General features: G+C 69.5%; 205 protein-coding genes, 1 other RNA gene, 3 pseudogenes and 1 riboswitch (1 of these 210 cut by a window edge). Of the genes and pseudogenes, 126 read left to right on the top strand and 83 right to left on the bottom strand.

What is annotated here, in order from left to right:
• A protein-coding gene (locus ACFY12_RS21955; protein ID WP_390717531.1) for a DUF4191 domain-containing protein crosses the window boundary here: on the top strand, positions 1-485 show its 3' portion. Its footprint begins 229 nt before the window's first position; the window shows 485 of its 714 coding nt (coding positions 230-714); the start codon falls outside the window, past its left edge; the stop codon is at positions 483-485.
• Positions 486-739: 254 nt separating this feature from the next.
• On the opposite strand, the gene ACFY12_RS21950 is transcribed toward ACFY12_RS21955, so the two are convergent.
• Positions 740-1207: an RDD family protein gene (locus ACFY12_RS21950; RefSeq protein WP_390717530.1), complete on the bottom strand. Its 468-nt coding sequence runs from the start codon at positions 1205-1207 to the stop codon at positions 740-742.
• 281 nt (positions 1208-1488) lie between these two features.
• Here ACFY12_RS21950 and glnA (ACFY12_RS21945) point away from each other — a divergent pair, with 281 nt between their 5' ends.
• The 4 genes from glnA (ACFY12_RS21945) to ACFY12_RS21930 all read left to right on the top strand — a co-directional run bounded on the left by glnA (ACFY12_RS21945) (position 1489) and on the right by ACFY12_RS21930 (position 6773).
• On the top strand, positions 1489-2898 hold the full coding sequence (gene glnA / locus ACFY12_RS21945) for a type I glutamate--ammonia ligase (RefSeq protein ID WP_390717529.1): 1410 nt from the start codon (positions 1489-1491) through the stop codon (positions 2896-2898).
• A gap of 473 nt (positions 2899-3371) precedes the next feature.
• On the top strand, positions 3372-3596 hold the full coding sequence (locus tag ACFY12_RS21940; protein WP_390717528.1) for a hypothetical protein: 225 nt from the start codon (positions 3372-3374) through the stop codon (positions 3594-3596).
• 400 nt (positions 3597-3996) lie between these two features.
• A complete protein-coding gene (locus ACFY12_RS21935) occupies positions 3997-6018 on the top strand; it encodes an FAD-dependent oxidoreductase (RefSeq protein WP_390717853.1) in 2022 nt (673 codons plus the stop codon).
• A gap of 149 nt (positions 6019-6167) precedes the next feature.
• A complete protein-coding gene (locus ACFY12_RS21930; protein WP_390717527.1) occupies positions 6168-6773 on the top strand; it encodes a PadR family transcriptional regulator in 606 nt (201 codons plus the stop codon).
• Positions 6774-6857: 84 nt separating this feature from the next.
• Here the strand turns inward: ACFY12_RS21930 and ACFY12_RS21925 are convergent, their stop codons facing one another.
• Positions 6858-7130, bottom strand: coding sequence for a hypothetical protein (locus tag ACFY12_RS21925; RefSeq protein WP_390717526.1), 273 nt, complete (start codon positions 7128-7130; stop codon positions 6858-6860).
• Positions 7131-7413: 283 nt separating this feature from the next.
• On the opposite strand from ACFY12_RS21925, the gene glnII reads away from it, so the two are divergent.
• The 3 genes from glnII (at position 7414) to ACFY12_RS21910 (ending at position 10652) form a co-directional block, all read left to right on the top strand.
• Complete coding sequence (gene glnII, locus ACFY12_RS21920) at positions 7414-8436, top strand: glutamine synthetase (protein ID WP_390717525.1); 1023 nt, start codon at positions 7414-7416, stop codon at positions 8434-8436.
• Positions 8437-8721: 285 nt separating this feature from the next.
• On the top strand, positions 8722-9504 hold the full coding sequence (locus tag ACFY12_RS21915) for a rhomboid-like protein (RefSeq protein ID WP_390717524.1): 783 nt from the start codon (positions 8722-8724) through the stop codon (positions 9502-9504).
• Between the two features lie 530 nt (positions 9505-10034).
• A complete protein-coding gene (locus ACFY12_RS21910) occupies positions 10035-10652 on the top strand; it encodes a winged helix-turn-helix domain-containing protein (RefSeq protein WP_390717523.1) in 618 nt (205 codons plus the stop codon).
• Here the strand turns inward: ACFY12_RS21910 and ACFY12_RS21905 are convergent.
• Positions 10628-11677 (bottom strand): lysophospholipid acyltransferase family protein, encoded by a 1050-nt coding sequence (locus tag ACFY12_RS21905; RefSeq protein WP_390717522.1) that lies wholly within the window; start codon positions 11675-11677, stop codon positions 10628-10630. The two genes, ACFY12_RS21910 and ACFY12_RS21905, sit on opposite strands and share 25 nt — an antisense overlap.
• Complete coding sequence (locus ACFY12_RS21900) at positions 11674-12534, bottom strand: GNAT family N-acetyltransferase (RefSeq protein WP_390717521.1); 861 nt, start codon at positions 12532-12534, stop codon at positions 11674-11676. Before ACFY12_RS21900 ends, ACFY12_RS21905 begins: the two co-directional genes overlap by 4 nt.
• Before the next feature lie 267 nt (positions 12535-12801).
• On the opposite strand from ACFY12_RS21900, the gene ACFY12_RS21895 reads away from it, so the two are divergent.
• From ACFY12_RS21895 to ACFY12_RS21865, 7 genes are all read left to right on the top strand, one after another.
• Positions 12802-16065, top strand: a complete 3264-nt coding sequence (locus ACFY12_RS21895) for an alpha-N-acetylglucosaminidase TIM-barrel domain-containing protein (RefSeq protein WP_390717520.1) — start codon at positions 12802-12804, stop codon at positions 16063-16065.
• A gap of 51 nt (positions 16066-16116) precedes the next feature.
• Entirely contained in the window at positions 16117-16371 is a 255-nt protein-coding gene (locus ACFY12_RS21890) for a DUF397 domain-containing protein (protein WP_390717519.1), read from the top strand.
• A 67-nt stretch (positions 16372-16438) separates the two neighbouring features.
• The gene (locus tag ACFY12_RS21885) at positions 16439-18493 is read left to right on the top strand and encodes a hypothetical protein (RefSeq protein WP_390717518.1); all 2055 of its coding nucleotides are present in this window, start codon (positions 16439-16441) and stop codon (positions 18491-18493) included.
• Between the two features lie 137 nt (positions 18494-18630).
• Positions 18631-19065 carry a GNAT family N-acetyltransferase gene (locus ACFY12_RS21880; RefSeq protein ID WP_390717517.1) on the top strand — a complete coding sequence of 145 codons (435 nt, stop codon included), beginning with the start codon at positions 18631-18633 and terminating at the stop codon, positions 19063-19065.
• 144 nt (positions 19066-19209) lie between these two features.
• Positions 19210-20190 carry a metal-dependent hydrolase gene (locus ACFY12_RS21875; protein WP_390717516.1) on the top strand — a complete coding sequence of 327 codons (981 nt, stop codon included), beginning with the start codon at positions 19210-19212 and terminating at the stop codon, positions 20188-20190.
• A 19-nt stretch (positions 20191-20209) separates the two neighbouring features.
• The gene (locus tag ACFY12_RS21870) at positions 20210-21334 is read left to right on the top strand and encodes a PDR/VanB family oxidoreductase (RefSeq protein WP_390717852.1); all 1125 of its coding nucleotides are present in this window, start codon (positions 20210-20212) and stop codon (positions 21332-21334) included.
• Between the two features lie 77 nt (positions 21335-21411).
• Positions 21412-21963 carry a GNAT family N-acetyltransferase gene (locus ACFY12_RS21865; protein ID WP_390717515.1) on the top strand — a complete coding sequence of 184 codons (552 nt, stop codon included), beginning with the start codon at positions 21412-21414 and terminating at the stop codon, positions 21961-21963.
• 115 nt (positions 21964-22078) lie between these two features.
• Here ACFY12_RS21865 and pulA read toward each other — a convergent pair whose 3' ends face one another.
• Positions 22079-24805 carry a pullulanase-type alpha-1,6-glucosidase gene (gene pulA / locus ACFY12_RS21860; protein WP_390717514.1) on the bottom strand — a complete coding sequence of 909 codons (2727 nt, stop codon included), beginning with the start codon at positions 24803-24805 and terminating at the stop codon, positions 22079-22081.
• 287 nt (positions 24806-25092) lie between these two features.
• Between pulA and ACFY12_RS21855 the strand changes: the two genes are divergently transcribed.
• The 4 genes from ACFY12_RS21855 (at position 25093) to ACFY12_RS21840 (ending at position 30666) form a co-directional block, all read left to right on the top strand.
• The gene (locus ACFY12_RS21855) at positions 25093-26031 is read left to right on the top strand and encodes an SAM-dependent methyltransferase (RefSeq protein ID WP_390717513.1); all 939 of its coding nucleotides are present in this window, start codon (positions 25093-25095) and stop codon (positions 26029-26031) included.
• Between the two features lie 161 nt (positions 26032-26192).
• On the top strand, positions 26193-26492 hold the full coding sequence (locus ACFY12_RS21850; protein WP_390717512.1) for a trypco2 family protein: 300 nt from the start codon (positions 26193-26195) through the stop codon (positions 26490-26492).
• Positions 26489-29635, top strand: a complete 3147-nt coding sequence (locus tag ACFY12_RS21845) for a trypsin-like peptidase domain-containing protein (RefSeq protein WP_390717511.1) — start codon at positions 26489-26491, stop codon at positions 29633-29635. The genes ACFY12_RS21850 and ACFY12_RS21845 overlap by 4 nt, the downstream gene beginning before the upstream one ends.
• Before the next feature lie 212 nt (positions 29636-29847).
• A complete protein-coding gene (locus ACFY12_RS21840; protein WP_390717510.1) occupies positions 29848-30666 on the top strand; it encodes a DUF6801 domain-containing protein in 819 nt (272 codons plus the stop codon).
• A 25-nt stretch (positions 30667-30691) separates the two neighbouring features.
• On the opposite strand, the gene ACFY12_RS21835 is transcribed toward ACFY12_RS21840, so the two are convergent.
• Positions 30692-31189: an ATP-binding protein gene (locus ACFY12_RS21835; RefSeq protein WP_390717509.1), complete on the bottom strand. Its 498-nt coding sequence runs from the start codon at positions 31187-31189 to the stop codon at positions 30692-30694.
• Positions 31190-31343: 154 nt separating this feature from the next.
• Between ACFY12_RS21835 and ACFY12_RS21830 the strand changes: the two genes are divergently transcribed.
• A complete protein-coding gene (locus tag ACFY12_RS21830) occupies positions 31344-32186 on the top strand; it encodes a Scr1 family TA system antitoxin-like transcriptional regulator (protein ID WP_390717508.1) in 843 nt (280 codons plus the stop codon).
• A complete protein-coding gene (locus tag ACFY12_RS21825; RefSeq protein WP_390717507.1) occupies positions 32183-32380 on the top strand; it encodes a DUF397 domain-containing protein in 198 nt (65 codons plus the stop codon). The genes ACFY12_RS21830 and ACFY12_RS21825 overlap by 4 nt, the downstream gene beginning before the upstream one ends.
• Here ACFY12_RS21825 and ACFY12_RS21820 read toward each other — a convergent pair.
• From ACFY12_RS21820 to ACFY12_RS21800, 5 genes are all read right to left on the bottom strand, one after another.
• The gene (locus ACFY12_RS21820; protein ID WP_390717851.1) at positions 32352-33431 is read right to left on the bottom strand and encodes a LacI family DNA-binding transcriptional regulator; all 1080 of its coding nucleotides are present in this window, start codon (positions 33429-33431) and stop codon (positions 32352-32354) included. The two genes, ACFY12_RS21825 and ACFY12_RS21820, sit on opposite strands and share 29 nt — an antisense overlap.
• Complete coding sequence (locus ACFY12_RS21815; RefSeq protein ID WP_390717506.1) at positions 33416-35080, bottom strand: glycoside hydrolase family 13 protein; 1665 nt, start codon at positions 35078-35080, stop codon at positions 33416-33418. The genes ACFY12_RS21820 and ACFY12_RS21815 overlap by 16 nt, the downstream gene beginning before the upstream one ends.
• A 1-nt stretch (position 35081) precedes the next feature.
• Positions 35082-35909, bottom strand: coding sequence for a sugar ABC transporter permease (locus ACFY12_RS21810; RefSeq protein ID WP_390717505.1), 828 nt, complete (start codon positions 35907-35909; stop codon positions 35082-35084).
• Positions 35910-35911: 2 nt separating this feature from the next.
• The gene (locus ACFY12_RS21805) at positions 35912-36790 is read right to left on the bottom strand and encodes a carbohydrate ABC transporter permease (RefSeq protein WP_390717850.1); all 879 of its coding nucleotides are present in this window, start codon (positions 36788-36790) and stop codon (positions 35912-35914) included.
• Positions 36791-36877: 87 nt separating this feature from the next.
• The gene (locus ACFY12_RS21800) at positions 36878-38239 is read right to left on the bottom strand and encodes an extracellular solute-binding protein (RefSeq protein ID WP_390717504.1); all 1362 of its coding nucleotides are present in this window, start codon (positions 38237-38239) and stop codon (positions 36878-36880) included.
• A gap of 238 nt (positions 38240-38477) precedes the next feature.
• On the opposite strand from ACFY12_RS21800, the gene ACFY12_RS21795 reads away from it, so the two are divergent.
• The 4 genes from ACFY12_RS21795 (at position 38478) to ACFY12_RS21780 (ending at position 42735) form a co-directional block, all read left to right on the top strand.
• Positions 38478-38621 carry a hypothetical protein gene (locus ACFY12_RS21795; RefSeq protein ID WP_390717503.1) on the top strand — a complete coding sequence of 48 codons (144 nt, stop codon included), beginning with the start codon at positions 38478-38480 and terminating at the stop codon, positions 38619-38621.
• Complete coding sequence (locus ACFY12_RS21790) at positions 38618-40339, top strand: glycoside hydrolase family 13 protein (RefSeq protein WP_390717502.1); 1722 nt, start codon at positions 38618-38620, stop codon at positions 40337-40339. The genes ACFY12_RS21795 and ACFY12_RS21790 overlap by 4 nt, the downstream gene beginning before the upstream one ends.
• Before the next feature lie 24 nt (positions 40340-40363).
• Positions 40364-41413, top strand: coding sequence for a LacI family DNA-binding transcriptional regulator (locus ACFY12_RS21785; RefSeq protein WP_390717501.1), 1050 nt, complete (start codon positions 40364-40366; stop codon positions 41411-41413).
• A 449-nt stretch (positions 41414-41862) separates the two neighbouring features.
• Complete coding sequence (locus ACFY12_RS21780; protein ID WP_390717500.1) at positions 41863-42735, top strand: phosphatase PAP2 family protein; 873 nt, start codon at positions 41863-41865, stop codon at positions 42733-42735.
• Between the two features lie 115 nt (positions 42736-42850).
• Here ACFY12_RS21780 and ACFY12_RS21775 read toward each other — a convergent pair whose 3' ends face one another.
• The 4 genes and pseudogenes from ACFY12_RS21775 to ACFY12_RS21760 all read right to left on the bottom strand — a co-directional run.
• Entirely contained in the window at positions 42851-45901 is a 3051-nt protein-coding gene (locus ACFY12_RS21775) for a bifunctional [glutamine synthetase] adenylyltransferase/[glutamine synthetase]-adenylyl-L-tyrosine phosphorylase (protein WP_390717499.1), read from the bottom strand.
• A 183-nt stretch (positions 45902-46084) separates the two neighbouring features.
• A complete protein-coding gene (gene glnA, locus ACFY12_RS21770; protein ID WP_390717498.1) occupies positions 46085-47446 on the bottom strand; it encodes a type I glutamate--ammonia ligase in 1362 nt (453 codons plus the stop codon).
• A gap of 215 nt (positions 47447-47661) precedes the next feature.
• Positions 47662-48567 (bottom strand): alpha/beta fold hydrolase, encoded by a 906-nt coding sequence (locus ACFY12_RS21765; RefSeq protein ID WP_390717497.1) that lies wholly within the window; start codon positions 48565-48567, stop codon positions 47662-47664.
• 197 nt (positions 48568-48764) lie between these two features.
• Positions 48765-49487 (bottom strand): annotated as a pseudogene (locus ACFY12_RS21760) (DUF998 domain-containing protein); the annotation flags it as partial.
• Positions 49488-50014: 527 nt separating this feature from the next.
• On the opposite strand from ACFY12_RS21760, the gene ACFY12_RS21755 reads away from it, so the two are divergent.
• Positions 50015-51658, top strand: coding sequence for a multicopper oxidase family protein (locus ACFY12_RS21755; protein ID WP_390717496.1), 1644 nt, complete (start codon positions 50015-50017; stop codon positions 51656-51658).
• A gap of 171 nt (positions 51659-51829) precedes the next feature.
• Complete coding sequence (locus ACFY12_RS21750; protein WP_390717495.1) at positions 51830-53584, top strand: NAD+ synthase; 1755 nt, start codon at positions 51830-51832, stop codon at positions 53582-53584.
• Between the two features lie 149 nt (positions 53585-53733).
• Here ACFY12_RS21750 and ACFY12_RS21745 read toward each other — a convergent pair whose 3' ends face one another.
• Together ACFY12_RS21745 and ACFY12_RS21740 are read right to left on the bottom strand one after the other, a co-directional pair.
• Complete coding sequence (locus ACFY12_RS21745) at positions 53734-54996, bottom strand: MFS transporter (protein WP_390717494.1); 1263 nt, start codon at positions 54994-54996, stop codon at positions 53734-53736.
• Between the two features lie 281 nt (positions 54997-55277).
• The gene (locus ACFY12_RS21740) at positions 55278-56279 is read right to left on the bottom strand and encodes an endonuclease/exonuclease/phosphatase family protein (protein WP_390717849.1); all 1002 of its coding nucleotides are present in this window, start codon (positions 56277-56279) and stop codon (positions 55278-55280) included.
• A gap of 551 nt (positions 56280-56830) precedes the next feature.
• On the opposite strand from ACFY12_RS21740, the gene panB reads away from it, so the two are divergent.
• From panB to ACFY12_RS21725, 3 genes are all read left to right on the top strand, one after another.
• Positions 56831-57691, top strand: coding sequence for a 3-methyl-2-oxobutanoate hydroxymethyltransferase (panB, locus tag ACFY12_RS21735; protein ID WP_390717493.1), 861 nt, complete (start codon positions 56831-56833; stop codon positions 57689-57691).
• Positions 57692-57859: 168 nt separating this feature from the next.
• Positions 57860-58897: an ATP-binding cassette domain-containing protein gene (locus tag ACFY12_RS21730; RefSeq protein WP_390717492.1), complete on the top strand. Its 1038-nt coding sequence runs from the start codon at positions 57860-57862 to the stop codon at positions 58895-58897.
• Complete coding sequence (locus ACFY12_RS21725) at positions 58894-59724, top strand: ABC transporter permease (RefSeq protein ID WP_390717491.1); 831 nt, start codon at positions 58894-58896, stop codon at positions 59722-59724. The genes ACFY12_RS21730 and ACFY12_RS21725 overlap by 4 nt, the downstream gene beginning before the upstream one ends.
• Positions 59725-59826: 102 nt before the next feature.
• On the opposite strand, the gene ACFY12_RS21720 is transcribed toward ACFY12_RS21725, so the two are convergent.
• Positions 59827-63216: a BTAD domain-containing putative transcriptional regulator gene (locus ACFY12_RS21720; RefSeq protein WP_390717490.1), complete on the bottom strand. Its 3390-nt coding sequence runs from the start codon at positions 63214-63216 to the stop codon at positions 59827-59829.
• A 271-nt stretch (positions 63217-63487) separates the two neighbouring features.
• Here ACFY12_RS21720 and ACFY12_RS21715 point away from each other — a divergent pair, with 271 nt between their 5' ends.
• Positions 63488-64294, top strand: a complete 807-nt coding sequence (locus ACFY12_RS21715) for a site-2 protease family protein (RefSeq protein ID WP_390717489.1) — start codon at positions 63488-63490, stop codon at positions 64292-64294.
• Between the two features lie 57 nt (positions 64295-64351).
• Here ACFY12_RS21715 and ACFY12_RS21710 read toward each other — a convergent pair whose 3' ends face one another.
• Both ACFY12_RS21710 and npdG read right to left on the bottom strand, forming a co-directional pair.
• Positions 64352-64546 (bottom strand): hypothetical protein, encoded by a 195-nt coding sequence (locus tag ACFY12_RS21710; protein ID WP_390717488.1) that lies wholly within the window; start codon positions 64544-64546, stop codon positions 64352-64354.
• Between the two features lie 181 nt (positions 64547-64727).
• The gene (gene npdG / locus ACFY12_RS21705) at positions 64728-65483 is read right to left on the bottom strand and encodes an NADPH-dependent F420 reductase (protein ID WP_390717487.1); all 756 of its coding nucleotides are present in this window, start codon (positions 65481-65483) and stop codon (positions 64728-64730) included.
• Positions 65484-65639: 156 nt separating this feature from the next.
• Here npdG and ACFY12_RS21700 point away from each other — a divergent pair, with 156 nt between their 5' ends.
• Positions 65640-66326, top strand: a complete 687-nt coding sequence (locus ACFY12_RS21700; RefSeq protein WP_390717486.1) for a hypothetical protein — start codon at positions 65640-65642, stop codon at positions 66324-66326.
• 252 nt (positions 66327-66578) lie between these two features.
• On the opposite strand, the gene ACFY12_RS21695 is transcribed toward ACFY12_RS21700, so the two are convergent.
• Positions 66579-66812, bottom strand: a complete 234-nt coding sequence (locus tag ACFY12_RS21695; RefSeq protein ID WP_390717485.1) for a hypothetical protein — start codon at positions 66810-66812, stop codon at positions 66579-66581.
• A gap of 65 nt (positions 66813-66877) precedes the next feature.
• Between ACFY12_RS21695 and map the strand changes: the two genes are divergently transcribed.
• Positions 66878-67735 (top strand): type I methionyl aminopeptidase, encoded by an 858-nt coding sequence (map, locus tag ACFY12_RS21690; protein ID WP_390717484.1) that lies wholly within the window; start codon positions 66878-66880, stop codon positions 67733-67735.
• A 369-nt stretch (positions 67736-68104) separates the two neighbouring features.
• A complete protein-coding gene (locus tag ACFY12_RS21685) occupies positions 68105-68734 on the top strand; it encodes a heme oxygenase (biliverdin-producing) (RefSeq protein ID WP_390717848.1) in 630 nt (209 codons plus the stop codon).
• A 90-nt stretch (positions 68735-68824) separates the two neighbouring features.
• Here ACFY12_RS21685 and ACFY12_RS21680 read toward each other — a convergent pair whose 3' ends face one another.
• The 3 genes from ACFY12_RS21680 to ACFY12_RS21670 form a co-directional block, all read right to left on the bottom strand.
• The gene (locus ACFY12_RS21680; RefSeq protein WP_390717875.1) at positions 68825-69070 is read right to left on the bottom strand and encodes a carboxymuconolactone decarboxylase family protein; all 246 of its coding nucleotides are present in this window, start codon (positions 69068-69070) and stop codon (positions 68825-68827) included.
• Positions 69004-69216, bottom strand: coding sequence for a carboxymuconolactone decarboxylase family protein (locus ACFY12_RS21675; RefSeq protein ID WP_390717847.1), 213 nt, complete (start codon positions 69214-69216; stop codon positions 69004-69006). Before ACFY12_RS21675 ends, ACFY12_RS21680 begins: the two co-directional genes overlap by 67 nt.
• A gap of 148 nt (positions 69217-69364) precedes the next feature.
• A complete protein-coding gene (locus ACFY12_RS21670; RefSeq protein ID WP_390717483.1) occupies positions 69365-70564 on the bottom strand; it encodes an FAD-dependent monooxygenase in 1200 nt (399 codons plus the stop codon).
• Between the two features lie 61 nt (positions 70565-70625).
• Between ACFY12_RS21670 and ACFY12_RS21665 the strand changes: the two genes are divergently transcribed.
• Together ACFY12_RS21665 and ACFY12_RS21660 are read left to right on the top strand one after the other, a co-directional pair.
• On the top strand, positions 70626-71234 hold the full coding sequence (locus ACFY12_RS21665; protein WP_390717482.1) for a TetR/AcrR family transcriptional regulator: 609 nt from the start codon (positions 70626-70628) through the stop codon (positions 71232-71234).
• A gap of 169 nt (positions 71235-71403) precedes the next feature.
• Positions 71404-72189: pseudogene (locus tag ACFY12_RS21660) on the top strand (transposase); the annotation flags it as partial.
• 69 nt (positions 72190-72258) lie between these two features.
• Here the strand turns inward: ACFY12_RS21660 and ACFY12_RS21655 are convergent.
• The gene (locus ACFY12_RS21655; RefSeq protein ID WP_390717481.1) at positions 72259-72924 is read right to left on the bottom strand and encodes a PhzF family phenazine biosynthesis protein; all 666 of its coding nucleotides are present in this window, start codon (positions 72922-72924) and stop codon (positions 72259-72261) included.
• A gap of 555 nt (positions 72925-73479) precedes the next feature.
• Between ACFY12_RS21655 and efeO the strand changes: the two genes are divergently transcribed.
• From efeO to ACFY12_RS21635, 4 genes are read left to right on the top strand one after another with little or no spacing between them, the layout of a single operon-like run.
• Complete coding sequence (gene efeO, locus ACFY12_RS21650) at positions 73480-74634, top strand: iron uptake system protein EfeO (RefSeq protein WP_390717480.1); 1155 nt, start codon at positions 73480-73482, stop codon at positions 74632-74634.
• 27 nt (positions 74635-74661) lie between these two features.
• Complete coding sequence (gene efeB, locus ACFY12_RS21645) at positions 74662-75981, top strand: iron uptake transporter deferrochelatase/peroxidase subunit (RefSeq protein WP_390717479.1); 1320 nt, start codon at positions 74662-74664, stop codon at positions 75979-75981.
• A gap of 58 nt (positions 75982-76039) precedes the next feature.
• The gene (gene efeU, locus ACFY12_RS21640) at positions 76040-77032 is read left to right on the top strand and encodes an iron uptake transporter permease EfeU (RefSeq protein WP_390717478.1); all 993 of its coding nucleotides are present in this window, start codon (positions 76040-76042) and stop codon (positions 77030-77032) included.
• The gene (locus ACFY12_RS21635; RefSeq protein ID WP_390717477.1) at positions 77019-77903 is read left to right on the top strand and encodes a hypothetical protein; all 885 of its coding nucleotides are present in this window, start codon (positions 77019-77021) and stop codon (positions 77901-77903) included. Before efeU ends, ACFY12_RS21635 begins: the two co-directional genes overlap by 14 nt.
• Positions 77904-77993: 90 nt before the next feature.
• Here the strand turns inward: ACFY12_RS21635 and ACFY12_RS21630 are convergent, their stop codons facing one another.
• Both ACFY12_RS21630 and ACFY12_RS21625 read right to left on the bottom strand, forming a co-directional pair.
• The gene (locus ACFY12_RS21630; protein ID WP_390717476.1) at positions 77994-78749 is read right to left on the bottom strand and encodes a bifunctional DNA primase/polymerase; all 756 of its coding nucleotides are present in this window, start codon (positions 78747-78749) and stop codon (positions 77994-77996) included.
• A 163-nt stretch (positions 78750-78912) separates the two neighbouring features.
• On the bottom strand, positions 78913-79515 hold the full coding sequence (locus ACFY12_RS21625) for a TetR/AcrR family transcriptional regulator (RefSeq protein WP_390717475.1): 603 nt from the start codon (positions 79513-79515) through the stop codon (positions 78913-78915).
• A gap of 150 nt (positions 79516-79665) precedes the next feature.
• On the opposite strand from ACFY12_RS21625, the gene ACFY12_RS21620 reads away from it, so the two are divergent.
• On the top strand, positions 79666-79842 hold the full coding sequence (locus ACFY12_RS21620; RefSeq protein WP_390717474.1) for a DUF6243 family protein: 177 nt from the start codon (positions 79666-79668) through the stop codon (positions 79840-79842).
• Between the two features lie 38 nt (positions 79843-79880).
• On the opposite strand, the gene ACFY12_RS21615 is transcribed toward ACFY12_RS21620, so the two are convergent.
• The 4 genes from ACFY12_RS21615 to ACFY12_RS21600 form a co-directional block, all read right to left on the bottom strand.
• Positions 79881-80834: a small ribosomal subunit Rsm22 family protein gene (locus tag ACFY12_RS21615; protein ID WP_390717473.1), complete on the bottom strand. Its 954-nt coding sequence runs from the start codon at positions 80832-80834 to the stop codon at positions 79881-79883.
• Positions 80835-80884: 50 nt separating this feature from the next.
• Positions 80885-81964: a serine hydrolase domain-containing protein gene (locus ACFY12_RS21610; RefSeq protein ID WP_390717472.1), complete on the bottom strand. Its 1080-nt coding sequence runs from the start codon at positions 81962-81964 to the stop codon at positions 80885-80887.
• A 140-nt stretch (positions 81965-82104) separates the two neighbouring features.
• Positions 82105-83529, bottom strand: coding sequence for a multidrug effflux MFS transporter (locus tag ACFY12_RS21605; protein WP_390717471.1), 1425 nt, complete (start codon positions 83527-83529; stop codon positions 82105-82107).
• A gap of 141 nt (positions 83530-83670) precedes the next feature.
• The gene (locus ACFY12_RS21600; protein WP_390717470.1) at positions 83671-85323 is read right to left on the bottom strand and encodes an alkaline phosphatase D family protein; all 1653 of its coding nucleotides are present in this window, start codon (positions 85321-85323) and stop codon (positions 83671-83673) included.
• 174 nt (positions 85324-85497) lie between these two features.
• Between ACFY12_RS21600 and ACFY12_RS21595 the strand changes: the two genes are divergently transcribed.
• Positions 85498-86481: a DUF4429 domain-containing protein gene (locus ACFY12_RS21595; RefSeq protein WP_390717469.1), complete on the top strand. Its 984-nt coding sequence runs from the start codon at positions 85498-85500 to the stop codon at positions 86479-86481.
• A 67-nt stretch (positions 86482-86548) separates the two neighbouring features.
• On the opposite strand, the gene ACFY12_RS21590 is transcribed toward ACFY12_RS21595, so the two are convergent.
• The gene (locus ACFY12_RS21590; RefSeq protein WP_390717468.1) at positions 86549-86956 is read right to left on the bottom strand and encodes a hypothetical protein; all 408 of its coding nucleotides are present in this window, start codon (positions 86954-86956) and stop codon (positions 86549-86551) included.
• 194 nt (positions 86957-87150) lie between these two features.
• Between ACFY12_RS21590 and ACFY12_RS21585 the strand changes: the two genes are divergently transcribed.
• On the top strand, positions 87151-88047 hold the full coding sequence (locus ACFY12_RS21585; RefSeq protein ID WP_390717846.1) for an SDR family oxidoreductase: 897 nt from the start codon (positions 87151-87153) through the stop codon (positions 88045-88047).
• Between the two features lie 383 nt (positions 88048-88430).
• The gene (locus ACFY12_RS21580; protein WP_390717467.1) at positions 88431-89435 is read left to right on the top strand and encodes a trypsin-like serine peptidase; all 1005 of its coding nucleotides are present in this window, start codon (positions 88431-88433) and stop codon (positions 89433-89435) included.
• Positions 89436-89556: 121 nt separating this feature from the next.
• Here the strand turns inward: ACFY12_RS21580 and ACFY12_RS21575 are convergent, their stop codons facing one another.
• Positions 89557-89982: an ATP-binding protein gene (locus tag ACFY12_RS21575; protein WP_390717466.1), complete on the bottom strand. Its 426-nt coding sequence runs from the start codon at positions 89980-89982 to the stop codon at positions 89557-89559.
• Between the two features lie 307 nt (positions 89983-90289).
• Positions 90290-90514: a hypothetical protein gene (locus ACFY12_RS21570; protein WP_390717465.1), complete on the bottom strand. Its 225-nt coding sequence runs from the start codon at positions 90512-90514 to the stop codon at positions 90290-90292.
• Between the two features lie 789 nt (positions 90515-91303).
• On the opposite strand from ACFY12_RS21570, the gene ACFY12_RS21565 reads away from it, so the two are divergent.
• The 3 genes from ACFY12_RS21565 (at position 91304) to ACFY12_RS21555 (ending at position 96525) form a co-directional block, all read left to right on the top strand.
• Positions 91304-91744: a pyridoxamine 5'-phosphate oxidase family protein gene (locus ACFY12_RS21565; protein ID WP_390717464.1), complete on the top strand. Its 441-nt coding sequence runs from the start codon at positions 91304-91306 to the stop codon at positions 91742-91744.
• 196 nt (positions 91745-91940) lie between these two features.
• Entirely contained in the window at positions 91941-95273 is a 3333-nt protein-coding gene (locus tag ACFY12_RS21560; protein ID WP_390717463.1) for an amino acid adenylation domain-containing protein, read from the top strand.
• Positions 95266-96525 carry a cytochrome P450 gene (locus tag ACFY12_RS21555; protein WP_390717462.1) on the top strand — a complete coding sequence of 420 codons (1260 nt, stop codon included), beginning with the start codon at positions 95266-95268 and terminating at the stop codon, positions 96523-96525. Before ACFY12_RS21560 ends, ACFY12_RS21555 begins: the two co-directional genes overlap by 8 nt.
• A gap of 211 nt (positions 96526-96736) precedes the next feature.
• Here ACFY12_RS21555 and ACFY12_RS21550 read toward each other — a convergent pair whose 3' ends face one another.
• The 4 genes from ACFY12_RS21550 to ACFY12_RS21535 all read right to left on the bottom strand — a co-directional run bounded on the left by ACFY12_RS21550 (position 96737) and on the right by ACFY12_RS21535 (position 98678).
• Entirely contained in the window at positions 96737-97234 is a 498-nt protein-coding gene (locus tag ACFY12_RS21550) for an EF-hand domain-containing protein (protein WP_390717461.1), read from the bottom strand.
• A 181-nt stretch (positions 97235-97415) separates the two neighbouring features.
• On the bottom strand, positions 97416-97742 hold the full coding sequence (locus ACFY12_RS21545; RefSeq protein WP_390717460.1) for a hypothetical protein: 327 nt from the start codon (positions 97740-97742) through the stop codon (positions 97416-97418).
• Positions 97743-97815: 73 nt separating this feature from the next.
• Positions 97816-98034: a hypothetical protein gene (locus ACFY12_RS21540; RefSeq protein WP_390717459.1), complete on the bottom strand. Its 219-nt coding sequence runs from the start codon at positions 98032-98034 to the stop codon at positions 97816-97818.
• Positions 98035-98249: 215 nt separating this feature from the next.
• Complete coding sequence (locus ACFY12_RS21535) at positions 98250-98678, bottom strand: hypothetical protein (protein ID WP_390717458.1); 429 nt, start codon at positions 98676-98678, stop codon at positions 98250-98252.
• 199 nt (positions 98679-98877) lie between these two features.
• On the opposite strand from ACFY12_RS21535, the gene ACFY12_RS21530 reads away from it, so the two are divergent.
• Both ACFY12_RS21530 and ACFY12_RS21525 read left to right on the top strand, forming a co-directional pair.
• On the top strand, positions 98878-100143 hold the full coding sequence (locus ACFY12_RS21530; RefSeq protein WP_390717457.1) for an erythromycin esterase family protein: 1266 nt from the start codon (positions 98878-98880) through the stop codon (positions 100141-100143).
• A gap of 263 nt (positions 100144-100406) precedes the next feature.
• Entirely contained in the window at positions 100407-103193 is a 2787-nt protein-coding gene (locus ACFY12_RS21525) for a discoidin domain-containing protein (protein ID WP_390717456.1), read from the top strand.
• Positions 103194-103450: 257 nt separating this feature from the next.
• Here the strand turns inward: ACFY12_RS21525 and ACFY12_RS21520 are convergent, their stop codons facing one another.
• Positions 103451-104320: a hypothetical protein gene (locus ACFY12_RS21520; protein WP_390717455.1), complete on the bottom strand. Its 870-nt coding sequence runs from the start codon at positions 104318-104320 to the stop codon at positions 103451-103453.
• A 513-nt stretch (positions 104321-104833) separates the two neighbouring features.
• Here ACFY12_RS21520 and ACFY12_RS21515 point away from each other — a divergent pair.
• Positions 104834-105097, top strand: coding sequence for a hypothetical protein (locus ACFY12_RS21515; protein ID WP_390717454.1), 264 nt, complete (start codon positions 104834-104836; stop codon positions 105095-105097).
• 1332 nt (positions 105098-106429) lie between these two features.
• Here the strand turns inward: ACFY12_RS21515 and ACFY12_RS21510 are convergent.
• The 7 genes from ACFY12_RS21510 to ACFY12_RS21480 all read right to left on the bottom strand — a co-directional run bounded on the left by ACFY12_RS21510 (position 106430) and on the right by ACFY12_RS21480 (position 115484).
• Entirely contained in the window at positions 106430-107410 is a 981-nt protein-coding gene (locus ACFY12_RS21510) for an esterase-like activity of phytase family protein (RefSeq protein WP_390717453.1), read from the bottom strand.
• Positions 107411-107572: 162 nt separating this feature from the next.
• Entirely contained in the window at positions 107573-108883 is a 1311-nt protein-coding gene (locus ACFY12_RS21505) for a DUF6895 family protein (RefSeq protein ID WP_390717452.1), read from the bottom strand.
• The gene (locus ACFY12_RS21500) at positions 108880-109680 is read right to left on the bottom strand and encodes an ABC transporter permease (protein ID WP_390717451.1); all 801 of its coding nucleotides are present in this window, start codon (positions 109678-109680) and stop codon (positions 108880-108882) included. The genes ACFY12_RS21505 and ACFY12_RS21500 overlap by 4 nt, the downstream gene beginning before the upstream one ends.
• Complete coding sequence (locus ACFY12_RS21495; protein ID WP_390717450.1) at positions 109677-110627, bottom strand: ABC transporter ATP-binding protein; 951 nt, start codon at positions 110625-110627, stop codon at positions 109677-109679. The genes ACFY12_RS21500 and ACFY12_RS21495 overlap by 4 nt, the downstream gene beginning before the upstream one ends.
• Positions 110628-110653: 26 nt before the next feature.
• Complete coding sequence (locus ACFY12_RS21490; protein ID WP_390717449.1) at positions 110654-112009, bottom strand: lanthionine synthetase C family protein; 1356 nt, start codon at positions 112007-112009, stop codon at positions 110654-110656.
• The gene (locus ACFY12_RS21485) at positions 112006-115212 is read right to left on the bottom strand and encodes a lantibiotic dehydratase (RefSeq protein ID WP_390717448.1); all 3207 of its coding nucleotides are present in this window, start codon (positions 115210-115212) and stop codon (positions 112006-112008) included. The genes ACFY12_RS21490 and ACFY12_RS21485 overlap by 4 nt, the downstream gene beginning before the upstream one ends.
• Before the next feature lie 95 nt (positions 115213-115307).
• Positions 115308-115484: a gallidermin/nisin family lantibiotic gene (locus tag ACFY12_RS21480; RefSeq protein WP_390717447.1), complete on the bottom strand. Its 177-nt coding sequence runs from the start codon at positions 115482-115484 to the stop codon at positions 115308-115310.
• A gap of 228 nt (positions 115485-115712) precedes the next feature.
• Here ACFY12_RS21480 and ACFY12_RS21475 point away from each other — a divergent pair, with 228 nt between their 5' ends.
• From ACFY12_RS21475 to ACFY12_RS21435, 9 genes are all read left to right on the top strand, one after another.
• Positions 115713-116270: an RNA polymerase sigma factor gene (locus tag ACFY12_RS21475; RefSeq protein ID WP_390717446.1), complete on the top strand. Its 558-nt coding sequence runs from the start codon at positions 115713-115715 to the stop codon at positions 116268-116270.
• Positions 116267-117208: a hypothetical protein gene (locus tag ACFY12_RS21470; RefSeq protein WP_390717445.1), complete on the top strand. Its 942-nt coding sequence runs from the start codon at positions 116267-116269 to the stop codon at positions 117206-117208. The genes ACFY12_RS21475 and ACFY12_RS21470 overlap by 4 nt, the downstream gene beginning before the upstream one ends.
• A 328-nt stretch (positions 117209-117536) precedes the next feature.
• Complete coding sequence (locus tag ACFY12_RS21465; RefSeq protein ID WP_390717444.1) at positions 117537-118109, top strand: hypothetical protein; 573 nt, start codon at positions 117537-117539, stop codon at positions 118107-118109.
• Entirely contained in the window at positions 118106-118903 is a 798-nt protein-coding gene (locus tag ACFY12_RS21460; RefSeq protein ID WP_390717443.1) for a hypothetical protein, read from the top strand. Before ACFY12_RS21465 ends, ACFY12_RS21460 begins: the two co-directional genes overlap by 4 nt.
• Complete coding sequence (locus tag ACFY12_RS21455) at positions 118900-119799, top strand: ATP-binding cassette domain-containing protein (RefSeq protein ID WP_390717442.1); 900 nt, start codon at positions 118900-118902, stop codon at positions 119797-119799. Before ACFY12_RS21460 ends, ACFY12_RS21455 begins: the two co-directional genes overlap by 4 nt.
• 261 nt (positions 119800-120060) lie before the next feature.
• Complete coding sequence (locus ACFY12_RS21450; protein WP_390717441.1) at positions 120061-120306, top strand: DUF2511 domain-containing protein; 246 nt, start codon at positions 120061-120063, stop codon at positions 120304-120306.
• A 64-nt stretch (positions 120307-120370) separates the two neighbouring features.
• A complete protein-coding gene (locus ACFY12_RS21445; protein WP_390717440.1) occupies positions 120371-120613 on the top strand; it encodes a transposase in 243 nt (80 codons plus the stop codon).
• Positions 120613-120756 carry a hypothetical protein gene (locus ACFY12_RS21440; protein WP_390717439.1) on the top strand — a complete coding sequence of 48 codons (144 nt, stop codon included), beginning with the start codon at positions 120613-120615 and terminating at the stop codon, positions 120754-120756. Before ACFY12_RS21445 ends, ACFY12_RS21440 begins: the two co-directional genes overlap by 1 nt.
• Before the next feature lie 759 nt (positions 120757-121515).
• Positions 121516-122391 (top strand): helix-turn-helix transcriptional regulator, encoded by an 876-nt coding sequence (locus tag ACFY12_RS21435; protein WP_390717438.1) that lies wholly within the window; start codon positions 121516-121518, stop codon positions 122389-122391.
• A 95-nt stretch (positions 122392-122486) separates the two neighbouring features.
• Here ACFY12_RS21435 and ACFY12_RS21430 read toward each other — a convergent pair whose 3' ends face one another.
• Both ACFY12_RS21430 and ACFY12_RS21425 read right to left on the bottom strand, forming a co-directional pair.
• Positions 122487-123233, bottom strand: a complete 747-nt coding sequence (locus ACFY12_RS21430) for an ABC transporter ATP-binding protein (protein WP_390717437.1) — start codon at positions 123231-123233, stop codon at positions 122487-122489.
• A 2-nt stretch (positions 123234-123235) separates the two neighbouring features.
• Positions 123236-124039: an ABC transporter permease gene (locus ACFY12_RS21425; RefSeq protein WP_390717436.1), complete on the bottom strand. Its 804-nt coding sequence runs from the start codon at positions 124037-124039 to the stop codon at positions 123236-123238.
• A 443-nt stretch (positions 124040-124482) separates the two neighbouring features.
• On the opposite strand from ACFY12_RS21425, the gene ACFY12_RS21420 reads away from it, so the two are divergent.
• Positions 124483-124791 (top strand): hypothetical protein, encoded by a 309-nt coding sequence (locus ACFY12_RS21420; RefSeq protein WP_390717435.1) that lies wholly within the window; start codon positions 124483-124485, stop codon positions 124789-124791.
• Between the two features lie 60 nt (positions 124792-124851).
• Positions 124852-125085: a hypothetical protein gene (locus ACFY12_RS21415; protein ID WP_390717434.1), complete on the top strand. Its 234-nt coding sequence runs from the start codon at positions 124852-124854 to the stop codon at positions 125083-125085.
• 796 nt (positions 125086-125881) lie between these two features.
• Here the strand turns inward: ACFY12_RS21415 and ACFY12_RS21410 are convergent.
• The 7 genes from ACFY12_RS21410 to ACFY12_RS21380 form a co-directional block, all read right to left on the bottom strand.
• Positions 125882-127135, bottom strand: coding sequence for a tyrosine-type recombinase/integrase (locus ACFY12_RS21410; RefSeq protein WP_390717433.1), 1254 nt, complete (start codon positions 127133-127135; stop codon positions 125882-125884).
• Positions 127136-127308: 173 nt separating this feature from the next.
• Positions 127309-127548, bottom strand: coding sequence for a helix-turn-helix domain-containing protein (locus ACFY12_RS21405; protein WP_390717845.1), 240 nt, complete (start codon positions 127546-127548; stop codon positions 127309-127311).
• 456 nt (positions 127549-128004) lie between these two features.
• Entirely contained in the window at positions 128005-128214 is a 210-nt protein-coding gene (locus ACFY12_RS21400; RefSeq protein ID WP_390717432.1) for a hypothetical protein, read from the bottom strand.
• Positions 128211-130085, bottom strand: a complete 1875-nt coding sequence (locus ACFY12_RS21395) for a hypothetical protein (protein ID WP_390717431.1) — start codon at positions 130083-130085, stop codon at positions 128211-128213. Before ACFY12_RS21395 ends, ACFY12_RS21400 begins: the two co-directional genes overlap by 4 nt.
• Positions 130082-130747: an HAD family hydrolase gene (locus ACFY12_RS21390; RefSeq protein WP_390717430.1), complete on the bottom strand. Its 666-nt coding sequence runs from the start codon at positions 130745-130747 to the stop codon at positions 130082-130084. Before ACFY12_RS21390 ends, ACFY12_RS21395 begins: the two co-directional genes overlap by 4 nt.
• Positions 130744-131208, bottom strand: a complete 465-nt coding sequence (locus ACFY12_RS21385) for a LuxR C-terminal-related transcriptional regulator (RefSeq protein WP_390717429.1) — start codon at positions 131206-131208, stop codon at positions 130744-130746. The genes ACFY12_RS21390 and ACFY12_RS21385 overlap by 4 nt, the downstream gene beginning before the upstream one ends.
• A gap of 54 nt (positions 131209-131262) precedes the next feature.
• On the bottom strand, positions 131263-131589 hold the full coding sequence (locus ACFY12_RS21380) for an ATP-binding protein (RefSeq protein WP_390717844.1): 327 nt from the start codon (positions 131587-131589) through the stop codon (positions 131263-131265).
• A gap of 670 nt (positions 131590-132259) precedes the next feature.
• On the opposite strand from ACFY12_RS21380, the gene ACFY12_RS21375 reads away from it, so the two are divergent.
• The 8 genes from ACFY12_RS21375 to ACFY12_RS21340 all read left to right on the top strand — a co-directional run bounded on the left by ACFY12_RS21375 (position 132260) and on the right by ACFY12_RS21340 (position 143612).
• Positions 132260-133519: a helix-turn-helix domain-containing protein gene (locus ACFY12_RS21375; RefSeq protein WP_390717428.1), complete on the top strand. Its 1260-nt coding sequence runs from the start codon at positions 132260-132262 to the stop codon at positions 133517-133519.
• Positions 133516-134394 carry a phosphotransferase enzyme family protein gene (locus ACFY12_RS21370; protein ID WP_390717427.1) on the top strand — a complete coding sequence of 293 codons (879 nt, stop codon included), beginning with the start codon at positions 133516-133518 and terminating at the stop codon, positions 134392-134394. Before ACFY12_RS21375 ends, ACFY12_RS21370 begins: the two co-directional genes overlap by 4 nt.
• A gap of 340 nt (positions 134395-134734) precedes the next feature.
• Positions 134735-135910 carry a cysteine desulfurase family protein gene (locus ACFY12_RS21365; RefSeq protein WP_390717426.1) on the top strand — a complete coding sequence of 392 codons (1176 nt, stop codon included), beginning with the start codon at positions 134735-134737 and terminating at the stop codon, positions 135908-135910.
• 67 nt (positions 135911-135977) lie between these two features.
• Positions 135978-137084 (top strand): DUF4007 family protein, encoded by a 1107-nt coding sequence (locus tag ACFY12_RS21360; RefSeq protein WP_390717425.1) that lies wholly within the window; start codon positions 135978-135980, stop codon positions 137082-137084.
• Positions 137085-137086: 2 nt separating this feature from the next.
• Complete coding sequence (locus tag ACFY12_RS21355; protein ID WP_390717843.1) at positions 137087-140692, top strand: ATP-binding protein; 3606 nt, start codon at positions 137087-137089, stop codon at positions 140690-140692.
• Positions 140689-141525: a phosphoadenosine phosphosulfate reductase family protein gene (locus tag ACFY12_RS21350; RefSeq protein WP_390717424.1), complete on the top strand. Its 837-nt coding sequence runs from the start codon at positions 140689-140691 to the stop codon at positions 141523-141525. Before ACFY12_RS21355 ends, ACFY12_RS21350 begins: the two co-directional genes overlap by 4 nt.
• A 146-nt stretch (positions 141526-141671) precedes the next feature.
• Complete coding sequence (locus ACFY12_RS21345) at positions 141672-142280, top strand: hypothetical protein (RefSeq protein WP_390717423.1); 609 nt, start codon at positions 141672-141674, stop codon at positions 142278-142280.
• Positions 142281-142301: 21 nt separating this feature from the next.
• Complete coding sequence (locus tag ACFY12_RS21340; protein ID WP_390717422.1) at positions 142302-143612, top strand: DGQHR domain-containing protein; 1311 nt, start codon at positions 142302-142304, stop codon at positions 143610-143612.
• Between the two features lie 22 nt (positions 143613-143634).
• Here ACFY12_RS21340 and ACFY12_RS21335 read toward each other — a convergent pair whose 3' ends face one another.
• Positions 143635-144006 (bottom strand): hypothetical protein, encoded by a 372-nt coding sequence (locus ACFY12_RS21335; RefSeq protein ID WP_390717421.1) that lies wholly within the window; start codon positions 144004-144006, stop codon positions 143635-143637.
• A gap of 528 nt (positions 144007-144534) precedes the next feature.
• Here ACFY12_RS21335 and ACFY12_RS21330 point away from each other — a divergent pair.
• Positions 144535-144942 (top strand): hypothetical protein, encoded by a 408-nt coding sequence (locus ACFY12_RS21330; protein ID WP_390717420.1) that lies wholly within the window; start codon positions 144535-144537, stop codon positions 144940-144942.
• A gap of 463 nt (positions 144943-145405) precedes the next feature.
• On the opposite strand, the gene rnpB is transcribed toward ACFY12_RS21330, so the two are convergent.
• An RNA gene (gene rnpB, locus ACFY12_RS21325) (RNase P RNA component class A) lies at positions 145406-145806 on the bottom strand.
• A 377-nt stretch (positions 145807-146183) separates the two neighbouring features.
• Positions 146184-147776 carry an RNB domain-containing ribonuclease gene (locus tag ACFY12_RS21320; protein ID WP_390717419.1) on the bottom strand — a complete coding sequence of 531 codons (1593 nt, stop codon included), beginning with the start codon at positions 147774-147776 and terminating at the stop codon, positions 146184-146186.
• A gap of 244 nt (positions 147777-148020) precedes the next feature.
• Here ACFY12_RS21320 and yaaA point away from each other — a divergent pair, with 244 nt between their 5' ends.
• Both yaaA and ACFY12_RS21310 read left to right on the top strand, forming a co-directional pair.
• Complete coding sequence (yaaA, locus tag ACFY12_RS21315; protein ID WP_390717418.1) at positions 148021-148818, top strand: peroxide stress protein YaaA; 798 nt, start codon at positions 148021-148023, stop codon at positions 148816-148818.
• 258 nt (positions 148819-149076) lie between these two features.
• Positions 149077-149682 (top strand): bifunctional 4-hydroxy-2-oxoglutarate aldolase/2-dehydro-3-deoxy-phosphogluconate aldolase, encoded by a 606-nt coding sequence (locus ACFY12_RS21310; protein WP_390717842.1) that lies wholly within the window; start codon positions 149077-149079, stop codon positions 149680-149682.
• 172 nt (positions 149683-149854) lie between these two features.
• On the opposite strand, the gene ACFY12_RS21305 is transcribed toward ACFY12_RS21310, so the two are convergent.
• The 3 genes from ACFY12_RS21305 to ACFY12_RS21295 are packed head-to-tail and all read right to left on the bottom strand — an operon-like array spanning position 149855 to position 152729.
• Complete coding sequence (locus tag ACFY12_RS21305; protein ID WP_390717417.1) at positions 149855-151105, bottom strand: bifunctional RNase H/acid phosphatase; 1251 nt, start codon at positions 151103-151105, stop codon at positions 149855-149857.
• An 8-nt stretch (positions 151106-151113) separates the two neighbouring features.
• Complete coding sequence (locus tag ACFY12_RS21300) at positions 151114-151857, bottom strand: zinc ribbon domain-containing protein (RefSeq protein WP_390717841.1); 744 nt, start codon at positions 151855-151857, stop codon at positions 151114-151116.
• A complete protein-coding gene (locus ACFY12_RS21295; RefSeq protein ID WP_390717416.1) occupies positions 151854-152729 on the bottom strand; it encodes a Nif3-like dinuclear metal center hexameric protein in 876 nt (291 codons plus the stop codon). Before ACFY12_RS21295 ends, ACFY12_RS21300 begins: the two co-directional genes overlap by 4 nt.
• Positions 152730-153160: 431 nt before the next feature.
• Here ACFY12_RS21295 and ACFY12_RS21290 point away from each other — a divergent pair, with 431 nt between their 5' ends.
• Positions 153161-154687: a hypothetical protein gene (locus ACFY12_RS21290; protein WP_390717415.1), complete on the top strand. Its 1527-nt coding sequence runs from the start codon at positions 153161-153163 to the stop codon at positions 154685-154687.
• Positions 154688-154849: 162 nt separating this feature from the next.
• Positions 154850-155002, top strand: a complete 153-nt coding sequence (locus tag ACFY12_RS21285; RefSeq protein ID WP_390717414.1) for a hypothetical protein — start codon at positions 154850-154852, stop codon at positions 155000-155002.
• Between the two features lie 191 nt (positions 155003-155193).
• Here the strand turns inward: ACFY12_RS21285 and ACFY12_RS21280 are convergent, their stop codons facing one another.
• The 4 genes from ACFY12_RS21280 to ACFY12_RS21265 form a co-directional block, all read right to left on the bottom strand.
• Positions 155194-156135: a 3-oxoacyl-ACP reductase gene (locus tag ACFY12_RS21280; protein ID WP_390717413.1), complete on the bottom strand. Its 942-nt coding sequence runs from the start codon at positions 156133-156135 to the stop codon at positions 155194-155196.
• Between the two features lie 41 nt (positions 156136-156176).
• Positions 156177-157253: a Zn-dependent alcohol dehydrogenase gene (locus ACFY12_RS21275; RefSeq protein ID WP_390717412.1), complete on the bottom strand. Its 1077-nt coding sequence runs from the start codon at positions 157251-157253 to the stop codon at positions 156177-156179.
• A gap of 159 nt (positions 157254-157412) precedes the next feature.
• On the bottom strand, positions 157413-158288 hold the full coding sequence (locus ACFY12_RS21270) for a MaoC/PaaZ C-terminal domain-containing protein (protein ID WP_390717411.1): 876 nt from the start codon (positions 158286-158288) through the stop codon (positions 157413-157415).
• Between the two features lie 277 nt (positions 158289-158565).
• A complete protein-coding gene (locus tag ACFY12_RS21265) occupies positions 158566-160020 on the bottom strand; it encodes an MFS transporter (protein ID WP_390717410.1) in 1455 nt (484 codons plus the stop codon).
• 311 nt (positions 160021-160331) lie between these two features.
• On the opposite strand from ACFY12_RS21265, the gene ACFY12_RS21260 reads away from it, so the two are divergent.
• From ACFY12_RS21260 to ACFY12_RS21240, 5 genes are all read left to right on the top strand, one after another.
• Positions 160332-161045, top strand: a complete 714-nt coding sequence (locus tag ACFY12_RS21260; protein ID WP_390717409.1) for a class I SAM-dependent methyltransferase — start codon at positions 160332-160334, stop codon at positions 161043-161045.
• Positions 161046-161210: 165 nt separating this feature from the next.
• Positions 161211-162173 carry an N-acetylmuramoyl-L-alanine amidase gene (locus ACFY12_RS21255; RefSeq protein WP_390717408.1) on the top strand — a complete coding sequence of 321 codons (963 nt, stop codon included), beginning with the start codon at positions 161211-161213 and terminating at the stop codon, positions 162171-162173.
• Between the two features lie 294 nt (positions 162174-162467).
• Complete coding sequence (locus ACFY12_RS21250; RefSeq protein ID WP_390717407.1) at positions 162468-163349, top strand: hypothetical protein; 882 nt, start codon at positions 162468-162470, stop codon at positions 163347-163349.
• A 260-nt stretch (positions 163350-163609) separates the two neighbouring features.
• Positions 163610-164620 carry an LLM class F420-dependent oxidoreductase gene (locus ACFY12_RS21245; RefSeq protein WP_390717406.1) on the top strand — a complete coding sequence of 337 codons (1011 nt, stop codon included), beginning with the start codon at positions 163610-163612 and terminating at the stop codon, positions 164618-164620.
• Between the two features lie 230 nt (positions 164621-164850).
• Entirely contained in the window at positions 164851-165267 is a 417-nt protein-coding gene (locus ACFY12_RS21240) for a VOC family protein (protein WP_390717405.1), read from the top strand.
• A gap of 12 nt (positions 165268-165279) precedes the next feature.
• On the opposite strand, the gene ACFY12_RS21235 is transcribed toward ACFY12_RS21240, so the two are convergent.
• From ACFY12_RS21235 to ACFY12_RS21220, 4 genes are all read right to left on the bottom strand, one after another.
• A complete protein-coding gene (locus ACFY12_RS21235) occupies positions 165280-166080 on the bottom strand; it encodes a maleylpyruvate isomerase family mycothiol-dependent enzyme (protein ID WP_390717404.1) in 801 nt (266 codons plus the stop codon).
• 418 nt (positions 166081-166498) lie between these two features.
• Complete coding sequence (locus ACFY12_RS21230) at positions 166499-167569, bottom strand: prenyltransferase/squalene oxidase repeat-containing protein (RefSeq protein WP_390717403.1); 1071 nt, start codon at positions 167567-167569, stop codon at positions 166499-166501.
• The gene (locus ACFY12_RS21225) at positions 167566-168336 is read right to left on the bottom strand and encodes a class I SAM-dependent methyltransferase (RefSeq protein ID WP_390717402.1); all 771 of its coding nucleotides are present in this window, start codon (positions 168334-168336) and stop codon (positions 167566-167568) included. Before ACFY12_RS21225 ends, ACFY12_RS21230 begins: the two co-directional genes overlap by 4 nt.
• A gap of 108 nt (positions 168337-168444) precedes the next feature.
• Complete coding sequence (locus ACFY12_RS21220; RefSeq protein WP_390717840.1) at positions 168445-169713, bottom strand: glycosyltransferase family 4 protein; 1269 nt, start codon at positions 169711-169713, stop codon at positions 168445-168447.
• Positions 169714-170139: 426 nt separating this feature from the next.
• On the opposite strand from ACFY12_RS21220, the gene ACFY12_RS21215 reads away from it, so the two are divergent.
• The gene (locus ACFY12_RS21215; protein WP_390717401.1) at positions 170140-170778 is read left to right on the top strand and encodes a TetR family transcriptional regulator; all 639 of its coding nucleotides are present in this window, start codon (positions 170140-170142) and stop codon (positions 170776-170778) included.
• Between the two features lie 67 nt (positions 170779-170845).
• Here the strand turns inward: ACFY12_RS21215 and ACFY12_RS21210 are convergent, their stop codons facing one another.
• The 3 genes from ACFY12_RS21210 to ACFY12_RS21200 form a co-directional block, all read right to left on the bottom strand.
• The gene (locus tag ACFY12_RS21210; protein ID WP_390717400.1) at positions 170846-171937 is read right to left on the bottom strand and encodes an ATP-grasp domain-containing protein; all 1092 of its coding nucleotides are present in this window, start codon (positions 171935-171937) and stop codon (positions 170846-170848) included.
• A gap of 122 nt (positions 171938-172059) precedes the next feature.
• Entirely contained in the window at positions 172060-172293 is a 234-nt protein-coding gene (locus ACFY12_RS21205) for a ferredoxin (RefSeq protein WP_390717399.1), read from the bottom strand.
• Positions 172293-173744, bottom strand: coding sequence for an aldehyde dehydrogenase (locus ACFY12_RS21200; protein WP_390717398.1), 1452 nt, complete (start codon positions 173742-173744; stop codon positions 172293-172295). Before ACFY12_RS21200 ends, ACFY12_RS21205 begins: the two co-directional genes overlap by 1 nt.
• A gap of 273 nt (positions 173745-174017) precedes the next feature.
• Positions 174018-174170: riboswitch (cobalamin riboswitch) on the top strand.
• Between the two features lie 185 nt (positions 174171-174355).
• Between ACFY12_RS21200 and ACFY12_RS21195 the strand changes: the two genes are divergently transcribed.
• From ACFY12_RS21195 to ACFY12_RS21170, 6 genes are read left to right on the top strand one after another with little or no spacing between them, the layout of a single operon-like run.
• The gene (locus tag ACFY12_RS21195; RefSeq protein ID WP_390717397.1) at positions 174356-175684 is read left to right on the top strand and encodes a prenyltransferase/squalene oxidase repeat-containing protein; all 1329 of its coding nucleotides are present in this window, start codon (positions 174356-174358) and stop codon (positions 175682-175684) included.
• Positions 175684-176505 carry an SCO2322 family protein gene (locus tag ACFY12_RS21190; protein ID WP_390717396.1) on the top strand — a complete coding sequence of 274 codons (822 nt, stop codon included), beginning with the start codon at positions 175684-175686 and terminating at the stop codon, positions 176503-176505. The genes ACFY12_RS21195 and ACFY12_RS21190 overlap by 1 nt, the downstream gene beginning before the upstream one ends.
• The gene (locus ACFY12_RS21185; protein WP_390717395.1) at positions 176502-177734 is read left to right on the top strand and encodes an energy-coupling factor transporter transmembrane protein EcfT; all 1233 of its coding nucleotides are present in this window, start codon (positions 176502-176504) and stop codon (positions 177732-177734) included. Before ACFY12_RS21190 ends, ACFY12_RS21185 begins: the two co-directional genes overlap by 4 nt.
• Positions 177731-179350, top strand: coding sequence for an ABC transporter ATP-binding protein (locus tag ACFY12_RS21180; protein ID WP_390717394.1), 1620 nt, complete (start codon positions 177731-177733; stop codon positions 179348-179350). Before ACFY12_RS21185 ends, ACFY12_RS21180 begins: the two co-directional genes overlap by 4 nt.
• Positions 179347-180183: an ECF transporter S component gene (locus ACFY12_RS21175; RefSeq protein WP_390717393.1), complete on the top strand. Its 837-nt coding sequence runs from the start codon at positions 179347-179349 to the stop codon at positions 180181-180183. Before ACFY12_RS21180 ends, ACFY12_RS21175 begins: the two co-directional genes overlap by 4 nt.
• A gap of 7 nt (positions 180184-180190) precedes the next feature.
• Positions 180191-180958, top strand: coding sequence for a class I SAM-dependent methyltransferase (locus ACFY12_RS21170; protein ID WP_390717392.1), 768 nt, complete (start codon positions 180191-180193; stop codon positions 180956-180958).
• Positions 180959-180993: 35 nt separating this feature from the next.
• On the opposite strand, the gene ACFY12_RS21165 is transcribed toward ACFY12_RS21170, so the two are convergent.
• Complete coding sequence (locus ACFY12_RS21165) at positions 180994-182163, bottom strand: steroid 3-ketoacyl-CoA thiolase (RefSeq protein ID WP_390717391.1); 1170 nt, start codon at positions 182161-182163, stop codon at positions 180994-180996.
• 308 nt (positions 182164-182471) lie between these two features.
• On the opposite strand from ACFY12_RS21165, the gene ACFY12_RS21160 reads away from it, so the two are divergent.
• The 4 genes from ACFY12_RS21160 (at position 182472) to ACFY12_RS21145 (ending at position 185837) form a co-directional block, all read left to right on the top strand.
• Positions 182472-183704: a cytochrome P450 gene (locus ACFY12_RS21160; protein WP_390717390.1), complete on the top strand. Its 1233-nt coding sequence runs from the start codon at positions 182472-182474 to the stop codon at positions 183702-183704.
• Positions 183705-183975: 271 nt separating this feature from the next.
• Complete coding sequence (locus ACFY12_RS21155) at positions 183976-184596, top strand: DUF6230 family protein (protein WP_390717389.1); 621 nt, start codon at positions 183976-183978, stop codon at positions 184594-184596.
• Positions 184587-184970 (top strand): DUF6114 domain-containing protein, encoded by a 384-nt coding sequence (locus ACFY12_RS21150; protein WP_390717388.1) that lies wholly within the window; start codon positions 184587-184589, stop codon positions 184968-184970. Before ACFY12_RS21155 ends, ACFY12_RS21150 begins: the two co-directional genes overlap by 10 nt.
• A gap of 129 nt (positions 184971-185099) precedes the next feature.
• Entirely contained in the window at positions 185100-185837 is a 738-nt protein-coding gene (locus ACFY12_RS21145) for a hypothetical protein (protein ID WP_390717387.1), read from the top strand.
• Between the two features lie 8 nt (positions 185838-185845).
• Here the strand turns inward: ACFY12_RS21145 and ACFY12_RS21140 are convergent, their stop codons facing one another.
• Both ACFY12_RS21140 and ctaD read right to left on the bottom strand, forming a co-directional pair.
• Positions 185846-186214 (bottom strand): hypothetical protein, encoded by a 369-nt coding sequence (locus tag ACFY12_RS21140; protein ID WP_390717386.1) that lies wholly within the window; start codon positions 186212-186214, stop codon positions 185846-185848.
• Positions 186215-186222: 8 nt separating this feature from the next.
• A pseudogene (gene ctaD, locus ACFY12_RS21135) lies at positions 186223-187869 on the bottom strand (cytochrome c oxidase subunit I); the annotation flags it as partial.
• Between the two features lie 128 nt (positions 187870-187997).
• On the opposite strand from ctaD, the gene ACFY12_RS21130 reads away from it, so the two are divergent.
• The 4 genes from ACFY12_RS21130 (at position 187998) to ACFY12_RS21115 (ending at position 191659) form a co-directional block, all read left to right on the top strand.
• On the top strand, positions 187998-188576 hold the full coding sequence (locus ACFY12_RS21130) for an RNA polymerase sigma factor (protein WP_390717385.1): 579 nt from the start codon (positions 187998-188000) through the stop codon (positions 188574-188576).
• The gene (locus tag ACFY12_RS21125) at positions 188569-189042 is read left to right on the top strand and encodes a hypothetical protein (RefSeq protein ID WP_390717384.1); all 474 of its coding nucleotides are present in this window, start codon (positions 188569-188571) and stop codon (positions 189040-189042) included. Before ACFY12_RS21130 ends, ACFY12_RS21125 begins: the two co-directional genes overlap by 8 nt.
• A gap of 621 nt (positions 189043-189663) precedes the next feature.
• Positions 189664-191214, top strand: a complete 1551-nt coding sequence (proP, locus tag ACFY12_RS21120; RefSeq protein WP_390717383.1) for a glycine betaine/L-proline transporter ProP — start codon at positions 189664-189666, stop codon at positions 191212-191214.
• A 115-nt stretch (positions 191215-191329) separates the two neighbouring features.
• Positions 191330-191659, top strand: a complete 330-nt coding sequence (locus ACFY12_RS21115) for an antibiotic biosynthesis monooxygenase family protein (protein ID WP_390717382.1) — start codon at positions 191330-191332, stop codon at positions 191657-191659.
• Between the two features lie 145 nt (positions 191660-191804).
• On the opposite strand, the gene ACFY12_RS21110 is transcribed toward ACFY12_RS21115, so the two are convergent.
• Positions 191805-193904 carry an MFS transporter gene (locus ACFY12_RS21110; protein WP_390717381.1) on the bottom strand — a complete coding sequence of 700 codons (2100 nt, stop codon included), beginning with the start codon at positions 193902-193904 and terminating at the stop codon, positions 191805-191807.
• A 600-nt stretch (positions 193905-194504) separates the two neighbouring features.
• On the opposite strand from ACFY12_RS21110, the gene ACFY12_RS21105 reads away from it, so the two are divergent.
• Positions 194505-195167, top strand: coding sequence for an HAD-IA family hydrolase (locus ACFY12_RS21105; RefSeq protein WP_390717380.1), 663 nt, complete (start codon positions 194505-194507; stop codon positions 195165-195167).
• A 108-nt stretch (positions 195168-195275) separates the two neighbouring features.
• Here ACFY12_RS21105 and ACFY12_RS21100 read toward each other — a convergent pair whose 3' ends face one another.
• Positions 195276-195857, bottom strand: a complete 582-nt coding sequence (locus tag ACFY12_RS21100; RefSeq protein WP_390717379.1) for a TMEM165/GDT1 family protein — start codon at positions 195855-195857, stop codon at positions 195276-195278.
• Positions 195858-196104: 247 nt separating this feature from the next.
• Positions 196105-196863, bottom strand: coding sequence for an ABC transporter permease (locus ACFY12_RS21095; RefSeq protein WP_390717378.1), 759 nt, complete (start codon positions 196861-196863; stop codon positions 196105-196107).
• A gap of 323 nt (positions 196864-197186) precedes the next feature.
• Here ACFY12_RS21095 and ACFY12_RS21090 point away from each other — a divergent pair, with 323 nt between their 5' ends.
• The 7 genes from ACFY12_RS21090 to ACFY12_RS21060 all read left to right on the top strand — a co-directional run bounded on the left by ACFY12_RS21090 (position 197187) and on the right by ACFY12_RS21060 (position 204825).
• Complete coding sequence (locus ACFY12_RS21090; protein WP_390717377.1) at positions 197187-197855, top strand: HNH endonuclease family protein; 669 nt, start codon at positions 197187-197189, stop codon at positions 197853-197855.
• Between the two features lie 310 nt (positions 197856-198165).
• Entirely contained in the window at positions 198166-200256 is a 2091-nt protein-coding gene (locus ACFY12_RS21085) for an FAD/NAD(P)-binding protein (RefSeq protein WP_390717376.1), read from the top strand.
• Between the two features lie 184 nt (positions 200257-200440).
• A complete protein-coding gene (locus ACFY12_RS21080) occupies positions 200441-200908 on the top strand; it encodes a DoxX family protein (RefSeq protein WP_390717375.1) in 468 nt (155 codons plus the stop codon).
• Positions 200909-201075: 167 nt separating this feature from the next.
• Positions 201076-201729 carry a DedA family protein gene (locus ACFY12_RS21075; protein WP_390717374.1) on the top strand — a complete coding sequence of 218 codons (654 nt, stop codon included), beginning with the start codon at positions 201076-201078 and terminating at the stop codon, positions 201727-201729.
• Between the two features lie 149 nt (positions 201730-201878).
• Positions 201879-203108: a methyltransferase gene (locus ACFY12_RS21070; RefSeq protein WP_390717373.1), complete on the top strand. Its 1230-nt coding sequence runs from the start codon at positions 201879-201881 to the stop codon at positions 203106-203108.
• A gap of 44 nt (positions 203109-203152) precedes the next feature.
• The gene (locus ACFY12_RS21065; RefSeq protein WP_390717372.1) at positions 203153-203809 is read left to right on the top strand and encodes a nucleoside/nucleotide kinase family protein; all 657 of its coding nucleotides are present in this window, start codon (positions 203153-203155) and stop codon (positions 203807-203809) included.
• Between the two features lie 167 nt (positions 203810-203976).
• Positions 203977-204825 carry an alpha/beta fold hydrolase gene (locus tag ACFY12_RS21060; protein WP_390717371.1) on the top strand — a complete coding sequence of 283 codons (849 nt, stop codon included), beginning with the start codon at positions 203977-203979 and terminating at the stop codon, positions 204823-204825.
• Positions 204826-204938: 113 nt separating this feature from the next.
• On the opposite strand, the gene ACFY12_RS21055 is transcribed toward ACFY12_RS21060, so the two are convergent.
• Complete coding sequence (locus ACFY12_RS21055) at positions 204939-205439, bottom strand: VOC family protein (RefSeq protein ID WP_390717370.1); 501 nt, start codon at positions 205437-205439, stop codon at positions 204939-204941.
• A gap of 156 nt (positions 205440-205595) precedes the next feature.
• Positions 205596-206153, bottom strand: a complete 558-nt coding sequence (locus ACFY12_RS21050; RefSeq protein ID WP_390717369.1) for a DoxX family protein — start codon at positions 206151-206153, stop codon at positions 205596-205598.
• Positions 206154-207173: 1020 nt separating this feature from the next.
• On the opposite strand from ACFY12_RS21050, the gene ACFY12_RS21045 reads away from it, so the two are divergent.
• Positions 207174-210374: a hypothetical protein gene (locus tag ACFY12_RS21045; protein WP_390717368.1), complete on the top strand. Its 3201-nt coding sequence runs from the start codon at positions 207174-207176 to the stop codon at positions 210372-210374.
• Positions 210371-210721: a hypothetical protein gene (locus ACFY12_RS21040; RefSeq protein ID WP_390717367.1), complete on the top strand. Its 351-nt coding sequence runs from the start codon at positions 210371-210373 to the stop codon at positions 210719-210721. The genes ACFY12_RS21045 and ACFY12_RS21040 overlap by 4 nt, the downstream gene beginning before the upstream one ends.
• Positions 210722-210965: 244 nt before the next feature.
• On the opposite strand, the gene xerC is transcribed toward ACFY12_RS21040, so the two are convergent.
• A complete protein-coding gene (xerC, locus tag ACFY12_RS21035) occupies positions 210966-212588 on the bottom strand; it encodes a tyrosine recombinase XerC (RefSeq protein ID WP_390717366.1) in 1623 nt (540 codons plus the stop codon).
• Positions 212589-212725: 137 nt separating this feature from the next.
• On the opposite strand from xerC, the gene ACFY12_RS21030 reads away from it, so the two are divergent.
• The 3 genes from ACFY12_RS21030 (at position 212726) to ACFY12_RS21020 (ending at position 215130) form a co-directional block, all read left to right on the top strand.
• Positions 212726-212959 (top strand): DNA-binding protein, encoded by a 234-nt coding sequence (locus tag ACFY12_RS21030; protein ID WP_390717365.1) that lies wholly within the window; start codon positions 212726-212728, stop codon positions 212957-212959.
• Positions 212960-213212: 253 nt separating this feature from the next.
• Complete coding sequence (locus ACFY12_RS21025; protein WP_390717364.1) at positions 213213-214166, top strand: recombinase family protein; 954 nt, start codon at positions 213213-213215, stop codon at positions 214164-214166.
• Positions 214167-214179: 13 nt separating this feature from the next.
• Positions 214180-215130, top strand: coding sequence for an MBL fold metallo-hydrolase (locus ACFY12_RS21020; protein ID WP_390717363.1), 951 nt, complete (start codon positions 214180-214182; stop codon positions 215128-215130).
• Here the strand turns inward: ACFY12_RS21020 and ACFY12_RS21015 are convergent.
• Positions 215052-215846: a helix-turn-helix domain-containing protein gene (locus tag ACFY12_RS21015; protein WP_390717839.1), complete on the bottom strand. Its 795-nt coding sequence runs from the start codon at positions 215844-215846 to the stop codon at positions 215052-215054. The two genes, ACFY12_RS21020 and ACFY12_RS21015, sit on opposite strands and share 79 nt — an antisense overlap.
• A 369-nt stretch (positions 215847-216215) precedes the next feature.
• Between ACFY12_RS21015 and fabG the strand changes: the two genes are divergently transcribed.
• From fabG to ACFY12_RS20935, 16 genes are all read left to right on the top strand, one after another.
• A complete protein-coding gene (fabG, locus tag ACFY12_RS21010; protein ID WP_390717362.1) occupies positions 216216-216947 on the top strand; it encodes a 3-oxoacyl-ACP reductase FabG in 732 nt (243 codons plus the stop codon).
• Positions 216948-217580: 633 nt separating this feature from the next.
• On the top strand, positions 217581-218549 hold the full coding sequence (locus ACFY12_RS21005; protein WP_390717361.1) for a ParB/RepB/Spo0J family partition protein: 969 nt from the start codon (positions 217581-217583) through the stop codon (positions 218547-218549).
• Between the two features lie 108 nt (positions 218550-218657).
• A complete protein-coding gene (locus ACFY12_RS21000; RefSeq protein ID WP_390717360.1) occupies positions 218658-218984 on the top strand; it encodes a hypothetical protein in 327 nt (108 codons plus the stop codon).
• A complete protein-coding gene (locus ACFY12_RS20995; RefSeq protein ID WP_390717359.1) occupies positions 218981-219205 on the top strand; it encodes a hypothetical protein in 225 nt (74 codons plus the stop codon). Before ACFY12_RS21000 ends, ACFY12_RS20995 begins: the two co-directional genes overlap by 4 nt.
• A gap of 22 nt (positions 219206-219227) precedes the next feature.
• Positions 219228-219470, top strand: coding sequence for a hypothetical protein (locus ACFY12_RS20990; RefSeq protein WP_390717358.1), 243 nt, complete (start codon positions 219228-219230; stop codon positions 219468-219470).
• Positions 219471-219544: 74 nt separating this feature from the next.
• On the top strand, positions 219545-220423 hold the full coding sequence (locus ACFY12_RS20985; protein ID WP_390717357.1) for a hypothetical protein: 879 nt from the start codon (positions 219545-219547) through the stop codon (positions 220421-220423).
• 232 nt (positions 220424-220655) lie between these two features.
• Complete coding sequence (locus ACFY12_RS20980) at positions 220656-221135, top strand: hypothetical protein (RefSeq protein ID WP_390717356.1); 480 nt, start codon at positions 220656-220658, stop codon at positions 221133-221135.
• A gap of 212 nt (positions 221136-221347) precedes the next feature.
• Complete coding sequence (locus tag ACFY12_RS20975; RefSeq protein ID WP_390717355.1) at positions 221348-221590, top strand: hypothetical protein; 243 nt, start codon at positions 221348-221350, stop codon at positions 221588-221590.
• 34 nt (positions 221591-221624) lie between these two features.
• Positions 221625-221891, top strand: a complete 267-nt coding sequence (locus tag ACFY12_RS20970; RefSeq protein ID WP_390717354.1) for a hypothetical protein — start codon at positions 221625-221627, stop codon at positions 221889-221891.
• A 17-nt stretch (positions 221892-221908) separates the two neighbouring features.
• On the top strand, positions 221909-222100 hold the full coding sequence (locus ACFY12_RS20965; protein ID WP_390717353.1) for a hypothetical protein: 192 nt from the start codon (positions 221909-221911) through the stop codon (positions 222098-222100).
• Between the two features lie 203 nt (positions 222101-222303).
• Positions 222304-222585: a hypothetical protein gene (locus tag ACFY12_RS20960; RefSeq protein WP_390717352.1), complete on the top strand. Its 282-nt coding sequence runs from the start codon at positions 222304-222306 to the stop codon at positions 222583-222585.
• Positions 222582-222902 (top strand): VRR-NUC domain-containing protein, encoded by a 321-nt coding sequence (locus ACFY12_RS20955; RefSeq protein WP_390717351.1) that lies wholly within the window; start codon positions 222582-222584, stop codon positions 222900-222902. The genes ACFY12_RS20960 and ACFY12_RS20955 overlap by 4 nt, the downstream gene beginning before the upstream one ends.
• Before the next feature lie 158 nt (positions 222903-223060).
• Positions 223061-223288: a hypothetical protein gene (locus ACFY12_RS20950; RefSeq protein ID WP_390717350.1), complete on the top strand. Its 228-nt coding sequence runs from the start codon at positions 223061-223063 to the stop codon at positions 223286-223288.
• Positions 223289-223642, top strand: coding sequence for a hypothetical protein (locus ACFY12_RS20945; RefSeq protein WP_390717349.1), 354 nt, complete (start codon positions 223289-223291; stop codon positions 223640-223642).
• Between the two features lie 545 nt (positions 223643-224187).
• Positions 224188-226185 (top strand): hypothetical protein, encoded by a 1998-nt coding sequence (locus ACFY12_RS20940; protein WP_390717348.1) that lies wholly within the window; start codon positions 224188-224190, stop codon positions 226183-226185.
• 87 nt (positions 226186-226272) lie between these two features.
• Positions 226273-226914, top strand: a complete 642-nt coding sequence (locus tag ACFY12_RS20935; protein ID WP_390717347.1) for a DUF6461 domain-containing protein — start codon at positions 226273-226275, stop codon at positions 226912-226914.
• An 89-nt stretch (positions 226915-227003) separates the two neighbouring features.
• On the opposite strand, the gene ACFY12_RS20930 is transcribed toward ACFY12_RS20935, so the two are convergent.
• Complete coding sequence (locus tag ACFY12_RS20930; protein WP_390717346.1) at positions 227004-227636, bottom strand: hypothetical protein; 633 nt, start codon at positions 227634-227636, stop codon at positions 227004-227006.
• Between the two features lie 279 nt (positions 227637-227915).
• Between ACFY12_RS20930 and ACFY12_RS20925 the strand changes: the two genes are divergently transcribed.
• The 3 genes from ACFY12_RS20925 to ACFY12_RS20915 all read left to right on the top strand — a co-directional run bounded on the left by ACFY12_RS20925 (position 227916) and on the right by ACFY12_RS20915 (position 230546).
• Positions 227916-228581: a ParB/RepB/Spo0J family partition protein gene (locus tag ACFY12_RS20925; RefSeq protein ID WP_390717345.1), complete on the top strand. Its 666-nt coding sequence runs from the start codon at positions 227916-227918 to the stop codon at positions 228579-228581.
• A complete protein-coding gene (locus ACFY12_RS20920) occupies positions 228578-230017 on the top strand; it encodes a ParB N-terminal domain-containing protein (RefSeq protein ID WP_390717344.1) in 1440 nt (479 codons plus the stop codon). The genes ACFY12_RS20925 and ACFY12_RS20920 overlap by 4 nt, the downstream gene beginning before the upstream one ends.
• Before the next feature lie 76 nt (positions 230018-230093).
• On the top strand, positions 230094-230546 hold the full coding sequence (locus tag ACFY12_RS20915; RefSeq protein WP_390717343.1) for a hypothetical protein: 453 nt from the start codon (positions 230094-230096) through the stop codon (positions 230544-230546).
• Positions 230547-230686: the final 140 nt, after the last annotated feature.

Raw genomic sequence — 230686 nt, 5'->3', positions numbered from 1 at the left:
CGATCGTCTTCGGGCGACGCGCCGAGCGGGCTGCCTTCGGGCAGATGGAGGGCCAGCCCGGTGCGGCGGCCGCCGTGCTGGACAACGTCGGGCGCGGCTGGACGGTCACCCCCGCGGTGGCGATGAACCGCAGCCAGGACGTGGTCCACCGGGCCGTCGGCAAGGCCGGCATCGTGCTGGTCGGCGAGGGCAACCCGAACCGGCTGCGCGGTCTGCTGGCCGCCGAGAAGAAGCGGATGGCGCGCACGGTCGCGGACGCCCCGGTCCACGACATCGTGGTGGGCGACGGCGAGGGCCAGGTACCGCTGAAGAAGCTCCGTACGACCCTGCTGAAGCTGCCCCGTGTGCTGCCCGGCGCCCAGGTCACGGCGGTCAACGACCGACTGCGCGCGCTGGGCGACCTGATGAGCAACATGCCGATCCCGAAGGGCCCGATGCCGGGCAAGGGCATGCGGATGCCCAAGGGCGGCGGCAAGACGCGCTGACGCGTCGGCCGAGCGGCTAGCGGCCGAGCGATCGAGCGGCAGCCCGTACACACGAAACGGCACGCCCCGTACACAGGAAACGGGCCGGACACCTCAAACGGGTGGGCCGGGACCACCACGGTCCCGGCCCACCCATTTCACTTCTTCACTTCGTATTCGACTGAACTCTGCCGAGTTCTGCCGAGCACTGCTGAGCACTGCGTCATGCGACTCAGCCCTGCATCCAGGCCCAGATCCGCACCTGGCATCCAGCCCTAGATCCGCACCTGCACCGCACGCGCGAGGCGGTCGTGCAGCCCCCGGCCGTCCCGGTCCCAGATCACCGCCGGGATGACGACGATGAGCAGGAGCGTGCGCAGGACGACCCGCGGCACCGAGATCCGGCCGCCGTCCTCAGCGACCACCCGCAGACCCAGCAGCCGCTTGCCCGGGGTGAATCCCACCGTCCCCACCGTGAGCACGCTCAGCACCGCGAAGACCACCAGCGCCCAGTTGCTCGCGGCTTGCGCCTTGCCTCCGCTGAGCAGGCCGTATGCGATGAGCAGGCACAGCGCCCAGTCGACGAAGAGCGCGGCGAAGCGGCGGCCGGGGCGGGCCAGCGACCCTGGTCCCTCCTCCGGCAGCCCGAGCCGCTGCCCGCGGTATCCGAACTCGACGCCCATGTCCTCGGCTGCCGCGCGCGGCCCGGAGATCCACGATCCGATTGCTTGCCTGTTATCCACCCGTCCACGGTACTGCGACGCCATACGTTCCCCGCGGGGCCCTCCGATCTCGACAGGTCCACAGCACCCCCCTCACCCTCCCCACCCCGCTCAAAATGTCCTCATTTGACGCACACTGGGGGATAAGGGCGACAGCGCGGCGATTAACCTCGGCGAAACAAATGGGTCATGCTTGGGAAATCCCACCTGCCTAGGGTCGGGCCAGCGCGCCACCGCACATGGCCGCGTTCCGAGTAGCTATCCCGCGTCCGCCGACCGGTGACCGGGCTAGGAGGAGTTGGATGTTCCAGAACGCCGACGAGGCCAAGAAGTTCATCGCGGACGAGGACGTCAAGTTCATCGATGTCCGCTTCTGCGACCTGCCCGGTGTGATGCAGCACTTCACGATCCCGGCAGCGGCCTTCGACCCGGCCGATGAGCTGGCGTTCGACGGCTCCTCGATCCGCGGCTTCCAGGCCATTCACGAGTCCGACATGGCCCTGCGCGCCGACCTGTCCACGGCCCGGGTGGACCCGTTCCGCCGTGACAAGACGGTCAACGTCAACTTCTTCATCCACGACCCGATCACCGGCGAGCAGTACAGCCGCGACCCGCGCAACATCGCCAAGAAGGCCGAGGCCTACCTCGCCTCCACCGGCATCGCGGACACCGCGTACTTCGGCCCCGAGGCCGAGTTCTACGTCTTCGACAACGTGCGCTTCGAGACGAAGGCGAACGAGTCCTTCTACCACATCGACTCCGAGGCCGGCGCCTGGAACACCGGGTCGGAGGAGAACAACCGCGGCTACAAGGTCCGCTACAAGGGCGGCTACTTCCCGGCCCCGCCGGTCGACCACTTCGCCGACCTGCGCGCCGAGATCTCCCTGGAGCTGGACAAGGCCGGCCTCCAGGTCGAGCGCCAGCACCACGAGGTCGGCACCGCGGGCCAGGCCGAGATCAACTACAAGTTCAACACCCTCCTCGCCGCCGCCGACGACCTGATGCTCTTCAAGTACATCGTCAAGAACGTCGCCTGGCGCAACGGCAAGACCGCGACCTTCATGCCCAAGCCGATCTTCGGTGACAACGGCTCCGGCATGCACGTCCACCAGTCCCTGTGGCAGGCGGGCGCCCCCCTCTTCTACGACGAGCAGGGCTACGCGGGCCTCTCGGACACCGCTCGCTACTACATCGGCGGCATCCTCAAGCACGCCCCCTCCCTCCTCGCCTTCACGAACCCGACGGTGAACTCCTACCACCGCCTGGTCCCCGGCTTCGAGGCCCCGGTCAACCTGGTCTACTCCCAGCGCAACCGGTCCGCGGCGATGCGCATCCCGATCACCGGCTCGAACCCGAAGGCCAAGCGCGTCGAGTTCCGCGCCCCCGACCCGTCCTCGAACCCCTACCTCGCCTTCTCCGCCCTCCTCCTCGCGGGCCTCGACGGCGTCAAGAACAAGATCGAGCCGGCCGAGCCCATCGACAAGGACCTCTACGAGCTCGCCCCCGAAGAGCACGCCGGCGTCCCCCAGGTCCCGACGTCCCTCCCGGCCGTCCTCGACGCCCTCGAAGACGACAACGAGTACCTCCAGCAGGGCGGCGTCTTCACCGCCGACCTGATCGAAACCTGGATCGACTACAAGCGCACCAACGAAATCGCCCCGATCCAACTCCGCCCGCACCCGCACGAGTTCGAGCTGTACTTCGACATCTAAGAGCTGGCGCCTGGCGACCTGGGCGCAAGCCCGGAGCGGCACGAGGGCCGCTACCCCATATCCGGGGTAGCGGCCCTCGTCGGCTTGGTCGGCCTCCTGTGGCCAGCTGTGGGCGACGTGGGTGCCACCGCGGAGTTCCCGGATGAAGTCGTGATCGCGTGCCGCACGTCGAAGTGAAGGGTCTGGTACGACCCGCTGCCCGCGCGCGTCACGGGCCTCACGGGACTCATCCCGTTGCCCGGCTCCCCGGGCCCTGGACGTCGCCGTCGGCACCCAGCAGGGCGGCGTCTCTCTGCGCCCGGGGCTGCCTCGAGCCTGACGGGACAGCCTGGGGCCTCGGCTGACGGGCAGTCACGGCAGTCACGGCTGTCAAGGCCGTCCAGGGGGTACCTGGGGGGACCCGTCGGAGGTGGGGGTACCCGTTCGGATGCGCTTGGCGCGACGGGGGCCGCGAGGGTATGCATCGTGATCGCATGAAGAGAATGCAGAGGGTTCACCCCAAGAAGGCCGGTTCACGAGTATTCGCGGTCAGCGCTGCCCTGGGTCTTGCGCTTGCGGCAGGGGCGGCGACGGCCACATCCGCTGTGGCCATGGCGCCCGCGGCGCACGTCGCCGCTCGGGCCATGGCTGCGCAGTCGAGTCCGATGGGCGGCGGCGGCGATGGCTACGAGTGCATCATCGTCCTCATGTGCAACTGACGGTGTGCGATTGGCCTCGTGTGCAGTTGGCCTCGTGTGCGGTCGATGGGCGAGGTGCGCAGTTGGCCTCGTGTGCAGTCGATGGGCGAGGTGCGCAGAGGTGTGCAGTTGATTGATGGTTGGCGGGGGCCGGGGCACTGCCGCCCTGGCCCTCGGTGCGTAGCCCGGCACGGCTTGTCGCCGTGCCGGTTCACAGGTCGCGCCGGCTGCCCCCGGGCGCGGGAGTCCCGCCTGGTGCGGGGTCGCGCCGGCGGCGGGGCCCGGTGCGATGGGGCACGTCGGGTGCGTCGTCTGGCTCACAGTCGTCTGGCTCACAGTTTTTGCAACTTGTTGCATAAGGGGCCGGGGCTCGTCTACAACGGTGTGTACACCCACCGTGCGAGGAGGCCCGATGAGCCCCGTGAGCCCGTACCCACACCTGATGAGCCCGCTCGACCTCGGGTTCACGACACTGCCCAACCGGGTGCTGATGGGGTCGATGCACATCGGTCTGGAGGAGGCCGAGAACGGCTTCGCGCGGATGGCCGCCTTCTATGCGGCGCGGGCGCGGGGCGGCGTAGGGCTGATGGTGACCGGCGGTATCGCGCCGAACGAGGCGGGGCGGCCGTACGAGGGCGGGGCGAAGCTGACCACCGACGCGGAGGTGGCCCAGCACCGGACGGTGACCGACGCGGTGCACGCCGCGGGCGGGCGGATCGCGATGCAGATCCTGCACTTCGGACGGTACGCGTACCACCCCGGCCTGGTGGCCCCGAGCGCGATCCAGGCACCGATCAGCCCCTTCGCCCCGCACGCGCTGACGGACGACGAGGTGGAGCAGACCGTCGAGGACTATGTGCGGGCGGCGGAGCTGGCGAAGGCGGCCGGATACGACGGTGTCGAGATCATGGGGTCCGAGGGGTACCTGATCAATGAGTTCATCGCCGGCGCGACCAATCACCGTACGGACCGGTGGGGCGGGTCGTACGAGAACCGGGTGCGGTTCCCGCTGGAGATCGTGCGGCGTACCCGGGAGCGGGTGGGTGCGGACTTCATTCTGATCTACCGGCTGTCGATGCTGGATCTGGTTCCGGGCGGTTCGTCGCTGGCGGAGGTCATCGCGCTCGCCAAGGAGATCGAGGCGGCGGGGGCGACGATCATCAATACGGGCATCGGCTGGCATGAAGCCCGTATTCCGACCATCGCGACCTCCGTGCCGCGTGGGGCGTACAGCTGGGTGACCAAGCGGCTGATGGGGTCGGTCTCGGTGCCGCTGGTGACCAGCAACCGGATCAACACCCCCGAGGTGGCGGAGGAGTTGCTCGCCGACGGGCGGGCGGACATGGTGTCGCTGGCCCGGCCCTTCCTCGCCGATCCGGAGTTCGTCCGCAAGGCCGGGGACGGGCGCGCCGAGGAGATCAACACCTGCATCGGGTGCAACCAGGCCTGCCTCGACCACACCTTCAGCGGGAAGATCACGTCCTGCCTGGTCAATCCCCGGGCCTGCCACGAGACCGAGCTGGTGCTCACGCCGACCCGGCTGCGCAAGCGGATCGCGGTGATCGGCGCCGGACCGGCCGGGCTGGCGTGCGCCGTCTCGGCCGCCGAGCGCGGGCACCGGGTGACGCTGTTCGACGCCGCGGCGGAGATCGGCGGGCAGCTGAACGTCGCCAAGCGGGTGCCGGGGAAGGAAGAGTTCGACGAGACGCTGCGCTACTTCCGGGCGCAGCTGGCGCTGCACGATGTGGAGGTGCGGCTGAATCGCTCCGTATCGGCTGCCGATCTGACGGCTGCGGATTATGACGAGGTCGTGGTGGCCACGGGCGTGACGCCACGCGTTCCGGAGGTCGCGGGGATCGGGCACCCGAGCGTCGTCAGCTACCTCGATGTGCTGCGGGACGGTGCGGAGGTGGGCGAGCGGGTGGCGATCATCGGGGCCGGTGGTATCGGGTTCGACGTCGCGGAGTTCCTGACCGACGCCGGGGACGGGGCGAGCCGGGATGCGGAGACGTACTTCCGCGCCTGGGGAGTGGACACGGCGTACGGTGAACGCGGCGGGCTGCGGGCGCCCGAGCGGCCCAAGGTCCCGCGTCAGGTGCATCTGCTGCAGCGCAAGACGTCGAAGGTCGGCGCCGGCCTGGGCAAGACCACTGGCTGGATCCACCGTACGGAGCTGCGCCACCGGGGCGTGACGATGATCCCCGGAGTGACGTACGAGCGGATCGATGACGAGGGGCTGCATGTCACGGTGGACGGCGTGAGCACCACGCTGGCCGTGGACACGGTCGTGCTGTGCACGGGGCAGGAGCCGCGGCGTGATCTGTACGAGGAACTGCGCGCCGAGGGGCGGACGGTGCATCTGATCGGCGGGGCGGATGTGGCCGCCGAGCTGGATGCCAAACGTGCGATCAAGCAGGGGACGGAGCTGGCGGCCGCGCTGTGACGGGGCGGAGCCGCGCTGCGACGGGACGGAGGGGAAACCGGACTGCGCGACCGGGAAAGCGGCTGCGGCCGGGCGGCGTGACGGGGCAGCTACGGCCGGGCGGCGCGACGGGGCGGCTGCGGCCGGGCCGGCGTGATTAGGCTGCTGTCATGTCCCTCCCCCATGCGATCCTCACCGCCCTGCTCGAGAAGCCGTCGTCGGGGCTGGAGCTGACCCGCAGGTTCGACCGGTCGATCGGGTACTTCTGGCCGGCCACGCATCAGCAGATCTATCGCGAGCTGGGGAAGCTGGAGCAGGCCGGGTTCATCCGGGTACTGCCGTCGCAACAGCCGTCCCGGGGGCAGAAGAAGGAGTTCGAGGTGCTGTCGGCGGGCCGCGCCGAGCTGACCGCCTGGGCGTCCGGCGAGCAGGAGGTCAAGCCGGTCCGCAGTGCGCTGGTGCTGCGGCTGCGGGCGGCCGCGGTCGTCGGGCGCGCCGGGCTGGACGAGGAGCTACGGCGCCACCTGGCGCTGCACCGGCGGCAGTTGGCGGAGTACGAGGAGATCGAGGGCCGCGACTTCGGTGCTGCGGCTGAGCCCGAGGACCGGCTGCGGCGGCTCGTACTACGGGCCGGGATCGGACTGGAGACCTTCTGGGTGCAGTGGCTGGAGGAGGCGCTGACGGAGGTCGAGGGTATGGAGCCCGAGGGTAGGGCGACCGAGGGTATGGAGACCGAGGAGTCGGCGGGTGGGGAGGCGGCGGGCGAGGGGGTCTAGGGCCAGGGCCCAGGCGGCCACGGCGGGCGGGCGGCCCGGGAGTGATCCCCGGGCCGCCCGCAGGTTGCCAGTGGTCGTCGGCCGTCAGCAGTTGTCGTAGAGCAGGGCGCGCACGAGGCGGCAGGTGGTGTCGGAGGGGGCGTGCACCCCGATCTGGGTCGCGGTGTTACGGATCTTGTGGTTGTTGGCCTGCTCGGGACGGTAGACGCCGGTGTCGAGCAGGGCTATGGCGAGCCGCATGGCCTTCAGGCGGCGGTTGTGGGATTCGTACCGCTCGCGCGGCCATCCGGCGGGCAGCGGTTTCTTGGGCAGCGGGTGGGCCGGGAGAGGCTTCGTCATGAGTGTGGCAGCAGCCATCGGCGACCTCCTGGAGCGTGGGAAAACCCTCACTGACTGGTTCCCATTCTACTGGCCACCACTGACAAAAGCCCCTGGCCAGAGCGCTTTTGCCCTCCTGAGCGGACCTCTCGCCAGGCCTTCCGGAAGAGCCGTCCCCGCCCGGTGATCGACCGGATCTGACAGATGTCCGGCTGAGTAACCTGCGGTTCACATATGGGCAACGGACGGGAAACGGCCCGTTGCGAGAGTGCGCACGTACGCCCCGCACGCGTACCCGCACCGACCCGTATAAGAGGACCCCGTGACCATCAAGGCCGAGTACATCTGGATCGACGGCACCCAGCCGACCGCCAAGCTCCGCTCCAAGACCAAGATCCTGGCGGACGGTGGCAAGCTGCCCCGGTGGGGCTTCGACGGGTCCAGCACCAACCAGGCCGAGGGGCACTCCTCGGACCTCGTCCTGGAGCCGGTGTTCAGCTGTCCGGACCCGATCCGTGGCGGCGACCACCTGCTGGTGCTGTGCGAGGTGCTCAACACCGACCTCACCCCGCACTCCTCCAACACCCGTGCGCCGCTGCGCCCGGTGGCGGAGAAGTTCGCCGGCCAGGAGCCGCTCTTCGGCATCGAGCAGGAGTACACGTTCCTCAAGGGCGACCGTCCGCTCGGCTTCCCTGAGGGCGGCGGCTACCCGGCCCCGCAGGGCGGCTACTACTGCGGTGTGGGCGCGGGCGAGATCTTCGGCCGGGAGATCGTCGAGCTGCACCTCGACCGGTGCCTGGCGGCCGGTCTCGGCCTGTCCGGTATCAACGCCGAGGTCATGCCCGGCCAGTGGGAGTTCCAGGTCGGTGCGCTGTCGCCGCTGGAGGTCTCCGACCACATGTGGGTGGCACGCTGGCTGCTGCACCGTACGGCGGAGGAGTTCGGCGTCACCGCGTCGCTGGACGCCAAGCCGGCCAAGGGCGACTGGAACGGCGCGGGCGCGCACACCAACTTCTCCACCCGCGCGATGCGCGAGGGTTACGACGCGATCATCACCGCCTGCGAGGCACTGGGCGCGGGCGACAAGCCGCTGGAGCACGTCCGCCAGTACGGCACCGGCATCGAGGAGCGGCTCACCGGCGCGCACGAGACCGCGCCCTGGGACAGGTACAGCTACGGCGCCTCCGACCGCGGTGCCTCGGTGCGGATCCCCTGGCAGGTCGAGGTCGAGAAGAAGGGCTACATCGAGGACCGGCGGCCGAACGCCAACGTCGACCCGTACGTGGTCACCCGGCTGATCGTGGACACCTGCTGCACGGAGCTGGCGCGGCGCGAGCAGGTCTGAGGCAGGCAGCTCTGAGGCGGGCAGGCCTGAGGCGGGCAAGCCCTGCGCCGGGCAAGCCTGCGTCGGGTACGTCCGTGACGGGCAGGTCCGAGACGGACAGGAGCATGACGGAAGGGGGCCGGGCCGGCGGGTCCGGCCCCCTTCCGCGTGCCCGGCGCCGGACGGCGCTGGTCGCGCCCGGGTCCGGGCCGATTGTCAGTGGTGGCTGGCAGTCTGGGGACATGCTTGCGATCACCGTCAAGACCGAGAGCGGACCGCGCCGTTCACACCGGGCGGGGGCCTGAGATGGCGCCTCGTCTGCCCCGTCTGCCCTGGGTCGCGCCGCTGTACGTCGGCGCCGTACAGCTCGGCGCGCACGCCGCCGCCCGGCTGCCGCGAGGGCGGCGTACGGAGTTGCTGCGGAGGCACTCCACCAACGTCGCGAACCTGCGCGCGGGCCGGTGGGAGACGCTGGTCACCAGCGCCGCGTTCGTCGAGGATCCACTCCCGGTGCCGTACGGTGCCGGGCTGCTCGCCGCCCTCGGTACGGCCGAGGCGCGCTGGGGCGCCGCCCGTGCGGTGGGGGTGTTCGCGGTCGGCCACATAGGCGCCAGCCTGCTGGTCTACGCGGGCCTGCGCGGCCGGGTGGCGCAGGGGCGCACGCCCCCAGCTACCGCTGGGGGCACTCCCACTCCCACTCCCACCCTCACCCCCGCCCCCACCCGTGCCCTTGAGGCCCTGGGGGACGATCACGATCCCCGCCACGCGGCTACGCGCGCCCTCGACGCCACCGCGCGCGCCCTCGACGTCGGCGCGAGCTATGGCTTCAACGCGACGCTGGGCGCCCTCGCCGTGACGCTCCCGCACCGCGGCGCCCGGACGGCGGCGACGGCCGGACTGCTGGCGCTGGGGATACGTCCCGTACTGCGGCGCGGCCGGACGTTCACCGACGCCGGGCATCTGGTGGCAATAGCCCTGGGAGTGGCGACGGGGTGCGTCATGCGGGCGGCAGAGACGTACACGTACACGTCACGGGCGGCAGAGACGTACGCCATGCGGGCAGCGGAGACGAGGCGGCGGCTGACATAGGAGCGGGAGGGCGGCTGACTTGGGAGCGGAGGCCGACTGATGGAGGTGCGGAAGGCACAAGCGGCCGGACGAGCAGGGGCTGGACGAGAAGGGGCTGGACGACAAGGGGCTGGACGACAAGGGGGCTGGGGGGCAGTTCCAGCCACCGCGTGCGGGGGCGCTCCCGGCTGCCCTCGCTCCCCAACTCCCCTGTGCCGAGGCCCCGTCAGATGCGGATCGTCCCCGGCCCCGCCGCCTGTGCGGGCCGGGGGCGGCCGAATCCCGCCAGGGTGCGGCCTTCACAAGGGACAGATCACCGGCTGTCTGGTTCAATGGGGTCATGGCCAGCCTTACCGACACCGCGACAGGTCGCAGCGACCTCGAGCCCTTCTGGCCGTCCCGGCAGGCACACGCCTTCGATCGTCTGTGTTGCCGCGCGCACTGAGCGCGGGCCCGCACACACCCCACCGACGCCGCCGACCGGCGTCCCCAGCCCTGCCCGCGCGCACGACGTCCCCGACGCCCCTTCTGCGCGAAAGAGCTGACGCCCCATGACGAACGTCCGCCCCCTGACCGCCGGTTCCACGACGGCACCCCTCCCCGCCCGTACCACCCCGCACCGGCGCGGCCACCGTCTCCGCGCGGTGGCGCCCGACGAAATCCCACCCGTCGCCGAGCTGCTGAACTCCGGCGCGACCTGGCTCCCGGCACCCCCGCACAGCCTGCCCGTGCTGCCCGGCCAGCCGCCGATGGTCGGCTACCTCGTCCTCGTACCGGCCGACCACGCCACCACGGCCGTGCCCCGGCCGGCCGCCGAGGCCATCGCCAAGCCCGCCGATCCTGCCGAGCCTGCCGAGCCCGCTGCTCCCGCGCCGACCGGTGACGCCGTCGTCCGGATCGACCCCGAGCAGCGCACCGCGCACGTCCAGGGCCGGCCGCTGGACCTGACGTACCTGGAATTCGAGCTGCTGGCCCACCTGGTCGCGCATCCGCACCGGGTACACACCCGCGACCAGCTGGTGAGCACGGTGTGGGGCTACGGCCACATCGGCGACGGCCGCACCGTCGACGTCCATGTCGCCCGCCTGCGCCGCAAGCTGGGCGCCGAACACCGGTCGTCGATCGTGACAGTGCGCCGGGTCGGCTACAAGTACGTGCCCAGCGCCTGAGATACCGCCGGACCACCGGGACTACCAGGACTACCGGCAGCAGATCGGCAGCCGGCGCCCTCCCGCTCACGCGGCAGCGGGAGGGCGCGCGGCCCGCCGCCCCCGCGCCTCTGGTCCCCGCTCCCGCTCCCGCGCCCCTGGCCCCCGCCCGCGAGCCCTTCGCCCAGCACGACGCGCTCCGCCGACGCCGCCAGGGAGCGCCGGTCGAGACCCTCCCCTGCCCCCTCCCCCGTCAGCTGCGGATGCACGGTGATCCGTACGGTCAGCTCGCGGGCGGTGAGCACCCGGCGCAGCGAGGCGAGGAAGGTTTCCTCACCGCAGAAGGCGGCCACCGTGCTGGGCCGACCCCGCTGGGTGTACTCGACGGTCACCGGCCGCACCGGCGCGCCCGCGTCGAGGGCGGCCTGGAACGTGGCCCGCCGGAAGGTCCCCCGGTCCGCCGTGCACCAGGTGGTGGCCTGCGGAAACACCGCCACCGACCGCCCGGAGGCCAGCAGGTCCGCCAACTCCCGCACCACATCTGGCAGTCGCCGCAGGTCCGTACGGTCGATGAAGTGCGTACCGGCCCGGCGGGCCAGACCGCCGACGACCGGCCAGCCGTCGACCTCTCGCTTGGCGAGCAGGGTGACCGGTTCGACGGCCAGCAGAGCCGGAATGTCGAGCCAGGAGATGTGGTTGACGACGACCAGGGCGCCGGGCCCGCCACCCCGGGCGGTGAACGCGCCACCCCGGGCGGTGGAAGCGCCGCCCCCCGGCTCCGGGCCCTCCGGCCGTACGTCCAGCTCCACGTCCAACTGCACGTCCAACTGCACGTCCAACCGTATGCCCAGCGCGTCGAGCAGCGCCCTGGCGTGGCTGCGCAGCCGCGCCGGATCGGCCATCCGTCCGCCGTCCGCCAGTGCCCGGCCCACCCGGTGCGCGAACGCCACGGAGCGCCGTGCGATGCCGGTCACCGGCACCCGGGGCAGGGCGTGCGTGGCGCAGCCCGGGGTGCAGTCGGACCGGACGTCCCAGGGCCCGTTCACCGTTCGCCCAGGAAGTAGCGCCGGTAGCGGTCCCCGAGCCGTTCCATGTCCAGGACGACGAAGAAGTCGGCGACGTCGAAGGCGGGGTCGTGAGCGGGCGCGCCGCAGATGACAGCACCTATCCGCAGATAGCCGCGGAGCAGCGGGGGCAGCTGGGCGGCGCTGGGCCGCTCGGGGAGCGGGACCGTGGAGTGCCAGGGGTGATGCGGGGTGACCCGCAGCTCGGGCGGGGCGGCGTAGCGGGTACGGCCCAGCTGCTGGGCGTGGGCGGCCGCGGTGCCGCCGTCGGCGAGCGGGACGGAGGCGCAGCCGGCCAGGTAGCGGTGGCCGGAGAGCAGGGTGTAGCGGGCGAGCGCGGCCCACATCTGGGTCATCACCGCGCCGCCACGGTGATCGGGGTGGACGCAGGACCGGCCGGCCTCGATGAGCGACGGGCGCAGCGCCTCCAGTGCGCCGAGGTCGAACTCCCCGTCGGAGTAGAGCCGGGGGCTGCGGCCGGGCGGCAACAGGCGGTAGGTGCCGACGACCTCACCGGTCGCGGTGTGGGTGACGATGAGGTGGTCGGCGAGCTCGTCGACGGCGTCGATGTCATGACCGGCCAGGGGGGTGTCCAGGGCCGCGCCCAGCTCGCCGGCGAAGACCTGGTGGCGCAGCCGCTGGGCGGCGCGGATCTGCGACACGGTATCGGCGATCCGCGCCGTGTAGTCCGGGGCCGTGGCGGTGTAGTCCGGGTCCGCGGGGGCGGCTGAGCCAGCGGGGGCGGTTGAGCCAGCAGGGACGGCTGAGCCAGCGGGGGCAGCCGGAACGGCGGAGAGAGAAGCGGAAGCGGAAGCGGACGCGGTCGTTGCCATGCTCATGGGAGCCCTCCTGGGGAGTGGGGAGGCTGCGGTGGACCGAGGGCCACGGCCATGGCCTGGCCCTACCTGACCCTTCGGGCCCTTACCTGACCCTTCAGGCCCTACCTGGCCCTTCAGGCCCTTACCTGGCCCTTCGCTACCCGGCAGACTGTTCCCGCGCGGTACGGCCGGGCGCGTGAAGCCCAGGGGGCAAACGGATGAGCCTCCGCCGAACTCTGTGCTTCATGGCCCGGGGCGGCCGCTGGAGGCCGCTGTAGCGTGACGCGGGTGAGCTCACCGTCACGACGCACAGTGCTGGGCACCGCTGGGGCGATCGGCGCGCGGGCGGCGCTCGGCGGGGCCGCCGCGACCGGGTTCCCGCCGCGCGGGCCGGCGCGGGGCACCGCGTACGACACGGGGCCGGCCCGGGCGGCGCTGGCCCGGCTGCTGCCCGCGCACGCCGATCAGTTCCGGCTCGTCCCGCTCGCGGCGGACGACGTCGCCGACCGGTTCCGGGTCGAGGGCCCGGCGGGCCGGATCACCGTCGCCGGGACCTCCCCGGCCACGCTGCTGACCGGCGTCAACTGGTACCTCAAGTACACCTGCCGGGCCCACCTGTCCTGGGCCGGTGACCAGCTCGGCCCGCCGGACCGGCTGCCCGCTCCGGCCGCCCCCTTCGACCGCGCCACCTCCCTGCCGCACCGCTTCGCCCTCAACGACACCCACGACGGCTACACCGCCCCGTACGCGAACTGGCCGCGCTGGGAGCGGATGATCGACATCCTGGCCCTGCACGGGGTGAACGAGGTGCTGGTCACCCCGGGAACCGAGGGCGTGTACCACCGGCTGCTGACCGGCTTCGGCTACTCCGATGCCGAGGCCCGTGCCTGGATCCCGGCGCCCTCGCACCAGCCGTGGTGGCTGCTGGCGAACATGAACCGTTACGGCGGCCCGGTGAGCGCCCAACTCATCGACAGACGCGCCGCGTTGGGACGACGGATCTGCGACCGGCTGCGGGCGCTGGGCATGCGTCCGGTACTGCCCGGCTACTTCGGCACCGTCCCGGACGGGTTCGCCGTCCGCAACCCCGGCGCCAGGACGGTCCCGCAGGGCCGGTGGGCGGGCCTGCCGCGCCCCGACTGGCTGGATCCGCGCACCCCGGTCTTCGCCGAGGTGGCCGCCGCCTTCTACCACCACCAGGAGCAACTCCTGGGCCCCGCCGCCCACTTCAAGATGGACCTGCTGCACGAGGGCGGCGAGCCCGGTGACGTCCCGGTGCCGGACGCCGCACGCGCCGTCGAGAAGGCGCTGCGCACCGCCCACCCGGGCGCCACCTGGGTGATCCTGGGCTGGCAGCGGAACCCGCGCCGCGATCTGCTGGACGCCGTCGACCACGACCGGATGCTGATCGTGGACGGCCTCAGCGACCTGGACACGGTCACCGACCGGGAAGCCGACTGGGGCGGTGTGCCGTACGCCTTCGGCTCCATCCCCAACTTCGGGGGCCGCACCACCCTCGGCGCCAAGACCCACATCTGGGCCGAGCGCTTCACGGCCTGGCGCGACAAGCCGGGCAGCCGGCTCGTCGGAACGGCGTACCTGCCCGAGGCCGCGGAACGGGATCCGGCGGCCTTCGAGCTGTTCAGCGAACTGGCCTGGCGGGACCGCCCGGTGGACCGCGCGACCTGGTTCGACGGCTATGCCGATCTGCGGTACGGCGGACGTGACGAGCGGGCTCGCGCCGCGTTCGCCGCGCTGCGGAGGAGTGCCTACGAGATCTCCAGCGAGGACGGCCGGCCGCACGACTCGCTGTTCGCCGCCCGGCCCAGCCTGACCGCCCGGGCCGGCACCACGTACGCCACCCAGACCCCCGCCTTCGACCCGGCCGTCTTCGACTCCGCGTTCGCCGCGCTGCTCGCGGTGCGCCCCGCGCTGCGCCGCAGTGACGCCTACCGGTACGACCTGACCGACGCCGCCCGGCAGGCGCTCGCCAACCGGTCCTGGCAGCTGCTCCCCCAGCTGTACGACGCCCACCGGCGACGGGACGTGGCCGCGTTCCGGGCGCTGTCCGGGCTGTGGCTGCGGCTGATGCGGCTGAGCGAGGAGATCACCGGCGCCCACCGGCGGTTCCTGCTCGGGCCGTGGCTGGCGGACGCCCGCGCCATGGCGTCCGGTGCGGAGGAGGCGGCCCGGCTGGAGCACGGCGCCCGCGCGCTGATCACCACCTGGGCCGACCGGGCCACCGCCGACGGCGGCCGGCTCGCCAACTACGCCAATCGCGACTGGCACGGCCTGGTCGGCGATGTGCACCTCCCTCAGTGGCAGGCGTACCTGGACGAACTGGCGGACGCGCTGGCGGCGGACCGGCCGCCGAAGACCTTCGACTGGTACGCCCGGGAAGAGCCCTGGACCCATGCGCACAAGGACTATCCGCTGCGCCCCACCGCCGATCCGTACCGCACCGCACAGCGGGTCCACGACGTCCTCGCCACGGCCCCGTACCAGGGCCATGTCACCGTCGGCGCCGTCCCGTCCGCGCTGCCGCCGGGCGGCCGGGCCACCGTCACCGCGACACTGCGCAATGTCAACGGGCTGCGCGCGACGGGCCGCGTCGACTTCGCCCTGAACGTCGCCGTGCGGGGCGCCGACGCCACCGCCGTGGGCCCGGCGTCCTGCCCGTCCCTCCCGCCCGGCGGCACCTGCACGGCCCGTTGGCGGGTCGCCGCCCCGGCCGACCCCCTGGACGAGCCCTTGCGGCCCCTCCCCTACGACCTCACCGTCGGCTACGGGCCGCAGGGCGAACCGCGGGTCCGGGCCACACAGCACGGCACGCTCTACGTGGCCGGGCCGCTGGATCCGGACCTGAGGACGGTGACGACGAACGCGGCGGTCTTCGGCCAGCTGGACGACCGCTTCGCGGTCAATGGCACGGGCACCGGTCCGCGACGGGACGCCGCCGAGTTCGGTGCGGTCTACCGGCCGGGCGCGCTGACGCCCGGCGGAACGGTGACGGTGGAGGTGACCCGGCAGGACCCGACCGGCCCTTGGGCCCGCGCCGGTCTCGTCGTCCGCAACCGCCTCGCCCTGCCGCACGGGGCCGCGTCCGATGCCCGGACTCCGTCGACCGCCCGAACCCCGTCGACCGCCCGAACCCCGTCGACCGCCCGGACCCCGTCGGCGGCGCTGGGCTTCGTCACCCTCTGCGCGACGCCCGGCCACGGCGTCGTCCTCTCCTACGACGCCGACGGCGACGGCACCCTGGACACCCATCGGCAGCTCACCGACCGCACCGTCCCCGTCCCTGTCCCCGTCCTGCTGCGCCTCTCCCGCCACTCGGACACCGTCAACTCCGGTACGTACACCGGCTCCTGCTCCACCGACGGCGGCGCGACCTGGCGCGAGGTCGCCACGGTCACCGTCCCCGGGGCCGCCGCCCGGCAGGACACCGGGCTGCTCCAGTCCGCCGCCAACTCCTCGGCCGGTCAGCGCGGAACGGCCGGTTTCCGCGGCTGGACTCTCACTGGAAGCCGACCTGGTCACCGCGTACGCTGACCGTTCCGGTCCAGGGCCGGGGAACAGATCACGAGCGAGGGGAACGACGGTATGGGTACCGCAGCCGAGAAAGAGTGGCTCTACGCCCTTGACATCTCTGACGCCACCTGGCAGCGCGCCCCGGGCGACCCCGATGCGGAAGCGGTGGAGATCGCCTTCCTGGAGCGCGGTGCGGTGGCGATGCGCAATTCCACGGATCCGGACGTGGTACTGCGCTACACCGAGGCGGAGTGGCGGGCGTTCGTCCTCGGCGCCCGGGACGGCGAGTTCGACCTCGACCGGCACCACGAGCCCGCACCCGAGTAACGGATCACCCGTCGGGGGCTTCCGGGCGCTTCGGTGACCCGCGCAGGATTCACTCGTTTCACCGAACGTGAGACAGCAGCAGGCGACACCGAAGCATCCGGACCGCACCTCCCCCGGCAGCATCGAGAACGTCGGGGATGTCGAGGATGTCAGTGGCATCGATGAGGATGTCAGTGACATCAATGACGTCGATCACGTCCATGACGTCGATGACCTCAGCAATGACATCACTGACGTCATCGACGTCGAACAGGCCGAGGCGGCGCTGGTCGAGCACTACCCCCGGCTGGTCCGGCTGGCCTACCTCGTACTGCCGCCGGGCCAGAGCCGCAGCCGCCGCGTACTGGCCGCCCATGGCGTGGTGCAGCGCACCCTGCCGCGCCAGCGCAGCTCCACCCGCGGCGTCGGTCTGCCCGGCCGGCGCGCCGACGCGGAGGCGGCCATCGACCCCGGCTACGCCTTCGTGCGGCTGCGGGTCCTGCGGAACTCCCTGGCCGCCTGCCGTCGGCGTGCCCTGCCGACCGTGTTTCCGCAGGTGTGGGGGTTGCGGCTGTTCCCCCGTTCCGGCGGGGCCGATGAACTCGCGCTGGATCAGGCGCTGTCGGCGCTGTCCGGGCCGGCCCGGGCGGCGTTCGTCCTGCGTGACCTGGAGCGGCTGAGCGCTCCCGAAACACGCCGGGTGCTGGAGGCCGCCGGAGTGGCGCACCCCCGGGAGGCGCTGGAGGAGGCGGAACAGGCGCAGACGCCGGCCGGCAGCCGGGACCGGCTGCTGCTGGAGTCGCCGGAGTTCGACCCGTGCGCGCTGCAGGCCAGGCCGACGGATCTGATCCGGCGGCGGCAGCACGGGCGGGCGGTGCTGGCGGCGGGCGCGGCGGTGCTGGTGTGCGGGGCGCTGCTGGGACTGCCGGGCGAGGGCTGGGGCCCGGACGGTGCGGCCGCCCCCTCGTACGCGCGGAACCTGGCGGCCGAGGCGGCCCTGGATCCCGGCAAGTTGACGCTGGCCCCGGCGGCGGCCTGGAAGTCGGCGGAGCGGCAGGACTTCTCCGTCTGGCCGGCCCGCGGCGACCGCGTCCACGACGAGGCGCTGCTGCGCCGTGCGCTGACCGTCTGGGCCAGGCCCGGCGCCGGGGTGCCGGTGTCGGCGACCCCCGGCACCACGACCGGCCCGGCCGCCGGGCCGCCGCAGCTGCTCTTCGCGGGGGTGGTGGACCACGCCGTGGTGGTGCTCCTGCACGACGGTCTGCGGGTGGTGCGCTACGCCGAGGCCGCGAACGGGGAGGGCCGGTCCGCGGGCACCGGCGCGGCGCTGGACTTCGCCCGGACGGACGGCGCGACGGCCGAATCAGCGGGCGCGCTGGTGGTGAGCCGCACGGAGGCCAACGTCCGCTATCTGACGGCCCCGTGGGTGCCGTCGGTGCGGCTGGTCGATCTGCTGACGCCGGACGCGGCGGCACAGCCGGTGCACCGGGACGCGAACGGGCTGACGGCTCCGGTGCCCGCGCCGCGGCCCGCCGCGCAGTGCACGACCTGGCCCGCGCTGCGGATGGGCGGCCGGCTGCTGACCGACCTCGGGGAGCTGGCCCCGGCCCGGCTGACGTACGGCACACCGCACGGGCCGGGTGAGGTGGACGGCCCCCAGGGCGGTGCGGCATGGGCGCGGACGGGCTGCCAGCTGACGGCGATGCGCGGGCGGGGCGTCCGCACGGTGAACGCCTGGGAGTTCGCCCGCCAGCCGCTCCCCGGCGGGGTGGGCAACGCGGCCTGGCTGTGCACCCGCGCCGAGACCTGGCGGGGCCCGGGCAGCCGGACGATGGCCCAGTTCCTCCCTCCGGCGACGGGCGGCCGTCCGTACGCGCCCGGAGTGGTGGCGGCGCGTGCCGAGGGCGGCACGTCCTGCGGACCTCGGTCGCCCGAGGCGCTGGCCGGGGTGGTCTGGCAGGCCGGCAGCGGACAGCGGTGGCTACTGGCCGCCGGCAGCGAGCAGGTCACGTCGATCGCCGCGACCGGCGGGGTCAACGGCCTCGCCCCCGGCCGCTTCCTGACACTCCCGGCACAACCGGGCACCCACGCCGGCCTGACGGGCCGCCTGACGAACGGTGGACGGATCCAGGCACTGCACTGACCGGCGCGGGAACGCGCTGGGGCGGGAACGCGCTGGGCGGGCGTTTTTGAGTGGGTTCGGTGATGTTCGGTGAAGCTGAAGGCCCAACTTCAGGAATTGCTTGGAATTTCCAAGTTGCGAGACTACGCTGCCGCTGCATGATCACCAGCAGCAGGAACGACGGATACGAGCTCTCCGCAGACCCTGACCGCCTCGACGTGGCGCTGATACACCGATGGCTGTCGACCGACGCGTTCTGGGCTCTGGGGCGCACTCGGGAAACCGTCGAAGAGTCGGTGCGCGGCTCACTGAACTTCGCCGTCTACGACGCCACCGGTGACCAGGTCGCCTACGCGCGCGTGGTCACCGACCGCGCCACCTTTGCCTGGCTGTGTGACGTCTACGTCGCCCCTGCCCACCGCGGCAAGGGACTCGGGACCTGGCTTGCGGGAGCTGTTCGCGACCACCTCGCTCCCTATCGGCTCAAGCGTGTCCTCCTCTCGACACTCGACGCGCACAAGGTCTACGCGAAGGCTGGGTTCGTACCGGTCCCGAACCCCGAGAACTTCATGATTTTGAATGCTGCGGGGTGAGGAGAGCGGCCCAAGGGGAGGAGAGCGGTCCAAGGGGAGCGAGGGCCCCTGCAAGGCCACAACCGGCGGAGGGCAGGCGGTATTCCTCATCGGACTGCCGTCGGAGGACTATCGGCATCCCTTACCCGTCAGTACATTGACGCCATGTCTAACAAGGCCACGCTGCGGCCCCAGGCGGTCGCGTCCGAGCACACCCCGCTGAAGGCCCGCAATGTCGCCTTCGACTGGACGGACACCCCGCTGCACTGGATACCCGGCGACCCCGCCAGCACCCACACGATCAATGTGCTGCACCTGCTGCTGCCGGCCGGTGAACGCTGGTTCGTGCACGTGTACAAGCAGGTCCTGCCCCACATTCGCGACCCTCGGCTGCGCGAGGACGTGATCGGGTTCATCGGGCAGGAGGCGATGCACTCACAGGCACACGACGACGTGCTGCCGCACCTCAAGGCGCAGGGCCTGGACCCGACGCCGTACACCGCTCAGGTGGACTGGTTCTTCGAGAAGCTCCTCGGTGACCGCACCCTGCCGCCGGGCCGGGCCCGCCACTGGTGGCTGCTGGAGCGGGTCGCGTTGATCGCCGCCATCGAGCACTACACCGCGTTCCTGGGCGACTGGGTGCTCAACGCCGAGGCGCTGGACGCCAGGGGTGCCGACCCGACGATGCTCGATCTGCTGCGCTGGCACGGCGCCGAGGAGGTCGAGCACCGTTCCGTCGCCTTCGACCTCTTCACGCACCTCGGCGGCGGCTACCGGCGGCGCGTACGCACCTGGGCCACGGCGTTCACCACGCTGGTGTTCCTGTGGCAGCGCGGCATCCGCTTCTTCATGGCGAACGACCCCACCCTGGTCGACGGCAAGGCCGGCTTCCGGGACTTCTTCCGCGCCGGCCGGCAGGGCGTCTTGCCGACCACCGGGGCGATGGCCCGTTCCATCCCGCAGTACCTCAGCCGCGGATACCACCCCTCACGGCACGGCAGCACCGCCCAGGCCGCCGCCTATCTCGCCGGCTCCCCCGCCGCGAGCGCAGCCGAGGCCGGCGGCACGGCCGGAAGGCAGGAGTCCGGAAGGCAGGAGTCCGGAGGGCAGGAATCTGGAGCCCGCACGACCGGAGGAGGTGCCTGAGGTGCCTGAGATCCCTCGTATGCGGACAGTTGTGGTGGTGGCCGCGGCGGCGCTGGCCACCCGGCGGGCGCTGCGCCGACGGATAAAGGCCTCGCCGCTGTGGCCGATGCCCGCTCTGGAGGAGCCCCGCTCGGGCCGGGGCCGCCGGGGTCGCCGGAGCCCGGGCCGCCCCGCGGCCGCCGCCCGGCGGCTGCTGATCGCGGAACGGACGGAGGAGGCCGAGGGCGTGGTACGGCTCCGCCTGGAGGGCGAGCAGCTCCCGGCGTGGGAGCCCGGGGCCCATATCGACCTCGTACTGCCATCGGGGACGGTACGCCAGTACTCACTCTGCGGAGACCCCGCGGAGCCCGGCTCGTACACCATCGCCACCCGGCTGATCGAGGACGGCCGGGGCGGCTCCCGAGAGGTGCACGAGCAGCTGCACGCGGGGGTGGAGGTGGAGATCCGCGGGCCGCGCAACCACTTCCCGCTCCGCGACGGCCCCGCCTACCTCTTCCTCGCGGGCGGTATCGGCATCACCCCGATCCTGCCGATGGTGCGGCAGGCCGAGCGTGCCGGGGTGCCGTGGCAGCTGCTGTACGCCGGCCGGTCACGGGCCTCGATGCCGTTCCTGGAGGAGATCGAGGGCATCCAGGGGGTCAAGGACGCGGCGTCCGGCTCCCGGCGGGTGACGGTGGTCGCCGAGGACGAGGACGGCCGCCCCGATCTCGCCGCGGCACTCGCCGGCGCGCCCGCGCACGCGGCCGTCTACTGCTGCGGCCCCGGGCCGCTGATGGACGCGGTCGCCGCGCTGCTGCCGGACGGGCCCGAGGGCCTGACCCTGCACACCGAACGGTTCGCGCCTGCCGCCACCCCCGCGGCGTCCTCCGGTGACGACGTGCCGTTCGAGGTGGAGCTACGGCGCACCGGCCGCACGGTCGAGGTGGCCGCGGACACCAGCGTGCTGCGCGCCCTCCGCGAACAAGCGCTGCCGGATCTGCCGTACTCCTGTGAGCAGGGGTTCTGCGGTACGTGCCAACAGCCAGTGCTGGCAGGCGAGGTGGACCACCGCGACCAGTTGCTGACCGACGCCGAGCGCGCCGACTCGCTGCTGATCTGTGTCTCACGGGCGCGCGGCAACGGCGGTCTCGTGCTCGATCTGTAATGCGGCCCCGCATGCGGTCTGATGGGCCGCCTGACCGCGCTGCCTGAGCCTGTGTGACCGGGTGTGACAATCGCGCCATGGCGAAGATCATGTTCCGGCTGGCTGATGACGGTGACAATGCAACGGCTATAGACGATCGGGCAGTTCCGGACGACGACCCGACGGTTCTGGTGGAGATGTACGACGCCGCGGCGCGCTGGATGCAGAGGAACGGCATAGACCAGTGGAAGCCCGGCGGGAAGGACGCGGAGCACTTCCGGCTGCGGATGAAGGAAGGCGAGGTCTGGCTGGCCGAGGCGGCCGGACGCATAGTGGGCGCCTTCGAACTGTGGTGGGAGGACGAGCCGGCGTGGGGGCCGCAGCCGCCGGAGGCGGGGTATGTGCACCGGCTGATGGTGGACCGCGGGCAGGCGCCGTCCGGTACCGGGCGGGCGCTGCTGGCACACGCCGAGCGCCGGATCGCCGAGGCGGGGCGGGAATGGTCCAGGCTGGACTGCCTGGCGTCCAACCCGCGGTTGCGGACGTATTACGAGGGCGCCGGGTACACCGTCGTCGGGGAGCAGCCGTCCAAGAAGGACGGCGGAGGGAGCCCGTACGGGGTCACCCTCCTGGAGAAGCGGCTGGCCTGACCCCGCCGGTGGGAGCGAGCACCGCCCCGCTCCCACCGGCCGGACATGTCCTGGACATGCGGGCATGTGCCGGGCATGCGGGCATGTGCCGGGCATGTGCCGGACTTCTGGGGAGTCAGGCGCGTCGGAAGACCGCGACCGTGCGGGCCGGCACCGTGAAGGTGCCGGTGGCGCGGGCGTACGCGGCGGTGGCCGTGGTGCGGTCCGCGCCGTGCGCCTGGAGGGGGTGGAGTCCGTAGGGCTCACCGGCCAGGGTGGGGACGGTCTGCCGCTGTTGGTGCGGGGTGGCGTTGAAGACGATCACCAGGTCGGCGAGGCGCATGGTGATCACGCCGGGGGTCTCGTTCTCGCCGGAGAGGGGGAACGAGAGGGCGGCCTGGACCGCTGCGGTGGTGGACAGGCCGAAGGCCGGTTCCGTGGCGTGGATGCGGAGCAGGTCGCGGTAGGCGGCGGAGGCATCGCGGATCGTGGCGCAACCGGGGCGGAGGGCGGGGTCGGACAGCAGAGGGCGGGCGTAGGGCCACTTGTCCTTGTTGTCGGCGACCGGCGGCAGACCGCGCCCGAACCCGTTGCCGTTGCCGTTGCCGTTGTCGCCGCTATGGCCCTTCCCCTCACCGTCGGCGCAGTTCCAGTGCAGGGCGTTGAACCAGTCGCCGCTGTTGAAGGAGTTGCGGTCCAGGGACTTGGAGCGGAGGAGGTCCGTACCGGCCTGGGAGAGTGCGGGCCCTTGCGAAAGGGTCGCGGTGGCGAGCGCAAGGACTTGCATCCGGGCGCGGTCGGCGGCGCTGGTTTCTTGCGGAAGTTTGTAAGCGAGTGCGTCGTAGAGGGTTTCGTTGTCGTGGGCGTCGGCGTAGGCGAGGGCGTCCCCGGGGGCGGCGGCATAGCCCGCCGGAGCGCCGTTGTAGTCGACCTGTGATCCCTTGACGCGGCGGCCGGTGGTGTCGGTGAAGGTGTAGTCGGCGAGGTTGCCGGTCAGGCCGACCTTGATGAGGTCCTGGTAGTGGAGGAGGCGGGCCCGCTGGGCGGCGGAATCCCCGTTCCCAGGTGAGGAGTTGGGGTCGGTGGAGAGGCCGGTGGCGAAGCCCTGGATGCGGGGGTCGGCGTCGAACGGGCCGCCGCCGCGCACCGCGTCCCGGGCCCGGTCGCTGAAGGTGGCGATGCCGGTGCCGGCCATGTTCTTCTGGGTGGCCTGGACGAAGCGGGCGTCGTCGGCGGCTTCGCCGAAGTTCCAGCCCTCGCCGTAGAGGACGATCGCCTTGCCGTCGACCCCGTCGCGCTCCGGGGTGAGGGCGTCGAGGGCCTTGCGGACGGCGAGGATGTTGGCCTTGGGGTGATGCCCCATGAGGTCGAAGCGGAAGCCGTCGACCTTGTACTGCCTGGCCCAGGTGACGAGGGAGTCGACGACGAGCTTGCCCATCATGGTGTGCTCGGGTGCCGTGCCGGAACAGCAGGTGGAGGTGGCCACGCTGCCGTCGTCGAGAAGCCGCTGGTAGTAGCCGGGGACGATGCGGTCGAGGACGGAGTGCGGGTCCTGGCCGCTGGCGGCGGTGTGATTGTAGACGACGTCCATGACGGTGCGCAGACCGGCGCCGTTCAAGCCCTGCACCATGCGGCGGAATTCGACGATGCGGGCCGTTCCCGAGGGGTCTGCGGGGTCGGAGGCGTACGAGCCCTCGGGGACCGTGTAGTGCAAGGGGTCGTAGCCCCAGTTGTAGGCATCGCGGGCAGCCGTCCTGGTCACGCACTCCTGCTGGTTCCCGGAGTCGGGCGCGTAGGCGGTGAGGTCGCAGTCGGGGCGCTGCTGGTCGGCGGGTTTCTCCGGGACAGTGGCGAAGTCGAAGGCCGGCAGCAAGTGGACGTAAGACGTTCCAGCCGCTGCAAGCGATTTCAGGTGCCGCATACCGTCGGACCGGCGGTCGGTGAAGGCGAGGTACTGGCCGGGGTGGCGGGAGGTGCGGTCCTCGACGGAGAAGTCGCGGATGTGCAACTCCTGGATACGGGCCCGGCGCAGCGGCACCGCGGCGGGCTTGCGCAGGTCCGCCCAGCCCTTGGGGGCGAGCCCGGGGGCGTCGAGGTCGACGACGAGGCTGCGGGCGGAGTCGGCGGTCAGCGCGGTGGAGTAGGGGTCGGTGACCTTGTTGGTGACGGTCTTCCCGACGGTGGGCGCCCAGACGGTGACGAGGTAGCGGTAGGGCTTCCCGGCCCAGTCGCGCCGGCCCTGGACGCGCCAGGCACCGCTGCTGTCGTCCCGTGTCATCGGGACCGTACGGCCGTCGAGTTCGAGGGCGACGGTGCGGGCGGTGGGCGCCCAGACGGAGAGGGTAGGACGGCCGTGGTCGAAGACCGGTCCCAGCCGGACGTGTTGGGCGCGGGCGCCGTAAAGGTCGTCCAGGACTCCGGATATCTGCACGCCGGTGGTGGTGGCCGTGCCAGTGGCAGTGCCAGTGGTGACGGTGTGGCGGCCTTTCGCCGTGCGCTGGACGGCCAGCAGTCGGCCGCGGAGGGCGGTACGGGCCAGACCGCGGTCGCGGGGGTCGACGGTGAAGGCCGGGTAGCCGGCCAGGTGGGGGAAGGCGGCGCGTTCGGCCGGGGTGAGGGTGCCGGGGGTGAGGCGGATCCGCCCGGCCGCCGCCCCTGCCGATCCCCGCTCCCCGAACTCCAGCTGGGCGTCCGCGCGTTCCGCGCCCTTCCAGACCACGGTGTCACGGTCGATCCACTGCGCCAGGGCCTGGCCCGGGCCGGACGGAGCCGCCTGGGCCGGCCGCTGGGGGAAGGGGACGAGCAGGGCCGCCGCGACGAGGATCAGGGCACAGGCCGCGGACCGGCGGGTGGTGGAGGGCATGAGTCATGGTTCTAGCCGCACCACTTCCTTGGTGCAAGACCTTACGCAAGACATTGCAACGGTGTTACGTTCCCCCGGTAGCCGGTCCGGTCGGCCGGAGGTCCGTCACCACGGGCCCACGCGCCCGACCGGCCGGACCGGCTGACCATCGCATTCGAGCCGGCCAATCACCTACAGGCCGGCCATCGCCCGCAGGCCGGCCCATCACGCCTCAAAATGTGGCGCATAGTCAGCGACGCAGGCGGACGAGGTGGGTTGACCATGCGAAAGCGGGTAATCCACCCGTCATGAACGACAAGACCCAAGGCGACGACCACCCCCGAGTCGACGTAAGCGCACCGGCCCATGACGAATCGGCCCACGCCACGTCGCCCCACGCCACATTGCCCCACGCCAAATCGCCCCACGACGAATCGACCCGCCACTATTACGAGACCGGCGACGTCGACACCTTCTACGACGCCGTCTGGGGCGGCGAGGACATCCACGTCGGGATCTACGCCAACCCCCAGGAGGCGATCGCCAAGGCATCGCACCGCACCGTCGAGCGCGCCGCCGACCGGGTCGCCGACCTGCTCGGACCGGATGCGACCGTACTCGACCTCGGCGCGGGGTACGGCGGTTCGTCCCGCGCGCTGGCCGAACGCTTCGGCTGCCGGGTCGTGGCCCTCGACCTCAGCGAGGGGCACAACCGGCGCCACCGCGCGGCCAACGCCGAACGGGGCCTGGACGGCCTGATCGAGGTCGTCACCGGCTCCCTCAACGACCTGCCGTACGAGGCGGAGCGCTTCGACGTCGTCTGGTCCCTGGAGGTCCTGTGCCATGTGGAGGACCGGGAAGGCGCGCTGGGCGAGGCCGTCCGCGTACTGAAGCCGGCAGGCGCTCTGGTCTTCTCGGACATCATGGCCGCCGAGGAGACGTCGGTGGAGGCCGTCCGGCCCGCGTTCTCCCGCCTGGGCGTACAGACCCCGGCAACGTCGGCGTTCTACCTCGACCAGCTGTCCGGGCTCGGCCTCAAGGCCACGTTCGAGGACCGCACCCCGGACCTCGCCACCCACTACGCCCGCCTCGACGAGGACGTCCACCGCCGCGCGGCCGAGCTCCGGAAGGTCATCAGCCCGGCCTACGTCGACGACCTGCTCACCAACCTCCCCCTGTGGACGGACATCACCCGCCGGGGCCTGCTGCGCTGGGGCCTCTTCCACGCCCGCCGCACCGCCGTCTGAGTCGTAGCGGCCCCAGGTTCGCCAACTCGGCCCCCAGGAGGCGTCATACGCCTACAGTCCTGGGTATCCCGTGACTGGACTGGTAACTGGTGACTGATGACCGGCAACCAGTGACCAGCGGCCAGTGGCCAGTGACAGGTGGACGGCAAAGGGGGCCTGGTGTGATCGAGTTGGCCAGTGTGATCAGGGATCTGCGGGAGGAGCTGAAACAGGCGATCACCGCGGCAGAGGACGAAGAGTTGCGCTTCGAACTGGGCCAGATCGAGCTCGAGGTCTCCGTCGCGCTGGAGCGGACGGGGCACGCGGGGGCGAAGGTGCGGTTCTGGGTGGTGGAGTCGGGCGCGGACGCGACGGTGGGCGCCCTCTCGACCCAGCACATCAAACTGTCGTTGCAGCCGACCTTGAAGAGGTCGGACAGACCACTGCTCATCTCCGGTCCGGCTGAAGACCACGAGCAGTGATCTCCACCGTGGGCGGGGCGTCGGAGCCCGCGGGGTTCGACGCCGGGCGGGCGGTCCAGATCATCGTCCCCGCACACCGTGGAGGCGCGGGGCGGCGCGGATCGGGCTACCAGATCACCAGGGACGTGGTGCTCACGGCGGCTCATGCGGTGGGCGACGCGGTGTCGGTTCAGGTGCGGTTCGTCGCCGACGACGGCAGTACGCGGGAGGTACACGGCGAGACCGTCTTCGCGGACTCCGCCTCGGATATCGCGCTGCTCAAGATCGCGGACGAGTCGAGCGCCGACGGGTGGTCCGCCACCGAAGTCCCAGCCCAAGTCCCAGCCGCAGTCCCAGTCCCCCCGGTGCGGTTCGCCCGCATCGAACGGCTGGTGGACTGCGAAGCGCTGGGGTTCCCACGTTTCAGGCTGCGTCGCGACGACACCACGGCGCCGGACGGCGGTGTCCCCACCCCGTACCGGGACACCCACCACGCCCTCGGCCAGGCCGACCCGTTCTCGTACCGACGCCGTCGCATCCTGGAGATCTCCAGGCTGGAGGCTCCGGAGTACGACCCCGAGCGGGGCCGCTCCCCTTGGGAGGGGATGTCGGGGGCCGCGGTGTGGAGCGACGGGTGTCTGATCGGAATCATCACCGAGCATCCCCCCTCCGATGGTCTGCGGATGCTCGCGGCGAGCCCGGTGAACCACTGGTACTCCTGCCTGACGCCGGACCAGATCGACCAGTTGGGCGATCTGATCGGCCTGCCCCCGGATGTCGAAGACCTCGACCGGCTCCCGCGACTCCCGCGACTCCCGCATCCTTCACCGTCGCCGCCCGCCGGCTCGCGGGAGCCGCCGGAAGCGGCCCGGAAGGAACTGCGGGAAGCGGCCCGGAAGCTCGCCTCCATGGTGTACGACCAGTGGGACAAGGAGGAGCGGCGGCGGAAGGTGCACGATCCGATGCCGCTCACCGTGCGCTTCCGGACCGCCGCCGCGGGGCTGTTCGACCACTGGGCCAACATCCGCCGCTCCCCGCCCGGGGAGAACCCAGGGCCCCTCCGGCTGAACGATCAGCTCAACCGGATCGTGCCGGTGTATCGGTCCATTCCGTCCCGTCGGCTGGTGGTGCTCGGCGCTGCCGGGTCGGGCAAGACGATCCTGACCCTGCGCTTCGTCCTCGACTGGCTGGACGAGAACTGGTTGAACGACGGCAACCGGGCGGAGCGCCGCACTCCCGGTGGCCGCATCCCCGGTGGCCGCACCCCGGGAGACGGCATACCCGGTGACCGCATACCCGGTGACCGCATACCCGTGATCTTCGGCCTGGGGTCATGGGACCCGAAGACCACCTCGCTGCGCACCTGGATGTGCGACCAACTCGTACGCGACTACGGCCTGGCAGCCCCGGACCCGGACACGCCCGGCCGGAACCTGGCCGGAGCCCTGCTCGACGCGGGCTGGATCCTGCCCGTTCTCGACGGGTTCGACGAGATCGCCGGCGGCTTGCAGGGCGAGGCGCTCATCCAGCTCAACGCCACCACCACAGCGCTGCTGCTCACCAGCCGCCCTGAGGAGTACGCCAAGGCCGTGGGCAAGACCGATGTCCTAAGCGCCGCCGCAGTCGTCCAGCTGGACGAACTCACTCTGAACGACCTGGACGCCTACCTGCCACGGGCCAGCCGTCCCGGCGACGGCGGTGATCCGGACAGCACCGTATGGGACCCCGTCCTGGCACGGCTGCACGAGCGGCCACACACCAAGGGCGCGGACAACCTCGCCACCGTGCTCACCACCCCGCTGATGGTCGCCATGGCCCGCGCCATCTACAGCGACGCCCCCGGCCGGAAACCTGCCGAGCTCCTGAACGCCAAGCGGTTCGCCACCCCCGATGCCCTGCGGAAACATCTCCTCGGCGCGTTCACGCCCGCCGCCTACGCCCCGCGGCCGACCGACGGTGACAGCGGCACCGACACCCGCACCGGCACCAGCCGTCGCCAACGCCGCCGACGACGACGGCACTGGGACCCCGAAAGCGCCCAGCACTGGCTCGGCTACCTGGCCGCCCATCTGGCCCGACTCGACACCGTCGACCTCGCCTGGTGGCGGCTGGGCACCACCATGCGCCGCCGTTCCCGCATGCTCGTGATCGGATTCCTCGCCGCCCTGTCCTTCGGGGTGACCACCGGGATCGGAAACGTACCCATCGATCTGGTCGCGACGCCGCACGGGCCCGAGTTCGCGATCACACGGGGGGCCGTGGTCGGGCTGCTGCACGGGCTCGTGGCCGGGCTCGGCTTCGGGCTCGTCTACGAGTTCGTCTCCCGGGGCGAGGCAGAGCCCTCGCGCGTACACGTGCAGATCTTCGGCAGGCGGAGAGGGAAAGGGAGAGGGAAAGAGAAAGGGAGAGCCGACAAAGGGAAAGAAAGGAGAGAACGGCGCGCAAGGATCCTCCCCAGGTTTACGGCCGGTCTCACGCTCGGGGTCCCGGCGGCGCTCGCGCTGGTGCTCGTGGACCAGAACCTGGTCACACCGCTCGGCCTCGGTGACGGACTCGACGACGAGCTCGTGGGCGGGCTCGCGGGCGCGCTCCTGTTCGCGTCCTCGGTCGGGCTCGGGGTCGGGGTGGTGCTGGGGCTCATGGCCTGGCTCGAAGTCCCCGATGACATCGGATCCGCCGCCCGCCCCTCCGCCCTGTTGAACAACAACCGCAAGAACGTGGTCTTCCACATGCTCGTATGGGCGCTCGTGTTCGGACTCCCGGCCGGGGTCGGCTACGGGCTCAAGGAAGGGACCGTGCACGGGTTCGAGCACGGGCCGGTGCGCGGGCTCCTGGCAGGCCTCGTGTTCGGGATGGAGGCAGCGTTCGGGGCCGGACTCGGGTACGGGCTCAGTTTCACCGCTTGGGGTCAGTGGGCGGCCCTGGCGCGTATCTGGCTGCCGCTGACCGGGCGACTGCCCTGGGCGCTGATCGCCTTCCTCGACGACGCCTGCGAACGCGGTGTGTTGCGACAAGCCGGCGCGGTCTACCAGTTCCGCCACTCCGAACTCCGGGACCACCTCGCTCAGACCTTCCGGGCATACGACGCCCATGCCCACGCCCAACCGCCCGAGAGCGGCCAGCAGCAAAAGACCGCCAACAGCCCTCTCATTTCAAGGCGTTGACATACCGGACCCGTACAGTGACACACCTATGACACGGCGGGTGCACCCTCGCCGGGAAAGTCCACATGTCTCATGGGGGAGTCGAAATGACGACGACTGGCCTACGAACGCAGCGCCCGCACACATCCGCCCCATCCACCGCTTCTCTCGCATCCGCCCCATCCGCCCGTCCCGCCCTGAACGCCCGGGCGGCCCGTCGTGCCATGCGGGCGGTGGCCACGCTGGGGCTGGCGGGCGGAATCCTGGGAGTCGCGGGTGCCGGACCTGCGGCTGCGGACCCGGTGTCGCTCAAGCTGAAGTACACCTGCACCTTCCGGTCGTTCACCCAGTCCGTCACGCTGCGGGTCTCCGCCGATGCCCCGGAGTCAGCCGTGGTCGGCAAGCCCACCCCACCCTTCGGCATCCGTGCCGAGGCGCCGGTGGACGCAGCCGTCACGGACGGGCTGGGGCTGATCGGCGTGAAGACCGTGGAGGGCACGGCGGACGGAACGACCCACGTGGCCGCGCCGCAGGGCAACAGCGATGTCATCGTGCCGTTCACCGTGCCCAGGACCCGCGTCCCGGCCTCCGGCCCGTTCTCCGTCAAGGCGACCGGCACCGCGCCGCCGCACACCTTCAGCCGACCAGGCAAGGCGAAGGTCACCGTGGGCGACCTCGTCCTGCACGTCGTTCCGAAGAACGCGAGCGGCGAGACGTTCCCGGACAAGGTCGACCTCCCGTGCAAGCTGGATCCCGGACAGCACAACGAAGTGGGGTCCATCGGCATCACCAAGGCAGAGGATCCGTCCGGATCATCGACTTCCGGTACGGCCGGCACGGCAGGTACAGCCGGTACGGCGGGCACGGCGGGTACGGCCGGTTCCGGGGCGGCGAGCTCCACGGCCACGCCGGGTCCAGGCGCCCGCACCGGCAGCATGGCCGAGACCGGAAGCCAGGGCTCCGGGAGCCTGGTCCCACTGGCCGTGGGCGCTGTTGCCGCCGGCGCGCTCCTCGTCACCGCCGCCTTCCGCCTCCGCTCGCGCGGCAAGTGATCGGGCAGATGACCGGGGCACGCCCCTAAACAGCCCAGATGTCCAGTTCGGCGCGGACGATCTTGCCGATCGGCCGACGGTCGAGCACCGCCCAACGGGAGGCGAGCGCCGACACGACGAGCAGCCCGCGCCCGGCCTCGGCGTCGTGCGCCGGGACCGCGAGCCGGCCGGGCTGCGGCGGCCGCCGCTCGGCGCGGGTGTCGGCGACGTCGATCCGCAGGGCGCCGAGGCGGGCGGCGGCCGTGCCGGCATCGGTGTCGGCGTAGCACACCGTCGCCAGGCTCAGCTCGAAGTCCCGCCCCGCCACGTGCCCGTGCAGCACGGCGTTCGCGGTGAGCTCGGCGACGATCGCGGAGGCGGCGTTGGACAGTCGGCTGCCGTAGGGGAAGCCCCACACGTCGATCCGGTGGGCGGCGAGATGCCGGGCGAGTCTGGCCCCCAGGCGGGTGGCACTGAAACGCTGGGTGAACATACGTACGGTGGCCGGGTTCTGGGCTGCCCGGGCCATCATCTGCGGTGGCATGCGGGTAACGCTGCTGGTCGGCGGGCCCGTACACCAGGAGCTCGACTCGTACGGTCGGGAACTGTACGAGCAAAAAGGTGGACCGGACCTGTAACAGTACGTAACTATGGGTGACTTGCGGGGTCAGTACCAGGGGACACCGGGAGTACCCGACATGGCAGTCAGCAGCAGCGACCACCACGGCAGCAACGAGCCCGAGCCGTCCGACAGCCTTCGGACCTTCGGCGCCGTCTACCAGGGCTTCCGAGAGAACGCGGGCTTCACTCAGGAGTCGTTAGCTCCGGAAATCCGCTACTCACGGGACTTCATCGCCTCCATCGAGCAGGGCCGACGGTTCCCGTCCAAGCAATTCATCGACCGCTCCGAGGACGTCCTGAACGCATGTGGGGTACTGCACAAGGCGGCAAGGCCACTCACCCGCAAGCGCGGACTGGCGACCTGGTTTCGCCAGTGGGCCAAGCTGGAGCAGCAGGCGCTCAGCCTCCTCACGTACGAATGCCGACTGATCCCCGGTCTGTTGCAAACAGAGTCGTACGCACGGGCCGTCTTCATGGATCAGCTGCCGCCACTGGACGACGCACAGATCGATATCCAGTTGGCGGCCCGCATGGAACGGCAGCGTTTGCTGTGGGAACGGCCGAACTCGCTGTACGGCTTCATTCTTGAAGAGCATTTGTTCCTGCGGCGTACAGGTGGAAACGACATCACGCGGGAGCTCATCGATCACGTTCTCAACATCGGCAGGCTCCGAAATGTCGAGATCCAGATCATGCCACTGGTCCGGAAGACGCATGCGGGATTGCACGGGCCCATCCGGCTGGCGGAGACCCCAGAGCATGAGTGGTTCGGTTATAGCGAGGGGCAGGAGAGCGGCCAGTTCCTCTCGGATCCAAAAGTGGTCGCCACCCTCCAGAAGCGGTATGCGACCATGCGTACACAGGCTCTGTCACTCGAGGACTCGGTGAGCCTGCTGGAGCGCATGCGAGGAGAGCTATGAGCACGACCGCCCCCGAACTCGCCTGGTTCAAAAGCAGTTACAGCAGCGGATCAGGCGATGACTGCATAGAGATCGCCGCCTGCCCCACCACCATCCACATCCGCGACTCCAAGGACAAGGACGGCCCGCAGCTGGCGGTACGAGCCGAGTCCTGGGCGGCGTTCGTCACGTACGCCGCCGCGCAGGGCCGGTAGAGCCCCGTACGACCAGCTCCGGCTGGAAGACGAACTCCGTTCGCTGCGTGGGGGCCCGGCCCTGTGCGCGGTCGTGGATCTCCTCGATCAGGGCGCCCACCGCAGCGGTCGCCATCGCCCGCACCGGCTGGCGCACCGTCGTCAGCGGCGGGTCGGTGAAGGCGATCAGCGGGGAGTCGTCGAAGCCGACCACGGAGAGCTGTCCCGGCACGTCCAGGCCGCGCCCACGGGCCGCCCGTACGACGCCGAGCGCCATCAGGTCGCTGCCGCAGACGATGCCGGTGCAGCCCTCGTCGAGCAGGGCTCCGGCCGCCGCGTGGCCACCCTCGACGCTGAACAGGGTGTGCTGGACGCGCCGTTCGGCCTGCCCCCTCCGCAGGCCGAACGACTCCCCCAGCGCCGCCACGAAGCCTTCGGCCTTGCGGCGGGAGGGAACGTAGCGGGCGGGGCCGACGGCCAGCCCGATCCGTTCGTGTCCCAGCTCGGCCAGGTGACGGACGGCCATCCGGGCCGCCGCGCCGTCGTCGGGCGAGACGAACGGCGCGTCGATCCGCGCGTTGTAGCCGTTGATCAGGACGTACGGGACGCCGCGGGACGTCAGCCGGTGGTAGCGGCCGGGGTCGGCGCGGGTGTCGGCGTGCAGTCCGGAGAGGAAGACGATGCCGGTGACGCCGCGCTCCTCCAACTGCTCGACCAGTTCGTCCTCGGTGGCTCCGCCGGGTATCCGGGTGCACAGGACCGGGGTGTAGCCGTGGCCGGCCAGCGACTGCTCGATGACCTGGGCGAAGGCCGGGAAGATCGGGTTGGTCAGCTCCGGGACGACCAGCCCGACGAGGCCCGCGCTGCGGCGCCGTAACCGTATGGGGCGCTCGTGCCCGAGGAGGTCGAGCGCGGCGAGCACGCGTTGCCGGGTGCTCGCCGCGACGCCCGCCCGGCCGTTCAGGACCCGGCTCACGGTCGCCTCGCTGACCCTCGCCTCGGCGGCGATGTCGGAGAGCCGGGGCGGCGGCGCCGGGCGGGAGGAATCGGACGGACTCACTCCTCCCACCAGATGGTGGTGTCCGGCGTGAGGATGAAATCTCCGTCCAGGACCGGGAGTTGGTGGCCGGAGGAGAGGATTGGGCGGCCGGGGGCGGGCAGGCGGGCCGGGGCATCCGTCGCATTGACCGTGCAGACCAGGCCGCCGGGGCGGCGGAAGGCCAGGACGCCGTCGGGTGCGTCCAGCCACTCGACCGCGTCGCCCGCGCCGAGGCCGGGGTGGGTGCGCCGCAGGTTGAGGGCGGTGCGGTACAGCTCCAGGGTGGAGGCGGGGTCGCCGGTCTGGGCCTGGACGGTGAGCGGGGCCCAGTCGGCGGGCTGGGGCAGCCAGCTGCCGCTGCCGCCGTCGCCGAAGCCGGTGCCGTTGCCGGTGCCAGCGCCGGTGCCGGTGCCAGTGCCGGTGCCGTCACCGAAGCCGTAGGGCGGTTCCGTACCGCTCCAAGGCAGCGGCACCCGGCAGCCGTCCCGGAGACCGTCCTGGCCGCTGTCGCGGAAGAAGGACGGGTCCTGGCGGACCTCGTCGGGCAGGTCGGTGACCTCGGGCAGGCCCAGTTCCTCGCCCTGGTAGAGGTACGCGGAGCCAGGCAGCGCCAGCATCAGGAGGGTGGCCGCGCGGGCGCGGGCCAGGTCGCCGCCCAGGCGGGTGCGGTGGCGTACGACGTCGTGATTGGACAGCACCCAGGTCGTCGGGGCGCCGACGGGGCGCATGGCGTCGAGCGAGGCATCGATCGCCTCGCGCAGCGCCGCCGCATCCCAACTGGTCCCCAGGTAGTGGAAGTTGAAGGCCTGGTGGAGTTCGTCAGGACGGAGGTACAGGGCAGTGCGCTCGGCGGTGGGGGTCCAGGCCTCGGCGACGGCTATCCGCTCGCCGTCGTACTCGTCGAGGACGGTGCGCCAGGAGCGGTAGATGGCGTGCACGCCGTCCTGGTCGAAGAAGGGGAGGGGCTGGTTTCCGAGGAGTTTCAGTTGCTCGCCGGTGTGGCCCATGTCGGGGAGGCCGGGGGCCTTGACCAGGCCGTGGGCCACGTCGACCCGGAAGCCGTCGACGCCCAGGTCCAGCCAGAAGCGGAGGATGGAGCGGAACTCGTCGTGGACGGCGGGGTGGTCCCAGTTGAAGTCGGGCTGTTCGGGGGCGAAGAGGTGGAGGTACCACTCGCCGTCCGGGACCCGGGTCCAGGCGGGGCCGCCGAAGAGGGACTCCCAGTCGTTGGGCGGCTGCTCGCCGTTCTCGCCCCGGCCCTTGCGGAAGTGGAAGCGTTCGCGGGCAGTGGAGCCGGGGCCCTCGACGAGCGCGCGGCGGAACCATTCGTGCTGGTCGGAGCAGTGGTTGGGGACGAGGTCGGTGATGATGCGCAGGCCCAGGCGGTGGGCCTCGGCGATCAGCGCCTCGGCGTCGGCGAGGGTGCCGAACATCGGGTCGATGGCGCGGTAGTCGGCCACGTCGTATCCGGCGTCGGCCTGCGGGGAGGCGTAGAAGGGGCTGAGCCAGACGGCGTCGACGCCCAGGTCGCGCAGGTACGGCAGCCGGCTGCGGATGCCCGCGAGGTCCCCCATACCGTCGCCGTTGCCGTCGGCGAAGCTGCGCGGGTAGACCTGGTAGATCACCGCGTCGCGCCACCAGTCACGGGCCGGCGCGGTGGGGTTGTGCTGTGGGGTGGTCATGTCATCCCTTTGTGGTGCCGGCGGTCAGTCCGGCGACGAGGTGGCGCTGGGCGAAGGCGAAGACGAGCGCGGCCGGTACGGCGATGATCACGGCGGCGGCGGTCATCGAACCCCAGTCGCTGGTGTACTGGTTGACGAAGGTCTGCAGCCCGCCGGCGAGGGTGAGGTTCTCCTCGCCGGTCATGAAGGCGGAGGCGTAGGCGACCTCGGCCCAAGCGGTGACGAAGGTGTAGAAGCCGGTGACGGCGAGGCCGGGGCGGGCCAGCGGCAGGACCAGCCGCCAGAAGGTGCCGAACGGGTTGAGTCCGTCGACCCGGCCCGATTCGTCGATCTCCACCGGGATGGTGTCGAAGAAGCCCTTCATCATCCAGGCGCAGAACGGAACGGCGATGGTCAGGTAGGTGATGACCAGGCCCACGGGCTGGTTGAGCAGGCCGAGGCCGGCCATCAGGTTGTAGAGCGGCACGATGAGGATCGCGACCGGGAACATCTGGGTGATCAGCAGCAGCCACATCAGCGGGCGCATTCCGGGGAAGCGGAAGCGGCTGACGGCGTAGCCGGTGGTGGCGGCGATGAAGACGCCCAGGACGGTGGTCAGCCCGACGATGATCACGGAGTTCCCGAACCAGGTGAGGAACTTCGTATCGGCCAGGACGTGGGTGTAGTTGCCGAGGGTGAAGTGACTGACGAGGCTGGTGGAGAAGGCGTCGTTCTTGGGCTTGAAGGACGTCACCAGCAGCCAGAGCGGCGGGAAGACGGCTATGGCGGCGGCGATGATCAGGGCCGCGTGCAGGCCGACGGAGGCGAGCGGGCTTCTCTTGTTGCGCATGGTCACCACACCTCTCCCTGCTTGCGCAGCGCCCGGCGGTAGGCCACCGCGCCGATCGACAGGAGTGCCAGGATCAGAACGCCCCAGGTCGCGGAGCCGGAGAAGTCGCGGGGGCTGTCGACGAAGGAGAGCCGGTAGGCGTAGGTCACCAGGATCTCGGTGGCGTCGCCGGGACCGCCCCGGGTCAGCAGGAAGATCACCGGGAACATGTTGAAGGTCCAGATGGTGGAGAGCAGGACGACAGTGCTGCTGACGGCCCGCAGTCCGGGCAGGGTGATGTGGCGGAACCGCTGCCAGGCGCTCGCGCCGTCCATCTCGGCGGCCTCGTAGAGCTCGCCGGGGATGGACGTGAGGCCGCCGAGCAGCGCGACGATCATGAAGGGCACGCCCAGCCAGACGTTGACGGCGATGACCGAGAGCTTGGCCCAGGTCGGGTCGTTGAGCCAGGGGATGCCGTCCAGGCCGCCGCCGGCCAGCAGTTTGTTGAGGATGCCGTGCTTCTCGTTGTAGAGCATCCGCCAGGTGAAGACGGAGACGAACGCGGGGATGGCCCAGGGCAGGATCAGCGCGAGGCGGTAGAAGGTGCGGCCGCGCAGCTTCCGGTTGAGCATGTTCGCCAGCGTCAGGGCGATCAGGAAGGTGAGACCGACGCAGGAGACCGTCCAGACGACGGTCCAGCCGAGGCGGTCCCAGAAGACGCCGTCGGTGAGCACGGCCTGGTAGTTGTCCAGGCCGGTGAAGGCGTAGGTGGCGGGGATGTGGTTGACGCCGATGTGCCGCTCGACGTTGGCCTCGTTGGCGTCGGTGAGCGAGAGGAAGACGCCGCGCACCAGCGGATAGCCGATGATCACCCCGATGACGAGTACCACCGGGGCGACCATCGTCCATGCGTACCAGTGGGTGCCGAGCGCCCGGCGTGCCCGTACAGCGAAGGTCACTTCAAGTCCTTGACGAGGGTCGGACGAGGGTCACTTGTAGTCTTTGAGGAGCTTCCGGTAGGCGTCGCCGGTGGCCTTGGCGGCCTGCTCGGGCGTGGCGGCGCCGGTGAGCACCTTGTTCATCTGGACCTTGATGGGCTCGAAGAGGGAGTTGCCCTCGGCGATCCAGGGGCGCTGTACGGCGCCGTTGACGGCCGGCTTGAAGAACGTGACCATTTCGTTCTTCTTGACGGCCGGCAGGTCGTATACGGATGTGCGGGTGGGCAGCAGGCTGAGCTGCTCGGTGGTCTGCTGCTGGACCGTGGCCGAGCTCATGTACTTCACGAACTCGTAGGCGGCGGGCAGGTTCGCGCTGCCGGCGTAGACGGAGAGGTTCCAGCCGCCCTGCGGGGAGCCGTGGGCGCGGCTGCCGCCGGGTACGGGGGCGACACCGAGGTTGCCCTTGTCCTTGAAGGCCTTGCCGGCGCGGGCGGCCTCGATGTCCCAGGGGCCGTCGATGGCCATCGCGACGGTGCCGTCCTTGAGGGCCCTGAGCTGGTTCTCCCGGCCGTCGGTGGCATCGGTGATCGCGGCCTTGGAGTCGACCAGGTCCTTGATGGTCTTGAAGGCCTTGATGCCGGCCTCGTCGTCGATCTCGACGACCTTGTCGCGGGCGTTGACCATGTCGCCGCCCTCGCCGTAGAGGTACGGCAGGAACCAGAAGGGGTCGTCGCCGCGCAGGTAGAGGGCGGTGGCGCCGGTCTTGGCCTTGATCTTCTCGGCGGCGGTGGCCAGTTCGGCGAAGGTCTTGGGCACCGCGACGCCGGCGTCGTCTAGGAGCTTCTTGTTGTAGAAGAGGCCGAGGGTGTCGATGACCTGGGGTGCGGCGTAGGTCTTGCCCTTGAACTTGGTGGAGCCGAGGGCCTGCGGGAGGAAGTCCTCGGGCTTGTCGAGGGCGGGGGTGCCGTCGAGCGGGGCGAGGTAGCCGAGGTTGGCGAAGTCGGCGGTCCAGGCGACCTCGGTGCGCATCACGTCGGGGGCGCCGGAGTTGCCGCCGGCGGCGTTCTTGAACTTGGCGTTGGCCTCACCGAAGGGGACGTTCACATACTGAACGCGGACCTTGGGGTGCTCCTTCTGAAAGCCCTCCGCAAGCTTGCGGTAGGTCGCCTTCTCGGCATCGTTGGAGGTGTCCCAGAACGTAACGGTTCCGGACAGTTCGCCGCCGCTGCTGCCGTTGCCGCCATCACTCCCGCCGCCACACGCCGTTGCCACCAGCGCCAGGACCGCCACCAGCGCGGTGGCGGTGGCGCCCCGTCGCGCAAGGCCGGCCACTGCCGGGGAAGCCGACGTACCCCGTCGTGCCGGGCCGGCCCCCGCCATGGGAACCCGCGCACCCCTCATGCCACGCCGCATGTGAACTCCTTAGGGAAATGCCTGAGATGGCGGTCAGGAACGTAACAGCGCGGCAAACAAATCGAAAGACCTTGCGGCAAATTGCTGCAAGATTGCTGGAAGGGATTGCCGTGGGATGGCCGGGACGGGACCCTGAAAGGGCCAGTGGCACCGTCACCCCACAACCGCCCGAGCGTTGACTCCGTAAAGGCACTCGTCAAGGCACTTCCCCGGCTTGTGACCCACCTCTGATCACTTCTTGACCTCGACGCCCCGGACAACGTGGCGCACCACCTTCCGGACAGCGCTCCGGACCACGTCCGACGAACGCGATGACCTCGACGACCTCGGCGGACTCGACGTTCTCCACGACCTCGACGAACTCGACAGGGACGGCAGATGACCCAGGAGCTCACTTCCCCCAGCCCCGCCCCCCAGACGCCCGGACCGGGCCGAGGTCCGGAATGGTGGCGCGACGCCGTCATCTACCAGGTGTACGTCCGCTCCTTCGCCGACAGCGACGGCGACGGCGTCGGCGATCTGCCCGGGGTCCGCGCGCGGCTGCCGCACCTCAAGAACCTGGGCGTGGACGCCGTCTGGCTCACCCCGTTCTACGCCTCACCGCAGGCCGACGGCGGCTACGACGTCGCCGACTACCGCGCCGTCGATCCGCTCTTCGGCAGTCTCCAGGACGCCGACGACCTCATCCGTACCGCCCATGACCTGGACCTGCGGGTGATCGTCGACATCGTGCCCAACCACACTTCCGACCGGCACCCGTGGTTCCAGGACCCCGAGCTGGCCCGGCAGCGCTATATCTTCCGTCCCGGCAAGGGTGAGCACGGTGAACTCCCGCCCAACGACTGGGAGTCGGTCTTCGGCGGCCCGGCCTGGACCCGCACCGGCCGCGGCGACTGGTACCTCCACCTCTTCGCCCCCGAACAGCCCGACCTGGACTGGAACAATCCGGATGTCCACGCCGAATTCGAGGCCATCATGCGCTTCTGGCTCGACCTGGGCGTGGACGGCTTCCGCATCGATGTCGCCCACGGCATGGTGAAGGCCCCCGGCCTGCCCGACATCGGCCACGGCGAGCAGGCCAAGCTGATCGGCCAGCAGGTACTGCCGTTCTTCGACCAGGACGAGGTGCACGCCATCCACCGCTCCTGGCGCCGCCTGCTGGACGGCTACGGCGACACCCACGGCAAGCAGGTGATCGGTGTCGCCGAGGCCTGGGCACCCACCGCCGAACGCCTCGCCCTCTACGTCCGCCCGGACGAGCTGCACCAGGCCTTCAACTTCCAGTTCCTCAACACCCCTTGGCGGGCCGACGCGCTCCGCTCGGTGATCGACGCCTCGCTCGCCGCCACCGCCTCGGTCGGCGCCCCCACCACCTGGGTGCTGTCCAACCACGACGTCGTACGGCACACCACCCGCCTCGGCGGCAGCCTCGCCCGGGCCCGCGCCGCCACCCTGCTCATGCTGGCGCTGCCCGGCTCCGCCTACCTCTACCAGGGCGAGGAACTGGGCCTGCCCGAGGTCACCGACCTGCCCGACGAGGCCCGCCAGGACCCGGCGTTCTTCCGCGGCCGCCAGCCCGACAGCCAGCCTGACAGCCAGGTCGACGGACAGCCCGACACCCGGTCCGGCGATCAGTCCGACGGCCGGTCCGACGGCCAGAGCGGCAGTCAGTTCGGCAGCAAGGACAGTGGCCAGGACGGCTTCCGCGACGGCTGCCGAGTGCCGCTCCCCTGGGCCGGCGAGGAGCCGCCGTACGGCTTCGGCCCCGGCGGCAGCTGGCTGCCGCAGCCCGCGGACTGGCGCGGACTGACCGTCGCGGCGCAGACCGGCGACCCCGCCTCCACCCTGGAGCTCTACCGCACCGCCCTCGGACTGCGGCGCCGCCTGCCGGGCCTGGGCGACGGGGAGATGAGCTGGCAGCCGGCCCCCGACGGGGTCCTCGCCTTCAACCGTGCCGGCCTGCTCTGCACGGTCAACACCCTCTCCCACGACGTCGAAGTCCCCGCCGCCGGCGCCCTGCTGCTCTCCTCCGCCCCCGCGACCGTCAACGGGGCGACGGCCGTGCTCCCCGGTGACAGCTGTACCTGGTGGGCAATCTGACAGCCGGACGGTAAGGTCCCACCCATGACCGCCCGGCTGGCCGATATCGCAGCGCAGGCGGGTGTCAGCGAGGCCACCGTCAGCCGGGTTCTCAACGGGAAGCCCGGAGTCTCCGCCACCACCCGCCAGTCCGTGCTGGCCGCCCTCGACGTGCTGGGCTACGAGCGCCCGGTGCGGCTGCGGCAGCGCAGCGCGGGCCTGGTCGGGCTGATCACCCCCGAGCTGGAGAACCCGATCTTCCCGGCGTTCGCTCAGGTCATCGGGCAGGCGCTGACCCGCCAGGGCTACACCCCGGTCCTCGCGACCCAGACCCCGGGCGGCTCCACGGAGGACGAGCTGACCGAGATGCTGGTGGACCGCGGGGTGGCCGGCATCATCTTCGTCTCCGGACTGCACGCGGACACCTCCGCCGATATGCAGCGCTACGAGCGGCTGCGCGGCCAGGGTGTGCCGTTCGTCCTCATCAACGGCTTCTCCGCCAAGGTGCAGGCGCCGTTCATCTCCCCCGACGACCGGGCCGCCGTGGACCTGGCCGTCACCCACCTCGGCACGCTGGGGCACCGGCGGATCGGGCTGGCGCTCGGCCCCGAGCGGTTCGTGCCCGTCCAGCGCAAGATCGAGGGCTTCGCCCGTGCCATGCAGGAGCGGCTGCAGATCGGTCCGGCCGAGGTGGCACCGTACATCCAGCACTCCCTCTTCACCCTGGAGGGCGGGCAGGCCGCGGCGAGCGCGCTGATCGAGCGGGGCGCCACCGCCATCGTGTGCGCCAGCGACATGATGGCGCTCGGCGCGATCCGCGCGGCCCGGCAGCGCAGGCTGGACGTCCCGCGCGACCTCTCCGTCGTCGGCTTCGACGACTCCCCGCTGATCGCCTTCACCGACCCGCCGCTGACGACGATCCGGCAGCCGGTCACGGCCATGGGGCAGGCGGCGGTGCGCGCGCTCCTGGAGGAGATCGGCGGCACCCCGGCACCGCACAGCGAGTTCGTCTTCCACCCCGAGCTGGTGGTACGCGGCTCCACCGCCTCGGCTCCGAAGACCGCCCGCATCCCCAGGCCGCTGCGGGCCCCCTAGGGGACGGTCGAACAGATCCCCTAAGGGTCGCGAGGCCCCCCTGCGGGGCCACAACCGGGTGGGGGCGAGGGATATTCCCCGCGTCGGCCGACGCACCAGCCGCCGCACCAGCCGACGCACCAGCAGCTGCACCGGCCGACGCGGCGGCCGCCAAGGGGTGCGCCAAGAGGTGCGCCCTCAGACGTGCCGCTCCCTGGGCCCTTCGGAAGTGCGGTCCCTGAGTGCACCCTTCAGAAGTGCCGTTCCTCACTGGTGTGCATCAGAAGTGCGATCCCTGAGCGCGCCCTTCAAGAATGCCGTTCCTCACTCGTGCGCCTCAGAAGTGCGGTTCCTAAGGGATACCCCTCAGAAGTACAGGGCCGGAGTCCGTCTCAGGACCGATCCGGGGAGTCGAATACCCGACCGAAGGATGATCGTCTGCACACCCTTTTCTGGCAGACTGTCTGCCTATGGGTGACGCGAACACGAGGACTCTGGCCGGCCCGCCGACCACGACACCGACCACCCCGCCACCCAAGGGGAGTGTGGTCCGTCCCGAGATCACGACGGACCGCCCTGAGGCCGGGGGCCGGTTGGCCCGTCTGCGCTCCCCTCGTACGCCCCGCCTGTGGTTCGAGATCCTGCTGATCGCGGTCAGCTACTGGACGTACTCGATGATCCGCAACGCGGTCCCGGAGCAGAAGGCGAAGGCTCTGGAGAACGCCGACTGGATCTGGCGGGCGGAGCACGCCCTCGGTATCGCCGTCGAGCACACCGTCAACCACGCTGTGAACTCCGTCACATGGCTGATCGTGTCGATGAACTACTACTACGCGACGCTGCACTTCATCGTGACGATCGGGGTGCTGGTGTGGCTCTACCGCTGGCATCCGGGCCGCTACGCCGCGGCGCGGCTGGCCCTCTTCGCCACCACCGGCGTCGCACTGCTCGGCTACTACTTCTACCCGCTGGCACCGCCCCGGCTGATGCCGGACGGCGGCTTCATCGACACCGTGATCGTCCACGGGACCTGGGGCTCGATGGCGTCCGGCAACCTCGCCTCGATGTCCAACCAGTACGCGGCGATGCCGTCGATGCACATCGGCTGGTCGCTGTGGTGCGGCATCACCATCGCCCTGGTGGCCAAGCCGCTGTGGGCCAAGGTCCTCGGCATGCTCTACCCGGCCGCGACCCTGCTGGTCATCGTCTCCACCGCCAACCACTTCTGGCTGGACGCGGTGGGCGGCGTACTGTGCCTGGTCCTGGGCTACGGGCTGGCGTGTCTGTGGTACGGGTCACTGCCGCACCGGCTCGCACGCCATGCGCAGCGATCCCGGCGGTAGCCGATCCCTGCCGTAGGCGATCCCGACGGTAGGCGATCCCGGCCGTAGACGATCCCTGCCGTAGACGATCCCGGCCGCGCGGCTCACGCCCCCGGCCGGCTCACCGCCGCCCCACTCACGCCCCGTAGAAGATCCGTTCCACCACACCGCGGGCGCGGCGGGTGATCCGCCGGTAGTCGTCGATCATCTCTCCACTCCTGCCGGTTTCCGACTGCCGTCGGGTGGGGCCCTCCTCGTAGCCGAGGTAACGGCCCACCGCGGCCAGCTCCCGGCCGTCGACCGGGAAGGTGTCGCCGGGGCGGCCGCGGACGATCATCACCGCGTTGCGGACCCGGGCCGCCAGTACCCAGGCCTCGTCCAGTATCTGGGCGTCCTCGGTGTCGATCAGCCCGGCGGCGTGCGCCGCGGCCAGCGCCGCGCGGGTACGGGTGGTCCGCAGCGCGGGGATCTCCCAGCCGTACTGCATCTGGAGAAGCTGCACCGTCCACTCGACGTCGCTCAGCCCGCCGCGGCCCAGCTTGGCGTGGGTGGTGGGGTCCGCGCCGCGGGGCATCCGCTCGGACTCCATCCGGGCCTTGATCCTGCGGATCTCGCGGACCGCGTCGTCGCCCAGGCCCTCGGCCGGGTAACGGAGCGGGTCGATGAGCTCGGTGAAGCGCTGACCCAGACCGGGGTCGCCGGCGACCGGTTCGGCGCGCAGCAGGGCCTGCGCCTCCCAGACCAGTGACCAGCGGCGGTAGTAGGCGGCGTAGGAGGCGAGGGTCCGCACGAGGGGGCCTGAGCGGCCCTCGGGGCGGAGGTCGGCGTCGATGGGCAGCGGCGGGTCGGCGGAGGGGAGTTCGAGCAGCCGGCGCATCTCGTCGGCGACGGCGTGGGCGGCCTTGGCGGCCTCCTGTTCGTCGGCGCCCTCGCGTGGTTCGTGGACGAAGAGGACGTCGGCGTCGGAGCCGTAGCCGAGCTCATGGCCGCCGAACCGGCCCATGCCGATCACCGCGAAGCGGGTGGGCAGGGTGTCGCCCCAGCGGGCGCGGACCGCGGCACGCAGCGCACCGGCGAGGGTGGCGGCGTTGAGGTCGGAGACCGCGGAGCCGACCGCGTCGACGGAGTGGCCGTGGTCGGTGTCGGCGGGGCTGGACTCCGTGCCGTACGCGCCGATCACATCCGCCGCGGCCGTACGGAACAGCTCCCGGCGGCGCACCCCGCGGGCCGCCGCGACCGCCGCCTCCGCCCCCTCCGCGCGGCCGACCGCGGCCAGCACCTCCTGCTCCAGGGCGGCCCGGGTGCGCGGCCGCAGTCCGTCGGGGGCGCCCAGCAGCGCGACCGCCTCGGGGGCGCGCAGCAGCAGGTCCGGGGCGAACCGGCCGGCCGAGAGGACCCGGGCGAGGTTCTCGGCGGCAGCGCCCTCGTCCCGCAGCAGCCGCAGGTACCAGGGGGTCTTGCCGAGCGCGTCGGAGACCTTGCGGAAGTTGAGGAGTCCGGCGTCGGGGTCGGCGGAGTCCGCGAACCAGGCCAGCAGTACCGGCAGCAGCGTCCGCTGGATGGCGGCCTTACGGGTCACGCCGGACGCCAGCGCCTCCAGGTGGCGCAGCGCGGCGACCGGGTCGGCGTAGCCGAGCGCTTCGAGGCGGTGGCCGGCGGCCTTGGCGGAGAGCCGGGCCTCACCGGGTTCGAGGTGGGCGACGGCGTCGAGCAGCGGACGGTAGAAGAGCTTCTCGTGCAGTCGTCGCACCTCCCTGGCGTGCCACTTCCACTCCCTGCGGAGGGTTTCCACCGGCTCGGTACGTAGTCCCAACGACCGTGCCAGGCGCCGGAGTTCCCCTTCATCCTCGGGCATCAGGTGGGTACGGCGCAGCCGGAAGAGCTGGATCCGGTGTTCCAGGGTGCGCAGGAAGCGGTAGGCGGTGTCGAGGGCGGCGGCGTCCTGCCGTCCGACGTAGCCGCCGGCCGCCAGCGCCGCCAGCGCGTCCAGGGTGGTGGGGCTGCGCAGCGTGGCATCGCTGCGGCCGTGCACCAACTGAAGGAGCTGGACGGCGAATTCGACGTCGCGCAGCCCGCCGGGGCCGAGTTTGAGCTCCCGCTCGACCTGCGCGACGGGGATGTTCTCGACGACCCGGCGGCGCATCTGGCGGACGTCGGAGACGAAGTTCTCCCGTTCGGTGGCGTCCCACACCATCGGCGCCAGCGCGTCCACGTACTCCTGGCCCAGGCCCAGGTCGCCGGCCATCGGGCGGGCCTTCAGCAGCGCCTGGAACTCCCAGGTCTTGGCCCAGCGCTGGTAGTAGGCGAGGTGGCTGCTGAGGGTGCGCACCAGCGGCCCGTTGCGGCCCTCGGGGCGCAGGTTGGCGTCCACCGGCCAGATCGTGCCCTCGACGGTGCTGTCGGAGCACAGCCGCATCATCCGGGCGGCGAGCCGGGTCGCGGCCTGCAGCGCCTTGGCCTCGTCGACGCCGTCCTTGGCCTCGGCGACGAAGATGACGTCGACGTCCGAGACGTAGTTCAGCTCCCGGCCGCCGCACTTGCCCATGCCGATGACCGCGAGCCGGCAGACCGCGGCGTCGCCGGGCGCCTCCTCGTAGGAGATCTCCAGGGCGGCCCGGACGGTGGCGGTGGCCAGGTCGGCGAGCTCCGCGGCGGCCTCGGCGACATCGGTGGTGCCGCAGACGTCGCGGGCCGCGATGCCCAGCAGGGCGCGGCGGTAGGCGGCGCGCAGTGCGTCCGCGCGGGACCGGCCGGCGCCCCGTTCGCCCCAGATCCCCTCGGCGAGCGCCTGCTCGAACTCGGGTGTGGTGGGGTGCAGATCGACCGATTCGTAGGTGACCAGCGACCGCCAGTCCTCGGGGTGCCGGACGAGGTGGTCGGTGAGGGCCTCGGAGGCGCCCAGCACTCCCAGCAGCCTGTCGCGCAGCGGTTTGGCGGCGACGACGGTGCTCAGCAGCGTCTGCCGCTCAGCCGCCGGCAGCGCGTCCACCAGGCGGACCAGCCCGTGCAGCGCCAGGTCCGGGTCCGCAGTGGCGCCGAGCGCGTCCAGCAGCGCCGAGTCCTCCCGAACGGGGGCGAGGTCGGGGCTGTCGAGCAGCTCCGCGGCTGCCGAGGGGTCGGTGAAACCATGCCTCAGCAGCCGGGTGAAGGTGCTGCTCCGCCGTCCCTGCGGAGCGGGTAGTGCCATGGTCCAGCCTCTCGGTGGCGCGGTGGCGGCTCGGCGCACGGGCGGCATCTCGCGCGTCAGAGCACAGGCGGCTTCTTGCACATCAGAGCACGGGCGGGTTCTTCAGCAGCTGAGCACGCGCGGTTCTCGGACATCAGAGCGCGCTCGGTTCTCGGACATCGGAGCGCGCGCGGTTCTCGGACATCACAGCACGGGGAGCATCTTGCGCAGCTCGAAGGCGGTGACCTCGGAGCGGTACTCCTCCCACTCCTGCTTCTTGTTGCGGAGGAAGAAGTCGTAGACGTGCTCACCGAGGGTCTCGGCGACCAGTTCGCTGCGTTCCATCAGCTCGATGGCCTCGCCGAGGTTCTGCGGCAGCGGCTCGATGCCCATCGCCCGGCGCTCCGAGTCGGTCAGCGCCCAGACGTCGTCGTCGGCGCCGGCCGGCAGCTCGTAACCCTCCTCGATGCCCTTGAGGCCGGCGGCGAGCAGTACGGCGTAGGTCAGGTAGGGGTTCGCGCCGGAGTCGATCGAGCGGACCTCGACCCGGGTGGAGCCCATCTTCCCCGGCTTGTACATCGGGACGCGGATCAGCGCGGAGCGGTTGTTGTGCCCCCAGCAGATGTACGAGGGCGCTTCGCCGCCGGCGCCGGCGGTGCGGTTGGCGCCGCCCCAGATGCGCTTGTACGAGTTGACCCACTGGTTGGTCACGGCGGAGATCTCGCCCGCATGCTGGAGCAGTCCGGCGATGAACGACCGGCCCACCTTGGAGAGTTGGTACTCGGCACCGGACTCGTGGAAGGCGTTACGGTCGCCTTCGAAGAGCGAGAGGTGGGTGTGCATACCGGAGCCGGGGTACTCGCTGAACGGTTTCGGCATGAACGTGGCCTGGACGCCCTGCTCCAGCGCCACCTGCTTCATGACCAGCCGGAACGTCATGATGTTGTCGGCGGTGGAGAGCGCGTCGGCGTACCGAAGGTCGATCTCCTGCTGGCCCGGGGCGCCCTCGTGGTGGCTGAACTCGACCGAGATCCCCATCGACTCCAGCATGGTGATCGCCTGCCGGCGGAAGTCCATGCCGACGTTCTGCGGGGTGTGGTCGAAGTAGCCGGAGGAGTCGGCCGGGCTGGGCCGGGAGCCGTCGACGGGCTTGTCCTTGAGCAGGAAGAACTCGATCTCCGGGTGGGTGTAGAAGGTGAACCCCAGGTCGGAGGTCTTCGCCAGGATGCGCTTGAGGACGTACCGCGGGTCGGCGTAGGAGGGCGAGCCGTCCGGCATCAGGATGTCGCAGAACATCCGGGCGGTGCCGGGTGCCTCGGCGCGCCAGGGCAGGATCTGGAAGGTGCCGGGGTCCGGCTTGGCGATCATGTCGGATTCGTATACGCGGGCGAACCCTTCGATGGCCGAACCATCGAAGCCGATGCCCTCGTCGAAGGCCTGCTCCAGCTCGGCCGGGGCCACCGCCACGGACTTGAGGAACCCGAGCACGTCGGTGAACCACAGCCGTACGAAGCGGATGTCGCGCTCCTCGAGCGTACGGAGCACAAACTCCTGCTGCTTGTCCATGGGTCACCAATCCTTGCAGGTCAATCGGCCTGTCCGCGCACGTGGAACATCGTGCGTGGCACACCAGTATCACGTGAAGGGGTTACCGTCACATTACGCACCCTTGGCCTGAATCAGAACCGGTGAGCCGTAACCTCGCAGCTGATGCTTCTCGCGGTGACGAGCCGTACCGTTCGCGATGCCTCCAGATGCCTCCAGATGCCTCCAGGAAGCGCCTACAGGAAGGGCGCGGCCGTGTCCCGGCCCGTCCCCGACAGGTCCAGGACCGCCCGCACCACCGACTCCGGCACATCTGCCATCACCAGATGGCCGGCCGGTGCGGCCACCGCGAACCGGCCGCCCAGCTCGGCGGCGAGCGAGCGCTGGCGCTCCAGCCAGCGCAGTTGGCCGGACGTCTCACTGCCGTCGTACGCCGCCAGGACCGTCACCGGCACGCCGGGCATGGGCATCGGGCGTTCCGCTCGCAGCGCGGCGAGCTCGGCGGCCTGGTAGGGGTAGGTCGCGTTCTCCAGCGCGCAGGCGCGCACCACGCGGCTGGTGCGGTATCCGGCGCGCTCCCATGGGTGCGGCGGATGACTGCCGACGGTCGTGACGCGGCCTATCAGGCGGCGGGCGGCGGGCCCCAGGAGGTGCGGCAGGCCGGCGGCGGACACTGCGCCGGCCAGCCCGCCCGCCCAGGCCGTCCGCAGTGCGCGGGGCAGCCGGGGCCGCGGTTCCTCCTCGACGCTGCCGTCGACGAGGACGAGACCGGCGCAGCGATCCGGGTGCAGCCGGGCGAACGCCTCGGCGTGGAACCCGGCCAGCGAATGGCCGACGACGGTGGCCGGGCCACGGTGGCCGAGCGCGTCGAGGAGGTGCGCGATCCGGTCGGCCTCGGCGGCGAGGGTGGGCGGCTCGGGCGCCGGGGCGCTCAGCCCCAGGCCGGGGCGGTCGAAGCGGACGACGGTGCGGTGCGGGGCGAGCCGCGCGGCGACCGCGTCCCAGTCGAACCAGGCCATGCCGAGGCCGCTGCTGAGCACGCACACCGGGCCGGTCCCTTCGCTGACGACGTGCAGCGGGACACCGTCGACGCGCAGGAAACGGCCGGGGGTGGGGAGCGGGGGGAGGTCTCGGCGGCTCATCGGTCTCCGTTTCCGGTCTGGTCTCCGTTGCGGTTTCCGGCTTGGTCTCCGTTTCGGTTTCCGGTTTGGTCTCCGTCTCCGGTCTGGTCTCCGTCTCCGTCTCCGTCTCCGTCTCGGCCTCGTTCTCCGCCTCCCGCTGCCTGGGCCTTCCGGGACGGTCCGGACGGCCCAGGATCACGAGCCGCTCCGGACGGCGACGGCCCCGAGCGGGCCACGCAGCCCGCGAGCACGGCGACGTAGACGGCGACCAGCAGGACCTGCAGGCGCTGGCCGGCGCCGAGGGCCCAGGTCCCCCGGCCCGCCGTGAAAGCCGCGACGGAGGCCAGCGTCCAGATCGTGGCGGCGACTTCGGCGAGCAGCAGCGACGGTCCGAAGCGGCCGAGCGACGGCCAGCGGTCGTGGCGCCGGGCGGCGACGGTCAGCAGGACCAGCGCGGCGAGCGCACCGACCATCGCGCAGGTGCTGCTGACGGCGTGCGCGGTGTGGGTGGCCGGCACCAGGCCCGCGGTCTCCCGGGCCGCGCAGACCGGGTCGCTGGTCGGTGCGCAGCTCAGCGGCAGCCGGGAGTCGACCGCGGTGGCGGCGCCGAAGAGCGCCAGCGCGGCCCAGCCGGCGGTCGCCCAGGAGCTGCGTTCCGTCGTGAGCAGCGCGGCCACCGCACCGGCCAGCACCAGGAGCCCGGCGGCCAGGTCGGTGGCGCGGAAGAGCCCGCCGAGCGGCTGATCGGCGGCCGCCAGCTCACTGACGTACGCCTGGACGGGGTCGAGGCCGGTGGCGAGCACCACCTCCAGCACCCATGCGGTGTACGCGACCGCGCCCAGCAGGAGCAGGACGGCGGCCGTCCGGGCGGGGGCGGGACGGGCCGCGGAGGGACGGGCGACGGAGGGACGGGCGGGACCGCGGGTACGGGGCACGGACATCCAGGTGATCGGGCATCCAGGTGATCAGGGAAGGCCCAGGATAGGCGGACGGCACTCCGTTCGGCGGACTCTGCGGGATCGCCATACCCCTCGGGGGTAGTGTTCCGGGGATAGGTGCAGGGACGGGTGTTCTGCATGTCACCCGTTCGGCACGTCGCTCCGCCACACGCGTCGTTCCGTCAGGCCGAGCAGGTCGTTCCAGCAGGTCCTCCGTCGAAAGGTCCGCGATGCGTGAACAGGGCAGAGCCGCCGCCCGGTGCGGCCGGCCGGCGCCGTGCACCACGCCGATCGCCGGCCCCGGCGCCCCGCACGCCCCCGGGCACCCCACGGCCCCCGCGGCGCCACGCACCCGGCCGCCGCGCGGCCGATGGCAGATATCCGCGCCGCCGCGGCACGCACTCCTCATCTGACTGTCGGCAGCCCCGCGCGCGAGGAACGCGCCACGCCGTCGGCACCGGCCGGAGTCCGCGGCAGCGCCCCCGCACAGACCGCCCACCACACCGACATCGCCACGAGGTGCTCTCCCCATGCGTACGCACTCCCGACGCGCCCTGCTCGGCGCGGGTATCGCCGCCGCCGGCAGCGGGCTGCTGTCCGCCGGTTCCACCCCGGCCGCCGCCACGGACCACAAGACCCGCAGACCCTACCCGGACGGCTCGCGCGACTCCCATGGCCCGCACGGCTCCCCCGGCTCCCCCGGCTCGCGCCACTCCGGCCATGACACCCCGACGGGCTATGTCGACCCCGCGGGCCCGGAGGTCGTCGAGGCCGAGCGCAGGCGGGGTACGGGCCCGGTACGCCGCTTCTCGCTGACCGCCGACCAGACCACGTTCGATCTGGGCGGCTACACCGTCGACACCTGGGCGTACAACGACCAACTGCCCGGCCCCGAGATCCGGGTCAACGCGGGCGACCGGATCGCGATGACCCTCCACAACCGCCTTCCGCAGTCCACCACCGTCCACTGGCACGGACTGCACCTGCGCAACGACATGGACGGCGTCCCCGACATCACCCAGCGGGCCTGCAAGTCCGACCACTCCTTCGACTACACCTTCACGGCCAGCACACCCGGTACGCACTGGGTGCATCCGCACGTCGGAGTGCAGGTGGACCGCGGGCTGTACGCACCGCTGATCGTCGAGGACCCCCACGAGCCCCTGTCGTACGACAAGGAGTGGGTCGTCATGATCGACGACTGGCTGGACGGGCTCGACGGGATCACTCCGGACGAGGTGCTGGACGAACTGAACAAGGACAAGCCCGGCGGGGCCATGGGCCACGGCGAAATGCAGATGGGCGGGCGGGGCGGCCGGCCCGCCCGGCGGTCCTCGGCCGCGGCGGCCCTGCTGACGCGGCACTCCCGGCACCGGAAGGACGACTTCGCGGCCAATGTGGACCATCCGTTCCACCTGATGAACGGCCGGGCGCCCGACGACCGGGAGACCTTCCACGCCAAGCCCGGCGACCGCATCCGGATCCGTCTCATCAACGCCAGCGGTGACACCGCCTACCGGGTCGCGCTCGGTGACCACATCATGACCGTGACGCACAGCGACGGCTTCCCGGTGGAGCACCAGCAGACCGACAGCCTGGTGATGGGCATGGCCGAGCGCTACGACGTCCTGGTCACGGCCAAGGACGGCGTCTTCCCGCTCACCGCGCTCTCCGCGGGCAAGTCCAACAACAAAACCGCACAGGCCCTCCTGAGGACCGGCGACGGCGAGGCGCCCGACCCCAAGCACCGCCCGAAGGAGCTGCGGAGCGGGGGGATCGGCGCGGACAAGCTGAAGGCCGCCGAAGAGGTCCGGCTCTCGGACCACTCGCCCGACCGCACCATCACGATGGAACTCACCGGCACCGACGAGAAGTGGGACTGGGCGATCAACGGGAAGCCGTACACCCCGTCCCAGCGGTACGCCGTGCGGGAGGGCGAGCGGGTCCGGATCGCCTTCCGTAACAACACCAAGATGTGGCACCCGATGCATCTGCACGGGCACACCTTCGCGCTGCCCAACGGCGGCCCCCGCAAGGACACCACGATCGTCCTGCCGGACAAGGAGGTCTGCGTCGACTTCGACGCCGACAACCCCGGCCTGTGGATGGTGCACTGCCACAACATCTACCACTCGGAGTCGGGGATGATGACGATCGTCGGCTACCGGTCGTAACGGCGCCGGAGCAGGACGCCCGTACGCCGGACCGGGCCGGGCCGGGCCGCCGCGCCTGCTCCCGAGAGGCCGGTCACGCCGGTCCGGCGCACGCCCCCATTGCGTCAGCACACACCCTCATTGCGTCAGCGCACGCCCCCATTGCGTCAGAAAGACGATTACACTGGCGGAGTGCCTCAACTTCGTCTCGCCCTCAATCAGATCGACACCTGCGTCGGCGATCTCACCCAGAACGCCGAGACGATCGTGCACTGGACCCGGCACGCCGCCGGCCAGGGCGCCCACCTCGTCGCGTTCCCCGAAATGGCGCTGACCGGCTACCCCGTCGAGGACCTCGCCCTGCGCCCGTCGTTCGTCGAGGCGAGCCGCACCGCGCTGCGGACGCTGGCCGCACGGCTGGCCGCCGAGGGCCTGGGCGAGCTCCCGGTGGTCGTCGGCTATCTCGACCGCGGCGAGCAGTCCGCGCCGCGCTACGGACGCCCCGCCGGCGCCCCCCAGAACGCCGCGGCCGTGCTCCACCACGGCGAGGTCGCCCTGTCCTTCGCCAAACACCACCTGCCCAACTACGGCGTCTTCGACGAATTCCGCTACTTCATACCCGGCGAGACCCTCCCGGTCATCCGGCTGCACGGCATCGACATCGCGCTGGCGATCTGCGAGGACCTGTGGCAGGAGGGCGGCCGGGTCCCCGCGGCCCGTTCGGCCGGCGCCGGGCTGCTGCTGTCCCTCAACGCCTCGCCGTACGAGCGCGACAAGGACGACACCCGCCTGGAGCTGGTCCGTAAGCGCGCCCAGGAGGCCGGCTGCACCACCGCGTACCTCGCGATGATCGGCGGCCAGGACGAGCTGGTCTTCGACGGCGACTCGATCGTCGTCGACAAGGACGGCGGGGTGATCGCACGGGCGCCGCAGTTCGCGGAGGGCTGCGTCCTGGTCGACCTCGACCTGCCCGCCGCGGCGCCCGAACCGCCGTCCGGCGTCCTGGACGACGGCCTGCGCGTCGACCACCGCACGCTCTCCGCCGACCCGCTGCCGCCGTACGTCCCCGAGACCCCCGGTGGCGAGGCCGAACGCCTCGGCGATCTCGAGGAGATCTACACCGCGCTCGTCGTCGGCCTGCGCGCGTACGTCGCCAAGAACGGCTTCCGCAGCGTCGCCCTGGGCCTCTCCGGCGGCATCGACTCCGCCCTGGTCGCCGCCCTCGCCTGTGACGCGCTGGGCGCCGGCCAGGTGCACGCGGTGGCGATGCCGTCGCGCTACTCCTCCGAGCACTCCCTCACCGACGCCGCCGAACTCGCCCGCCGGACCGGCCTGAACTTCCGTACGGTGCCGATCGGCCCGATGTTCGACGCGTACATGGAGTCCCTCTCGCTCACCGGTCTCGCCGAGGAGAACCTCCAGTCCCGGCTGCGCGGCACGACCCTCATGGGCATCTCCAACCAGGAGGGCCACCTGGTCCTCGCCCCCGGCAACAAGTCCGAGCTGGCCTGCGGCTACTCCACGCTCTACGGCGACTCGGCGGGCGGCTACGGCCCCATCAAGGACGTCTACAAGTCGGTCGTCTACCAGCTCGCACGCTGGCGCAACCAGGCCGCCGCCGAGCGCGACCAGACCCCGCCGATCCCGGAGAACACCCTCAGCAAGCCGCCGAGCGCCGAACTCCGCCCCGACCAGGTCGACACCGACTCCCTCCCCGACTACGACATCCTCGACCGCGTCCTGGAGCTCTATGTGGACCAGGACCGCGGCCGCGAGGAGATCATCGCCCAGGGCTTCGACGAGACCCTGGTGACCCGGGTGCTGCGCATGGTCGACCACGCGGAGTACAAGCGCCGCCAGTACCCGCCGGGCACCAAGATCTCCGCCAAGGTCTTCGGCAAGGACCGCCGCCTCCCGATCACCAACCACTGGCGCGAGGGTCGCTGACGGGCCATGGCTGACGGGGCCTTGGGGCGACGGGTCTTGGGGCGACGGGACCCTTAGGGGGAGGGTCGAACAGATCCCCTAAGGGTCGCGAGCCCCCCTTGCGGGCCCTAACGAGCGCGGGCGGGCGGGTATTCCCGTGAACGCGGCGTCTACGTGCCGCCCCCCGCGACGGCGTCCGTCTCCGCGACGGCGTCCGTCTCCGCGGCCGCACCCGTCTCCGCGGCCGCGTCAGCCTCCGGGCCGCGGGCCACGATGCGGGAGCTGTCCTCCGCGCCCCGGTCCAGGAACCCGGCGACCGCCGCGACGGCCAGGCCGAGGGCCGCCAGCGCCGCACCCACCAGGGTCGGTGACGTCCAGCCCCAGCCGGCGGCCAGGGCGAGGCCGCCGATCCAGGCACCGCCCGCGTTGGCCAGGTTGAAGGCGGACTGGTTGGAGGCGGCGGCCAGGGTGGGGGCCTGCTGGGCCTTGTTCATGACCAGCATCTGGAGCGGGGTGGTGGTCAGGAAGCCGATCGCGCCGATGAGGACAACGGTGACCAGGGCGGCCCAGGTCGTCCGGGCGGTGAAGTGGAAGGCCGTCAGCACGAGGGCCAGGGCGGCCAGCGAACCGTAGAGGGTGGGGCGCAGAGCACGGTCCGTGAGCGGACCGGCGGCCAGGGCACCCAGCGTCATGCCGATGCCGAAGAGCGCGAGGACCAGCGGCACCGAACCCTCCGCCAGGCCGGTGACCTCGGTCATCATCGACGCCAGGTAGCTGTAGACGGCGAAGATACCGGCGAAGCCGAAGACGGTGGTGAGCAGGCCGAGCAGCACCTGTCCGTTGGCGAGGGCGCGCAGCTCGCGGCCCAGGCCGGTGCGTTCGTCGGCCTTCAGCGGCGGGATCAGCCGCGCCAGCGACGCCATCGCGACCAGCCCGATGCCGGCCACGACGAGGAAGGTGGCACGCCAGCCGAGCTGCTGGCCCAGCAGGGTCGCGGCGGGCACGCCGATGATGTTGGCGACGGTCAGGCCGAGGAACATCGTGGCCACCGCGCGGGCCTGCCGGCCCTCGCGGGCCATCTGGGCGGCGACCACCGCGCCGACCCCGAAGAACGCCCCGTGCGGCAGGCCGGCCAGCAGCCGGCCGGCGATCAGCGAACCGAATCCGGGGGCGAGGGCGGAGGCGAGATTGCCGACCGTGAAGACCGCCATGAGCAGGACGAGCATGCGCTTGCGGGGGATGCGGGAGCCCAGGGCGGTCAGGAGCGGGGCGCCGATGACGACGCCGAGGGCGTAGGCGGAGACGAGGTAGCCGGCGGTGGGCACGCTGGTGCCCAGATCATCCGCGACATTGGGCAGCAGGCCCATCATCACGAATTCCGTGGTGCCGATACCGAAGGCCGAGATCGCGAGCGCGAGCAGAGCCAAGGGCATGGAAGACCTGGTCCTTTCCGGACGTTCCGTACGAGGGGGGGGTGCGGGGGTTCAGAGACGCGCTACAAGACTGCGCTAAGTTCTGCTACGGAACAAAGTCTCGCAGGCTCAGTATTCCCTCGGCACTCCCTCGCCGGAACGGGACGTGACGAGTGCGCGTCGATCGTCACCGCCGGACGCCGCCCGTCACCGCCGGAGGAACTCGGTCGTCACCGCCGGAACTCATTCGTCACCGCCGGAGCTCAGTCTCACCGCCGGACCCCGGCGGCCAGATCTCGCGATCAGAGCTTGACGGAGGCCGCGACGGGCCGGTGGTCGCTGCCGGTCGGCTGCAGCACCCAGGCCTTCACCGGCTCCACGCCCTTCACCATGATGTGGTCGATCCGGGCCATCGGGAACGACGCCGGCCAGCTGAAGCCGAAGCCGTCGCCCGCCGCACCCTGGGCGGAGCGCATCTGGGAGGTCACCGGTGCGAGCGAGCGGTCGTTCATGGTGCCGTTGAGGTCACCGAGCAGGAAGACCTTCTTGGCCGGGTCGGCGGCGATGGTCTCGCCCAGCGCCTTGGCGCTCGCGTCCCGCTGATTGGCGGTGAAGCCCGCGTCGAGCTTGACCCGTACCGACGGCAGGTGCGCGACATAGACCGCGAACGGCTGACCGTGGTAGGTGACGACGGCGCGCATCGCCCGGGTCCAGCCCAGCTTGATGTCCACCGGCTGCGGGTCGGACATCGGGTGCTTGCTCCACAGGCCGACGGTGCCCTGGACCGTGTGGTACGGGTACGCCTTCGCCAGCCCGTCGCGGTACTTGGGCAGTGCGGCGGAGGTCAGTTCCTCCAGGGCGACCACGTCGGCTCCGGAGGCCACGATGTCCCGGGAGGTGCCTGCCGGGTCGGGGTTGTCGGCGTCGACGTTGTGCGAGATGACGGTGAGGTTGCCGCCGGCCCCCGCCTTGTCGGTGATCTGCCCGGCGAAGAGGCTGACCCAGGCGAAGACCGGAAGGACGAGAGCGATCAGCGCGGTGGCGGAGCGGCGCAGCACCGCGGCGATCAGCAGCAGCGGGAGGCACAGCCCGAACCACGGCAGGAACGTCTCCAGCAGACTGCCGAGGTTTCCCACGTCGTTGGGGATCCGGCTGTGCAGCAGCATCACGATCCCGAGGAGCACGGCGAGCACCGCGAGCACGATGCCGCGCCGCCACGTCCCTTCCGGACGCCACCAGTTCCGCAGGCGCTCGGCCCGGGAACCGGCCCGCTCGGGCTCCTGCCCCTGTCCCGGCTCCGTCATATGTGCCTGCGCCATGTAGCTGTCCTCACTGCCTTGCTCCGGTGCGCCTCGCCTTTGATCCACTGACCCTAGGCGATGGCCGTAATGCACTTTCTTAGATCCTTGTGCGATCTTCGTGCGCTCTCGGATGTGAGGACGGGGCGGCGGCGGGTCGGGGTTCCGTCCGGAGGGTTCATGACGGCCTCTGTGACAGAACGGGCATGCTCCCGTCATATGAGCAGGGGCCAGGGGGGCCAGGGGGGCGTAAGAGCAGGGGCCGGGGGGCCAGGGGCGTAAGGGCAGGGGCCAGGGGCGTACGCCGGGGTCGGTGTGGCCACCCCGCAGCGGCCCGCGGCCGGGGCGCGACGCCGAGGACGCCGCCGACCTGCCGGAAGACGTCGTTGAGCGCTGATCCGGAGCGTCGCGAAGTGCCTCGCCCTTGGCCTCGCGTTTTGTCCTCCCGCCTTCCCCTTTTCCCTTCCCCTTTTCCTTTCCGTACGGGCCGTGCCAGCATGGTGGGAAGTCCGGGGACACCGTCAGGGTGCCTCGAGATGACGAACAGGAGCCGTCCCATGACGCAGCTTTCGCCTGCCCGGAAATCGGTCCCCACGTCTCTGTACGGGGGCACGAGCTCGCGCCGGATCACCGTCCGCGACATCGCGGCGGCCAAGGAGCGCGGCGAGAAGTGGCCGATGCTCACCGCGTACGACGCCATGACCGCCTCCGTCTTCGACGAGGCCGGAATCCCCGTTCTGCTCGTCGGTGACTCGATGGGCAACTGTCACCTCGGCTACGAATCCACCGTGCCCGTCACCCTGGACGAGATGACGATCTTGTCCGCGGCGGTCGTCCGGGGCACCAAGCGCGCCCTGGTCGTCGGCGACCTGCCGTTCGGGACGTACCAGGAGGGAGCGGTCCAGGCGCTGCGCAGCGCCACCCGGCTGGTGAAGGACGCCGGGGTCGGTGCCGTCAAGCTGGAGGGCGGGGAGCGCTCCGCCGACCAGGTGGAACTGCTGGTCTCGTCCGGCATCCCGGTGATGGCGCACGTCGGGCTCACCCCCCAGTCGGTCAACGCCTTCGGCGGCTACCCCGTCCAGGGCCGTGGCGAGGAGGCCGCCCAGCAGCTGCTGCGGGACGCCAAGGCGGTGCAGGACGCGGGGGCGTTCGCGGTGGTCCTGGAGGCCGTACCGGCCGAACTGGCCGCCGAGGTCACCCGTTCTCTGCACATCCCGACCGTCGGCATCGGCGCGGGCCTGGAGTGCGACGCCCAGGTCCTGGTGTGGACCGACATGGCCGGGATGACCGCGGGCCGGGTACCGAAGTTCGTCAAGCAGTATCTGGAGCTGCGGGAGCTGCTCGGCGGTGCCGCCAAGGCGTTCGCCGACGACGTCGTCGCGGGAACGTTCCCGGCCGAGGAGCACACCTTCCACTGACGGGCTGCCCAGCCAACGGGCTGCTCACCTAACGGGCTGCTCAGCCTCGGTACGGCGGTCGGAACATCGCGTTCCGGCCGCCGTTCGCGTAGTGCTGTCAGCTGGCTGCCGGCCGGCTGTCGGTCGGCTGTCGGTGCGTTGTCAGTGGCGGCTGCCACTGTGGGGGGCATGACGCGACAGACGATATCCACCAGGGGCGGCAACGCCGTCGAGGTGCGCGGTCTGGTCAAGCACTTCGGCGACGTCAAGGCCGTCGACGGAGTGGACCTGGACGTGAAGGAAGGCACCGTGCTCGGCGTGCTGGGCCCCAATGGCGCCGGCAAGACGACGCTCGTACGCTGCCTGTCCACCCTCCTGGTGCCGGACGCCGGCCGGGCCGTCGTGGCCGGCTATGACGTGGTGCGCCAGCCTCGCGCACTGCGCCGCACGATCGGCCTCACCGGGCAGTACGCCTCGGTCGACGAGAAGCTCTCCGGCTGGGAGAACCTCTACATGATCGGGCGGCTGCTCGACCTCTCCCGCAAGGACGCCCGCCATCGCGCGGACGAGATGCTGGAGCGGTTCTCGCTGACCGACGCCGCCAAGCGGCCGGCGGCCAAGTACTCCGGCGGTATGCGCCGCCGGCTGGACCTCGCCGCCTCGATGATCGGCCGCCCGGCCGTCCTCTACCTGGACGAGCCGACCACGGGCCTGGACCCCCGCACCCGTAACGAGGTCTGGGAGGAGGTCCAGCGGATGGTGCGCGAGGGCGCGACCGTCCTGCTGACGACCCAGTACATGGAGGAGGCCGAGCAGCTGGCGAACGAGCTGACGGTCATCGACCGCGGCCGGGTGATCGCCGAGGGCCGGGTCGATGAGCTGAAGGCGAAGGTCGGCGGGCGGACGCTGCAGATCCGGCCGTCGGACCCGGGCGAGCTGGACCGGATGGCCGGCGCTGTCACACAGGCCGGGCTGGACGGCATCGGTGGCGCCACCGCTGACCACGACGGGGGTGTGGTCAACGTGCCGATCGTCAGCGACGAGCAGCTGACGGCGGTGGTCGGGATGCTCGGCCGGCAGGGGTTCGCGCTCGCCGGGATATCCACCCATCTGCCCAGCCTGGACGAGGTGTTCCTGGCCATCACGGGCCAGAAGACCTCCGAGGCCACCGAGACCGAACGGGCCGACGAGGCCGAGGAACAGCAGTACGCGGAGGTGTCGGCATGAGCGCGGCGACGATAACGGCGGCGCCGGTGAAGCCCGGTGCGGACGAGGGGCGGATCGGGGTCCGCGGCAACCTGCGGCACATCGGCGCGCTGGTGCGCCGTAACGCCCTGCAGATCAAGCAGGACCCGGAGTCGATGTTCGACGTCCTGCTGATGCCGGTCATCTTCATCCTGCTGTTCGTCTACGTCTTCGGCGGCGCGATCGCCGGCAAGGGACAGCAGGACGAGTACGTCCAGTACCTGGTGCCCGGCATGATGGCGATGATGGGCATGAACATCGCCATGGCGGTGGGCACCGGCGTCAACGAGGACTTCCGCAAGGGCGTGATGGACCGCTTCCGGACGATGCCGATCGCCCGGTCCTCGGTTCTGATAGCCAAGATCGTCGTCGAGCTCGGCCGGATGCTGATCGCCACCGCGATCCTGCTGGGCATGGGCTTCCTGCTCGGCCTGGAAATACGCGGCTCCCTCCTGGAGTTCCTCGGCGCGATCGTGCTGTCCACGGCCTTCGGTGCCGCACTGATGTGGATATTCATCCTGCTGGGCCTCTCCGTGAAGACCCCACAGGCGGTACAGGGCATGGCGATGCTGGTGCTGATGCCGCTGCAGTTCGGCTCGTCGATCTTCGCACCGACGTCGTCGATGCCCGGCTGGCTGGAGGGCTTCACCAAGGTCAACCCGCTCTCCAACCTGGCGGACGCGGCCCGGGCGCTGATGAACGGCCAGGGTGCGGTGGCACATCCGGCACTGGTCACACTCGGCTGGGCGGTCGCCATCACGGCGGTCACCATGCCGCTCGCGGTGGCGAAGTTCCGCAAGAAGACGTGACGAGAGACCTGACGGACCCGCATGCATCAGATACATCGGATGCATCAGATACATCGGATTCGTTGGATGCGTCAGATACGTCGGATGCTTCGGATGAAGGCGTCAGATGAGGGCGGTGGCCTCTTCGAGGGAGAGGCTGCCGCCGTCGGCGTACGCGCGGGCGTAGTCCGCGTCGCTCAGCAGCGCCCGCACCGCCGCCTCCGTACGGGCCCGGTCGTGGCGGAGGATCAGCGGCGGGACATGGCCAGTGGCCCGCAGGGCGTCGTACGCGCCCACCAGGCGCGCCGCGTCCCCGGCCGCCGAGTCGCCGCGTACGGCGATCAACGCCCGGGCTCCGGTGAGGAGTTGGGTCACCGGAACGTCCGGGGCGACCATCCGGGTCAGCGCGTCCTGCATCAGCGCCATGCCCGCCCGGAACCGCGTCATCAGCCCTTCGTCGCCATGCCCGTCGTCCAGATCGAGCGAGACCAGCGCCATCTCCAGGATCCCGGAGAACAGATCCGGGGCGCGCGGGGCGAACACTTCCCGCACCGCGTGCAGTTGCGCACGGGCCTCGTCCCGCCGGCCGGTCAGCGTCAGCCGCATGGCGAGGCTCAGCCGGGCGAACGGCTCGGTGTCCCGGCCGCTGTTGGCCTTGGCGGCGGCCTCGGCCAGCACCTCCCGCAGCATCCGCTCGCCGGCCTCCCCCTGGCCGTCCTCGATCAGTACGGAGCCCAGCCGGCAGCGCAGCAGCAGGGTCTGGGCGTGCGCGCCCAGCCGCTCGGCGTGGACCATCGCCGCCCGGTAGTCCTCGGCCGCGCGCTCGTACGCTCCGCGCTTCTCATGGCTCTCGGCTCGCCCCGACAGCGCCTCGGCCGCGCCCCAGGCGTCACCGACCCGCAGGAATATCCGCAGCGCCTCGTCGGCGTCGCGAGCGGCCCGGGGCAGCTCCCCGGGATGGTCGTTGAAGATCTTGGAGCGGAGTTGCAGGACGAAGGCGAGCTCCCAGTCGTAGCCGTAGTGGCGGCAGGCCCGTACCGCGCTGTCGATCATCTCCGTCAGGCTGTCGACCTGCCCGGTGAGGAGCACCGCGTAGAACCACATCACCCCGGGTACCTTGCAGGTCTGCGGCATGCCCGGGCGGTACGCGGCGAGGACCCCGGCCATCTCCTCCCGCATCTCGGGCGAGCTCAGCGCCGCGATCTCACTGTCCATGCTGGACAGCGAGACCAGACGGACCTCGCGACGGGCCTCGACCAGTTGCTCGGCGGACATCGGCGGCGGTTTGTCGATGGGCCGCTCATGCAGGTCGGGGGCGGGTTCGACCGGTTTCAGGTAGGGGTTGGGGCCGAGCGCGGCGACCGCGACGGCCCAGTGACGGGCGTCGCCCCGGTGGTCGCGCAGCGACCAGAACCACTGGAGGGACAGCACCAGGCAGAGCGCCTCGTGCTCGTCGCCGGCGGCGACGGCGCGGCGCAGCGCGGTGCGCAGATTGTCATGCTCCAGCTCCAGCCGTTCCATACCGGCGCCCTGACCGGGGCCGCGCAGCAACGGGTCGGTGGTCCGGGCGAGTTCGCGGTAGGCGACGAGATGGCGGCGCTCGGTGGCGGCCCGCTCCCCGGCCTCGTCGAGCCGCTCCCCCGCGTACTCCCCCACTGTCTCCAGCAGCCGGTAGCGCATCTGGCGGTCCTGTGCGGGTGCCGCCACCACCAGCGACTTGTCGATCAGCGAGCCGAGCAGTCCGGCCACCTCGTACGGCGCGACGCCGTCGCCCGCGCAGACCTCCTCGGCGGCGGCCAGGTCGCAGCCCCCGGCGAAGACGGACAGCCGGCGCAGCACCGCCCGCTCGGGCTCGTCGGTGAGGTCCCAGGACCAGTCGACCACCGCGCGCAGGGTCTGCTGCCGGGGCAGTACGGTGCGGCTGCCGCTGGTCAGCAGCCGGAAGCGGTCGTCGAGCCGGTCGGCGAGCTGACGCGGCGTCAGCATCCGGAGCCGGGCGGCGGCGAGTTCGACGGCCAGCGGCAGCCCGTCCAGCCGACGGCAGATCTCGGCGCAGGCCGCCGTGGTCTCCTCATCGGTGTCGACCCGGAAGCCGGGGCGGGCGGCGGCCCCGCGGTCCGCGAGCAGCCGCAGCGCGACCGGGTCGGGCAGCGGTCCGACCGGCCGCAGCACCTCGCCCGGGACGGCCAGCGGCTCCCGGCTGGTGGCCAGCACCGTCACTCCGGGGCAGTCCGCGAGCAGCCGCTCGGCGAGCTCGGCGGCGGCGCCGATCACATGCTCGCAGTTGTCCAGGAGCAGCAGCATCCGGCGGCCCGCGCAGTGCTCGGCGAGCCGGGCGAGCGGGTCCAGCGCGGTCGGGTCGGTGGCGGCCCGCAGCCCTTCGGCGGTGGTGCCGCGGACCACGGTCTCGCGGGCGCCGAGCGCGGTGAGGACCGCCTCGGGCACGGTCTGCGGATCGTCGACCGGCGCCAGCTCGGCCAGCCAGACGCCGTGCGGCCAGGCGTCCGGAAGTGCCGCGGCGGCCCGCTCGGCACCCTCCTGGGACAGCCGGGTCTTACCGGCGCCACCGGGCCCGAGCAGCGTCACCAGCCGGTGCTCGGCCAGATCGGACCGTATCGCCGCGAGATCGGCGTCCCGGCCGACGAAGGAGGTGAGCCGGGCGCGCAGATTGCCGGTGCGGGCCCAGGTGGGCGGCGGGGGGCCGGCGGCGGCGCCCGGGGCGGCGTCCGGGGAACCGCCGGGTTCCGTGTCCGGGGTCAGGGCGTCCGGTGCCGGGGCCGGCACAGGCACCGGCACCGGTCCCAGCAGCTCGGCGTGCAGGGCGCGCAGCTCCGGGCCGGGGTCGGCGCCGATGCGCTCGGCGAGGCCGGTGCGTATCTCCTCGTAGGCGGCCAGCGCCTCCGCCGTACGGCCCGCGGCGCGCAGCGCGCGCAGCCGCAGGGCCTGCAGCGGCTCGTCGAGGGGGTGGTCCTGGCACAGCGCGCGGAGGGCGGGCAGCGCCCGCTCGGCGCGGCCCAGGGCGAGGTCGGCGGCGAGGCGGAGTCGCTGGGCGTCCAGACGGCGGCTCTCGGCGCGGGCCGCCTCCACCCCGGCGTCCGGGAGGTCGGCGAGAGCCGGACCGCGCCACAGCGCCAGCGCCTCGTCGAGCAGCTCGGCGGCGCGGGCCGGGTCCGCCTCGTCGAGCGCCCGCCCGCCGTCCGAGGTGAGCCGTTCGAAGCGGTGCAGATCGACGGCGTCCGGTTCGGCACACAGCCGGTACCCCCCGTCGACCGAGGCGACGGCGGAGTGCCCCAGGGCCCGGCGCAGCCGGCTGATCAGCGCCTGCAGCGCTCCCGCGGCGTCCGCGGGCGGGTCCATGCCCCACACCTCGGCGATCAGCACGTCCGGGGAGAGTGCGCGCCCAGGGCGCAGCGCGAGGGCGGCGAGCAGGGTACGCAGGCGCGCGCCACCGAGGGCGACGGGGGTGCCGTCGGCCCGGCCGGCCTGGGTGGTGCCGAGAATTCCGTAGCGCACCGACCTATTGTCGTCCAGGCCCCGAGTCGTTTCGCCACCGAGTTTCGCCACTGAGCTTCGCCACCAGGTTTCGCCACCGGGTCCGCCGCATGGTCCGCCACCGGGCTCCGGCTCCGCGGAGGGCGCCGTTCCACTGCCGCCTCCGCGGGTGGGCCCTCCGTCCCACTGCCGCGTCCCGGGCGGGCGTCGCCGGTGACCGGCCCCGTTCCCGGTGGCCCCGTGCTCCGGTTACGGTCGTGGCTGCCCATCACGAGACCCGGGAGCCCGCACCATGACCACAGCAATCCAGCGCGCCGACCGCCGTACCAGTCCGGTGTTCCTCGCGCTCGTCGCCGTCCTGGTGGTGTCGGGGTGGGCCGTGTGGAGCGGCACGATCGCCGCGAACCCCGGCTTCGCGGTCTTCCTCTTCGTCGTCTCCGGCTGGGTGGTCTCCCTCTGCCTGCACGAGTACGCACACGCCCGCACCGCTCTGCACAGCGGCGACATCTCCGTGGCGGCCAAGGGCTACCTCACCCTGAACCCGCTGAAGTACACCCACGCCCTGCTCAGCATCGTGCTGCCGGTGCTCTTCGTGATCATGGGCGGGATCGGGCTGCCGGGCGGCGCGGTGTTCATCGAGCGCGGCCGGATCCAGGGCCGCTGGCGGCACAGCCTGATCTCGGCGGCCGGACCGCTGACGAACGTCCTGTTCGCGGCGGTCTGCACGGCCCCCTTCTGGCTGCATGCGCTGGACGGCGTGCCCGCCGCCTTCCGCTTCGCTCTCGCCTTCCTCGCCCTGCTCCAGGTGACCGCCGCGATCCTGAACTTCCTGCCGGTCCCGGGCTTGGACGGCTACGGCGTGCTCGAGCCCTGGCTGTCGCCGAAGCTGCGGCAGCAGGTGGCGCCGTTCGCACCGTTCGGCCTGCTGGCGGTCTTCGGACTGCTGTGGGTCCCCGAGGTCAACCGGGTCTTCTTCGACTTCGTCGACACCGTCCTGGGCGGCCTCGGCGTCTCCCCCGTCGACACCTACTTCGGCCAGCAGCTCTTCCGCTTCTGGGCGGGTGAACCGCAGCTTCCGCAGATCAGCGGCCTGCTCTGAGCCGCCGCCGCGACACCGCGGAGATCCGCCAGACCGCGGAGATCCGCCAGAAGCGCCTCAGGCCCCCTGCTGGGCCCCCTGCGCCCGCCGCTCCAGCCGGGCCTTCCGTACGTAGAACCACGCCATGTTGCTGGAGATACCGGCCAGCAGAACCCACACGATCCCGATGAAGCTGCCCTCGACGAAGGAGAGGACGGCTGCCGCAACGGCGAGCACGCAGACAGCGATGGCCATGAGAGCGAGGCGGGGCATGGGGGTCGGCTCCTCGGTGAGGGATCGGGCAATTGCTCCCAGTGTCCCCCATGCACTCTCCGCGGCGCCCGGCAGCCTTCCGCCGCGCGGGAACGGCGCCCGGCGGTCCGCCGCGCGCGGGAGAAGCGCGGCGGAAACGCGGGGCGGCGAGCAAGCCGAGCGCCGCGACCGGCCCTGCACGTCACACGTCGGTGACCCGCAGCCCCGCATGCGCCTTGTACCGCCGGTTGACCGAGATCAGGTTGGCGACCAGCGACTCGACCTGGTGGGCGTTGCGCAGCCGGCCGGCGAAGACGCCGCGCATCCCGGGGATGCGGGCGGCCAGCGCCTGCACCAGGTCGGTGTCGGCGCGCGACTCGCCCAGCACCATCACATCGGTGTCGATCCGCTCGACCTCCGCGTCCTGCAGGAGCACCGCCGACAGGTGATGGAAGGCAGCCGTGACCCGCGACTCCGGCAGCAGTCCGGCCGCCTGCTCCGCCGCGCTGCCCTCCGCCGGCTTGAGCGCGTACGCACCCTTCTTGTCGAAGCCGAGCGGATTGACGCAGTCGATGACGAGCTTCCCGGCCAGCGGCTCCCGCAGCGCCTCCAGGGTCTTGGCGTGCCCCTCCCACGGCACGGCGATGATCACCACATCGCTGCGCCGTGCGCACTCCGCGTTCTCGGCGCCCTCGATGCCCAGGCCGAGCTCATCGGCGGCGGTCCGGGCGCGCTCGGCGGCCCGGGAGCCGATGATCACCTTCTGCCCGGCCTTGGCGAGCCGGTAGGCGAGGCCGCGGCCCTGGTCGCCGGTGCCGCCGAGGACCCCGACCACCAGGCCGGAGACGTCCGGGAGGTCCCAGGGATCGCGGGGCGCCGGCTCCGTGGCGGCCGGGGCGGTGGGGGTCGTGGCGGTGGGGGTCGTGGCGGGCGTGACACCGTCAGGAGTAGTAGTCATGACAGTGATCCTCTGACATCCTCCCGGGCCTGAAGACCCGGGGGTCCTTCCACCCGCGAGTGCGGGTCCGGGCGGGTTCCTTCTGTCACCCTCCGTACGGGTGACGCCAGTTGAACCGGCAACCAGGCAGCGCCGCCCTGCGGCAGGATGCCCGCCATGGATGCCGTACGGGTCGCGCTGCTGCGTGAAGTCCTCGCCGGAACCGAGTGGATCCAGGACACCCGCCGGTTCGCCGGGTCGCTGCGGGCCGCCGTCGGATCGCACGGCGGCGGACTGCTGCTCGTCGGCAGCGCCACGTACGAGCCCTGGCATCTGGCCGCCCACCTGGACGACGAGGCCGCCTGGTCGGGCCTGCCGGAGCTGTCACCGACCCTGGTACGGCACCGCGTCCCCGGTGGCGCGCCCACCCATCTGGGCGTCGGGCTGGGCCGCCTGGCAGCGGCCGGGCGGGGCGAGACGCTGCTGGTCGTCGCACCGGGGCAGCCGGGGGCCGGGCTGCTGGAACGGGTGCACGACGCCCGCCGCAACGGCGCGACGGTACTCGCCCTGGACAGCGGCGACCGCGATCTGCACGCCCTGGCCCATGACGCGCTCACCGCGCTCCCGGCTCCGCCCGGGGGCGCGGGCGGGACGTCCCATGATCTGGACAATGACAACAGTGACCTGGACCATGACCTGAGCCCTGAGGTGGGCCATGAGCTGGACCTCGACACGGTCCAGCATCTGGTGAGCGCGGCCGCCGGCGAGAACAACCTGCCCGCGCCCCGCCGGAACCGCCGGTTCCTCGACCGGCTGGCCCGCCTCGCCGACGAGCTGATTGCGGGGCCGCCGCCCTACTGGTAGCCGCGCTCGGCCGGCTTCCCACGTTGCCGGCCGTCCCGCCGTGGTGGTTTCTCGCCGTTGGGCCCGGCGGCCGACCGTTGTTCTTCGGCTTCCTCGGCGTTTCGCCTGCGGCGGGCCGTTGCCGCTGCGCGGGGCTGTACGTCACGGGTCCGGCCCTCCGGACTTCGTCCTGCGGTCCGGCCCCTCCCGTGGAGGGGTGGGAAGAGATCGGTGGGGGCTGAGGTAAGTGACCGTCCGCGAGCGGCGGAGTGCTCACTGCTCCCCCTCCCGGTCGCCCTTCCCCCTGTCGTGCCACTTCGGGTCCGTCTCCCACTCCAGATTCCGCTCCTGCGCGGTCTCCATGGCGTGTGCGGCCTCCTCGCGGGTGCCGTACGGGCCGAAGCGGTCGGCGGCGCGGCACTCGGGGCCCTCTTCCACCCTCTGGTGCTTGAGGCAGTAGAACCACTCGCCCGGCTTTCCGACCGTCCGCCGCTTGAACAGCGCCATTGCCGCCTCCTGTGGGTGTGCTGTGCCACCATCCTGCCCGACGGCCCGCGGATACACTCGCTGGCATGTCTGGCCAGTCGCTTCTTGTCCCGGGGAAGATCTCCCCCACCCGCCCCGTCCCCGCCTCGATCCCGCGCCCCGAGTACGTCGGGAAGGACGCGCCCACGCCCTACACGGGGCCCGAGGTGCAGGACACCGAAACGATCGAGCGGATGCGGATCGCCGGCCGGATCGCCGCCCAGGCGATGGCGGAGGCCGCCAAGCTGATCGAGCCCGGCGTGACCACCGATGAACTGGACCGGGTCGCCCATGAGTTCATGTGCGACCACGGCGCCTACCCGTCCACGCTCGGCTACCGCGGCTTCCCCAAGTCCCTGTGCTCCTCGCTCAACGAGGTCATCTGCCACGGCATCCCGGACTCGACCGTCCTCGGAGACGGCGACATCGTGAACCTGGACGTCACCGCGTACATCCACGGTGTGCACGGCGACAACAACGCCACGTACCTGTGCGGCGAGGTGGACGACGAGTCCAGGCTGCTGGTGGAGCGGACGCGGGAGGCGCTCAACCGCGCGATCAAGGCGGTCAAGCCGGGCCGCCAGATCAACATCATCGGCCGGGTCATCGAGTCGTACGCCAAGCGCTTCGGCTACGGCGTGGTCCGCGACTTCACCGGTCACGGCATCAACTCGTCCTTCCACTCCGGCCTGATCGTTCCGCACTACGACAGCCCGCACCACACCACCGACATCAAGCCCGGCATGACCTTCACCATCGAGCCGATGCTGACGCTGGGCACGTACGAGTACGACATGTGGGACGACGGCTGGACCGTGGTGACCAAGGACCGCAAGCGGACCGCGCAGTTCGAGCACACCCTGGTGGTGACGGAGACCGGGGCGGAGATCCTCACCCTGCCCTGACCTGCGGCGGAGCATCCCGCCCCGACCGGCGGTGGAGTCTCCTGGCCCGACCCGGGACGGACCGGGGCAGGACGTGCCACCGCCGGTCCGTGGACAAGTTTTTACCGACATCGCGTCGGGAAACCCGTAGGCTGGTTACCGACAGGACGTCGGAAACAGGGTTGACTCAGGTGAACCTAAGTAGTTAGGTAAGCCTAAGTAGTCGAGTGAGCCCGGGCAAGCAGGCCCGGGTTCGCGCGGCTCAGCGGAGTCCCCCTGTTCCCGTCTTTCCTCGGTCCCCGGAGGTCCGCCTTGGCAGCGTCCAGCCCGTCCAGCCCGACTCCGTCCGGCCTGCCCGGCCCCGCCGGGTCCGGGACGCCCTTCTCGACGATGATCCGTACGGCGTCCCATGAGGCGCACACCGAGGCCGAGAACTCGTCCTTCATGAGCGACCTGCTCGGCGGCAGGCTCGGCGTCACGGCCTACCGGCGCTACACCGAACAGCTGTGGTTCGTCTACCGCGCACTGGAGAGCTCCGCCGAGGCGCTCTCGGAGGACCCGGTCGCGGGCCCCTTCATCCGCCCGGAGCTGACCCGCACCGCCGAGCTGGAGCGCGACCTGGCGCACCTCGGGGGACCGTCCTGGAGCGACGGGCTGCGCCCCCTCCCGTCCACCGCCGCGTACGCCGACCGCGTCACGGCCTGCGCCCGCGACTGGCCGGCCGGCTATGTCGCCCACCACTACACCCGCTACCTCGGCGACCTCTCCGGCGGCCAGATCATCCGCGGCACCGCCGAGAAGACCTGGGGCTTCGCCCGCAAGGGCGACGGCGTCCGCTTCTACGTCTTCGAGGAGATCGCCAACCCCGCCGCCTTCAAGCGCGAGTACCGGTCACTGCTGGACGCGCTGCCGGTGGACGACCTGGAGAAGCAGCGGGTGGTCGACGAGTGCAAGCGCGCGTTCCGGCTGAACAGCGCGGTGTTCCGGGAGTTGGCCGAGCAGTTCCCGCTGAGCGCCTAGGGCACGCTCAGCTTGTCGTTTATCTGACGAGGTCGAAACGTTCCTCGAACTGGGTCGCGTCTGTTGCCAGAGTGCCTCACTGCGGTCGGCTCAGCGGTAGGAGCCAGCGATCCGTCGGGTGGTGACGTTGATGCGGTTCCATGCGTTGGCTGAGGCGATGGCCATCACCAAGGCCGCCAGACTCGACTCGTCGAAGTGCTTGGCGGCCTGATCCCAGATCTCATCGGGAACGCCGTCGGGGTTGTCTGCGATGCGGGTGGCCGCCTCGGTCAGTGCCAGCGCCGCTCGTTCCTGTTCGGTGAAGTACGGGGCCTCGCGCCAGGCCGCCACGCCCACAGCCGCTCGTTGCTTTCGCCTGCCTCATGGGCCCGGTGCGAATGCAGATCCACGCAGGTTCCGCATCCGTTGATCTGGCCGGTCCGCAGTCTGACGAGTTCCAGGATGTGCTGGGGGACGCCGCTGCCCTGCAAGAACTGTTCCATCGCGGCTATCGCCTGGTAGCCGCCACCTGCGAGGCGGTACACATTGGCCATCCTTGCCTGCATCATTTTCTCCCCATTCATGACAGTAGATAGCTGGAATTTGGTAGTGACTTGCCCTGCCTCGCGTCCTCGGTCGCCTCTGCGGGGCTCAGCCGACGTGAGGCCCGATGAGGTTGTCGCGGCGGGGTGGCTGCCAGCTGAGGATCGGGGTGAGCGCGTTGAGCATGGCCGAGCTGGGAGGTAGGCGGAGCATCAGGTCGCGCAAGGCGGCGGCGGGTGCCGAGTGCCATTGCGCAACGATGCCGATTCGGTGGGAGCGGCGGGCGATCATCTGAGTGCGGGGGCGCCGGTGCCGGTCGTAGGTGGCCAGCGCGGACTCCACGTCTGGATATGCGTCCAGGAGCACGGCCAGCGTGACCGCGTCCTCCAACGCCTGGTTGGCTCCCTGGCCCAGGTTCGGGGTCATGGCGTGTGCGGCGTCGCCGAGCAGCGCGGCGCGTCCGGTGACGAAACTGGCCAGCGGCGGCAACGCATAGATGTCGTGGCGCATCACCGCTTCCTCGTCGGCGGCCGTCAGCAATTGGGGAATCGGGTCATGCCAGCGTCCGAAGCGTCGACGCATCTCGGCGAGTTCGTTGCCGGGGCTGCGCTGTCCTTCGGGGGCGTTGGCGACGCAGAAGAGGTAGGTGCGGCCGTCCGTGAGCGGAGCGATCCCCACCCGCTCGCCGCGTCCCCAGCTCTCGCCTCCGGCTGACAGCCGCCGGCCTGTGTCGACGACGAGACGCCATGCGGTGTACCCGGCGTACCGCGGCGCCGGGGCCTGCGGCCACAGCGAGCGCCGCACGGTGGAGTCGATCCCGTCGGCGGCCACCAGCAGATCGGCCTGCGAGACGCCCTTGCCGTGCTCGACCTCGACCCGTCGGCCCCGGACACTGATCCTGGTGACCGTGGCGTCCGCGCACAGCGCTCCCGCCGGAAGGGCCGTGCGCAGGATGTCGAACAGCTGAGCACGGTGAATCATCACCATGGGGCCGAACCGCCTGGCCAGTTCCTGGGTGTCGGTCCGCGACAACCAACGACCGGACGTGTTCCGGATGCCCGCCTGGGTCTCCACCAGGGCCTGTTCGCGAACCTGGTCGCCCACACCCATGGCGTCCAGCGCGCGCAGTCCGTTGAGCCACAGTGACAGCCCCGCTCCCACCTCGCCGAAGGTGGCGGCGCGCTCCAGCACCTTCACCTGCCAGCCGCTCCGCGTCAGCGCGACGCCGGCGGCCAGACCGCCGATTCCGCCGCCGACGACGATCGCGGAGCGTTCCCCGGCGCCGCCGGCACGTCCTGCCTTGCCCATCAGCACTCCTCTACATCTGTAGTGGACACTAGACTCTACACTTGTAGAGGAAGAGGTCTAGATGAAGAGGAAACCAGTGACCCACACCACGCTCCGACGGCAACGGCTGGCCGACGCGGCGATCAGCACCCTGGCCCGTTCCGGCATGCGCGGACTCACCCACCGTGCGGTCGACCAGACCGCCGAAGTCCCGACGGGCTCATGCTCGTACTACTTCCGCACGCGCCGAGAACTCCTACAGGCCACCGTCGAGCGTCTGGCCGAACTGGACATCGCCGAGATCGACGAGCGCCCCGCCCTCACCGGGCCCGCGAGCATCGCCCAGATCGCCGAGGCCACTGCGGGCCTCGTCCAGCACTGGACCACCGCTGGACGCGAACGCATGCTCGCCCGCTACGAGCTGGCCCTGGAAGCACCCCGCCGCCCCGAGCTTTATGCCGCCCTACACACCGCGGGCAGTCGCCACCGAGCCGTGGCCGAGAACATGCTCGCCACCGCGGGAGCAGCTGCCCCCGCGGCACACGTCAACGCGTTCGTGGCCTTCCTGGACGGCATACTCTTCAACCAGCTGACCGCGGCAGCCCCACATCGGCTCACCCCCGAGCAGCTGCGCCGAACCCTCCTCAGCCTGATCCACACCTGCGCGGACCGCACCATCCCTGGCCCTTGAGCTTGTCGCTTATCTGACGAGATCGAAACGTTCCTCGTACTGGGTCGCTCACCTGGGCATTGGCCGGACGCACGAGTGGCCTCGACCTGATCATGTGCTCCGGCCAAGGACACACCTGACCAGACCGAGGCCGTGGAGACGAGTGTGCTGCAGCAGGGGGACCGGCAGGAGGCGTTCACGCCGACCGACGCCGCCGCGCGTCTACGACCCCCAGGGCGGTCGACCACCCAAGCACGGCGGGGAGTTCGTCTTCGGCCGGCCCGACACCTGGGGCGCCGAACAGGCTGTGACGGTCACCGACACACGGCTCTACGGGAAGGCGACTGCGCAGGCGTGGGACCGGCTGCATCCGCGGCTGACCCGCCGGGCGGCTTGGAGCAGCCACGAAGAGCCGCTGCCCGTCATTGAGGGCTCCGTCATCCGCCTCACCGTCGAGACACTGCCCTCCGGCGGGGTCAACAAGCCGGTCTGGCTGTGGTGGTCGGGCACCGGCGCCACCGCGGCGGACGTCGACCGGTGCTGGCAGTCGTTCCTGCGGAGATTCGACGTTGAGCACACATTTCGCCTGTTCAAGCAGGCCCTGGGCTGGACGAAACCGAGGCTCCGCAGCCCCGAGGCCGCCGACCGCTGGACATGGCTGGTGATCGCCGCTCACACCCAGCTCCGGCTCGGCCGGCCGCTCGCCGTCGATCTTCGGCGGCCGTGGGAGAAGAAGACCGAGCCGAACAGGCTCACCCCAGCCCGAGTCCGCCGGGGGTTCCGGAACCTCCACGCGAAGACGTTGTCTCCCGCGCGTGCACCACAACCTGCCCGAGCCGGCCCCGGACGCCCTCCCGGCTCGAAGAACCGCCGCACAGCGGCGCGTCACGACGTGGGCCGTGTCCTCGCGACGGGCGAGGCATACACACGCCCCGCACACCATAAGAAGGGCACCAAACCCCGCCGAACTAGATAAACGACAAGCTCAGGGCCTGTGCCGGAAGGGGCTGCCAGAGGGACGCCCCCTGGGAGCCCCTGTGCGGGGCTACGGAGTATCCCGGCGGACCCGTCCGCCGACCGCGACGGTGCCGTCCGGGTACGTGCGGGTGAGGATCTGCGAGCCGGCGCCCTGGCGGATGTCCAGGGCGCGGCCGAGTTCATGGGTGAGCAGCAGGGCGGCCGCGCCGGTGGCCTCGTCCTCGACGATGGAGTCCTGGCGGCGCGGGAAGGCCCGGGCGCGCACCACGCCCGCGGGCTCGTCCTGCCAGGCCCAGGCGTAGAGCCAGCCCTCGCCCGGCGGCGGTGCGGGCAGGGCGTCGACCTCGGCCGCCGAGGCGTGGCGTTCGGTCCTGCGGGCGGTCACCCACTCCGCGCGGCCGCGCACCCAGGCGAGGTCCCCCTCGAAGCGGACTTCGACCTCGCCGGCCGGCGGGCGCAGGATGTGCGGCGGCCGGCCCAGACTCCGTAGCAGCCAGGCCAGGCCGACCAGCGGGTGCCCGGCGAAGGGGAGTTGGACGCTCGGGGTACGGATGTCGACGGTGCCGCGCGCGGCGTCGTCGAGGAATACGGTCTCGCTGAAGCCGAGTTGGGCGGCGAGGGCCGCCCGTTCGGTGGCGTCCGGGATCGCCGCCCCGTCGCGTACCACGCCCAGCTTGTTACCGCCGGCCCCGTCCGGCCCGCAGAACACCCGGAGTACATCGATGTCGGTCATCTCGATATTGAACAGCAGGGGCGGGCGGGGCGGTTGAGGGGAGGGGGACCGACCCCAGTGGGTGACTCCCCAGTGGGGGACTCCCCAGAGGGGGACTCCCCAGAGGGGGACTCCCCAGAGGGGGACTCCCCAGGGCGAGCAGTCGGGCCAGTCCACGTCGCAGTTCCGCGCAGCGCACGCGGATACGGAGCCGGAACCGGTCGCGGAGTCGGTCGCGGAGCCGGAATCGGTCGCGCGGGGAGTCGTGGACCGCGGCCGGTCTGAACGGCGGCATGAAGCACCCCTTCCGGACTGGTTACTTAGGTTAGCCTAACCTAAGTAACCAGTCGGAGGGGGGTGGCGCACGCCGGGGGCTTGCGACCCCGCGCCGGGCACCCGCCCCGGAATTCCCCGTTACCCGGACAGGCTCGATTCTTGACCGGGCCGTTATCCATGAGAGCGGAATCACTGGACAGGCGGGTCGGATTTCGGTAAGCCTCAGATAAGTTAGGGCGGCCTTAGTAGCGCCCTCGTACGGCGATACCCGTTCCCTCCCGAGCCCGCTTGGAGACCCGTATGCGAGCCTTCCGCTCCTCCGCCGTCGCTGCCGTCGCCGCAGCCGCGGCCGTCACCGCCGTCGCCGGCTGCGCCGCGAAGAGCGACGGCAAAGGCGGCGGCAAGGGCGCGATCGAGGTGACCGCGACGGACTCCGCCTGTGACCTCTCGGCCAAGGAGTTCCCCGCCGGGCACGTCCGGTTCGCGGTGCACAACAAGGGGGCCAAGGTCACCGAGGTGTACCTCTACGCGCCCGGCGACCGGATCGTGACCGAGCGGGAGAACATCGGGCCCGGGACGGCCGCGGAGATCACCGCGGAGGTCAAGGCCGGTTCGTACGAAATCGCCTGCAAGCCGGGTATGAAGGGCGACGGCATCCGGCAGAAGGTGACGGTCACCGGGAAGGGCGCCCCCGCCAAGCGGGACCCCCAGCTGGACGCCGCGGTCGCCGCGTACCGCGCGTACGTCCAGGAGCAGGCGGACCGGACGATCCCGGAGGTGCAGAAGTTCGTCGACGCGGTCAAGGCCGGTGACCTGGAGGCCGCGAAGCAGAGCTATGCGCTCTCCCGGGTCGGCTGGGAGCGCACCGAGCCGGTCGCCGAGTCCTTCGGCGATATCGACCCCAAGGTCGATGTGCGGGAGGACGGCCTGGAGAAGGGCCAGGAGTGGACCGGCTGGCACAAGCTGGAGAAGTCCCTGTGGGAGGCGGAGAAGATCTCCGGGGACGACAAGAAGCTCGCCGACCGGCTCATGGCGGACCTCAAGGACTGGCAGAAGCGGGTCGGTACCGCCGTGCTCACCCCGACGAGCATGGCCAACGGCGCCAAGGAACTGCTCGACGAGGTGGCCACCGGCAAGGTCACCGGTGAGGAAGAGCGCTACAGCCACACGGACCTGATCGACTTCCAGAGCAATGTCGAGGGCGCCGAGAAGGCCTACGAGCTCCTGAAGCCGGTCGCCGCCAAGAACGCGCCGGCCCTGGTGAAGGAGCTGGACAAGCAGTTCAAGGCGATCCGCGCGCGGCTGGACAAGCACCGCGACAGCGCGTCCGCGGACGGCTTCGCCTCGTACGACACGGTCGGCAAGGACGAGCGCAAGGAACTCTCCGACGGTGTCAACGCGCTGGCCGAGCCGCTGTCCAAGCTGGCCGCCGCCGTGGCCACCGTTTCGAAGTAGTCCACGCCGACGGACAGGGGGTCACCCATGACGCATGAGGATGGCAGAACCATCGCCGAGGGCACGGCCGACGACGGCGAGCCGGGACTTCCGGCACAGGCCCTGGCGCCCTCCCGGCGTTCGCTGCTCGGCTGGGGCGGCGCCGGGCTGGCGCTCGGCGCGGTCGCGGCCGGCGGCACCGCGGCGGCGCTGCGCACCGGCGGCGACGCCCGGCCGGCCGCCGCGGACGCCACCGCGGGTGCCGCGGTCGCCTTCCACGGCCGGCACCAGGCGGGTATCGCCAGCGCCGTCCAGGACCGGTTGCACTTCGCCGCGTTCGACGTCACCACCGACGACCGCGACGAGCTGATAGCGCTGCTCAAGGAGTGGACGAAGGCGGCGGCGCGGATGACCGCCGGCGACGCGATCGGCGCCGGAGCGGCCGGCGGGCTGGCCGAGGCGCCGCCGGACGACACCGGCGAGGCGCTCGGCCTGCCGCCGTCCCGGCTCACCCTCACCTTCGGCATCGGCCCGACGCTGTTCGAGAAGGACGGCAAGGACCGGTTCGGGATCAGGGAGCGGCGGCCCGAGGCGCTGATCGATCTGCCGCCGTTCCCCGGCGACAACCTCGACCGGGCGCGCAGCGGCGGCGATCTGTGTGTGCAGGCGTGCGCGGACGATCCGCAGATCGCGGTGCACGCGATCCGCAATCTCGCCCGGATCGGGTTCGGCAAGATCGCGATCCGCTGGTCGCAGCTCGGCTTCGGCAAGACCTCCTCGACCACACCGGACGCGCAGACGCCGCGCAACATGATGGGCTTCAAGGACGGCACCCGGAACATCGCGGGCACCGACACCGCCGGCCTGGATGACCATGTGTGGGTGAGCGAGCGGGACAAGCCCGCTTGGATGGCCGGGGGTTCGTACCTCGTCGCGCGCCGTATCCGTATGCATATCGAGACCTGGGACCGCACCTCGCTCAAGGAGCAGGAGGACATCTTCGGCCGCGACAAGGGCGAGGGTGCGCCGGTCGGCAAGAAGAACGAGCGGGACGAGCCGCATCTGAAGTCGATGCTGCCGACCGCGCACGTACGCCTCGCGCACCCGGACTCCAACAACGGGATCCGCATTCTGCGGCGCGGCTACTCCTTCACCGACGGCACGGACGGGCTGGGGCGGCTGGACGCGGGGCTGTTCTTCCTCGCCTACCAGCGGGACGTCCGGAACGGCTTCGTACCGCTGCAGCAGAACCTGGCGCGGCACGACGGTCTCAACGAGTACATCCAGCACGTCGGTTCGGCCGTGTTCGCGGTGCCGCCGGGCGTCCGGGACGCGGACGACTGGTGGGGCCGGGGGCTGTTCACATGACGCCGCCCAGCGGCAAGCCCAGCAGGAGCAAGGAAAAGATGGAAGGGGAGGGACCGGCGTGCTCGGCAACTACCTGATCGGTCTGCGCGAGGGCCTGGAGGCCAGCCTCGTCGTCTGCATCCTCATCGCCTACCTGGTCAAGACCGGCCGGAGGGAAGGGCTGCGGCCGGTCTGGCTGGGGGTCACCCTCGCCGTGGTGCTGTCGTTCGTGTTCGGCACGGTGCTGCAATTCGGCTCGCAGACCCTGACGTTCGCCGCGCAGGAGGCGCTCGGCGGTTCGCTGTCGATCATCGCGGTGGGCCTGGTGACGTGGATGGTCTTCTGGATGCGGCGCACCGCGCGGCATCTGAAGCGGGAACTGCACGGCAAGCTGGACGCGGCCCTGCGGATGGGCACCGCGGCACTGGTGGTCACCGCGTTCCTGGCGGTGGGCCGGGAGGGCCTGGAGACCTCACTGTTCGTCTGGACCGCCGCCCAGTCCGCCGACGACGGTGTACGGCCGCTGCTCGGGGCGCTGTTGGGGCTGCTGACGGCCGTGCTGCTGGGCTGGCTGTTCTACCGCGGCGCGGTCCGGATCAACCTCGCGAAGTTCTTCACCTGGACGGGCGGGATGCTGGTGGTGGTCGCGGCGGGCGTGCTGGCGTACGGCTTCCACGACCTTCAGGAGGCGGACGTCCTGCCGGGGCTGGGCACGCGGGCGTTCGACGTCAGCGCGCAGATCCCGCCGGACGGCTGGCTCGGCACGCTGCTCAAGGGCGTCTTCAACTTCCAGCCGGACCCGACCGTCCTCCAGGTCACGGTGTGGGCTCTGTATCTGATCCCCACGCTGTTGTTCTTCTTCGCCCCGGGTAGGGTTGCGCCGAATCGTGCCACCCCGGCGGCCGCCCAGTCCGCCCCGGTCGCCCCGAAGGAGCCCGAGCCCCATGACACGCAGGTCGCCGATCCGGGTGCCCGTAACTCTGACGTCGGCAGCGGCGGCGCTGCTGATACTCAGCGGGTGCGTGACGGTGCACGGCGAGCGGGTGACGCTGCCGGCGGTGTCGAAGGCTGACGGTGCCAAGGCCCTCCAGCGCTTCGCCGACGGCTTCAACAAGGGCAACCGCGAGCTGAATCCGGAGCTGAACCCCTCCATCGAGAGCGGTGCCCTGCTCGCCATCGACCAGGCGGGGATAAAGGCGGCGCGTGCGCTCAACCCGCGGGGCAACCCCGGCTTCCGGGCGCTGACGTTCAAGGACGCGCATTTCACCGTGCCCCGGCAGAAGGGCTGGCCGCGGTACTTCATCGCGGACGCGGACACCAACCGCAAGGGCACCGACGGCTCGTTCCGCCGGTGGTTCCTGGTGTTCGGCCGCAACGGCATCGACGAGCAGTGGCGCGCGGTGTATCTGGCGGAGTTCGACGGCAACAAGGCGCCGAAGCTGAAGACCGACCAGGACGGCTACGCCGAGCCGGTGCCCGCGGACGGGGCGTCCGGGCTGACGGTCGCCCCCGGCAAGCTCAGCCGCAGCTACGCGGACTACCTCAACACCGGGCAGGGCAGCACCTTCGCCCCTGGCCCGCACACCGACGGCTGGCGGGCCAGGCGGGCCCGGGACGCCAACCTGCCCGGCCAGCGGATCCAGTGGGACGACGCCGCCACGGACCATGCGCCGGTGGCGCTGCGGACCGCGGACGGCGGTGCGCTGGTGTTCTTCTCGACGCTCTACCACCAGCTGAAGACCGTCTCGACGGGGGCGCGGATCACCGTGCCGCCGGCGCTGCGGGGCCTGATCGTGGGTGCGCACAACCCGCAGCAGGCGATCAGCCGGATGGCCTTCACCACCGTCTCGATGCAGGCGGTCACGGTGCCGGCCGAGGGGGCCGGCGGCAAGGTCACCGTACTGAACCGCCGGGAGTCCAAAACCGAGGTGAAGCCGCTGTAGCCGGCGGCCGGTGCGCGGGCCGGCGGCCTGTGGGGCGGGCCCGGCATCCGGTGTACGGCCCCCGCGGTCCGTTAGCCGGCGTGAGCGGGCTCAGCGGCCGATCGGCCAGGCCGCCGTCTCGTGGTAGGGCTCGCGGTCGGCGCGGTCGTGGAACTCGGCGCAGGCGTCGGTGAGCGACTCCAGCAGGGTCAGCGGGTCGGGCAGCGGCAGCTCGGGGCCGCGCAGCCAGGTCACCGCGGGCTGCTCGCCGGGGAGCGTCGAGGGCGGCAGGAGGACGTAGCTGCCGCGGCAGTGCCAGCGCAGGCCGGGGTGCTCGTCCAGGGTCTCGGGATGGCAGTCCAGCTCACAGGGCCACCACTCGTCCTCGTCGTCCGGGGTGCCGCGGGTCGCGGTGAAGAACAGCATCCGGCCGTCGCCGAAGCGGGGGTCGCCGCTCAGGGTGATCGGGCCGACGTCGATACCGGCCGCCTCCAGCCGTCCCAGGGCGCTGCGGCCGGCCTCGACGGGTACGTCCAGGACATCGTGGGCGATGCCGGTGGCGGTGATGAAGTTGGCCTGCGGGAGGGTCCGGATCCAGGCGGCGACCTTGTCGCGGTCGGTGGTGGCGACGGTCTGCCAGCCGAAGGAGACGGGGTGCCGTCCGGGGGTCGGACAGCCGATGCGTTCGCAGGAACAGCCGTAGCCGGACGGATGGGCCGCGGGCGCGATCGGGAAGCCCGCTCCGGCCGCGGCCAGCAGCAGGTCCTCGCGGCCGCGCGCGGCGGCCGATCCCGTGTCCGTATCGCCGCCGTCGGATCCGCTCTTCGGCCGGCGCAGCCACTGGGAGAACCTGCTCTTGCGTTCCATCTATCCCCTCACTTCGAGCGGTGGTCTGGGATCAATGCTGCCACCATCCTGCGTCCCGGGTGACCGGTGTGGAGATCCGGGGTGAACGAAGGACGGGCGAATACCGGCAATTCACCTCATCGGCGACGCGGCACGGCCTCGCCCGCCGGCCGTCCGGCGCCGGTCAGCCGCGGGGGCGCAGGCCGTTCAGTACCTGGTCGACGAGGGTGTCGACGAATTCGTGGGTGAGCGGACCGGTACGCATCAGCCAGCGCTGTGAGAAGGGACTCAGCACCATTTCGACGGCCACGCGTACGTCGACACCGGTGGCCACTTCACCGGCTTCCTGGGCCGCCCGCAGTCGTTCGACGTAGACGCGGGTGCCGGGCTCCATCAGCCGGGCGACGAACGTCCGGGAGAGCTCCTCGTTGTTGGCACCGGCCACGGCGAGGGCGCGGTAGGGGGCCTCGAACGCCGGGTCGTTGAATTCGTCGGCGGTCGCCCGGAGCACGGATTTCAGGTCCGCGGCCAGGTCGCCGGTGTCCGGGAAGCCCTTCGCGTAGTCGTCGTCCTCGATGCCGGCGGTGAACGCGTCCAGGAGGACGGCGGCCTTGGAGGGCCACCAGCGGTAGATCGTCTGCTTGCCGACGCCGGCCCGGGCGGCGATGCCCTCGATCGTGAGCTTTTCGTAGCCGATCTCGCCGACGAGTGCGAGGGCGGCGTCGAAGATCGCGCGACGGGAGCGTTCGCTGCGACGGGAGGGGTCGGGGGCTGCTTTGTTGGCCATGGTGCGGAGTCTAGCGAGAAGAGGCGAGACGTATCGTCTTGACGAGACGAACCGTCTCGGTGGATAGTGAGGGCGTGTTCAACGAGACGCATCGTCTCGATGGGCTGGTCCGAGGGGCATCCGAGACGACGAAACGAGAGGGGACGTCCCATGGCCAAGGGAAACGCGAACGGAATGCTGGGGGTCGGAGGAACCCGCAACAAGCTCTCCCGGGGGTCGCTGCGCGGCGGCGCCGGAGGCGGCCGTGGCGGCCAGGGGCACGCCGACGCCCAGGCGCAGCGGCAGGAACTGCTCCGCAGATTCCAGGAGCGGACGCGGAAGGAGTGAGCCCCGCACGGGGCGGCGCTCCGCGGAGCCCTTCGCGGCTACGCGGGCCAGGCGTCGCCCCACGAGGCGTCGCGGGCGTCCCGGTAGCCGGCGCCCTGACGCTTGGTGACCGTCGTCCGCCGCAGACCGTCGTCGGCCGTGCACAGATCCAACAGCACCTGCCCCTTGCGGAGTTGGGGCTTGCGGACGATGCGGGCGGCCTCGGGCGACGCGTCGAGCGAGGTGGCGGCCACGTAGCTGAACTTCTCGTCCTCGTACGGGAGGGAGCCGCCCTTGACCTGCCGGTGGAGGGAGGACCGGCTCACCCGGGCGGAGAAGTGACACCAGTCCTCCCCCGGGACGATCGGACACTCCGCGCTGTGCGGGCAGGGGGCCACCACCCGCAGCCCGGCGGCGATGAGCCGGTCGCGGGCCTCGCGGATGCGCGCATAGCCGTCCGGGGTGCCCGGTTCGATCACCACGACGGCCGTCGCCCGGGCCGCCCCGTCGACCACCGCGCGCCGGTCGTCCTCGGTCAGCTCGCCCAGCACGTACGAGACGGTGACCAGGTCCGTGCCGTCGGGGATCGTCAGGCCCGCGCCGATCGTCCCGCGGCGCCACTCCACGTCGCCCAGCACTCCCCCGGCCAGCTCGCGGCCCAGCGCCAGCGCGGGCTCGGCCCAGTCCAGGACGGTGCTGCGGTGCCCCCGCCAGGTGGCGGCGGTGGCCCAGGTGGCGGCACCGGTGCCGCCACCGATGTCGACATGGGTGGCCGGGGACCAGCCGGGGACGCGGGCGGCGAAGGCGGCCAGGGCGGCTCGTACGGCCTCGAAGGTGGCCGGCATGCGGTAGGCGGCGTACGCGGCCACGTCCGCGCGGTCGCGGAGGACCGGGGCGTCGGTGGGGGTGCGGCCCCGGTAGTTGCTGATCAGGCGGTCCACGGCCTGCGCGGCCTGCTTGGGCGGCAGGCCGTCGAGCAGGCCGGCCAGTGCGGCGCGCAGTTCGTCGTGCATTGGAGGAATTCTACGGGGGAGCGACGGGGGAGCATCAGCCTCGCGGGCGCTCAGGCAAGGGAGCGCACCACGGCCCGGGCCAGCCGGGTGGCGGCGGCGGCGCGCGGGGCGCTGCCGCCGCACCGCCGACGGGGGTGGACGGTGTTGGCCAGCAGGATCAGGAACGTGTCGGTGGCCCGGTCGAGGACCAGGCTGGTGCCGGTGAAGCCGGTGTGCCCGGCGGCGCCGTGGCCCGCCAACTCGCCCATGAAGTACGGCTGGTCGATGCCGAATCCGAGACCGGGCGGGTCGAGCAGGGCGGCGACCGCGCCGGCGCCGAGGATCCGGGTACGCCCGTACGCGCCGCCGTTGAGCAGGGTGCGGCACAGTACGGCCAGGTCCTGGGCGGTGGAGAACAGGCCCGCGTGGCCGGCCACCCCGCCGAGCGCCCAGGCGTTCTCGTCGTGCACCTCGCCGCGGAGCATGCCCCGGTCCACCTTGGCCCAGGGGCGCCGCTGGTCCTCGGTGGCCGCGACGCCGTGCGGCGCCAGTGGGCCGAAGCAGGTGCTGGTCATGCCCAGCGGGCCGGTGATGCCCTCATGGACCAGGACGTCGAGGCGGCGCCCGGTGAGCTGCTCCAGGATCAGCTGGAGACAGATCAGGTTGAGGTCGGAGTAGAGGTAGCTGGTGTCCGGGCGGCCGGTGGGCTCCGCCACCTCCCGCCACAGCAGCTCCAGCTGGGCGCCGCGCCCCTGGTGCTCGTAGAAGGGCAGCTCGGGGGCGAGGCCGGAGGTGTGGGTGAGCAGCTGGCGGACGGTGATGCCGGGGGTGAAGGCCGGCAGATGGACCTTGACCTGGTCGTTGAGGACCAGGCGGCCGCGTTCGACCTGCTGGATCGCGGCGATGGCGGTGAAGAGCTTGGTGAGCGAGGCGAGGTCGAAGACGGTGCCGGTCCGCATCGGCTCCCACCGGTCGCGGGGCAGCTCCAGGCCCTGGTCCTGCCCGGCGTCGTACGCACGGTAGCGCTGGGCCCAGCCGGCGGCGGCCTCCGCGACCACGACCGGCCCGCGGCCGGCCAGCACCACGGCTCCCGGCGACCACGGCGGCCGGCCCTCGGGCAGCGTCCGTACGCCGTGGACCAGCCGTTCCACCCACGCGGGGTCCAGTCCCGCCTGGGTCGGCGTGCCGTAGGTGAGCCGGTATGCGTTCAGCGTGCGGTCCTCTCGCCCGTGCTGCTGCTCTCCTGCGTGGTGCCCTTACTCCGTGACGCCCTTCTCCTGCTCCGGGGCCCTTACTCCGTGATGCCGCTCTCGTACGCCGTGGTGCCCTTGTCCTGCTCCGTGGTGCCCTTGTCCTGCTCTGTGATGCCCTTCGTGATGCCCTTCGTGATGCCCTTCTCCTCTCTACGCTGCCACGGACGGCACATACCCAGAAAGCTGACGAGCGCCAATACGGCGCATCCGAGCTGGACGAGGGCCATCGGGACGGCGGTCCGCTCGCCCGCGATGCCCACCAGCGGGGAGGCCACCGAGCCGAGCAGGAAGGTCGAGGTGCCCAGCAGCGCGGAGGCGGAACCGGCCGCGTGCGGGGTGCGCAGCAGCGCGAGGGTGTTGGTGCTGGGCATGACCAGGCCCATGGCGGCCATCAGGACGAAGAGCCCGGCGGCCATGGGAGCCAGTCCGACGTGGCCGAAGACGCCGGAGGACATCAGGAGCAGGGCGGCCGCGGCGACGGCGATCAGCGCCAGCCCGGTGGCCAGCACGTTCTCCATCCGGACCCGGCCGACCAGCACCTTGCCGTTGAGCTGGCCGACCAGGACCAGGCCGATGGAGTTGAGGCCGAAGAGCAGGCTGAAGACCTGCGGGGAGGCCCCGTAGATCTCCTGGACGACGAACGGCGAGGCCGAGATGTACGCGAAGAGGGCGGCGAACGCGAACGCGCCCACGAGGAGGTAGCCGGAGAAGGTCCGGTCGGCGAGCAGATCGCGCATGGTGCGCAGCGTCGAGCCGAGGCCGCCGGGGTGCCGGCGCGCGGGCGGCAGGGTCTCGTGCAGGGTGCGCCAGACGAGGAGGGTGAGCGCCAGGCCGACGGCGGTGAGCACGACGAAGACGCCGCGCCAGTCGGTGATCTGGAGGATCTGGCCGCCGATGAGGGGCGCGACGACCGGTGCCACCCCGGAGATCAGCATCAGGGTGGAGAAGAACCGCGCCATGGCGACGCCGTCGTAGAGGTCGCGTACCACCGCGCGGGCGATGACGATGCCGGCGGCGCCCGCCAGGCCCTGCAACAGGCGGAAGGCGATGAGCAGTTCGGCGGTGGTGGCGACCGCGCACAGGGCGGTCGCCAGGACGTAGATCACCATGCCGGCCAGCAGCGGGCGCCGGCGCCCCCATTTGTCGCTCATCGGGCCGACGATCATCTGGCCCAGGGCCATGCCCGCCAGGCACGTGGTGAGGGTGAGCTGGACGGTGGCGGCCGGGCTGTGCAGAGCGGCGCCCACCTGCGGCAGGGCCGGCAGGTACATGTCCATGGAGAGCGGCGGAACGGCGGTGAGCCCGCCGAGGACGAGGGTGACGAGGAGGCTGGTGCGGCGGGACGCGGCCGGTGCGGACGGTGTGGCCGGTGCGACCCGTTCCGCTGCCGCGCCCCGCCCGGATATGGCGGGCGAGTCCGAGCTCCCCGTGCTCTCGGCCGCGCTGGGGCCAGGCTCCGTCATGAGTGTCTCCATGGGTTGGTGATGGCCAGCCCATGGTGTCATGCACGGGGCGGTCTCCACCCGTCCGCGGCCCGGTCCCTTGGACCTAGGGCCTGGGTCGGAGGTCCGGAGGTCCGGAAGTCCGGAGGTCCGGAGGTCCGGTCAGGCCGACTTGAGCCCCGGGGCGCCGGCCTCGGTGACGAACGACGCGGCGGTGGTGACCGGCGCTCCCGGGGTGGTGACGGCGGACACCGTCCGGTAGTCGCCGCGGGCGGTGTCCCGGTCCAGGGTGACGGTGAGGTAGCCACGCCGGCCGTTGTAGAACTTCAGGTGCGGGTTGGCGGCCATGTACGTGTCCCAGTTGGCGGGCTTGTCCGCGCCGTCCTCGCCGCTGGCGATCGACGTGGTCACGAACTCCACGCCCGCGGTGCGCGATCCGGGGTCCTTGAAGTCCCGTTTGATGTCGAAGCCGTAGTGGACGTGCACATCGCCGGTGAGCACGACGAGGTTCTCCACTCCGGCCGACTCCGCACCGGCCAGGACCCGTTCGCGGGAGGCGGTGTAGCCGTCCCAGGCGTCCATGCTGACCTGGTAGCCGGGGCCGGTGGCGTTGCGCCGCTCGGAGAAGGTGACCTGCTGCGGAAGGACGTTCCAGCGGGCGGTGGACCGCCGCCAGCCGTCGATCAGCCAGCGCTCCTGGGCGGCACCGGTCAGAGTGCGCCGGGGGTCCCTGCTCTCGGGCCCCGGGGCATGCCAGCCGTCTCCGTAGGCCTGGTCGGAGCGGTACTGGCGGGTGTCGAGGATGTCGAACTGGGCGAGCTGCCCGTAGCGGACCCGGCGGTAGAGCCGGGCGTCGGGGCCGTTGGGCCGCTGCGGGCGGCGCAGCGGCTGGTTCTCCCAGTACGCGCGGTAGGCGGCGGCCCGGCGGACGAGGAACTCGGCGGGCGGGAGGTTGTCCTCGCTGATACCGGCGGCGTAGTTGTTCTCCACCTCGTGGTCGTCCCAGGTGACGATGAACGGGTGCGCGGCGTGGGCGGCCCGCAGGTCCGGGTCGGACTTGTAGAGGGCGTAGCGCAGCCGGTAGTCCTCCAGCGTGACCGTCTCGCGGTTGAAGTGCGCGGGCAGCGTGCGGTCGGTGTAGTTGCGGGCGCCGCCGGCCGCGTCGACCGGGTACTCGTAGAGGTAGTCACCGAGGTGGAAGACGACATCGAGGTCCTCGCGGGCCAGATGCCGGTAGGCGGTGTAGTAGCCGTCGTGGTAGGCCTGGCAGGAGACCGCGGCGAGCGACAGCGCGGACGGCCGGGCGGTCGGGGCGGGCGTGGTGCGGGTACGGCCGACGGGGCTGATCCACTCGCCGGCGCGGAAGCGGTAGTAGTACACGCGGTCGGGCGCGAGGCCGGTGGGCTCGATGTGCACGGAGTGGTGGAACTCCGGGTGGGCGTCGGCGTGTCCGCGGCCGGCCGGCCGTGTGAAGCGCTCGTCGTGGGCGACTTCCCAGCGGACCTCGACCCTGGCGTTCGGCATCCCTCCCCCGCTCTCGTACGGGCGGGGGGCCAGGCGGGTCCACAGCACCACGGAGCCGGGCTGAGGATCGCCGGAGGCGACGCCGAGGGTGAAGGGGTTCTCGGTGATCTTCCGCGGATCGGCCTCGGCGGCGGCTGCGACGCCCGCGCCCGGGACGCCGGCCGCGAAGGCGAGCGCGGCGGCGGCCCCGGTGGCGGTGAGGAAGCGGCGGCGGGCGACGTGCCCGGCGGCGGCCCGGATCTGCCGCTCGTACGGTGCGGTCTGCTGCTCGTACGGTGCGGTGTGCGTCATCTGGCCCTCCCCTGGCTGTGGTTGTCCCTGCCATTGCAGGGCCGCGGGACGGCGCGGCCCTGTCCCGTGCACGACGCAGGCATGACAACCGGATGATGCTTGCGGCCGGACCGGACGCGGTCGGACATTCGAGGCATCCGGCGGCTGTCGGCGGGGAGTCGTACGATTTGCGGTGTGGCAGAACTGATGGGGCGTGACGGCACCTGGAGCTTCGACGGCGAAGGCGTGCGCATCGTGCCGGGGCACGAGCGCGGGGTGCACAAACTGCGCCAGGACCTGGGTGAGTTCACGGTGCCGCTGACCGCGGTCGCCGGGATCGGGTACGAACCGGCCCGCAAGGGCGGCCGGCTGCGGCTACGGCTCCGAGACGGGGCCGATCCGCTGTTGCAGGTCACCGGCGGCGGACTGCCGGACGACGCGAACCCGTATCAGGTGGCCGTGGACCCCGGTCGGGTCGATGTCGCCGAGTACTTCGAGGACGCGGTCCGGCAGGCCCTGATCCTGGCGGAGATACCGGACGGGCCGTGCGACCGCTATCTGCTGCCCGGCCCGTCGGTACCGCTGTCGGCCGCCGGGGCGGACGGACTGGCCGCCTTCGACGGCGAGCGGGTACGGATCGAGTGGCGCTGGAACACCAGCGAGGCCAAGCGGAATTGGGGGCCCAGGGAGTTCGCGCTGGCCGACCTGGCGGCGGTGGAGTGGCGGGCCGCGGCGGGCCTGGAGTCGGGCTATCTCCGCTTCCGCACCCACGGCGCGCCGGAGCCGGTCAAGCCGGATCACGACCCCAACTCCATCGAGTTGTGGGGCTTCAAGAAGGAGAGCGGAACGACGGCACTGCTGGCCACCGCGGTGGCGGCGCGGCTGCCGCACCCCTCTGCCCCCAGAGGCACATCCCTCCCCGCCGGGAAGTCCCTGCCCGCCGGGACGCCGGCCCTCACCGCGCCCGCCCCGACTGCCGGATCTCCCGCATCTGCCGCACCCTCCCCGCGCGCTCCCCAGCCGGGCGTCCCGGCCGGCGCACCAGGCGACACCCACGACGACCACGACGCGCTGCTCCGCCGGCTGCGCGACCTGGGCGAGCTGCGCCGCGACGGCATCCTGACCGAGGAGGAGTTCACCGCCGCGAAGGCAGCGGTCCTCCAGCGCTTCCACACGTAGGGCCCCGGTCCCGCTCCTGGTGGAGTGGGACCGGGGCCTGCTGACGTACGGCCCTACGTACGGGTCATCAGGACCAGTCGGTGCAGCTGTTGACGAGGTTGCCACCGTCGAACCGCGCGATCTGGACGCCGACCTCGAAGATCCCGGTGTCCTCCTTCGCATAGGTCTTCCAGCTGCCCCAGGAGCCCTTGCCACCCTTGCCGACGTGCCAGGCCCAGTACTTGACCTTGCCGTTGACGTTCTTCGTGAGCAGCCGGATGGCCGGATTCTTGCCGTCGGCGAGCGTGTCGTACGTCGTCATCGACACATTGATGTGGTCCGTCGCACCGCCGAAGTTCTCCACCCGCAGGTTGCCGTTGGCGCCGGTGGTGCCGCAACTGGGCTGCAACGTGGCAGCATTCGCCGTCGTCGGCAGGAATGCCGTCAGGACCAGGGCCGCGGCACCCACACCGAGGCTCTTCACAGATGTGCGCATGGCTCATCCCCCTACTGTCATGATCATGGCCAGTTCCGATCATGGGACGCTATCCGGAATGAGTCAAACCGGTGACGCGCGCCGACCGCCCGGTTCACCGACCGTATGCCGTTTACGCTGCCGCCATGGCACAGAACTCAGAGCGGGAGCGGGCAGGGGCCGGGGCAGGGGCAGGGGCAGAGGCAGCACGGACGATGCCGACGGCACGGGCCGGGGAGGCCGGCGGGGTGGCGACGGCCACCCGGCCCACGCTGCCGGTGCCCCCCTCGCGGGGCGGGCGGAGCCCGCAGACGGCGCCGGCGCCGCAGGAGGAGCGGCGGGGCGGAGCCACCCCCCGGAAGGTGGCCGTGGTCACCGGCGCCGGTTCCGGCATCGGGCGGGCGGTCGCCCGAGCGCTGGCCGACGACGACTGGACGGTGGCACTGGCCGGACGGCGCGCCGAAGCCCTGGCGGAGACCGCCCGTCTGGTCGCCCTCACCGATATCGACAGCCCCACGGTCATGACGGTGCCGACCGATGTCACCCGCCCCGAACAGGTCGACGCCCTGTTCACCGCCGTACGCGACCGCTTCGGCCGGGTCGACCTGCTGTTCAACAACGCGGGCACCTTCGGCAAGTCGGTACCGCTGGACGAGCTGACGTACGACGACTGGCACGCGGTCGTGGAGGTGAACCTCACCGGCGCCTTCCTGTGCGCGCAGGCCGCCTTCCGGACGATGAAGGCCCAGGACCCGCAGGGCGGACGGATCATCAACAACGGCTCCCTCTCCGCCCATAGCCCCCGGCCGCACTCCATCGCGTACACCGCCACCAAGCACGCGATGACCGGCCTGACCAAGTCCCTGTCCCTGGACGGACGTCCGTACCGGATCGCCTGCGGGCAGATCGACATCGGCAATGCGGCGACCGAGATGACCAGCCGGATGCAGACCGGCATTCCGCAGGCGGACGGCCGGGTGGCGATCGAGCCGGTGATGGACGCGGCGGACGTGGCGCGCACGGTCGCCCATATGGCAGGGCTGCCGTTGGAGGCCAATGTTCAGTTCGCGACCGTACTGGCGACGAACATGCCCTACATCGGACGCGGTTGAATCCGGGTACGGGCAGCCCCTCTCCACCAGGAGTCCCCACCACGGAATGACCCACCGTACGCATCGGGCCCCCGCACCCGTCGCGTCCCCGTACGTCTCGCGTCCCCGTATCCGTCGCGTCCCCGTACGCCTCGCGCCCTCGTATCCGTCGCGTCCCCGTACGCCTCGCGTCCCCGTACGGGTTCAATCCCCGTACGCCCTCTCCCGCCCTGCCCCTTCCGCTGGCACTCTGGCTTCGGATCCGCACCACTCGTCTGCCGGGCCGCGGCCGCGCGGCCCGCCCCCACGGCCGCGTACGCCTGCCGTGCGCGCCTCCGCAGAAGGAGTCACGTGTGAGACGAAACGAACGGCCAACCCTTCGCTCCATACCCCCACTTGACGGCATGGCCATCGGACATCCGGCGGTGCACAGGGGCCGGGCAGCCCTGGGCACGCTGACGGCCGCCGGTACGCTGCTCGCCCTGCTGCTCCCGGCCGGCTCGGCCGGCGCCACCACTCCCCGGAACTCCCACGACGCCACCACCTCGCACGCCGCACTCGACGCCTTCTGGACGGCGAGCCGGATGCGGTCCGCCACCCCCCTGGACCTCGACGCTCCCGCACGGAAGCCCACGACCACGGTCCCCCGCGGTACCCCGGTGAACGTCCCGCCGTCACTGCCACCGCTGCCATCGATGACGTCGCTGCCGTCGCTGGTGCCCGGGGTCATCCCGCAGGCCGGTGGGCCGTGGACCGGCGGCGGTGCGGTCACCAAGACCGCCGGCCGGGTGTTCTTCACCTACCAGGGCCGTAACGCTTCCTGTTCCGGCGACGCGGTGACCAGCGGAAACAAGAACACCGTGATCACAGCCGGGCACTGCGTGAAACTGAAGGGCGCCTGGCACACCAACTGGGTCTTCATCCCCGGCTACCACGACGGCCAGGACCCGTACGGCAAGTGGGCGGCCGCCAAGACGCTCTCCACCCCGCAGTGGACGGCGAGCGAGGACATGAACTACGACGTCGGTGCGGCGATCGTCACCCCGCTCGACGGCAAGAACCTCACCGATGTCGTCGGCGGCCAGGGCCTGGCCTTCAACTCCGGCTACAACAAGGCGATGTACGCCTTCGGCTACCCGGCGGCCGCACCGTACGACGGCAGCAAGCTGATCTACTGCAGCGGCACCACCATCAAGGACCCACTGTTCTCCAACGACCACGGACTGGCCTGCAACATGACCGGCGGCTCCAGCGGCGGCCCCTGGTTCACCTCGTTCGACGAGAAGACCGGCACCGGTCTGCAAGCCTCGGTGAACAGCTTCGGCTACCAGTTCCTGCCGGACACGATGTTCGGCCCGTACTTCGGCGATGACGCCAAGAAGCTCTACGACCAGGCCCAGGCTTCCTGAGCCCGGCCCCACCCCCTGACTCCGGCGGCCTTCCTTCCTCCGCCGGCCGCGCACGACACGAAACGGCCCCGCTCCCGGCCCTACGAGGAGGGACGGAGCGGGGCCGGTGACGTGCGCCGGGCTAGAGCATGCCCTTGACCGGCAGCTGGTCCGCGCTCGGCAGCCCCTTGGTCGGCAGCCCCTTGGTCGGCATCCCACCGAGCAGCGCACCCTTCGGCACCCCGCCCTCCGTGGCCGCCTTGGCCGCCCCGACCGTCTCACCCAGGACGCCCGCGGCTGAGCCCGCTGCCCCACCGGCCGCGGGCGCCGCCCCGTGCGCCAGGCCGCCGGCCGTCTGCACGGCCCCGCCCGTCGCCTGACCGGCCGCCGCCGCGGCCCCGCTCGCCGCGCCACCCAGGCCGGCGGCGTCGCCCAGGCCGGCGGTGTCGCCACCGGTCACCTTGCCCAGGTCAGTGGCGTGCGTCAGATCGGCAGCCTGGGCAGCACCGGCAGACCCCAGCGTCAGGGCAGCTGCGGCGGTAGCGGCAGCCGTTAGGACTCGTCGCATCAAAACTCCTTCAGAAGTGCGGAGATGAGCTTTTACGATGAGAACGACGATCCCTTCCGCCGGACACGCAACAGCCCGGATGCGCAACAGAGACGATCTGTGACGCCATCGGCCCGCGCTGTCGCTACCGTCAACAGCGCGGCCGTCAAAGCACAACTGTTCTCGACTGTTCTCGGCGAACCTCCTGCTCGACCTCTCCTTCGGCAGGCTGGACGAGACGGAGAAGGAACCGCGCGGGCCGCATCGCCCGCCTCGCCTGACCTGAACTCGCGTGAACTACCTGTCCTGAACTCGTGTGATCTGTCCGTCAGTTGCAGAGGAGGACGATCACGCACTTGTAGTCGTCGCCACCTCCACCAGCCGGGCTCGACTGCACGGCAGCAGCCTTCGTGACGACGTGAGAGGCGGGCGTCGCGGCTACGGCGGAAGTGGCCGTCGCCATCCCTGCCGCGAGAGCAAAGCCCAGGGCAGTGCCGACCGCGAGTACTCGTGCAACGGCGTTCTTGCGGAAATGCGTCTGTGTTCTGTTCATGCGAATCACGATGCACACCCTCGCGCCCGGTGTCGCGCTGAGCGTGGCTGACCGGGTGAACCACGCGGATTCCGACGATCCGGGTTCGCCCTGACCTGCTGTTCGTCGCCTGCGGGAGCCGCTTGAGCCGTGTACTCCGGCCCACCACTCCCTGGCGCTCTCCATGATCACCCAGGCAGCCACACCGGGCAACCGGGACGCCGGAGCCCCCCTCCCGTACGGCCGCTGTCCGGCCTCCGCCCCTCCCTGCACCCGTGCCCCCGCGCCCCCTACGGACTACGGAGAGATCGACCTATGGACAGATCGGCGGAAGCTGGGTGGAATCCGGCACCACAGATCCGATCCGGCGACACGCATGGCGAACGTCACACCACGAGGACCGGCACCACCCGGACAGCAGGATCCGGGAATGCCGCGCGGGGAAGTGGCACCGGACGCTTCCGGCCAACATCACCGCCGCGCCCGCTGCGCTCCGCAATCCGCGCCGAGGAGTAGCGCCCCATGGGGCAATTCACTTTCGGCCACTCAGTTCACAGTTGGTTTGCCCGCGGATTCCGGGAACGGCACCGTCCAACGTCATATCCGGCCTCGGGAGCCGGAATTGAGCGGGGAGCGCGGAGCGCGTCGCCCCCCTGATCGTCGTTGACACAGAGCACGCCGATTCTTACTGTCTGCCTGGCTCGCCGAGATGAATGGGCCGGCCCTGGGAGCCCGCCCCGAGCAGCCCTTCCTTTGCCGAATGTTCAGCGAATCCTTTCCGGAATGAGGTGACCAGTCGTGGAACTGGCCATGTCCGTCACAGCGCGCGAGGAGTTTCTCGCCGGACTGCATGTGGGCGTCGTGGGCGTGGACGATCCACGTGGGGAGAGCGCGCCGTTGCTGGTACCGGTCTGGTACGGCTACCAGCCCGGCGGAGAGGTCATCGTGCAGACCGGCCGGGAGTCGTTGAAGTACCGGCTTATTCGCGATGCCGGCCGGTTCAGCATCTGCGTACAGAGCGAATCGGCGCCGTACAAATACGTCAGCGTGGAAGGCCCGGTGGTATCCGTGGCCGACCCGGTACCGGCCGCCGAGCGCGAGGCCCTGGCCCGCAGGTACCTGGACCCGGAGACGGCCACGGACTATCTGGCGGCCAACGCTGGTCAGCTGACCGACGACGTGCTGATCCGTATGCGCCCGCAGCGCTGGCGTACGGCCGACTTCGCCGCATTCGCCGCGGAGTTCAGCTAGCGATCACCCCGCCCACCCGCCGGCAGTTACCCGCCGGAAGAGTTACCCACCGATCAGGTCACCGACCGGGTTCGGCGGACCGACTCCGGATTGTTCATTCGGCAACAATACCGACTTGTTCACCACGGCCGGCTTGTTCACCACGGCATTGCCGGGCGGTGCACGGCATGGCATGGCAATGACAGGGAGCACTCCAATGGCACTGGAAATGACGACCGAACCCTGGTTAGCGGGGCCTGCTGTTGGCGCGCCCGGCCACTCCGCCCCCCAGATTTCCGGGGACCACCGGAACCAGAGCATCCATCAGTTATTCGACGTCCAGGCGTCACTGCGTCCCCGGGCGAAGGCCGTACTCCACCACGGCCGGGCAATGACGTACGGCGAACTCAAGGAGCGTTCCGACGCACTGGCCGCCCGGCTGTACGACTCCGGCGTACGGCCGGGCGACTTCATCGGAGTGTGCGGAAGCCGTTCCGTGGACGCACTCGTCGCGTTCCTGGGTATTCTCAAAACCGGTTCCGCCTACGTACCTCTCGATGACACCTACCCGCCCCAGCGGCTCCAGGCCATGGCCGACGACGCGGGCGTACAGACCGTCGTCACCCTGCCGGGCAGCGTCTGCCGCGTCCGGCGGATACGCACCCGCATCGAGCTGACGGGTACCGGTCAGCCGCCCGTCCGCCCGGCCCAGGTCCCGGGCGGCGACGTGACCCCGGCGGACTGCGCCTACGTGATGTTCACCTCGGGCACGACCGGCCGTCCCAAAGCGGTGGCCCTTCCGCACCGCGGCGTGGTCCGGCTGGCCACCTCCGATCTCGTCACCCAGCGGCCGCGCCCGGGCGAGCGCGTACTGCATGCCTACGCGCTGTCCTCGGACAGCTCCACGATCGAGATCTGGTCCGCCCTGCTGAACGGCGGCTGCCTCGTCCTGGTCGACCGTGAGGAGCTGCTGTCCCCGGTGGCGCTGGAGGAGCGGCTGGTCGCCGAGCGGGTGGCCGTCGCCTATCTGACCACCGGGGTGTTCCACCACGTGGCACGTACCAGGCCGCAGGCGCTGCGGACGCTGCGCTTCGCCTCGGCGGGCGGCGAGGCGCTGGACCCGGACCTGACCCGGGCGGTGCAGGCCGCCTGCCCGGACACCACCGTGGTCAACTTCTACGGCCCGACCGAGAACAGCGTGGTCTCCACCGCGCACCTGGTGCGCGACCTGCCGCCGGACCAGATATCGGTGCCGATCGGCCGGCCGCTGGAGAACTCCGCCTGTTACGTCGTACGGGACGACGGCACGCTCGCGGACGCGGGGGAGGAAGGCGAACTGCTGGTCGGCGGGGACGGCCTGGCGCTGGGGTACCTCGGTGACCCGGACCTGACGGCCGCACGGTTCGTCTCTCCCGCCTTCGACACCTTCGACGCCACTCCCCCGCCCGAGCCCCTCACGTCCGAGCCCTCCGCCGCCGAGGCCTCTCCCTCCGCCGGGACCTCACCGTCCTCCGGGACCTCTCCGTCCGCCGGCCCCGCCGTCCGGCTGTACCGCACCGGTGACCGCGTGGTCCGGCGCCCGGACGGGGTCCTGGAGTACCGCGCCCGGACGGACCGTCAGATCAAGCTCCGCGGGTACCGGATCGAGCTGGACGAGGTCGAAGCACGCCTGCGGGCGGACGACACGGTCGGCGAGGCCGTCGTCGAGCTGACCGGCGAGAGCCTCATCGGTTACGTGAGCCCGGCCCGGCCCGGGACGGCAGTGCCCCTGGACCGGGTCCGCCAGGACCTCGCCGCCTGGCTGCCGGCCGCGGCGGTGCCCGCGCGCCTGCTGGAGGTCGCGGAGTTCCCCGTGACCCCCGCGGGCAAGGTCGACCGGCGAAAGCTCCGGGCACTGACCGATCAGGAGGACCGTGGAGGCCGAGGAGACCGCACGGGTCACACGGGTCACACGGGCCGGGGCGGCCGCCCGGACCAGGCTGTCTCCGCACCCACCACCGGCCCCTCCGCCGCGCCTCCAGCCACCGGGGAAGACTCCGGCCTGACGGACACCCTGACGGACACCCTGGCCGACGTGTGGCAGCTGGTGCTCCGGGTGCGCCCGGCCACCGATGACAGCTTCTTCGGCCTGGGCGGTGACTCGCTCCTGGCCGCCGAGGCCGTCAACCGCACGCTCGCGGCACTCGGCATCGATCCCCGGCACGGCAGCTCACTGATCCGCGGCCTGCTCCAGGCGCCCACGCTGGGCGGTTTCGCCGCCGCCGTCGCCGCCGTACAGGACGGCCGCGCGCCCACCACCGCCCCCGTAGTCACGACGGACCTCCGTGCCGAAGCCCGCCTCGGTTCCCCCCTGCCCGAACGCCGGGGTCCCGCTCCCGACTGGCAGCGGCCGAAGGACGTGCTGCTGACCGGCGCGTCCGGATTCGTCGGTGCCTTCCTGATCGACAGCCTGTTACGTACCACCGATGCCCGTGTGCACTGCCCGGTACGCGGCCGCGACAGTGCGCACGCCCAGCAGCGGGTGCTGGCGAACCTGGCCCGCTTCGGCCTCTCCCCCGCCGACGGCGACGCCGAGCGCATCGTGTGCTTCCCCGCCGACCTCGCCGAGCCGGGCCTCGGCCTGGCGGCCGGCCACGCCGAGAAGCTCGCCGACTCCCTCGACCTGGTGATCCACTCGGCGGCGCAGGTCAACTTCCTCTACCCGTACGAGGCGCTGCGCCGGGCCAACGTCGAGGGCACCAAGGAGCTCATACGGCTGGCGGCCGTACGGGGCGTGCCCGTGCACTTCCTGTCCACCGTCGCGGTGCTGGCCGGCTTCGGCACGGCCGGGGTCGGGCACGTCGACGAGGACCTGCCGCTGGACCACGCCGACCGCCTCACCATGGGTTACGCCGAGAGCAAGTGGGTCGCCGAAGAGGTCCTGCGGGACGCCGCGCGCCAAGGGGTCCCGGTGGCCGTCTACCGCCCGTACGAGATCACCGGCGACCGCCGCAGCGGCGTCTGCAACACCGAGACCGCGATCTGCTCGCTGTTCAAGACGGTCGCCGAGACCGGCCTGGCGCCCGACATCCCGCTGCCGATGGACTTCGTACCGGTGGACTACCTCGCCGATGCCATCGTGCACATCGCCACCGGACGGCCCACGACCGACGACACGTACCACCTGACCAACCCGCGTCCGGCCGCCTTCCAGGACGTCCTCGACCGGATGCGCGCCGCGGGGCACACCATCCAGGAGCTGCCGTACGACGAGTGGGTCGAGGAGCTCGTCCGGCACGTCGCAGCGCACCCCACGAGCGCCACCGCGCCGTTCGTGTCCCTGTGCGTGGACCGCAGCAACAAGGCGGATATGTCCGTCAAGGAGATGTTCTTCGAGGGCACCTTCCCGACCCTGGGCCGCGACAACGTCGAGCGCGCGCTCGCCACCAGCGGCCTGGACTGCCCGCCGGTGGACGCCCAACTCCTCGACCGCTACCTGGAGTTCTTCTACACGACCGGCTATATCGAGCGCCCCGCCGCGCCGGCTCCGCGGGAGGGATCGCATGCGTGAGTGTCCCGCGGCCGCTGGACCGCACCCTGCGACGGTACTGGACGTTCCGGTGCTGGACCTGCCCGTGCCGCCGCCCGGCACGATGGGCCCGCCCGCGGAGTACGAGCGGCTGCGCCGGGAGTGCCCCGTGGCGAAGGTACGTCTGCCGTTCGGCGCCACCGCCTGGTACGTGACCCGTTACGACGATGTCCGGCAGCTGATCGCCGACCCCCGGCTGATCAGGCCGACCATCAACGACTGGCCGGCCCGTCCGGACACGGACGCGGACGCGGACACGGGCGACACCGGCGCAGCCGAACCGGGCCTGGTCACGATGATGGAACTGGACGGCCCCCGGCACCTGGCCCTGCGCCGGGCCCTGGCCGAACCCTTCAGCGTCCGCGCCATCCGCCGCCATGTGCCGGCCATGCGCCGGGCCGCGGACGAACTGCTGGACGCCTTCGCCGCCGCCGGACAGCCGGGCGACCTGGTGGCGGGGTACCTGGAGCCCTATCCGCTGCGGGTGATGTGCGACCTGGTCGGCATCCCGTACGAGGACAGCGAGGACTTCCTTCCCATGGCGGACGCCGCGCTCGGCGCGATGCTCACGCTGGAGGAGGGGCGCAAGGTCACCCGCCAACTGCGGGAGTACATCGGCTCTCTCATCGACCGTAAACGGCGCACGCCCGGCGACGACATGCTCACCGGACTGGTCCGCCAGTGCGACGCCGGCGACGTGGACCAGGAGAGCGTGGTGAACTTCGGCCTGTCCATGCTCGTCGCGGGCTATCGGACGAGCACGATGTTCCTGGCCGACGCCGTGATGGCGCTGCTGACCGAACCCGGCCAGTACGCCCGGCTGCGCGACGACCGCGACCTGCTGCCCGGCGCGGTCGAGGAACTCGTGCGCTACGTACCGGTGATGAACGGTGTCGTCGTTCTCCAGGCCGTCGAGGACTTCGAGCTGCACGGGCAGACGATCCGCGCGGGCGACGCCGTGCTGCCCGTGCTCGCCGCCGCCAACCGCGATGGCACCGTCTTCCCCGACGCCGACCGGCTCGACCTGTGCCGCAGCGACAACCCCCACCTCATGTTCGGCCGCGGGGCGCACAACTGCATCGGCTCGCACCTCGCGCGGGCCCAGATGACCGTGGGCCTGGAGGCCCTGTTCGACCGCTTCCCGAACCTGACGCCGGCCGACGGGCACCCCGCCGTCTGGGACGACGAGTCCCCGAGCAAATCCCCGCTCACCCTCCCCGTCAGCTGGTCCTGACCCACCGCGAAGGGCCCTGACCGCTTCGCCTTCACTCTCGCCCAGCGGCCGACGACTCCGCTGTCACGCATTCCCAACTTGCTTAGAGCGACGGGAAGTTCATCGAGCCACCCTGCCGATCGTCGGCAGTCAAACAGCAGTCCGTGGAGGCCCCCAGCGACGGGTGACTTCCACGGACTGCCTATGTCTCACGTCTGGCGGGACATCTGATTCAACTCGTGTAGAAGCGCTTGACCGCCTTCAGGAACTCCTTGTCGCTCAGCTGTCCGTCGTTGTCGCTGTCGAGCGTCGCGAAGTAGCTCGCCGCCTCGGCGGGCGGCATGCACAGGAAGTCGGCCGCCCGGAGAAACTCGTCCTGGCTGATGGAGCCGTCGTCGTCACCGTCGAGCACGGCGAAGAGGGTCTGACAGACCTCCCCCTTGCCCGGACGGCTCGGGGAACGGAACTCGGGCGAGGTGCGGGTGGTCACGTACTCGTCGGAGGTCAGGCGCCCGTCACGGTCGGCGTCGCCCAGGAAGAGGAAGGATTCCCACTGGGTCTCGTTGGCCCGGATCAGGGCCTGGGCCTTGGGAGAGTCCTCGGCGATGCCGAGGGCGGCGAGGAGCTTACGTGGCGCACGCAGGAAGTCGGTGCGGTCGACGACTCCGTCGCCGTCGGCGTCCATGCGCCGAAACTCCTCGAGAATCGCGTTGTTGCTGGTAGTGGTCATGCCGCCACAGCGTGCCAGCCTCGGCTCCCACCGGAGGGCCGTCCGACGCCCGGCTCCCTCTCACGAGTGAACGGCTCACAAGTGAACGGCGAAGCGGAAGTACGCCGCAGAGACCGACCCCGGACAGCCCCGCACACCCTGGAGTTCCTCTGAAAAAAGTCCCCCCTGAAAATGGGTTCCCCTAAAGCCGATGAGCGATCCTCTCATCCTTCAACGACTTAAGGATTTGCTGTAGCTCCTGCTTACGCTCCAGCGAGATGCCCTGACTGCCAAGCTCCGTCTCCACTGTCGCAATTGCCTTCGCATTCTGATTGCGAATCTCGCGCTGCTCAAGTTTTACGAAGATCCAGCTCATGAGGATCGCGAACGCCACGGCTCCCACAGGAGCAATATAAAGAAATATCTTTCCCGCAACAGTGTCGCTGCCGAGGTTGTCGGAAAACGCGGCCAGACCAACACCCCCGCCGGCACCCCCAAAGGAGGCATTCAGATGATCTGCGTTGAACACTCTGCGAGGTTGACCGTTCAGCAGCAATCCCTCAGCCGAAGCCCCTGCACCCCCGATGTGGCCAGACAAAGACTCACCCTTCCCTGGCGGCATTCAGTCGCTTCTGAAGGACCTCGAGGTACTCCTCGGCCTCCTTCGGATTGGAAAGGTCAAGGCGTACCTTCACCCCCTTGACCTCAATAGTGGCTTCCGTCGAGCGTCGGGAGCTTTTCCATAGAGCGATCATCCGGACCAACGCTGGAAGCCAAAGTCCAGCAGCCCCAGTTAACGCGAGCAGCTGTTCGATCTCCACGTATCCCCCTCTGGCAGACAGGACTGCGAGGCCAGGCTACTGCACAACGACTGCACCATGAAGCCATCTGGACAAGGCAGAACGGCCCGACAGCGCCTCACTCACCCTGTCGACAACATCAAACATGAGAGGTCACTCTGACAACGTCCAGCACCCCGGCGCGCCCCTAACACCTCCTCGCCCGAACAACGCCTGACCACCTGCGGGGTGGCGCATCAGGCCACCCTCCGATCAGCCCCGCTCGCCGCCTCACCCTCGGCTTCATATTGCCCAACCTTCGCCGCGAGCGCACACTTCTGCCCGAGAATGACCACAAGCTGTTCTACCGCTGGAAGATCGCCAGGATCGACCTCCTCAAGAAGAGTGACGAGGTCCTTCAGGTGATCGGGAATGGCATCGTCCGGCCGTACGGAATACCACTGCTCCGCAATGAGTTCGTTGGCGCGCCGCTCCGAAATCCTGAGAACGCGGGCGATCCCCCTGACGTACTTCGGGGCCGGCGGCGTCTCCATCCGGTAGTTGGCCATATTGTTCCACCAGGCCGACGAGCGCTCCCAACCGCATGCGGCAGCCATTCGGTTGAAGGTCATGCCGCCAATCAGATTCCGGCGACGCACAGCCCGGCTAAACACATCGACACCCATGGCCCGACACCCTATGGGCTCATCCACAGAGATGAACAACCCAATCTAATAAATCCATCCTTACGAAGGGGAGATAATGAAATCGCTTGACATCTGCAATGCTTGAAGAACTAAGAACAAGGGGCCTCTCGGCCTGACCGGCCGCCCGGCCGGCCGGGCGCTTGACCTCAAGTCAACTTGACGTATGAGAGTGCAGGGCATGAACCACGACATCGCCCACGCCTCCGCCTACACCTCCGCCCACACCTCCGCGCTCCCCTTCTCCACCGATTCCCTCGACGGACTCGCCGCCCGGATCGCCACCGGCGCCACGATCGTCGGCATCGGCGGCTCCACCCGCTTCTCCCACGAGGTCTCCGGCCTCCAGGACCAGCTGTTCCGCCGCCTGGTCACCCAGCACGGCTTCCGCCTCCTCGCGCTGCAGGAGCACGCCGGGGCCGCCGACCGCCTGGACCGCTACGTACGCACCGGCGAGGGCTCCGCCGAGAGCGCGCTCGACGCCTCGTGGCGCCCATGGCGCACCACGGAGACGGCCGCGGCGCTCCGCTGGATCCGGGCGTTCAACCGCGACCACCCGGACGACCAGGTCCGCATCATCGGCACGAAGCCCGCGCAGGCGCAGCACGAGGACTACGACGCCGTGCTCGGCCACGTCCGCGCCGTCGCCCCGGACCGGCTGCCGGAGCTGGCCGCGCACCTGGAGCCGATCAGGACCGCGCACGACCTCGACGAGCACGTCCAGCGGTCCCAAGGGGTGCACCCGGGACGCCCGTTCGCCGAGCACGCCCGGGACGCGCTCGCGCTGCTCACGTCCCTGACGACGGCGGAGGGGGCGAAGGGCGGCGAGGCCGTACTCGCGCGGATGCGTCTGATCGTGGACTTCCATGAGCAGAGCGTCGCCGGGCGGGGCAGCTTCGGCGGCGAGGACGACGCGGCGGCCGACATGCTGGCCGGACACCAGCGCCGGACGGGCCTGCGCATGGTCTTCTGGGACGGCATCGCACACACCTCGGCGGCTCCGTTCCGCCTCGGGATGGTCTCCGACGGCGCCCTGATGCCCAGCATCGGCAGCGAGCTGCGCGCCCGCTACGGGGCGGGTTACGTCGCGGTGGCGATCGGCTTCCACCACGGGGACCTGGGGGTCGTCACCGTCCCGGAGCCGCCCGCGGACTTCCTGGACGCCGAGCTCGGCCGGGCGGACACGCCCGCGCACTGGCTGGATCTGCGCGGGGAGCACGCGGGGGACGGGGAGCGTGGGGAGCACGCGGGGGACGGGGAGCGTGGGGAAGACATCCGCCGCCGTTGGGCGGGCCCGGCGAAGATGCGGGTCATCAGCGGGGTGTACGACCCGGCGCAGGACGCGGACGCCTATCTGAGCGTTGCCTCCCTCACCGCCGCGTTCGACGTGCTCGCCCACGTCCACGAGGCCCATGCCGCGCACTGGCTGGAGGGCGTGCGGCACTGATCGGCACTGACCGGTGGAACACGGGGCTGTGCTTGGCGGGATCACTCCCTGAGTCTCCTCGCCGGACTCGCCCTGGAGTGGAGCTCGGGCAGGGTCGAAGGCGATGCTAATAGGGCGAAAGGCAGCAAAAGGGGCGGGCGCCACTCGGCCTGCCGATGTGCGATGTGTTCAAGAACTGATCGAAACTCTTCGACTCTTGACGCGCCTCGTTCACAAAATTTAAGGTCCCTAAACCTCGCAGGCGACCAGAGTGACGGAGAACAATGACGTACTCCCTCGGTACCCGGCCACGTGCCGCCCGCATGTCCGCAGCGTTGCTCTCCGGAGTGCTCATCGCCACGGTGCCACCGCAGGCCGTCGCGCAACCGCGGAACACCCTCGCCCCCACGGCCACCACAGCCGCCGCACCGGCCGCCTGCCGTACGGGCGACGGCTGGACGCTCGACAGCACGCGTCCCGACGCCACCGGCCCCCACCACGCCTTCGTCGGCAACGGCTACCTGGGGCAGCGCGTGCCGCCCAACGGCGCCGGATACGCCGCGAGCGATGCCAAGAAGACCGGCTGGCCGCTGTTCACCCCGCCCTACGACGGCTCCTTCGTCTCCGGCCTGTACGCGCACAACCCGAAGACCGCCGGTGACCGGCAGGCCGTCGCCGCACTGCCCACATGGAGCGCGCTCACCGTCAGCACCGGCGGAGCGGACAGCGATACCTTCACCTCTTCGACGCCGTCCGCCCGAATATCCCACTACCGCCAGTCCCTCTTCCTGAGCTGCGGCCTGGTCCGTACGTCCCTGACCTGGACCGCCGCCGACGGCCGCCGCACCGACCTGGTCTACGAGGTGTTCGCCGACCGCACCGACCCGCACGTGGCCGCCGTACGCCTGCGCATGACGCCGCACTGGAGCGGCGCGGCGACCGTCACCGACCTCGTCGACGGCCGCGGAGCGCGGCGCATGCGGCAGACCGGCGGCGGGGACCGTACCGGCACCGACCAGACCGGCACCGACCGGACCAGCACTGACCAGACCGGCGCGCACCACGGCGGCCCCGCCATGGATGTCGCCTTCCGCACGGACGGCACCGGCGTCGACGGCGCCGTGGCCTCCACCCTGCGCACCGGCCCCGGGGTACGTGCCGCCACATCCCGGCAGGCAAGCCCCGCCAAGGGCCTCACCGCGCGCCAGGCGCTCACCCTCGACGTGCGCAGCGGACGCTCGTACGACCTCACCAAGTACGTCGGCGTCGACACCGCCCTGACCTCGAAGGCACCGCGCCGGGACGCCACCGCCGCCGCACAGCGCGCCGCGGACCGCGGTTGGCAGGCCCTGCTGCGCGCCCACACCACCGCCTGGGCGCGCCTGTGGCGCAGCGACATCGAGGTGCCGGGGCAGCGAGACCTACAGGCGTGGGTGCGCTCCGCGCAGTACGGGCTGCTGTCCAACACCCGCAAGGGCGCCGCCAACAGCATCGCCCCGACGGGCCTGACCAGCGACAACTACGCGGGCCTCATCTTCTGGGACGCCGAGACGTGGATGTACCCCGCGCTGCTCGCCTCCCGGCCCGACCTCGCCAAGTCCGTCGTCGACTACCGCTACCGCACCCGCGCCGGAGCCCGTGAGAACGCCCGCAAGCTCGGCTACCAAGGCCTCTTCTACCCCTGGAACAGCGGCAGTTCGGGCGACCTGGCCAAGGAGTGCCACAGCGTCGACCCGCCGCACTGCCGTACCCAGATCCACCTCCAGTCCGACATCTCCCTTGCCACCTGGCAGTACTACCTGGCGACCGGGGACACGCAGTGGCTGCGCGAGCGCGGCTGGCCGGTCCTGAAGGGCATCGCCGAGTTCTGGGCGAGCCGGGTCACCCGGAACGCCGACGGCAGCTACTCGATCAAGAACACCGCCGGGCCCGACGAGTACAGCAACGGCGTCGACGACGCGGTGTTCACCAATGCCGGCGCCGCCACCGCCCTGCGCCACGCCACCCGCGCCGCCGAGCTCCTCGGCGAGCGGGCGCCCGCCGCCTGGAAGGCGATCGCCGACAAGATCCGCATTCCGTACGACGCGCGGCGCAAGGTCTTCGAGCAGTACGACGGCTACCGCGGCGGCAAGATCAAGCAGGCCGACACGGTGCTGTTGACGTACCCGCTGGAGTGGAAGATGCCCGAGGGCGCCGCAGCCGCGACGCTCGACCACTACGCACAGCGCACCGACCCCGACGGCCCGGCCATGACGGACTCGGTGCACGCCATCGACGCCGCCGCGATCGGCGAGCCGGGCTGCTCCACGTACACCTATCTCCAGCGCTCCATCAAGCCCTTCGTACGCGGCCCCTTCGCGCAGTTCTCGGAGGCCCGCGGCGAGAAGGCGGGGGCGGAGGACCCCCTGGCGGGCCAGCCCGCGCAGGACTTCCTCACCGGCAAGGGCGGCTTCCTGCAGATCTTCACCAACGGCCTGACCGGCCTGCGGATGCGCGAGGACCGCCTCCACCTCGACCCGATGCTGCCCCCGCAGCTCAGCCGCGGCGTCACCCTGCGCGGCCTGACCTGGCAGGGCCGCACCTACGACATCGAGCTCGGTGCCCACCACACCACCGTGCGCCTCACCGCCGGCGCCCCGATGACCATCGAGACCCCGCAGGGCGAACAGATCGTCACCGAGGGCACCCCGGCCGTCCTCAAGACCCGCCGCCCCGACCTCGCTGCCACCGGCAACGCGGCCCGCTGCACCACCGCCACCGCCTCGACGGAGGAGACCGGCATGTACGCGGGCGCCGCGGTCGACGGAAACACCGCCACGGCGTGGGTTCCGAACGGGCCGCGCGGCACCCTGACGACGGACCTGGGCAAGCCCGTCCGCATCAGCAAGGTCACCCCCACCTGGACCGCCACCAAGCCCGCCCGGCACACCATCGAGCTCTCCCTCGACGGACGCCACTGGCAGCGCGTGGACCCGGATCAGACACGCCTCGCGCGATACGTACGGGTGACTGTGCAGGGTGACCCCGAGGCCAAGCAGCACCCGGGCATCGCGGAACTGACCGTCAGCTGACGACCGTCAGCCAACGAGCTTGCCGGCTTGCGGGCTTGCGGGCTTGCCCGGAACGCGTTCAGCCCACATGGGGACGGGAAAACCCGCGAACATGTGGGCTGAACGGCTTTATGGGGCACCTGGACCTTCCCCCAAGTCCGGCTGCACCGGCCCACGTTGCGCAAGAGGCGAGGTAAGGCGAGGAGAGAAGAGAAGAGACGAGACGAGAAGCGAAGAGGTGAAGTGAAGTGAAGTGAGGAGGGTTGCCGCGCCCGGGATCAGGCGGACGGCCGCCGCTTCGCGAGGGCTTGGATGTACTCGTCGAACGAGGCGACCTTGTCCGGCGACGGAATCTCCGCCTTGAGGTCGGCCCCGTAGCCCGAGTACTCCTCAACGATCTTCTCCTCCTTCGCCTCCCCCTTCTTGTTCTTGCCGGAGCTGACCTCCTGGGCCTTGGCCACGAGATTGTCCTTGCCCACCCATACGTCGATGACGGCCCGCTCCTTGCCGCCCCTCCGCATGACGTCGACGTACCACTCGCGGCTGTCCTTCTCCATCGCGGAACCCTGATACTTGGCGAGGTCCGCGATGGTCACTGCGCCCTGAAAGTGGTCGGTGGGGCGCCCACCGACCTGCTCGGCGCCGAGCCATTTGGCACTACCCGTGGCATTGAGAGCGCCCAGGAACTCCGTCAACAGCCCCCGGGACCGCGACCGGTCGGGCTTCTTGTCGCCGGACGGCTCCAGCCTGAACCAGTCCTTGCCGGGGATCTTGTCGGTCTTCGTGTACGTCCCGTCGGCCGTGTCGACGAGGTACGTCTCACCGCTCGGGTTGTCCTCGGTCTTCTTCCCGTGAACCTTCATAGATGAGAAGAAAGGCTTCCGCTGCCAGGCCATATCCGTGGTGGCCTCCTCGGAGGAGCCTCCGGACTGACGGGTCCGGTACGCGTTCTGCTCGGCAGTCTTCTTGGCCGCGGCCGCAAGGACGACTCCCGCATCCTTACGCTCCGATGCACGCGCCCCACCCTGCTTGCCCACGCCCCCGTCCCTGCTCTTGCCGTCGCCACACGCGGTCAGACACACCGCCAGCACAACGGCACCGACGACGACCGGCACGGCACGCCCCTGGACCCTGCGGACGCTCTCCACTGCTCCCCCACCCTCTACTTATTCCGTTTACTTGTTCCGTAATTCAGGCATGGGGAGCATATACACACTCAGTTCGCCGAGCCGACTCAAATAAGACGTGCAAGACGTGAGATCGACCTGGGACGCGAGAGGGTCCCGGGCCACGGCCGAGCGCGTGGCACGGGAGGCCGTGCGGGCCACCTCGATGACCTCCTCGCTGAGCAATCCTCTTCCGGCGAGTCCACATGGGTCGGAGCTACCAAGGGGATATGCCGTTGGCTCGGCTGGACAGGCAACGGATCGGAACGCCCCATACCGCCGCGCACCCGAGCGACAGGGCGACGACTGCCCGGACACTCGCCTTCCTCGACATACGGGATGCAGCGGGCGCGGTCGATCCGTCATCCGGCCGGCTTGCGGTGTACACCGAATGCCAGCACCAATGAGCAACAAGCCTATTGTCATATTAATCTCCACATCACTGCTCGAAGTCGATCTTTCACAGATCGCAACGGTTCCATTGATGGAGGAGAAATGCGCAAGTTCTACAGGGCAACCGCCGTGGCTGTCGTTCTCGGCAGTGTCAGCTTCCTCGGTACCGGCAACGCCTACGCCGGAGGAGAAGGCGGCTTCTGCAAGCAGCACGACTTCAACATCGACATCCTCGGCCAGATCGGCATCCTCAACGGTCTTCTGGGCAACTTGCTCAACGGCGAAGGCTCCCCGGGCGCACAGTCCAGCCCGATCGGTTCCAGCATGGGGTGCAACAAGGAGGACGGTAAGAAAGAGGGTCATTAACGAGAAAGAGTCCCGGTTGTCCGAGCCACTGGCCCGGCATCGGGACTCTTCTTCGCCACCTTCCGTCTGAAGGGTCCTGGGCGGGGCTCATTTGCTACCCGCGTGGATCACCACTCCTCCAGTCCTCTGCGGGTATGAGGCAGCCCCGGCAAGGTTGTATCTGGCCTTGGCGGGGCTGTTTCGGCCGGTTAGCAGGTCGGCTCAGCTGCGGAGTGGGCGGCTTCTCGGGACTGGTTCGATCTTTTTCCCGTAGTCGGTCAGCGATTCACTCGCCAGGGCTGCATGCTTGATCATTTAGGGCTGGGCAGCTCTCCTCAGGCGCTCGCGTGCGCTCCCCGCGTACCGCTCGGACAACTCCACGCCGACGAATGAGCGGCCTTCGGCCAGGGGTGCGTGCGGAGTTGGACAAGCGCTACCGCGTCCTGGTCGACCTCAGCGTCGGATCCGGCGTGCGGGAGGGGGAGGCTTTCGCGGTGAGCCCAGACGATGCGGACGGCGAGCTGATCCACATAACCCGTCAGGTCATCAAGGTGAACGGGCGGCCGACCTTCGCTCCCCCGAAGGGGAACAAGGTGCGCGACGCCCCTTGCCCCGAGCCGACCGCAAGCATCAAGGCGCACACGGAGGGTCAAGGCGCACACGGAGGAATTCGCGCCGGTCGAAGTGACGCTGCCCCGGGTGGCCCCTGACCGGCCGAACCTCGCGCGGGAGAAGCAGCCGTTGAAGACCGTCCGACTGCCGGTGACCACGCCGCGCCGCGGCGCCATCAATCGCAGCACGTTCGACGACAAGCAGTGGAAGCCAGCGCTCGCAGCGGCCGGAGCCATCCCCGTGCCCAAGATCACGATGCCACGCGGTCCTGCCGATTCTCCCCAGATTCTCCCCAGGGACTTTTTCGAGCTTGAAAAACAGCCTGTTCCCACAGGTCACAAGCGTATGGGGCGGACGAGTCGACCTATACGCCGGGTTCTGTCCCGCTGGCGCGTTGATCAAGCTCTGACCTGCTGGTTTGCATGCTCAGAGGGCTCTCGTCGCGCCCCCAGGGACTTCTCAGGGACTTTCAGTCAAGATCCGCGAACCATGCTTCGATGGCGGCGAGGCCGCGCGCTCCGGCCTCCGGCATGAAGTGCGTGTAGGTCCGGAGGGGGAACGCCGGACCTGAAGCACCCCAACCGCCGCCATCAACCATAAGGGGGACGCTTGCCTCATCGGCAAGGAATCCTCGGAGCTGCTCGGCGATGATGAGACGATGGTGGCCCAGTCGCGGTGACCTACGCGCTCACCATCTATGCACACGCGCGCAACCCGCGCCGACATCAAGGTCGTCTCGGGTCAGCGGTCGGGCGTGCGGACGCTGAGGTCATAGAACCGCGTGACTTGTTTGTCGCTGTGGTTGTCATCGCTGACCAGCAGCAGCTTGAGCCGCCCATCCTGCTGTCGCCCTGTGACCAGCATGCCCTCGATATTGTCCAGGAGCGGGTTGGGCAGCGGCATCGGGTGGTGCGCGCCTGAGGAAGGGCACGCTGCGAGATCAGCGAGCAGCTTCTTCGCAACCGTGCGGTCATTGTCGGCGTGCATAAGGTCGGCGAAGTAGAGACGGACCGTTGGCCCCTTGTCGGCGGAGACACCTCGCTCGAGGACCAGTCCGGTAGAGGTGATCTCGGAGACACCCAGAGACTTGTCGACGGGGTAGGTGTACTGCCCGGCCAAGCGAAACTCCGCGTCGAGGCTCGGTCGGTGCCAGGTTTGGAAGCGCACCAGTGGCCGTCCACCGCTGTCCTCGGGGTCCCCGTCAAGCGGGCCCTCCATTGCCGCGATCAGAGTGCGGCCGCCGGGCTGAAGGGCCAGGCCTTCGAAGGTCTGGTTGAGCCGCGCCTTGCCGGCCGGAGCGACCCGGAGTTGGTCCGGTACAGGTAGCGCCCCGATCAGCTTGCCGTCGCGATCGTAACGAAGGATGGAGGGTTCGATCTCGGAAGCGACCAGGTAGCTGCCATCGTGGTCGACGACCAAGCCCTCCGAATCGAGCGCCTTGCCCTTCTCGTCAGCAAGCGAAACCACGCGTTCGGGCTTGCGCTGCGGATCCAGCGTGAACAGCTCGGAGCGGTCTGATAGGGCGAGAATCCGATCGCCGGGGCCGGCAGCGAGAGCGGAGAGGTTGCCGACATAACTTCCGTGGAAGGTTGTCTTGTCCAGGGCGTCGGAAAAACCGTCGATCGAGACGTACGGAGAGCATGCCTGGGGGTCGTCGCTTGCTGGCTGGTGTTGTGTCGCAGCCGTGGCCGTCGGAACCGTCGTCGCCAGGGCTGTGGCCATAGCGACGACGGCAACGCGTAAACGCATACGTCATCCCTTTCACTGGTGAGTCGGATGTGCGAGGGCGAAGACGGCAGTGCCCGTCCGGGCTGGGCCTTGCGGCCGTGCTGCACGCTTCATGGCAGCGTGTTCAGGGCTCGCCGACGCCCGAAACTGCGGGTTCTAGGTACGTGGACACCACGCGGCGAGGAGTGCGGCCGCCGAGCGGACCAGCAATCGGTCGCTCTGCCCGAGTCGTTCGGCCGCGCGCACTACCTCCGCCAGGACGGCAGGATCATGAGCCTGGACGCTGAGAGCCAACAGTGCGTCGAGATGGCCGGACCACGCCACGCGCGTGGAAGCCGGGGCGGCCCCGGATTCCCTGTATACGTTTCGCGCCCACAGCCGGATCTCCTCGGGATCCGCCCTGGGCAGCGGAGATCCGGTGAATGCGGCACGCTCCGTGCCCCCCTGCCGGTCCACAGGCGCTCGCCGCCTCCGTACGGCGGCGGCGAGTGCCGCCGCCATGGTGGTGTGGTGACACGTGCCGAAAAGGTAGGCAGCGGCCTTGTCGCCCGCCAGGCTGTGCAGGACCTCGGGGCGGTGTACGGGGCTGGGCACGGCACCGTCCGGCCGTTGGGCACTGGCCAAGGCGTTCCAGCCGGCGTATGCCAGCGGGCCGGAACCGCAACCGTCGTCCAGAGCCACCTCGCACAGCAGCAACTCCGCCAAGAGGTCCAGATTGCCGCGGGCCAGATGGACGCCGATCAGGCCCCGAACGGACTCGCGCAGCTGGGCCATCTCCTCACATCCGCCCAGCAGCCGGCGATGGTGGCCGAAGTCCGTCACGTAGAAGAGGGCATGGGTAAGGGCGTAGGTTTCGCTCTCTGTCAGCTGGAGGAGGTCCGGGCGCAGAGCGGGGATGCTCTGCTGGTGGAGGGTGCCGATATCGGGCAGGCGGACAGGAGCTGTGAAGCCTCCCCGGTCGATGAAGTAGCGCAGCTCGATCCTGGTGAGCACTGGCTTGTACGGCCGGGTGTGGCCGCCGGCGTCTGCGGCGAGCAGCGTCTCGCATGCCGCGCGCAGCGTGGGCTGCGGCCGGCCAAGCACTTCAAGCAGCGCAACCAGATTGAGGTGATAGGGAAACAGCTCGTCGCTACGACGGAGTCCGCGTTCGAATGCCACCTCCGACGCGGCATGCTCGGCCAAGGTGATCGCACGGCTCGACAGGGGCGCGTTCTTGGGCACGATGTCCGACCGGTCGAGCACTCTGATCAGTCCGAGGAGTTCCAGCAGCGGGCCAGGCGGGAAGGGGCGGCGGGGAAGGAACTCCTCCCAGCGCTGTGGCGCGAACCACTCCATATGCGCCTCGATCCATCGCAGCGCGCCCTCCAGCACCTTCTCCGCTGCCTCGTCCTCGTCCAGCGATATCCCGCTGGATCTGACGTGCTCGGGGAGCGGGGGCCACGAAGGACCATCGGTGGTGACGCTCATCGCCCGCTCCGAATCCGGAGCAGTAGCAGAGCCGCGATGAGGATCCCCCCGAGCGCGGAGAGGTCCGCCCACCACGGCATCAGACCGCCCTCACCCAGCAAAGTCTGGCGCGCCAGGTCGACGGCGTACGTCATGGGATTGAGATGCATGATCCAGGAAAGCCACTCTGGTGCGTTCTTCGCACTGAAGACTGAGCCGGACAGGAAGAGCAGGGGGAACATGGCCAGTTGAACAGTCGCCTGGAGCGTCTGCACTCGTTTGACGACAGTGGCCAGACAGAGGCCGATGACGCTGAAAACGGTGCCTGTGAGCGCGTAGCAGCCGATCGCGGCAGCGAACCGGCCAGCCGTCAGCGTCACTCCCATCAGCGGGGAGAGGGCAATCATCACCAGGCTCTGCACGGTTACCAACCCTGCGCTGGCGACAACCTTTCCCAGTGGCAGGCAGACCCGCGGCACCGGTGCGACAAGAAGTTCGCGCAGCACGCCATACTCACGGTCCCAGGCATAGGTCTGACCGGAGGCAACACCAATCGAAACCACTTGAATGGCGATTAGACCAGGAAAGACGTAAGCACTGAACGGCACCGAGCCGACCGAACCGACCATCCCGTCAAAGCCAACTGCATAGACCAGGACGAAGAAGAAGATCTGCACGGCCTGGCTGAAGAGCACTCCCGGGCGTTTGGCCTGGCGCAGTAGATCACGATGGGCAATGACGCCGATGGCGCGCAGCGCCACCCTCAGCCGTCCAACGTCGGTGACATGGGAAGGTGTGACAAGGGTGGTTACGGTCATGGCGTGCCTACCCTCTCCCGCCGTTGCCACGGTCCGTCCTGCCGGGCGGCCGCCAAGTAGACGTCGTTCATGGACGGGTGGTGCACTGACACGGTTAGTCCTGGAACATCCAGGGCCCGAACCACCTCGGCAATGCGCGCTTCGGGGTCGGTGCAGTGCACGGCGACCCCAGTCGGTTCGATCAGGGCGTCGAAGCCTGCTGCGCGCAGCTGGCGGAGAGCTGCCTCGTCGTCCGAGCAGGTCACCACGACGCGGGAGGAATCCAGGCTGCTCTTGAGCCGTTCAATGCTGCCCTGCCGGACTATCCGGCCTTTCTGGAGGATGACGATCTCATCGGCGTACTCAGCCTCGTCCATGTAGTGCGTCGCGTACAGGACGGTGACGCCCAGTTGGTCGCGTAACCGCAGCAGATCGGCCCATACGGCGGCGCGTGCGGTGGGGTCCAAGCCGTTGGTGGGCTCGTCAAGAATGATCAAGCCGGGGCGGTGCAGCAGGGCGCGTGCGATCTCCACCCGTCTGGCCAGCCCTCCGGACAGCTCCTCGACAGGCTGACGGCGACGGTCGGCGAGGTCGAACAGCTCCAGCATCAGGTCGATCCGGGCCCGGGCGTCGGCCCGCTTCATACCGAATAGCCGGGCGTGGAACCACAGGTTTCGCTCGATGGAGAGCTCCTTGTCCAGCGCGCGTTCCTGGAAGACCAATCCGAGACGACGACGTGCTGCCATCGGTGCCTCACGCACATCGAAGCCGAAGATCCGTACAGTACCCGCGTCGGGCCGCGCGGCCGTCGACAGCACGCCCAGCAGACTGGACTTCCCAGCTCCGTTGGGGCCGAGCAGTCCGGTGATGCGGCCCGGCGGTGAACTGATCGACACGCCGTCAACGGCAGCCACCTTGCCGTAGCGCACGACGAGATCGGTTATCTCGAATGCCTGCGTCTCGAGCATGTGCATTCCCTTCTCCGGTTGACCGGTCACGCGAGGCCCAGAGTGCGGTCCCACGGCAGTGCACCGTCGTCGGCTGACAGGAGGGAGAGAGCCACGCCCGCAGCGCCCTCGAGCATGCCCGCCGTGTCCACGGACCGGTGCCGGACAGGCGAACCGGCGACGACCGGGAAGCGCATGAGATGACGGAACCCGAAGGGCACGGCCTCATCGGCGCACGCCAGCACCTTGCCTGTAAGGCGTTGGCATCCAGCGTTCAGTTCGGGGTCGTCCACGGCTTGGTTCACCCGGGCCGCAACCCGCAGCAGACCGGCGTAGCCGTGGCAGATGGTGGCGCCTTCGACCGCCCAAAGCGACTCGTCCCGCCGCAGCGCGGCACGCAGCCCCTCGACAGCCGCGCCGCACCAGTCCGGTCGGTCCATGGCACGTCCCGCGCGGAACAGTGCGGCAGCGACCCCCGGCGTGCCGTAGCACCAGGCGGTACGGGTGAACAGCTCCTGCGGGCGCCGCGGCGCCACCTCCTGTTCCCAGGCTGCCCGGGCCGGCCAGTAGGGCCCCGCATCGTCGCGCAGCGTCCAGCTCAGTAGCCACTCGGCAATGCGGTGCATGGCGTCGTGCATGCCCTGCTCCTCGCGCCCGGACTCGTACGCCGAGCAGAGCACCGCGAGCGGTCCGGCAATGCCGTGTGCCATGCCAAGGTTTAAGTCCCCGTGCGGATACGCCTGTCGGTCCTGGCGGCTGATCTGGAGTTCGGCAGGCACCCACCATCCGGGTACTTCGTGACCGTCGATCCGGACCGGTTCGGTGACGTGGATGAGATGACGGAGCGATTCGGTGAGAGCCGACTCCACGGTGGGACTCGTCTCGGCGGGGTCGGACGCCGCATCCAGGAGCAGGCGGGCTGTCCCAGACAGGCCGTTGATCAGGTCGTACGCAGCCCAGTCGACGCCGGCCCCACCGGACTGGGCGCGGACGCGGAAGGCGCGCAGCCGTTCGGTCTGGTCCTCGGCCACCCAAGTGGCCAGCCTCCGGCGCAGCGAACCGTAGTGTCCTTCGGGGCCAGCGCATGTCTGTGCGGCGGCGAGCAGAGCCGCTGGTCCGGAGAACAGGCCGCGGCTGGGTGCGGAGTTCATGATGCGTCCGGCGGCCGCAAGGTGACGATGGGCGACTTGTCGCCAGCCTTCGTCAGTGCGGGCCAGTTCGCCGTAGAGGAGGGCCGTGCCGGGAAGGCCGTTGGCGAGAGTCAGCGGCCCCCACATCACGGCGTTGTAGATGGGATCTCGGTTGTCGTCGCGAGAGGCGATGGTGGCGATGTGCTCTGGGTCAGCGAGCCGTTCGGCGACTAGGGCGACGGCTTCATCCGGTCGGACAGTTGTGGTGGTCAAGACTGGTGCCTCCGGCGGTTGAGGTGATCCTGTACGGCACCTCGGGCGACGCCGAGCACGGTCAGTTCGCGGTCGCTAGCACCGCCGAATAGGCGGTTGCAGACCATGTGCAGCAGGCTGCCGATGACCCGACCTTCGGGTGTGCCACCGGACTCCCGGACCATATCGGCCAGCTGGCCTACTGCCTGGTCCCGGGAGCGCAGCGAGGTGAGGACGCGGGCGCCGGCCGGATCCTTCTGGAGATCGGGCCAGCCGCCGTAGGGGTCGATAAGGCTGCGCCAATAGGCGGAGCGGGCGCGGAACGCCGCAGGCAGGTCGCGGCGCTCGCCGGTCATGGACAGCCAGGCTGCCGCGCCGTCGCCGCCGCAGTCCTCTGTGGCCCTCGGATTGCCGGATGCGGGCGGGCCGAAGGCATGGGCCAGTGCGGCGCAGGAGATAACGGCGAGGTCGTCGACTCCGTAGTCGTTCGCGGGGTCCTTGGCCACTCGCAGCAGTTCAATGGCGGCTTTGCTATCGAACTCGAAAACCCGCTCAGCCAGCCGTTGGGCTGCGGGGCCGCCGTAACGCTCGGTTTCCGGGTCGTACTGCGCGAGAGAGTGGCTACGCAACAAGCCCTCTCGTTGCCACCGCTGCAGAAGCTCACCGACCGCTGGAGCGACCTCACCCCACAGCTCCTTCTGGTGGGTGCCGTGCAGTCGCAGCCGCAGGTGGTGACCTCCGTCGTCGGTGTAGCGAATGAAGAACCAGCCGTCAGCGCCGTTCCGGCATCCCAGCTCCACCAGTTCGGGGACGTGGTCGCGTAGGAGATCGTCCTGGGTGCGGGCGGAGCCGTGCAATTTGAGGTAGAGCCACTCGCTGCCCATGCCGTGAACGGTGCGTTCAGGCTGACTGCGCCCGCCGTACGGACGGCGGCCGGGCATGCCGGTCTCCCTGCGGGTCAGGGGAACGACCAGCTCGGAGATGTGCCCGGCTAGTGGGCTGTCCGTCCAGCCCTCGTACTCGCCCGGTACTTCCTGTGCTATCAGTTCTTGGTTGCGCATCACCTGGTCGAGAAGCAGCTCGCGGTGCCACGCCTGATCGAGGTCGAGCAGCAGCCTCTGGTCGGCGGTGACGGCGAGAATCCAACGTGGCACATCCCACGCCGACCGCCACTCGTCGATCACTCTGTCCCGGTCGGCAGCGCTCACGGTATTACCGCTTGCACGCAGGTCTTCGGCTCGCGCACGGACCACGTCCAGCCGCCAGACGGCACAGGACAGCACGAATCGCCCGTATCGCACACGCGGCACGAAAGGCGCATCAGAGAACGGTCCCCAGTTCCACGGCTCCCATAGCCGCTGGCCCTCCAGTCCGATCTCCCACAGCAGTCGAATGGCGTTGGGAGCCTGGGCAGGGGCGCTGACCATGTTGCCAAGTACGGGCACGATTTCACGACCGGTGGGCAGGTGTACGGCGGTCATCCGGTCCAAAGTCGCACCGATGCCGATGTCGCACAGCCGCAGTTCCTCTACACCGGGTGCGTCAGGAACTCCGACGCTGATACGGCGTCCGGTGGCAGGCGTGGTGTGCGCAAGGTTGGCGGCTCGGCCCGAGCGCGTCCTGAACGCGAGGTCAACGGGAACGGCGTCCTGGATATGCACGGGGGTGTCATGCTGCAGGGTGGCGAACTCCGTACGCCAGTCGGGGTGCTGATCGGCGAATCGGGCGAAGGTGGATCCAGCCCGGTGCGATCCGGGCGAGGGCGACAGGAAGACTCGGAAGTCGCCCTCGTTCAGCGCCTCCATCGAGGGGGCGACGACTTGGACGGTCACCTCGCAGGAGTTGGGCAGGTCCCTGGAATCGGCGGTGTCGAGGCACAGTTCCTCGAGATCCGCACGCCCGAGAATGACCTCGCGTTGTCCGGCACGCTGCGCGGCGGCTGCCAGCCGGGCCATGGTGCGGTCCCGGCGGTCGGTACGGGGAGTTTCAGGTGGGACGGGTGCTGCCTCACTGTTGGGCCAGCCATAGCCTGCCGGGGCGCCCAGGCCTGTCGATTCGTTGAGGAGCTCCAGGATCGGGACCAGCCGGTCGGCTCCGTAGACGTCGAGGAAGCGGCGGTGGTAGTCGCGTAAGGCCCGAAGTCCGAGCTTGGGACGGGAGAGGCGCCACATCACCTCGGTGGCTTCTTCGACCACGTCACGCACCGCGTACGGCAGGTGCAACCTGGTGTCCAGGCGGGTGTCAATGTGGACGGGCGTATCTGCGGGTTCTGCCGCACGAGCGGTCCTCAGCAGGGCGCTCAGGTGTTCGCGGCCTTCTCCGATGACTTGGTCGTCATATGCGCGCCTCTCGCGCTCCACTGCCAGCAGCACGCCGTGTATCCGGCGGGTGTCCTCGGACGGTCCGGGGACCGAAGCGAGTTGGTCCAGCATGTGACGCAGCGGGTCACCGCCGTCCAGTGGCGCGCGCAGCCCGGTAATGAGGATCTCCTGTCTCACCAGCTCGGCGAGCAACTCCCGGACCCGCTCGACAGGGGCACCTGGGAATGCCGCGGCCGTTCTCCGGACCAGATCGTCGTACGGCAGCGGAGTCGCAGCCTCTTCCACGGCCAGCTCGACGACGGGTGTCCTGCGTACCGACACCGTTGAGCGGCCCTCGCCGCTCTCTGTGAGGCGCACGCCGAGCGTGGAGGGAGCGGTGAGGACCAGCCGGTCCGCACGAAGGATCAGAGCCTGGTGCGCCTGAACGGTGAGGGAGGACAACACAGCCGGGTCCCGTTCGAGGCGGTGGCCGATCCTGGTGAGCCACTGCATGTCGGCATGAGTACGAGTGCGGTGGGCTGTGCCCCACTCTGCCTTGGCAGTGGAGTCGAACTGCCCGGTCGCCACGCCTGCGAAGAGGCCAAAGGGGGTGGGTCGGGTCCGCATCCTGATGTCGTAGCGCAGCACGGCGAGCGCGGCCCGGCGTAGCTGCCCCGCCTTGATCCCGACGCCGCCACGTTCAATGGCGCGGCAGATCATGGTGCTGAGGCTCGGGGAAGCGAGGTCTACTGCCTCGCTCAGAACGTTGTCCGCCGCGGCCGCAGCGAGCAGTTCTACGCAGGCGGTCGGATCCTGCGGCCTCCCAGCGGGGAGGGGTAGGCCGGGGGCGTTCGGCGCCAGTGGCGCTCGGTATAAGAAGACGTCTTTCGCCTCGAACAGTGTCCCCTGTGATGGTTCTCCCACGGGTGTCCCCCTCTTCCTCGTCCTTTGCCACTGCCTTCGCCGGAACAGCCCAGGGGGTCGGGCGGGTGCCCGCCCGACCCCACAGATGCATGCCGTCAGTTGTCGCAGCAGTGGCTGCAGCCGGAGCCGCCGCCTTCGCTGGTGCAGCCCGGGGTGCAGTACGAGATGCTCGTGATGGCCGGGCCGGCGACGGACTTCTCCACGCCGATCTCCAGGTCGAGATCGAACAGGTTCATATCGCTCTTCATTTGAGCGGGGGCCTTGATCCTCACAGTGACTCCTCACGGAAACCGATTGAATGTTCGTGGATCGCGATCCGTGCATCACGGAAGCATGGTCGTTCGTGAGCGATCAATGAGTTTGAACCCGCTTGGCAGCGTTGGCAGTTCAGTGGCAGGGGGGAGACGGGCTCGGTCGTTACTCGGCGGAATCCGGCCAGAAACGGGGATCCGTGCCGGCGACGCGTGAACCAATCGGAATCTTCTGCCTACATACGTGATGTGAGTTCGGACGAAGCTTTGCTTGGCGCCGTCGCCCAGGGCGACCAAGCCGCCCTGCGTGCCCTCTACGAGAGGCATGCCACCCCCATGCTCCGCCTCATCCGAAGACTCACCTCGGATCAAGGAGTTTCCGAGGAGATCCTTCAGGAGGCATGGCTGGCCGTGTGGCGCTCGGCGGAGAGCTTCCGCAACGAGTCCTCGGTGCGGGGGTGGCTCATGGGCGTGGCCAGACGACAGGCACACAATCAGCTCCGCAGGTCGCGGCCGCAGCTGGCGGATCTGGCTGAGGCACAGGACATGCCAGCCCCAGGCCCGAGTGTGGAAGACCAAGTCGTGCGGGAGGCTGAGCGCACCGAGTTATTAGCGGCCGTGCGCGCCCTTCCCCTGCATCTGCGCGAGGTTCTCACTCTGGTGCTGGTTGAAGACCTGGCCTACCCGGAGGTGGCCACCGTGCTCGCCATTCCGGTGGGCACCGTCAAGAGCCGGATGTCCCATGCGCGAAGGCGGCTGGGCAACATGCTCGACGCGGCGCGGCTGGAAGGAACGGGACGACGATGACAGAACACCTCACAGACGACGTCTTGGCGCGCCTGGCACGAACCGGGCCGGACGACCCGCATCATCGGCGGCACCTCGACGCCTGCCAGGACTGCCTCACGCGGATGTCAGTGTGGCAGGACATCGGGGCAGCAGTGCGTTCGGAAGCAGTCCAACAGGCAGTTCGCGCACCCTCCTTCGAGGCTTTGTTGGGGCCCGCACTGGCCGGTGCCAGCACTGAAAGTGCTGGCGAGCAGCCCTTCGCGGCACATCCCGTTGCCTCAGGGGACGTGGTGTCCGGTACCGCCCATGGTGTGGTACGCCCCTGTCGGACGGCATGGCAGCTGGCACTGCGGCAGGCCGTGCTGATGCCAAGGCTTTGGGCTCCGTTGAGTGCTATCGGACTCGTCGGAACAGCACTTCTGGCATCGGCACGCGTGTCGGACCGGTTCGGATTGCGGCTGTTCGGCGCGGTGGTGGTGCTGGTGATCGTGTTCGGGGCGCTGGTGACAGCCTCGCCCCGGCGCGACCCCCGACGTGAGTTGCTCCATACCTTGCCTGTACCGCCGACAGCCGTGTTTCTGGCGCGGGTGACGGTGGTGCTCTGCGTCGACGTGGCGCTGGCGATGGTCTGCTCGACACTGGTGGCCGGGCCAGGCTGGTGGGCCGCGGTCTCGAGCTGGCTGGGCACGTCCCTGTTTGCCGCGTCACTAGCGCTTGCGCTGTCGGTCCGATTCGCTCCGGCAGCAGGCGCGGCGGCGGGCGCCGCCGTGTGGCTGTTGAATGTGGTGGTCGGTCCTCAGGGCGTGTTCACCACCCCGCTCGACGCTCTCTTGCGCGCTCTGCTGTCGACGACGCCGTGGACGTTGCTTCTGTCCGTCGCCCTGTTGGGGTGGGCCGTCGGGGCCATGCGGTCGCTCGGGAAGCCCGAGTCTTGGCAGGTCGCAGATGGGGCGTAGCCACCGTGCCGAGGTGTCCCAGCGTTCAGGCAGCCTGGTGCAGCCGTAAGCGTCATGCCGGCGCAAGGGCGCTTGGCCATGAGCATGCACGAGCGGAGTACGCCCGCGTTTTATCCGCGCGGACTGTGAACCATCGTGGCTCGGACCGCTACATACACGGTGTACCGCTGCTCGCGGCCGGCGCCCCCGTAGCTGGCCGCGAGCAGCGGTACACCGTGCGCTCACCAGAAACCAATGGCACAACGGGAGGGGCTGTGGCATGACTGCTGCGACGTGGTGGGTGCATGAAGCCCGCCGCTGCGGGAGACAAGCGTTTTTCCTGCCGTTCTTGGCGGGGCTCCTCGCGTACGCGGCGACGGCCTCAGGCCCCAGCAGCGGCATGCCGCTTGGGCGTTCGCTGCTGACCTGCGCGCTGCCCGCCGGCATGGCACTGGCCTGTGCAGCGGTGGTGGCGCGCGAGCCGATGCTCGAACTGCACCTGTCGCTGCCCACTCCCTACGTCCGCACCGTTGCCCGCCGTCTCGCCTGGCCCGCTGTCGTCTCTGCGGTCACGGCCTCCATGCTGCTGACATCGGTGGCCGTCACCGGACGTCTGCTGAACCCCGTGGCCGTACTGTGGGAGCTGGTCGGACTGACTGTGCTGCTGGTCGGCGGTGCGGTATGGGCGACGGTGCAATCTCGGTCGTCCGGCCCCGCCACCGGACTGGTGGTCGCGGTTGTCTTGGCCAAACTGCTCCTGGTCGACCCGCTGGTACCAGAAGGCGCCGTGCAGGCCCTGCCCGCGCTGCTGGCTGGGACCTGGCTGACCGCACTCGCGCTGCGGACGCTGGGACCCGGCGGGCGGCCGGCCGCCCGGCTCGGTCGCGTCGCCAGGTCACACTTCGGTGCCGGGGAGGCATGATGGCAGCTCTGCTGTGGACCCTGCGGTACGAGGCACTGATGGCTGCACGCCGCAAGACCGTCTGGGGCTCGGTGCTGCCCCTGGCTCTTCTGAGCCTGCTACTCGCCATCACCTCACCAGTCGTCACCGCACACAGCGACCCGGCCGTCAGAGTCGGCGCAGCTACAGTGCTCATCAACTCCTTCTGCACTCTGGGCGTGGGCCTTGCACTCGCCGACCGGCTGCGCCGCGACCGCGATTCGCACGGAATATCCGAGTTGCTGTCTGCCACCCCTGCCGGACCGTTCATGCGTACGGCCGGGAGGCTGGCCGGCCCACTACTGACCGCCCTGGCCCCGATCGCCGCACTCATACTCCTCCACGCAGTGGTGACCTCTGCGACCGGAGGCTCGGTGGCGCCGCTGGGCTCGGCCGTGGTCTCGCTGATGACAGCCGTGCTCCCATCGGCGATGCTGGCCACCTCGCTCGCGGGACTGCTGGGAGTACTGCTGCCAGTGGCCGCGGCGCGCGCCGTCACGGTCGTGGTGTGGCTGTGGGCATGCCACTTCCCGCCCAGCTTCTCACCACTGCCGACGGCGACCGGCACAGTCCTGTCGCCGCTCGGTGGCTACCAGCTCGTTGCCTGGGCACACGCACCTGCTGTGTGGGCAGCCCGGCAAGGCACCGGTGTGCTGCGCCCCGCAGTCAGCAATACGACCGCCCTGCTGAACGTCGCCCTCATCCTCGCCATGGCCGTTGCCTGCTATGTGCTCGGCTATTTCGTCGCTCGCTTCGGACGATACGGAGCATCATGAACATCACCACTGAGCAACTGACAAAGATCCATCCTGGCGGCCGCCGCGCGCTGGAGTCTGTCGACCTCCACATCGAAAGCGGGACTGTTGGGCTGCTCGGCGCCAACGGCGCGGGCAAGACCACTCTGCTGCGCATCCTCACTGGTGTGCTGCGGCCCACCTCCGGCCGGGTGGTCGTCGCCGGCCACGACCTGTCGACCAGTGCCGGGCTCTCAGCCGTCAAGTGCACCCTGGGCTATCTTCCGCAAGAGCTTTCCCTCTACCCGGACCTGACAGCGCGTGAGTTCCTCGACTACATCGGGGTTCTCAAGGGCATCCACGACAAACGCGAACGCCGCCGCCAGGTCGACGCCCGGATCGTTGAGGTCGGCCTGGAGGAGCAAGCCGCCGAGCGACTGGCCGGCTTCTCCGGTGGCATGAAACGGCGTGTCGGCATCGCACAGGCACTGATGGGCAACCCATCTGTCCTGATTGTTGACGAGCCCACGGCTGGCCTCGACCCGCATGAACGGATGCGCTTTCGCGCGCTACTCGCCGGACTCGGCCACAGCCGCACCGTGCTGCTGTCTACCCACATCCTCGACGATGTCGCCCAGACCTGCCCCGAAGTGGCAGTGCTCGCATCCGGCCGTCTGATCTTCCACGACACCACGACCGCTCTGGCCAGCCAGGCCGCGGGCTGCACGTATGTGTACCGGTCCGCTGATGCTGCCGACGGACCACCCCACGGTGCCGAGATCGTGAGTGCGGTGACCACCGCCGAGGGACCCGAATACCGCATCGTCACGGCCACTCCACCCACTGGAGCCCAGCCAGTTGAACCATCTCTTGAGGACGGCTATGCGGCTCTGCTCAACGCCTACCACTCAACATTGCACCAGCATGCTCCGAAATGAAGTGAGTGAGGTAACCGACAAGTGACTACCAGCAACAGGTGGTCCATCACCACCGAGACCACTAACGTGGCCGACGCTGAATCCACGCCAACCGTCAGGCTTGCCCCCCATTCCCCGCGTCGTGCCCATACCTTCACCGCAGCTTCAGCCCTCACGGGTATGGCGCTACTCGCTTTGACCGCCTGTGGAGGAAGCGGCCGCTTCGAACCAAGCACCAAGGATCCCGTCCCACTTCCCAGCCCCACCGCCACTGAGCAGGTCGTGAGCGAGAAGAATTTCGGCTACCTCTGGCCATTGAAGATCGACCACGGAACGGTCGCATGTCGTGAGGGAGGCCAAGCCGTCATCACTGCGCCAGATAGCACTACCTACGCCCTCAATAATCAGGCACGCAAGGCGGGTTATCCCGACATTGAGCCGATCCGCGTTTCCGGGAACAGCGGAGAGAAAGTGAGCCTTGGCTCATTGCTCAGCAGGACGATGAAGCTCTGCCGGCCCATCCGATGATTTGGCGGCTACCAACCCAAGGATCGGAGTCGCCTGCGCGCGGTTTGGGAGTCACCCGGCCGCAGTGAATCTTCTGCCGATCCCAGAGGTTCCTGACAAGCTCGGCATCAATCCGGGCACGCTGCACAGCTGGGTCTCGCGTTGGCGCCACAACGGACGGCGAGCTCCGACCGACCTGTGGACGTCACACCCGGCGGGCGGCTGCGGGGAGGCTGAACGCGCCGAACTGGAGCGGTTGCGCCGGGAGGCGGCGGAGCGGAAGAAGCACATCCGCGAGCTGGAGATCGAGCGTGACGCCCTCAAGTGATGCATGATCTTCTGGGCGAACTGATCGAGGCGTTTCCAGCCGAACTGGCCGCGTTCATCGGTAAACAGAGAACCGAGCACCACATCCCGCACCGCGTCGCCTGCCTCCCCCTGGGCGTCTCGGAGTCCTGGTTTTGCAAGTGACGCAACCGGCCTGCCACCGCCCGCGCGATACGACGCGGACAGGTGACCGACGCGATCACCTGGATCTTCACAGGCTGGCAGCACCTACGGCTCTCAGAAAATCTGAGCCCTCCTGGTGCCGGTCGGCTGGGGCGTCCGCGGTGAGCCGGACTTCACCGCGGACGCCCCAGACCAAACGTGGTGCGGTGAAAATGCCCGAGGTCTCGTCTTGAACTGTCGCAAAACTTACTTCTCCTGATGTCACATATGTGAATTGATACTTGAGGTTACGCCAGTCCAACCTCCTGGCCGTAACGGTGACGCAGGGCACAAGTGGTGCGACCGTCCCCGTAGTATCCGCCCTTCGGGAGATGCGCAGACCGGCCGCGTCGGCGCCAGGGAGGTAGGCGTAGGGGGAGGTACGGATGGGATCTGCACGGGAACTGACCGAAACATATCCGGTCCCCTTCCGGAGACGGCGGATTTCGAACACGGAGCCCCCTGACGATGCTGTGCAGCTAAGGCCTGCTCGGCTTCGGACAGGGAGGTGGTGCGGTGGTATCGCATTCCGATCGGCCGGTGGAGCTGGACGGTATCTCCGTGCAGCGGCGCCAGGCGGTGAATCTCGCCGATGCCCCCGGTATTTTCTGGGCCGCCCTCATGGCCACCGTAGTGCCACCGGTACCACTTCTCGGCCCTCCACGACATCACACCCACGAGGGTAGTAACCACGGGGACGAACATGACGGGGATCGATAAGCACTACGGGGGAACATCACTTTGCATCAGCACGAGCACGAGTACGCTTCGAGCGCCAGAGAGATCCGCGTCCTGGTCCACTCTGGGCTCAAGGCACACTTTGAGTCACCGCACGACACGTTCAGCACGCTCTGCTCCAGGCTGGGCCGCGTTGAGTTCATCGACAGCGAGGATCTGGCCGCGTCTGGATCCGCACTCGACCTGCCGGTGCTGGTGCCGGTCACCAGCGAGTTCCAGGCCCAGGAACTGCGCGAAATAAGGGTTCGGCATCCGCTATCCCTGCTCACTGCGGTCACCAATGACATCTCGGGGCACTACACGTACTACGCCATCCGCTCAGGCGCGAACTTCGTCATCAACCTCGCAATACCCGCTGAGAGCCAGATCGACATGCTGTACGCACAGTTCCGGACACACCGCGCGACCACTCCCACTGACCCCACCGCCGCATGGCGCCAAGCATTGCCGGCAGACCACAGCGGCCATGCCCGCGTTCGGTACGACAACGCTGCCTCTCGCGATGCTTCTGCGGGGCACGGCAGCCCTGTACGTGAGGGAAGGCGTACGGAACCCGACACTCGACCGACCTCACCGCCTGTTGCCGAATCCACACCGGGTAGCGACTCCGCGCCCATCACAGTGGCTCGTGAGGAGGAGCACATACGTCGAAGAATCCCGCAGTTACCCCTTTCTGAAAGCGACAAAGAGCTGGTGCGGCTGCTCTGCACCTCCATCACGGTGTCCGAGATCGCGCGGCGCTACTACTGTTCCGAAAGGTCCATGTACCGCCGAATCCGCAAGCTGTACGACAAGCTGGGCATCGCAGGACGCACCGAGCTGACGTCGCTGGCCGCCACACTAGGCATGAATCAGCTGTTGTCGGGGCCCGTCGGCTGACGCCACAGACGTTTGGGTGCGCGCCTTACGCGCCCCTGCCAACCCGCTGATGGCCCCATCTGGCAGTCACGGGGCCATCTGTCGTCCCTGGTCGTTTAGCGAATTCCACCGTCTGTGGTTTCCAACAGGCGGAAGAAACCTGCTTCCACATCTCCGTCGATGGCGAGCCCTGCCAGAGGGCCTTCGTACTGAGTACGGCCGGCTACCAGGACGTGCACCCGGTCACACACCTGAGCGACCTCCGCCAGCTGATGGCTGGCGATCAGCACTGCCACTCCTTCACCGGCCAACGACCTGATGATCCCCCGCATTTCGCGGATGCCGACCGGATCGAGGCCGTTGGTGGGCTCGTCAAGAACGATGAGCCGTGGTCTGGCCAGTAGCGCCACGGCGATTCCCAACCTCCAGCGCATGCCGAGGGAATACGCTCCGACCCTACGGTCCCGTGCATCTGTCAACTTGACGAGTTTAAGCGCTGGTTCGATCCATGCCTGGGGCACGCTGCGCAGCTTGGCGTGCACTCTCAACGTCTCGTCAGCCGTTAGCGTCGGCCACAATCCGGGGACTTCTATCAAGGCGCCGACGTCTGCCAGAGACTCCCGCCCGACCGGCTTGCCGAAGAGCTCGATACGGCCGGACGTCGGCCTTTGCAGCCCCAGCAGCGCCTTCATGAGCGTAGTCTTGCCCGCACCGTTCGGCCCAAGCAGGCCGTAGACCTCTCCAACTCTGACAGTGAGGTCTACGCCGTCCAGTGCGCGATGCGATCCATAGTGTTTGTGCAGCTGCCGCATCACGAGTGCCGGTGCTGGTGTACCTGGCGTGTGAGCTTCCACCGTGGTCATGTTCAGATCTCCTTACGGCTCATGTGAAGACGGCCGACGAACAGCAGAACCGCCGTCAGCACGGCAGCTAGGCCCACGGCGAGAGGGATGGCCGACATGGCGGTCACGGGACTGTTCTTGGGCAGTGGCACTCCGTTGGGCCCGATCCCGGCCAGCGGCAGCACCACCCGCATGGGCCAGGCGAAGGGGACGGCGTACCAGAAGTCCTTGTCCGAGACAAGCGCTCCGCACAGCAGGCCGGCGACTCCCACCCCGATGCTGGGGCCCATGCCCCACACCACCGCGACCAATACGGCCAACGTCGTCATGGCCAGGCCCACCAGCCAAGGCAAATAGACAGCCGCAACCACGATCCCCATGGCTTCGGGAAAACGGCCACTGATCATTGCACCGACAGAGAGCATCATCAGCAGCACTGTGGAGGAGATGAAACCGAGAACCCCCAGTGCGGCCACCTTGCCGACGAAGTAGCGACCGCGCGGCACACCGTACGACAGCAGCAGTCGCCAGGCGTCGTGATCCGCACGGACCGACAACGCCGCGGCCAGGCCCGCCGTCATCGGTACCAGCACGCCCCAGAACTCCAAGGTCACATTGCGGAACACCTCGAAGGTCTGTCCTGCCTTCGCTTCGGAGGAGCCAAGAGAGCCGAGGAAGAGAGGGATTGTGATGATGAGGGGGGCCAAGAGGTGGTACCAGGGGATGAAGCCGCGCTTGTGACGGGCAAGTTCGGTTCCCACCACGGTTGCCAGTGAGGGGTTGTCTCGCTGCCCGACGAGGAGCGGGGCAGTAGTGCCGTGCGCCATGTGTTCTCCTACCTGGTCGCTGTCGGTTGCGCGATGTACGTAGCGGCGGCCGACACTGCGGTTCACGCTTCCAGGGCGCTAAAGGTCCGTGTTTTGGGTGATCTACTCCGCTTCGGGCAGGCGCGAGAACTATCCAGCCCCCTCAGTGGGAAGCGAACTGGAGCGCGCCCGCCGCCCCGTTGGCACGTGCGCGAGCAGCCCCACGAGGTAGGCGAGTGGCACACCGCATCGAAACCCTCTTTCACCAAGAGGATCGCCACGCGAGTGCCGGCAGCGGCAAGGCCCTGTGGCGGACAACTGACATCCGACTGCCAACTCCCATGACATACGGTGTATTTAGCGATTCCAAGTGCGAGTGTCGTACGCGACACCGGACCAGCCGAGCTCGCAGAGGCCGGCCGGTCTGATGGGTTCCGATCCCAAACCGTCAAGGAGGAACACCCATGAAGACGCTTCGCCGCACGCTCGTTGCCGGAGCCGCCGTCCTCGCGCTCGGAGGCGTCGCCGCCCCCGCCGCTTCCGCCAACACCATTAACCAGGCGGCTCCGGCGAGCGGGGTCGCAGTCATGAAGACCTGGCACGCCACCGTGCAGTGCCAGATCATCCGAATCAGCGACAACAACGCGATCGGCTACGAGAGGGCTGACGGCACGGGCAACACCAAGGAAAAGGCCATAATCGACGCGGAGCGCAACATCCCCGTTCCGCAGGGCCACTACAAGCGCCACTGCGACGCTAAGCGCACCTGGTAGCGTCGAAAGGGAGGCGAGTGCTCTCGCCTCCCTTTACCTCCTGGCCAGGATAGGTGAGAGATGACTGAAGACCTGAGCGTCTGGGAAGTGCGGCTGGGTATATACGCCACTCAGCAGCAGGCTGAAGAGATCAAGGAACGCATCACCAGTTTGCTGTGCCCCGACCCTGATCACGCCCCACCATGCCCCATCCCGTGGTCGGTAATGACCCTCCATGCGTCAGATCTCGACGACCCTAATTCCTATTCAGGACTAGTTGAACAAGCCCAGATCGAGAAACGCCAATTCAAGTAGCCGCCCTGATGGGGTTAAAGAATCTCCGCCACCCCCAGCACGGCAGTTCCCAAAGTCGCCCGATCAGCAGTCCGGAATTCATTAAGTTCGCTGCACTGCGCACCGAGAGCCCGAGGAGTCGAATAGCGCGAAAGTCCACACGGAACGTCGCTTTAGCCGTAGGAGGGGTCTTAGCGGTAGGGGTGCTTCAACTTGCCGCAACAGCCCCGGCCCAGGCCGTTGGCGGAGGCGGCTCTGCCACACCGGCAACCTGCGTGGCTACATTGAAGAAATCGGGATATTCAGTGAATGCCGCGATGGAAGCAGCGTGCAGCAAGGCTACGGGCGTGAGCCCTATGGGGCGTACCGAATGCAAGTTGGACTTGATGAGCGCCGGGGTCGGTGACAACATAGCTTTCACTTCCTGCGTCTACGCTCCCAAGGATTATGAGAAACCAGGAGTTGCTGTAGCCAGCAAGTGAAGGTAGGGATATGGCCACCGTGAGGGGAAGATTCGCCTCTCACCGTGGCCAGTCATATCATCCTCGATGTCAAGACAGCGCTGTCCGGCGAGGCTCAATGGTTCGCTCTTTTCGCTCCGCAATGTGATGGGGAACCTGTCACGTGTTTACGGAAGTGTCGGATGACGATTTCCGAATGGCACCCGCATCGCTGACGTCACCGACTGCCAAGGCTACGGCGTTAATCTCGGTGTTTCATGACGGCCCGCAGGATTCTCCTGCGGGCCGTCATGAAACACCGAGATTAACGCGCTTAGAAGGAGTCCATCGCGCCCTCCGGGGCTTCTCAGGAACTTTCAGCCAATATCCGCGAACCACGCTTCGATGGCAGCGAGGCCGCGCGCTCCGGCCTCCGGCATGAAGTGCGTGTACGTCCGGAGGGTGAACGCCGGGTCGGAGTGCCCGAGCCACTTCGCGAGTGACACGATCGACTCGCCCGCTTCGAGCATCACCGAGGCGTAAGTATGGCGCAGGACGTGAAAGCCGTGCTCCCGGCTCGGCTCCCACACGCGCGTGGCCTTCTCCCCCTTCTCCTGCTTCGGGAGAGGGGGGATCACCCCGGCCTCGGCCAGAGCCGGCTTCCAAGACTTGGTGTTCCACGTGGCCCGGTTGACCGCTCCGCCGCGGGTTGTAGTGACCAGCAACGGCACCGTCACTTTGCGGCGCTCGTCCCTGGGGACGTCGGGCTCCTCGGGATCGAGCCACGGCAGGGTCACCTCAATCGTCTCGAACTGCTCCTGGTGTACCAGCACCCGCTTCCCTAGGGCCTTCGTCACCTGTACGTCGCGCTCACGGCCGCCCTTCGGTGGACCGAAGTAGAGCCGTGACTTGTACCGCAGAATCTGCCGCTCAATGTGGACGAAGTCACCCCGCACATCGTCGGGCGAGAACCCAAATGCCTCCCCCTGTCGCAGCCCACACCCGACGCCGAGGTCAACGGTGATCTGGTACCGATCGGCAAGCTCCGCCCGCACTGCACCGACTCGGCTCTGCGTCCAGGAGCGCGCCCTCCGCTCCGGCTTCTTTGGCGGCTTGATCGTGCTGTTGCCCTTGCATGAGTTACGGAAAAGGCGCTTGTCCTCAACGGCGGCCTGCATGATCGCCTTCAGGTACACCCATGCGGTGTATGCGGTGCCCGACCCGACTTCGCGTTGCACATCGGCCGTCCACTTCCGCAGTTCGGCGACGCCGACATCGCGGAGCGCCAGGTCTCCGAGGTGGGGGAGCACCTGTCCCCAGATCCGGTACTCCATGCTCTCCAGCGTCTGGGCTGGGTGTATCTGGGCCGGCCACCAATGCTTTTCGACGTACTCGCGCACGGTGATCTCACCGTCGCGGGGATCGACGAAGTCACCGCGGCGAGAGTCCGTCTGCGTCTCGGCCAACCACGCCTTGGCATCGACGACCGTCTCGAACGAGCGATCGCGCACGCCCGGAATTCCCTTGACCCGATAGCGGGTACATTTCCCCCACAGCGCCGTCCGCTCGCGCTTACCCGTCTCCTTGTTTGGTCGCTTCTTGAGCCACCTGTCCTCTATATACCCCGCCATGCGAGACCTCCCTTTGATCCGGCGGCTGACCCGCTCAGCGCATTCCGGCGCTGTGCACCACACACAGACGACCCCCGTGCGCATCAAATTCCGGATGCAGCCGACTTCTTCAACTTTTTTCTACGGACAGGGCGGCCACCGACGCCCAACCGTGCCAGAGACGCCTATTACGGTTAAGCAGCGCGACGCGCAGGGCGCCGCAGCGGTGCCTTGCGCACCGGATTGAGGGCCGGGTTCGACCGTGAATCGGCGTTCTGCTGTTCCGTCAGCCACGCATCCAGCAGGTCTCGTCGATACATGACCCGCCCACCGGGGCCCATACGGAAACTGGGAGGTCCCTGCCGCCGATGGCGCCAGACGTACAGAGTGTTCACCGAGATACCCATGTACCTCACCGCATTCTGTACGTTCATGAACGCTGTCTCGACAGTGGGCTGTGTGTGGTTGCGCATCGCGTATCTCCGGATGAAACGTCATCAGCCAGGCGGGCCTTTGAGTGCCCACCACCCCGCGAGGCACAGTGCAGGACGCCGCTGGCAGGGAGGATCAGGATGCGGAGAATCGCGGGTTTGGTGAGGCCGGGATTTGGTGATAGATAGCCTTCCTTGGCACATCGCGAAGATTCGTGCGTTGCTGCCAGTGCCGCTGCATAGCGGGGCCCTACGCTCATCGCCTCAGCTGCGCCCCGGAATAGATTCCCCATGGCCTCGATTGTTCGTTGGCAGGATCGATGAGTAGACGGGGGAGGCAATGACTAACCTGAAGGCGTTCCGTGTCCGGGATGGGCAGGCCAGGGAGATACCTTCGGCGTACCTCCGCAGGCGTGCGTTGTAGTCGAAGATCCATGGGGCGTCGGAGCCGGAAAGGTGTCAGACGGTCTCGGCCACTGCGAAGGCGGGGTTCACGACGCGGGCGGGCGGTGCGTACAGGAGCCGTGCCCTGGGCTGCGACAGGTGCATGGTGACAGCGAGGACCTCGCGCGTGGGCATCCCACGCGGGCTGACCTTCGCCCCGCTCTTGACCAACGTGACGGCCGCGGTGAAGAGTTCGGCGACGCTGTCGGCGGTGAATGTCGTCATCGGGTCGCTCCCTTGCCCCGGGGCAAGCCGGACTCAGCGCCGGGGGCATCGTGTTGGTTGGAGTTGGTGTGTGTAGTGCCGACCTCGGCCTCGCGGACAATGAGCCGGGCGATATCGGCAGCGCTGTGGCCTCGCCAACGGCAGACCGCATCGCGCGCTTCTCGCGGTACTCGGGTTCCTCCGGTCTCCTCGCACAGGAGATTGAGCGCATCCGAAATGTCGGTTGCCATACGGCACTCATGCGCGACGGCATGCTCGGCGAGCCCCAGCGTGCGGTCACCGGGCCGGCCCAGTTCGAGTACGGGCACATCGAGGAGTACGGCTTCGATACCGCAGGTGGATGACACGCTCACCACGGCGTCTGCTCCCGCCAGGCAGCCGCGCGCCCCGATGCGCGAGTCGCTCACGGCCACCGGTGTTCTGCCGTCGCGCCGCAGCCAGTGGTCGAAGTGGTGGCGCTCTTGGGCCGGGTGCGGGGCGATGACCAGCCCCCAACGCCCTCGCGCCTTCGCGAGTCCGTCAAGAATGACGTCCGCCTGGGCCTGCAGACGGTCCGGCCCGAACGGCTGGCAAGCCCACACCGCGATCCGCTCTGGACGGCGTTCGGCGCGGGTGCCGAACAGCTTCTGGAGATAGCGGCGCTGAGCTTCCCGCCCTAGGCCGGCGAGCGCGTCGAAGCGAGGCTGGCCGAGAACGTGGATCTCCGCACGGGGGTGGCGGACCCATGCCCTCGCCAGTTCCACGTCGCGCTCCCCCATCACCACGATGTGACGGCTGTGGAGGGCGGGCCAGGCGACCGCCCCTGGGATCCAGGCTCCGTGCTGAACGTTCACCGTGGTGACGCCGTGCCGCTCGGCGGTATAGGCGGCGAGGGCTCCGAACGGGCTGATGTCGTTGCTCAGCAGCACGGTGTGCGGGCGTACCGTGTCGAGCAGCTCGTTGAACCACTCCTCGACTCGTACTACGGCTCGCCAGGACGGCTGGGTGCACCCGTCGCTCTCTCGCAGGAGCGCTGCGGCAAGGCGCTCCAGCCGGTCCAACCGGACCGTGTGCATGCCGATCTGGATCGTCCCCGCGCCTCCGGCAGTCTCTTCAGCGTCCATGCCCGGCTCGGGAACGGTGCCGGACGCGGTGAGGGCGTCGGCGGGTGCTGAGCACAGCGTGATGAACTTACGTGCGGGAGCAGGGCAGCGCTCCGCCGGGTCCGTGGCGAGGTCGACCAACAGGCTGGACCGGCCTTCATCCACCAGTTTCTCCAGCACCGGCAGCAGCGTCTGCGCGTGCCGGGACGACCAGGAGAGCGCCACAACTTCTGCCGTCGGTGGAGTAAAAGGCTCCGCCGTACCTGCGGGACCTTCCTCGGGCAGCAGCCCGGCGAGCTCGCGCCGCCGGGCTGAGCGCGCCGGGTTGCCCAGCGTCTGCGCGCCAAGTGCGTACGCGACGCCCGACCAGGTGACGGTATACGCGCGGTACTCCCGTGAACTGGTCTCCCGAACCCCGAGTAGCTCTTCGTGCGGGGCCGGCGTCACAGGGCCGGGATCGTGAGCGAACTCCGGCCACGCGCTCAGAGCCAGGAGCTTGCGCACAAACTGTGTGACCAGACGCCGTACGGGAACGCGGTGCACGTAGAGCCACGAGGCACCACCCAGCGTCTCGGCCCGCCCGGAGCTGTACTTCTCCAAGGCGGACATGAGGTCGGCAACATGCTCGTCGACGATCGTCCGGGCGATGGGCAGTGCTTCAAGTTCGAGCGTGGTGATGAGGGATCCCGTCGTGTGCCGAAGGGAGGCTTCTCCCACGAGAGCCCAGACGGTCCGCTCCCCCACCGAGGTCCGGACCAGCCCGGGCGCTCCGCGCGTCGAGGTGCTCACAGCAGGCTCCCTTCCACGAAGGGAGCCGAGGGCTGGTCGGGTTCGAGGAGGCCGAGGAGGTCCTGTGGGGTGTGCGCAATCGCGGGCGGCGGGCTGCCCGGGTCTCCATATCCCCAGGCGGCATGTACGTACGGGACGCCGGCCCGCCGGGCGCACTCGCGATCGACTGCCATATCGCCCACGAACATCGCGGCCGCGGGATCAGTGGCGAGATCGATGAGCGCGAGCATCAGTGGGTCCGGTGCCGGCTTGCCCCGTTCAAGGCCGCCAGGGGTCCGGACCGCGGCGAAGGGACACCCGAGCCGAGCGAGCAGTGGCGCGGCGCGGTCCAGCGGTTTGGACGTGACCACCCCGAGAAGCCAGTCTGCCGCAGCGAAGGTGTGGAGCACTTCCTCCATACCGTCGAACGGACGGGCCAGCTCGCAGCCTCGCTCAGATGCCTGCGCGTACGTCTCGTGGAGACGATCGGCCTCGGTGAGACCGAGCAGTTCCATGATGTCGTCGAAGGGACGGCCGAGGTGCTGCTCGTACATCTCGAACGGCACGTCGATGCCGTGGCGTTCGCGGACCGCTCGCCATGCCTGCCGCATGACCGGACGCGTATCGAGCAGGACGCCGTCGAGGTCGAGGACGAGCGCACGCCTCAGTGTGGATGCGGTCACCGGGACCGCGCTCCTTCATCGGCGTGGAGGATGCGCCAGCTCCAGGCGAGGCTCACCGCGTGCGTGGCATCGGAGGCGCCCATCTTGTCCAGCAAACGCCGGATGTGCTTCTTGGCGGTCCCGTGCGACATCAGCTGCACTTTCGCAACTTCTCGTCCGACCGCCCCCTGGGCCAGCAGCCGGAGCGTGACGGCCTCGGTATCGGAGAGTTCCGGGTGCACGGCCCCGGCGCCCTTCGGCCGGGCCTCATGGCCGGCGCGGCACGCCATATCGGCAAGCATCGGACGGCTGCCGGTTCCCAGCTTGGACCGGATGCCGCGCAGGTAGCCCTTGACGGTGCCTTCGGTTACGCCGACGCGAGCCGCGATCTCCCTGTTGCCCAGGCCGTCGGCGACAAGGCTCAGTACCTTGTTCTCCCGCGGGGTGAGGGCCGACAAGTCAGGCGGGGCGGTTGTGGGCATGACTGACAGCTCCAAGATCTGATCGGAGACGTGGAGTGGTAGGACTGGAGAAGGTCAGGCAGGGGGTGCTGTCGGAGGCCACCGCAGGAAGGCAAGGACCCGCTTGCCGGCGCCGTCCGGTTTCAGCCGCGAGGTCCAGGCGTCCGCTTCGGCCGCCACCAGGTGCAGGCCGCGACCGTCGGATGCCTCGATCGGTCGGTTGCGCGGAACGGGGAGCTGGGCGGAGTTGTCCTCCAGCTCGATCACCACGAATCCGTTGCGGAGGGAGATCGTCAAGGTGATCTCCTCCAGCACGCCCTCAGGCTTGGTCCTGCCGTGCCGACAGGCGTTCGTGACGAGTTCGCTGACGATGAGCAGTACCCGGTCTGCGAGAGCGTCCAGGCCTCATTCCGCGATCTTTGCCCGGATGAATGCCCGGGCTCGACGAGGTGCCAGGTCGTCGGAGGACAGCGCGATGCTCGATTGCGCCTCTGTCCCCCTTGCGATGGCGTTTGAGGACGTCAAGCAGCCGTGCAACCCAACGGCCTCGGGCTGCCGAATCACTGGGCCGTCTCCGTCGGCACCGGCAACGCAGCGGTAGCTCAACCTGCCAGGAAGCCACCCTGCCGGGCGTCATCGACTGCCGTTTCCCTGCGGCACATGTGGAACACGATCTGGTGGTTCGCCGCCATGGACATACCTCCCAAGGTCCCTGCCACGCCGAGCTCGATGCATCGGCTCGGATGGCGGGTCACGCTGCCACCGTGACCGAGAGAGCGCATATCACCGCAGCAATAAGGGGAGTTGGGCTGCAATATGGCGACTGCAATGCCAGCATGAGAATCAGCATCCACATGGTCGACCGCGATCGGGAGGGGCAGTGAGCGGTGAACGGCGTTGCCTGAAGTGCGGGTGCCGGCTCAGCCGCTACAACCCAGACAAACGCGAACTGTGCGGAGCGTGCGCACGAAGCACCCCCGCTCTCACGGCGCCTGAGCCACCCCCCATTCCGCCCCATGTATGGTCCGATGCCGGGATTCAGGAAGCCCTCCAGTTAATGGACTTCGGCCGAGTGAGTCGCCTACTGCGGCAATGCACCGGGCTACGGCAGGACGACCTCGCTCGCCGCACCGGCCTCAGCCAGGGCTACCTCTCCCAACTCGAATCCGGAGCCCGGCGCCTGACACGCCTCGACAAGACCCAGGCGTTCCTGGACGCTCTGAATGTGCCGGGAGAACTCCGTCCGGGCGCCCTGGGCAGTTCTACTGCAGGCGATAAGCCGGAACTTGAGCCCTGTTCCGATGACACAGACGAAATGCGCTCGCTCGCCGCCGGTGCAGCACAGTCCTCCCGTGCATTCGCCGAATTCATTTCCCCCAGCAACGTCAGCACGGACGAGCTTGAGCAGTTCGGATTCACTCTCGCCCGCATAGCCACCGACTACGTCCACGCACCGCTGCTGCCGCTCTTCACCGACCTCATCGCAGTACGGGACGAACTCTTCGACCGACTAGAAGGCCGCCAGCGCCCGCAGCAGAGCCGCGAGCTGTTCATGCTCGCCGGTACGGCCTGCCTGCTGCTCGCGCATGCCTCCCAGAACCTCGGCGAACCGACGTCCGCGATGACGCAGATCCGCACCGCCCGCCTCTGTGCCGAGCAAGCAGATCACACAGGTCTCCGAGCGTGGATCGCCGGCACCACGGCGCTGCTCGCCGAGTGGTCGCCACAGAGCCGGATGGCATTGAAGCTGACGGAACGGGCGGCCCAGCTCGCCCCGGCTGGAGAGTCCCGAATCCGTATCGCCGCGATCGAGGCACGCGTGGCTGCCCGGATCGGCGATCGGGAACTGTCGCTGGCCGCGCTTGACCGGATGCGGCGAGCCAGGGAGGAGACTCCGCTCCATGACGAGGTAGAGCAGTTCGGCGGCCTGCTGACCTTCCCTCTCGCCAAGCAGGACTACTACCTCGGCGGCACGTACACCCTCCTCGGGAGACACGAGGAGGCGCGCCAGCACGCCACGGCCGCCATCACCGCCTACCGCAGCGGCCCGATGGAGGAGCGCTCCTACGGGGACGAGGCCCTGGCCCATATCGATCTGATCACCACCGGCATCCTCCAAGGGGACCCCGACGGAGCGACGACCGCTCTCCAGCACGTCCTGAACCTGCCCCCGCAGATGCGCATTCGCCAGCTCGGCAGCGCGATGGATCGGCTCGGCGGCCTCATGCGCCGAGGCGACCTCAAAGGCAACCGCACCGTCGGACAGCTGGCCGATCTCATCCACGACTACGAGGTCATCGACGGCACGCTCACGCTACGGTCGGAGCGATGACCACAACATCTGTCACGCCGCACGGCGCCGCTCAACGGGCCTGCTCAGTCTGGGGACTTCCCACACGGGGCATCTCGCCTCTGCGCAGCCACGCCACCTCGGTCTATCTCCTGCCCGATGCCAACGTAGTCGTCCGAGTAAGCCGGAGCGGAGAGCACACCCCGGTTCAACGGGCCATCGCCCTTACCCGCTGGCTGGCCGGCCACGACTTGAAGGTCACCGAGCCGCTCGATCTACCGCAGCCTGTGGACGTCAACGGCTACGTCATCAGCGCCTGGCGGCACTACCCCCAGCCCGACGGCCCACCGCCCGGCCCGGAACACCTCGGCCGTCTACTCAATCAGCTTCACCAGCTCCCCGATCCCCCGATCGAGCTGCCTGCCCATCGACCGCATCTGTCTCTGCGTCCTGCTGTGCAATCCAGCACCGTCCTTTCGCCCAGCGATCGCGAGTGGATCCTGGACCGCTCCGCTGACCTCCTTGACGCCTACGCTCATCTCGACTTTCCCCTCGGCCAGGGGGTGATCCACGGTGACGCCTACCCGGGCAACACACTGTGGGACCGCGCCGCCGCCAGGCTCGGCGACTGGGACGAAGCAGCGATCGGCCCCCGCGAGGTCGACCTCGCCAACACTTTCCAGGGCGTCCGCTTCGGGCGCACTCCAACCCAGCTCCGTGCCTTCTCCGACGCCTACGGCTACGACCTAGCCGACTGGCCAGGGCTGCCGGTGCTTACTGAGCTACGGGACCTTCACACACTCGGCTCGTTCATCCGGCGCGCCGACAAGGGAGACCTCGATGCGACGGCCCAGCTCGCCTTCCGGCTCGACACCCTCAAGTACAGAGACCGAACGAAGAGCTGGGCCATCCACTGACTGAGAAGCCGCCCCCGGCCCAGAAGTGGCCGGATCGGCTGCCTCGATCGGGGGCGCTGCTGCTCAGCAAGCTGCCGCCCAGACCGCTACCTACCGTTATGCAACTCGTCCGCCCCTCCCGGACTCGCCCCTGCAACGCCACCGTGCGTCCGCGATGATGAACAATCGAAGCAAATCGGTCACATCTGAGCTGCCTCTTTCACATTGAGGTGACCATACGCCAACACCGGCGGCGGGGGTTAGGATCTCCTTGCACTCCTGGCGGAATGAGGGGACCTTGCCGAGGAGCGTCCCCAGGAGTGCCTCCTATAGGAGCGTATCCCGACAAGTGGGGGGAAATATGACGGGCGACCCTGCAGCGACGAACGTGGTCTACCTCGACTACAACGCCACCGCGCCACTGCGCCCAGAGGCTCTCGAAGCCACCCTCGACGCGCTTCGGAGCGTGGGCAACGCCTCAAGCATGCATCACCCGGGGCGCGAAGCGGCAGCCCGTGTTGACTTAGCACGTCGTCAGCTCAGCGCTCTCCTCAATTGCTCGCCGGGTGAACTCATCTTTACCTCTGGCGCTACGGAAGCGAACAATCTCGCCCTGCGCGCCGCGTACGCCCGTGGCGGGACGCTGGTAACCACCGCGGTCGAACACCCTGCGGTTCTGGAAACCGCCCGCACGATCACCGCCGATGAACCCTGCTCCCTCCTTGTCCTGCCTGTCGACGAGGACGGCGTCGTCGATCTGGAGCCCTTGCTCTCGGCAGTCCGCCACCGCAAGTTAGCTCTCGTCTCGGTGATGATCGCCAACAACGAGACCGGGGTCCTTACCGCTCTGGCCCCCATCATCGAGGCGGCCCACGAAGCCGGAGCCCTAGTCCACACCGACGCCACGCAATACGTCGGGCGACTCCCCCTCGACCTCACCGAGCTCGACGTCGACCTGCTCTCCCTCTCAGCTCATAAATTCGGAGGTCCGCAGGGCGTTGGCGCGCTCTTCGTCCGCCGCGGGACCCTCCTACCACATCGGCCGCTGCTCGTAGGGGGCGGACACGAACGCGGGTGGCGCGCTGGCACACTGAACGTCGCTGGGATCGTCGGCCTTGGAGCAGCCGCCGAGGCTTCGCGACTGCAGCTCGAGCACGATGCTCCACGGATAGCCGGTCTACGTGACGTCCTCGAAGCCGGACTGACCTCCCAGATGCCTGGATGCCGAATCAACGGCGCCCGCGTGCCGCGGCTCCCCGGTGTCACGAGCGTCACCTTCCACAACCTGCCGGCTGACGCTGTTCTGGCCTCCATGCCTCATGTCGCCGCATCCGACGGCAGCGCCTGCTCGTCCGGAGCCCCGAGTCCAAGCCACGTCCTCCTCGCCATGGGGCGAAGCCGTGACGATGCTGACTCCACGGTGCGCTTCTCCCTCGGCTATGGCACCACCAAGTCCGATGTCGAGGTCGCACTAGATGCCATCGTCAAGGCGGTATCGCACGTGCGGTCCGCGTTGGCGGCCACCGACGGGGCCTGATCAACGTTGCCTATTCGGAATCAACTCCACTTGCCTCGCTGCTTGTTCCACCGAAAGGTCCAATTACATGTCAGATAGTCGGCTCGCCGAGGCCGTCGAACTTTCCTTCTCTCGGCATGAAACCTTTGCCCCGCGCTTCGGCTGGCTGCACAAGGCTTACATGCAGGTAAAGGACGACAGCCAGATCTTCCACCGTGAGGATGCGCCCGTCTTGCTCGGCGTGGGCAAGAACATGGTCAACTCGATGCGGTACTGGTCAAAGGCTTTCAAGCTCACGCGTGAGCACCCGCATGCCGACCCCTCCTACCGCTCGTTGGTCGGATCACCAACATGGCGTGCCCACTGGCTACTTGATGAAAGCGGAGCCGACCCTTACCTCGAAGACACGGGGAGCCTCTGGCTCCTGCACTGGTGGCTGCTCGCGTCCGAGTCGCAGGCTAAATGCTGGGCGCCCAGTTGGTATGTGATGTTCAACCTCGCGCCGTTCTCCCGCGTCACGTCCGCGGAGATGGGCAGTGTCATCACCCGGCATGTTCACGAGGGGTTCGGCGAGAAGGACTGGCCTGCCGCAGAGTCCATCGCTCGCGACGTCGACTGCCTGATCAAGATGTACGCCCTCGACCAGGAATTCAATCCCCTCTCCCCCGGAAGCTTCGAGGACTTGCTGATGTCCCCCTTCCGTGAGCTAGGTCTCCTTGAAGGGCAAGGCAAGGGCAGACAGCGGACCTGGCGTTTCACCCAGGGATCCCGCTCTAATCTCCCGGCCTCTGTTCTCGTTTACGCCTGCCTGGACTACGCCTCACGGTTCTCGGTGAAGGCCGGCTCTATCACGCTAGCCAGACTTGCAAATGAGACAGGTGCTCCCGGCCGGGCTTTTCGCATGCGAGAGCCGGATCTTGCCGTGGCCATCGAGAGTCTCGTCAAGGACCACCCCGACCTGAATGTCGTTGAAGCGCTTGGACAACGCAGTCTCACCTACAGCAAGAATCCTCAGCAGTTGGCCTGGGACGTTCTCGATGAGCATTACGGCAACGTTCGCAACCGCGACGGATTCTCGACCCCGAAGGAGTGGGCGGCTCAGTACCCCGGCCTGAATGCCACCACCTCCAAGCGTGCGAACACAAAGCTCCCGCAGCAGACCGAGGAGCTGGAATTGATTGAGGAGAACGCGTGACCATGGCCACGCCCAAGACCACCCGGCGCCCACGCCAGGTCGAGGCCACCGTCCAGATCCCCAAGGGCATCGAGCTGGTTGGTTCAGAGCTGCGCTCCACCAATCTGGAGCGCGATGTCAGTGAGACGCTCCTCAATACGCCCTACGTGGGAGTGCGTTCTCTCGATGTCCTGGACCGAGTCACCAACGCTGTGTCCGACCCTCGTCGCACCCGGGCATGGTCTTTCACCGGGCCCTACGGCTCCGGCAAGTCGACCCTGTCGAACCTCCTCGACGCCCTCCTCGGACATGACGTAACTCGTCGGAAGGCAGCCGAGAAAGCCGTCACCGACACCAGCCCCGGGCACGCAACGCGCCTCGGGCGAGTTCGCGATGAGCTACACAAGGACGGGTTCCTGGGGGCCATCGCCACTGCACGCCGCGAACCTCTGGCGATCACTGTGCGGCGAGCTTTGCAAACCGCGGTCGAACGCAGGTGGAAGAAGCGTCCTCCGAAGGCCGTCGCACAAGCGCTAGCGGCGTGCATGGATCGCGAGGTGCCTTCCGCAGAGAGTCTTCTAGAGGCTTTCGCGGTCCTATGCGATATCGCTCCGGTTCTGCTCATTATCGACGAGTTCGGAAAAACCCTTGAGTATCTCGCCGCCGAAGGTGAATCCGGTAGCGAGGGCAGCGATGTCTACCTCCTCCAGCTGCTCGCCGAGAAGGGCGCCGGCCCCTCGGGAATGCACTTGTTCCTGATCACACTGCAGCATCTGGCATTCACCGATTACGCGGCGCGCTCCAGCACCATCCAGACGCAGGAGTGGGCAAAGATTCAAGGGCGCTTCGAGGACATCACGTTCGCGCCCAACCTTGGCGATGCCGTGCACCTCATGCAGCGGCGCCTCGACCCGTCGTGCGTTCAGGCTGCGGACCGTGAGCTCATCCAGGTCCAGGCGCAGGCCGCAGCAGACACCTGGGCGGAACACGCTCTCAACACGATCGTCGACATCTCCGCCGAGACGTTCGCCGGCCTGTATCCACTCCACCCCCTCACCGCTGTCGCCGCTCCCTTGCTGGCCGCCCAGATCGGCCAGCACGACCGCAGCCTGACTGGCTTCCTCGCCAGCGATGAGCCCAACACCGTCCGCCGGACCCTGGACACCCTGTCCTGCGCTTCTCCGAAGCACGCCTCCACCATCCGGCTGCCTCAGCTGTACGACTACTTCTTCGCCTCCGGCCGGACAACCATCCTCGCCTCCGCGAACGCCAGCCGATGGCTGGAGGTTGACAATCGCCTCAATGAGGCACATGGGCTGCCCGCCGAAGACCAGGAAGTCCTCAAGGTTATCGGCATCCTGAATCTGATCGACACGGACGGCCTGCTCCGTGCCACGCCGTCCATGATTCAGTTCGCCCTCCACGATCCAGCAGATGCGGGCGATCCCAAACGCTTCGCTGCTCTGGAAAAGCAACTCGAAAAACTCGCGGCCGACGGCTTCGTCGTCCACCGGACCTACAGCAACGAATACAGGGTCTGGCAGGGCACTGACGTCGATATCGATGCACGCGTCCGAGAAATCGCCACGCGCATCGATCCAGCTGATGTCGTCCGGTACTTCAGCAAGCACCTCGGGACTGTGCTTCCGGCTGCGGTCGTCGCTGGTGGACACAGCCAGAGAACTGGCATGCTCCGGTACTTCGTCACCTCAGTCAGTCACCAAGCTGAGAAACTGGATGGTCCGGAGGTCGTCCGGGACGCAGCAGACGGCCTGATGGTCTACCACCTCGGGCCTATTGAAACGCGGCCCGTAGTGAATTCTCCTCTACCTGTCCTCATCGGCACCACTCAAGCCCCCGAGAGTGTTCTACAAGCTGGCATCGACCTGGTGGCGCTTGAGGAACTCCTCGAAGACAGCACTATCGATCACGTGGCAGCGCGCGAAATCGCAGAACGCGCGTCATACATCTCGCAGAACATCGGCTCCATGCTGGACAAAGCGTTCAATCCTTTGAGCCCTCAGTCCACCTGGTATCTGTGGGACAAGGGGACTGAGACTGCCGGTGAGCCGGGCGAGCCCATCAAGGCCCGCAGCTACGCCAATCTTGCTTCCCAGGCTTGCGATCGGGTCTACCCCCTCACGCCGCATATCCGCAATGAGATGGTGGGGCGCCACCAGCTCACCAGCAACGGTGCTCGCGCTCGGCGGCAGCTGCTCACCGACATGCTGCAACGCTCAGGTACGCCTCTGCTCGGCTATGACGCCAAGAAGTACACGCCGGAGCGGGCGATATACCACGGGGTCGTGGAGTACCTCGGCCTTCACCGGGCCGCGGGTGAAACCAGCACTGATACCCAGGGTGACGGGTTCCTCACGCACGGCCTCTCTCGTCCCAGCCAGGAGCGCAATGCCCACGTCATCGGTACCTGGAAGGCTCTCGAAGATGCCCTGACCAATACGAAGCAGCCCACACCGATCGTCGATATCTACCACCATTTGATGGCGCCGCCTTACGGTGTGAAGGCTGGAGTTGTCCCCATCCTTGCCGTGGCAGCCCTCATCCTGCGGAGCGACGACGTTGCTTTGTTCGAGGATGGCAACTACTGCCAACGGCTGACTCCTGAGATCATCGAGCGCCTCAACGTCCCCTATCCTGACCGTTTCGCGGTCAAGGCCACGCCAGTAGGACGAGGGCAACGTCGCCTCGTGGTTGAGGGATTGACTAAGGCTCTCAACGTTGAAAGGCCGCGCTCTCGCACTGCCCGTAATCCCGCTCTACTGGCTGTCACGCGGGCAATGCTGGAACGCATGATGGTTCTTGAGCCGTATGCTCGACAAACCCGTCGGCTGAGCGCTGATGCCCTTGCCATCCGCGAAGTGCTGTCCCGTGCGACCGACCCAGACGAACTGGTCTTCACTTCCCTGCCTAAGGCTCTGAATTTCGAACCAATCCTCGCGAACTCCACTAAGGACGAGAACACAGCCGGGTCCTACGTATCGCGCCTGAGCACAGCCCTAGATGAACTATCCAGCGCCAGCGTCACGCTGCGCAGCGAAGTAGTAGCCACGATCGGCCGCGAGTTCCGTCTCCCTGAGGCGCTCTCCGAGCTTCGCACCGGACTGACCGAGCGGCTTCGCGGCTTCGCTGACGCTCCGCTCGAGCTCAGCCTGCGTGGGTTCGTCTCCCGCATCCTCAACGAGAGCTTGCCGGAGGAGGACTGGCTGGACCCGGTCATCATCCGCCTCGCAAACAAGGCGTTGGGTGACTGGACAGACAGGGACGTCACAAGCTTCCCTCGCCAGGTCAAGGAAGTAGCTCGGGCCCTCGACCGCGTGAGTCACTTGTACGAGCATGATGCACCACGTGTTGCGCAAGGGTCCGACGAAGCACGTCAGTTGGACACCCATCTCCTCACCCTGACCACCCCCCAGGGGCAGGAGGAACGCACCCTCATCCACGTGCCGCGGCAGTCTCGCAAGCCAGCCGAAGAGCTCGTTGTCAGTGTCATCCGGCAAGCTGAGGAAGCACTGGGCCCTGACGGCGCACGCATCCTGCTCGCCGCCTTGGCAGAGCGCCTGGCGGCAACCCACACCGCCTCGGCTCCCCAGAGTAAGGAGAAGCTGTGACCAGCACCGAGAACTCCCATGGGAAGAAGCGTCATGTCCTCGGCTTGTCAGGGGGCAAGGACTCGTCCGCTCTCGCCATTTACATGCGCGATCGCGTTCCCGAGATGGAGTATTTCTTCTGCGACACCGGTGCCGAACTACCGGAGACCTACGAGTACCTCAACCGCCTCGAAGCAGCCGTAGGAAAGCCGATCGTCCGCCTCAACGCTAGTCGGGACTTCGATCACTGGTTGAAGGTGTACCAGGGCACGCTCCCAAGCCCTCAGATGCGCTGGTGCACCAAGAACCTCAAGATCAAGCCGTTGGAAGAGTGGGTCGGTGACGACGAAGTCGTCTCCTACGTCGCGATTCGCGCTGACGAGAACCGGCTCGGCTATGTGAGCACCAAGCCGAACATCACCGCCGTCTTCCCCTTCCGCGAGGATGGCATTGACCGGGCCGGCGTCGACCGCATTCTCGACGAGGCCGGCATCGGCCTCCCGGACTATTACCAGTGGCGGACTCGCTCCGGCTGCTACTTCTGCTTCTTCCAGCGAAAGCACGAATGGGTTGGCCTCAAGGACCGGCACCCGGAACTGTTTGAGAAGGCCATAGAGTATGAGGAGAAGGTCAACTACCAGCGCACTGCAATGCAGGACCGGCAGTACACCTGGTCTCAGGGCGAGTCCCTTCGCGAACTCATAGAGCGCAGGGATGACATCGAGGCCAAACATCAAGCAGCTCTCGAACGCTCGGCCAAGCGCGTCAAGCCGAACCGCCCGCTGCTTGAGGTGCTGTCCGACGCTCTCGACGCGGACGACGACGCCGCGGCATGTGCGGTCTGCCACCTCTGACGGGGATCCAGGATGCCCGGCGCGCGAACCTTCTTCGCAAACCGGGCATCTTCACATGCTGGCTGACACTGAGTCAGCGATCGATGTCAGACTAGGCGGACGACATCCACGAGAGCGGGGGGCTCTTGCGCATGACAAGTCCGAGCATGGCTGACGGCCGGGACGCACTCACGCGAATAGCTCAGCGGTACAGCGAGGAGGACAGCCCAGCACTTCCCATGGAAGTTGGCCTGCATCGGATGCTGGACGTCGAACGGTGCCAACAGCTTGAGGCAGACCTCCGAGAGTTCGCGTTACCGTGGGAGGTCTACCTAGCCACCGAGGACCTCGCTGCCGCCCTGCCGGATGCCCCCGGCTTATACATGTTCGTATGGCGTCCGCAGTTTCAATTCCACGTCGATAGTCGCCCCGCGTATGGCAGCTTCCCCAAGTTGCTCTACGTTGGGCAGGCCGGAGCCTCCACCACCGACTACGGCAACACGATACGGCAGCGCTACAAGGAATATCGCAGATACCTCCGCGGCAATCCAGAAAGCCTGTGGACAGACAGCGAACCGCAGACACGCGCCCAGCGGCTTAGCCGCTACCTCCCTCTTCGACCGATGGAGTTCTGGTGCACCACGGTCGCTGACCGGAGTCGGATCAGAGGGCTTGAGAAGAGGCTAATCCGTCTCTGGAACCCACCTCTGAACGATGTCGATCGCCCGAAGCTCCGCGGCAAGCTCGGTAGCCCCCGGGCCGCGTGGACGTCCTAACCGCGAAGAAAAGAGGTATCAATGCCCTCCAAGACGTTCGTCCCCGCTTTCGAGGCGCACGTAGGAAATTGGAAGTACTACTCCTGTCTCATGAGCTATGCCGCAGTAGCTCGCGAGATCAATTTCGCTCACGAACTGGGTGGCAACCAGGACTTGGGCACCATGATTCAGCGCGGAGTCGGCACCCGCACCACCGACATCACGAACTACCTCCTCACAAACGAGAATCGCTTTCTTGGCGCAATCATTGTGGCGGCGTGGGGAGGGGCACCTGAATACATTCCGCTTGAGATGGAAAAGAACCCTGAGACAGGCGACGTTCTCGCGGGAATGGACCGCAACTTCGGCGTGCTGACCTTCGACGGAACGCACCAGTTCTTTGCACTCGATGGCCAGCACCGACTCAAGGCCATCAAAGATGCAGTCAAACGCAACCCTGAACTCGGACGCGAAGACATCACCGTGATCGTCGTTCCTCATTTCGACGATGATGCCGGTCGACGGCGAACTCGCCGCCTCTTCACCAACATCAACCGAAACGCGGTGAAAACAACCGCCCAGGAGAATATCGCGCTCGACGAAGATGACGGTTTTGCCATCGTTACTCGTCGTCTCCTGGATGATCACGCGTTCCTGGGGCGCCAGGGAGTCGTCCAGGTTTTCAGCAAAGTTGGCAATGACGGTGAGCTCAAGCTCGCCACCCGTCAGGTAGGCGTAACCGGAACCGCCTGGACCACTATCGGCGTTCTCTACGACCTGGTGACCGAGCTTGGTTTTGGCCTCCATGAGAGCATGAACAAGACCTCGCAGAGAGCAACTGACGATGTGCTCGATGAAAGCTACGAGATCATAGCTCAGCGCCTCGACGAGCTGCTGGGCGCCTGTGGCGACATGCGTGAACGTTACGAGTCGCACACCGCGCCAAAGGATTTGCGTGCGCCCAAGGCCCGCGACGGCGAAGGACACCCCTTCATGCGGCCTGCTGTCCAGATCCAAATCGTTCGTGCCGTCCGCCACATCAGCGAACAAGGACTGCTGCCTTGGCCTGATCTGCTCAAGCGTCTGAGCGAGCTGGAGTGGCGAATGACGGCGGCTCCGTTCTCCGCCGTGTGGCAGGAGACCCCGGATGCCGCCCGCAAGGGCAAGATGGTTACGGCGAAGGAAAACGGTCAAGCGCTCTACGAACTGCTCCTGGCGCATCTGGCTCCCAACTCTAAGAGCCAAATCGAACGAGCGCTTAGGGGTTACCGGACAGTAAAGAACGGCGAACGGTACCCGGTTCCCGGCGAGGAACTAATGCGCCGTCTTCCCGCTCATACAGAATTCCACTAATGCGGCACAGACCAGACGCCACTCAGTGGGACAGAAAGGTGTAGGCGCTGCGCCGCTGCGCAAGGCTTCCGGCCCTACTGTCCTTCACCGCATGTGTGACAAGTCCTGCCCTGTGGGCTCGTTCCCACAGGGCAAGCGCTTCTCGTCCCTCGTCGGTCAAGACGAGCGTGCGGCGTCCAGGCCCAGCCGGCTGGGGGTCGAGAAGACCTCGGACAGTCAGTCCGACCACGCGTTGCCTTGCGACAGGCTTCACGCCCGAATCAACCTCGTCCGGTATATAGAAGCCCTTCGTATCCTCGTAGAGCCTCCCGCGCTCAGCAGCACTAAGTGCTGCGACCTGCGCAACGGAGAAGTTGAGTTCCTTTGCCCGGCCCTCCTCCTCCTCGGTCAGCACGGCACTATCGTTGCGAGCGTGCGCTTCGGCGTGGTTCTCCGCCGCCGCCTGGGCATCGGGCCGCGCAAACGGGCCGTCGCACTCGCTCACCATCGTGCCACCCGGGGCGCAACGGTCGCAGAACACGCCCCAGGCGTCGTGCGGGACAGTTCGCGTGAGTCGAATAGCCAAATACGCAGGCAAGGTTGGCACTGCGGAGCTTGCATTTGCGGGGCGTTCAACGGTGGACGGCAAGTGCGTCATGTTCGTCATTACTCATCAAGCGGCGCTGGCGCAGCGCGCAGTCGTTCCTCTTCGCCCGACACTGGGAACCGCCGAGCCGGGCCACGCCCTCAGCGCACCAGAACACACGAACCACGCCTTATCACCGCGATGTTCAGGTCGCGGCGGAACGGCTACCAGTGCCTCTGACGACGTTGCACTCGCCATTCTTATGCGTCAGTGCATAATAAACAAACGGCCACCACGTGCCGTGCATCACGTCACCCCACGTCGCGCCCTCTTTGCTGTAAGTCATAGGATGCTGCGGTGGCCGACACCCCTTCAGCTGATCCGCTCGCGCACAAGAAGACCAGTTTCAACGTGAATGACGGAATATGGGCAGCAGTTGATGGCGACAGCGCGAGCTCCGGGAAAGCCAGGGAAAACGGGCTGACTACCCCTCAGGTCGTTGAGCTACTCCTCGCTGGCTACACCAAGGGGACGATTCGGGTGACGCCCGGCCGTTACATCCGCGGTCGTTCCCGCAGCCCCCACGTGGTAAGCATCACCAGGCGCACACACAAGGCCGCGACAGAGAAAGTGGCAGCGGAGAGGAGCCCCGACGGCATCCGCTCCTTATCTCACCTCGCCGAGATCTTGCTCAGTGCCTATGCACGGGGGGACATCGTCATCACAGCGGCCGGCCACGCCTGTGACGACGTCATCAAGCAATAGCAAGGTGGCGGGAACTTCCGGTGCGCCTCAAGGCGCGCGCCTCGCTCGTGGTCCGGGTCCTCGTATACCCATGCCCAGCCCAGCAGCACACCGTCACGGCGCGCAGCGATCACGCCGATGCGGGGCCGGTACTCGCCGTCGGTGGGCTCGGGCTCGTCCTCCGCCGCCAGCGCGAGAACCGCTGCACTCGCCACCATCCTCGACCCGGCTGAGCGATCAGGACAGCGGGCAGCCCTCAGAGCGGCCGTCGCCCCGCATCCCCTGGCACGGGCACCGCCCTCGGATCTGCTGCTCAGACGCCCCCGCCGGCCACCCGCCTCTGGGATTTTTCAGGGACTTTCAGGTCTGTCAGAGGGACTTCCGAGGGACTTTCGGCTGCCCAAAGCGGCAAGCGTGTGAAAGGTCGGAAAGGGCCTCCGACGCAGGTCAGAGGCCCTTTCCGGGGCAAAGTCCCAGGTGGCGGCGGACGAGTCGACCTATACGCCGGGTTCTGTCGCCCTCGGTCCTTGCGGGCCGAGGGGAGACGGCCATCCATCTAGGGCTGTCGTTGCCGGCAGCCTCGTGCGGTCTACCCGCGGACTCGGGCGGGCAGCCCTCGGTCGTCCGCGCAGGGGCATCAGGCGATGCCCCCTCTTGACCTTGCTCCGGGTGGGGTTTACCTAGCCCTCCGAGTCACCTCGGAGGCTGGTGGTCTCTTACACCACCGTTTCACCCTTACCGGAGGCCGAAGCCTCCGGCGGTTTGTTTTCTGTGGCACTGTCCCGCGGGTCACCCCGGGTGGGCGTTACCCACCACCCTGCCCTGTGGAGCCCGGACGTTCCTCGGGAGGATCGAAGATCCTCACGCGGCCGTCCGGTCGGCTCGTCCGCCGTGCCGACCATGCTACCTGCCGCGGAGGCCTGGCCCGCGACCGGTGCGGTGCTCGTGGGGTGCGCCCGTGGGGTACTCGTGCGGTGCCAGTGGGGTGCTCGTGGGGTGACGTATGGGGCTTGAGCAGACGTCGGTGACTGTGGAGCTGGCCCAAGCGGTCGAGGTGGTACGGCTGTTGGGCCCGTGGGAGGTGGTGCGTATGGTGCGGTTTCATGCCGATGACGCCCGGGGCGTGGTGACGGCCGTACGGGCGGCTCGGCGGGCGGGCCTGGCGGGCGGACACGGGCCGGCGGATGAGCGGATGAGGGGAGGGGTGTGGGGAGGGGGGCTCGGGCTCGCCGGGGGGGCGTCTTCGGGCGGGGGTGGAGGCGTCAGGCGGGGGTGAAGTGGACTGGTTCGTGGCCGGGGTTGGCGGCGGTGAGGCGGACGCGGAGGGGGTGGCCGAGGGATAGCGGGGGGCCGTCCGGGGTGGTTTCGACGTGGCCGATGACGGCTGGGTCGTAGAGGTGGATGGTGCCCTGGGTGGGGTCCTGTTCCTGGATGTCGACGATCAGGCCCTCGAAGACCTCGCCGACGCGGTCGCGTAGCACCGCGGCCTCGACGAGGTCGACGCAGGCCCGCTCGATGTGGTGGGCGCGCTGGGCGCCGAGCTCCATCTCCCGGGACAGGGCGGGCAGTGCGGCCCGGACCCAGTCGGCCGGTTCCTCTCCGGCCGAGGCGGCCAGGCACAGCTCGGAGGTGTAGCGGTCGACGAGCCGTCGCAGCGGTGCGGTGGCGTGGGCGTACGGGGCGGCGACGGCGGCGTGCACCGTCTCGGAGGGCTGGGGCGGGGTGCCGTCGAAGACGGTGTAGCAGGCGCCGCGCAGGAGGGCGGTGCACTCCTGGAGGAACGCGGCGTGGGTCGCGCGGCTGGGGTCGAGGCTGCGGATCAGTGCGGCGTACGAGGTGTGGTGCGGCCAGTCCACGCCGAGGGCACGGGCGGTGATCCGCAGCCGGGCGACCGAGCCGATCCGGGATGGGGATTCCCCCTGGTCATGGGGGTCCCCCCTGTTCGAGCGAAGCCGAGAACTTGGGGGAGAAGTGGAGAGCTTGGGGGAGGGCAACGTGCGGAGGATGCCGGTGCCGGAGGCCAGCATCAGCTCGGCCGCGGCCATGCCGGTGAGCAGGGAGATCTGCGCGTTCCAGCCGTAGGCGGGGAGTGGCGCGCGGTATTCGAGGGTGTAGTGGCCGGTGTGCTCGAGCTCGATGATGTGCTGTTCGGGGACGCTGAGGGAGATCCCGCCCCGGGCGATCTCCAGTCCCTCGCGCAGCAGGCCGATGTCGCGGAGCAGGGCGAGCGGCTCCTCGGCCGTCTTGTCGTCGAGGACCCGCTGGACGCCCGCGTAGTCCAGCCGGGCGCGGGACCGGACCAGGGCACGGCGGACGGAGACGTCGGTCAGCTCACCGTGCGGGTCGAGGTCGAGCTGCCACAGGACGGCCGGGCGGTCCTGGTCGGGCAGCAGGCTGGCGGCGCCTTCACTGAGCACGGGTGGGTGCAGCGGAACGCGCTCGTCCGGGAAGTAGAGCGTCGTCACCCGGTGGTGCGCCTCGGCGTCCAGTGCGCCTCCCGGGGTCACGAAGGAGGCGACGTCGGCGATGGCGTAGTGGACGCGGAAGCCGCCGCCCCCGGTCCCCGACCCGGGCGGCCCCGAGCGCCGGGAGAGGAACAGGGCCTGGTCCAGGTCGCGGGAGCCGGGCGGGTCGATGGTGAAGAGCGGCAGGTCGGTGGCGTCCTCCAGGGTGTGCTCGGTCGCCACCGCCCCGTCGCCGGCCGGGATTCGCGGCGCGCGGGCGGCGCTCTCCGCCTCTGCCTGTGCCGTGGGCGGAAAGTGGTCGGGGATCTCCAGCTGTCCGCGCAGCTCCCGCAGCGCGGCCCGCAACGGGGCGTCGGCGGCGTCGGTCACATGCATATGGCGACGGGGCATGGGATCGAGCCTAGGGCGGGTGGGCGCGGGTGGCGCGCCGTGGACGTGCCGCGCCGCCCGTGCGACCAGCGCGGCGGGGACGGCTGGGAGGGGTGGGGACGGCTGGGGGGTGGGGACTGCTGGGAGGGGTGGGCGGATGGTCGGGCCGTGCGGCGCAGGCCATACGCTTTTCTGGGGCCGCAGCCCTGCCCGTACCACCATGTACCGCCCGGTACCACCCCGTACCACCGTGAAGGAGAACGCCGTGCTCGTGCTGTTGCCGCCGTCCGAGGGGAAGGCCACGGGAGGGACCGGGGCGCCGCTGGAGATCGGTGCGCTGTCGCTGCCGGGGCTGTCGGCGCCGCGCCAGGCGGTGCTCGACGAGTTGGTCGAGCTGTGTACGGCGGACGAGGCCAAGGCTCAGGAGGTGCTCGGGCTCAGCGACGGCCTCAAGGGCGAGATCGCCAAGAACGCGGGGCTGCGTACGGCCGGTACCCGGCCGGCCGGGGAGATCTACACCGGTGTGCTCTATGACGCGCTGGGGCTGGCGTCCCTGGACGCGCGGGCGCGCAAGCTGGCGGAGCGTTCCCTGCTGGTGTTCTCGGGCCTGTGGGGCGCCGTACGGATCGGCGACCGGATTCCGTCGTACCGCTGCTCGATGGGCGTGAAGCTGCCGGGTCTGGGCGCACTGGGCGCGTACTGGCGGGCGCCGATGGCGGAGGTGATGCCGGAGGCCGCCGGGGAGGGGCTGGTGCTGGACCTGCGGTCCGCCGCGTACGCCACGGCCTGGAAGCCCAAGGGGGAGGTGGCCGAACGGACCGCGACGGTGCGGGTGCTGCAGTCGAAGATCGTGGCCGGGGTGGAGAAGCGGACGGTGGTCAGCCACTTCAACAAGGCGACCAAGGGGCGGATGGTGCGGGAGCTGGTGTCGGCGGGCCGTTCGCCGGAGGGGCCGGCGGAGCTGGTGGAGGCGCTGCGGGACCTGGGGTATGTGGTGGAGGCGGAGGCTCCGGGGAAGGCCGGCAAGGCCTGGGCCATTGATGTGATCGTGACGGAGCTGTAGGCACTTCACCACTTCACCACTTCACACCCCAGCAGTTGCAGCATGTGCAACGATCATTGCGGAGAGTAGGGCTGCGGGCGCACCATGGACGGCGTGACCAGCGCCGACTCCTCCGTGCCCGCCGCCCGTCACGGGGCCTCCGTACCCTCCTCCCGCCATGAGTTCCCCGCGCCCGTCTCCCGTCATGAGTTCTCCGCGCCCGCCTCCCGTCATGGGCAGGCGGGCTCCCCGTCCCCGTCCTCGTCCTCGTCCTCGGTCCTGGGGGTCTCCCCCGTCATCCCGGTCGTCGTGGCGGACGACGTCGGCGACGCCGTACCACTCGCCCGGGCGCTCGTCGCCGGCGGGCTGCGGGCGATCGAGGTGACCCTGCGGACGCCCGCCGCGCTGGACGCCATCCGGGCGATCGCCGGACAGGTTCCGGACGCGGTGGTCGGCGCCGGTACCGTGCTGACCCCTGAGCAGGTCGCCGCGGCCGGCACGGCCGGCTCACGGTTCCTGGTCAGTCCGGGCTGGTCACCGCGGCTGCTGCGGGCGATGCGGGACTCCGGCATACCGTTCCTGCCGGGCGTCTCGACGGCCTCGGAGGTGGTGACCCTGCTGGACGAGGACATCACCGAGATGAAGTTCTTCCCGGCCGAGGCGGCGGGCGGCACCGCCTACCTGAAGTCGCTGGCCGCCCCGCTGCCCCGGGCCCGTTTCTGCCCGACGGGCGGGATCAGTCCGGCGTCGGCCCCCTCGTACCTGGCGCTGCCGAACGTCGGCTGTGTGGGCGGCACATGGATGCTGCCGGCCGATGCGCTCGCCGCGAAGGACTGGCCGCGGGTCGAGCGCCTCGCCCGGGAGGCGGCGGCCCTGCGCGGCTGACGAAACGCCAGGCCAAGCGTCAAACCAAACGTCAGGCCAAACGTCAGGCCAGATGAATCGCCCCGTCCGCCGCAGGCCCGATTCCCCGAGAGCCACTCGCCCACCGCAGGCCGAAATCCCCCAACGAGCCGCCCGCCTACCGCAGGGCCAAGTCCCCCAACGAGCCGCCCGCCTACCGCAGATGCGACGTCTCGTTCAGCAGCCGCAGCGAGGCGTTGCCGTCCGCGTAGTACGCGACCGCGGAGAGCGAGGCCGCGGAGAGCTCCATCCGGAAGAGCGCCTCCGGCGGGGCGCCGAGCGCCAGCCGGACCAGGGTTTTGATCGGCGTGACATGCGTGACCAGCAGCACGGTCTTGCCGGCGTAGCGGGCGAGGAGCTTGTCACGGGCGACGGCGACCCGGCGGGTGACCGTCGCGAAGGACTCGCCGCCCCCCGTGGGCGCAGCCTTGGACGAGGCGAGCCAGGCGTCGAGGTCATCGGGGAAGCGCTCGCGCACCTCGGCGAAGGTCAGCCCCTCCCAGGCGCCGAAGTCGGTCTCGCGCAGGCCGTCTTCGACGCGTACCTCCAGGCCGAGCCGGTCCGCGACCGTCCGCGCGGTCTCCTGGCAGCGGCGCAGCGGTGAGCTGACGATGGCCTGGATCGTGCCCCGGGCGGCGAGCGCGGCGGCGGTCGCCTCGGCCTGGCGGCGTCCGGCGTCGGAGAGTTCGGGGTCGGTGCCGCCGCTGCCGGAGAACCGCTTCTGGGGCGTCAGCGCCGTCTCGCCGTGCCGCAGCAGGACGAAGGTCGCCGGTACGCCGAGATCGGGGCCGCCCCAGCCGGCCTGCGGGGCGGCCGCCGCCCTCGCCTCGGCGGCTTCCGCGGCCTCGTCCTCCGCCTTGTCCGCGGCGCGGGCGGCGGCACTGCGGGCGGGCTCCGTAACGGACCCGGCGGCGGGCGTCGTAGCGGACCCGGTGGTCCCGGCAGGCCCGGTGGCCAGCGCCGCCCGGGAGGCCCCCGGCTCCCACTGCCTCCCGTTCTTGCCCGCGTCCATCGCCTCGTTGGCGAGCCGGTCGGCGTGCTTGTTCTTGGCGCGGGGGATCCACTCGTAGCCGACCTGGCCGGGCGGGAAGACCGATCGGGCCTCGGCGGCCAGCGGCTTCATGTCCGGGTGCTTGATCTGCCAGCGCCCGGACATCTGCTCGACGACCAGCTTGGAGTCCATCCGCACCTGGATCCGCGCCTCCGGATCCAGCGCGTGCGCCGCCCGCAGACCGGCCACCAGGCCTTTGTACTCGGCGACGTTGTTGGTCGCGGTGCCGATGAACTCGGCGGCCTCGGCGAGCGCCTCCCCCGTCTCCGGGTCGAGGACGACCGCGCCGTAGCCGGCCGGCCCCGGGTTGCCCCGGGACCCGCCGTCCGCCTCGACGATCAGCGTGCGCGGCACGGTGCGGCCTACAGGCCCGAGTCGGGCGTACGGACCAGGATGCGGGCGCAGCTCTCGCAGCGTACGACGGTGTCGGCGGCGGCCGCCCGTACGTCGTTCAGCTCGGTGATGTTCAGCTCCAGGCGGCAGCCCTCGCAGCGGCGCTGGTAGAGGCGGGCCGCGCCGACGCCGCCCTCCTTGGCGCGGATGCGGTCGTAGAGCTTCAGCAGATCGGCGGGGATGTCGGCGACGGTGAGCTCGCGCTCCTTGGTGACCGTGGCGGCCTCGGTGTCGATCTCGTCGGTCGCGGCGTCCCGGCGGGCCACCGCGTCATCGACCTTGGCCTGGATAGCGTCCACCCGGGCGGTCAGCTCGGCGACCCGCTCCTGGGCGGCCTCGCGGCGCTCCATGACCTCCAGGACGACGTCCTCCAGATCGCCCTGACGCTTCGCCAGCGAGGCGATCTCGTGCTGGAGGCTCTCCAGGTCCTTGGGCGAGGTGACGGCACCGGAGTCCAGGCGCTGCTGGTCGCGGGCGGCGCGCTGGCGCACCTGGTCCACGTCCTGCTCGGCCTTGGTCTGCTCGCGGAGGGTGTCGCTCTCCTCGGTCTGCGCGGCGACGAGCAGGTCGCGCTGCTGGGTGAGGTCGGCCTCCAGGGTCTGCAGCTCGGCCAGCTCGGGGAGGTTCTTGCGCCGGTGCGCGAGCTGGGTGAGCCGGACGTCGAGTGCCTGGACGTCGAGAAGGCGGATCTGGTCGGCGGGCGCGGCGTTCAGCGTGGGGCTCCTGTGGTGTGCGTCGGGGTGAACAGGGGGGTGGACGCCGCGTGGGCGGTCCAGGGGTCGGTGACCGTATGGGAGACATGCGTACGCAGTCCCCAGCCGTGACGGTCGGAGACCGCGTCGAGCTGGGCCGCGGCCTGCTCGCACCACGGCCATTCGGTGGCCCAGTGGGCGGCGTCGAGCAGCGCCGGCGAGCCGTCGCCCGTGTGCTGGGTGGCCTCGGAGGCCGGGTGGTGGCGCAGATCAGCGGTGAGGAAAGCGTCCACACCGGCCGCCCGGACGTCACCGAAGAGGCTGTCGCCCGAGCCGCCGGAGACCGCGATGGTGCGGATCTCGCGCTCCGGATCGCCGGCCGCCCGGATGCCCTGCGCGGTGGACGGCAGACGGGCCGCGGCGTACGAGGCGAACTCGGCCAGCGTCATCGGATGCGCCAGCTCGCAGATCCGGCCCAGGCCACGGCGGCCCGACGGATCACTGGCGTCCGGCACCAGCGGGCGGAGGATCCGCAGATCCAGGGCACCGGCCAGGGCGTCGGAGACACCCGGATCGGCGGTGTCGGCGTTGGTGTGCGCCACGTGCAGCGCGATGTCGTGCTTGATGAGGGTGTGCACGACCTTGCCCTTGAAGGTCGAGGCCGCGACCGTCGACGTACCGCGCAGGTAGAGCGGGTGGTGGGTGACGATGAGGTCGGCGCCGAGCTGCACGGCCTCGTCGACGATCTCCTGGACGGGGTCGACGGCGAACAGCACACGGCGGACCTCGGCATCGGGGTCACCGCAGACCGTGCCTACGGCGTCCCACCCTTCGGCCCGCTCGGGGGGCCAGAGCGCGTCGAGCGCGGCGAGGACTTCAGACAGTACGGGCACGGGTGGAAGATTACCTCCCGGGTGTGACAGGACGGGCGTCAGCCGGGGGCGGACGCGCGGCCGCCCGGTCCGGGCGGGTGCCCGTCGGCCGGGCAAGGCCTGCGGGCAGCAGCCCGTCGGCCGGGCAAGGCCTGCGGGCAACAGCCCGTCGGCCGGGCGGGGCCTGCGGGCAACAGCCCGTCGGCCGGGCAGGGCCGGTCGTCCGGGGTGCTCGCCCGGAGCAGCCACCCTCGCGACAGGGAACCCAGGGAACCCGACGTGGCAAACAGGGAGCCAACAGGGAACCCGCGTGCAAACGGGGAGCACAACCGCCCGGCCCGGCACCGGCGAACCGGACGACCGCCACCCTTATGCGTGAAGTGCGGCACCTCGCGTTGATCGGCCGGAAGTGCGAAAAGTAGCTTCGGTTGCCCACTGGAGGTGACCACTCGATGACGATCTGTGCCACTGAGGGCGCTCACGCGCCGGACAGCCCGCGCCGTGCGGCTCTGACGATCGCCGCCGACGGCTCGTACGGCGCCCGGCTCGCCCGTCACGACGACGCCGCCGGCAGCTGGTTCCCGGAGCGCTGGACGCTGAGCGGCCCCGAGCCGTACGCCGTCCCGCTGCCGGGAAGCCAGCCCGAAGAGCCGGACAGCGAACTGCTGCCGCTCACGGACGGCCGGGTGCTGATCCTGCGCCGGGTCGCCGACCGCTTCGCCGTCTCCCTGCTCTACCCGACGGGCCCCGGGACCGGCGAACTGCTCCTGGGTGCCGTGGAGGCACCCGAACTCACCCTGCTGCCGCCCTCTCCCAAGGGGACGCTGGGCTTCGCCCTGGCACCCGGGGAGCATCGCACCAGCCTGTGGCTCGTGCACGGCGGCACGGGCAGGCCCGAGCGCATCGCCGAGATCCCCGGGCGCTGCACGGGCGGCGCCTGGCTGGACCGCAGCGGCCGACTGCTGGCCCTGGACCGGGAGTTGGACGGCCGGACGAAGACGGTCACGGTCGATCTGGAGCGGGGCGGCGAGACCGGCCTGCTGCTGCAGATCACCGAGGAGAGCAACGACCGGCTGCTGCTCGCCGATCCGGACAGCGGACTGCTGCTCGTACGGTCGGACGCCCCGGGACAGGACCGGCTCGGCTGGGGCGTGCTGGGCAGCAGGCGGCCGGTGCGCTTCCCGGAATGCCTGCGGCCCGCCATGACCCCGTTCGCCGTGCAACCGGGGCAGATGCTGGCACCCGAGAGCTGCGCGGTCGCGTTTCGGATGGACGCACCGAACGGCACCTGGCTGGGAACCTGGCGGCCCATGGGGCGGCGGCTGCGGCAACTGCCCGTACCGGCCGGGTGGCTGGCGGGCACCGGGCTGTGGACGGCGAGCGGCGATCTGCTTCTGCCGTGGACGACGAACCTGGAGCCGTGCGGGGTGGCGCGGGTGACCGTACCGGTGGAGTCGGCGGAACCGGTGCGGCGGAGGGAAACGGTGGAAATGGCAGAAACCATGGAAAGGGCGGAAACCATGGAAACCGTGAAAAGGGCGGAAACCGTGGAAACGGTAAGCCGAGTGGGGAGATGGGAGCCGGTACGGATGGGGAAGCCGGTACGGATGGGGGAGCCGGTGGGAGAGCCGGTGAGGGAGGCAAGCCGACCGAAGAGAGGCAAGGGGCCAGGAAAATGGAGCGGGCCGGTAAGGCTTGACGGGCCTGTGGAGTTGAAGGGACCGGTGAAACTGGAGGGCCTGGAGGGTCTGGAGAGTCTGGAGGCTCTGAAGGGTGCGCCCCCGGGGGCCGGTGCCAGGAATGCCAGGACCCCGACCACGGCCGGCGGAGGGGCCATTCCGGATGCGGTGGGCGCCGACAACCACTCCACAGGATCCGCACATCCACCAGCCATCGGCACGGAACCGCAGCACGCCCCAGCGCATCCTCGAACGTGCAGGCCAGTCCCGCTGCAACAGGCGCCCCTCGCGCCTCGGTAGACCCAGTGAAGCCTGTTTTCCCACCCGGTTAGACTTTTTGGGCGGGGGCTACGCAGCCGGTTGACCGGCCGTCGGCGGTGCCGTTCGAGGGCAGCCTCGGCGGTCGTCGGGCGAGGCTCCGACGCGCACAGCAGTAAGCGATCTGACGGAGTGACTCCTTCCATGTCCGAAGCCCGAACCGACACGACCCAGGCGCGCCCCCAGGAGGCATCCGCCCAGGCCGCCGAGGCCGCAGTCTCCGGCAGGCACCGTGGCCCGGCTGCCACGAACGAGTCCGAATCGGCCCCCTACGGCCGGCACCGCCGGGACCAGTAACACCTCAACCCGTAACACCTCACACCGCACACCTCACAAGTCGCGGAAGAACGCGGAACGTAGGACGCACACGCCGGCCGTGGCCACCACCGCACATCCCGAGGGTGGCGGCCACAGCCGGTGCACCCGGCCCCGGTCCGTCAGCGGCCCCGATCCATCAGCAGCCCCGGCCCGTCAGCAGCCCTGGCCCGTCAGCCGTGCTTGAGGCCCAGCACCTCGGCCGCCGCGAAGGTCTCGTTCGGCGGACGCGCCGCGTAGTACGGCGTCAGCAGGCCGTCCAGCTCCTCGAAGCCGAAGACCCCCTTCGTGGTGTCGAACTTGGCGGCGACCCGGGGTCGTTCGACGACGGCGACCATTCCGCCGTGCACGACCAGCAGTTGGCCATTGACCTTGGCCGCGGCCGGCGAGGCCAGATAGCCGACGAGCGGCGCGACGTGCTCCGGTGCGAGCGCATCGAGCCCGCCGTCCGCCGGCTCCGCAAAGCCGGCGAAGATCTCCTCGGTCATCCGGGTGCGGGCGCGCGGGCAGATCACATTGGCGGTCACACCGTATCTGGCCAGTGCCAGGGCCGTGGACGTGGTCAGGCCGACGATGCCGCCTTTGGCCGCGGCGTAGTTGGGCTGGCCCGCCGAGCCCGCGAGGAACGCTTCCGAGGAGGTGTTGACGATCCGGCCGTATACCGGGCCGCCGGCCGCCTTGGAGCGCTCACGCCAGTGGGCCGCGGCGAAGCGGATGGTGTTGAAGTGGCCCTTGAGATGGACGCGGATGACGGCGTCCCATTCGTCCTCGGTCATCGAGAACACCATCCGGTCGCGCAGGATGCCCGCGTTGTTGACCAGGATGTCCAGCTGCCCGTACGTGTCGATCGCCAGCTGGACGAGCGCACGGGCCTGCTCGTGGTCCGCGACATCGCCGAGGTGCGCCACCGCCTGGCCGCCGGCCGCGCGGATCTCGGCGGTGACGTCGTCGGCGCCATCGTTCTGCCCGTAGTCGTTGACCACGATATGCGCGCCGAGGCGGGCGAGTTCCAGGGCCTCGGCACGGCCGATGCCGCGTCCGGCCCCGGTGACGATCGCGGTCAGGCCCTCAAGTGGCTGTGGCTGTGGCTGTGACTGCTCCTGTGCCTGTGCCATTCCTGCTCCTGTCCTCTCAGCTCCTGCCCCTGCCCGTACGGTCAAATCTCGATGCAGGTACGCAGCGCGGTCCCCGAACGCATCTGATCGAGTGCGTCGTTGATCTCGGCGAGGCGGACACGATGGGTGATCAGGCCTTCGAGGTCGATACGGCCGGCCCGCCACAGGGCGATCGCCCGCTCGTAGGAGCGCAGCACATCTCCGCCTCCGTACAGGGACGGCAGGATCCGCTTCTCGTCGAAGAACAGCTCGAACATGTTGACCTGGAAGGTGTCGTCCATGGCGCCCGCGCCGACCACACACAGCGTGCCGCCGCGCCGGGTCATCTCGTAGGCCGTGCGGGCGGTGGCGGACGCGCCGACCACCTCGAAGACGTAGTCGAAGCCCTCCCCCGCGGTGATCCGGGCCTTGGCGTCGGCGAACTCATCGGGGGTGACGGCCTCGGTGGCGCCGAAGCGCAGTGCGGCCTCCCGGCGGGCGGGCACCGGATCGACGGCGACGATCTGGGCCGCGCCGCACACCTTCGCGCCCTGGATGGCGGAGATACCGACGCCGCCGCACCCGATCACCGCGACCGATGAACCGGCCGCCACCTCGGCCGTGTTGAGGGCGGCGCCCAGCCCGGTCGTGACACCGCAGCCGATCAGCGCGGCGATCTCGTACGGGACGTCGTCCGGGATCGGGACCGCGCAGTTCGCGGCGACCACGACCTCCTCGGCGAACGTACCGGTGCCGGCGAAGCCGAAGACGTCCCCACCGGGGCGCCGGAAGTTCGGCGTACCGGCGTTCAGGAATCCGGTCAGGCACAGATGGGTCTGACCGCGTTTACAGGACGGGCAGCTGCCGCAAGCGGGCAGCCAGCACATCAGCACCCGGTCGCCCTGGCCCAGGCCGGTGACGCCGTCGCCGACGTCGACGATCTCCCCGGCGCCCTCGTGACCGGGAACGAAGGGCGCGGGCTGCGGCAGCACTCCGCTCATCGCCGACAGGTCGGAGTGGCACAGCCCTGTCGCCCGTATGCGGATCCTGACCTTTCCGGGGCCGAAGCCCACCGCCTCGATGTCGTCGAGCACATCGAGCTTGTCCTGCCCGGTCTCGTGCTGTACGGCTGCGCGCATGTCACGGCTCCTCTCGAACGACAACTGTTCGGGCGGCGACGACCGCTCGGACGGCGATCAGCTGGACGACCGCTGGGACAGCGATCAGCTGGGCGGCCGCTGGGACGGCGATCAGCTGTGCTCGTTACACGGCGATCAACTGGGCTCCTTGCACGGCGATCAGCTGTGCTCGACGACGGTGTCCTCCAGAACCGCCGCGTCGTCCCGCCCGGGTGCGGTGACCGACACCTGGACCCGCCCGGGTTCCCGCCACATCCGGATGCCGAGCGTCTCGCCCGGGAAGACCACACCCGCGAACCGGGTGGCGTACGAGCGCACCCGCGACACATCGCCACCGAGCACCGTGTCCACGACCGACTTGAGCGCGACCCCGTACGTGCACAGTCCGTGCAGGATCGGCCGGTCGAAGCCGGCGAGCTTGGCGAACTCCGGATCGGCGTGCAGCGGGTTCCAGTCCCCGGAGAGGCGATAGAGCAGCGCCTGGTCCTCGCGGATGTACCGCTCGGTGCTCAGGTCGGGGGCGCGCTCGGGCAGTTCGAGGCGCGCCGACGGTCCGCGATCGCCCCCGAAACCGCCCTCGCCACGGACGAAGATCTGGGTGTCGCAGGTCCACAACGGGCCTTCGTCATCGGCCACTTCGGAGCGCAACACGATGACGGCGGCCTTGCCCTTGTCGTAGACGGCTGGAACGGACGAGGTCTGGGTGGCGCGGCCGCGCACCGGGATGGCGCGGTGCAGGGTGACGGTCTGCCCGCCGTGCAGGACGGCCGCGAGGTCGACGTCGATACCGGGTGCCGAGAGGCCGCCGACCACCGCCATCCCTCCGCCCGCGACGGTGGCGAAGCTGGGCAGGACGTGCAGCGCGCTCTCCAGGGTGTAGCGCAGTTCGTCCGGGTCGGTGGCGGGGTGCGGTTTCTCCGGGGTGGCCGCGCCGGCGCCGATGCCGAGGTGGTAGAGCTGTACGTCCTTGTGGTCCCAGGCGAGTTCGGTGGTCCGCGGCTCCGCGGAGGTGGCCTTGGCGGCGTCGATCGGCATGGGGTCGCTGCTCTCCTTCACCACGGTGTGAGGACCCCGGCCCAGCCGTCCGCACCGCCGACCTGGCCAGGGTCGTATCTGGTCGGCGCGGCCGCGCTCACCCGGCGCACATGGACACACTTCTAGAACGCGTTCTAGCCGATGGCTCTCATGTATAGCCGATACACCCGACCCCCGGAAGTACCTGACCTGTCGTCAGTTACGGTGCCGCGCGGACGGCCGCGGTCCCCCCGTCGGCCTGGCCCCTGCGCCGTCGGCCTAGCTTTGCGCCGTCGGCCTAGCCTTGCGCCGCGGCCGCCGCCCGTCGGCGCGGCAGTGCGATGACCATCAGCACGATGCTGGCCAGCAGCACCGCCGAACCGGTCTGGAAGGCCAGCGCGTAGCCGTCCGCCAGGGCCTTCGGGCCATGGCCCGCCTCGATGCGGGACGCGGCGACCGTGGACAGCACCGACAGCCCCAGGGCGCCACCCATCTGACGGGAGGTGTTGATCAGGCCGGCGACCAGGCCCTGGTCGGCAGGGTCCGCACCGGAGGTGGCGATGGAGGCGACCGGTGTGGCGGTCAGGCCCGCGCCCAGTGCCATCAGGATGCCGGGCCCCAGCAGGGTGCCGAGGTACGTACCGTCGACCCCCATCGCACCCTGCCAGACCATGCCGGACGCGGAGATCACCGCGCCCACGATGGCCAGGTTCTTGGCGCCCAGCCGGTTCATCAGCCGGGGTGCGATCTTGGAGCCCAGGACGATGGACAGCGAGTGCGGCAGGAACGACAGCCCGGCCTGCATCGGCTGATACCCCAGCACGTTCTGCATGTAGAGCGACAGGAAGTACCACATCGAGAACATCGCGGCGCCGCCCAGCACCATCGCCGCGTTCGCGGACGACACCGAACGCAGCCGGAAGAGCCCCAGCGGCATCAACGGCGCCTTGGCGCGCGCCTCGACGGCGATGAAGGCCGCGATCAGGACCAGCCCGGCGGCCAGCGGCAGCAGGGCGGAGGCCGAGGCCCAGCCGTCCGTCTCGGTCTGCACGATCCCGTACGCCACCAGCCCCAGCCCGGCGGTCACCAGCAGCGCGCCCGGCACATCGAGCCGTCGCGCGACCCCCTGCCGGCTCTCGGTCAGCCAGAGCACGGCGCCGATCAGCACGACCGCGCCGACCGGCACGTTGATCAGCAGCACCCAGCGCCACGACAGGTACTCGGTGAGCACCCCGCCGACCAGACCGCCCACCGCGCCACCGCCGGCGCCGACCGCCGTCCAAGTGGCGATGGCGCGGGTACGTGCCGGGCCGGACGGGAACGACGTGGTGAGGATTGTGAGGGTGGCCGGGGAGAGCACGGCGGCGCCGACCCCCTGCACCGTACGGGCCGCGATCAGCTGCCAGGGCTCCTGCGCGAGCCCGCCGCCCACGCTGGCGAGGGTGAACAGCACCAGCCCGAGAACGAAGATCCGCTTACGACCGAAGAGGTCGGCGGCCCGCCCGCCGAGCAGCATGAACCCCGCGAAGGTGATCACGTAGGCGTTGACGATCCACTGCAGGCCCAACTCGCTCAGCCCCAGCCCGGTCCGCATCGCGGGCAGCGCCACGTTCACGACGGAGACGTCGAGGACGACCAGGAACTGACCGGCACAGACCAGCAGCATCACCAGCCAGGACGGTGCTGCGGAGCGGCGCGGAGTCTGTGACCGGGAGGGAGAGAGGGACGTGGCTATCGGGGGCATGCGGACCATGCTCGCACTCGGCCGTTGCGCATCGCATCGGGATATCGGCGCATTCACAGCTGATCGGGGACCTAGGACCACGGGCGGAGGCCGGAGGCGGAAGGCGCGGAAGGTGCGGAAGTTGGAGAGCTGAGGCGGAAGGTGGAGGCCGGGAGGCGGAAGGTGGGAGGGCTGAGGCGCGGTTCGGGTCCGTCTCTCCCGCGCCGTACCCCTGTGCGCCCCTCCCCAACCCCGTACGGCACGATGAGCCACCCCGTACGGCACGATGAGCCGCCCGACCACACCACCCGTCACGACCAGGCCCCACCAGGAGGAAGCCCATGTCCGGCCGCCCCACGGCTCCGACTCCCGCCGCTCCGAGCACCGCCACCGCGCCCAGCGCTCCTGGCGCTCCCCTCGCTCCCCAGCCGGAAATCCTCGCCGCGTTCGAGGCGGCGAAGGGCTTCATGCCGGTGGGCGAAGGGCTCGCGCTGTACGCGGCGGCGGTCGAGGCGGCGGCGCTCGGACTGCCGCTGGTGGAGGTCGGCACCTACTGCGGCCGGTCCACGATCCTGCTCGCGGACGCGGCGCGCGGCGCCGGGGTGACGGCCGTCACCGTCGACCACCACCGGGGCAGCGAGGAACAGCAGCCCGGCTGGGAGTACCACGACCCGTCCGTCGTCGACCCCGCGGTCGGCCGGATGGACACCCTGCCCACCTTCCGCCGCACGCTGCACGCCGCCGGCCTGGAGGATCACGTGATCGCCCTGGTGGGCCGGTCGCCGCAGGCCGCTGCCCTGTGGCAGGCGCCGGTGGGCCTGGTCTTCATCGACGGCGGGCACACCGACGAGCACGCCACCGCCGACTACGAAGGCTGGGCGCCGCACCTCGCACCCGAGGGGCTGCTCGTCATCCACGATGTCTTCGCGGACCCGGCGGACGGCGGCCAGGCCCCGTACCGGATCTATCGCAGGGCGCTGGACTCCGGCGCGTTCACCGAGATCTCTGCACACGGCTCGCTGCACGTCCTGCGGCGAACCGGGGCCGGCGTCTGAGCAGGACCGGCGTCTGAACAGGCCCGGAGTCTGAGCAGGACCGGCGTCCGCGCAGGACCGGCGTCCGCGCAGGACCGGTATCCGGACAGGCAGGTACGGCCCGGTATCCGGGCGGGCAGTACGGGCCCGATAGCCGGGCGGGCCGTGCGGGCTACGATCGCGGACGTGTCGAACGGCAGTACTTTCCCCCCGCACCGCCGCCTGCGCGGCACCGTCCTGATGGCACTGGCCGCCCTGGTGGTCGTCGGCCTCGGAGGCTGGCTGGCCCTGCGCTCGTCGGGAGGTGACGGCGGCGAGCCGCCGAGAGCGGGGCAGCCCGCGCCGGCCCCGAGCCGGTCGACGGGCGACGCACCCGGTGGCGGCGAGGAGCAGGGCGACGGCGGCACGACGGGCCCGGGCGGTCCGGGGCACGGACACGGGCACGGGCACGGGCACGCCGGGACACCTCCGCACAGCGGCCTCAAAGGCAAGACCGTGGTGCTCGACCCCGGCCACAACCTCCGCAACCGCGACCACGGCCGGCAGATCGCCCAGCTGGTGAACATCGGCAACGGGCGCAAGGAGTGCGACACCACCGGCACCTCCACCGAAGACGGCTACGCCGAGGCCTCCTTCACCCTGGACGTCGCCCGGCGCGCCCGCACCCTCCTGGAGCGGCAGGGCGTCAAGGTTGTCCTGACCCATGACGACGACCGCCCGTACGGGCCGTGCGTGGACGAACGCGCGGCCATCGGGAACCGGGCGCACGCCGATGCCGCGGTCTCGATCCACGCCGATGGCTCGGACGCCGGCAACCGCGGCTTCCATGTCATCCTGCCCGCACGGGTCACGGCCGGCGGGGCCGACACCTCCGGCATCGTCGGACCCTCGCGGCAACTGGGCGAACGGCTGGCCGGCCAATTCCGCGAGGCGACCGGAAGTGCACCCTCCAATTACCTCGGCGACGGCGCCGGACTCGACATCCGCTCCGATCTCGGCGGCCTCAACCTCTCCAGCGTCCCCAAGGTGTTCATCGAGTGCGGCAATATGCGCGATCCGAAAGACGCCACGCAATTGACCGACGCCCAGTGGCGGGAAAAGGCCGCCCTCGGGATCACCAAGGGCATCGCGGACTTCCTGACGCTTTGATCCGACTTCTCAGCGCAGTGACCGGCCACTGACCGGGCATTGGGCGGGCATTGGGCGGGCATTGGGCGGGCATTGGGCGGGCATTGGGCGAGCGTTGGCCGGTCACTGACCGGATACCGAACCGATCGGCTGCCGGTTTCGCCACGACATCCGGCAGCGCGCCGAAACGGAAAGGACGGCCCGCCGGATTCGGCGATAGGTTCCCCTCTACGATGGGTGGCCACCGCCGTGCCTCGCACCGCGCGCACCGCAACAGCGACGACCAGACCCACGAAAGAGACAAAGGACCCTTACGTGAACATCCGCTCCCTCACTCGAGGCGACGGCGTGGTGATCGGAGCAGCGGTGTTGCTGTTCATCGCCTCGTTCCTCAATTTCAGTGGCACCCCGGACTGCACCGGCCCGCTTGCCAAGTACTGCGAGGCCGCGGCACAGAACGCCGGCAGCCTCAACGCCTGGGACTCGCTGCCCACACTGATGAGCCTTTACCTGGCCGGTGTGTTCGCCGCGGCGATCATCGTCGTCACCCGTATGCTGCCGCAGCCCCGCAAGGTCATCGGCATCGACCTCGCCCAGTTCGGTGTCGCCCTGAGCGTCTTCGCCGCGTGGACGGCGTTCTGGTACATCATCGGCGCCAACGCCGGCCCCGGTCTGATCCTCGGCCTGATCGCCGCGCTGGTTCTGGCCGGCGGCGCCCTCGCCACGCCGCTCGTCCCGGCGCTGCAGGCCGCTCTGATCAGTGCCCCCAAGCCGCAGGCCGCCGCCCCGTACGGAGCCGGTACCACCCCCGGCTATGGCTACCCCGGCGCCCAGCAGCAGGCGGGCCAGGGCTACGGGTACGGGTACCCGGGCGGCCAGCAGGCCGGCCAGATGCCCGGGCAGCAGGGCCCGGGCGATGCCACGTCCGGCGGTGCGGTGGGCGCCACCCCGGCAGGTGCCACCCCGGCGGGTGGCTCTCCGGCGGGCGGGGCCCCGGCGGACTTCGCGCCGTTCTGGTTCGCGGTGCCCGTCGCGCGCCCGCTGTACGGCGAGGACGGCTCACCGTCGCCGATCGCCGAACTGGCGCCCGGCACCTGGTACCTCGCGGTGGAGCAGCGCGGCCAGGCTCTGATCGCGCAGACCCAGGACGGCCGGCGCGGCGTCCTCCAGGACACCACCGGCATCCAGCGCGGCTGACCGGACGGACGCACCACCGTCAGGACGGCCAACCGTCCATCAGAGCGACCAACGGTCCTTTCGCGGCCCCTCGCCCAAGCTACGGGCGGGGGGCCGTTGCCGTACGGGCAGGGCCGTTGCGGTGTCCGCCGGACGGCCGTACAGTGCGCCAGACCTGCCGCACCTGACACACCGTCAGTGTCCGCGTCAGCACATCCGACACCTCGCCAATCTCGCCAATCTCGTCAATGCCGACGATCAGCTCCCGGGGAGGCGACCGTATGCGACTCGGTCTGGCACTGGGCTACTGGGGCCGCGGCCCCGACCCCCGGCACCTCGAACTCGCCCGCGAGGCCGAGCGGCTGGGCTATGACTCGGTGTGGACCTCGGAGGCCTGGGGCTCGGACGCCTTCACGACGCTCACCTGGATCGCCGCCCACACCTCACGTATCCGGCTCGGCACCGCCGTCGCCCAGATGGCCGCCCGTACGCCCACCGCCACGGCGATGCACGCCCTCACCCTCGACCACCTCTCCGGCGGCCGGCTGCTGCTGGGCCTGGGGCTGTCCGGGCCGCAGGTCGTCGAGGGGTGGTACGGGCGGCCGTTCCCCAAGAGCCCGCTGACCGCCACCCGCGAATACGTCGAGGTGATCCGCCAAGTGCTGCGCCGCGAGGGCCCGGTGGAGGTGGACGGGCGCTTCCACCCCCACCCCTACCGCGGCGAGGACGGTACCGGCCTCGGCAAACCGCTCAAGCCCATCACCCACCCGTTACGCCCCGGTCTGCCCGTCCTCCTGGGTGCCGAGGGCCCCAAGAACATCGCCCAGACGACGCGGATCGCGGACGGCTGGCTGCCGCTGTACTGGTCCCCGCAGCGCACCGACGTCTACCGGGCCTCGCTCGCCGACACCCCGGACGGTTTCCTCATCGCCCCCATGGCGCGCGCCGTGGTCTGCGACGATGTCGCCGAGGGGCTGCTGCCGGTCAAAGCGATGCTCGGCTTCTACATCGGCGGTATGGGCCACGCGGCCAAGAACTTCCACGCCGACCTGATGGCACGGATGGGGTTCGAGGAGGAGGCCCGGCGGGTGCAGCGGCTCTTCCTCGAAGGCCGCCGGGACGAGGCCGTACGCGCCGTCCCGGACGCCTTCGCCGACGAGATCTCCCTCGTCGGTCCGCGCGAAAGGATCGCCGAACGCCTGGAGTTGTGGCGCTCCGGCCCGGTCACCGATCTGCTGATCACCGCCCCGGACCCGCACACGCTGCGGGTACTGGCCGAGCTCAACGACTAGGGCCCGCCCGATGGGCGGCGCTTTCCAGGGGCCCGTCATCCGGACGTGCTCATCCGTAGGTGCTCATCGGTACGTCTCATCCGTACGTGCTCATCGGTACGTCTCATCCGTCCACAGAGTCCTACAGAGTCCTAGGGCCAACGCCCGATAGGCACATGATCGTTTGCTCACTACTCTCCGGTGCGACGGCTCTTCGCTCACGACAAGCCAGCCCAGCAGGAGGCGACAGCATGCCGGCCAACAGCACCGCACACGTACGCGTTGCGCGCCCGTCACGCGATCTGGAAGCAGCGGAGAGGTTCTGGGTCTCCGGCCTCGGCCTCGACATCCTGTACCAGCACACGTCGGACGGCGTTCCAGGCCCGCACCGGCACTCGCTCCTGATGGTCGGCTGGCCCGATGCCGCCTGGCACCTCGAGCTCGTCCACGATCCCCTCGCCCCTGTGACCCCGCAGCCGACCCCCGAGGACCTCTTGGTGATCTATCTCGGCGAACCGGTGCCGGACTCGCTGGTGGAGAGGCTCGAACAGCACGGCGGCAAGCGCGTACCGGCACACAATCCGTACTGGGACACCTGGGGCGTGACCATCCAGGACCCGGATGGGTACTTGCTGGTGCTGTCCACCCGTTCCTGGCCCCTCACGTGACGCCCGCCCTCGTCACCCGAAGTCGGTGACCTCCAGCCACCTGTCCAGAAGCGTGTGATCGCCCAGGACCTCCACGTTCCCGGCATCGGCCGGCTGCCGACGGAGGACGACCAGGAGAAGGTCGGTGAGGGGGCCGCGCAGCGCGACGGCGGCCTTCTCATGGGCCCGGCGGTGGGTGACGGTGTCGCCGGTGAGGTCGATCAGCCACTCCGCGGCCAGCTCCGGTCGGGCATCGGTCGCGTGGAGGTGGAGCGTGCGGCCAGGGCCCAGTACGTCGGCCACTTCGGGCTTGTGCGCCGCGAACTGCGGCAGGCCGACCAGTTGCAGCCACTCCTCCAGGCAGTCGGCGGCGGCCTCGGGCGGTACGTCGAAGGCGGAGCCCGCGGTGAGCGCGGCATCCGCCCGGTGGACCAGCGTTTCATGCGTCATCCGGCGGGCCCAGAACCCCGCACGCCGCACCGGCGACCAGGTCCACACCTCCGTATCGGGGCCCGCCTCGCGCAGCGCGGCCACGGTCCGGTCCACGCCCTCCGCCAGCCAGGCGTCCAGGGCCGCCGCGTCCTCGCCCGACGGACCGGGTACTCCCGGGACGTCCGCGAAATCGACGCTCTCCGTCGCACGAGTGGCGACGATCGTGCCGGCCCAGCGATGCGCGCCGCCGACGTGCCGGGCGAGATCGGCCAGTGTCCAGTCCGGGCAGGTCGGCACGGTCGCGGAGAGGTCGCCGTGGCGTACCGTCTCCCGGAACTTCTCGGTCTCGATGAGGAGTTGGGCGCAGTATTCCTCATGAGTGAGGGAACCTTGAAGCATCATGTGGCGCACATTACGGCGCTGCCGGTGGGTGCAGCCACCCATTTGCGCCGGGAGGCGGGGCCGGGGCCGGGGGGCCGGTGGGCGGCCCGCCTTATCGGTCGCCGACCGCGCAGATAGCCCGCCGGAGGGTGCCGCTACCGTCGCTGCGAGTTCCGTTACAGGACGGGGAGAAGAGCGCGGCACGACCCCGGCGGGCTGGATCGTCGCAATCCACTTATCTGCAGCCTGCCCTGTCCGCCGTGCCCCCGCCACCCGGGATGACCCATATGGGGACGACCCGCTTCGTACAGGGGCCCGGACAAGGCCCCGGGCAAGGCCCCAGGCCGGGACCCGGGCCGGGAGCCGGGCCGGGACCCGGGCAGGCGCCCGTACGCAGCAGGGGGAGGGCCGAGGAAGGCCGCCGTCGGCGGCGGAACGCCTACCGGCAGCAGTCCGGATCGAGGCCGGTCGGCAGTCGTTCGCCGCCGAAGACCGAGGTCGTGGCCTCGTCGCCGCCCACCGCCGCCACCGCGAGCAGCAGCGAGCCGGCCGTCCAGGCGGTGCGTTCCGGTGGCCAGATCGCGTCGTCGTCGAAGACATAGCCGGTCCAGTACATACCGTCCTCGGCGCGGAGGTGCTGGATCCACGTGAGGATCTGTACGGCCCGCTCGGACTCCCCCATCGCCCACAGCGCCAGCGCCAGCTCCGCGCTCTCGCCACCGGTGACCCAGGGGTTGGGCAGGACGCAGCGGACGCCCAGGCCCGGCACGACGAAGCGCTCCCAGTCCGCGTCGATACGGCGCCTGGCCTCCTCGCCGCGCACCGCGCCGCCCAGGATGGGGTAGTACCAGTCCATGGAGTAGCGGGCCTTGTCCAGGAACCGCTCGGGGTGGCTGCGTATCGCATGGCCGAGGCGGCCAACGGCCAGCTCCCAGTCGGGCTGCGGTTCCTCGCGCTGTTCGGCGAGCGCGAGGGCGCAGCGCAGCGCCTGGTAGAGGGAGGACGAGCCGGTCAGCAGGGCGTCGGTCACGGGTGTGCCGTCGTCCTCGCGCTTCCAGCCGATCGCGCCGCCGGGCTGCTGGAGTTCCAGGACGTACTCGATCGCCGCGTAGACCGTGGGCCACATCCGGTCGAGGAAGGCATCGTCGCCGGTGGACAGGTAGTGGTGCCAGACGCCGACCGCGATATAGCCGCAGAAGTTGGTCTCCCGGCCGCGGTCGGTGGGGGTCTCGGCGTCACCGTCGGCGTAGGCCGCGTACCAGGACCCGTCCGGGTTCTGATGGCGCGCCAGCCAGTCGTACGCGGCTTCGGCGCGCTCGTGTTCGCCGGCCGCGTCCAGGGCCATGGCGGCTTCGGTGTGGTCCCACGGGTCGAGGTGGTGTCCCCGGAACCAGGGGATCGCGCCGTCCTCGCGCTGGGTCGCCAGGATGCCGGCGACCGTACGGGCCGCCTGTTCGGCGGTGAGCACCCCTGGCAGGACGAGCCGTTCGGTACGTCCGGGACTCGTCACTTGGCGGTCCCTGCGGAGCGCTTGGCCGTCGTGTCAGCCGCGGCCGCCTCCGGCAGATGCGGCTTGGTCGCGTAGACCACGAAGCTCTTGCCGATGACCGGGTTGAGCGCCCGCTCGGCCAGCCGGGTGGCCAGCGGCTTCTTCATGATGTCCCAGACCAGCAGCTTGTGGTACGCCTGCACCGGCAGCGCCTTGTCGTTGTCCACCCCAAAGGCGCACTTGAGCCACCAGTAAGGGCTGTGCAGCGCATGCGCATGGTGCGTGCCGTACGGCTCCAGGCCGGCCTCTCGTACCCTGCCGAGCAGTTCCTCGCCCCGGTAGATGCGGATATGGCCGCCCTCGACCTCGTGGTAGGCGTCGCTGAGCGCCCAGCAGACCTTCTCCGGTCCGTAACGGGGCACGGTGACGGCGATCCGGCCGCCAGGGCGCAGCACCCGCACCATCTCGGCGAGTACGCCCTTGTCGTCCGGGATGTGCTCCATCACCTCGGAGATGATCACGACGTCGAAGCTGTCGTCGGGGAACGGCAGCGCCAGCGCATCGCCCTCCATGGCGACGGCGGAGGCGCCCGCCGGGGCCTCCCCGGCCTCCTCCATAGCGGCGAACCACTTGGCGACCTCGCGGATCTCGTCACCGTTCTGGTCGAGGGCGACGACCTGCGCGCCACGCCGATAGCACTCGAAGGCGTGCCGGCCGGCACCACACCCCAGGTCGAGCACGCGGTCGCCCGGGGCGATCGGGAAGCGGGAGAAGTCGACGGTCAGCACGGCGTTCTGCTTTCGTCCGGCGGCGGGTGGTGGCGGTGGGGGCTATGGGGTGTTGTGGGGGGAGGGCTAGAGGAGGGCTATGGGAGGTGGGGGGGCGGTGCGGCCGGTCTACGTACCCGGGGTGGGGGCCGCGGTCCGGCCGCCCCGGAGGGCGATCGCCTCGCGGTAGCGCTCGGCGGTGCCGATGGCGGCCTGTCGCCAGGTGAAGCGGGCCAGCACCCGCTCCCGGCCGGCAGTGCCGAGTCTGTGGCGGAGCTCCTCGTCACCCAGGAGGCGGAGCAGCCCGGCCGCCAGCGCTCCGGCGTCACCCGGGGGTACCGCGAGACAGGTCTCGCCATCGGGCCCGGCGACCTCGGGGATGGCGCCGCCGGTCGTGGCCAGCAGCGGGGTGCCGGTGGCCATCGCCTCGGCGGCGGGCAGCGAGAAGCCCTCGTAGAGGGAGGGGACGCAGGCGACCTGGGCGCTGCGGACGAGGTCGACGAGTTCGCCGTCGGTGATGCCCTTGACGAACTCGATGGCGCCGGAACCGTCCCCCAGCCCGAGCCGTTCGATGGCGGCGGCGACCGGCCCGTCGTCGGCGCGCTTGCCGACGACCACCAGGTGGGCGTCGGGATGCTCGGTGCGCACCTTGGCGAGCGCCTCGACGAGGTGGATCAGGCCCTTGAGGGGGACGTCGGCGCTGGAGGTGGTGACGATCCGGCCCGGCACCTCGGCGACGGCCGGATCCGGCGAGAACAGATCGGTGTCGGCGCCGATGGGGACCACATGGATCCGGTCGGGGCGTACGCCGAGGTCGTCGACGATCTCCTGGCGGGAGGACCCTGAGACGGTGAGCACGGACGGCAGCCGGCGGGCCACGCGCTTCTGCATCCGGGTGAAGCCGTACCAGCGACGGACCGAGGTGCGGCGCTTCCAGTCCTGGGCGGCCGCCAGATCGAGCCGCCGATCGACGGTGATGGGGTGGTGGATCGTGGTGACCAGCGGGGCGCCGAGCGCGCCCGGGCCGCCGAGCAGGCCGTAACCGAGGGTCTGGTTGTCGTGGATGACGTCGAACTGGCCGCGGCGGGCGGCGAGGTGGCGACGGGCACGGAGCGAGAAGGTCAGCGGCTCGGGGAAGCCGCCGGTCCACATCGTGCCGACCTCGAGGGCGTCGATCCAGTCGCGGTACTCGCCGCGCTTCGGCGTGCGGAACGGGTCAGGCTGCCGGTAGAGGTCCAGGCTGGGCAGCTCGGTCAGGGTCACGCCCCCGTCGAGGACCGGATACGGCTGGGAGCCGATGACCTCGACGGTGTGGCCGAGGCGGGCCAGTTCGCGCGAGAGGTGGCGTACGTAGACGCCCTGTCCGCCGCAGAACGGGTTCCCCTTGTACGTGAGCATCGCGATGCGCAACGGACGCCCGTGGTTGCTCTGGGGCGTGGCTTCGGAGCGCAACGGACGCCCGTGGTTGCTCTGGGGTGTGGCCTCGGTGCGCAACGGGCGCCCGTCGTTGCTCGGGGTGGTGGCCTCGGCGCGCGCGGCTGCCCGGACGGCCTCTGCGGTCACGCACGGCCCCCTTCTCACTGGACTTTCGCCGGAGCGTAACCGCTGGCGGTAATCTAGAACAAGTTTCAGAACTGCCGAGCTGTTGAGCTGAGCCACCGGCAGCTACCGACCAGTTCACGAGCTTCGAATCTACCGGCCGAGAACGATGCGAGAAGAGCCGTACCAGGTGATTCGCGCCACCACCCGCACCCCTGCCATGCTGTGTCGATCACAGCACCGGCACTCACCGCATCGCGGACGGAATGCCATGGAATGGGAAATATGACTACGGAATCCAGGGCGGCCAGGCCGACGCTTCCCGCGAGTCCTCCCCTGACCGCGCGTCAGGAGGCCCGACGCCGCCGCATCCTGCACACCAGCGCCAAGCTGGCGTCCCGTGGCGGCTTCGACGCCGTGCAGATGCGCGAGGTCGCCGAATCCTCCGGCGTCGCGCTCGGCACCCTCTACCGCTACTTCCCCTCCAAGGTGCATCTGCTGGTCGCCACCATGCAGGACCAGCTCCAGCACATGCACGAGACCCTGCGCAAGCGGCCGCCGTCCGAGCAGGAACCGGGCGCGCGGGTCGCCCAGACCCTGATGCGGGCCTTCCGCGCACTGCAGCGCGAGCCGCATCTCGCCGATGCGATGGTGCGCGCGCTGACCTTCGCGGACCGGTCGGTGAGCCCCGAAGTGGACACCGTCTCCCGGCTGACGACGGCGATCATCCTCGACGCGATGGGCCTGGACGGGCCCGCCACCCCCGAGCAGTTGTCCGCGGTCCGGGTCATCGAGCACACCTGGCACTCGGCGCTGATCACCTGGCTGTCCGGGCGCGCCTCGATCGCCCAGGTGAAGATAGATATCGAGACGGTGTGCCGACTCATCGACGTCACGGCGCCGGGGCAGGGGCAGGGGCAGTGATTGCGGGCAGTGGCAGGGATAGCGGGCAGCAGAGGGCAGGCGTCCGCACGCCTCAAGGCGTCCGCGCTCAGCGCGTCGCGAGGTCCACGATGCGCTGAATCAGATCGGGGTAGGTCCAACCGGCACCGGCCGCCGCGCGCGGCACCAGGCTCGTCGCCGTAAGGCCCGGGAGCGCGTTCGTCTCCAGGCACATCGGCTCGCCTCCGGCGTCGCAGCGGAAGTCGGTGCGTGAGTACGTGCCGCTGCCGAACCCCAGCGCCTGGTGGGCGCGGAGTGCCAACTCCTGCAACCGGCCGGCGAAGTCGGCCGGAATCCGCGCCGGACACACCTCGCCGACCGCCCCGGGCTGGTACTTGGCGGCGTAGTCGAACAACGGTGTCGTCAGCTCGATCTCGACCACGGGGAGCACCTCGTCGCCGACCACGGCCACGGTGAACTCCCGCCCCGGAAGGAACGGTTCCACCAGCAGCTCACCGCCTCCGGAGTCTTCGGAGTATGCGGAGTCTTCGGAGTTTGCGGAGTTTGCGGAGTTTGCGGCGTGCACCTCGGCCGCCACCTGTGCCAGCTGTGACAGCGAGTCGACCCGGTGGACCGCCACACTCGAACCGTCCGCAACCGGCTTGGCCACCACCGGGCCTGCCCCCACCAGCCGCTGCACGTCCTGCGGCGCCTCGCCCGCCCCGGGCCGCCACAGCACCCGCTCGGCCACCGGCACACCCGCGGCGCCCAGCACCGCCTGCGCCCGCCCCTTGTGCCACGCCGCCGCGCAGGCCGCGCTGCCCGCACCGGTGAACCGCACACCGGCCATCTCCAGCAGCGCCTGCACATGCCCGTCCTCGCCCCAGCCGCCGTGCAGCGCCAGGAACACCGACTCGGCCCCGCGCAGCAGATCGAGGACCGGGCCGCCGGTCAGGGCGGCGTGCATACGTCGCCGCAACCGATGCCGGTCCAGCGGGGACGGCGGCTCCTTCCCCACCCCGACCGCGTCGACCGGGTCACCGGGTCGCAGCGGCCCGGCCAGAACCGGCACTTCGGCGGCCGGGTCGACCAGCACCACCTCGTGTCCCCGCTCCAGCGCGGCCCGGGCGACCGACCAGCCCGAGGCCAGGGAGACGTCTCGCTCCGAACTCTCTCCACCACAAAGAATCACCAGACGCATATCCGGATTCTGCCGCACCGCGGCCGCCGGATGCCGTCCCCGCCGGCCCGCGCCCGTACCCGCTTCCCGCTTCCCGCTTCCCGCTTCCCGGAGACCCTTCACTCCTCTGGTTACTCCCCTGGTCACTCCTCCGGCGGGAAGACCGCCTCACCACCACCGGCGGCGGTGAGGACGATCGCCTCCACCGGACAGCCCTCGGCCGCCGCCAGCAGGCTCTCCGCGGCGTCCGCCTCCGTCGCCGTAGGGTGCGACTGCCGGGCCGGGTCCAGCCGGAAGCCGTCCGGCGCCATGGCGACGCACATCCCCGATCCGATGCACACCCTCCGATCCACCTCGACCCGCCAGCGGTCCGCCATCAGGCACCCGCCGGCAGATGGATCATCTTGTGCTCCAGGTAGGCACCGAAGCCCTCGGGGCCGAACTCCCGGCCGATACCGGAGTTCTTGTAGCCGCCGAACGGGCCCAGCATGTCGATGCTGAAGGTGTTCACCGAGTACGTACCGGTACGCACCTGCCGGGCGATGTCCGTGCCGTGCTCGACGTCGGCGGTCCAGACCGAGCCCGAAAGGCCGTACTCCGAGTCGTTGGCGATCCGTACCGCCTCCGCCTCGTCCTCGTACGGCAGCAGGCAGATGACCGGGCCGAAGATCTCCTCACGCGCGATCCGCATGGAGTTGGCGACCTCGCCGAAGAGGGTCGGCTCGACGTACCAGCCCGTCGGCTGCCCCTTCGGCCGCCCGCCGCCCGTCAGGACCTTGGCGCCTTCCTCCCGCCCGAGCGCGATGTAGTCCAGAGAGCGCTGCTGTTGGCGGCGGGCGACCAGCGGCCCGACCTCGGTGGCCGGATCCAGTGGGTCGCCGACGGTGAGCGCGTCGGCGGCCGCCGCGAACCGTTCGGCGATCTCGTCGTAGCGGGCGCGCGGCGCGAGGATCCGCGTCTGGGCCACGCAGGCCTGGCCGTTGATCATCCAGGCGAACGGCACGATGCCGGCCACCGCAGCGTCCAGGTCCGCATCCGGCAGGATCAACGCCGCGGATTTGCCTCCGAGTTCGAGGGTGACCCGGCTGAGGTTGCGGGCGGCGACCTCCATGACCCGTTTGCCGGCCGCGACCGAGCCGGTGAACGACACCTTGTCCACTCCCGGATGCCCGACCAAGTACTCGCTGACCTCGCGGTCCGCGGGCAGAATCGACAGCACCCCTTCCGGCAGCCCGGCCTCGGTGACGATCTCCGCCAGCAGATATGCGTCCAGCGGGGTCTCCGGCGACACCTTCAGTACCGCCGAGCAGCCCGCCAGCAGCGCGGGCGCGAGCTTGGCCGCGGCGGTGAACTGCGGGACGTTCCAGGGCACTACGGCCGCCACCACCCCGACCGGCTCGCGCCGGACGAGGATCGGTCCCAGCACACCGTCCCGCCGCTCTTCGAACGAGAAGTCGCGGGCCACCGTCAGCGCCGCGTCCCAGGCCAGCACCGCGGCCAGCGACTGCACCATGACGCCGGAGGTGTACGGGGTGCCGTTCTCGGAGCTGATGACCTTGGCGAACTCCTCGCTACGGGCCGCGAAGGCGTCCTTGATACGGGTCACCACCGCGATCCGGTCCGCCAGCGGGGCATGCGCCCAGACCCCGGAGTCGAAGGACGTGCGGGCGGCCGACACCGCGCGGTCGACATCGTCCCGCGAGGCGTGCGGGACCCGGCCGATGACCTGTTCGGTGTGCGGTGAGACGACCTCGATCACGTCCCGGCCGGCCGGATCGGCCAACTCACCGCCTATGTAGAGCTTTCCGTGCTCGACGAGGTCGCTCATCGCTGCCGCCTCCTGCGGGTTGGCCGCTGTCCGACGCCGGTGCTCCCTACCGTCAGGAACTGATACCAGTTCTAGTTGCAGGAGTCCATGAGAAGGAGTCCTTGAGAGGGGGTTCGTGAGAGGGGGTTCGTGAGAGGGGGTTCATGAGAAGGAGTCCATGACGAGACGTCCACGGCATGAGCTCGACCACTTAACCCGGTATGGCCGAAATGCCCGGAATAGCAGAAATGCTCGATGCCTGTCGCCGACCCGTCGGGATCCGGGGCGGCGCCGGTTAAGGTGGGCGGGACAACTTCATCCGTACCTGATCGGGGGAAGCCGGTGGAAATCCGGCGCTGACCCGCAACCGTGAGGACGGCTGGCCCGGCCCGCGCGCCGCACCCGGCCGTACGAGCCGGAGCACCCGATGGGGCACGACCAAGGCTCCCGCCACCGGAACCGTAAGCCGCCCACCTGGGCGGACGGCCCGGCGTGCGGCACCGTCGAGGTATGCGGAGCTGAGCCCGGTGTCCTCGCGCGCCCGATCGCAGGATCGGCGCGCGCGGCCTGCCGAGCGCGGCTCCGTACCATCGCCGCGACCCGAACCGAGAGGCACCGACCCGATGGCCCCCATGGCTTCCATGGCTCCCCACGCTCCGCTGACGCACCCCGTCGCCTTCCTGGCACGCCGCGCCGCCACGGCGCTGGCTGCCGCGGCGGTGCTGGGCACGGCCGCGGCTCCCGCCGCGTTCGCGGACGCTCCGTCGCCGGCCCCGTCGGCCGGCAAGCTGCCGAGCGGGCTGTACGGCACGAAGGACCCGCAGTACGACGGCGTCTGGCGGCAGTCGCTGGCGCTGCTGGCACAGCACACGGTGGGCGTACGGCCCGCGGCGCCGGCCGTGGACTGGCTGGCTGGGCAGCAGTGCGCGGACGGCTCGTTCGCCGCCTTCCGTGCCGAGCCGGGCAAGGCCTGCGACGCCAAGACGATGCGGGACACCAACCAGACGGCCGCCGCGGTGCAGGCACTGGCCGCCCTCGGCGGGCACGGCGACGCCGTGAAGAAGGCCGTGGACTGGCTGAAGTCGGTGCAGAACGACGACGGCGGCTGGAGCTCGATGCCCGGCTCGCCCAGCGACGCCAACTCCACCTCCGTGGTGATCGGCGCGCTCACGGCGGCCGGCGAGAAGCCGGAGTCGGTCACGTCCCGGAAGGGCGGCAAGAACCCGTACGACGGGCTGCTCACCTTCCAGCTGGGCTGCGACGCCGACGTCAAGGAGGGCGAGCGCGGCGCGTTCACCTTCCAGCTCAAGGGAGCGGCGCCGAACGCGGACGCCACGGCGGCCGCGGCCACCGGCGCGCTCGGCAAGGGCTTCGTCGTGGCACCTTCCGGTGACCGTCAGGACACCCCGGTCAACCCGCTGAGCTGCGAGGACGGCAAGCAGCAGGGGACGGCGGGACGGGACCGGGCAGCGGACGCCGGTGCCGCCTACCTCGTCGCACAGCTCGACGCGAACGAGCAGCATCTGCCCTCCGCGATGCCGGGTCAGGAGAAGCAGCCCGATGTCGGCAACACCGCCGATGCCGTGGTCGCGCTGGCGGCCGGTGGGCACGGCTCCGCGGCCCAGAAGCCGCTGAAGTGGCTGGAGCGGAACGCGGCGGGCTGGGCCGAGCAGAGCGGCCCGGCCGCGTACGCCCAGCTGGTGCTGGCCGCGCACGCCACCGGTACCGACCCGCGGTCGTTCGGCGGTACGGACCTGGTCGCCGCGCTGAACGCGACCGGCCCCAAGCCGGCCTCGGTGAACGAGAAGGACGGCAACGGCTCGGACACGTCCGGCGAAGCCGAGGACTCCAAGGACAGCGGCGGCGGCTTCGGCCTCTGGTTGGTCATCGGCATCGGGCTCGCCATCGGTGCCGGCATCGGCTTCCTGCTGAGCGGCCGCAGGAAGAAGAACGATCTCTGATGCGGCGGACGTGGCCGGCGCGGCAGAGGTGGGGGACGGGGCGTACCGAACCGGCGCGGCTGATACGGCTGACGCTGCTGACACGTCCCGGGCGGGTCTTCGGGGCGGTGCTGCTGGCCGGTGCGGTCGTCGGTCTGGGCGCCGGGCCGGCCCAGGCCCAGGAGTACCGCTACTGGTCCTTCTGGCAGGGCGCGGAGGCCAAGGGCGGCAGTGGCCCGAGCGGCTCCGGTTCCTGGACGTACGCCACCGCGGGGCCGGCCACCGTACGGCCCGCCGATGGCACGGTCGAGGGCTTCCGCTTCACCGTCAGCGCCGACTCCGCGGCGGCCGGCACGCCGCGTACGGCCGCGGACTTCGACGCGATCTGCCGCGATACGCCCGCCAAGGACGGCCGTAAGCGGATCGGCGTCGTCCTCGACTTCGGCACCGCCTCGGACGCGCCGGACGGCGAACGGCCGCCGAAGGCCCGGACGGAGTGCGCCCAGGTGCCCGAGGATGCCTCGGCGGGTGAGGCGCTGGCCGCGGTCGCGCCGCCGCTGCGCTACGACTCCAGCGCGTTGCTGTGCGCCATCGCCGGGTACCCGAAGGCGGGCTGCGGGGACCAGGTGAACGGGTCGAAGGGGTCGGACGGATCCGGCTCCGGCGGACCCGGCGGGACGAAGGACGGCGGCGGGAAGAACACCGCGGCGAAGGGCAGCGGCGCGGAGGACGGCAGCGGGGAGGACAGCGGCGGGCCGTCCGCCGGGCTGCTCGGCGGTGTCGCGGCCGTCGTCGTACTGGGCGCGGCGGCCGTGTGGCAGGCGCGCCGCCGACGCGGATGAGCGCCCCGCAGGCGACCCGTACCACCGCGCTGCACGCCGGCGCCTGGTGGCTGTGGGCGCTCGGACTGGCCACCGCGGCCTCCCGCACCACCAACCCGCTGCTGCTGGGACTCCTGGTGGGAGTGGCCGGCTATGTGGTCGCGGTCCGTCGTACGGATGCGCCGTGGGCCCGTTCGTACGGCGCGTTCGTCAAGCTCGGCCTGGTCGTGATCGCCATCCGGCTGGTCTTCGGGGTCGTTCTCGGCACGCCCGTTCCCGGTACCCACACCCTGTTCACCCTGCCCGAAGTGCCCCTGCCGGACTGGGCGCAGGGCGTCCGGCTCGGTGGCCGGGTCACCGCGGAGGGCATGCTCTTCACGCTGTACGAGGGGCTGAAGCTGGCCACCCTCCTGATCTGCGTCGGCGCCGCCAACGCGCTCGCCAGCCCGGCCCGGCTGCTGAAGTCCCTGCCGGGCGCGCTGTACGAGGCGGGCGTGGCGGTCGTCGTCGCCATGACCTTCGCACCGAACCTGGTCGCCGACGTCCAGCGGCTGCGCGCCGCGCGCCGGCTGCGCGGCCGCCCCGACCGCGGGTTCAAGGCGCTGCTCCAGGTCGGTCTGCCGGTGCTGGAGGGCGCGTTGGAGCGTTCGGTGGCGCTGGCCGCGGCCATGGACGCCCGCGGCTACGGCCGGAGCGCACAGGTGCCGCGCGCCGTACGGCACACCACCTCCGCGCTCACCCTCGGCGGCCTGCTCGGCATCTGCGCCGGTACGTACGGCCTGTTGGGCGGCACCGGGGGCGGCTACGGGCTGCCGCTGCTGCTCGGCGGACTGGCCGCGGCGCTCGGCGGACTGTGGCTCGGCGGCCGCCGCTCGGTCCGCACCCGGTACCGCCCGGAGCGCTGGGGCCCGCGCGCCTGCCTCGTCGCGGGCTCCGGTATCGCCGTGGCCGCCGCGATGATCTGGGCCAGCGCCTACGCTCCCGCCGCCCTGCACCCGCCCGCGGTCCCCCTCACCGCTCCCGTCCTCCCCCTCTGGCCGGCCGCGGCCGTCCTCCTCGGACTGCTTCCGGCGATCGTGGCGCCGGCCCCGCCCCCGGCCGTGGCATCGGCATCGGCATCGGCATCGGCACACGAGGAATCCGTAAAGCACGGGAAGCAGAGGAAGTACGAGACGTACGAGAAGCTCGAGACGTACGAGAAGCACGAGCGGCACGAAAACGAGCGGCACAAGAAGGAGCCCACCCAGTGATCCGGTTCGAGCAGGTCTCGGTCACGTACGGCGACGCCGCGGCGCCCGCCGTCCAGGGCATCGATCTGACCGTCCCCGAGGGCGAACTGTGCCTCCTGGTCGGCCCCTCCGGCGTGGGCAAGTCCACCCTCCTGAACGCCGTCTGCGGACTCGTCCCGCACTTCACCGGCGGCACCCTGCACGGCCGCGTCACCGTCGACGGCCGCGACACCCGCACCCACAAACCACGTGAACTCGCCGATGTCGTCGGCACCGTGGGCCAGGACCCGCTGTCCCACTTCGTCACCGACACCGTCGAGGACGAACTCGCCTACGGCATGGAGTCGCTCGGCCTCGCCCCCGACGTGATGCGCCGCCGCGTCGAGGAGACCCTGGACCTGCTGGGCCTCGCCGATCTGCGCGACCGCGCCCTCACCACCCTCTCGGGCGGCCAGATGCAGCGGGTGGCGATCGGTTCGGTGCTCACCACCCACCCCAAGGTCCTGGTCCTCGACGAGCCGACCTCGGCCCTCGACCCGGCCGCCGCCGAAGAGGTGCTCTCCGTACTCCAGCGCCTGGTCCACGACCTGGGAACCACCGTCCTCCTGGCCGAACACCGCCTGGAACGCGTCGTGCACTACGCCGACCAGGTCATCCTCCTCCCCTCCCCCGGCGCACCCCCGGTCATGGGCGCCCCGGCCGACGTCATGGCCGTCTCTCCCGTCCACCCGCCGGTCGTGGCGCTCGGCCGTCTCGCCGGCTGGTCGCCCCTGCCGCTGTCCGTACGCGACGCCCGGCGCAAGGCCGCCCCGCTCCGCGAGCGGCTGGGCCGGGCGACCGTGCCCGTCCGCGGCGACATCCCGGACGTGCGCTCCGGTGCGGTCGCGGAGGTTTCCGGGCTCGGCGTCCGCCGGGGACGGACCGACGCACTGCACCGGGTGGACCTGACGGTCCGGGGCGGCGAGATCATCGCGCTGATGGGCCGCAACGGTGCGGGCAAGTCCACCCTCCTCACCACGCTCGTCGGCATGCACGAGCCGTCCTCCGGGTCGGTACGGGTCGGCGGTGCCGTCCCGCACCGCACCAGCCCGCGCACCCTGCTGCGGCACGTCGGCCTCGTCCCCCAGGAACCCCGCGACCTCCTCTACGCCGACACCGTCGCCGCCGAGTGCGCCGCGGCCGACCAGGACGCGGACGCCCCCGCGGGCAGCTGCCGGGCCCTGGTCGGCAGGCTGCTGCCCGATGTTCCCGATTCCGTCCACCCCCGCGACCTGTCCGAGGGCCAGCGGCTCGCCCTCGCCCTCGCCGTCGTCCTGACCGCCCGCCCTCCGCTGCTCCTCCTCGACGAGCCCACCCGCGGGCTGGACTACGCGGCCAAGGCCCGCCTGATCGAGGTGCTGCGCGGCCTGGCGGCCGAGGGCCACGCCGTCGTCCTGGCCACCCATGATGTGGAACTCGCCGCCGAACTGGCGCACCGTGTGGTGATCCTGGCGGACGGTGAGGCCGTCGCCGACGGTCCCACCGAAGAGGTCGTCGTCTCCTCTCCCTCCTTCGCCCCGCAGGTCGCCAAGGTGCTGGCCCCGCTGCCCTGGCTGACCGTTCCCCAGGTGGCACACGCCCTGGAGGCCACCGGATGACCCCGGCCCGCCAGGCCCGCCCCGTACGCCTCGGGCCCCGCTCCATCGCCGCGCTGACCCTGGTCTCGCTCACCGGTGTGATGGCCTTCGGGTGGCCGCTGCTCGCCGACTCCGCGTCCGGGCTCGCCCATTCCCAGGACGCGCCCTGGCTGTTCGCCGCGCTGCTGCCGTTGCTGCTCGCCGTGGTCGTGGCGACCATCGCCGACACCGGCCTGGACGCGAAGGCCATCGCGATGCTCGGCGTGCTGGCGGCGGCCGGAGCGGCGTTGCGCCCGCTGGGCGCGGGGACGGCCGGTATCGAGCCGATGTTCTTCCTGCTGGTGCTGTCGGGCCGGGTGCTCGGTCCCGGCTTCGGCTTCGTCCTGGGTTCCGTGGCGATGTTCGCCTCGGCGCTGCTGACCGGCGGCGTCGGTCCCTGGCTGCCGTTCCAGATGCTGGCGATGGGATGGGTGTCGATGGGCGCCGGCCTGCTGCCGGGGCCCGACCGGCTGCGGGGGCGCCGCGAACTGGTCATGCTCGCCGCGTACGGCGCGGTCGCCGCCGTGCTCTACGGCGTGATCATGAACCTCCAGGGCTGGCCCTATATCGCCGGTATGGCCTCGGGCGTCTCCTTCGTCCCCGGCGACCCTCTCGATCAGAACCTCGCCCGGTACATCGCCTATTGCCTGGCCACGTCCCTCGGCTGGGACCTGCCCCGCGCCGTGGTCACCGTGCTCCTCACCTTCACCCTGGGCGGCACCCTCCTCAAGGCCCTGCGCCGGGCCACCCGCCGGGCCGCCTTCGACGCCCCCGCGGCGTTCCGGCGTTCCTCCTCTCCCGCACCTCCGCCATGATGGGGAGATGTCCCCCACCACCCCACGCGCCTGTTCGTTCAACACGGCCGCCGCCCAGTACGCGGCGAACCGGCCGTCCTATCCGCCGGCGCTGTTCACCACGATCGAGGAGCTCATCGGACATCCCCTCGCGGGCTGCCGCGTCGCCGACATCGGGGCCGGCACCGGCATCGCCACCGTCCTCCTGCGGGAGCGTGGCGCACAGGTGATCGCCGTCGAGCCGGGCGACGCCATGGCCGCCCAGTTCCGCGACGCGCTCCCGGATGTGCCGCTCGTGCGGGGTGACGGCAATGCCCTGCCCCTCGCCGACGCCTCCCAGGACCTGATCACGTACGCGCAGTCCTGGCACTGGACCGACACCGCCCGCTCCGTGCCCGAGGCGCTGCGCGTCCTGCGCCCCGGCGGCGCGCTCGCGGTCTGGTGGAACACCACGGCCTTCGATGTCCCGTGGATCGCCGCACAGGACGAGCGCGTCGCCCGCCACTGCGGAGTGGCGCCACGTTCCGGGCGGCCCCGCCCCGACGACGGCGATGCCGTCCGGCTGGCCGGTCTGGCGGGACTCCGTGTCGCGCGCCGTCAGATGCGCTGGAGCCGCACGGTCCCGCTCCACACACATCTCGCCAACCTCAGCAGCCACTCGGCGTTCCTCGTCCTCGACGCCGCCGGCAACGACGCCTTCCTCGCCCGGGAGCGCGACCACCTGCGCCGGCTCTTCCCCGACGAGAGGGTGGAGGAGACCTACGTGGTCGACCTGCTCCTGGCCACCCGTCCCTGACCCGCCCCACCCTCCAGAGCCGCCGCACGGTCGTCCTACAGCCGCTGGATGATCGTCGCCGTGGCCAGTGCTCCCCCCGCGCACATGGTGATCAGGGCGAACTCCTTGTCCGTGCGCTCCAGTTCGTGGAGGGCGCTGGTGATCAGCCGGGCGCCGGTGGCACCGACCGGGTGTCCAAGGGCGATGGCACCGCCGTTGACGTTCACCTTCTCCAGGTCCTGTCCGAAGACCCGCGCCCAGGAGAGCACCACGGCGGCGAAGGCTTCGTTGATCTCGACGAGGTCGATGTCCTTGAGGGACATCCCGGCCTTGCCGAGTACCGCGCGGGTGGCGTCGATCGGGCCGTCCAGATGGAAGTGCGGATCGGAGCCGACCAGCGCCTGGGCCACGATGCGGGCCCGCGGGGTGAGCTTGAGGGCGCGCGCCATCCGTTTCGAGGCCCACATCACCGCGGCGGCACCGTCGGAGATCTGTGAGGAGTTGCCGGCCGTGTGGACGGCGGTCGGCATCACGGGCTTGAGCCGGCCCAGCGCCTCCATGCTGGTGTCGCGCAGCCCCTCGTCGCGGTCGACCAGTCGCCACATGCCCTGGCCCGCGGCCTGTTCGTCCTCGGTGGTGGGGACCTGGACGGCGTAGGTCTCCCGCTTGAAGCGCTCCTCGGCCCAGGCGACGGCCGCCCGCTCCTGCGAGATCAGGCCGAGCGAGTCGACGTTCTCGCGGGTCAGCCCCCGGTGGCGGGCGATGCGTTCGGCGGCCTCGAACTGGTTGGGCAGATCGACGTTCCACTCGTCGGGCCAGGGCCTGCCGGGGCCGTGCTTGGAGCCGCTGCCCAGCGGCACCCGGGACATCGCCTCGACGCCGCAGCCGATGCCGATGTCGATGACGCCGGCCGCGATCATGTTGGCGACCATGTGGTTGGCCTGCTGGGAAGAGCCGCACTGGCAGTCCACGGTGGTCGCCGCGGTCTCGTACGGGAGGCCCATGGCCAGCCAGGCGTTGCGGGCCGGGTTCATGGACTGCTCACCGGCGTGGGTGACGGTGCCGCCGACGATCTGTTCGACGCAGTCGGGCTGGATGCCCGTACGGGCGAGGAGTTCGCGGTAGGTCTCCCCCAGGAGGTAGGCGGGGTGGAGGTTGGCGAGCGCACCGCCGCGCTTGCCGATCGGGGTGCGTACTGCTTCGACGATGACGGGTTCCGCGGCCATGACTGACTCGTCCTCTCCTGGCGTCCGAGGGCGTCCCGGCACCAACCACGGAAGAAGAACCGGCACCCACGGAAGAAGAACTAGTACGCGTTCTAGCTGTGCGAACAGTCTCGTGAGCCGCCCACCGGGGCGCAAGGGGCACGCAAGCCCCTTGTCCACAAGAGGAGTTGCAAGTGGAGTTGCCGCATCCCTTGCCACTTGTGGAACTCGTTACTACCTTCACCGCGACCCCGCCCCGCCTGCCCGCCTGCTCGCCTGATGGGCCATCAGGCGTTCCGACGGAGCCACGGACCAGGCCAGGAGCCGCCATGCCATGCCCAGCGCTGCCCGAGGGGTTCGACTTCACCGATCCCGACGTCTACCAGTCCCGCGTTCCGCTCCCCGAGTTCGCCCAGCTGCGGCAGACCGCGCCCGTGTGGTGGAACGCCCAGCCGCGGGGCATCGCCGGCTTCGACGACGACGGCTACTGGGTCGTCACGCGCCATCAGGATGTCAGAGAGGTATCCACCAAACCGGAGCTCTTCTCCGCCAACCTCAACACCTCGATCATCCGCTTCAACGCGTCCATGCCCCGCGACCAGATCGAAGTCCAGAAGCTGATCATGCTGAACATGGACCCGCCGGAGCACACCCGGGTCCGTCAGATAGTGCAGCGGGGCTTCACCCCGCGCTCCATCCGCGCCCTGGAGGAGGCGCTGCGCCGACGGGCGGCACATATCGTCGCCACGGCGCGGGACAGCGGCACCGGGGACTTCGTCACCGACGTGGCCTGCGAACTTCCCCTCCAGGCCATCGCGGAACTCATCGGCATCCCCCAGGACGACCGGGCCCGCATCTTCGACTGGTCCAACAAGATGGTCGCGTACGACGACCCCGAACTGGCCATCACCCAAGAGGTCGGCGCCAACGCGGCGATGGAGCTGATCTCGTACGCGATGAACCTCGCCACGGCGCGCAAGGAGTACCCGGCACGGGACATCGTCAGCCGGCTGGTGGCGGCCGAGCACGAGGGGAATCTCGGATCCGACGAATTCGGTTTCTTCGTCCTGCTGCTGGCGGTGGCCGGCAACGAGACCACGCGTAATGCCATCACGCACGGGATGCACGCGTTCCTGACCCACCCGGCGCAATGGGAGCTCTACAAGCGTGAGCGGCCGGAGACGGCGGCCGAGGAGATCGTGCGCTGGGCGACCCCGGTGGTCTCCTTCCAGCGCACCGCGACCCAGGACACCGAACTGGGCGGCGCGCGGATCAGGAAGGGCCAGCGGGTGGGGATCTTCTACGCCTCCGCCAACAACGATCCGGAGGTCTTCGACCGCCCGGAGGTCTTCGACATCCTCCGCGACCCCAATCCGCACCTGGGCTTCGGGGGCGGCGGGCCGCACTACTGCCTCGGCAAGTCCCTGGCGATCCTGGAGATCAACCTGATCTTCCACGCCCTCGCGGACGCCATGCCCGGCATCTCCCTGGCGGGCCGGCCCCGGCGGCTTCGCTCGGCGTGGCTCAACGGCGTCAAGGAGCTGCGGGTGCGTTACGGCTGACGGGTACCACGGCGGCTAGCGGGAGGGGCGGGCGGCGGTCTGTCCGAAATCGGTTCGTCGCTCAACCTTGCCAGCCTTTATGGGCGCCTTTACCTTTAACTCGCAAGTAACACGCGGTAGTTCGCAGCTTGTTGGCAGCTCGTCCGCAACTTGTTCACAGCTCGTTCGTGGCTCGTTCGTGGTTTGTGGCAGTCGCAGGCTCCCCGCGGGTAACGCACCTCCCCACGGGTAACGACAGTGCGCTCCACGCTCTTCGAAGGGGACCCACACCATGAAGGACTCTCAAGGCAGACCCCTCACGGGACGCATCAGCTGGCGGAGATTCGCCGTGCTGGCCGTCCCGGCCCTCGCCGGTACCGCAGCCCTGGGCATCGCCCTGGCCAATGGGGCACTCGCGGCGTCATTCGCCGTATCGGGACAGCAGTTCAAAGTGTCCGCGGACAGCCTCAAGGGCGACGGGTTCGCCCAGTACGGCAGCATCGACCGCAACGCCAGAGGTGAGCTCCTGCCGGTCGCGGTGACCGCCATCAAGACGGCCCGGATGGACCATCTGTGCCAGTCGGTGGTCACGCATCTGCCCGTCATCGGCGACATCTCGCTCAACCTCAGCGCCGGTACGGGCGGCACGCCCGTCGAGGCGAGCAATCTCTTCGTGGACGCCACCCAGCTCGCCGGTAACGCGTCCTTCCACAACATCGAGATCGGCCGGGACGCCTCCACCCTGAACAAGGGGCCGAGCAACGCCCAGGGCTTGCAGGACCTCTTCGCCCAGCAGGCCGACGATGTCAGCATCAGCAAGCTGCGGCAGACCGCCTGGGCCACCAACGCGGGGACGTTCAAGCTCTCCGGGCTGAGCATGAAGGTCTCCAAGGGCTCGAAGGAATGCTTCTGACCTGGCGGCGCTGGCGAAGGGGGCGGCCCTTCTGGGGCGGTCTGGCAGCCGTCGTCGCCGGCGCCGAGATCTGCGTCATCCCTCTGGCACCACTCAAGATCATGCTGCAACAGGGCATCGCCGGTATCCCCTCGGTGCTGATGGGGCTGGTGATGATCCTGATGGGACTCTCGGCGTGGTTCGCGCCGCACTACCGGGGCATCGCAGGCGTCTTGACCGTTCTCTGCGCGGCGGCCGCGCTGGTGATGTCCAACCTCGGCGGTTTTCTGATCGGGACGGTCATCGGGATTCTCGGCGGGTCGATGATCTTCGCCTGGCAGCCGGTGGCCGGTGCGGCAGAGCCCACCCGGACCGACGAGTCACTGAGCCGGTGACCAGTGGTCCCGTGAGCCGGTGAACAGTGGTCCAGTGAGCCGGTGAACAGTGGTCCAGTGATCCCGTGAGCGGCGCTCTCACACCCCACGTCTGCCACTACCCCCCTCTGGAAGGGCATCACGATGTCGATGCAGCGGTCTGTGTACTTCCCTGTGTACTTCCCGCACATCCGTAGACGCACCTTACGTACTGCCGGCACCGGGGCCGTCGCGGCTGCCCTCGGGCTGGCCTTCGGCGTGACGAGCCCCGCCACGGCCCAGCCGGCCGGGACACCGCCCACCCCAGCAGCAGCCGCAGCCGCAGCCGCAGCCGCAGCCGCGACAACCGTCGCCCCCGCAGGTCACGGCTTTACCGCCACCCTCACGGGCGAGGCCACCTTCAAGGCCGGCTCGGTGACCGTCACCTGTACCACCTCGGCCTCCAGCGGGCAGGTGCCGGCCGCGCCCGGCAACCACAACGAGGCCGGGCCGGTGACCAGTTCCGCCACCCCGGCGACCTACGAGTCGTGCACGACGAGCATGCCCGGAGTCGACGCCACGGTCACCACGACCGGCACCTGGGGCGTGATCATGCAGAACGGCTCCCCGGCGACCGCCGGGCTGACCATCCCCTCCGGCGGAGTCGTCCTCAAGACCACCGGGTTGGCGTCCTGCACGGTGACCACAGCGCCCGACTCGGCGGTGACGGTGAACGGCACCTGGACCAATGGCGCGCCGTCCACCCTCACCTTCACCAATGCCGAGGTGCCCGTAAAGGTGGAGGGCGGTTTCGGCTGCCCGACCAACGCGACCACTTCGGCGTTCAACGCCACCTACGAGATCACGGACACCACGGACCCCGCGTCCCAGATCACCGTCACCGGCTGACGCCTCGTTCAACGGCCCGTCAGGCTGACGGCTGTCGCGATCACCAGTGCCACCATGGCCAGCGCGCCGGCCAGGAACGCGGTGATCAGCCGTCGTCGCAGCGCAAGGTAGACGCCCTCGTATTCGGCCCGAAGCGTGACGCTGCGGGCCGCAATACGCTCCAGAAACTCCCGCGACGCGTTGCGCTGGTCCCGGCAGTAGCGCGATGCCACCTCCTGCCGCTGAGTGTCGGTCAGCCAGGGCAGGCCGGCACAGAAGGCATCCGCGCGGTTGCGCGCCCGGTCCTTCTCGCCCTCCCAGAGGAGATATCCCTCGATCTCGTTGATGGCCCGGTCCATGTCGATGTCCGTCTCCATCTCCGTGTCCATGTCCTCCATAGATCTTCCTAGACAGTCCTGACGCCGGCACCATGGGCGTCGCCCTCGGCATCCGCATCCGCGTCCACCGGAGCCGTGAGTTCCTGCGCGACCTCCGGGTGGTGCAGGTCGAATGCCGGGGATTCGGAGCGGATACGCGGCAGAGCGCGGAAATTGTGCCGCGGCGGCGGGCAGGACGTCGCCCACTCCAGCGAACGGCCATATCCCCAGGGGTCGTCGACCTCGACCTTCTCTCCGTACTTCGCGGTCTTCCAGACGTTGTAGAAGAAGGGCAGGAGAGAAAGTCCGAGGAGGAAGGAGAAGATGCTGGAGACGGTGTTGAGCGTGGTGAAACCATCGGCGACCAGATAGTCGGGGATCCGGCGCAGCATGCCTTCCGAACCGAGCCAGTGCTGGACGAGGAAGGTGCCGTGGAAGCCGATGAACATGGTCCAGAAGGTAATTTTGCCGAGGCGCTCGTCGAGCATCTTGCCGGTGAACTTCGGCCACCAGAAGTGGAAGCCGGAGAACATCGCGAAGACGACCGTTCCAAAGATGACGTAGTGGAAGTGCGCCACGACGAAGTACGAGTCCGAGACGTGGAAGTCCATCGGCGGCGACGCCAGGATCACACCCGTCAGACCACCGAACGTGAAGGTGATCAGGAAGCCGATCGCCCACAGCATCGGCGTCTCGAAGGACAACGACCCCTTCCACATCGTCCCGATCCAGTTGAAGAACTTCACACCGGTCGGCACCGCGATCAGGAATGTCATGAACGAGAAGAACGGCAACAGCACGCCGCCCGTGACGTACATGTGGTGCGCCCACACCGTCACGGACAGACCTGCGATCGAAATCGTCGCCGCGATCAGACCCATGTAACCGAACATCGGCTTCCGCGAGAACACCGGAATGACCTCGGAAATGATGCCGAAGAACGGCAGCGCGATGATGTACACCTCGGGATGCCCGAAGAACCAGAACAGATGCTGCCAGAGCAGCGCACCGCCATTGCCCGCATTGAAGACATGGGCCCCGAATTTACGGTCCGCCTCCAGCGCGAACAGCGCGGCGGCCAGCACCGGGAAGGCCAGCAGGACCAGCACACCGGTCAGCAGCACGTTCCATGTGAAGATCGGCATCCGGAACATCGTCATGCCCGGCGCACGCATGCAGACGATCGTCGTGATGAAGTTGACCGCACCCAGGATCGTGCCGAAACCGGAGAAGGCCAGACCCATGATCCACATATCGGCACCGACACCCGGCGAGCGGACCGCGTCCGATAGTGGCGAATAGGCGAACCAGCCGAAGTCCGCCGCACCCTGCGGCGTCAGGAATCCACCGACCGCGATCAGCGAGCCGAAGAGGTACAGCCAGTAGGCGAACATGTTCAGCCGGGGGAAGGCGACATCCGGTGCGCCGATCTGCAGCGGCATGATCCAGTTCGCGAAACCGGCGAACAGCGGCGTCGCGAACATCAGCAGCATGATCGTGCCGTGCATCGTGAACGCCTGGTTGAACTGCTCGTTCGACATGATCTGGTGGCCGGGACGGGCCAGTTCGGCGCGCATCAGCAGCGCCATCACGCCACCGATGCAGAAGAAGGCGAAGGCGGTGACGAGATAGAGCGTGCCGATGGTCTTGTGGTCGGTGGTGGTCAGCCACTTCACGGGGAGCCTCATGTCCCGTAGATGTCCGGGACCGCCGTGATCCTCACCGTCCGGGCCGTGACGGCCTGGTGTGAAGAGTCACCCGAGGAAGGTGTGACGATCGAGGACATGCCGGACACCAACGGTTCATGAGCACGGACGACGCCTACGCCGACGCCGACGACGCCTTCGCCGAGGCCTATCGCGCGCACTACTGGGCGGTCAGCCGCTTTGTGGCGCGGCGTCTGGACGGGCAGCAGGCCCACGAGGTCGAGGAAGTGGTGGCAGAGGTCTTCTCCATAGCGTGGAGACGCCGCGGCGAGCTTCCGGACCCTCCGTTGCCCTGGCTGTACGGAGTGGCCCGGAACTGTCTGGCCAATACGGTGCGGGGGCTGGGCCGCTACCGGAAGCTGCTGCACCGGCTCGGCAACCACGAGGCGGCGCACCAGCGGCAGACCGTGGAGAGCCCGGACGCCGAACGCCCCGGCTCCTGGGTGCACGAGGTACTGGACCGCCTCTCCCCTGCCGATCAGGAGGTGCTGCGGCTGACGGCCTGGGAGGAACTGACCGTCGAGGAACTGGCGGTGACCCTGGGCTGCGGCCGGAGCGCGGCGGCCATGCGGCTGCACCGGGCGCGCCGCCGCCTCCGCGCGGAGATCGACCGAACGCGGATGACCGTACCCGTACGAGCAGCGTCCGTACGAGCAGGAGGAGACGGCAATGTCTGACGAACTGGATCTGCTGCGCGCGGCCAATCCCGTACCGGCCGACGGCGGCCCCTGGCGGGACGGCCCGCTGGACGCCCACGCCGAACGCGCCCTCAACCGCCTGCTGCACCGCACCCGTACCCGGCAGGCCGGGTGGCGCCTCATGCTGCGCGCCGAGGCCGCGGTGCTCGCCCTCTTCGCCGTGCTGGCCTTCACCCTCTCCGACGTCGGCAGGGACGCCGCGGCGCCGGTGACCGTGCCCGAGGAGCGCATCACGCGCTGGAACGCCGACAGCAGCGGCTCCGAACTCACCGTGGCCACCGATCCGCGGCACCCGGCCCCCGCCCGGTCATCCATGACGACCACGGCCGCTGACGGGCCGTCAGCGACAGCGCGAACGGCATCGGTACGACACCCTAACTCCTGGGCCTGGAGATCACCTTCACCAAGGACCAGCCCGACTTCCGCGTCAAGGCAGGTGAGGTGATGCCGTACGAGGCTACGAGGCATGGCTTCCGTAAAGCACCCCGGCCGACGCAGCCCGAGTGACACAGCCCGAGTGACGGCCTGAGTGACGCGGCCCGGGTGGCGGGCCCGAGTGGCGGGGCGCGGCGTGATGGCCGATCCTTGGAAGGACGCGACGATCCGTAACGGCGCGGCGGCAGAGTGCGCCGCCGCGCCCTGCGTCGCGTATCACATGTCACTGCGCGTATCGCTGCCGCGCCCTCCGACGGGCACCGCCGCCCCACGCACGCACACCACCGAATGCGTGACGCACGCCACAAAACAGTCAACGGTTGCAGCCGTCCGCCGCGATATGGATCACAGACCGGCGCCGCGCGATTTTCTTGCGGAAACAGGTTTCCCCTGTAAGAAGCGGGTATACGCATGCCTGCGCGGTCATCCGGACACCATCCGTAATGACCCGGTCTGCCCTTATGGTCGATCTTTGTCCCGCCCTCCGTGGCGGGTACGCCCGTCGGTCCTGGCAGGTCCGGCCCGTCACTCCCTGGCGGGTCCGCCCCGTCACCCCATGACGGGCTTCGCCCACTGCTACACGGCGGGCGGTGTCATGTAGTCGTCCAAGAGAGCGCAGGCGAGCGAACACGTGCCGACGCAGTCCCCCGTCATCCCCAGGCCCGGCAACCCCGGCGGCAGCCGTTCCGGCGCCGCCGCGGCCGACACCGATCCGCGGCAGGAGAGAAGGGCGGAAAGGACGGATCTGGCGAAGGAGACCGCACAGCAGGCCTCGGGCGAGGTGACCGTCGTCGATCCCGCGATGGTCAAGCGTGCGGTGTCGGCGGCGGCACTGGGCAACGCGATGGAGTGGTTCGACTTCGGCGTCTACAGCTACCTTGCGGTCACTCTGGGGCATGTCTTCTTCCCGTCCGGGAATCCGACCGCGCAGCTGCTGTCGACGTTCGGCGCCTTCGCGGCGGCGTTCCTGGTGCGTCCTATCGGCGGCATGGTCTTCGGGCCGCTCGGCGACCGGATCGGCCGGCAGAAGGTCCTCGCCATCACCATGATCATGATGGCGGTGGGCACCTTCGCCATCGGCCTGATCCCGTCGTACGCCTCCATCGGGGTCGGCGCACCGATCCTGCTGCTGGCGGCCCGCCTGGTGCAGGGCTTCTCCACCGGTGGTGAATACGGGGGCGCGTCCACCTTCATCGCCGAGTACGCGCCCGACAAGAAGCGCGGCTTCCTCGGCAGCTGGCTGGAGTTCGGCACACTCGCCGGCTACATCGGCGGCGCCGGCCTGGTCACGCTGATGACCGCGCTGCTGACCACCGAGGACCTGCACTCCTGGGGCTGGCGCGTCCCGTTCCTGATCGCCGGACCGATGGGCATCATCGGCCTCTACCTGCGGATGCGGCTCGAGGAGACCCCGGCCTTCGCGCAGCTGGAGAAGGAGGCGCACGCCAAGGAGAAGGAGCGGCGCGCGGCCGAGAAGCGGATCGGGATCCGCGAGATGATCTTCGGTCAGTGGCGGACGATGCTGCTGTGCGTGGGGCTGGTCCTGGTCTTCAACGTCACGGACTACATGCTGCTGTCGTACATGCCGAGCTATCTGACCTCGGAGCTGAAGTACGACGAGACCGACGCGCTGATGGTCGTGCTCGGCGTGATGGCGCTGATGATGTGCGTCCAGCCCTTCGCGGGCCGGCTCTCCGACCGCTTCGGGCGCCGCCCGGTCATCGCCACGGGCTGCGTCGGCTTCCTGGTGCTGTCCGTGCCCGCGCTGCTGCTGATCCGGCAGGGGTCGCTGCTCGCCATCGCCCTGGGCATGGGGGCGCTCGGCCTGCTGCTGGTCGCCTTCACCTCGTCGATGCCGGCCGCGCTGCCCGCGCTGTTCCCGACCAAGGTGCGCTACGGCTCCCTGTCCATCGGCTTCAACATCTCCGTGTCGCTCTTCGGCGGCACCACGCCGCTGGTGGTCACCGCGCTGATCGGGGCGACCGGCAACACGATGATGCCCGCCTACTACATGATGGGGGCGGCCGTGATCGGCGGTATCGCGGTCCTGCTGATGTCCGAGAGCGCCCGCAAGCCACTGCCCGGCTCCCCGCCGGCCGTGGAGACCGAGGCGGAGGCCCGGGAGGCCAGGAAGGCCCTGCGCGCCGCCCGTGGCCCGGTCCCGGCGGGCTCCACGGCCTGATCCCCCAGGATCCCCCAGACAGCTCCGGACAGCTCCGGACAGCTACTGACGACAGTCGAACGGCTCGCGGGCCCTGACCCGCGGGCCGTTCGCGCTATGCGGCACGATGGTCACTATGAGCATCGTGAAGATCAACGTTCTGACCGTCCCCGCCGAGCAGCACGAGGTCCTGGAGAAGCGCTTCGCGTCCCGCGCCGGCACGGTGGACTCCTCGGACGGCTTCGAATGGTTCGAGCTGCTGCGTCCCGTGGAGGGCACCGACCAGTACCTCGTCTACACCCGCTGGCGGGACGAGGAGTCCTTCCAGGCTTGGATGGAGGGCCCGATGAAGGCCGCGCACCAGGGTGGCGGTGCCGAGGGCGGAGAGCGGCCCAAGCCCGCCGCGTCCGGTTCCACGCTGTGGTCCTTCGAGGTGGTGCAGCAGGCGGGCCCGAAGCAGGGCTGACCGCCGGCGGCTACCACGCGTCCCCGCTTCGACCGTTACCGGTAACGGGGGGTCTTTACCGGTAACGGCCTGCTCACCCGGTCCGGTACCGGTCCGCCTACCTGGTCCAGTACCGGTCCGCTCACCTCGTCCGGTACCGGTCCGCTCACCTGGTGCGGTCCGGTGGTTGGGGGGACCGCGGCGGTGGATGGGGGGACCGCGGCGGGGTGCGCGGGACCGGATGCCGGGCGTTGCCGTTCTGGGGCTCCTCGGCGTCGGAGCCGTTCAGCTCCGCCGTCAGCTGCTCGACGAGTTCGGTGAGGTCGGTGGGGCGGTCCTCGGTCCACCAGTCGCCCAGCATCTCCGCCAGCGACTCCTGGCGGGCGGCCGAGAGCCGGTCCGCGACCTCCCGGCCCCGGTCGGTGAGGAGCAGCAACAGCCCCTCGCGGGTGGCCAGTCCGCGCTCCTCGACCTGGCGGACGCCCTCGGCGATCACTCCCATGGGGACGGTGGTGCGTTCGGCGAGCAGTCCCGGTTCCACCGAGCCGTAGCGGTGGATGCGCAGGATCAGCCAGCCGGCAGCCGGTTTGAGGTCGAGTCCGGCCCGGGCGGTGATCTTCTCGTAGATGCGCTTACGGCCCTCCATGCTGCCGAGTTTGGACAGCGCGCGGGCGCATTCGTCGCGCGAGGAGCGCTCGACGGGGTTGGAGGAGATCACCTCGCTGGTGTCGGGCGCGGTCACGCTGCCGCGCAACGGCTCCTCCCGGAGGAACCAGGCCAGGGCGAACGCCACCAGGACGATCGGAACGGCGTAGAGGAAGACATCGGTGATCGAGACGGAGTAGGCGTTGAGCACCCCCGCCGCCTGACGGGCCGGCAGCCGGCTCACGATCCTCGGGTCCTGGGAGATCTTCGACGGGTCGATGCCGGGCGGCAGTTGCTGTCCGGCGAGCGCGTCCGTGATCCGTGGGCCGAGCCGGTTGGTGAAGATCGTGCCGAAGATGGAGACGCCGAACGAGGCACCGATGGAGCGGAAGAACGTGGCGCCGGAGGTCGCGACGCCCAGATCCCGGTAGGCGACCGCGTTCTGCACGATGAGCACCAGCACCTGCATGACCAGTCCGAGCCCGAAGCCGAAGACGAAGAAGTAGACGCTCATCTCGCCGACCCCGCTGGCCGGATCGAGCCGGTGCAGGAGCAGCAGGCCGAACGCCACCACGGCGGTCCCGGCGATCGGGAAGACCTTGTAGTGGCCGGTGCGGCTGACGATCTGCCCGGAGCCGGTGGAGGCCAGCAGCATGCCGAGCACCATCGGCAGCATGTGCACACCGGACATGGTCGGCGAAACGCCCTGGACGACCTGGAGGAACGTCGGCAGGTACGTCATCGAACCGAACATCGCGAAACCGACGACGAAACCGATGAAGGAGGTGAGCGTGAAGGTCCGCAGCCGGAACAGGTGCAGCGGGATGACGGGTTCCGCGGCCCGGCGCTCGATGAGTACGAACGCCACGAGCAGCACGACACCGAGCACGCCGAAGCCGATGATCTGCCAGGAGCCCCAGGGGTACGTGACGCCGCCGAGCGAGGCCATCAGGACGAAGCAGGTGGCGACCCCGGCGATCGCTGCGGTGCCCAGGTAGTCGATCCGGTGCGGGGTGCGGTGGCGCGGGATCTGGAGCGCGGCGGCGATGACGGCGAGCGCGACAACGCCGACGGGGACGTTGATGTAGAACACCCAGCGCCAGCTCAGGTGGTCCACGAACAGCCCGCCGAGCAGCGGCCCGAGGACGCTCGTACCGCCGAAGACGGCACCGAACAGGCCCTGGTACTTGCCCCGTTCACGGGGCGGCACGATGTCACCGACGATGGCCATCGACAGCGCGATCAGGCCACCGCCGCCCAGCCCCTGGAGGGCGCGGAAGGCGATCAGCTCACCCATGTTCTGCGCGATGCCGCAGAGCACCGAGCCGATCAGGAAGATCACAATGGCGGTCTGGAAGAGCTTCTTGCGGCCGTACTGGTCACCGAGCTTGCCCCACAGGGGCGTCGCGGCCGTCGAGGCCAGCAGGTAGGCGGTGACCACCCAGGAGAGGTGGTCCAGGCCGCCGAGGTCACTGACGATCGTGGGCAGCGCGGTGGCGACGATGGTCTGATCGAGTGCCGCTATGAGCATGCCGAGCAACAGCGCGCCGATCGCGACGAGGATCGTCGGCTGGGACCGGCCCCCGCCGGGGGTGGCAGGCGCGCTGGTGTCCTGCGCCATGTGTGTCTCCTCCTGTCTCGTCTGTCCAGGTGCGTAGCTGTGCAGCTGTGCAGCTGACTTGCTGACTTGGTGGCTTGTTGACTCGGTGGCTTGCCGGATGTTGGTCTGCTTGCCCGATGTCGTTCCGCGCCGACGATGTCGGTGAATGCCGTTGTTCAGCAGACTTCTTCCATCGTGGGTGGTCCCGGCGGATATGGCCCGCCGAGCGGTGATCGGTATCGGCTGTCGCGCGGCGGCCGATGCGGACGACTTCGATCCGCTGCACATACGGCCATACGTGTCACTGCCCGATCACTGCCCGAGTCGCTGCCCGGGTACCGAGCCCTCGCCCGAGTACCGAGCCCTCGTGGGAGCGGCCCTGGGCGCCGTACCCGGACCCCCGTTTGGCGGTAGCCAGTCCGTTTTGTATCGTGAAGGAACAAAGTGGTTCCGCCCGCACTCCCTGACCGGCGGGCGGAGCCGCTTGTCTTTGCCGCCTCGAAGTACTTTCCGCGAACCCGAATGCGCCGTGGTCCCTGACCCGTGGGCGGAACCGCTTGCCTTCCCCCGCCCGTACGGTCCGAACCGTCCGCGCGCCCGAAGCGCCCAGGAGTCCCGCCGATGACGGCCACCACCACGCTCACCGCCCGCGCGCTGCTGCTCGACATGGACAGCACGATCGTCAACTCCGAGGCCGTCGTCGAGCGCTGCTGGCGCCGCTGGGCGACCGAGCAGGGGCTGGACGCCGACGAGGTCCTCAAGGTCGTCCACGGCCGCCAGGGCTGGGCCACGATGGCCGCGCTGCTGCCGGACCGCCCGATGGAGCTCAACCTGGCGGACAACCGCCGGATACTGGCGCAGGAGACCTCCGACATGGACGGCGTGGTGCCGGTCCCCGGCGCGCCCGCCTTCATGGCCGCCCTCGCCGGGCTCCCGCACGCCCTGGTGACCTCCGCCGACGTCCCGCTCTCCGACGCCCGGATGGGCGCGGCCGGGCTGCCCATGCCGCCCGTACGGATCACCGCGGAGAGCGTGAGCGCCAGCAAGCCCGACCCGGAGGGCTTCCTGAAGGGCGCCGCCGAACTGGGCTTCGCCCCCGAGGACTGCCTGGTCTTCGAGGACTCCGAGGCGGGCATCGAGGCGGGCCGGGCAGCTGGAATGCGGGTGGTCGGTGTCGGTGAGCGCGCAGCGGCATTCGCCCCGACCGTGCAGGTACGCGACCTCACCCAGGTGCGGATCGAGGCGCTGGCCGACGGCCTGATCGCGGTGCACATCGACGTCTGAGCCATCGACGTCCGAGCCCGGCCTCCTGATCGCGGTGCGCATCGGCCCCTGACCGCTGGTGCGCACCAGCGGTCAGCCCGCCGCCGCCTCATACGTCAGCCTCATACGTCAGCCCACCACCACCTCGTACAGGCTGAACCCCGCCAGCAGGGTCATCAGCCCCGCCGCGACCTTGGTGATCAGCCTGAGCGGTACGCGCTTCATGAGCGTACGGCCGCCGAGGATGCCCAGGCCCGCGACGGCCCACAGGGCCAGCACGGCACCGATGCCGACCGAGACGGGGTCCTCGTAACGGGCCGCGAGGTTGGCGGTCATGATCTGGGTCAGATCGCCGAACTCAGCGACCAGGATCATGGTGAAGCCCGCCCCGGAGACCTTCCAGAAGCTCTGGTCGGCGGGCTTCCTCACCTCCTCCGCGTCGTCGTCCTTCTTGAACAGCAGCACGGCGGCGCCCGCCAGGAAGAGCACCCCGACCACGCCCTGGACCACCCGCTGCGGCAGCAGCGTCAGCACACTGCCCGCGGCGATGGCGAGCGCGACATGGACGAGGAAGGCGGCCGCGACACCGGCGAAGACGTACGAGGCGCGGTAGCGGGTGCCGAGCATCAGGCCGGCGAGAGCGGTCTTGTCGGGCAGTTCGGCGAGGAAGACGACGCCGAAGACGACGGCGGCGACGGTGAGACTGAACACGGGGTGACATACCTCGATCGGTCGGGCCGCACCAAAGGGGCCCGGGAAAGGGGTCGCTTCGGCACGGCAGCGTGGAACACTGCGGCCGAAGGTCTCGCTGGCGCGGTACGTATCCGTTCCGCCTACGCGTCCATAGCCACGTAAGCCACGTGTCCGTGGCCACGTACCCGTAGCCACATTTCCGTATCGCGCTCCGGGCGCCGGCTCGCCACGAGGGCGGGCAGTATGTCGACGGTCCGGCGGAGAGCTACTCCCCTTCTGCTGCGGGCAAGGGTACGCGGTGCAGTCGGCCCCGCGCGACCAGCTCCAGTACGACCGCGCACGCCGCCGCCTGCACCGCGAGCAGGGCGACCAGGACGAACAGCTGCACGGCGCCTGCCTGAACGGGTGAGGCGCCGCCCAGCAGCATGCCGACGAAGGCCCCGGGGAGTGTGACCAACCCCACCGTCCGGGTCTGGTCGAGCCCCGGCAGCAGCGCGTCCGACGCGGCCGGGCGGGCGACTTCCATGCGTGCGTCGCGGTCCGGCAGCCCGAGCGCGAGCCCCGCCTCGAACTCCCCGCGCCGGCTCTCCAGCTCGTCCAGCGCCCGCCGCCCGCCCAGGACGGTGGCGGTCAGCGCACCGCCGATCAGGATGCCGGTAATGGGGATCAGGGTGAGGCCGCGCGGCGGCACCAGGCCGGTCGCCAGCAGCAGGCCGACGACCGGTCCGACCCCGATGCCGATCGGCACGGCGGCCCACCACCAGGTGCGGTTCCGGGTGATCCGGCGGCCCGCGGTCCGTGCCGCCACCGCGAACATCAGCAGGAGGAAGCAGAGCAGCGGCGGGAGGGCACGGACCACCCAGCCGATCAGATAGGAGACGGCGGCGAGTTGGGCCGCCGCGCGCAGCCCGGCGACGACGATGGCCCGGGAGTGGCCGAGGCGCGCCAGTGAGGCGATGGCCGCGGCGACGGCCAGCAGGACGGCGAGGACGATCCCGAGGGTGGCATTGACCGGCAGCAGCACGCGCTCACTGTAGGGCGGCAGGCTGGGGCGCGGGCGAGGGCGCAGGCGCCGGCGCAGATCAACCGGAGCGCCGCTGGATGCGTATGGCGCCCCGTCAGCCACACCGATGAACCGACGCCGGTCACCCGGTCGGCCACGCGCCGATCACTCCCTCACCGCTCCCTCACCACTCCCCTCACCGCTCCATCAACCACCCCGTCACCACTTGATCTGACGTGAGCATGTCGTCAGGCTGTTACCTGGTGCCCATCCCATGGCAACCCCACGTCATCACCATGGGCCCGCACCGCACGTCAACTTCCCCCCACTTCAAGGGAGTTTCGATGGCCAAGGCCACGACACAGCGCAGGCCCAAGCTCTACGCGCGTCGCGCTTCCCTCGCCGCGGCTTCGGCCGCGGCGCTGTGCTACTCGCTGGTGCTCAGCTGCCAGACGGCCCAGGCAGCACCCCCCACCCCGCCGGACGCGGCCACCGCGCGGACGTACCTCGCCGAGATCAAGGAGGCCCCCGAGGGCTCGCTGGACGGCTACAGCCGCGCGAAGTTCCCGCACTGGAGCGACCAAGGGAACGGCTGCAACACCCGCGAGCTGGTGCTCAAGCGCGACGGCACCGATGTCCAGCAGGACAACCGCTGTGCGGCGGTGAGCGGCAAGTGGGTCTCCGCCTACGACGGCGCGACCTGGACCAAGGCATCGGACCTCGACATCGATCACGTCGTACCGCTGGCGGAGGCCTGGCGATCGGGCGCCGCGCAGTGGACCACCGAGCGCCGGAAGGAACTCGCCAACGACCTCAAGCACTCCCAGCTGATCGCCGTCACCGACAACGTCAATCAGGAGAAGGGCGACAAGGACCCGGCCAAGTGGCTGCCGCCGTCGGCGTCGTACCACTGCGAGTACGCCCGGATGTGGGTGTGGGTCAAGCACGAGTACGGCCTGACCGCGGACGCGGCGGAGACGTCCGCGCTGAAGAAGATCCTGTCCGGGTGCTGATACCCGGCTCGCGATAGGACCGGTCTCCACCGGGGTGAGGCGGGCGCCTCATGGACGTGACTCACGGACGTGACGCGTAGACGTGGCGCACGGACGTGACGGCATGGACGTGATGCACGGACGTGATGCACGGACGTGACGCATGGACGTGATGGCGCCCGCCGCATAAAGATGGCGAAATTCTTGGCGCACCAGGGTGCTGTGCCGGTGGGTCAGGCGGTGATGATGGGGCGCACTTTGCTCGCCACCCCAACTCCTGGGCGGCTCGCGCCCGCGTGCCGGCCGCCCGCTGCCCCAGGGAGAGCCCCTCTTGGCCGCCGACCACATAGCCGACCGCCGCCCCCATCCCTCCCTCGCCCTCGCCATCGTCGGTGCGGGGCCACGCGGGACGAGCGTGCTGGAGCGGATCTGCGCCTCGGCCGCCGAGTTGGCCCCCGGGGCCCGTCTGACCATCCATGTCATCGATCCCGCCCCGCCCGGCGCCGGCCAGGTGTGGCGCACCGCCCAGCCGCCCGAGCTGCTGATGAACACCGTGGCCTCGCAGGTCACCCTGTTCACGGACGACAGCATCGAATGCGCCGGTCCGATACGCACCGGGCCGAGCCTGTACGCCTGGGAGGGGTGCGGCGTCGGTCCGGACGACTATCCGGAGCGCGCGCTGTACGGGCGCTATCTGGAGTGGTTCTTCCGCCGCACGGTGCGCACCGCCCCCGAGGAGGTGACCGTCGTCCCGCACACCGCCCGAGCGGTACGGCTGACCGAGACCCGCGACGGCGCCCAGTCGCTCACCCTCGACAACGGCAGGGAGCTGGGCGGACTGGGCGCGGTGGTGCTCGCCCAGGGCCATCTGCCGACCCTTCCGGCCCCGGAGCAGCGCTGCCTGGCCGCCTACGCCGCCGGTCACGGACTGCGCTATCTGGCACCGGCCAACCCCGCCGACCTCGCCGACCTCGCCGCCGGTCCGGCGGCACCGGCCCCCGGCAGCGCGGTGCTGCTGCGTGGCCTGGGCCTGAACTTCTTCGATCACATGGCACTGCTCACCACGGGCCGCGGCGGCCGGTTCGTACGCGCCACGGACGCGCTCACAGACGGGGCCGGGGGCGAGGGCGGGGAGGGGGCCGGGAGCGACGAGGGGGCGCTGAGGTATGTGCCGTCGGGGCGCGAACCCCGGCTGTACGCGGGTTCCCGGCGCGGGGTTCCGTATCACGCGCGCGGTGACAACGCGAAGGGCGCCCACGGCCGTCATCTGCCGCTGCTGCTGACACCGGACGTGATCGCCGCCTTCCGCAAGCGCGCCGACTCCGGCGACCCGCCCGACTTCCTGACGGAGGTCTGGCCGTTGGTGGCGAAGGAGGTCGAGACGGTCTACTACGAGGCGCTGCTGGCGCGACGGGAGGCGGGGCGGACGTCGGGTGTGCCGGTGGATCCGGGACATGCCATCGTCATGGAGGGTCCGGGAGATGACCCGTGGGGCACCCCCGCAGCCGGCGCCCCTACGGCCGGCTCGCTGCGTGATCGCTTCCGGGAACGTTTCGTGGGAAGCGCGCACCGCAGCCCCGAAGAGGCGGCCGCCCTGGACGCGTTCGCCATCGCGCCGGCCGAACGCTGGGACTGGGAGCGGATCTCCCGGCCGCACGCGGGACGGTCGTTCGCGGGCCGCGCCGCCTTCCGGGCGTGGCTGCTGGACCACCTTCGCCAGGACGTGGCCCACGCCCGGCAGAACAACATCTCCGGCCCGCTCAAGGCGGCCCTCGACGTGCTGCGGGATCTGCGCAACGAGCTGCGGCAGATCGTCGACCACGGCGGGCTGGCCGGGGCGTCCCGGCGTGACCACCTGGACCGTTGGTACACGCCGCTCAACGCCTTCCTGTCGATCGGGCCACCACGCCGCCGGATTGCGGAGATGACGGCACTCATCGAGGCGGGGGTACTGGAGGTGGTCGGCCCCCGGATGACGGTCCGGCCAGGCACCGCCGACGGCCGCGGGCCCGGTTTCACGGCGTACTCCCCGGATGTCCCGGGGTCGGACGTGACGGCGACGACGCTGATCGACGCCCGGCTGCCGGAGCCGGATCTGCGGCGCACCAGGGACGAGTTGCTGGCCGGGCTCCTGGCCGACGGCGGCTGCCGCCCGCACACCGTGGACGGCTACGAGACCGGCGGGCTCGATGTGTCGCCGAGCCCGTACCACCTCGTCGAGGCCGACGGGCGGCACCATCCGCGGCGGTTCGCGGTCGGGGTGCCGACGGAGGGCGTGCACTGGGTGACGGCGGCGGGCGCACGCCCCGGGGTCGGGTCGGTGACCCTGGCCGATACGGACGCGGTGGCCCGAGCAGCGCTGAGAGCCGCGGCTGGGGGCGACCGGTTCCATAAGCCCCACGGGAGTGAGCCCAGAGAGTAAGCCCCAAGGGAGTGAGCCCAGAGAGTAAGCCCCAAGGGAGTGAGCCCAGGGGGTAAGCCCCACGAGAGGAATTCCCGTGAGAGGAATTCCCATGAGAGCAGTCATTGAACTTGCAAGTACTATTAGGCACCCCTAACCTGACCCCCACGGTTCATTCGTCCCCAAAACCGTAGGAGTCCCCCACATGGCAGCAGCACCCCTCACCTCGTTCACCCAGAAAGCGACCCCGCACGCGCTCGCCCTCTGCCGCATCACCATCGGGCTGCTCTTCGCCTCCCATGGCGCGTCCTCGCTCTTCGGCGTCCTCGGCGGCGCGATGGGCCAGGGCGGCACCGTCCCCACCGGCGCCTGGCCGGGGTGGTACGCCGCGGTGATCCAGTTGGTCGGCGGCGGCCTCGTCATGCTGGGCCTGGGCACCCGCGCCGCGGCCCTCGTCAGCTCCGGCTCGATGGCGTACGCCTACTTCTCCGTCCACCAGGGCACCGCACTGTGGCCGATCCAGAACGGCGGCGAGGCCTCCGCGATGTTCTGCTGGGCCTTCCTGCTGTTCGTCTTCACCGGGCCGGGCGCCTGGGCACTGGACCGCGTCTTCTTCGGCGGGCGCGAGCAGCAGCCGGCCGTGGCCGCGCACCGCGAGCCCACGGCCGCCTAAGGTCATCGGCCCGGGTGGCGGGCGGATACGTGCCGCACCCACGGTGGCGTGTCCGCCCGGCCCCCGCCCCTTCTCCCCGGCGAGGCCGGGCGTACGCTGTACGGCTGGAGAGCCGCCCCTGCCGCATCGAGCGACGTCGCGGCGGGGTTCGGACCGGGAGAAAGACGTTGCTGGATGACCTGGGGCTGCTCGCCGGCACCCCCTGGGTGTATGTGATCGTCGGCGTTTCGGTCGTCCTCGATGTGTTCGTCCCGATCCTGCCCAGTGGTGTCCTGGTGATCGCCGCGGCCACGACGGCCGCCGGGAGCGACACCGTGGCCGACGCGGTCGGCACCGTCGACGCCTCCGCGTCCGCTCACAGCGGCACCCACCTGACCGAGATCCTCTGCCTGGCGCTGTGCGCGGCCACCGCCTCGGTACTGGGCGACATGATCGCCTACCGGCTGGCGCGGCGGGGCGGTGACCGCTTCGACCGGGCGATCGGCCGCTCACGCCGGCTGGCGGCGGCACAGAAACGACTCGGCACCGCGCTGACGCGAGGCGGGGGCGGCATCGTCGTCCTGGCCCGCTTCGCCCCGGCCGGGCGCTCCGTGGTCAGCCTGGGCGCCGGCGTGACGCACCGTACGGTCCGCGAATTCCTCCCCTGGTCCGCGCTGGCCGGCCTCGCCTGGGCCACGTACAGCGTGAGCCTCGGCTACTTCGGCGGCCACTGGCTCGGCACGTCCTGGGTGAGCCCCGCCCTCTCCGTGGCCGCCCTCTTCACCGCCGGCTCGGCCGCGGCGTATCTCATCCGCCGGCCGGCACGGCACACCGCACACTGACGCGCGGGAACAGTCGGGCAGGAGACAGCCGGGCAGGTACGCCTGACAGGTACGCCTGAGTGGCTACGACCGCGAGGCCGGTGCCGATCCGCCGCGGAGTAGAGTCGATCGCCCACCCCGATATACCCAGACATACGAGGCACACTTCGGTGAACGCACCACCGGTCGTCGAATGGACCGAGGCCGGCCGGCCCCGATCCGCGCGTTGGCGTTCCGAGAACGGCTCCCCGCCGCCCCACCGCATCGTCATCGCCGACGACCGGACGCGGGCCGACGACGCGTACAAGCTCGCCTGCGAGGGCACCGCGCTGCTGTGGCGCGGCGACTTCCACAACGCCCGCCAGCTGCTGACCGCGATGGCCCGCCGCATCGACCGTCGGCCGCGCAAGGCGCCGCCGGCCGATGCCACCCAGGCGTTCCATCGGCACCGCGCCGCCCAGAACCAGCGCGCCCGCATCCTGGGCATGCTGCTGATCCCGCTCGACGCGGCCTACGCCGTCCCGCTGCACCGCGCCCCGGACGTCCGTGAGGCCTGCACCCGCGCCTACGGCCCCGCGGAGCCCGTGCCCGCAGAACCGGTGCCGGCCGAGGCCTCCGGCACGGCCGAGGCCTCCGGCACGGCGGCGGAGGCGGAGGACGACGCGGCCCCGGCCGCCACCCTCGTCTCGCTGCGCGAACTCCTCGCTCTCATCGGCGCCAACGAGTGGCGTAAGAAGGGCGTGGAGATCCCGGCACTCGGCGGCGACCGGATCCATCCGCACTACGGCGTCTTCTCACCGGCCCGCGGCGAGTACGTCGACCTGGTCGCCGAGGCACCGCTCCCCTCCCAGGAGCTGGCCTTCGACATCGGCACCGGAACCGGCGTCCTGGCCTCGGTACTCGCCCGGCGCGGCGTACGCAGGGTCGTGGCCACCGACCAGGATCCGCGGGCGCTGGCCTGTGCCCGCGAGAACACCGAACGGCTGGGAGTCGCCGGCCAGGTGGAGGTGGTCGAGGCCGACCTCTTCCCGCCCGGCCGCGCCCCGCTGGTCGTCTGCAACCCCCCGTGGGTACCCGCGAAACCGACCTCCCCCGTGGAGCACGCGGTGTACGACCCCGGCAACCGGATGCTGCACGGCTTCCTGAACGGCCTCGCGGATCACCTGACCCCGGATGGCGAAGGCTGGCTGATCCTCTCCGACCTGGCAGAGCATCTCGGGCTGCGCCCGCACGCCGAACTCCTCGACGCCTTCACCAAGGCCGGCCTCACGATCCTCGGCAGGCTCGACATCACCCCGCGCCATCCCCGCGCCCGCGACTCCTCCGACACCCTCCATGCGGCCCGCGCCGCAGAGGTCACCTCACTGTGGCGGCTGGGGCAGCGGGGAAGCGACCGGTAACCACGTCTCCCGCGCGGCCTTCTCCCAGGCACGATGGACGCACCATGGATCCCCGGCACCTCACCTCCCGCGCCCGGCGACTGGCCGCGTCCGCGACTCCGGCCCGGCGCCGGCTGCTCGGCATCGCCGGGCCGCCCGGCGCCGGCAAGTCCACCCTCGCCGCCCACCTGGTGGCCGAGCTGGCCGGCCAGGCGGCGCTCGTGCCGATGGACGGCTTCCACCTCGCCGAGGCGGAGTTGCGCCGCCTCGGCCGTACGGACCGCAAGGGCGCGCCCGACACCTTCGATGCCGCCGGCTATGCGGCGCTGCTGGCGCGCCTGCGCTCCCCGGAGCCGGACACCGCCGTCTACGCCCCGGCCTTCGACCGCCGTATCGAAGAGCCGGTCGCCGGCAGCATCCCCGTAGCCCCCCACATCCCGCTCGTCGTCACCGAGGGAAATTACCTGCTCCTCGACTCCGCCCCTTGGTCACGGGTCCGCGAACTCCTCGACGAGGTCTGGTACGTGGAACTGGACGCCCCTGAGCGGATACGGCGGCTGATCGACCGCCATGAGCACTTCGGGCGCCCGCGCGCCGACGCCGAGCGGTTCGTCCGCGGCTCGGACGAGGCCAACGCCCGTGTCGTGGCCGCGACTCGCGACCGCGCCGACCTCGTCGTCGCCTTCACACCCGAAGAGGCTCCCCGCCCGCCGGAAGGCTGACGCCGGTCAACGACGCACGCATGTCGCCAAACGAACCCGACACTCACCGCACCGTCGGCAATCACGGTAGAAAAGAGAACAGACAGGCAGGACACTCGAACTCAAGACACCCGAACCACAGAGATCGCTGACAGCACGCGCGCACCCCGCAAAGGACGGTCCGGAAAATGACCCCGCCCCTCACGGCCTGGTCCGAGATCGACAACGGCATCGTGCCGGTCGACGACGGTGAGCTGTTCTACGAGACAGCCGGTTCAGGTCCCGCGGTGGTACTGCTGCACGGCGGGATGCTCGACCAGCGCATGTGGGACGAACAGTTCTCCTGGCTGGTGAACTCCGGCCTCCGCGCGATCCGCTACGACTCCCGCGGCCACGGCCTGTCCTCCACGGTGACCGGCGACTACGCCAACCACGACGATCTGTGCGCCCTGCTGGACGCACTCGATGTCCCCAGCGCCGTCCTCATCGGCCTCTCGCACGGTGCACGGGTCGCACTGGACACCGCGATAGCCCACCCTGACCGGGTGACGGCCCTGGCGCTCGCCTCACCGGGGATCAGCGGCCGGGCCTTCACCGATCCCTTCGTCCTGGAGCACATCAAGGAGCAGGTGGCGGCGATCGGCACACCGGACGGCGCGGAGCGCTTCGTCGAGCACTTCCTGCGGATGTGGGTGGACGGACCGCGCCGCGAACCCTTCACCGTGCACCCGGGGTTCCGCGAGCGGATGCGTGCCTCGGCCGCGGCCAATGTGGAGGTGCATGCCGAGGGGATGGGCGCCGGGATCCCCCTCGAAGTCGGCGCGGCGGACCGCCTGGGCGAGATCCGGGTGCCGACGGTGGTGTTCGACGGCGACCTCGACAGTACGGACATCTCCGCCAACGCCCACGCGATCGCACTCGCGGTCCCCGGCGCCCGGAGAGTCCGGATCCCGGGCGCCGCCCACATGGTCAACCTGGAGAACACCGCGGCCTTCGACCACGAACTCCATGCGTTCCTCTCATCCTTGGACTACTGACGCCCGTCCTCGGAACTACTGACGCCCGTCCTCGGAACCACTGACGTCCGTCCTCGGAATCACTGACCTCCGTCCTCGGACGGGCTGACGCCGTAACCGGAATCCCCACCGCCTCAGGTGGCCGAGCCGGCCGCCGCACCCGTCTCCAGATCCGGCCCCCAGCGCCGCAGCGCCCCCGCCAGATCGAGCGGCCGCAGCCGGTCCGTCTCGTCCGGCGCCGGCCAGTCCTCCCGGGGGACCCGCCACATCACCTCGAACTCCACGCCGTCCGGGTCCTTGGCGTACAAGGACTTGGACACCAGGTGATCGGTGGAGCCCACAAGAGCTCCCTGTTCGGCGAGCCAGGTCCTGGCCGCGGCGAGTTCGCCGAGTGTGCCGACCTCCCAGGCCAGGTGGTAGAGACCGACCCGCCCGGCCTCGGGCCCCGGCGCGTCCGGCCCCACCGCGAACAGCGCCAGATCGTGATCGTTGAGCGAGCCGGGCGCGATGAGGAACACGGCCCGCCCCGCTAACTCGGCCTCCACCGTGAGCCCGAGGGCCTCCGTATAGAAGGCGACGGACCGCGCCACATCGCGCACATACAGCACCGCGTGATTGAGCCGTCGTACGGCCATGAGACTCTTCCCCGATCTCTCGCCGCGGCACCACCATGGCGCCGCGCTCCTACCCCGCCCGCACCCCTGGCCCGAGCCTGCCCCTGCTCCCCCCTGCTCAGTTACTGGCCCACTGCTCAGAAGCTCACTTCCGCTACTGATCCACTGCTCAGGAGCTCACTTCCGCAGCAACAGCACCACTCCGGCCATCACCACCGCCAGCAGCAGCGCGGCCGCGCCGTACAGCAGCCGATGGGCACGCAGACCCGGCAGGAAGCGGTCGAGGGCGTAGCGTCCGGGGCCGGTCAGCGCCAGAGCCGCCGCACCGACGGTGAGCAGCACTTCGTACTCCACACCCTTGGGTGCGAAGAATTCGCCGCCCCACTTCACGGCGAGCGCATTGATCATCGTGCCGACGACCGCCGCCGCGGCAAGCGGCGTCAGAAGTCCGGCCACGAGCCCGAGCCCGCCCAGCGTCTCGGTCAGACCGGCGACGACGGCCATGGCCCGGCCCGACGGATAGCCGCTCATCGTGAAGAACTGCGCGGTCCCGTCCAGCCCCGACCCGCCGAACCAGCCGAACAGCTTCTGGGCGCCGTGAGCCGCCATGGTCAGCCCGAGCGCGAGCCGCAGCAGAAGCAGCCCGGCGTCGTAACCGTGCGGAGAAGGCGCACGGTTCGTCGCGGCACCTATCCGCAGGGACGCGGGAGTACGAGCACCAAGAGGGGAGGTCATCGGACCCCTTTCCATGTCGGGGGCCGACCGCCGCACCGGGAACGGCACACCACCCGGCCGCAGCCAACCACCACACCATTTGATTGAAACTTCAAGCGATGCGTTCGACCATACACACCACACCGCCCTCGAACAACACCCCCTCCACACCCCTGACAGCCCCCACACCCCCTGACAGCCGTCCAGCGCACGCGGCAAGGGCTCGCCCCGCCGGCCGGCGAACGCTGGAGGATCCAGGGCCCTTCTGATGGATCTCCGCTGGATCTCCGCATGTCCCCCGGAACGCAAAAATGTCCCTCCGGACCATGGTCCGGAGGGACATTTTCTGCGTGTGCGCTGATCAGCGCGGTGGGCACAGCTGGGATCGAACCAGCGACATCTGCTTTGTAAGAGTGTCGAACAGTTGAACGCATCCCTGCTGGGCCGATCGACTGAAAGCTTGCCAGGGCCCTTGCGGGGACTGGGCTCCACCGATTCAGGCCAGTGTTTCCGCAGGTCAGGGGGGTCGCTATTGGCACGAGCAGGCACCTCGCACACCTCCCGCCCATCCCTGCTTTGCCGCATCTTTCCCTAGCCTTCCTCGACCTTCTGTCCCCCGTCTGTCCCCCGCGTCCCCCACCAGGGGCCGAGCCAAGGAGAGGCGCTGGTCTTATCGCCATACCAGATTGCTTAGCTGTATAAGGGGGCAGCACCCGATGCGGCCGTCCTCCAAGGACAAGAGCCAGGGCAGCACTTCCGGCGTGGCGTGCACCTCGTCACAGAAGCCGAAGTCGTCCGCCACCTCGCCCCGGCCAGCCCGTCGAAGTTTCGAGCGCCCAAACCGGTCTCCATCTTCCAACTTCGCCGCCGTCCGTACGGAGTCGACCCGGTTGACACGCACTGGATGCGTCGGCCGACACGACGCAGAGACGGTGTGGGAGGGCAGAATAGGAAACCACAAGACGCGGGCGAAGGAGAGCGTTGCGAGTGAGGCCAGGAAGACAGCGGGAACTGGCCGACGGCACAGGCGAGGCGCATGCCATGGACGGGGCACTCGCGAACAGCGGCATCATGAAGGTCACCGGAGACCTGGTCTTGGGGCAGCGCCGCCCCCCGGTCCTGCGCTCGGGCTATCTGCACGAGGTCAACCAACTCGCGGCCGCCCAGTTCGAGGGCCGAGCCACCGAATTGGCAGAGATGGCCGCCTTCTCCACCGCACTCGACGGTGTCCAGAAACCCCGGGGAGGCAATGCGGAAACGGACTACTGGCGATGGCTGGCGCCAGCGTGGTCCGGAAAGACCGCTCTCATGGCGCAGTTCGCGCTGCACCCTCCGCAGGGCGTAGACGTGCTGGCCTTCTTCATTACCGCGCGAAACGCCGGACGTTCAGACCGGACCGCATTTCTTGCGGCTCTGCAGGGGCAGTTGCAGGAGTACCTGGGCGACGCCGACGTGGACTGCGCCTCCCAGGGCCAGTTCCTCGACGCCCTCGAACGTGCCGCCCACAGAGCCACCGCGGACGGCCGACGTCTGATCCTGCTGGTCGACGGACTCGACGAGGACACCGGCGTTGAGTCAGCCAGCAGCGGATACAGCGTCGCCGCGTTGCTGCCACGCGTGCCGCCCCCGGGACTGCGGATCATCGTGGCCGGCCGTCCAAATCCGCCTATCCCCAGCGACGTGCTAGAGAATCACCCGCTGCACAACGCGCACATCGACCACCTGCTAGCACCTTCACCCGCGGCCCAGGCACACCGGAAAGCCGCAGAGCGCGACCTCCATGCCCTTCTGACGGGTGACGGGCCCGGACGGAAGGTGGCGTGCCTGATAGCCGCCGCCAACGGTGGCCTGAGCGCCCAGGACCTGGCCGACCTCATAGGCGACGCGAGCGCCTGGGAGATCGAGGAAGTCCTCGGCGGATCATTAGGCCGGTCCTTCCAGCACCGGCCGACTCAATGGTCAGCTCCTGACCAACAACCAGCGCATCTGTTCTCCTTCGCCCACGAAGAGCTGCAACAGGGTGCTCTGAAGCGAATCTCCCGGGCCACGCTGGAGAATTACCGTGCACGGGTGCACGCCTTCACCGACACCTGGCGCCAGGCTGGTTGGCCACCCGACACTCCCGAATACGCCCTCATCGGCTACCCACAACTGTTACGCAATCTCGCGGACACCACCCGCCTCACCGCACTAGCAACCGATGCGGTGCGGCACGAGAGACTGTGGGAGACCACAGGCTCTGATGCCGAGGCGCTGGCCGAGATCGCCGACGCCATCCGCCTACACCGGGCCACCACCCCCGACCTGCGGGCATGCGTGCGGCTGGCTCACCGCCGCGACGAGATCCGCGGGTATGTCGCCGGTATCCCCTATGCCGTCATCGAGACCTGGGTGATCCTGGGCCATGTACGACGTGCCCTCACCCTGGTCCAGGCGGCCCATGGGTCGCGGCAGATTCCCGCCCTCGTCAGACGGCTCCTCGACGCAGGGATACCAGACCACAACATCACGTTGCTCGTGGTGTCGGTGGCTCAACAGCTCCTGAGCCCCGTCCAAGACGCCCGGGAACTACGGGACGTCGCCGATGCTGTCGCCTACAGGGCCAAGCTGCTGGCCCAGTCGGGGCGTCACGAACAAGCCTGGGAGCTCGCCCGAAGCATCGTCGACCCTCAGCGGCAAGACAGGGCTCTGCGCTCGGTATCCACCGCTGCCGAAGCCGCAGACAATGAGGCAACCAACGCGTACAGCCCCACCTCTCGCGTAGCCGGCTGGGACGCCGGAATCTCGGCCGACCCCGTCGAGCATGCCCCTATCCCTGAGGACCTAGAGCAAGAAGCCGAACGTGCTCGCAGCATCTCCGCCCCCGGCGAACAAGCCTGGGCCTTGGGCACCGTTGCCGTGAAGCTGGCCCTGCGTGGATTCCACCGTCAGGCCACCGAACTCGCCGACGAATCAGCTCGCCTCGCTCGCGGCATCGTGAACTACGGCAGGCGGGACAGGGCTCTCACGCTGACAGCCCGAACCGTGGCCCGCGGGGGGCACCACATTTGGGCCGTTGAGCTCGCCCGAGCCGTGTCCGACGCTGACCAGCGCGCTAGCACCCTGGCGGCTGTCGCCACGCTCATGGCCCACGCGGGTGTCGATCAGCAGGCAGCCGAACTCGCTGACGAGGCCGCAGAGCTTGCCCGCACCGCCCTCAGGCCGAAGGCTTCGCTGCTGGCGGTCGTTGCCGAAGCCATGACGCTCACGGGGCGTCTCGAGCAGGCCGCCGAACTCGCCCGTATAGCAGCCAAACGCGCCCACACATCAGAAGGCTCCGGAAAACGTGCCGCGCTCCTCACCCTTGCCGCCAGGGCCATGGCCCACACCGGACGCCACCGGCAAGCGATCGACATCGCACGAATGGTTACCGAACCCGACTTGCTGGAGCGGGCGTACGGGGCCGTGGCCGGGGTGATCGCCCACGCGGGGCATCACCGGGAAGCGATCGAACTCGCCGGAAGAATCAACGGCACCGACCGGAAGACCAAGGCGCTGACAGCCGTCGCCACAGCCTTGGCGCACTCAGGACACCACCGACAAGCCGCCGACCTCGCCCTGAGTATCACCCGGCCGACCAGCCGAGTGAAGGCCCTGATTCCCGTGATCAGGACCATGGTCCGAGCAGGGTATCGGCAAGAGGCCGTCGAACTCTCACGGACAGCCGTCGGTCTCGCCCACGAGGCCAGGGACTCGAACTGGTACACCAGAACGCTAGCGACCGCTGCCGAGGTACTGACCCACGGCGGGCACCACGAGCAGGGCGTCTATTACGCCCAAGCGGCCGCCGAGCTCGCCCGTACGCTTAAGGACCCCGGCTGGCGCGCGGCGGCACTGACGGATGCCGCCCGTGCCCTGAACAGCACAGGGTGTCGGGGGCAGGCCGAAGACGCAGCACGAGAAGCCGTCAACGCGGCCCGCAGCCTTAAGGAGCCTGGACAGCGAGTGAGGGTACTGACGTCCACGGCAAGAAAGTGCTGGAACGTCCTCGACGGGCGTGTGCTCCTGGTCGAAGCACTCGACATTGGCCCCTTACAGGATGTGGTTGCGTGCCTGCCCAACATTGCGCCGGAGGCCCTGGAACTGGTGGCGCGTCTGATGACTACCGAACGTCCAGGGACCGCCCGTGGGTATACGGCCCGAGCGGGGACAACAGCAACACGCAAGATCGAATATGACAATAAAGAGGGGACGGTCCGATGAGCGGACGGCAGCGACTGGTGGCCGGTCTGACGGGACTGGCAGTGGCGGTGCTGGCCGGGGTCTTCTGCCTTCTGAGCTGGGACCGGGCCAACCAGGTCGCCGGGATCATCTCGGCGCTGGTGAGCGTCGTGGCCCTGGGGACCGGGGTGCTAGCCCTGATGTCTGGCCATGCCGGGTCGGTGCGGATCACGAACACCGGTCCCGCCACCGCGATCGGGGCCGGCTCGCACGCTAACACCGGTCTCACTGCTCAAGGAAGCGTGCACGGAGGCATGGAAGTCGATGGGACCGCAGAGGCACGGGCCGAGGACGGAGGCCGCGCGAACAGCGGCTACGACCAGCTATGACGCGGCGTGGGAACGACACCGTCCGTCCGGGTCAGCGAGCAGGCGGGGCGTCTCGCTTCGGTGCCGTACCGCAGCCACCTGGCAGGCGAGTCACCGGCCCAGCGCCCAGCACCGACTTGATGGCGCCTGTTGATTGAAAATCCCCGCTCCGAGCTCAGGAGTGCGCCAGACCTGCTCGCTGCCTCTTTGCCCCCGCCCAGCCCCGCGCCGGCGCATGCCGGGCGGGGCCAAGTGATTTGAGAGATCAAGCTGCCACTGGCTGCTCTGGCGTGGACTGAAGGACGAGGCTGAGCTGCGGAGGCCCGGCCAGTACCTCTGACGCGGGTTCGTCCGGCTGCCGGCTGCCGTCTGGGTCGGTCGGCGGCACGGGCGCGGCGCGCCGGGGGACCATCGCGGCTGTGGCGTCTGCTTCCGCTTGGGCGAATTGCGGCATGAGGCTGGTGTAGGTGTCGGCGGTAAGGGAGTAGCTGGCGTGTCCGAGGAGGGCTTGGATGGCCTTCATGGACAGGCCGGCGGCGAGGCTGAGGGATGCTGCGCAGTGGCGCAGGTCGTGGAGGCGGATCGGGGGGAGGCCGAGGCGTTTGATCAGTCGCGTGAATGCCTGGGACATGCTGTCGGGGTGCCAGGGACGGCCGTCGGGCATCGTGAAGACGTAGCCGGAGTCGACGTAGGGGCCGTATTTGTCGGGGTCCTTGCGGTGCTTCGCCTGCCAGGTGATTTTCTGCTCTCGCTGGATGTCGCGCAGGGCAGACAGAAGGGCAAACGTTGCACGGTCGAGGGTGACCGTACGTTTGCTGGCTCGGCTCTTTGTGGTCTCGGCTCGCACGTGGTGTTTGCGGTTGGTGACGAGGGTTTCGCTGATGTTGGCGGTGCCTTGGGCCATGTCGATCTCTGTCCAGGGGAGACCGGCGGCTTCGCCGCGTCGGGGGGCCCGGAAGACCATGAGGTGGTAGGCGACGTACAGAGGGTGGTCGACGCTGGCGTCGAGGAATTCTCCGGTGGTCTCGGGGGTCCAGACCATGACGGGGCCGGGGACTTGCCCGGTCTCGCGCCATCTGGCTATGCGTTCGGGGGTCCAGACGAGCGGTTCGGGCTTCTCGTACTTAGGGATGATGACGCCGTCGCACCAGTTCTCGGTAATGAGCTTTTCTTTGGCTGCGGCTTTGAGGGCGCCGGAGAGAGTGTTGAGGAGTTTGAGTTGCCGACCGGGTCCCGTGTTCTGTCGGGGCTTGGCGAGGGCTTCTTTGAGGGCGGCCTTGGCCAGGTTCCACTCATGACGTAGGTGTGGTGGCCGGGGGGCTGGCGTGTTCTTCCACGCTTGGTGAGCGGCCCGGCAGACGACCTTGGCTTGCTCGGCAGCGATCTTGTTGTTCTTTTTGACTTCGTTGAAGGCCCAGATGTCTTTGAACACTGCCTGGATGTGCTGGGTGCGCAGCTCGCGCATGGTCAGGTGGCCCAAGGCAGGGATGAACCCGTTCTCTAGGTCGTCTTCGTACTCTTCTCGTGTTCCGTCCTTGAGGTCGGCGCGGTTGCCGATCCAGCGGCGGAGGTAGTCGGCGACGGTCTCCTTGGAGTCGATGTCGATGCCTGCGTGGGCCTCGTCCCAGAGTTTCTGGGCTGCGTCTTCGGCGTCCGTCTTGGTGAGGAAGCCGCCCTTGCGGGGGCGTCTGCGTTCGCCGCGGGGGCCGTCGGGGAGGTTGAGGTAGTAGTACCAGGAGCCGTGGCCGCGCTTGTCGAGGTCAGGGCATGCCGCTCCGAGCTCGCGCAGTTTGGGCTTGCCGGCGACGGTGAGCAGCGGCTGTCCTGATTCGTCGAGCTTGGGCTCGGTGCACTTGCATCGTCGGTAGATGCTTCCTTTGAAGGCCACGGTTACCCCTTGCGAGCTGGGCTGTCCTTACGTGACCTGATCTTTCTGTAGCGAAGGTGTGGCTTCCTTGGGCGCCGTATGCTTCCTGCCAGGTGGCGCGGGGAAGAGGGGTGTGACCACCTTTGTCCTCATCTGTGATGGCTGCGGAGCATGCTCGTTCGGGCGGGCGGCGTGGCGGGATGTCGGTGGAGGAAGTGAAGGCCCTGCCGGCGGCCGTGAGTGTGGTGACTGCCGCTCGGGCGCTGGGGATCGGTTCGGACAAGGCGTACGAGTTGATCAAGGCCGGCCATTTCCCGGCGCAGGTGATCCCGCTGGGGCAGACACAGAAGGTCTCGACGGCGAGCCTTTGGAAGGCGTTGGGGATCGACTGATGTTGTGCACTCACCTACGAGCCCGGACCCTCACGCTGCCGGGGGTCCGGGCTGCGGCATTTACAGACCGCATAGTGCGTAATCAGGTTGGAATGGCGTGACCCATGCCACGCACGGGAGTCATCCCAGGTTCCTGACCTGCAGGTATCGCGCTCATGCTCAACGTACTAAGCCGTCGCTTAGTGCTCTTCGGCTGGGTGCAGATATACATTGGCCTATGCCAGGTCTAAGCGACCCCTAACGTGACATCGACGTGAGCGGTCGCAGATGCGAATCAGTGATCGGAGTCGGCTGCGTGGGACGGTTGTCGGGCTACGTACGCCCAGGGGTGACACATCCTGAGGAGGCGCCCCTGTTGCGAGAGGCCGTCACGCTGCTGTTCGACGGTGAAACGGAAGCCGGGGCGGCGCGGTGGCTGACCAGCAAGGGGATGCTGACCCCGCGGGGCAATGAGTTTCGCCGCGAGGTCTTGCATCGGCTGTTGACGAACCCGCGGCTGGCGGGCCTCGATGAGAACGGCGAGCCGATCGAGGGCTGGGATGAGCGGGTGCTGGAGCCGACCGTCTTCATGCGCCTGCAGGAGCTGTACGCAGAGCGCAGCCAGAAGCGCAGTGCGTCCCGTGAGGCGTATGACTACTTGCTCACGGGCGGGTGTGCCGTGTGCGACGAGTGCTCGCAGCCCCATGTCGGCAGTCGCGCTCACGCCGATGCCCCGCCGTCCTACAAGTGCGATGGCTGCGGCAAGACACGCATCAATGCCGAGAAGCTCGAAGACTTTGTGGCCGAGCACGTCCTGGCCGAGTTGCTGAAGCCTGGGGCGCGCCAGCGGCTTGAGAAGTTGGCATGTGACATCGAGGCGGAGATTGCCCGCCTCAAGGAGCACATCGAGGGCGCCGACGAGCGGTTCGCGGGTATCGGTGACCTCTATGGTCGGGGGCTGATGGTCAAGGCTGCGTTCATTGCCGCGCAGAAGGCCAGCAAGGAAGATTTGCGGGTCTCCAAACTCCGGTTGAAGTACCTGGAGCAGATGACCGATCTGCCGATTGGTGACGTGCACGATCTGGTGGCCTGGTGGCGCACGGCCCCGTACGCATCGAAGCGCGGTCTTGTGCTGCTGGAAGTCCAACACGTGCGTGTCGGTCGCGCCGAAGGCAGCCAGGCCCCGGATAAGCGGGTCTTGATCGACTGGCGTCAGCCGACCACCTGAGAAGGCCGTAACCATGGACACCGCAGTACCCGGTCAGCGTGATCCTGCCCTGTTCTCCCTGTCGGAGGTGACGTGGGCCTGGATGCACAACCGCACGGACTGGGGCTACAGCAACAGTGGCCTTATCGTCTCCCGGGGGCAAGGCCTCTTGGTGGACACGCAGTTTACGCTGGATGCGACACGGCGACTTCTTGCCGCTGTCGAGGAGATTTGCCCGCTCGATGCCGTTCGCACGGTGGTCTCCACGCACCAGAACGGCGATCACACGTGGGGTCATCGGCTTGTACCGCAGGCCGAGATCGTCACCTCGGTGGCAAGCGCCGAGAGCGGCTGCCACGAGATGGGGCCGGAACAGCTCACGCTACTGGCTCACTCGGCCGCGGCCGACAAGGCATCGATGTATGTGGCTGAGCACTTCGGGCACTTCGACTTCACCGACGTGATGGTGGTGGCCCCTACCCGCACGTTCGAGGGCCGGGAGGAGGTTCGGGTCGGCGACATGGTCGTGGAGTTGATCGACCTGGGCGCGGGGCATAGTGCGGGTGATGTTGCCGTGCATGTCCCGGAAGAGCGGGTGGTGTTCGCCGGGGATGCGCTTTTCTCTGGTGCGCACATGGTGGTGTGGTCCGGGTCGCTGAGCGGCTGCATCCGGGCCTGCCAGGTGCTGTTGGACACCGGGGCCGAGGTGTTCGTACCAGGGCACGGGGCGCTGCTCGACCGCGCTGGAGTTGTCACCATCCAGCGTCAGCTCAGCGACGTGGCCGAGGCCTCGGGCGCGTACGCGCAGCGTGGGGTGCCGCTGGCCGACGCGGCTCGCCTGATCAAAGCGAGCCACGCCGGCAGGTGGGCGCATCCGGAGAGACTTTTCACCCAGACCGCGGCCGGCTATGCGGAAGCTGGGGTGCCGGGGGTGCCGTCGAGCACGTGGGCCATGGTCGAAGGCATGGCGTCCTTGGCGTCCTGACCGATGTCGCCGGGCATGACCACCATGAGGCGGGTCTTGTTGCGCAGTCGGCCGAAGGTGACGAACTCGACCTCGGTTTCCTCGTCCTGGTGCGGGAGGAACAGGCGGCGGCGGTCGCCGTCGGGATGGATGACGGTGGTGACGTCCTCTTCGAGGAGCCTGCGGGCGGTCTCGTCGCGCTGCTTGATCTCTTCCCAGACTTCGTTGAGTCGTGCGTCGTCCGGGTTGGCCTTGCGGGAGACGCGCAGCTGCGAGGCCATGGGCTTGGCCCATGTTTCCTCCCAGTCGATCAGCTGCAGTCGCGCCTCGGGGTAAGTCAGTGCCCAGATCATGACGTTGATGCCGTGGAGCATCCACGGGTAGTCCCGTGCGGCTGCCGCGTTGAAGACGCGTATGTCCCATCGGTGGTCGAAGGTGTATGCCGGCCAGGGCAGTAGGTGGATGATCGCCGACACCACAGGGTCGATGGTGCTGGCGTCCGGATGGGGGCGCGGCGGCGGTTCGCAGCCGTTGGCCTCTAGCCACAGGTGGGCTCGCTGAGCATCGTTCAGGTCGAGGACGCGGACGATGCTTTCCAGGAACTCTTCACCAACGTGGTCGAGCTTGCCTCGTTCCAGCTTGCCGTACCAGCCTTCGGTGACGCCGGCGAGCTCCGCCATGTCTCTTTGCGTGAGGCCTCTGCGTCGGCGGCCGTAGCGGGAGGTGAACCCGGGCATGGCGTGCGGGTCTCGTGTTTCGCGCCACGTCTTGAGCATGCGGGTGATCGGCGGCACGTTGCTCGGCATCAAGATGCAAGTCTCCCCTGAGCAAAGTTCGGGAAAAGTAATACGAATTCCTAACGCGTCTCTCATCTTGTATGACTTTTGATGCCCTGTCACATAAGGCAGACCATATGGGGATGATTACGGACATAAGGGTGCCCGAAATGGGTCGTAACCCGTACTCGCAGTACCGGTTGTGCGGCTACCGGCACCCGCCGAGCCGACCTAACAGCTCTCAAACCGGGCAGGGTGTGACACCGCTGCCCAAGATCACCTTCTTGAGCAGCCATCCGCATCATCGAAGATCCAAGAGGTGTTTCAGGCGTGAGCGTCTTCATCACTGGCGGCAACCGAGGCATCGGGTACGCGATCGCCACAGAGCTTGCCGAGGCCGGCCACAACGTGGCCGTCACCTACCGCTCCGGCGAACCGCCCACGCACTCCTATCAGCCGGGCGAAGAGCACTGCGGCGGCCGGTTTCTGGCTGTTCGGTGCGATGTGACGGACGCCGAACAGATCGATGCGGCGTTCAAGCAGGCCGAAGCAGAACACGGACCGGTCACCATGGTGGTCTCCAACGCGGGCATCACCCGCGACGGGCTGCTCGCCCGCATGAGCGAGGAAGACTTCACCTCTGTGCTGGATGCGAATCTGACCGCCGCCTACCGCATCGCCAAGCGCGCCCTGCCGGGCATGCTGCGCGCCAAGAACGGCCGCATGGTGTTCATCTCGTCAGCCACCGCCCTGCACGGCGAGGCCGGCCAGGCCAACTACGCCGCGTCCAAGGCCGGGCTGATCGGACTGGCTCGCTCCATCGCTCGCGAGTACGGCTCTCGGAACATCACCGCCAACGTCATCGCGCCGGGGCTTACCGCGACTGACATGTCAGCAGCCCTGCCCGAGGATCGCATCCGGACGCTGCTCGGCCAGATCCCTCTCGGGCGACTCGGGCAGCCCGAGGAGATCGCGCGCGCGGTGCGGTTCCTTATCGACGAAGGGTCCTACATCACCGGAGCGATCCTTCCCGTGGATGGCGGCGCGGGGATGGGGCACTAGCTGGTGAGCGGCTTTAGCGGCAGCCTCTCGCGGGCCGCGAGGGAAGGTGGCGGTGCAGCTGCAGGGGGGAGAGGTCGCGCTTGGTGCGGAAAATGGTGGCCTGTTCACGTTTCGCTGACACGAGGGGGCGGGAGTGGTCGACGTTGAGCGCATCCTGGCTCTGGCCCAGCAGCCGGCCCGGGCGGGATCCGGTGGGGGACGCGATGCGGACCGTATGAAGGTGTTAGCCGGGCGCGGAAGTGAATCCTGTGCCCTGGCCCAGCCCGTGGCGTGGTCGGCCGCGCGATGTGCGACGCAGGCACGCCCCGCAGAGTTTCAGGTGCCGGGCGACGGCCGGGAGGCTGCGCAGGTGTGTGGGGCGTGCCCGATCCAGCGGGGGTGTTGGTCGGCTCCGGCGGCGAGTGCTCCAGCCGGGGTGCGCGCCTGGCGTGACCGTGTGGACAAGCTGTAGGTGGGTGGCACTTGTGGGCGCCGAGATGTTCTCGGCGCCCACAAGCGTTTCCGCACGTCAGCGCCCCTACAGGGCCGTGGCCGAGGTCACGTTGGCGGGGATTGCCCGGAGTGGACACCCCCCTCACAGGTAGTAGAATTAACGCATGAAGTGAGGGGGAAAGAAGCCCTCACCACCACCTCTTGGAGCCCACAGTGCAGCGCGTCCTCAAGATGAGCCAGATCCACCGCAACCCGCGCCAGCCGCGCGAGTACTTCAACGAGGACGCGCTCAACGAACTCGCCGCCTCCATCGACAAGTACGGCCTCATGCAGGCCATCGAGGTCCGCCCCGACAACGAACTCGGCGGCTACGAGATCGTCTCCGGCGAGCGCCGCTGGCGCGCCCACCAGATACTCGGCCGCACCAAGATCCGCGCCAACATCACCTCCGAGAAGAACGAACTGCAGCGGTTCAAGCGGTCCATGTCCGAGAACGTCAACCGCGAGGACATGACCCCGTTCGAGGAGGCCCACGGCTACCAGCGCATCCTCGACGAAGAAGAAGGCGCCACCATCGAGTCCGTGGCAGCCGACTTCGGCAAGACCACCACCTACGTCAAGTTGCGCCTGGCCTTGCTGGACCTGCGCATCGAGGTCCAGCAGCTCGTCCAGGACGGCAAGGTCGGCACACAGGCGGCCGTACAGATCGCCGCCCTCAACTTCGCCAACCAGGGTTCTGTGCTCTCGAAGTTCGTTCGCGGCGAATTCGCCTCCGACAACGAAATCGTGCACTTCGCCTACGCGATGAAGCAGCAGCAGGACCAGGCCGTCCTCATGGTCGTCGAGGAACTGACTGAGGAGCAGCGCACCGAGCGCGCTGCCGCACAGAAGAAGACCCGCAGCACGCTCGACAAGATCGAGCAGGTTCGCGAGCTCCTTGACGAGATCGCCCGCACCGAGCCGCTCAAGCTCGCTGAAACCCTCGAAACACAGGTCGGGGCGCGCCTGGAGCAGCTCGACCGGGTTGCCGAGTCGCTGACGAAGGCCCGCTTCCAGCTCAAGCAGGCCAAGGCGCACGCCGAGGCCCGCGAGCTCGTCACCGTCAATCCGGCGGCCGAGGCGGACGAGCACCAGGCCGAGCAAGGTGAGCGCGAAACCGTCGCCGCCTGACCGCCCTCAGGGCTGCGGGCGAAACCTTCTCCCGCAGCCCGCCATCGGGGCCCGGCCCACTGCCTGCGGCCCCTTTCCCTCGGACCATCTTCAGGAGACAGCTCCCCCATGCGCTACACCGCGCCGCTCACCCCCGCTCAGGCCAAGCAGCTCGGCCGCGACGTCGGCACGATCATCGGCTTCGCCGCCAACGCCATCAGCCATCTGCGCGGCACCGCGACCACCGACACCCTGATGCGGACCCTTACCTCGCCGTCCGCCATCGACGTCACCGCAGCCCGCTACCTCAAGGCCCTGGAGAACGGCGACAGCCCCGCCGAAGCCGCAGCGAAGGCTGGCACCGCGCTCGTCCACGACTGGGCCGACGCCGTCCTGGAGGTCCACGGCCTCCTCAACGAGCACAACACGGGCAAGGACGTGGAGACCTCCCAGTGAATACCGCGGCCGGCCGTGACTGGACGGCCATGCAGCGCGCCGACTTCGACCTCGATGTGCCGGGCGAACTGCCCGTTCCCACCGGAGCCGCACGCATCCCAGCGGCACCCGACCCGATCGGCACCCCGGCCCTTTTCGGCGAACCCGTACCCGAACCACCCGCACCACGCCGACCGCCGTCTCGCCCCGGCGACGTCGACGGTCAAGACCAGCTCTTCTGACCCCTGCCCCCGGAGAACCCGCATGTACCTGGTCACCATCGACGCCGAACACGGTGTCGTGGCCGCGCCACGCTCGGACGAAGACATCGACAACGCAACCGAAACCGCCCTGCTGGCCCACGGCTTCGCCTGGAACGACGACATCGAGGCCTACGTCCACCAGTCGGCCACAGGCCTCGACACCGCCCTCTGCACGCACGCCATGCTCACGGACCTGCGGCACGCCGTCATCACGGCCCTCGGGCCCAGGCAACGCCGCCCGTAAACACAGCACCCCACCACCAGGGGCCGGTACGACACCGGCCCCTTCCTCTTCCTTCACCCCCTCTTGGAGCCTCGGTGCCGATCTATCTACCCGCACCCGCACCCACCCGCCCCGCCGACGGCAAGGGCTACAACCGGCTCACCCTGAATGCCCACATGGGTGCGGGCGGAGCCCAGTGCGCCCTGCAGCCGAAGTCGTGGGCAACGCTGTACGAGAGCTACGACACCCGCCGCGCCCGCTGGGGCGGCTTCGGCCTCTGCATACGCAACGGAGACTGCAACGCCTGCCCCGTCTTCACCGCCTCCCTCCACGACTCCGGGGAACGAGCGCCGTTCAACGCACCCCGGGTCCTCATCCGCATCGAGACCACGCTCCCCGACGACACCATGTTCGCCGCACAGCCGGTCACCGCCTTGTGGATGACCGACCGGCCTGACGCCCCCGACTACCGCACACACGGGCAGAAATGGACGTGGCTCCAACTGACGCGGCTCAGGGGCTGGGAGTTGGGACGTCGGTACCGCGACCAGATCGGCCCCGGCTTCTGGATGCTCCGCACTCCCTACGCACCGGCCCCACACGTCGAGGTCCGCACCCAGGCCCGCGCATCGCTCACCCGGCACGCCTTCATGGTCGGCGGCACCCGCGCCGCCCTGCTCGCCTGCTACGGGCGCTGCCGCCACGATGACGGCACCCTGCTCAACGTGATCGGACACCACACCCCGGGCACGGTGGACGACGAGAACCTCACCCTCGGCCGGTGGCAGCCGACCGTGCCGGCCGGGATCAAGCAGGGCCGCCACCTGAGACGGGAGGCCCACCGCGGCTCCGCCCGCCTCGCCCTGTACGAAGGCCGAGACCGGCTTGCCACGCTGTCGTTCACCGGATCGCAGTGGGACGCCGAGCAGATCCACGCCGCAGAAACGGCGCTACTCGACCGCACGGGCCGGTGACCGCATGGCTACCTGGACGCCGCCACCGCCCACCTATCTGCCAGACGCGCATCTTCCCCACTGCCAAACTGAGCCCTGGACATGCCGGACCTGTGCGACGTCGTGGCCGTGCGAGACCGCCAGCGACTACCTCACACCCGGACGCTGCCAGTGCGGTTCGCCCACGTACTGGGAAAAGCGCCTGCCGCGCCGCTGGCACGCCGGGCCAAGCTGCTACGACCACAAAGAGGCCATGGCCGCGCTCGCCAGAGAGCTCCACGAGTACCACCAGGCCCATCCGCACTATCCGCCGCAGCGGCCACCGAAGCCCAGACGCAAACGCCGCCAGAGGCCGGCGCACACGCACACCCCAAGTGGCCCTGGCGACATCCGCCCCGGCACCTGGCTGTGGGTCAAACCCGGTGGCCTGCACCCGGCGTGGGGAGACATCCATCGCCTGGCCATGCTCATCCACCTCGACAGCCCGTACTGCGAAGTGTGGCTCGACGACACGACCGTCCACCGCGTCAAGCCACACCTCCTGATCCTTGAGCGCCCAGCCGTAAGGAACGCGGCCCGAAGGGCTGGTGTCACCTCGCTGACCGACCGGAGTGGCGCACTCCGCCCCGAGTGGCAGTGGGCCGCCTGGACGCTCGCTGATCACCTGGCGCACCTCGACGGCGGCGAGGAGCCCACTACGGCACCTGTTCAGGAGTACCTGTTCGCCCTGTAGGCGATCACGCTCCCGCAGTAGCAGAGCCATCTCGCAGCTCACCCAGACCAGTTGCACATAGGCGAGATCACATTCGGTGACTGGACACCTCCACCACGGATAGTAGAATTAACTCACAAAGCGAGGACGGGAATCCCTGCACACCTCCACCAAGATCCACCGACCAGACGGGGCTGCCGCGACCGCAGTCCCCGCCACGAAAGGGAGAGCCCGTGCTCGCCACGCACGCGATGATCGAAGCCGCCCCCATCCTCGGCGTCAACGCCCCCGAGTGCGACGACTGCGAGGGCAGCGGCACCGTCACCTATCTGCTCGGCCCATACGAGCACACCCGCGAGTGCGACACCTGCCACGGCGCCGGACACTGCCTGCCCTGCCCCACCTGCACCGACGGAGCAGACCCGATCACGGGCGACACCTGCGCCACGTGCGACGGCTTCGCCGTCCTCATCTGAACAGAAATAGGCCAGTACCCATAAGGAGCCATAGATGCACCTCGGCGACTCCCTCGCTCAAGAAGCCCTGACTACAGGCAGCAAGACCTCTGTCGCCATCGGCCCGTGCGGCGTGATCCGCCTGGCCATCACCCTCCCCGACGGGGCCGTCCAGCACTTCGAGTGCCCGCCCGCCGGCACCATCGCCGACTGGCGCGCCACCGACCTGGAAGCCCCCGGATCAGGTTTCACCTTCAATGAGCCCATCACCGAGACATGGGGCCACGCACTCACCCTGGCAACCCGCAACTCCCTTACCTGACCCACAAGGAGACCACTATGGAAGGCTTCACGAAGCACGCTGGCGTCACCCTCGTCACCCGGTCACCCAAGGGCCTTGTCCGTCTGTTCGGCGAAGTCCACGGCCATGCCACCGACCCCGTCACCGGCAAGGAGCTTGTGATGGTCCAGTGGCCCGGAGCACCCAAGCCGCTGCCATACGCCCCGGACGAGCTCACCATCGTCGACTGACCCTAAATAGGCGAGTGTGTATCTAACGTGTTAGGTTCTGTGTGATGTCAGGCCCTGGCACGGCCCGACCATCACCCGACCTCCGGACGGGCAGCGACTCCCCGCGCCCCGCCCGCCCGGAACGGCTCGCCCGATGCGAGCCACCCCTCAGGCCGGGACCCGCAGCCCCCGCGGGTCCCGGCCAACCCATGGAGCAACCCGACATGTCTGCCACCACCAACCACGACCGCACGCAGCCCATGAACCGCGACGACGCCCTTTACGAGGCCCTCGTCTTCGAGCGGTACGACCGCCCCCTCCACGAGATCCTCTGGGAGGAGACCCGGCACCCGCTGCCCGAACTCCTCAAGGAGCGCCACCGCCGCCCCGAACTCCCGACACCGGGCGCACCCCTCAGGCACCAGCCGCAGCCCGACCCGGACGCCGCCGCTCACCGCGCCGCCCTCCTGGAGGCCATCACCCCCCGCCGCCGGAGTACCGCGTGACCGAGGAACAGTTCCGCCGTCACGTCCGCAAGATTGCCGCCCTCCGCGGCTGGTCCCTCGCCTACCACACCCACAACTCCCAGCGCAGCGACGCCGGATGGCCCGACGAGGTCTACGGACACCCCAAGGCACGGCGCACGATCTTCGCCGAGTTCAAGTCGAATACCGGACGCATCCGTCCCGCACAGCGCGACTGGCTCAAACACCTGGCCGCGTGCGGCTTCGAAACCGCGCTATGGCGCCCCAAGGACCTCGACCGCATCGTCACCGTTCTCGCCCCCGACGGCCCCCGCGCCCAGCTCCCCGACACGTTCTGACCAAGGAGACCGAGCACCATGCACGACCGCACCAGCAAGCAGTCCGAGACTCCGCCGATGCCCGGAGCCTCCTGGTGCCACTCCTGCGACAGTTGGTTCAACCCCATCACCAACACCTGCCGCTGCAACAACCGCTGACCACCTTCAGGGAACCCGTCATGAACCACTCTGTTCACGCCCTCGGCCACGCCACAGCGCCCTCCACGCCAACCGCCCCGGACCGTGAGCAGAACACCCCGCGCTCCGTTGACACAGAGCGGGTCCTGAACGAGATCGCCCGCCTGGCCAACGAACTGTGCGAACACCTCGCCGACGATCCATGGTGTACAGCCGCACAGATCAGGGACCTCGCCGAAACCGCCCTTGCGGCAGCCGGAGACCTCTGAATGCACGCCCGTTTCGAACCCCTGCCTGCCCCGACCCGCGCCCAAGAGGCGTACGACACAGCCCAAGCCCTACGCGAACGCCCCGGCGAATGGGCGCACATCGAAGATCTCGGGAACCTCAACCGGGCTACCAACCTCGCCTACCGCATCCGCACCGGCCGACACAGCGCCTTCCGCCCGGCCGGCGCATTCGACGCCACCTCGCGCAGCGCCGACGACGGCACTGCGTCCGTCTGGGCCTGCTACATCGGCCCCAGCGACTCCCAGACCAGTGTCGACAGCGAGGCCCAAATCAGAGCCGCCCTGCACACCCCCACCATGCACGGTCCTTCGCGCATCACCGCACAAGACTGAACACGAAACCGAAGGCATGCAGTGAAGGTCCACCAACTTGAAGTTGCTGGTCATAGGGCTGATGTTGACTCTCGGTCGTGTTCTCGTGCTGCTCGCGGGCGGTTGTCGGGGCGCAAGGTCGTCTATCAGCGGGTGCCTTCGAGGTTCGTCAGGACAAGCAGAGCACGCAACGGCGTGGTCGCGTGACGGACTTCCAGGCGGAGCTTGGTAAGGATGCGCCAGGCACCCCACCTTGCCGATCCGGACTCGGGTTCAGCCGGGGCCACGCCCCCCACGGCATTGAAACGACCGATCCTGCTTGGATGTTGAACCTCTAGTTCCCTTCAAGACGCTCAGACGCCTTCACCGTTCCCTCACACGATCGTGACCCCACAGTGCACAACCGTGTCTGTCGTCACGTCCACCGCATCCAGTTCATGGCGTGTGCCCCGGTTGATGACCTTGCCGCCCTGGGACGGGCGCCCATAGAACGACAGTGCGACGAATCGCAACCGACAAGCCTCGCTCAGAAGGAACACGTGAGCGGGGCCAGAGGGGGACTTCTCTTGCCCGGAACCTTAAGAAGAAGACGCATCCTGTCGAAACTCGCCCTCGGCGCCTGCTCGATCCTGCTCCTGGGATCCGGCGGCGTGGCCGCCGCAGCCGACAGCGACGACGGCACTCCAGCTGGGGCCTATGCACCGTCCTCCCGGCCCGCGGCAGGCCCGGAGGCCCTTACCCGGGCCAACAACCACCGGCCCGTCTCTGGCAAGGACCTCAAAGCCGGCCCAACGTTCACCAAGGATCCGGCTGGCGTGTGGCAGACCAATCGCACCACCGTCACACTGCGCAACACCGTCACCGACGCCGACGGCGACGCGGCGACCTTGAGTTTCGAGGTCTACACAACAGACGCCAACGGAAACCCGAAAGACCAGGTCCGACTCACCAACCCTGATACCGGCAAACCCGCCGCCTATGGTGTGGTGGTGTCCGATTACGTGACGTCCGGCGGAACGGCGTCGGTAACCCTCAGGTACGGCGACCTGAAGACGAACACCACCTACGCCTTCCGCACCAGCGCCTACGATGGCAGCCTGTACGAGACCAATTGGTCCTCATGGGCGAAGTTCCACACCCGCGGCCGGGCAGTGAGCATCACTCTGCCTGAGCCGAACAAGGACGCTCCAGCGGTCAATCAGGACAACCACCAGGCGCCCCAGAAGATCGCCAAGCCGACCATGACCCCGGTCGACCCGACCAAACCACCCACCGGCCGAAGCGCCGAAAACGGCTGGAACTGCGGCAAGCTCAACCAGAAAACAGGGATCCAGCCGTGTTCGCGACTGATACCGGACACCAGCAAGAAAACCCGCGACGCCCTCACCAAGGAAGCGAACGCGAACCTGCCTCACCTGGTCGACTGGTGCGCGAGCTACAACTCGGACATCAAGCGGTATGGGGCATGCATCGGGGGCTTCACGTACGAGTACGTGGGCGTCGTCATCAAGGACGGAAAGCCCACCGGCGAAACCCTGAACGCCTCGTGGGCCGTCGGCCAGGAGGTGAAACTCGAGGGGAACTCTGCGACGTTCACACAGCAGCTCATCCTCGTACCGACGGCGATCGACCCGAAGTTCGGCTCGGTGACGCTCAACGTGGAGTTCGACTGCCTCCTGGGCGACAGGTGCTCGAACGGCCCGCAGTCATGGGACGGGGCGCTGGAGTGGTCGGGAGCTGATCCGTTCTCGCACACGGCGATCGGGAAAATCGACCACACCTGGAACGCGGTACGCAACGCGGACACGCTGGACCTGTCCACGAAGATCACCGCCTACTCACCGGTGGCGAACCCAGCAGCGACACGGTGGCAGGCCAATGACGCGCAGATCCGCTGCGACAAGATTTCCTCCACCACACCGGGCTGCACCTTCTACAAGTACATCCCGACGTGGGTGATGAACTTCGACAAGACGCCGCCGGCCGTCGCGCACGCATGGCTGATCCAGGCCAAGCTGCCCAAGCACCCCGGCAGCAAGGCAGCCAAAAGACCCCTGTTCTACCTGCCTGCCGCGTCGAAGAACGCGCCGGGCCGCGACCCGGACGACAACCGCAAGGTGATCTGCCCTGACGGGTGGGCGGCCACCTACGGCAACCCAGACGCCACCACCGTTCCCGAGATCAGCCCGGGCGACAAAGCGTCGTGCGACGAATTCGCCTACGCCTCTACCTACAACTCCGGCGGCATGCCCACCGGCATGGGCGGTATGAACGAGGTCGACACCGGCAACGACTGCGTGCAGACCTACGCCACCCGCGTCAAGCAGGGCGAATGGCACCTGTACGACGACGTCCGTGAGGCTGCTCCGACATGGAAGCAGGTGTGTGGCCGCTCGGCCATGTCGGGATGGATCAACTCCACCTCGATGGGGGGAGCGTTCAGCTCGGGCTTCGCAGCCAAGTACCGGATGCTGGACAAGGACCCCTACTGGGTGGACTTCCCCCAGTTCGCGCACTGCGATGCGTCCAAGGCGACCGTGGCCTGCACGGTTCCCAAGCCGTGACAGGTCGCTGACTGCTGGTGGGGCACGGCACCATGTTCTTGCTGTGCCCCACCAGCCCCACGTTGTGTACGGAGGGAGAAAACGGCAATGACCGACAATCTTGCATGGATCGCCGATGCCTGGCAGAGCGCGGACCTGAACGCCACCGACCTGTACATCACCTGCGCCCGCGGCCTCAGCCCTCAGCAGCTGGCCGAACGCATGGCCGACCATGAGCCGGTCGAGGTCGGGCCTGCCCTCACCATCCAGGAAGCGTCCCGCATGGTCGACCTCACGCAGATCTACTGCGTCGGCCGCATCGGCCAAAGCGGCGACTGGTCGTTCATCGTGGAGTGTGGGGGCAGCGAAGGCTGGTCCCTCGACCCGGCAGCGTCTCGCGGCGCCGAGGTGCTGATCTTCGACCCGCGGCCGGACGATCCGCCCTCCCTCTTCAGGTACCTCGCCGACGGTGAGCTGCAGCTGCATTTCGAGTTGGGCTTCGGCTACGATCCCGCCGGCGCCCAGCCTGACCTGCTGCGCCCGGCGCTGGAAGCGGCCGGCGTCATCCCGCCGGAAGACTGCATCGATGACCTGCTTGGCGAAGACGAGGAGCTGCCGCCTGTTGAAGCGAAGCGCCGGGTGTTGAAGGTCACCGGTGAGCATTTCGGGCTGTTCCTGCCGCGGCAGGTGATCGAGAGCGGGCGGCTTCCTGCCGTGGTCACCCGCACTTCACCTCCGTCCTCCTGGTGACCACGAGCATGTCAGAGATCCGATAGGCAAGGGCCGCCGTATCGGCAAGCCACGTCACCGGCAGGAGGACGGACTGGTTCGGCCGCCAGTCAGCTGTTGGCTACGGGAGGGCGCCCTGGGATGTAGCCCTTCCATTCGGATCGTTCAATGATCCCGGGCCACTCGCTGGCAGGCGTCGCAGATGGCGGGGCCTCATCGGTGAACCCCTGGGCCCACAGGGCGCCATCCTCAACGTCCAGGAGAGGGCTGAACGGAATCTGAAGTCCGTTCGACTCGGTGGGCGGATCAAAGTGCAGCCCCCACACCTCGTGGAAGAGGCGCCCTCCGAATTCCGCACGGCCACGGGTCGCCGCCACGCACGCGCCCATGGTTTCGAAGTCCACCCACGGCACCACCACGTACGGCCAGGTCTTGTCGGCAGCGGCAGGTCCCCACACCTCGATCGCGGCGTTCGACGTGCGTGTGGCGGCCGTTACCAGATCGCTGATCGTCCAGGGGTCCGGAGCAGCCTGCCCCAGCTCGGTGAGCTTCACTTCGAGGTGCAGCCATTCCTCCGGGTGCCCGCTCGGAGCCACGACTCCGTGCTGTTCAACGCGCTGCAGCGAGTCAGGCTCAGTCTCCAGCGCAATCTTCATGTCGGCCAGCACAAGTGGACCGCGGTCGATCAGATGGTGGCTGGAATCCAGCGGGGTCAGGCGGATCGTCTCTCCAACGAAGTTCACGTGCGCAGCTCCTGCCTGGATGGTGTCGGCTCTCTTGGATATGCCCACACGGGCAGCACCGCAAGAGCCTCAGCTCGACTCGTCTGAATCCCCGGCGCCCCGGGCACTGCCATCGATGAGCGTTGCGCCGCCGGGCTCAACTCCGCCTCCCACAGCGGGCACATCGCCCTATGCCCGGCCGTCCAGCGAGACCGGTAGCTCTACCTGCCCCGTGAGCCAGGCGGCAGGATGCGTCGCTTGATCATCTAGGCTCAACAGTGGGCGTGGGGCTGGAGCCTCATGTCCACCGCTTCTCGCATTCCGGCCTCGCTCGCGGACCTGGCCGTCCCAGTCGATGAGCTGTCCCCCTACCACCGCAACCCTCGTACCGGTGACCTCGACTCGATCACCGAATCGCTGTCCACCAACGGTCAGTACCGGCCCATCGTCGTCAACCGTGGCACCCTGACCGGCCGTCCGAACGAGATCCTCGCCGGCAACCACACCTACAAGGCTGCCAAGCAGCTCGGCTGGGCCGAGATCGCCGTCACCTGGCTCGACGTCGACGACGACGCTGCGGCAAAGATCGTCATCGTCGACAACCGCACCAGCGATCTAGCCGGGTACGACACCGTCCTCCTCGCGGACATTCTGCAGGACTTGCCCGACCTGAAGGGCACCGGCTACGACCAGGAGCAGCTCGACCAGCTTTTGGACGAGACTGCTCTCCCGGCGCCGATCGAACTCCCGAGTGACGGCGCCGGCACCGGTGCTGCGGCGACGGTCGACTACCTGCAGTGGGGCTACCTGCAGTGGTCCTCCACACGCGTGCGCATCACGCAGGCCGAAGTCGAGCTGCTCGACGCGCTGTACAAGCGGTTCGTGTCCGGCAACGACTCCGACATGGGCTTCGGCTGGCACGTCCTCAACGAGGAGCACCGCGCCGGAGAGGCAGCCGAGGCGTGAAGACCCTCGACGTCCGTTTCGACCCCGCCTACCCCCTCGCGAAGCTACGGCCCGCCGATTACAACCCGCGGCGCCTGTCCGAGGACGCGTTCGTACGCCTCCAGGGCTCCCTCCGACGCCATGGGGTGGTCAAGCCGGTCATCCTCAACGCCGACGGCACCTTGGTCGCAGGCCACCAGAGGACCAAGGGGCTCAAGGCCATCGGCCAGGACACAACGCCGGCGATGATCCTGCCGCAGAAGGTTCGGCTCCAGGACGAGATCAAGTTCAACCTTCTCCACAACCGGGTCGAGACCGAATCGTCCGTCGTGTATGCCGAGCCCGGTCCGATCGGCCAGTGGTGCTGGATTCCGTGGCAGACCATCGAGGTTGAGGAGTCGAAGAACCTTCCGTTCCAGCAGGCGATCGGCTTCATGACCGCCGCCCACGGGCCGTGGGGGTCGGTCGTGATCGACGACCAGGGCCGCATCGTGCTGAACGCCGAGTACGCGGCGGTCGCCAAGTCCCAGCGGTTCGATGTGCTCGCCTGGACCGTCGCCTCCTTCGACGCCGGGCAGCTGGTAGAGGACCTCACGGGCGAGTACGGCGTGTACGACTGGTCCGGGCTCGAAGACCAGGCCCCGGTGTGGAACCAGCACATCGTCCAGCCCAACCGTCTGCGCGAACACTCCTCCAAGGCGAAGGCGGACAAAGTCCGCTACAAGTCCGAGGTGTGGGAGCGCCTCGTCCTGCCGTGGCTGACCACCTCGCACCGCGTAGTGGACTTCGGCGCCGGCCACGGCGACTACGCCCGCCACCTGCGCGCCAAGGGCTACCGGATCCAGGACTACGAGCCGTACCGCACCCTCAAGGGCAAGTACGCGATCGACATCCGTACCATCGTCGGCCAGCTCCGCGGCATCGAACGCGAGCTGCGTGAGAACGGCCTGTACGAGGTCGTGGTTCTCGATTCCGTCATCAACGCCACCACCAGCTTGGACTACCAGCACTGGGTACTCGTTACCGTCAACGCCCTGTGTGCCGCCGACGGCCAGGTGTGCATCGGTACCCGCAACTTGGAGCGGGAGGTGGCGTATGAGAACTCGGGGCACTCCATCAGTCGTGACTCCACCCGGCTGGCGTTCCTCGACGAGCACAGCGTCGATATGCGGTTCGTGCGCGGTAAGTGGCAGCGCATCCGATATCACACTCCCGAGTCGCTGCGCGGCCTGCTGTCCCGGTACTTCGAGGATGTGCAGCTCAGCGACACGACCAGGGCCACTGTCAAGGCCGTCTGCCGCAGGCCCCGAACCCTCCCGGTTGAAGAATATGAGCGAGCATTCTCCGAAGAATTCAATATGCCCTACCCTAACGACTTTAGGCACAATAAGCATCACGGAATAGCGTCAATTCTGATAGAATTGACCAGGGAAAGGAATTCAACTCTGGAGGGGTGATTAAATGAACTCGGGGGTAAACTCGGGACGGGTTCGCGTAGAAATAGCAGCACACGACAGATACCGCATCATGTGGGTGGCCGGCATACGTGAACTCGACCTGACTCAGCACTGCCTGAAGACGTTCGCCGAGTGCGACCGTTACAACGTCAACGCCAAGCTCAGGCGCCAAGTCCTGCATCTGCCGGCCGCCAACCCGCCCGCAGCCTGGTATCTGTGCGCCCTGCCTATCCCATGGGACTGGCCCCGTAACGCGCACCTCGCCTTCGAATACGCACCCGGCAAGACGTGGGAGGGCAATGCCCTCGTCCACGGCCTCGGCGTACGACTCACCAACGCTCGCCCCATCACCGGCTGGGGCGAGCACTCCATCCCATCCAAAGAACCACTGCGGCACTCGCGACTACACCGAACCTGCCGGAACTGGCAGTTCGGATGGTGGCTCCGCAACAACCGCAATGTGCCCGATGCGCCGCCATTGATGAGTACCGAGAACCTAGACGAGGGCGGGCAACTTCCCCTCGCCTAAGCCGCAACCAGAGCAGCGGGGCCGCTGTTCGCGGCCGCCGCAGGCCTAGAGCGTGTCTCTTTGATCGGCTGGTCAGTTGATCGGATGTGTCCGTCCGGTTAGTGATCACTGATGCGATGTGGGGCCGGATCGAGCCGCTG

This window comes from Streptomyces sp. NPDC001339 (assembly GCF_042895955.1).
Taxonomy (GTDB): Bacteria; Actinomycetota; Actinomycetes; order Streptomycetales; family Streptomycetaceae; genus Streptomyces.
This window is presented reverse-complemented; position numbering and strand designations above follow the sequence as displayed.

Coding starts and splice junctions, on each gene's coding strand:
- ACFY12_RS21615 (WP_390717473.1), bottom strand. CDS start 80,834: ATGCACGACGAACTGCGCGCCGCACTGGCCGGCCTGCTCGACGGCCTG.
- ACFY12_RS21855 (WP_390717513.1), top strand. CDS start 25,093: ATGAACGACAAGACCCAAGGCGACGACCACCCCCGAGTCGACGTAAGC.
- ACFY12_RS21730 (WP_390717492.1), top strand. CDS start 57,860: ATGACGCGACAGACGATATCCACCAGGGGCGGCAACGCCGTCGAGGTG.
- ACFY12_RS21875 (WP_390717516.1), top strand. CDS start 19,210: ATGTCTAACAAGGCCACGCTGCGGCCCCAGGCGGTCGCGTCCGAGCAC.
- ACFY12_RS21670 (WP_390717483.1), bottom strand. CDS start 70,564: ATGGGCAAGGCAGGACGTGCCGGCGGCGCCGGGGAACGCTCCGCGATC.
- ACFY12_RS21425 (WP_390717436.1), bottom strand. CDS start 124,039: ATGGCGCACGGCACTACTGCCCCGCTCCTCGTCGGGCAGCGAGACAAC.
- glnA (WP_390717498.1), bottom strand. CDS start 47,446: ATGGACAAGCAGCAGGAGTTTGTGCTCCGTACGCTCGAGGAGCGCGAC.
- ACFY12_RS21000 (WP_390717360.1), top strand. CDS start 218,658: ATGCGCTACACCGCGCCGCTCACCCCCGCTCAGGCCAAGCAGCTCGGC.
- ACFY12_RS21365 (WP_390717426.1), top strand. CDS start 134,735: ATGACGGGCGACCCTGCAGCGACGAACGTGGTCTACCTCGACTACAAC.
- ACFY12_RS21745 (WP_390717494.1), bottom strand. CDS start 54,996: ATGCCCTTGGCTCTGCTCGCGCTCGCGATCTCGGCCTTCGGTATCGGC.
- ACFY12_RS21695 (WP_390717485.1), bottom strand. CDS start 66,812: ATGGCGCTGTTCAAGCGGCGGACGGTCGGAAAGCCGGGCGAGTGGTTC.
- ACFY12_RS21900 (WP_390717521.1), bottom strand. CDS start 12,534: ATGAGCATGGCAACGACCGCGTCCGCTTCCGCTTCCGCTTCTCTCTCC.
- ACFY12_RS21045 (WP_390717368.1), top strand. CDS start 207,174: ATGGACGGGGCACTCGCGAACAGCGGCATCATGAAGGTCACCGGAGAC.
- ACFY12_RS21535 (WP_390717458.1), bottom strand. CDS start 98,678: ATGGGTGTCGATGTGTTTAGCCGGGCTGTGCGTCGCCGGAATCTGATT.
- ACFY12_RS21785 (WP_390717501.1), top strand. CDS start 40,364: ATGACCGCCCGGCTGGCCGATATCGCAGCGCAGGCGGGTGTCAGCGAG.
- ACFY12_RS21715 (WP_390717489.1), top strand. CDS start 63,488: ATGACCACAGCAATCCAGCGCGCCGACCGCCGTACCAGTCCGGTGTTC.
- ACFY12_RS21065 (WP_390717372.1), top strand. CDS start 203,153: ATGGATCCCCGGCACCTCACCTCCCGCGCCCGGCGACTGGCCGCGTCC.
- ACFY12_RS20990 (WP_390717358.1), top strand. CDS start 219,228: ATGTACCTGGTCACCATCGACGCCGAACACGGTGTCGTGGCCGCGCCA.
- ACFY12_RS21930 (WP_390717527.1), top strand. CDS start 6,168: ATGTCCCTCCCCCATGCGATCCTCACCGCCCTGCTCGAGAAGCCGTCG.
- ACFY12_RS20925 (WP_390717345.1), top strand. CDS start 227,916: ATGTCCACCGCTTCTCGCATTCCGGCCTCGCTCGCGGACCTGGCCGTC.
- ACFY12_RS21165 (WP_390717391.1), bottom strand. CDS start 182,163: ATGGCCGCGGAACCCGTCATCGTCGAAGCAGTACGCACCCCGATCGGC.
- ACFY12_RS21190 (WP_390717396.1), top strand. CDS start 175,684: ATGCGGCGGACGTGGCCGGCGCGGCAGAGGTGGGGGACGGGGCGTACC.
- ACFY12_RS21415 (WP_390717434.1), top strand. CDS start 124,852: ATGACTGAAGACCTGAGCGTCTGGGAAGTGCGGCTGGGTATATACGCC.
- ACFY12_RS21685 (WP_390717848.1), top strand. CDS start 68,105: ATGATCCGTACGGCGTCCCATGAGGCGCACACCGAGGCCGAGAACTCG.
- ACFY12_RS21275 (WP_390717412.1), bottom strand. CDS start 157,253: ATGCGCGCAGCCGTACAGCACGAGACCGGGCAGGACAAGCTCGATGTG.
- ACFY12_RS21925 (WP_390717526.1), bottom strand. CDS start 7,130: ATGGCTGCTGCCACACTCATGACGAAGCCTCTCCCGGCCCACCCGCTG.
- ACFY12_RS20965 (WP_390717353.1), top strand. CDS start 221,909: ATGGAAGGCTTCACGAAGCACGCTGGCGTCACCCTCGTCACCCGGTCA.
- ACFY12_RS20935 (WP_390717347.1), top strand. CDS start 226,273: ATGACCGACAATCTTGCATGGATCGCCGATGCCTGGCAGAGCGCGGAC.
- ACFY12_RS21620 (WP_390717474.1), top strand. CDS start 79,666: ATGGCCAAGGGAAACGCGAACGGAATGCTGGGGGTCGGAGGAACCCGC.
- ACFY12_RS21755 (WP_390717496.1), top strand. CDS start 50,015: ATGCGTACGCACTCCCGACGCGCCCTGCTCGGCGCGGGTATCGCCGCC.
- ACFY12_RS21825 (WP_390717507.1), top strand. CDS start 32,183: ATGAGCACGACCGCCCCCGAACTCGCCTGGTTCAAAAGCAGTTACAGC.
- ACFY12_RS21030 (WP_390717365.1), top strand. CDS start 212,726: ATGGCTGCGGAGCATGCTCGTTCGGGCGGGCGGCGTGGCGGGATGTCG.
- ACFY12_RS21430 (WP_390717437.1), bottom strand. CDS start 123,233: ATGACCACGGTGGAAGCTCACACGCCAGGTACACCAGCACCGGCACTC.
- ACFY12_RS21775 (WP_390717499.1), bottom strand. CDS start 45,901: ATGGCACTACCCGCTCCGCAGGGACGGCGGAGCAGCACCTTCACCCGG.
- ACFY12_RS21320 (WP_390717419.1), bottom strand. CDS start 147,776: ATGCCCCGTCGCCATATGCATGTGACCGACGCCGCCGACGCCCCGTTG.
- ACFY12_RS21505 (WP_390717452.1), bottom strand. CDS start 108,883: ATGAGCGTCACCACCGATGGTCCTTCGTGGCCCCCGCTCCCCGAGCAC.
- ACFY12_RS21205 (WP_390717399.1), bottom strand. CDS start 172,293: ATGGCGGACCGCTGGCGGGTCGAGGTGGATCGGAGGGTGTGCATCGGA.
- ACFY12_RS21385 (WP_390717429.1), bottom strand. CDS start 131,208: ATGCCCACAACCGCCCCGCCTGACTTGTCGGCCCTCACCCCGCGGGAG.
- ACFY12_RS21175 (WP_390717393.1), top strand. CDS start 179,347: ATGACCCCGGCCCGCCAGGCCCGCCCCGTACGCCTCGGGCCCCGCTCC.
- ACFY12_RS21245 (WP_390717406.1), top strand. CDS start 163,610: ATGCGACTCGGTCTGGCACTGGGCTACTGGGGCCGCGGCCCCGACCCC.
- ACFY12_RS21150 (WP_390717388.1), top strand. CDS start 184,587: ATGCTTCTGACCTGGCGGCGCTGGCGAAGGGGGCGGCCCTTCTGGGGC.
- ACFY12_RS21555 (WP_390717462.1), top strand. CDS start 95,266: ATGCGTGAGTGTCCCGCGGCCGCTGGACCGCACCCTGCGACGGTACTG.
- ACFY12_RS21105 (WP_390717380.1), top strand. CDS start 194,505: ATGACGGCCACCACCACGCTCACCGCCCGCGCGCTGCTGCTCGACATG.
- ACFY12_RS21940 (WP_390717528.1), top strand. CDS start 3,372: ATGAAGAGAATGCAGAGGGTTCACCCCAAGAAGGCCGGTTCACGAGTA.
- ACFY12_RS21290 (WP_390717415.1), top strand. CDS start 153,161: ATGACGATCTGTGCCACTGAGGGCGCTCACGCGCCGGACAGCCCGCGC.
- ACFY12_RS21050 (WP_390717369.1), bottom strand. CDS start 206,153: ATGACCTCCCCTCTTGGTGCTCGTACTCCCGCGTCCCTGCGGATAGGT.
- ACFY12_RS21625 (WP_390717475.1), bottom strand. CDS start 79,515: ATGGCCAACAAAGCAGCCCCCGACCCCTCCCGTCGCAGCGAACGCTCC.
- ACFY12_RS21240 (WP_390717405.1), top strand. CDS start 164,851: ATGCCGGCCAACAGCACCGCACACGTACGCGTTGCGCGCCCGTCACGC.
- ACFY12_RS21235 (WP_390717404.1), bottom strand. CDS start 166,080: ATGATGCTTCAAGGTTCCCTCACTCATGAGGAATACTGCGCCCAACTC.
- ACFY12_RS21710 (WP_390717488.1), bottom strand. CDS start 64,546: ATGCCCCGCCTCGCTCTCATGGCCATCGCTGTCTGCGTGCTCGCCGTT.
- efeO (WP_390717480.1), top strand. CDS start 73,480: ATGCGAGCCTTCCGCTCCTCCGCCGTCGCTGCCGTCGCCGCAGCCGCG.
- ACFY12_RS21420 (WP_390717435.1), top strand. CDS start 124,483: ATGAAGACGCTTCGCCGCACGCTCGTTGCCGGAGCCGCCGTCCTCGCG.
- ACFY12_RS21265 (WP_390717410.1), bottom strand. CDS start 160,020: ATGGTCCGCATGCCCCCGATAGCCACGTCCCTCTCTCCCTCCCGGTCA.
- ACFY12_RS21130 (WP_390717385.1), top strand. CDS start 187,998: ATGAGCACGGACGACGCCTACGCCGACGCCGACGACGCCTTCGCCGAG.
- ACFY12_RS21800 (WP_390717504.1), bottom strand. CDS start 38,239: ATGCGGCGTGGCATGAGGGGTGCGCGGGTTCCCATGGCGGGGGCCGGC.
- ACFY12_RS21700 (WP_390717486.1), top strand. CDS start 65,640: ATGGATGCCGTACGGGTCGCGCTGCTGCGTGAAGTCCTCGCCGGAACC.
- ACFY12_RS21865 (WP_390717515.1), top strand. CDS start 21,412: ATGGCGAAGATCATGTTCCGGCTGGCTGATGACGGTGACAATGCAACG.
- ACFY12_RS21815 (WP_390717506.1), bottom strand. CDS start 35,080: ATGACCACCCCACAGCACAACCCCACCGCGCCGGCCCGTGACTGGTGG.
- ACFY12_RS21655 (WP_390717481.1), bottom strand. CDS start 72,924: ATGACCGACATCGATGTACTCCGGGTGTTCTGCGGGCCGGACGGGGCC.
- ACFY12_RS20960 (WP_390717352.1), top strand. CDS start 222,304: ATGTCTGCCACCACCAACCACGACCGCACGCAGCCCATGAACCGCGAC.
- ACFY12_RS21060 (WP_390717371.1), top strand. CDS start 203,977: ATGACCCCGCCCCTCACGGCCTGGTCCGAGATCGACAACGGCATCGTG.
- ACFY12_RS21280 (WP_390717413.1), bottom strand. CDS start 156,135: ATGGCACAGGCACAGGAGCAGTCACAGCCACAGCCACAGCCACTTGAG.
- ACFY12_RS21830 (WP_390717508.1), top strand. CDS start 31,344: ATGGCAGTCAGCAGCAGCGACCACCACGGCAGCAACGAGCCCGAGCCG.
- ACFY12_RS21360 (WP_390717425.1), top strand. CDS start 135,978: ATGTCAGATAGTCGGCTCGCCGAGGCCGTCGAACTTTCCTTCTCTCGG.
- ACFY12_RS21270 (WP_390717411.1), bottom strand. CDS start 158,288: ATGCCGATCGACGCCGCCAAGGCCACCTCCGCGGAGCCGCGGACCACC.
- ACFY12_RS21220 (WP_390717840.1), bottom strand. CDS start 169,713: ATGCTCACGTACAAGGGGAACCCGTTCTGCGGCGGACAGGGCGTCTAC.
- ACFY12_RS21560 (WP_390717463.1), top strand. CDS start 91,941: ATGGCACTGGAAATGACGACCGAACCCTGGTTAGCGGGGCCTGCTGTT.
- ACFY12_RS21740 (WP_390717849.1), bottom strand. CDS start 56,279: ATGACGGAGCCGGGACAGGGGCAGGAGCCCGAGCGGGCCGGTTCCCGG.
- ACFY12_RS21405 (WP_390717845.1), bottom strand. CDS start 127,548: ATGAACGTACAGAATGCGGTGAGGTACATGGGTATCTCGGTGAACACT.
- ACFY12_RS21345 (WP_390717423.1), top strand. CDS start 141,672: ATGGCTGACGGCCGGGACGCACTCACGCGAATAGCTCAGCGGTACAGC.
- panB (WP_390717493.1), top strand. CDS start 56,831: ATGACGCAGCTTTCGCCTGCCCGGAAATCGGTCCCCACGTCTCTGTAC.
- glnA (WP_390717529.1), top strand. CDS start 1,489: ATGTTCCAGAACGCCGACGAGGCCAAGAAGTTCATCGCGGACGAGGAC.
- ACFY12_RS21910 (WP_390717523.1), top strand. CDS start 10,035: ATGACGAACGTCCGCCCCCTGACCGCCGGTTCCACGACGGCACCCCTC.
- ACFY12_RS21160 (WP_390717390.1), top strand. CDS start 182,472: ATGCCATGCCCAGCGCTGCCCGAGGGGTTCGACTTCACCGATCCCGAC.
- ACFY12_RS21195 (WP_390717397.1), top strand. CDS start 174,356: ATGGCTTCCATGGCTCCCCACGCTCCGCTGACGCACCCCGTCGCCTTC.
- ACFY12_RS20950 (WP_390717350.1), top strand. CDS start 223,061: ATGAACCACTCTGTTCACGCCCTCGGCCACGCCACAGCGCCCTCCACG.
- ACFY12_RS21460 (WP_390717443.1), top strand. CDS start 118,106: ATGATGGCAGCTCTGCTGTGGACCCTGCGGTACGAGGCACTGATGGCT.
- ACFY12_RS21410 (WP_390717433.1), bottom strand. CDS start 127,135: ATGGCGGGGTATATAGAGGACAGGTGGCTCAAGAAGCGACCAAACAAG.
- ACFY12_RS21340 (WP_390717422.1), top strand. CDS start 142,302: ATGCCCTCCAAGACGTTCGTCCCCGCTTTCGAGGCGCACGTAGGAAAT.
- map (WP_390717484.1), top strand. CDS start 66,878: ATGTCTGGCCAGTCGCTTCTTGTCCCGGGGAAGATCTCCCCCACCCGC.
- ACFY12_RS21600 (WP_390717470.1), bottom strand. CDS start 85,323: ATGACGCACACCGCACCGTACGAGCAGCAGACCGCACCGTACGAGCGG.
- ACFY12_RS21525 (WP_390717456.1), top strand. CDS start 100,407: ATGACGTACTCCCTCGGTACCCGGCCACGTGCCGCCCGCATGTCCGCA.
- ACFY12_RS21805 (WP_390717850.1), bottom strand. CDS start 36,790: ATGGTCGCCCCGGTGGTACTCGTCATCGGGGTGATCATCGGCTATCCG.
- ACFY12_RS21055 (WP_390717370.1), bottom strand. CDS start 205,439: ATGGCCGTACGACGGCTCAATCACGCGGTGCTGTATGTGCGCGATGTG.
- ACFY12_RS21665 (WP_390717482.1), top strand. CDS start 70,626: ATGAAGAGGAAACCAGTGACCCACACCACGCTCCGACGGCAACGGCTG.
- ACFY12_RS21590 (WP_390717468.1), bottom strand. CDS start 86,956: ATGCGCACATCTGTGAAGAGCCTCGGTGTGGGTGCCGCGGCCCTGGTC.
- ACFY12_RS21500 (WP_390717451.1), bottom strand. CDS start 109,680: ATGACCGTAACCACCCTTGTCACACCTTCCCATGTCACCGACGTTGGA.
- ACFY12_RS21780 (WP_390717500.1), top strand. CDS start 41,863: ATGGGTGACGCGAACACGAGGACTCTGGCCGGCCCGCCGACCACGACA.
- ACFY12_RS20945 (WP_390717349.1), top strand. CDS start 223,289: ATGCACGCCCGTTTCGAACCCCTGCCTGCCCCGACCCGCGCCCAAGAG.
- ACFY12_RS21870 (WP_390717852.1), top strand. CDS start 20,210: ATGCGGACAGTTGTGGTGGTGGCCGCGGCGGCGCTGGCCACCCGGCGG.
- ACFY12_RS21880 (WP_390717517.1), top strand. CDS start 18,631: ATGATCACCAGCAGCAGGAACGACGGATACGAGCTCTCCGCAGACCCT.
- ACFY12_RS21575 (WP_390717466.1), bottom strand. CDS start 89,982: ATGCGACGAGTCCTAACGGCTGCCGCTACCGCCGCAGCTGCCCTGACG.
- ACFY12_RS21565 (WP_390717464.1), top strand. CDS start 91,304: ATGTCCGTCACAGCGCGCGAGGAGTTTCTCGCCGGACTGCATGTGGGC.
- ACFY12_RS21155 (WP_390717389.1), top strand. CDS start 183,976: ATGAAGGACTCTCAAGGCAGACCCCTCACGGGACGCATCAGCTGGCGG.
- ACFY12_RS21725 (WP_390717491.1), top strand. CDS start 58,894: ATGAGCGCGGCGACGATAACGGCGGCGCCGGTGAAGCCCGGTGCGGAC.
- ACFY12_RS21835 (WP_390717509.1), bottom strand. CDS start 31,189: ATGCCACCGCAGATGATGGCCCGGGCAGCCCAGAACCCGGCCACCGTA.
- ACFY12_RS21790 (WP_390717502.1), top strand. CDS start 38,618: ATGACCCAGGAGCTCACTTCCCCCAGCCCCGCCCCCCAGACGCCCGGA.
- ACFY12_RS21260 (WP_390717409.1), top strand. CDS start 160,332: ATGTCCGGCCGCCCCACGGCTCCGACTCCCGCCGCTCCGAGCACCGCC.
- ACFY12_RS21455 (WP_390717442.1), top strand. CDS start 118,900: ATGAACATCACCACTGAGCAACTGACAAAGATCCATCCTGGCGGCCGC.
- ACFY12_RS21550 (WP_390717461.1), bottom strand. CDS start 97,234: ATGACCACTACCAGCAACAACGCGATTCTCGAGGAGTTTCGGCGCATG.
- ACFY12_RS21200 (WP_390717398.1), bottom strand. CDS start 173,744: ATGAGCGACCTCGTCGAGCACGGAAAGCTCTACATAGGCGGTGAGTTG.
- ACFY12_RS20980 (WP_390717356.1), top strand. CDS start 220,656: ATGGCCGCGCTCGCCAGAGAGCTCCACGAGTACCACCAGGCCCATCCG.
- ACFY12_RS21215 (WP_390717401.1), top strand. CDS start 170,140: ATGACTACGGAATCCAGGGCGGCCAGGCCGACGCTTCCCGCGAGTCCT.
- ACFY12_RS21580 (WP_390717467.1), top strand. CDS start 88,431: ATGGCCATCGGACATCCGGCGGTGCACAGGGGCCGGGCAGCCCTGGGC.
- ACFY12_RS21605 (WP_390717471.1), bottom strand. CDS start 83,529: ATGACGGAGCCTGGCCCCAGCGCGGCCGAGAGCACGGGGAGCTCGGAC.
- ACFY12_RS21115 (WP_390717382.1), top strand. CDS start 191,330: ATGAGCATCGTGAAGATCAACGTTCTGACCGTCCCCGCCGAGCAGCAC.
- ACFY12_RS21370 (WP_390717427.1), top strand. CDS start 133,516: ATGACCACAACATCTGTCACGCCGCACGGCGCCGCTCAACGGGCCTGC.
- ACFY12_RS21110 (WP_390717381.1), bottom strand. CDS start 193,904: ATGGCGCAGGACACCAGCGCGCCTGCCACCCCCGGCGGGGGCCGGTCC.
- ACFY12_RS21440 (WP_390717439.1), top strand. CDS start 120,613: ATGCATGATCTTCTGGGCGAACTGATCGAGGCGTTTCCAGCCGAACTG.
- ACFY12_RS21915 (WP_390717524.1), top strand. CDS start 8,722: ATGGCGCCTCGTCTGCCCCGTCTGCCCTGGGTCGCGCCGCTGTACGTC.
- ACFY12_RS21675 (WP_390717847.1), bottom strand. CDS start 69,216: ATGGAACAGTTCTTGCAGGGCAGCGGCGTCCCCCAGCACATCCTGGAA.
- ACFY12_RS21630 (WP_390717476.1), bottom strand. CDS start 78,749: ATGGAACGCAAGAGCAGGTTCTCCCAGTGGCTGCGCCGGCCGAAGAGC.
- ACFY12_RS21185 (WP_390717395.1), top strand. CDS start 176,502: ATGAGCGCCCCGCAGGCGACCCGTACCACCGCGCTGCACGCCGGCGCC.
- ACFY12_RS21125 (WP_390717384.1), top strand. CDS start 188,569: ATGTCTGACGAACTGGATCTGCTGCGCGCGGCCAATCCCGTACCGGCC.
- ACFY12_RS21890 (WP_390717519.1), top strand. CDS start 16,117: ATGGGTACCGCAGCCGAGAAAGAGTGGCTCTACGCCCTTGACATCTCT.
- ACFY12_RS21810 (WP_390717505.1), bottom strand. CDS start 35,909: ATGCGCAACAAGAGAAGCCCGCTCGCCTCCGTCGGCCTGCACGCGGCC.
- efeB (WP_390717479.1), top strand. CDS start 74,662: ATGACGCATGAGGATGGCAGAACCATCGCCGAGGGCACGGCCGACGAC.
- ACFY12_RS21400 (WP_390717432.1), bottom strand. CDS start 128,214: ATGACGACATTCACCGCCGACAGCGTCGCCGAACTCTTCACCGCGGCC.
- ACFY12_RS21570 (WP_390717465.1), bottom strand. CDS start 90,514: ATGAACAGAACACAGACGCATTTCCGCAAGAACGCCGTTGCACGAGTA.
- ACFY12_RS21285 (WP_390717414.1), top strand. CDS start 154,850: ATGTCCGAAGCCCGAACCGACACGACCCAGGCGCGCCCCCAGGAGGCA.
- ACFY12_RS21355 (WP_390717843.1), top strand. CDS start 137,087: ATGGCCACGCCCAAGACCACCCGGCGCCCACGCCAGGTCGAGGCCACC.
- pulA (WP_390717514.1), bottom strand. CDS start 24,805: ATGCCCTCCACCACCCGCCGGTCCGCGGCCTGTGCCCTGATCCTCGTC.
- ACFY12_RS20970 (WP_390717354.1), top strand. CDS start 221,625: ATGCACCTCGGCGACTCCCTCGCTCAAGAAGCCCTGACTACAGGCAGC.
- ACFY12_RS21090 (WP_390717377.1), top strand. CDS start 197,187: ATGGCCAAGGCCACGACACAGCGCAGGCCCAAGCTCTACGCGCGTCGC.
- ACFY12_RS21530 (WP_390717457.1), top strand. CDS start 98,878: ATGAACCACGACATCGCCCACGCCTCCGCCTACACCTCCGCCCACACC.
- ACFY12_RS21140 (WP_390717386.1), bottom strand. CDS start 186,214: ATGGAGGACATGGACACGGAGATGGAGACGGACATCGACATGGACCGG.
- ACFY12_RS21015 (WP_390717839.1), bottom strand. CDS start 215,846: ATGCCCGGGTTCACCTCCCGCTACGGCCGCCGACGCAGAGGCCTCACG.
- npdG (WP_390717487.1), bottom strand. CDS start 65,483: ATGACTACTACTCCTGACGGTGTCACGCCCGCCACGACCCCCACCGCC.
- ACFY12_RS21040 (WP_390717367.1), top strand. CDS start 210,371: ATGAGCGGACGGCAGCGACTGGTGGCCGGTCTGACGGGACTGGCAGTG.
- ACFY12_RS21210 (WP_390717400.1), bottom strand. CDS start 171,937: ATGCGTCTGGTGATTCTTTGTGGTGGAGAGAGTTCGGAGCGAGACGTC.
- ACFY12_RS21585 (WP_390717846.1), top strand. CDS start 87,151: ATGCCGACGGCACGGGCCGGGGAGGCCGGCGGGGTGGCGACGGCCACC.
- ACFY12_RS21495 (WP_390717450.1), bottom strand. CDS start 110,627: ATGCTCGAGACGCAGGCATTCGAGATAACCGATCTCGTCGTGCGCTAC.
- ACFY12_RS21080 (WP_390717375.1), top strand. CDS start 200,441: ATGGCAGCAGCACCCCTCACCTCGTTCACCCAGAAAGCGACCCCGCAC.
- ACFY12_RS21170 (WP_390717392.1), top strand. CDS start 180,191: ATGTCCCCCACCACCCCACGCGCCTGTTCGTTCAACACGGCCGCCGCC.
- ACFY12_RS21145 (WP_390717387.1), top strand. CDS start 185,100: ATGCAGCGGTCTGTGTACTTCCCTGTGTACTTCCCGCACATCCGTAGA.
- ACFY12_RS21470 (WP_390717445.1), top strand. CDS start 116,267: ATGACAGAACACCTCACAGACGACGTCTTGGCGCGCCTGGCACGAACC.
- ACFY12_RS21765 (WP_390717497.1), bottom strand. CDS start 48,567: ATGAGCCGCCGAGACCTCCCCCCGCTCCCCACCCCCGGCCGTTTCCTG.
- ACFY12_RS21020 (WP_390717363.1), top strand. CDS start 214,180: ATGGACACCGCAGTACCCGGTCAGCGTGATCCTGCCCTGTTCTCCCTG.
- ACFY12_RS21510 (WP_390717453.1), bottom strand. CDS start 107,410: ATGGCCACAGCCCTGGCGACGACGGTTCCGACGGCCACGGCTGCGACA.
- ACFY12_RS21515 (WP_390717454.1), top strand. CDS start 104,834: ATGCGCAAGTTCTACAGGGCAACCGCCGTGGCTGTCGTTCTCGGCAGT.